Genomic DNA, 230,686 nt, shown 5'->3' with positions numbered 1-230,686 from the left:
ATTAAAACGTACTGATAAAAATCTTGTTGTAGCCCGTGATGTAATCACAGCAACTGCAACACCAGTTTTACAAGGTATTACAAGAGCATCTCTTCAAACGAAATCATTCATCTCAGCGGCTTCTTTCCAAGAAACTACTAAAGTATTAAACGAAGCTGCAGTTGCAGGTAAAGTAGATTACTTAGAAGGATTGAAAGAAAATGTAATTGTAGGTCACAGAATCCCTGCCGGTACCGGTATGAGAGAATATGATCATACAATTGTAGGTTCTAAAGAAGATTACAATGAAATGATGGCTAATAAAGAAGAGTATATTTACTAAGATATGGCTAATTCTAATCAACAAGAGCAAATCAACATTGAGTTAGATGAAAAAACAGCTGAAGGAATTTATTCTAATTTGGCTATCATCAATCACTCATCGTCAGAATTCGTTTTAGATTTTGTAAGTATTATGCCAGGTATACCAAAAGCCAAGGTTAAATCAAGAATCGTCTTGACACCGCAACATGCCAAAAGATTGTTGAAAGCTATTGGAGAGAATATTCACCGTTTTGAAGTCGCTCATGGCGAAATAAAAGACACTGAACAAACTCCAATTCCTCTAAATTTTGGTCCTGCAGGACAAGCATAATCACAATAGTAAAAAAGGCTCCAGAAATGGAGCCTTTTTTTTTGTTGTTGTCCTGAAAAAGTTGACTACTAAGTCCAAAGTTAATTGGAGTCTTACAGCTAATAATAGGAATTAAAATTTGTTAATGGTAAGATGTTGTCAATTAGACGATTATTAATACGATTCGTCGAAAATATTTTTTATTTGAAATTTATTGATATAGCTTAGCCATTGAATATGAGGTAGTCATGTTTTATTCAGTAAAGATAAATAGAGATGAATTATTTTTTAAAACATAATTGTAATAAACAGAGAAACAGCATTTTTATGTTGTTAATCGTTGTTTTACTATCTAATGTTTCTGTTTATGGGCAGTCTGATGAAAAAAGTTTTAGTATTGGTGGGAAGGAAAATTCCAGTACGACAAATCAGGAGAGTCCTTCAACAATTTCAACTAACAATATAAATTTTCTTCTTTGGTTTATGGGATCCAAACAAGATCCTAATACTACAATTTCAACTGAGGAAACCGATGCGAAAATACAAATTTTGACTTCTGGGATGGCTCCTAATAGAGTGCTGATTAAAGCATTTTTGCAGAAAGCAGTTAATGCCGAATGTACAGTGACATAATCAGTTAGGTGGATAATTAATTCTATAAAAAAACGCTAATTTTTTGAATTAGCGTTTTTTTTATTTTAGGTAAATCTTTAAAGATTATTCAAATTCCGAAGTGAAATATAATTTTACATTCGGGAATTTACTTTGTGTCATTTGAATTGTAAAATCAGAATCGGCAAGAAATACTAATTGCCCGTATTTATCATGGGCTAAGAATTTTTGTTTAATTCTTCTGAATTCTTTAAACTCTTCACTTTTTGGATCATTAGGTTTTACCCAGCATGCTTTGTGAACCGGAAAATTTTCATAGGTACATTTTGCTCCGTATTCATGCTCTAAACGATATTGAATAACCTCATATTGAAGAGCACCAACAGTTCCAATAATTTTTCTGTTGTTCATTTCCAGTGTAAATAACTGTGCCACACCTTCATCCATCAACTGATCGATTCCTTTATCGAGTTGTTTGGCTTTCATTGGATCTGCGTTATTAATATATCTGAAATGCTCCGGAGAGAAACTAGGGATTCCTTTAAAGCTCATTATTTCTCCTTCTGTTAAAGTGTCTCCAATTTTGAAATTCCCGGTATCGTGTAAACCTACGATGTCACCAGGATAGGAGATATCCACAATTTCTTTTTTCTCGGCGAAGAACGCATTTGGACTGGAGAATTTTAAATTCTTTTTCTGACGAACGTGATAATAGGGTTTGTTTCTTTCAAAAGTTCCGGAAACAATTTTTATAAAAGCAAGACGGTCCCTGTGTTTAGGATCCATATTGGCGTGAATTTTAAAAACAAATCCAGTCAATTTCTCTTCTTTGGGATCAACTAATCGAGTTTCTGATTCCTTAGGTCTTGGCGATGGTGCAATTTCAACAAAACAATCCAATAACTCTCTTACTCCAAAATTATTTAAAGCAGAACCAAAAAATACAGGTTGTAGTTTTCCGTCCAGATAATCCTGACAATCAAATTTTGGATACACTTCGTCTATCAGTTCTAATTCTTCACGTAATTTATAAGCTGGTTTTTCTCCAATAATTTTTTCTAACTCAGGGTTTTTAACATCCGAAAAAGCGATAGTTTCTTCTATGTTTTTTCGACTGTCGCCACTAAACAAATTAATGTTTTCTTCCCATAAATTATAGATTCCCTGAAAATCGTATCCCATTCCTATCGGAAAACTTAAAGGAGTAACGGTTAAGCCCAGTTTTTGTTCCACTTCATCCATTAGATCGAAAGCATCTTTTCCTTCACGGTCTAATTTATTGATGAATACAATTATTGGAATTTTTCGCATTCGACATACAGCAACTAATTTTTCGGTCTGCTCCTCAACCCCTTTGGCAACGTCAATTACTACGATAACACTGTCTACTGCGGTTAAGGTTCTGAAAGTATCTTCTGCAAAATCCTTGTGTCCTGGCGTATCGAGAATATTTATCTTTTTATCTTGATAATTAAATGCTAAAACGGATGTCGAAACCGAAATCCCTCTTTGACGTTCAATTTCCATAAAGTCACTGGTGGCTCCTTTTTTGATTTTATTATTCTTTACGGCACCAGCTTCTTGAATTGCACCACCAAAAAGTAGTAGTTTTTCTGTTAGTGTTGTTTTACCGGCATCGGGATGTGAGATAATACCGAAAGTTCTTCTGCGTTGTATTTCTTTTAAAAAGCTCATATTTAATGTAAAATAGTTTGCAAAAGTACTATTTATAAATGCCAATTAAAAAAAATGTATTACCTAAAAATACCTTTACAATGTCTTTGCCTGAAGTGTAGTGTTTTTTGCCCTAGAATTGTGAGGTCAAATTTGGTTTCAGTTTATAGTTTAATAAAAAAAAGAGGCTGTCGTATTCGGACAGCCTCAAATATAAAAAAACAAAAACAAACAAACTATTACATGTTTATTGACCAAACAGTATACCCATTTGGAGGACATTGAATTTTAACCCATTTATCTCCCTGGGTTGTAGGATACCAGCCTGAATTTCCTGTAAAATCTTTGATTTGTGCATTGCTCCAGTTTGTCTGTATCCATCTTTCTTGCCAAGATGAAGAATTATTAATGTAAACTACTAATCCTGGGTTTCCGTTGTAACCATTTCTTCTGGCAATATATTCATCGTTATCAGTATATAAAACAGAAGTTGTTCCTGTTGCTTTGTTATTATGAATCCAGATAAGATTGTTTAGTTTGGCTTTATTCAACCATTCTTCATAATCTCTGTAAAAAATAGTAGGATATCCTTCATGGGTTAGGATGTAGGCGTAAGCCAATTGTTTGTTCCATATTTCATCCGTGTCGTGGTTGGTAACAAAAGTTACTGCTTTGAAAGGATTTCTTTTCCACATCATGTCATCATTTAACAGATTAAGATTGTTTCCGTCAAAGGCGTCATTCATTTTGTAATAACATGCAAAATCAAAAACGGAGCTGTTGGCATTATTGGCCCACCATTCTAAAGTGTTGACGTTAGAATCCCAGTATTCTCCAACTGAAAATCCGCCTACGTTTGTATTCCAGTCTTTTACGACCCAAGGGCCAAAACCTTTTACGTAGTCAAATCTCCAGCCATCAAAATGCATGGTGTTTTTGTAGTATTTACCAACACCGTCAGCTCTTTTCCAAAGCCAGTCTTGAACATTTGGAGCGGCATGGCATAAATCAGGAAATCCCCCAAAGGCACCTTCGTCGTTGTTGCCAAAGGAATTTTTGTAAAAATCAGCATAAGTTCTTGGAAACTTTCCAGAAGCTACACCAGTGAAATTTGTCCACGTGTTCGTTCCTGTAAATGGGTTGCTTTCTGAAGCTCCTCCACTATTATGATTAATTACAATGTCTGCATATACTTGCATGTTTTCGGTATGTGCCTTGGTAATTAAACTTTCTAATTCGGTGCGTGATCCAAATCGGGTTTCTAATGAACCATTCTGATTGTAATCTCCAAAATCAAAATAATCGGTAGGATCATATCCCATAGAAAATGCACCATTTTGAGCTTTTGATGCTGGAGGTAACCAGATGGATCCTATTCCTGCATTAGACCATTCGGTTACTTTGGCGTTGATCGTATTCCACCAGTTTCCTCCCGAAGGAACATCCCAATAAAATGCTTGCATCATTACACCACCACCAGGATTAGCAACATACCTGCCTGTTTTTGAGGAAGAAGTACTTCCTGTACTAAAAGGGTGTCCGTCATGATTGGTTACATTAATTACCTTGAATGCGGAAGCTGTTGGTGAGGTGTCTGATGTTAAATCGTCATTTGAATTACAGGAGTAAAATCCAACCAATAGGGCTGAAAATAGGTAAATTTTAAAATTTGGTTTTTTCATAAGTTAAATGGTTTTTGGTTAAGTGATATATTTGGTTAATAGCAATAAGAGAATATTAGAATAAATAAATCATATGAAATAGACTCTTTTGTTTTCGTGGATTCATGTCTGATGTTGAATTTTTTAATTTTATTAAAATAAAATTAAATTGATTGTTTTGGTATTGTATATTTATTTTTATGTATGTATTTTAATAAAAATGATAATTTATTGCTAATTTATATAAATTTTCAAGCGTCTTACAGTAACGCTTTTTTATTTGATTTCGAAAACGTTGTAGTGTTGAGAACTTTTTTAATAACGGGGTTTGAAATCAGAATTTTACGTACTTTTTTACAAAGATTCGTGGCTGCTTTTTTTGATTAGTGAGAAAAAGTATTGGTGTTGGGAAATAAATAATTCAAAAATGAAGGTTTAATAGGATAAACGAAAAATCAGGTTCTAATAATCGCTGATTGAAAAATCGTTGAATAGGATTTTAAATCATTTGATACCCAAAGCTCGATTTCTTTGATATTTATAAGGCAAACGGAATAATAAATAAGTGCTTTATAATTTTTTGTTAATACTAGTAAGTAAACTTGTATTATGTAATTGAATTGTTATTTTTGTTCGCTATAACTATAAAGAATACAAGGGAATTGAGTTTTTAACAACAATTCGATTTCTTGATTCTTTAAACGTATATTTGACCAAAATTATCAGAATCTTCGTAAAACAGAATTGGATGAAAAATCAAAGATGTTTTGCGATACTAAATAAAATTAAAATTCGAGAAATGCTATTAAAATCAATACCGATGAAATTCATGAAAAACAGAATTGTACTTGCTCTTTTTCTTGTACTTTTTTCTGGCGCTATGATTAGTGCACAAGAAATTATTAAAGACAGTGCAGTTGTGGCAGTTACTAAAACTTCATCTAATAAAAAGCTAAAAATAGATGGTGTTATTGCTACCGTTGGGGATTACATCATATTGGATTCAGATATTGATAAAGGTTATTTGGAAATTACAAGCCAAGGAGGTTCTATCAAAGACGTTAGTAGATGTCAGATGTTGGGGAAATTATTGGAGGACAAATTGTATGCTCATCAGGCAATTCAAGACAGTATTCAGGTAACTGATGCGGAAGTAAAAAGTATGATGGAGGACAGGGTGAACTATATGGTAGAGCAATTAGGTTCTATGGATAAAGTAGTTCAATATTACCAAAAGGATAGCGAGGAAGAGTTTAGAACTTATTTATTTGATATCTTAAAAGAAAACAAGCTGACTTCTGAGATGATGAAGAAGATTGTGGAGGATGTAGAAATTACACCGGAAGAAGTTCGTAATTTTTTCAAAAAAATTCCTGCTGCGGATCTTCCTGTTTTTGGTGCAGAGATGGAAGTGGCACAAATTGTTGTGGAGCCTAAAATTTCAGATGCTGATAAGCAAAAAGTAATTGATAGATTGAACGGTTTTAAAAAAGATATTGAGGAAGGTTCAAGTTTTGCAACTAAAGCGGTTTTGTATTCTCAGGATCCGGGTTCGAGAGCAAGTGGCGGTTATTATAAAATGAATAGAAGAACGCCTTTTGTAAAAGAATTTAAAGATGTAGCCTTTAGTCTTGGAGAAGGCGAAATTTCTGCTCCTTTTGAAACTACTTTCGGTTTTCATATTATTTATGTAGAAAAAATCAAAGGACAGGAAATAGAATTGCGTCACATCTTACTGGCACCAACGGTAACAGAAGAGGCGTTGAAAGAAGCTAAGGAGAAAATCACCTTAATCAAAAAAAGGATTGAAGATAAGGAAATTACTTTTGCGGAAGCGGCAAGGACTATGTCTGATGAAAAAGAAACCAGAGCAAATGGTGGAGCATTGATTAATCCTAAAACACAAGACACTCGTTTCGAATTAACAAAAATGGATCCTAGTTTGTATACGCAGGTTTCAAATTTAAAAGATAAAGAAATTTCTGCGCCATTGTTAGAGGAAGAACAACAAGGTAAGAAAAGATACAAATTAATTACGGTAACTAATAGGATAAATGAGCACACTGCTGATTATGCTAAAGATTATATCAAAATTAAAGACTTGGCATTAAAGGAAAAACAATTTGCAACTGTTGGGAAATGGTTTGATGAAAAGATTAAAGAGACTTACATTAAAATCATTGGGGAGTACAGAGACTGTAGCTTTACAAACAACTGGTTGAAAAAATAATTTTTATTAAATAAATAAAAAGAGTTAGTTTTATGAATTCATAATGCTAACTCTTTTTAATTTAAAATACTTTTAAAATGTCTGATGTAACAGCAATACATAGTTTAGTTCAAAAAAGAAAGGAACTAAAAGAAGAAATCTCCAAAATTATTGTTGGCCAGGATGCAGTTATTGATCAAATTTTACTTTGTATTTTTTCGGGAGGGCATGCGTTATTGGTTGGTGTCCCGGGATTGGCAAAAACGTTAATGGTAAATACACTGGCGCAAGCTTTGGGCTTGAATTTTAAAAGAATACAGTTTACGCCGGATTTGATGCCTTCGGATATTTTGGGAAGTGAAATATTAGATGAAAACAGACAATTTAAATTTATAAAAGGTCCTGTTTTTTCAAATATCATTTTGGCTGATGAAATAAACAGAACTCCGCCAAAAACACAGGCTGCTTTACTGGAAGCGATGCAGGAACGTTCTGTTACCATAGCGGGAGAGAATTATAAATTGGATTTACCTTATTTTGTTCTGGCAACCCAGAATCCTATTGAACAGGAGGGAACCTATCCATTGCCGGAAGCGCAACTGGATCGTTTTATGTTTGCAGTTAAACTGGAGTATCCTTCTTTTTTAGAGGAAGTGCAGGTAGTTAAGCAAACTACTTCAGATGCTAAAGCTGTTATAAATCCTTTGTTTACGGCTCAGGAAATTATCGATTTTCAACATTTGATTCGTAGGATTCCTGTTGCTGATAACGTAATAGAATATGCTGTAAGTCTGGTAAGTAAAACGCGACCGGATAATCCGTTGTCAAATGAATTTGTGAAAAATTATCTAGATTGGGGAGCAGGACCGAGAGCTTCTCAGAATTTAATTTTGGCAGCCAAGGCTAACGCTGCTTTCAATGGGAAGTTTTCGCCTGATATTGAAGATGTAAAAGCAGTGGCAACCGGTATTTTGCGTCACAGAATCATTAAGAATTACAAAGCAGATGCCGAAGGTATTACTGAGGAAATGATTATTCAAAAGTTGATGTAAAAAATATAAATCTCATTATGAAAGCCTAACAGATTTTAACCTGTTAGGCTTTTTTTAATGGTTGAATAAATTAGAAAAAAAAGACGATAATTTTTGTGTCAATTATTCGCCCTTATAATTATCAATATGAAATAAAGATGAATAAAATGATTTTAAAACTACTATTTCAATTTTTAAGTAGTTATACGTATAATTAACATGGATGCAAATTAACTACAACGTTATAAATACTTATTTAGAAAGATTCTTCCTTAATTACCACGTAAAAACTCTCTTTGTTTGTAACATATAATTTCGACTTTGTTAAAGAAAAGATTTTTAAATATTGATAATTTATTATTTTAATAAAAAATTGGTTTTTTGGCAATATTATGCACTCAAAATCGTTTTTTTACAATAATAATTTTTGAAAAAGGTACATCTATTATATTTTTTTTAATTCTCAGCTTTAATTCCTAAATTTGCGAACAAAAAATAAAAACACCTATTTACTATGGCTTTTGATAATAATATTTATAAAGATTACATTAAAGAAATTGAAGAGCGTAAAGAACAAGGGCTTAACCCGAAACCAATTGATGGTGCCGATTTGTTAAGTGTAATTATTGCTCAAATTAAAGATGTAAATAATGAATATAGAGAAGATTCTCTTAATTTTTTTATCTACAATACCATACCAGGGACTACTAGCGCTGCTGGTGAGAAAGCTAAATTTTTAAAAGAAATCATTCTTGGCGAATCTGTAGTAAATGAAATTACTCCTGCTTTTGCTTTTGAATTATTATCACATATGAAAGGTGGTCCTTCTATTGAGGTGCTTCTTGATCTAGCTTTAGGCAATGATATAGCTATTGCGAAAGAAGCGGCAAAAGTTCTTAAAACACAAGTATATCTTTATGATGCGGACACAGACCGTCTTAAGGAGGCATTTGAAAGCGGTAATGAAATCGCTAGAGAAATTATTGAAAGTTACGCTCAGGCTGAGTTCTTTACAAAACTACCAGAAGTGGTTGAAGAAATCAAGGTAGTTACTTATATCGCTGGTGAGGGAGATATTTCAACAGATTTACTTTCTCCAGGTAACCAGGCTCACTCACGTTCAGATCGTGAATTGCATGGTAAATGTATGATTACTCCTCAAGCACAAGAGGAAATTAAGGCGCTTCAAGCACAACATCCAGACAAATCGGTGATGTTAATTGCAGAAAAAGGTACAATGGGAGTTGGTTCTTCAAGAATGTCAGGTGTAAACAACGTGGCATTATGGACAGGTAAACAAGCAAGTCCTTATGTTCCTTTTGTAAACTTTGCGCCAATTGTTGCAGGAACAAACGGTATTTCGCCAATTTTCCTTACAACAGTTGATGTAACTGGTGGTATTGGACTGGATCTTAAAAACTGGGTAAAAAAGACTGACGCTAATGGTGAAGTAGTTCGTAATGAAAGTGGCGATCCAGTTTTAGAAGAAGTATATTCTGTGGCAACAGGAACGGTTCTTACAATTAATACAAAATCAAAAAAATTATATAACGGAGACAAAGAATTAATCGACATCTCTAAAGCATTCACACCGCAGAAAATGGAATTCATTAAAGCAGGTGGTTCATACGCAATTGTATTTGGAAAAAAATTGCAAACATTTGCCTCAAAGACTCTTGGTGTTGATATTGTGCCTGTATATGCTCCATCAAAAGAGATTTCTCATGAAGGGCAAGGTCTTACAGCAGTAGAGAAAATATTCAATGCAAATGCTGTTGGAACTACTCCGGGTAAAGTATTGCATGCAGGTTCAGATGTACGTGTCACCGTAAATATTGTTGGTTCGCAAGACACAACTGGTTTGATGACTTCTCAGGAGTTAGAGTCTATGGCTGCTACTGTTATTTCTCCAATTGTTGATGGTGCATACCAATCAGGTTGTCATACTGCTTCTGTATGGGATAATAAATCTAAGGCAAATATTCCTAGATTAATGAAGTTCATGAATGATTTTGGTTTGATTACAGCTCGTGACCCGAAAGGTGTTTATCACTCAATGACGGATGTAATTCATAAAGTACTTAATGATATTACTGTAAACGAGTGGGCTATCATCATAGGTGGTGACTCTCATACTAGAATGTCTAAAGGTGTTGCTTTTGGTGCTGACTCAGGAACGGTTGCTCTTGCATTGGCAACTGGTGAAGCCTCAATGCCAATTCCAGAATCTGTGAAGGTAACTTTCAAAGGAGATATGAAAGGGTATATGGATTTCCGTGATGTAGTTCATGCTACGCAATCTCAAATGCTTAAAACATTTGGTGGAGAGAATGTATTCCAAGGAAGAATTATTGAAGTTCACTTAGGAACTCTTAATGCAGATCAGGCGTTTACTTTTACAGACTGGACTGCAGAAATGAAAGCAAAAGCTTCTATCTGTATTTCTGAAGATTATACTTTGATTGAATCGTTAGAGATGGCGAAAGGTAGAATCCAGATCATGATTGACAAAGGAATGGACAATAAAAACCAAGTTCTTAAAGGATTGATTGCTATTGCTGATAAGAGAATCGCTGAGATCATTTCAGGTGAGAAACCAGCTTTAAGACCAGATGCAAACGCTAAGTATTATGCTGAAGTGGTTGTGGATCTTGATCAGATTGCTGAACCAATGATTGCTGATCCAGACGTAAATAATGCTGATGTTTCTAAAAGATATACTCACGATACTATCAGACCTCTATCTTTCTACGGTGGAGTTAAACAAGTAGATCTTGGATTTATCGGATCTTGTATGGTTCACAAGGGGGATATGAAAATTCTAGCTCACATGCTTAAAAATATTGATGAGCAAGAAGGTAAAGTAGAGTTCAAAGCGCCACTAGTTGTAGCTCCTCCTACTTATAATATTGTTGATGAATTAAAAGCAGAAGGTGACTGGGAAATTTTACAAAAATATTCTGGTTTCGAATTCGATGATAATGTTCCTAAAGCTGCGGCACGAACTTCATACGAAAAAATGCTATATCTAGAACGTCCAGGTTGTAACCTTTGTATGGGTAACCAAGAAAAAGCGGCCAAAGGAGATACGGTAATGGCAACTTCTACGCGTCTTTTCCAAGGAAGAGTTGTTGAAGATACTGAAGGTAAAAAAGGAGAATCTTTACTTTCGTCTACACCGGTTGTAGTATTATCTACAATCCTTGGTAGAACTCCAACAATTGAAGAATATAAAACGGCGGTAGAAGGTATCAACCTAACTAAGTTTGCACCTTCACATAAATTGCTAGTTAAATAATCACAAGATTAGTTAAATAATAATTCAAAAGCCTGAGCCATAAACTCAGGCTTTTTTTTTATAGCTACTCAATTTTTTTGTACCTTGTAATGTTTAAAATGGAATAACAAAAAAACACTTTATATTATGGCTTTTGATATAGAAATGATCGAAAAAGTGTACGCAAATATGACAGCTCGTGTAGACAAAGCACGCGAGTTAGTTGGTCGTCCGCTTGCATTGACAGAGAAAATTTTATACAATCACCTTTGGGAAGGGCAACCTACCCAAACTTTTAAAAGAGGTGTGGATTATGTGGATTTTGCTCCAGACAGAGTTGCTTGTCAAGATGCAACGGCTCAGATGGCATTGTTGCAATTTATGCATGCAGGTAAATCAAAAGTTGCAGTTCCTACAACAGTGCACTGTGATCACTTGATTCAGGCAAAAGTTGGTGCTTCAAGCGATTTAGCTGTAGCAAATACACAATCCAAAGAAGTTTTTGATTTTCTTTCTTCAGTTTCTAATAAATACGGAATTGGTTTTTGGAAACCAGGTTCAGGAATTATTCACCAAATCGTTTTAGAGAACTATGCATTCCCTGGAGGTCTAATGATCGGTACAGATTCACATACTGTTAATGCAGGTGGATTAGGAATGTTAGCTATTGGTGTTGGTGGAGCTGATGCAGTAGATGTAATGTCAGGAATGTCATGGGAATTGAAATTTCCAAAATTAATTGGGGTAAAATTGACTGGAAAACTCTCTGGTTGGACTGCACCAAAGGACGTTATCCTGAAAGTAGCTGATATTCTTACTGTAAAAGGTGGAACAGGGGCTATTGTTGAGTATTTTGGAGAAGGTGCTACTTCGATGTCTTGTACTGGAAAAGGAACTATCTGTAATATGGGTGCCGAAATCGGTGCGACTACTTCTACATTTGGTTATGACGAGTCAATGAGAAGGTATCTCTCTGCAACAGGTCGTCAAGATGTAGTAGATGCTGCTGATAAGGTAGCTTCTTACTTAACTGCCGATCCAGAAGTATATGCAAATCCAGAAACTTATTTTGATCAAGTAATCGAAATCAACCTTTCTGAATTAGAACCACATATTAATGGTCCTTTTACTCCAGATAGAGGTACTCCGGTTTCAAAAATGAAAGATGAAGCTGCTGCAAACGGATGGCCGTTAAAAGTAGAATGGGGATTAATCGGTTCCTGTACTAACTCTTCCTACGAAGATATGGCACGTGCTGCGTCTATCGTGAATCAAGCTGTTGAATTAGGGATCAGTCCAAAAGCTGAATTCGGTATCAATCCTGGTTCTGAGCAAATTAGATATACTATTGAAAGAGATGGAATCATCGCTACTTTCGAAAAAATGGGTACCAAAGTATTTACAAATGCTTGTGGACCATGTATCGGACAATGGGATAGAGAAGGTGCAGAAAAAGGTGAAAAAAATACTATCGTTCACTCATTCAACAGAAACTTTTCTAAAAGAGCTGATGGTAATCCAAATACACATGCGTTTGTAACTTCGCCAGAAATGGTTGCGGCATTAGCAATTTCAGGACGTTTGGATTTCAATCCTTTGACTGATACATTAATTAATGATAATGGTGAAGAAGTGAAATTGAGTGCTCCTTATGGCGATGAATTACCAACCAAAGGTTTTGCGGTAGAAGATGCAGGTTTTCAAGTACCGGCTGCTGATGGATCAGGGGTTCAAATTGCTGTAAGTGCAACATCAGATCGTTTGCAGTTATTAGCGCCATTCCAAGCTTGGGACGGTAAAAATATTTCTGGAGCTAAATTATTGATAAAAGCTTTCGGAAAATGTACTACAGATCATATCTCTATGGCTGGTCCATGGTTGCGTTTCCGTGGTCACTTAGATAATATTTCAAATAATATGTTGATTGGAGCAGTAAACGCTTACAATGAAAAAACAAATTCAGTTAAAAACCAATTAACAGGGGAGTATGATGCAGTTCCTGCAGTTGCTCGTGCATACAAAGCGGCGGGAGTTTCATCTATCGTTGTGGGTGACCATAACTATGGTGAAGGTTCTTCTCGTGAGCATGCTGCTATGGAGCCTCGTTTCTTAGGAGTGAAAGCGGTATTGGTAAAATCATTTGCTCGTATCCACGAAACAAACTTGAAAAAACAAGGTATGTTAGCATTAACTTTTGCTAACGAAGCAGATTACGAAAAAATCCAGGAAGATGATACAATCAACTTTACAGATTTAGTTGATTTTGCTCCAGGAAAACCATTAACATTAGAATTCGTTCATGCTGACGGAAGCAAAGATATTATCTTGGCAAACCATACGTATAACGAGGGGCAAATTGGTTGGTTCGTTGCTGGTTCAGCATTAAACTTGATTGCTGCTGCTGGAAAAGCGTAATTAAGAAGCATATAGTGACCCGTTTAACAGTGGTCAGTTTAAAACAGAAAGTGTTTAGTAATTTAGTTTGCGGTAATTAAAGGCTGCGACTGATTACTGAACACTTTTTTTATTCATTCTAAGTATATTTCAGAAGCTTTTCCTGCTCTGCGCTTCAAGCTTTTTCATGTTCTTGTTTTTTCTAAGACAAAAAAGGAGCTTCCTCTGGTCGCTCTTTTTTGTCAAGAAAAAAGACAAGATCATTTCAAAAGGCTTTTCACTTCGATCAGGGCTATTCCTAATTAATTGATCCATTATTAAAAAATAGGATTTAATTGTATTTCAGCACAATTTTTACCTGTTTTTGAGAGTTATATTAGTACAAGTATGACCAGTTTTTTGTTTGAGAAAAAAAATAAAGATGGATTTTTTTTTCAATTTTAATATCTATTTAACTTTCAAACTTATTAAAATCGGTATATTTGTAATTCCTGAAAAAATCGGTATTTATAGGCGAATAAATGACGAATTTTGATTTTTGTGTCCCAAAATCGCTACTATTACTAAAATTGGGATAAAATTTAAAAAAGTAGAATGAAGTATTTCAAATTAATTTTAGTGATGGTATTCCTGTGTAGTGCTAGTGTCTTTTCGCAGGAAAAGTATAGCAAACATACCATTACAAAAGGCGAAACCATATCTAGTATTGCGCAAAAATACAAAGTTAAAACCAGCGATATTTACGAATTAAATCCAGATTGTAGAGGGGTTTTGAAACTCAAATCAGTTTTGTTGATTCCAACTAAAAACGGCAAAAAGGAAACTACTGTAGCTGAAAAAGAAACAAAAACAGCAGAAATTATACATGAAGTGCTGGCCAAAGAAACGCTGTTTGGTATTGCCAAACAATATGGAATCACACTGACAGATTTGAATAAAGCCAATCCGAAATTGGAAACTTCAGGGTTAAAAGTAGGACAAAAAATCAATGTCCCTGTAAAAGAAGGTTACCAACCCAACCCTGCAACTGAGAATCAAGAAGAGAAAGTTGTAACAGAAATAACGGTTCCCGAAAGAGAAACGTCAAAACAGGAAATCCTTGCTGCTGCCGCTCCAATAAAAGAAGTTACTGAAGAGGTTAAAGAGAATGTCGTTTACGAGGTTTTGCAAAATGAAACCAAGTATTCTATCGCAAAAAAATATGGTGTTTCGGTTCCGGATTTGGAAAAAGCAAATCCAATACTAGCATCAGAATCCCTTAAAATTGGTCAAAAAATCAGTATTCCTGTAAAAGAAGGATTTGTTCCAGCTCCAGTAGCAAAAGAAACCGCTCCGGTTGTTATTGAAACAGCAACACCAAAACAGGAAGTCGTTAACGCTTCGCCGATAAAAGAAACAGTCCAAGAAACTAAAGAGTCTTTTGTTTACGAAGTTTTGCAAAACGAAACCAAGTATTCCATTGCAAAAAAATATGGCATTTCAGTTCCTGAATTAAATAAAGCGAATCCGATACTCGAAACCGAATCACTTAAAATTGGTCAGAAAATCACCATCCCCGTAAAAGAGGGTTTTGTTCCTGAAACAGTAGCAGCAAAAGAAACTGAGAAAATTGTTCAGGAAAGTGCAGTTGCTGAAAAAGAGCTGCCAAAGCAGGAAACCGTTGCTACCATTCCAGTGAAAGAACCTGTTAAAGAACTAAGCGAAGAAATTATACGTGAGGTTTTACCTAGAGAAACTAAATTCGGAATAGCGAAACAGTACGGAATATCGGTTGAAGAATTAGAAAGACAAAATCCTTCCATCAAAAGAAACTTGCCAGTAGGTTTTAAACTGAGTATTCGTAATCCAAATGCAATTCCAGAAAATGTTGCAACGGCGGAAAAAGCCGTGGTTCAAAATGATGAACAAGGAGAAAAAAGCAGTTTTATAAGACCTAGTAGCAACATAGAATTGGTGGATCAATTGATAAAAATGGCCTCAGATAATATTGGAACCAGATACCGCAGCGGTGGAACTTCAAAGGCGGGCTTTGATTGTTCAGGTTTGATGTGCACTACTTTTGGTGCTTTCGATATTAAATTGCCAAGGTCATCTTTTGAACAAGCTAGTTATGGCACCAAGATTAGTACTGAAGAAGCGCAAAAAGGGGATTTAATTTTCTTTAAAACCAACGGTCGCAGTCAAATTAATCATGTGGGGATGGTAGTTGAAGTAAATGAAGGAGAGATAAAATTCATACATTCTTCAGTGCAAAGAGGGGTAATAATCTCTTCAACCAAAGAAAAATACTACGAGAGAAATTTTACTCAAATCAATAGAGTTCTGCAATAATTGTAGATATATCGTAGAAAAGAAGAAGCTCCTCAGTCAACTGAGGTGCTTCTTCTTTTTACATAATTTTTACCGTAGTATTCTTGTCTAGTTCGGCACAATAGTTTCAGTATTCTTAATGATTACTGATTCTTGTGTGTAAAAATTAGATTTTACTAAGAACAGTATTGATTGTATTAATCCATTCATCCATACCAGTGGTATTGGTGTTTATAGATACGCTATTGTTATTGTAGGGCTTGTATTTGTTTTGGTTACTTGTCGAAAACAACCCAATTGTAGGGGTGTGTACCGAACTGGCTAAATGCATTATTCCACTATCTGCACCAATGAAAATCGTTGTGTTTGCAATCAAAGAACCAATTTCACGAATGTCTTTGCTATAAAATGTTGGTGCTTTAAATGAGATTCTTGAGATGTTTTCAACAGGTAAAACTTCAATGATATTATAATTTTGGTATTCCGTTTTTAATCGTTCGTAAAAACTTTCCCACCAAGATTCTGAATAACATTTGTCACCAGTAGCATAAGTAAAAATACAAATCGTCTTTTTCTCCTTTGGAGCAATAGCATCTAATAACTTTTTTCCTTCGGCAATTTCAGCGGGACGTAATTTAAGGTCTAGCGATGGAATTGGATTCTCATTTTTTTCGAGTCCTAATTTGGTTAAATAACTTCTGAAGTTATAGATTGGGTATTTTGCAATATGCTCGTAATCGTCGTAATTCATCTCACTGTCCATATCTGCATCACCAAAGAACTTATATTTTGCTTTAGAAAACTGGACAGACAATCTTCCGGATGAAGAGTTTTTATCTACATTAATCACTAAATCATAAGGCTTTTTTTTGATTTTAATCCAGAACTGAAAATACTCGATCAAATTTCGGAACGGTCTTTTAGGCAGTTTAATGATTCTGTAAATATTTTCATAATTGTCAAATACAATCGGAGCCAAACCTCCTTTTACAAATAAATCAATCTTGCAATTTGGAAAAGTGGCTGTAACTTCCTGTACAAGAGGTGTGATTAATAATAAATTCCCCAGCCTTTGATTGGGCCTTGAAATCAAAACTCTTTTAATTTTAGTTTTGTCAGTTAATGGAATAGTGATTGCTGACGGTGAACTGCCAATGTTTTTTGTTAGACTGTGAGTTACAATTCGCCTGTATTTATTTACTCTTTTTAAGATAGCCATTTTTTAAAATAGGTTGTGGTATTTAATTTGGTTTTGTATAAAAAAAAATGGGCTCGGGATATTTGCGTAAGAAAGCAGAAATATCCACAACCCAGAATGCATTATTTTGCGCAAATATAATAATATAGTAGCGAATAAGTCCGTTTATAACAGGAATATAACGGATTTATAGTCATAGTTTTCCTATTGTTGAAGGGAATAGTAATTTTAATAAGAATTGTTTTTAATTCCTGCTCTCTGGAGAATAAAGCAATTTTGCCCGACTTAGATTCAGCGGTTGGTCAAATGGAATATCAAGAAAATAATAGGATTGCCATTTTTGGGTTTTTAGTGCTTGTTTACTGTTGGGTTTGTCCCAAGGAGGATAAACCCGAATAGCTCTTTTTCCTTCTCTTACATCATTAGTAAGAATTCCTTGTTCAGAAAGTACCGATTTTGGAAATACAAATTGTCCAAATTGATTCTCAGTCCTAGTGTTGATTACCACAAAATCAAAATCATCTGAAAGATCATAAGGTTGAATAGGACCTTTGTCGATTCGTTTCCATAAAGTTACAAATTGTCCAATCTTCGTAGGAGTTGTTTTGGCTGCACGAAAAAGTATTTTTAAGTGATCCAGTTTGAACGTATAGGCGGTATAAGCCGCACTTTCTTTTTCGGGTATTGGATTTGTCAATTCGAAGCCACAAGGTGTAAAGATGAGTTTTTGAGTTTCCGCTAAGATGCTTGCAATCGGGCTTGTGGTCATGAATAATAATGATTTGGTTATTAGCGGCTATTTATTTTAACAGGTTACCAGTAGTTTTAAGTTTGAGTTTTGTGTAATATAGAATTAATGTAAATTAGCTTTGTTGAATCATAAAAATGCCGCCGTTGCTGCCCTTTCAGGATATATTTTGCAATCTTTGAACTCAAATAAATAATAATCATATGAGCAAGACAAAACTAGTAATTAATCGTAATGGATCTATAAAAATTGAAGGTGATTTCGAAATAGTTGACCAAGAAGGAACCGTTTATGGATTGCAGGGGAGAGCAGCATTGGGACTGTGTCGTTGTGGATTTTCATCCAATAAACCTTTTTGTGATGGTTCACACCGAAATAATTTTGAGCATGATGCAAAGGCATTTGACTTGCCACCAATGAAAACCAATTAAAGAATACCGTTTTTTGTCTGCAATGAAAAAATATATTTTTTTGTTCGTATTTGCATTCTTTACCATACAGTTTGCCGCTGCCCAAAAAATGCAGACCCTTACTTATTTCCAGAATGATACATTGAAACTGGATTTAGACCTCTTTCTTCCTGAAAAAGCTTCAGCCTCGAAATTGCCATTACTCCTTTATGTGCATGGCGGAGGTTTTTCGGGAGGCGATAGAAGTGCGGGATATCCGCTGTGTAGATACCTTGCCCAAAATGGGTATGCTGCAGCGACGATTACTTATACGTTATACGCCAAGGGTAAAAATTTTGATTGTGACATGATGGTGTCTGAAAAAATTAAGGCAATTCAGTATGGGGTTAACGATTTATGGCAGGCTACTTCATTTTTTATAAACAACAGTGCTACATACAATATTGACGCTTCCAAAATATTTATATCTGGTGCAAGTGCTGGGGGAGAAACAGCTTTACATGCCGCTTTTTGGGATTATAGTACAATGAATATCTATAACAATAAATTGCCGGAAGGATTTAAATATGCAGGACTTGTTTCGGGAGCAGGAGCAATTATGGATCCAAACCTAATTACCAAAAAGAATCTGATTCCGATGATGCTTTTTCACGGAAATGGCGATGAAACGGTTCCGTATGCCACAGCGGCACACCGCTACTGTAAAACGAATTCCAGGGGTTGGCTAATGTTTTTCGGTTCGTATTCCATTTTTAATCATATGAAAGAGCTGGATGGGAAAACGCTTTTATATACATTTTGTGGAGGCGGTCACGAATACAACGATGCTTTTTTTATGAAAGACCAACACTATACTTTAGATTTTTTGAATGATGTTGTGGCGGGAAAAGGATTCCGAAACCATATTATTATCCCAACTTCTAGGAAAACAGACAGAAGTGCTGCTTATCGATTTTGTGATTAAGTGATTGTTCGCATTAAATTATCTGATTTTTTCTGATTAATTATCTTCTTGATAAAGCAATATTTATTTAGTAGGGACAACTGGCGAGTTGTCCTTGCTCGCGTTTTGCCTATACGATATATTAAAATGGAATTTTATAATGATTCTTTAGTGCTGCGGGCCGCGTGAGTGATGGAAGCGGCATCCTTTTTCGTCTAGTTCAGAATGAGATGAGAGCACAGATCTTGTAGACGAAAAAGATACAGCGTACAGCCCGACCCGGAGTTTTCTACGGAGGGACACGCCCAAATTAAGGAGCTTGTATTTGTCTCTTATCTATTCTCGATTATCTATCCGTCTGTTTTTCTGAAATTTCCCAAAAAAGTATATCTTTAGCCAACCAAAAAACCAAAATTAACTTTATATGGAAGACAACAAACCAGAAGATTTTAAAAGAGAACTCGGATTACTAGACGGAACCATGCTTGTGGTGGGCTCGATGATAGGTTCGGGGATATTTATAGTAAGTGCCGATATTGCCAGACAAGTGGGGTCAGCAGGATGGCTGACTTTGATTTGGTTGATTTCAGGAATAATCACCATGATTGCGGCGGTGAGTTATGGGGAATTGAGTGCCATGTTTCCAAAGGCGGGCGGACAATACGTGTATCTTAAAGAAGCGTATAATAAACTCATTGCTTTCTTGTATGGTTGGAGTTTCTTTGCTGTGATTCAGACTGGTACGATTGCCGCAGTAGGTGTTGGGTTTTCGAAATTTGCGGCTTATTTGATTCCATCGTTAAGTGACGAGAATATTTTATATGAATTGGGTTTTTTTAAACTCAATGCAGCCCAATTAGTTTCTATTGTTACGATTGTTTTACTGACCTACATCAATAGTCGTGGAGTTAAAAACAGTAAAATTTTGCAGACAGTACTCACCATAATTAAGATTTTATCTTTGTTTGGTTTGATTGTCTTTGGTTTAGTTCTGGCTGCCAAAGCCGAAGTTTGGGATGCTAACTGGACAGATGCCTGGAGTCCAAGAGCTTTTAATTCTGATAACGGTTCCTGGATGCCAATAGGAGGAACGGCTTTGATTACGGGAATTTCAGCAGCGATGGTGGGGTCTTTGTTTTCAAGTGATGCTTGGGTTGGTGTGACTTTTATCGCAGGTGAAATCAAGAACCCAAAGCGTAATGTGGGTTTGAGTTTGTTCTTGGGAACATTTATCGTAACAATCATTTATGTCTTGACGAATTTGATGTACTTAGCGGTGATTCCTTTTGACGAAATTGCTACGGCAAAATCTGACCGAGTTGCGGTGGTGGCATCGCAATATACTTTTGGCGATATGGGAACAATTATTATTGCGGTGATGATTATGATTTCTACTTTCGCCTGTAATAACGGATTGATTATGGCGGGTGCCAGAGTGTATTACACCATGGCCAAAGATGGTTTGTTTCTTAAAAAAGCGGCCAGTCTGAATGACGCCAGTGTACCGGCTTGGGCACTTTGGGTACAATGCGTTTGGGCTTCGTTTTTATGTTTGACAGGAAAATATGGTGACTTATTGGATTTTGTAATTATCATAGTTTTGATTTTTTACATTCTGACCATTTACGGAATTTTTATTCTTCGCAAGAAAATGCCTGATGCAGAGAGACCATACAAAGCGTTTGGATATCCTTTCTTGCCGTTTTTATATATTATAATCGCTTCGGCGGTATGTGTTTCCTTATTGTTTACAAAATTCTCCACCTGCGGTTGGGGAGTACTGATTATGCTGACAGGTATTCCTGTGTATTATTTGACGAAACCGAAGGAGTAGCGAGCGATCTCAGTTTGCAGGAAACAGTACCAGTTTTCAGTCGCAGTTTACAGTGGTTGGAATAGAGAAATAGTTACACAGATGGAATTTTAAAATTCGTGTAAATCAGATTGATCTGCGTTCTAGTATAGCTATATTAAAAAAAAAATCCGTCACATTAACGTGACGGATTTTCTATTGATTGTCGCAAGTGTTTTTCTTGCGCCTTTATTTTAAGAATGGATTAGGCTGTAGCCAATTCTTCATTCAATACAGAATCAACTTCATTGAAAGCTAATCCCCAAGCTTCAGCAACTCCTCTGTAAACTACTTTACCGTTAGCTACGTTCAATCCTTTTTTCAATTCTTCATTTTCTTGACATGCTTTTTTCCATCCTTTGTTTGCTAATTGCAAAGCGTAAGGTAAAGTAGCATTGGTCAAAGCCAAAGTAGAAGTATAAGGAACAGCGCCAGGCATGTTAGCCACGCAATAATGAACGATATCATCAATGATAAAAGTTGGATCTTCGTGAGTTGTTGGCGTACAGGTTTCGATACAACCTCCTTGATCAACAGCTACATCCACTACCACTGTTCCTGGACTCATTAATTTTAACATGTCACGAGTAATTAAGTGTGGGGCTTTGGCACCAGGAATTAAAACTGCACCAATAACCAAATCCGCTTCGGCGATAGCCTCACGAACATTATAATGATTTGACATCAATGTTGTAACATTAGCAGGCATCACATCAGACAGGTAACGTAAACGTGGTAAACTAACATCCATTATTGTTACTTTAGCACCAAATCCAGCAGCCATTTTAGCCGCTTGTGTACCTACGATTCCACCACCTAAAACTACTACTTTTGCAGGCGAAACACCTGGAACACCTCCTAAAAGGATTCCTTTTCCTTTTAATGGTTTCTCTAAATATTTAGCACCTTCTTGAATAGACATACGACCAGCTACTTCAGACATTGGGACCAATAAAGGTAAACTACGGTCTGTTTTTTCAACAGTTTCATATGCTAAACATACTGCTTCGCGCTCTAACATAGCATGAGTTAATGGTTCAGAAGAAGCAAAGTGGAAATAAGTAAATAATAATTGGTCTTTTTTGATCAAAGAATATTCAGAAGCGATAGGCTCTTTTACTTTGATAATCATTTCAGCAATGCTGTAAACGTCCTCAATTGTTGGCAATATTTCGGCTCCGGCTTCAGCATACGCTTTATCGCTAAAACCACTGTTTTCTCCAGCGCTAGCCTGTACATAAACAATATGTCCATGTTTTTTGAATTCAGCTACACCTGCAGGTGTAAGCGCTACGCGGTTCTCGTTATTTTTGATTTCTTTTGGAACTCCGATTATCATATTTGATTTGTGTTTAATTGTTTGATTATAATTGCATTACAAATTTATGCATAAAGAAAATATTATGGTTATATGGTCGTTAATTAAGAAAATATTCATTTTATTTAGTAATTTAGCATGAAATATTTCTGTTTAGATGTTTTTTTATAATTCCAAAGAGAAAAAAAGACTGCCGTTTAAAAAACACTAAAATCAACACCTTAATTTATAGCTATGACACTGGACGAAACCGACAAAAAAATCTTACGCCTTTTGCAGGAAGATGCGCATTTGACTCTGAAGGATATTGCGAATAGAATCAATCTTTCGCTCACTCCCGTTCATGATCGGGTGAAGCGTTTGGAGAAAGAAGGGATCATTGAGAAGTATGTTTCAATTTTGAATAAAAAGAAATTGGGTAAAAACCTGACGGTCTATTGTCAGGTGACGCTTGTAAAACAAACCTATGATATTTCGGAAGGATTCAATCAGGCTATTTTGAATTTGCCAGAAGTGGTCGAATGCAATTTTGTGTCGGGAAGTTTTGACTATATGCTAAAGATTGTCTTACCTGATATGGAAAGTTACCATCATTTTCACCAAAAGAAATTATCCGTTTTACCGGAAGTTTCTTTGATTAACAGTTTTTTTATTATTTCAGAAGTGAAGAGCACGACCGTTTTGCCTATTTAATTAGGATAGATTGTTGTATTAGTAAAATAAAAAAATCCGCTTCAAATGAATGAAGCGGATTTTCTATTGAATTCAGGTTGGGTTGCTTTTATCTAAAAAACTAAAAAAAAACTAAAAAACTAAAATTTAGCAACGTACAACCTGTAATCGGTTTTCTAGTAGTACGTGAAACGTCTTACTTTAGCAATATATTTGGCCAATCGGATCACCTGATGGCTGTAGCCAAATTCGTTATCATACCAAATGTACAACACGATATTTTCTCCGTCTTTTGAAACAATAGTGGCGTTGCTGTCGTAAATAGCTGGTGCCGAAGTTCCAACGATATCAGAGGAAACTAACTCGTTATTCAATGAATATTTTATTTGCTCTACCAATTCGCCTTGCAAAGCATATTTTTTCATGATGGTATTGATTTCAGCTATTGATGTTGGTTTAGAAACTTCAAGATTCAGAACTACCAATGATCCGTTTGGAACAGGAACTCGAATCGCGTTTGAAGTTAGTTTTCCTTCCAATGAAGGTATTGCTTTGGCCACAGCAGTCCCAGCTCCAGTTTCTGTAATCACCATATTTAATGCAGCAGCTCTTCCGCGACGGTATTTTTTATGCATATTATCAACCAAATTCTGGTCGTTAGTATAAGCATGAATGGTTTCCAAGTGTCCTTTTACAACACCCAAAGTATCTTCAACAACTTTCAGAATTGGAGTAATTGCATTGGTAGTACAGGAAGCAGCCGAAAAAATGTTGTGTTCGTCCGGGCAGTAATCATTATGGTTTACGCCATGAACTATATTTGGGACTCCTTTTCCGGGAGCCGTTAACAATACTTTTTCAACTCCTTTTGACTGCAAATGTTTGCTTAATGCTTCTTCATTTGTAAAAGCACCTGTATTGTCAATTACTAAGGCATTGTCAATTCCGTAGCGTGTATAATCAATTTTTCCTGGATCAGTGGCAGTAATTACATGAACAGTTGTTCCGTTGATCACCAAAGTATTGTTTTTTGGATTAGCAACTACTGAACCTTGAAAATCACCGTGGATCGAATCGTAACGCAATAATGAAGCTCTTTTTTCAAGTGAACTGGCATCATTTTTATCGCGAGTTACAATCGCTCTCAATCGCAATTGATTTCCTTTTCCGGTTTTAGACATTAATTCTCTGGCTAATAAACGTCCAATTCTTCCAAAGCCATAAAGCACAACGTCTTTAGGTTGTATTTCTTCAGAGTCTTTAGCATCTTTTAATTTATCCAATATAAAATACCTTTCATCAGGATATTTTTCATCTTCCAATCGGTATTCGTAGGTAAGTTTTCCAATATCCAATTTGGCAGGCGGTAAATCCAATGATAAAATAACCTTAGCAATTTCAACCGAATCAAAGATAGAAATTGGCTTCCCTACAAATTCCCCTGCATATTCATGCAAGTTGATAATTTCGTTTACACTTTTTTCTAGCAGTTGATTTCTGAATAAAACCATTTCTATGGATTTTTCATACCATAAATCACTTATGATTCTGATCAATTCTACTCCTGCACGTCTTCTGTCGGCTTGAAATGAAACTTCCTTTTCGTATAAAGGGGTGGTAGTCATATTGAATTAAATTAATAGGTTTTTTTAAATTTTGCGCAAAAGTATCGATTTCAATCGATTTCGTAACTAATTTTTTGGATTTTTTTTAAATAAAAAAGCCATCTTGTAAAATTAAGATGGCTTTTGGATTTGTGAAGAAAACAATTAGATGATTATTCTGAAAATTTCACCATTTTTATTGATCATTTCAATTCGCATACTTTGTTTGTCATCTTTGTTTTTGAAAATTTTAGAGACAGTTTCAATATTGGTGGCTTTTATATTATCAATACTTAAAATGATATTGCCTTGGAGTTCTTCAGCATATTGCATTAGATTTTCATTGTTTATGGATTTAATTTTTACCCCATAATCAATTTTGAATTTCTTTTTGTCACTGGCATCAATGTTTTCCAGTTCTATTCCCTTGAATTCGGTACTGAAGAACTCATTTTTGCTTAAAGTAACGGGCACTATTATATTTTTACCATCACGAATATAAGTTACCTGTACTTTATCGTTTGGTCTTTTGGTGTTGATGTAACCGGAAAGGTCTGCAAAAGTGGCTACTTTTTGAGCGTCCAATTGGATGATAATATCTCCTTTTTGTAATCCTGCTTTTTCAGCTCCGGAATTTTTTGTGACTTTATTGATATAAAATCCCTGTGTTTGGGTAACGCCCAATTCTTTGGAAGCAAGCGCATTTAATTCGCCTCCTTCAACCCCTAAAATTCCTCTTTGTACATTCCCGAATTCCATTAAATCCTCTATAATTTTTCGGGCATTATTAGAAGGAACCGCAAAGGAATAACCGACATAAGATCCTGTTGTTGATGAAATCATCGTATTAATTCCAATTAATTCCCCACGGGTATTTACTAACGCCCCACCGCTATTACCCGGATTTACAGCCGCATCTGTCTGTATGAAAGATTGAATACCGCTCGTGTCCAGATTTCTGGCTTTAGCAGAAACAATCCCTGCTGTAACCGTAGAGGTCAAGTTATATGGATTTCCTACCGCCAGAACCCATTCACCTACTTTTACTGAATCGGAATTAGCAAAAGCGCTGTATGGTAATTTCTCATCGGCATTAATTTTTAGTAAAGCGATATCCATTTTAGAATCGGTTCCAATGAGTTTTGCAGTATAAGATTTTTTATTATTAAGGGTAATTTCAATTTCGGACGCATCTTTTATTACGTGGTTATTGGTTACAATATAACCGTCTTCGGAAATGATTACACCAGAACCCGTACCCACTTGTTCTTGTTGTTGCTGACCGCCATAGCCATAAAAATATTCCAGTATAGGATTGCTGATTGTTTTTCGGGAAACGTTTTTTACATGGACAACCGTATGTATGGTTTTTTCTGCGGCTTCAGTAAAATCAACGGTTTCTGCAGCCAGTCCCACATTCCGGCCATAGTGTTCAGGAGCAACTGTAACAAGACCGTTTTTGTTATTAGAAAAATAGCTATTATCGTCAAATAATAGTTTGTACGCGCCTAATGTAGTGGCGCCACTTAATAGAGATACCAAAAATAAGGATGAAATTTTTTTCATAATACAATTTAGTTTTATTAGTTGTTTCATTACAAAACTAAACCATATTTTTTTGTTATAAAATGGTTTAACGCTCTTTAACAATGATTAACATTTCATTAATAGTTCGTACTTTTGTATACTCAATTTAATAAAAATGCAATTAGAATTTTATAAATACCAAGGAACAGGAAACGATTTTGTAATGATTGATAATCGTTCCGAAACTTTCCCTAAAGAAGATACCAAACTGATTGAACGCTTATGCGACCGACGTTTTGGAATAGGTGCTGATGGACTTATTTTATTGGAAAACGATCCCGAGACTGATTTTAGAATGGTTTATTATAATTCTGATGGAAATCAAAGTTCGATGTGTGGTAATGGAGGCAGATGTTTAGTGGCTTTCGCCAAAAAACTAAATGTTATAGGGAACGATACTACTTTTATCGCTACTGATGGTTTGCATCATGCTTCTGTTGCTGATAACGGATTAGTTTCTTTACAGATGATTGACGTTGCCAATATAAATAAATCGAATGATCATGTTTTTCTAAACACAGGTTCTCCACATCATGTGCAAATGGTTGATGATTTAGAACATTATAATGTTAAAGAAAAGGGTGCCGAAATTCGGTACGGTGACTTATACGGAAAACAGGGAAGTAATATCAATTTTGTAAAAAAAATAGATGACAAAACCTTTTCACTTCGTACTTATGAAAGAGGTGTGGAAGATGAAACTCTTGCTTGTGGTACCGGCGCAACTGCTGTAGCAATAGCCATGAATGCCACAGGAGAAACAGATGCTACTTCGATAGATTTGAATGTGGAAGGCGGAAAGCTGGTCGTTTCTTTTGATAAAGAGGCCGGGAAGTTTATTAATGTTTTCCTTAAAGGACCTGCAGAGTTTGTTTTTAAAGGAGTAATTGAGATATAAGAACAAAGTAATAATTGTCCCTATTCAGAAGTTAATTCGTAATTCGTAATTTCAAATTCGTAATTATTTAAAATGATAACATTAAAAGGCGATACGATTTACCTTCGGGCTCTAGAACCCAATGATTTGGAGTTCGTTTACGTTATGGAGAACGACCAAAATATTTGGGAGGTGAGTAATACCCAAACGCCTTACAGTCGATTTTTGATCAAACAGTATTTAGAGAATGCCCATCAGGATATTTACGAGGCCAAGCAATTGCGGTTGGCTATTTGTCAGGATCAGGATTTTCCGGCCTTAGGATTAATCGATTTATTTGATTTTGATCCGCAAAATAATAGGGCAGGAGTGGGTATTGTTATTCAGGCTGCAGCAAACAGAAACCAGAGTATCGGTTCAGAAGCCTTGGGCCTGTTAATTAAATATGCTTTTTATAATCTCAACCTGCATCAATTGTATGCAAATATTGCTACAGAAAACACCGCTAGTATAGCTCTTTTTACTAAATTTGGATTTCAGAAAATAGGAGTGAAGAAAGACTGGACTTTCATAAATGGAAGTTATAGGGATGAAGCTCTTTTTCAATTAATTAATCATTCATTTTAAAAATTTTAGTTTTGAATCTAAAAAAAATCATAACAATAGTAGCTGTTGTTTTAATATCCGGATTAATGATTTACGGATTTATTTTAATACGACAAATTTTTGCAGACAACACCAAATTCGAAGAAAATGAAGTGTATGTTTATATTCCTACGGATGCCAATTATGAGGCTGTTAAAAAAATAGTTGCCCCTTATGTTGAGAATATGAATCGTTTTGATGTGGTTGCCAATAAAAAAAGCTATCCTGAAAATGTGAAAGCAGGTCGGTTTTTATTCAAAAAAGGAATGAACAGCAATGAGTTGATTAACGCTTTGCGTCAGAATCTTGCCGTGAATTTGGCATTCAATAATCAAGAAAGATTGGAGGATTTTGCCGGACGTATTGGATCCCAGATTGAAGCAGATAGTATATCATTGTTAAATTCTTTTAAAGATCCTGTTTTCTTAAAGGAAAATGGTTTTAACGAAGAAAATGTTTTGACCATGTTTATTCCAAATACCTATGAAATTTACTGGAATACTTCTGCAATAAAATTTCGTGATAAGATGATTAAGGAATACCGAAATTTTTGGAATGAAGAGCGTATCGAAAAAGCTAAAAAACAAGGATTAACTCCTATTGAAGCAACTATTTTGGCTTCGATTGTCCATAAAGAATCGGTTAAGAAAGATGAAAGGCCAAGAATTGCTGGTGTTTATTTGAATCGGTTGAAAAAAGGAATGCTTCTACAAGCAGACCCGACAGTAATTTTCGCAGTAAAAAAACAATCTAATGACTTCAAACAGGTTATTAAGAGAGTTTTAAATAAGGATTTAAGTGTTGCCTCTCCATACAACACCTATTATTCAGCAGGACTTCCTCCGGGACCGATCGCTATGCCTGATATAACTGCATTGGAAGCTGTATTGAATCCTGAGAATCATAATTACATCTATTTCTGCGCAAGTGTGGATCGTTTTGGTTATCATGAGTTTGCCGTAACACAAGCGGAGCATGAAATAAATGCCAAAAAATATTACAACTGGATTAACAGTCAAGGGGTAAAAAGATAGTTTTGAATGGTCAAAAAAAACGCTGTTTTTTATTCATTTTTCTGGCAGGATTCCAACTCGTATCGGCTCAGAATACAATTGACAGTTTTTTAACTCCGGCTGATTCCTTAAACATAAAAAGACAAAATACCGTTTTCATTTCTGAAGCGGTATTGGCTTCTGTTGCTTTAGTGGGTTTAAACGAACTCTGGTATGCTGATTATCCAAAATCAGATTTTCATTTTATCAATGATAATTCTGAATGGCTTCAAATGGATAAATTGGGACATATGTACTCTTCTTATCATTTGGGTCGATTTGGTGCCGAATTATTGCATTGGAGTGGTGCCAGTAAAAAAAATCAATTGATTTATGGTGCAGGTTTGGGATTTGTATTCCTGACTGCTGTTGAGGTTTTAGATGGATATTCTTCTGAATGGGGAGCATCATCTGGGGATGTAATCGCCAATGCTACGGGTACGGCCTTATATGTTTCCCAGGAGCTTCTTTGGAAAGAACAACGCATCATGCCTAAGTTTTCTTTTCACACTACACAATATGCAGGCTACAGACCAGATGTTTTAGGTAGTTCACTGTCTGAGCAAATATTAAAAGATTATAATGGTCAAACCTATTGGCTATCTGCTAATTTATATTCCTTTTCCAAAGAATCTAAAATTCCAAAATGGTTGAACTTGGCATTGGGCTATGGTGTTGATGGAATGATTTCTGGAAATAATGAAAATAATACCCAATTCCCCCTCCCCAAAACGGAGATTGCTCGCCAATTTTATGTCAGTTTGGATGTTGATTTGACTAAAATTCAAACAAAATCGCATTTTTTGAAAACTTTTTTTTCTGTTTTGAATACTGTAAAAGTTCCTGCTCCAACGATTGAAATAACGCAGTTCGACGGTATTAAATTACACTTCATCTATTTTTAAGAAAGTTTAACATGCTGATTTTCAGCACCGTATTTTTTATTGTATATTTGCAATGTAGAAATTTCTTAACGGGACAGCGTTTTGAAGAAAAACATTATATGATAAAGAAATGGTATTTTTATGCAGGTTTGACTATTATTATAGCCTTTTTAAGCTCTGGTTTTAAACCCTTTAATTTAGACACCAACCCTTGGTTTCTAATTGATGATACTGATCGAACGCATTACTTATTCCCATCTCAAGAAGAAGACGATTACACCAATTTAAATATTCCATTTACAGGAAATTTCTTTATTGGTTTCAAGCAGGCCATCGGCTTCAAAGAATCTCAAAACAAGTACAGAAAAATTAATTCTCTAGGTTATTTAGGGAAATATCAGTTTGGAATTGAAACTCTTAAAACAATAGGGATTCACAACAGTGCTGAATTTTTAAATAGTCCTGAGTTACAGGAGAAAGCTTTTTTAGCTCTTTTAGCTAAAAACAAAGGGGAGTTAAAATATGTGATTGAAAAATACGAAGGAACCATAATGAATGGTATCCGAATTACAGAATCCGGGATTTTAGCGGCGGCGCATCTTGGAGGAGTTGGTTCCGTGAAAAAATATTTCAGATATAAAGGGAAGCGCTATTTCCGCGATGCTTATGGTACTTCAATCATAAGTTACATGAAAGCATTTGGAGGGTATGATACTTCTTTTATTGTTGCTGACAGTAATGCCACGGTAAATAGTATTTAGTCATATGTGCAAAAAACAAAAAAGGCTGCTAAAATAATTTTAGCAGCCTTTTTATTTATTGGTCTGAACAGATTATTTGTCTTTTAAAATTTCTCCATTAGGACGAACCACCAATTTGCGGGTTTCATCTCCTTTTTTAATCTTAATATTGTATTGTTTTTTAATGATATCTCCTTCTTCTTGTGTATAGAGGAATTTGTCATTTACAATGGTCCATTCGGGATAGGTTCTGTAAATGGAGTAAATTACTTCAGAAGGGAGTTTTACATTTTTGTAATTTTCAACAACACGGACTAATTTTCCGTTTTCATTGTAAGTGGCTGCTAATGACCCAACGTCTGAACTTGTCACCACAAGATATTCTCCGTATTCTTCATATTCTTTACCGAGGTCATAAGCGACGAATTTTTCCTGAAGAGCTTTAACTCTGGCATCTGGATTATTATCCGGTATGTAAATTGAAAAATCGGATCCAACTCTTTTAATTACTACTCCTGGTAATTCTTCGACTTTCATTTTCCCTTTATCTGTTTCCACTTGGGAATAAGTGGTTGTTGTTAATCCTAAAAACAGCAAAAAAATAACAAATGTTTTCATAATATTCAGTTTTTAATTAATAACGATTGAGTATAGATTTAATGAACAAATATATTCCGTGGTCTGCGGTTTGATTCCTTATTTATTGAGTTAATCAATTATACATCAATTTGTTAAGTTGAAAATTATGATTTCTTTGAGGCAGTTTTTAAAATGTTAAAAATGATATCTTTATGTAAAATTAGTTCATTTAATTGGGTTCTTTTGTTAATCATATCTGTAATTTAAGTTAATAAATGTTTACTATAGAGTTGGGTTTTTAACAGGAATAATAGTCTTTATTTTTGAAATGAGAATAGATTTAGAACAAAAAAAATCAACGTTTATGTTGATTTTTTTGTTTTAAAAGACAGAAGCTTTTATGTATGGAATTACTGCTTCTTTTATACCAAATGAAGGGTAAGAAATGAATTGATTTCTAATTCAAATTAATGGTTATCCAATCAAGATTTCCAAAATAGTTATGGCAGCATCGCTAATTTTTGTTCCGGGACCGAAAACGGCAACGGCGCCAGCATCAAATAGAAATTGATAATCTTGGGCAGGAATTACACCACCCACAACAACCATAATATCTTCACGACCGTATTTTTTGAGTTCTTCTATTACCTGCGGAACCAGTGTTTTATGACCAGCAGCCAGTGAAGAAACGCCAAGCACATGAACGTCATTTTCTACGGCTTGTTTGGCAGCTTCGGCCGGAGTTTGAAAAAGAGGGCCAATATCTACATCGAAACCTACATCGGCATATCCCGTGGCTACCACTTTGGCCCCACGATCATGACCATCTTGTCCCATTTTGGCAATCATAATTCTTGGTCGACGGCCTTCTTGTTTGGCGAAAATATCGGCTAATTGTTTTGCTTTTTCAAAACTTTTGTCGTCTTTTATTTCTTTACTGTACACACCGCTAAAAGATTTAATTTGTGCTTTGTATCTTCCAAAAACAGTTTCTAAAGCGTCACTGATTTCTCCCAGAGTTGTTCGGTTTCTTGCTGCCTCAACGGCTAATTCAAGTAAATTACCTTCTCCGGTTTTAGCACAATGGATTAATTTTTCAAGTGAATTTTTTACTTTTTCTGAATCTCGAGTAGCTTTAATATGGTCTAATTGCTCCAGCTGTTGCTTACGTACCATCTGGTTATCTACATCGAGAATTTGTAAAGGGTCTTCTTTATCCAATCGATATTTGTTGACTCCTACAATCACATCCTGGCCGCTATCGATACGGGCTTGTTTTCTGGCCGCGGCTTCCTCAATACGAAGTTTCGGAATTCCGGATTCTATGGCTTTGGTCATGCCTCCTAACGCTTCCACTTCCTCGATAAGTTTCCAAGCATTCTCAGCAATTTCATTGGTCAAGCTTTCTACATAATAACTGCCTGCCCAAGGATCAACTGTTTTAGTAATTTTGGTTTCTTCCTGTAAAAAAAGTTGTGTATTTCTGGCAATTCTTGCGGAGAAATCGGTTGGTAAAGCAATGGCTTCATCCAAAGCATTGGTATGTAAGGATTGTGTTCCTCCAAATGCTGCTGCCGCTGCTTCAATACAGGTTCTGGCGACATTGTTAAACGGATCTTGTTCAGTTAAACTCCAACCGCTGGTTTGGCAATGCGTTCGTAAAGCCAAAGATTTTTCATCTTGCGGATTAAATTGTTTTAGGAGTTTTGCCCAAATCATTCGTCCGGCACGCATTTTTGCTATTTCCATAAAATGGTTCATTCCTATGGCCCAGAAAAAGGAAAGACGTGGAGCGAATTCATCGATTTTCATTCCGGTTGCTAATCCTGTTCTGATGTATTCTAAGCCGTCCGCGAGCGTGTAAGCTAATTCAATATCGGCTGTAGCTCCCGCTTCCTGCATGTGGTAACCCGAAATGGATATGGAGTTGAATTTCGGCATATTTTTGCTGGTATATTCAAAAATATCAGCAATGATTTTCATCGACGGAGTTGGAGGATAGATATAGGTATTGCGGACCATAAACTCTTTCAGGATGTCATTTTGTATTGTTCCTGACAGTTGTACTGGTTTTACTCCTTGTTCTTCAGCAGCAACAATGTAAAAAGCCATAATAGGTAAAACAGCACCGTTCATGGTCATAGAAACGGACATTTCGTCAAGTGGAATTTGGTCAAATAATACTTTCATGTCTTCCACAGAGTCAATAGCAACTCCCGCTTTTCCGACGTCTCCCACTACGCGTTCATGATCAGAATCGTAACCACGGTGTGTTGGTAAATCAAAGGCTATGGAAAGACCTTTTTGTCCTGCGGCTAAATTCCTTCGGTAAAAAGCATTACTTTCTTCTGCAGTTGAAAAACCGGCATATTGACGAACGGTCCAAGGTCTGCGGACATACATGGTGGCGTAGGGCCCGCGTAAATTTGGCGCAAAGCCAGCACCAAAACCAAGATGTTCAAGATTCTCAATGTCTTTTTCGGTATAGTTTTGTTTCAACGCAATTCCTTCAGCCGTCTGAAAATCATCTGTTGAATGGTCACGGCTCTCTGTCTTGGAGATACCGCTTAGTTGTATATGTTGTAGATCTTTTCTTTTCATTTGTAAAGTCAAAAAATTATTTTTTCAATTTTAGTATTGAAGTAGTGTTTACTCCTTCGAAAGGCGCTCCTGTTCCAGTTTTTCTGCCAGTCGTTTTTCAATGATTGGTGTAATTAAGGTCTTTCGTGGTTTTACTTTTACAAAAGGGAAGAGTTCTAAATCTTGTTTCATTCGGTCTTCCTTGTTGGCGTATTTGTTTGTTCCGAGAAGAATTTCTTTTCCGGAATCAAACAGGTCTTGTGTCGCGTCTGCGCTTTCCTGTATTTTTCTTTTTATAATTCCTTCATTGAGTTGTTTCAAGAATCCTCCATTAGACTCAATATCTTTAAATAAGACTAATGCCTTTTCCGCCAATTGATTGGTGATGTTTTCTATGTAGTAACTTCCGTCGGCCGGATTGTTTACTTTGTCAAAATAGCTTTCTTTTTTTAGAATCAATAATTGATTTCTGGCAATTCGGTCTCCAAATTCATTGTCTTTATGATACAAAGCGTCGTAAGGCAAATTGGCAATCGCATTTGCACCTCCAAGGATAGCGCTCATGCATTCGGTTGTGGTACGAAGCATATTTACGTTGTAATCGTATAATGTCTTGTTTCTTTTTGTAGGTGTAACCAAGAGCGAGCAATCGAACTTGTGTTTGTATTCTTTTGCAATAAGGTTAAAAAGCAATCGTAAAGCACGAAGTTTGGCAATTTCAAAAAAGTAATTGGTTCCTACCGAAATTTCGAAAACGATAGGATGGTCAATCGTTTCTAATCTATTGAAGTATTCATTGGCATGCGCCAGACAATAGGCGATTTGTTGCACCATGTTAGCGCCGGCATTTTGATATAAAGAACCGTCTATACTGATTAGCGAAATGGAAGAAGTCTCTTTTGAAAGTAAATTTAATGTTTCGAAGTTACTTTTTTCAGCGGTTGTAAACCAGTTTCCATCTCTGGCTAATTGTCCGATAGGGTCCAGATTACAAAATATTATTGCGTTTCTTTGCTTCGCAATAGTATCAATTTTTTTTACGAAATCGATTGAAATAAAACTTAAATGGAAGTAAATCGTTATTTTTTCTAAAGGTAATTTTTCCAATAGTTTGAATACGTCTATAGCTTCATTTTCTATTGTAAAACGGATACTTTCGGCACCTCGATTTAAGGTATCTAAAGCTCTTTCAATTGATTTTTCAACATCAAAAACAAAAATGTTCTGACAGATTTTAAATTCTGTTGCCTTTGTGGTGATTGGGAAAGACTTGGAAAAGTCTTCTCCGTCATAGAAAGGTTTTACTTTGATATCTTCTGGCGAATTCCAGATTAAGGTTTCGTTATAATCGGCTCCTTTAAGTTCAAACTGGATTTTTTGTTTCCATTGTTTGGCAGAAACAGGATTGAATTCGTTGAAAAGGTCTTTCATTAGGTTTACTTTTTCGGTTACGGTTTTATTGTCGCAGAATATATTAAATGTTTGGAACAGTCAATACTATTGTTATCCTGATTTTCTCTTTACTTGTTGGACTCTATTTGTCTAAATTTGTGCTGTCTCCTTCAAATTCGATGATGTAAATGTCCTCGCTGTCTTTTTTCATATAGTACTTTTCGCGGGCATATTTTTCTATTTGTTCCGAATTTTTCAGCTGTTTAATGTGTTCTTGATCTTTTCTTATTTCTTCCTTATAATAGGCCGCATTGTCTTCAAGTTCGTCTATTTGTTTGTCCAGAAATTGATGATCGAAATAGGAATAATTATCGAGAAAAATCATCCAAGTCGCAAAAAATAGTAATACCCAAACATACTTGTTACTCAAAAATTTAAACCAAGACTTGTCTTTGTATGGATTTTTCATTTGTACTGTTTTTTAGGCCTAATTACGGAACTTAATTTTTAATTTTATTTGAGTCCATAGAACTCTGTTTACTCTAAAAATCCTTTTGGTGTTGATGATAACACAGCAAGAATCTATATTGAAAAATGAAAACGGAAAGAGCGAAATGGCTCTTCTGTTTTTTATTTGCTTGAAATTATATTTGTTAATTATGGTTTTAAACTTTTCTTTAAAAGTACAATTAATTATAGAATTTTTTGATTGATAACGGCTCTGACAACATCAATAGCTACGGTGTTGTACTTGTCGTTTGGTATAATGATATCAGCAAATGCTTTAGTCGGTTCAATGAATTGTTCATGCATCGGTTTTAAAGTATTTTGATAACGATTTAAAACTTCACTCATGTCACGTCCTCGTTCGGCAATATCTCTTTTGAGACGTCTTATCAGGCGTTCGTCAGAATCAGCATGTACATATACTTTAATGTCAAACAGATCACGTAATTCAGGATTGGCCAAAATTAGAATACCTTCTACAATCATGACTTTTCTCGGATGTGTAAAAACAGTATCACTGGTTCTGTTGTGCGTTACAAAGGAATAAACGGGCTGATCAATGTTATTACCTGCTTTTAATTCTTTCAGATGCGCTACCAATAATTCAAAATCTATAGCACGAGGATGGTCAAAATTGATTAATGCCCTTTCGTCAAATGATAGACCGTGGTTTTCTTTATAATAAGAATCTTGTGAAATGATGCCTACTTCCGCTTCGGGTAATTCATTCATAATCTGATGAACTACTGTTGTTTTTCCGCTTCCCGTTCCTCCTGCAATCCCAATAATGAGCATAAAATTTTTGTTATGTATTTGACAAAACAAAAATAGGAATTTAATTGCGAGTGGATTTTGTTTTCCAGAAAATGTTTGCTAATTTAATATACTTATATGCGATTAGTAAATCTTAGTTTTTCTATCGGAATAGTTCTTAAAAAAGGAAATATTCTGTTGATAAATTAACCAAAAGCATAGGAGGGGTGTTAGTTGCTTTCTGTAAGAATCAGAGTAAATAAAAAGAGAGAACTGATTCGGCTCTCTCTTTTTTTATTTTTTAAATCGATTATTTATTTTTCTTGGCTTTAATCATCATTTCCAATTGATCCCAAAGTTCTTCTGGAATGGCTTCCAAGAGATTAAATTGTCCGGCACCTTTTAGCCATTCGCCACCGTCGATAACTACTACTTCTCCATTTACATAAGCAGAGAAATCAGAAACTAAGTAGGCTGCCAAGTTGGCTAATTCCTGATGATCCCCAACGCGTTTTAACGGTACTTTTTTTGACATGTCAAATTTTTCGGCTAAATCTCCTGGTAACAATCTGTCCCAAGCTCCCTTCGTAGGGAATGGCCCTGGAGCAATGGCATTGGAGCGAATTCCGTATTTTGCCCACTCCACAGCCAGGCTTCGGGTCATTGCCAGAACTCCTGCTTTTGCAGTAGCGCTTGGAACTACATAAGCAGAACCGGTCCAGGCATAAGTGGTCACTATATTTAAAATGGTAGAAGATGTTTGTTTGCTGTCTATCCAGTGCTTTCCAAAAGCAAGTGTACAGTTTTTTGTCCCTTTTAATACAATATCAATTACAGTATCAAAGGCGTTGGCAGACAATCTTTCTGTTGGTGAAATGAAATTTCCAGCGGCATTATTCAATAATACATCTACTTTGCCGAATGTCTTTAAAACCTCTTGCAACATGTTTTCGACCTGATCGTAATGGCGAACATCACACTGTAGAGGTAAACAGGTACCGCCGGTTTCTGTCTCTAGTTCAGTAGCGGTATTTTTTAATTTGTCTAAATCCCGGGATGTAATGGCCACTTGTGCTCCAAGCTCTAAAAAATATTTGGTCATTGCTTTTCCTAAACCACTTCCGCCTCCGGTTACGACAATAACTTTGCCTTTTAAAGCATCGTCACGCAACATTTTATCTGTATAACTCATAAGTATTTTAAATTTTTGGTTTGTAAATATAATAAAAAATAGTATGCATGCATAATAAACTCAAGAAATTAGATTTTTTGAAATTAGTTGGTAATGACAAATTCCTAAACTTCTAACTTGCTATGATTTAGGCTTTGCGTCTTAGTAATTATGAAAAGAGCTTGAATAATTAAATTTCACACAAGCGTTTTGCTGCTTCTTCCAATGTGGCATTATCCTTTGCAAAGCAAAAACGAATGAGTTTTAGGTCTTTTTGATCAGCATAAAACGTTGAGATTGGAATAGCAGCTACCCCGTGTTCCCTAATTAAGCGTTTACAAAAATCTACATCAGCTTCATCAGAAATGGAAGCGTAGGATACCACTTGAAAATAGGTTCCTTCACAGGGCATAAGCTCGAATCTGCTGTTACAGATCAAGCTCCTGAAATAATCTCGTTTTTCTTGATAAAATCCCCCAATTTCCTTAACCGAAACCAGGTCTAAATAATCACTTATGGCTACTTGACAAATACTGTTTACACTAAAAACCAAAAATTGATGTACTTTTTTGATTTCGGTCATGAGATGCTCAGGAGCTACAAGATAACCGACTTTCCAGCCAGTAACATGGAAAGATTTTCCAAATGAAGATACCATCACACAACGAGGAAGCAGTTTTTCTCGGGTATGCGCTGAAATATGTTTTTCTTCGAAGGTAATATACTCGTATACTTCATCAGAGAGTACTATCAACTTTGGGAATTTTTGTAATATGGATTCTAAAGATTCTAAATCCGAATGGTTTAGAATTTTACCTGTTGGGTTATGCGGATTATTGATAATAATCATTTTGGTTTTTGGCGTACAGGCTTTTTCAATAAGTTCCCAATTTGGAGTATAATCATCGTTTAATGGAACCCGAATCGGGTTTGCTTTGCACAATAAGACTGGTGCTTCATAGGAATCATAACTCGGATCTAAAATGATCACTTCATCTCCGGTTTCTACTAAAGCTATTATAGTGGTAAAAATTCCTTGCGTTGCACCGGCAGTTACCAGTATTTCTGTTTCAGCTTGGATTATTCGGCCATAGGAATTCTTCACAAGTGTCGCTATTTTTGATAATAGAGGAGGATAACCTGACATAGGCAGGTATTGATGTACGTTTTTATTGGAGAGTTTGGCAACAATATCGGTCAATTGGGTATCAACAGGGAAATTGGGAAAACCTTGCGAAAGATTAATGGCGTTGTATTCGGTTGCCATTTTGGACATAATTGTAAAGATACTAGTGCCAATATTAGGAAGTTTATTCATAGAATGCAGACATAAAAATTGTAAATATAAAAGTAGTCCTTTTATAGTAAGTTTGATTTTTTTTGCTAATCTATATAAATTTTATTTGGAGTTTTAATTTAACTTGATTTAGATTTTGGTATAAAAAAAAAGCTACCAACCGATAGCTTTTTTAAAGTTGTTTGTTGGTTTATTTTTCTTCTAAAATTTCTCCAGTTGGATTGATGATCAATTTCTTAACATCTTTGTCTTTTTTTATTTTGAGAGTATATTCTTTTTTCTGAACATCACCTTCTTTTTGTGTATAAAGATATTTATCGTTTACAATTTTCCATTCAGGGAATTTTTTATAAACGGAATAAATTACACTGCTGGGAAGTTTTACGTTTTGATAGTTCTCAATAACGCTGGTTAATTTTCCTTTTTCGTTATAAGTTGCTGATAAGGAGCCGTTTTTTGTCTCCATAACTACCAAATAAGATTCATATCCTTCATAATCTTTACCTAAATCATAGGAGATGAATTTTTCTTCCAGGGCTCTAACATCTTTATCAGGGTTTCTGTCTGGTAAATAGACTGAGAAATCTTTTCCTACACTTTTAATTACAACTGCGGGTAATTCCTCCATTTTAATTTCTCCTTCTCCTGAACTACTTTTCTGTTCTTGGGAATAAGCCAAAGTAGTTAAACTTAAAAATAATAAAACAATTATAAATGATTTCATGACATTATAGTTTTAAATTATAATTAAATGAGGCTAATGTAAATGACTTAAAAATGAATTAAGGCTTATGTTTTTTTCTCCCCCTTTTTGTTAAAACCGCTCATTTTAAATCATTATTATTCAGGGCTTTGAAAAAAATAATGATAACTTTTTCATTTTAATGATATGTGTTTGGTCTAAGTAAAAGTAGTTAAATTTTTCAGGTACACGGGTTAATTGTATCTATATAAACTGTTAATTTACAATGATTTACAGTGTTTTTTTTTAGCAGGAAATTATATATGTGTTTTTTTGTTTATAAAAAAAACAGCACAAAACGTGCTGTTTTTCTGTAAATAAAAAGAATCTTAAAAGATTGAAATTAAAATTCGGGTGAGTATTTTTTGTTAATTGTTACATTTTATGAATAATAAAAATAGTAGGGCGGTTATGTAAATCTACTTTTACTTTTTTCCAGTCTGAGGCTCTCATCGTTTTGATATATTCTGTCGGCAACGTAATGTCAGTTGCAATACATAAATAAGTTGCCGGATTTAGTGCTTGCAGAATATCTTCCAGCATTTTGTTATTTCTGTAAGGAGTTTCAATAAAAATCTGAGATTGATTTTTATCTTGGGATAATTTTTCTAAATTTTTCAGAGCTGTTTTTTTTTCTCCCTTTTCAATGGGTAAATAACCGTTGAAGGTGAAACTTTGTCCATTCATACCAGAAGCCATCATAGCCAAAAGTATAGAAGAAGGGCCAACAAGTGGTACAACCTGAATTCCTTTTTCATGAGCTAATTTTACAATTACTGCTCCGGGATCAGCAACTCCGGGACAGCCGGCTTCGCTCATTAGTCCCATGTTTTTTCCTTCTAATAAAGGCTTGATGAAACTAAGATGCTCTTTGGGTTCCGTATGTTTATTTAGTGCAAAAAGAACTAATTCTGACTGTTTTTTATCCGGACTGACTGCCTTAATTGATTTTCTGGCGGTTTTTTCGTTTTCGACAATATAATGGTCAATGAAATCAATGCTTCTTTTGATTGTTTGTGGCAGTACGTCCATTGGATCGCAATCGCCCATTGTTGTGGGGATTAAATAAAGTTTTCCTAGATGAGGTACTGGATTCATGAAGCTGATTTTATATTTTTAGAACTAATTTAAAAACGAAAATAAATGCAACGGTATTGTCGTATCAAAGTTAAATTTAATTTATTTGATGCTTGTCAATCAATTTTTTGGCAATTACATCACAAACTTCATCCAGCATTTGGTATACGATATTGAAACCATTGGGCAAACCAAAGTAGGGATCAGGTACATCAACATTTTCATTTGGAAATAATTCGTCCAAAATCAGTCTTACCTTATCTTTTTGTGTCTGATTTTTTGCAAGTGCAGTAACAGTGTTATAATTGGAACTATCCATGACAAAGATGTAATCAAAAGTTTCAAAATCAGCAGTGCTGAATTGTCTTCCTCTTTGATTGGAAATAATTAATCCGTTTTTTTTTGCTACTGCAATGGAACGCTCGTCAGGTGCATGACCTATATGCCAAGAACCGGTTCCAGCAGAATCTACTTTGAATTTATCATTTGGTAGTTTGGATGCCAATATTCCTTCGGCCAAGGGTGACCTACAAATATTTCCCAAACATACCATTAAAACTTTTACGGACATGATGTGCTTAAAGCGTTAATTTTTTATTGATGTCTTCAACAAATTTTTTGAACTGTTTGTCTGTAGATACTAAGTTGTCAACAGTTTTACAAGCATGTAATACGGTTGCGTGATCGCGATCACCAATTTGAGAACCGATATTAGCTAAAGACGCTTTAGTGAATTTTTTAGCAAAAAACATTGCTAATTGTCTTGCTTGCACTACATGTCTTTTTCTGGTTTTGGATTGTAGTGTTTCTATATCCAATTGGAAATAATCCGAGACAATTTTTTGAATATAATCGATAGAGATTTCTCGTTTGACATTTTTTACAAATTTCTCAACGACACTCTTGGCAAGTTCAATGGTAACTTCTTTTTTATTGAAAGAAGATTGTGCAATCAATGAAATAATAGCGCCTTCCAGTTCTCTTACGTTCGATTTTATATTACGGGCTACGTATTCAATAATTTCATCAGGAATTTCTACACCATCCCGGTATAAAATATTTTTCAGGATCGAAATTCGAGTTTCGTAATCCGGCTGGTGTAATTCTGCAGATAATCCCCATTTGAAACGAGATAGCAAACGTTGTTCAATATCTTGCATATCAACAGGAGCCTTGTCAGAAGTCAGGATAACCTGTTTTCCGTTTTGATGTAAATAATTGAAAATATGGAAAAATACATCTTGGGTTCCCGATTTACCAGATAAGAATTGAACGTCATCAATAATTAAAACATCAATCAATTGATAAAAATGAATGAAGTCATTTCTGTTGTTTTTCTTTACCGAATCAATATATTGTTGTGTGAAAATTTCAGCAGAGATATATAAAACTGTTTTTTCAGGATATTTGTCTTTAATTTCTACACCTATAGCGTGTGCTAAGTGAGTTTTTCCTAAACCGACACCACCAAAAATTAATAGCGGATTGAATGAGGTTCCTCCAGGTTTATTGGCAACAGCCATACCTGCAGAACGAGCTAATCTATTTGAATCACCTTCCAGGAAATTATCAAAACTATAATTTGCGTTTAATTGAGATTCGATTTTTAAATTTCGAATACCAGGAATTACAAATGGATTCTTTAATTCAGGACTAAGATTTTTGAAAGGAGCGTCAACATCTTGTGGTTTCATTGGTACTCTATTGGCACTAGGCAATTGTTCCGTAAACGGTTGTTTATTGCCATAAGTGTTTTCCATTTTGATTTTATAGAGTAACTTTGCGTTTTTTCCCAGTTCTTTGGTAAGGGCTACTTTTAATAATTTAACATAGTGTTCTTCTAACCATTCGTAGAAAAATTTACTAGGTACTTGAATGTATAATGCATTATCGGTGAGTTCAACTGACTTGATTGGTTCAAACCAAGTTTTGTAAGCCTGATCTTGAATGTTGTCTTTTATGAATGACAGACAGTTTTCCCATACCGATTGTGCAGTTTTGTTCATATATTCTGTTAAATTATTTTTATTTGGTAATTATTATCTCTTAAAAAAAAGGGTGATATTTTATTGTTTTTTGGGATAACAAATATGTGAACAAATTTCTGTAAAAAAAAATAATTTAGGTTATAATTTATAGAATTATTGTTGTAAGGGGGTTCTAAATTTTAAATTTTTTTAATAAATAATTAATGAAAGATCATCAAATTCAAGTTCGTGTTCGTTACTCAGAAACAGACCAAATGGGAGTCGTTTATCATGGAAATTACATCCCGTATTTTGAGATAGGAAGGGTGGAATGGCTTAGAAACAAAGGGATTTCGTATAAAAGTATGGAAGAAGGCGGAATTGCCTTACCAATTGTTTCGATGAATATAAATTACAAAAAATCGGCTCGATACGATGAGCTTTTGACGGTTCATACAGTTTTTAAAAGCCAGACGTCGGTGAAGATTGAATTTGATTGTGCGATTTATAACGAATCCGATGAGTTATTAACAACGGCTCAATTTATTTTGGTTTTTGTGTCCTTAAAAACGGGTCGTCCAACAGCTCCTCCGACTTATATTTTGGATCTTTTGAAGGATATAAAATAAACGATTAAAAAAATCATAGATTATCATTTTTTTAAGTTATTTTATGTCGATTTCAAACATAGAATTAAAAATGTCGAATACCATTTCGGCATTTTTTTTTCGCGTTTTTATTTCAATTTTACCAATTGGCAGTCCTGAATTTTCATCAATTTCCATTTCTTGCGACACAATATCCAATTTTTTTTCTTTGATGACTCTCATGACTTTATTCATGTTTTTGTAATCAAATGAAATATGGTAATGGATGTCTATTGTTTTTTCGATTATATCACAAGTTTCAAGAACCATTTGAGCAGTAGTTCGGTAAGCGGAGATTAATCCTCCAACGCCTAATTTTATTCCGCCAAAAATTCGCACCACAACAATCAATACATTGGTAACCGCAAAAGACTGGATTTGTCCATATATTGGCATTCCCGCTGTATTGCTTGGTTCACCATCATCATTTGCTCTATAAGAAATTGTGTCGGAGCCGATTTGGTAGGCATAACAATAATGTACTGCATGAGGATGTTGCTTTCGCAATACATCAATTATAGGTTTCACTTCTTCTTCTGATTGTATAGGAAAAGCATAACCAAAGAATTTACTGTTTTTTTCTTTGTATAAAATTTCTTCAGATGAATCTGCAATGGTATTGTAGGTGTCTTTCATTTTCAATGGCAAAATTCAATATTAATTTCAAAAATCAATATCAAAATTTATAGACTGTAGGAGTTGTTTTTAATGAGTTTGATTGTTTTTCTGTTTTTTACAGCAATTGTAGTTACTATTAAATCGTTATTGTTATTCAATTATTTTTTTTTCAAACAGATCAACTACATCTTCTTTTCCTACTTGCAAATTCCAGACCTGAATCCCTAAAGATTGGGCGGCGTCCGTATTCTCTTTTTTGTCGTCTATAAATAAAGTTCTTTTTGCTGACAATTCATGTTTGTTCAAAACGTAGTTGTAAATATCGGTATTGGGTTTTCGCATACCTATTTCAAAGGAGAAATATACTTTTTCAAAACATTGATAGAAATCGCTGTAAAAAGAAGCTCCAGTTTTTTGTTCGAATGTTTCTATGTGGATAGAATCTGTATTGCTTAAAAGGAATAGTCTGTATTTTTTAGACAACATTTGAAGGAATTCTAAACGATATAATGGGAAATCCAATAAAATGGCATTCCAGGCAGATAAAATTTCTTCGATAGAAGCATTCGGCATGTGTTTTTGGAATCCTGAAAGAAATTTTTCTGGAGAGATTTTTCCCATCTCAAATTGTTTGTTAAGATGATCTAAATCATCATTCCATTCGGATAAACCCAATTTTTTCAAACCATCCATAGTGGCTTGTTTATCTAAATTGATAAAAATATCTCCAAAATCAAAAATGATAGTATTAATCATGGTTTTTTAATATTAGTAATTGATCACCGTCAATCAAGAGCTCGTTAAAATTCGTTCTGGTTAAAGCAGGTGCTTTTGTTCCAGAAGCAAAATGTATATTTCCAATAAATATTCGGGCTTCATCCCAAAGATTGGCGTCAATAAAAGTCTGTAATGTTTGTTGTCCGCCTTCAATGATTACTGATTGAATTTGATGTAGGTACAGTATAGCTGCTATTTGGGAGGCTATATTTTGTTCAAAATCAATTACTTCAAAGATAGTGTTTTCTTTCTCAATTGTTGTTTTTGATTTTGAAAATAAGATAGTTTTAACTTGATTGTCAAGGATGTGACTGCCTTTTGGAATGCGATTGTTTTGATCGATGACTATTCGGACAGGATTGTTTCCGTACCAATCTCTGGCGTCCAATTTAGGATTGTCATCAATAACCGTTTGTGTTCCTACCAGAATGGCTTGTTCTTCGGTTCTCCATTTATGAACTAATTGTCTCGAGTAGGGATTGGTAATCCAAAATGGTTTTTTCTCATTATCATCCTGGTCCAACGTTTCAGGATAGCGAACTTTCTTTTCAGGAGCAATAAAACCGTCTTTGGTTTCTGCCCATTTCAATATAATATAAGGTCTTTTCTTTTCGTGAAAAGTAAAAAATCGCTTGTTCAATTCGTGACATTCCGCCTCAAGAACGCCAACAGTAACATTTGTACCGGCTTCAACTAGTTTTTTGATTCCGTTTCCTGCTACTTTTATATTAGGGTCAACGGTACCAATAACTACATTTGGGATTTCATTCTTAATGATTAAATCACAACAGGGCGGTGTTTTTCCAAAATGGCTACAAGGTTCCAAACTCACATAAATCGTTGCTTTTTTTAATAGAGACTTGTCTTTTACGGAATTTATGGCATTGACTTCAGCATGGGGTTCACCGGCCTTTTTATGCCAGCCTTCACCTATAATAGTGTCTTCATAAACAATTACACTACCCACCATTGGGTTGGGGTAAGTGGTTCCTAAGCCATTTTTGGCTAATTCAATGCAACGCTGTATGTATTTCTCATGGGTTTTCACGGTACAAAAGTACTAATTTTTGCGTTTAAGATTTAGTTTTAAAACTTTTGAAAATAACAATAAACAATGGCTATTTTTGTCAAAAAAATAGCAGTCTTAAAGAATATGGAAAATTATACCATCAGAAAAATAGAAAAAAGAGATAATCAGGCGGTTGCTCAATTAATACGATCTGTTTTTGACGAATTGAATATCCCAAAAGTTGGAACGGCCTACGAAGATCCGTATCTGGATTTGATGTTTGAAGAGTATAATAAACCAAAATCGGTTTACTATGTGGTCGAAAAAGACGGTAGAATCATTGGATGTGCGGGAATAGCGCCATTAGAAAATGAAGCGGAGACTGTTTGTGAATTGCAGAAAATGTATTTCTTGCCGGAAACACGTGGTTTAGGAATTGGAAGTGAGATGATGGACAAATGTTTGCAAAGCGCCAAAGATTTTGGTTTTAAGAAATGTTATCTGGAGACCATGCCTTTTATGCATGCCGCTCAAAAATTATACAAAAAATCGGGTTTTGAATCTATTTGTTCTCCAATGGGAAGCACTGGCCATACAAGTTGTCCTGTTTGGATGCTGAAGGAATTATAAGTTTTAAGATGAAAATAAAAGAATACAGAGACCAATTTATCCAAGAACTGACTCCCATTTATGATGCCGGAGAAGCGGAAAGTTTTTTCTATTTGATTTTAGAGGAAAAGCAGCAATTAAAAAGAATTGACTTGGCATTGCGTCCTGATTTGTTTTTTTCGGAAGAGGAAATAGTGGTTTGGAATTCGATTTTAGAGCAATTAAAAAAAGAAATTCCAATACAATACCTTCTAGGCAAAACGAGTTTCTACGGATTAGATTTTGAAGTGAATGAAAATGTTTTGATTCCAAGACCAGAAACAGAAGAATTAGTAGACTGGATTATTTCTAATAATCTAAATGTAGAACCATCTGATTCCGAAACTTCAGGACTGAAAATTTTGGACATTGGTACAGGAAGTGGTTGTATCGCTATTTCATTGGCAAAGAATCTCATGAATGTATCTGTCTTTGCGATTGATGTTTCGGAAAAAGCTTTGGCTACAGCCCAAAAAAATGCTGCAATAAATAAGACAGCCGTTACTTTTATACATCAAAATATTCTTGAAACCGAAGATTTGCAGCAACAATTTGATATCATTGTTTCGAATCCTCCTTATGTTCGGAATTTAGAAAAAGAGGAGATCAAGAAAAATGTTTTAGATAATGAACCGCATTTGGCGCTTTTTGTGGAAGATAATGATGCTTTGGTTTTTTATAGAAAAATAGCCGAATTGGCCCAAAAGAATCTTTTACCACACGGACAATTGTATTTTGAAATCAATCAGTATCTAGGAAAAGAAATGATTGATTTACTTGAACAAATGAATTTTAAAAATATTGAATTGCGAAAAGATATTTACGGGAACGACAGGATGATTAAAGGGAGTGTTCAGTAATCAGTATTCAGTGTTCAGTTTTTTTTGGAGGTAATTTTTTCCATTCCATAAATTTATATTTTTTAGCAATGGAATTTTTTTTCTGGCCAAAATCAACTAGAACATTAATATAAATTTCTTTTTTAAATTTTGTTTTTTGTAACCGCTGTAAACTGAATACTGGCAACTGTACACTAGAAGTTATTCATATCGTAACGCCTCAATCGGGTCAAGTTTTGCCGCTTTTACAGCAGGGTACAGCCCCGAAACAATGGCTACCATAAAACTGGTTGCGAATGCCGCTAAGATGGCTCCCCATGGAATTACAAAATCAAAAGTCATTGCAGTTGAAATGGCAAAACCAATCAAGATTCCTAAGACAATTCCCACCAATCCGCCAAATTGACCAATAAGTAAAGTTTCAATAAAAAACTGAAAAGCAATGGTTGATTTCTTCGCTCCTAAGGCTTTTCGAACCCCAATTTCACGGGTTCTTTCCGTTACCGAAACAATCATGATATTCATCAAGGCAATCGATGATCCTAAAATGGTGATGATACTAATAATCCAGGAGGCATAACCCAAGTATTTTGTAATCCCCAGAATTCTATTAATAAGATCATCACTTCGTACCACTCCAAAATTATTGTCTCGAACAGGACTTAATTTACGTACTCTTCGCATGGTGCTGGTAGCATTGTCTATGGCTTGATCGAGTAATTCTTTTTTAGACACCATGACACTCATGGTATAATTGATATTTGGTGCAGTAAACAAGGAACGCGCCACTTGAATAGGGATTAAAACCCGCAAGTCCTGGCTGTTTCCAAATGTCGATCCTTTTTCTTTCAGTACTCCGATAACTTTAAATTTGGCGCCTCTGATGGAGATTATTTTGTCAATTGGATTAACATCTTTTAGTAAACCCTTTTCAAAATCGGAGCCCACAACACAAACATAGTTGTTATTTTGAATGTCAAAACCGGTAAAATTTCTACCCAAACTGGTTTCTAAACCTGAATTGGTGATAAAATGTTGGTCAACTCCTAAGATGCTAATTTCAGGATCAGTTTCCTTGGCTTCATATTTTACTTCTGCGGTAGAAGTTGCTGTGAAGGATAGGGAGGTTTCGGTAAAAGGATAGTTATATTTGTTTTGAAAAGCAACAGCTTCAGGATAGGAAATAATTGGATTTATAATTTCACGTTCTTCATTTCCGCGTCTTCGGGTTATATTTTCGTATTGGTTGATGTTGAATGTGTTGGCGCCCATCGAAGCAAAATCAGATGAAATGGTATTTTCTAAAGCGGAAACGACAGTCAGAATTCCAACCAAAGCGGTAATTCCAATAGCAATAATCAATACAGTAAGTATGGTACGTAACAATTGTGTTCTGATAGAACCAAATGCAATTCGGATATTTTCTTTAAATAATTTTAGCATCATACGAGTTTGTCACGAAATTACAATTTTTGTTACAAGTTATCTTTTTTAAAAAGGTAATTTATTTCCATCTCTTTTTTTAGTAGCTTTTTCCAGCTTCCGTTACAATCCGTAGGCAAAAATAATTTGTTTTCCATTGCCCAAAAGGAGCTTCCTCCGGTCGCTCTTTCAGGCAAGAAAACAATATTATTTTTTACCTCCGGATTTTCGCTTGAACCTGGGCTAGGGATCCTGCTAATAAAAGACCGTCTTTTTTAGAGAGAATTATTTTAAAAATAAGATATTTGCATAAAAAATTAAGAATTACAAATTGCGAATTACGATTTTGTAAATTTTTAATTTTTAATTGGTAATTCGTAATTAATTAAAATGGCATCAAAACCTAGTATTCCAAAAGGAACCAGAGATTTTTCACCGGCTGAGGTGGCAAAACGTCAATATATCATCCAGATTATAAAAAGTAATTTTGAGAAATTTGGATTCCAACCCATAGAAACACCTTCTTTCGAAAATTCCGAAACCCTAATGGGGAAATACGGAGAGGAAGGCGATCGATTGATTTTTAAAATATTAAACTCCGGCGATTATTTGGCGAAAGCCAATGCTAACCATCTGGAGAATAAAGACAGTACTAGATTGACGGCAAGTATTTCTGAGAAAGCCTTGCGTTATGATTTAACGGTTCCCTTTGCCCGTTATGTGGTACAACACCAAAATGATATTGAGTTTCCATTTAAAAGATACCAAATCCAACCGGTTTGGCGTGCTGACCGTCCGCAAAAAGGCCGTTTTAGAGAGTTTTTTCAATGTGATGCTGATGTGGTTGGTTCTAAATCATTATGGCAAGAAGTAGAATTGGTTCAATTATACGATACTGTTTTTACCGCTTTAGGTTTAGAAGGTGTAACAATCAAAATCAATAACCGAAAAATATTATCCGGTATCGCAGAAGTAATCGGTGCATCTGATAAATTAATCGATTTTACCGTTGCCTTAGATAAATTAGATAAAATCGGAGAAGACGGTGTTAAAAAAGAAATGATTGAGAAAGGAATTTCTGAAGACGCTATCACAAAGGTTCAGCCTTTATTCAATTTTACAGGAACAATTTCTGAAAAAATATACCAACTGTCTGTTTTACTTGCTGATTCCGAAGAAGGAATGAAAGGAGTAGAAGAGTTGCGTTTCATTTGTGACAATGTTACGGAATTAGGTTTGTCAACAGCAATTTTAGATTTAGATGTGACTTTGGCAAGAGGACTGAATTATTATACGGGTGCTATTTTTGAAGTGGCGCCACCAAAACAGGTCGCAATGGGATCTATCGGCGGTGGCGGTAGGTATGATGATTTGACCGGTATTTTCGGATTGAAAAACATGAGTGGTGTTGGAATTTCTTTTGGACTGGACCGAATTTATCTCGTTGTTGAAGAATTGAATTTGTTTCCAGATACAGTTACAGCTACCTCAAAAGCCTTGTTTATCAATTATGGTGAGAAAGAAGCTTTTTATGCGATGAAAGCAATAAAAGAATTAAGAAATTCTGGAACGAAAGTCGAATTGTATCCAGATAATGCCAAAGTGGCGAGACAATTTCAACATGCTGATAAAAGGAACATTCCTTTTGCTGTTATTGTAGGTGACCAGGAAATGGCTTCGAATACTTTTTCTTTGAAGAACTTAATTACGGGGGAGCAAGTTTCACTCGATTTTGAAGGTTTGAAAAAGGCATTACTTTAAAAACAAAAAAAAGCTTCGTTTTTCTAAACGAAGCTTTTTTTAATATAAGGTAATGATGAATTAATAATTATTTAGAAGACGACCTTAATTTCATTTTGGTTTACTAATAATCAAATTGATTGATAATCTGTATACAAACTTATTCAAACTATATCGAAATAGTCTTAAAATTATATTAAATTTTTTTTGGCTCAAATATTTTTTTTAAGGTTTGAATTACATAAGATAAATGAAGTCAGTCTAAGATAGTGACAATTTGACATTTTAAAAGATTTGGCAGTACTTTTGCAATCAAAAAACAAGAATAAAAATGAAGTTTAAGAATTTTTTTAAAAACACGAGTAATATGACTACTGATAATACAGAAATCGATCAAGAAATAGATGACGCAACATTGGAAAAAAATGCAAATGGAGAACAAATCATTATTGATGAGGAATTAACTGTTGAAGAGCAATTAACGCAAGACTTGGCTAGAGAAAAAGATAAGTTTTTACGATTGTTTGCTGAATTCGAAAATTACAAAAGAAGAACTTCAAAAGAAAGAATCGAGTTATTTAAAACAGCAAATCAAGAAGTTTTATTAGCAATGCTTCCTGTTTTAGATGATTTTGACAGAGCCTTGGTTGAAATAAGCAAATCAGAGGATGAGCTTTTAGCTAAAGGTGTGGAACTTATTCATGAAAAATTAAAAAGTACATTAGTTTCAAAAGGATTGGAGCAGGTTGAGGTGAAAGCAGGGGATTCTTTTGATGCTGATTTTGCAGAAGCAATTACTCAAATTCCGGCGCCATCAGATAAAATGAAAGGTAAAATTGTAGATGTTCTTGAAAAAGGATACAAATTGGGAGACAAAATCATACGTTATCCTAAAGTAGTTATCGGAAACTAAAAAATACAAATTAAAAATTCCAAACTTCAATGATTTTAAAATTTGGATTTGGAATTTTAATATTTGGAATTTATTCTCATTATGAAAAAAGATTTTTACGAAATATTAGGCATTTCAAGAAGTGCAGATGCTGCTGAAATTAAAAAAGCATACAGAAAAAGCGCAATAAAATACCATCCTGATAAAAATCCAGGCGACAAAGAGGCAGAAGAAAAATTCAAATTAGCCGCTGAGGCTTATGAGATTTTGAGTGATCCTCAGAAAAAAGCCAAATACGATCAATACGGTCATCAGGCTTTTGATGGTTCAGGAGGTTTTGGCGGAGGCCACGGCGGAATGAATATGGATGATATTTTTAGTCAATTCGGCGATATTTTCGGAAGCGGTTTCGGCGGATTTGGTGGCAACGGAGGTGGCGGAAGAGCGCGTCGTGCAAAAGGAAGTAATCTTCGTATAAAAGTAAAATTGACATTGGAAGAAATTGCCAATGGAGTAGAGAAAAAAGTAAAAGTAAAACGCAAAGTGCAAGCACCTGGCGTTTCTTATAAAACATGTTCTACCTGTAACGGTCAAGGACAAGTAATGCGTGTGACCAATACTATTTTGGGAAGAATGCAATCGGCTTCCACTTGCCCAACTTGTGGTGGTTCAGGTCAGATTTTAGATAAAAAACCTGCTGAAGCTGATTCACAAGGAATGATTCTTGAGGACGAAACCGTTTCAATAAAAATCCCTGCCGGTGTGGTTGACGGAATGCAATTGAAAGTTTCCAATAAAGGAAACGACGCTCCAGGAAATAGTATTCCAGGAGATTTGATTGTAGCTATTGAAGAAATTGAACATGAATTCTTGAAACGTGAAGGAGAGAATTTACATTATGATTTATACATTAGTTTTTCTGAAGCAGTTCTCGGAATCTCAAAAGATATTGAAGCTGTAAATGGAAAAGTGAGAATTAAATTGGAAGATGGAATCCAATCCGGTAAGATTCTTAGACTGAAAGGAAAAGGAATTCCAAGTCTTAACGGATACGGAAATGGAGATTTATTGGTTCATGTTAATGTTTGGACACCAAAAACATTAAACAAAGAACAAAAACAGTTTTTCGAAAAAAATCTTAATGACGAGAATTTTATTCCAAATCCTGAAAAAACAGATAAATCATTCTTTGAGAAAGTAAAAGACATGTTTTCTTAATACATACAAATTGAGTTTTTTAAATTCAAAAAGACAATTCCCATCCTTATGAGTACAAGGATGGGTTTTTTGTGTAACAGTGGAAAGTATTTAAGCACTAATTATTTACTTTTACACACGAAAGGCCATAAAGCCGAACAGTTGAAATAAATCAAAATTTAGCATGAGCAACCTACTTGAAGTCAATAAAATAGTAAAGCAATATGGAGATTATGTAGCGCTTAACGAAGTTTCTTTGTCTGTTCCCCAAGGTAGTATTTACGGTCTTTTAGGTCCTAATGGAGCCGGTAAAACATCACTGATCCGAATCATAAATCAAATTACCTTACCTGATAGTGGTGAGATTATTCTCGACGGAGAAAAGTTGCAACCCAAACACGTGCAATATATTGGTTATCTTCCCGAAGAAAGAGGCTTGTATAAGTCAATGAAAGTAGGAGAGCAATGTTTGTACTTGGCTCAAATGAAAGGATTGTCTAAAGCAGAGGCCAAAAAACAATTAGAATATTGGTTTGATAAATTGGAAATTCAAGGGTGGTGGAACAAGAAAATTGAAGAACTCTCCAAAGGGATGGCACAGAAAATTCAGTTTGTGGTTTGCGTGTTGCACAAACCTAAATTATTGATTTTTGATGAGCCTTTTTCGGGTTTTGATCCTGTCAACGCCAATATTATCAAAGACGAAATTTTAGCCTTAAAAGAACAGGGTTCGACTATCATTTTTTCTACTCACAGAATGGAAAGTGTGGAAGAATTGTGTGATCACATTGCTTTAATTCACAAGTCGAATAAACTGATTGAAGGAAAACTGGACGATGTAAGAAGAGAATTTAAGACCAATAGTTTTGAAGTGGGTATCCTGTCTGATAATGTAGAAGGATTGATGTATGCTATTACACAAAAATTCTCAGTAGCTCCAGCTCATTTCAAGACACTAAGCAATGACTTAAAACTGGAAATTCAATTAGGAAATGCGACCCCAAATGAATTGTTGAATATTCTCACCCAACGCGGCCAGGTGACCCATTTTGTGGAAAAAATCCCTAGTGTTAACGATATTTTTATACAAACAGTAACAAAATAGATTGTTAGACTTCTTAGATTTTTAGACTTTTTACAAGCTTCTAATCTAATCGTTCTGAATAATCTAAATAATCCAAAAATCTAAGTAGTCTAAAATGAGCATCATATCACTGATTATAAAAAGAGAATTCATTGCCAAAGTACGTAATAAGTCTTTTATTGTAATGACATTTTTAAGTCCGATACTTTTTGTTGGAATCGCATTGTTTGTTGGGTATTTAAGTAGCATGAAAGCGGATACCAAGCGAATTGCCATTCATGATGAAACAGGATTGTTTGTTAATGAATTTGTGTCACACAACAGCAAAACAGCCGAATATAAATATGTTGATTTGTCTTTAATTGATGTGAAGTTTCTTAAAGACAGTATCACAAATGAAAGCTTCGAAGGTTTATTGGTTATCCCAAAAGTGGATAATGCCAAAGCCTTGGAAAACCAAATTCAATTCATATCAAACGATAGTCCCAGTATTTCATTCGTTGAAAACATTCAAGACGAAATAGCAAAAAAACTAACTGCGGCTAATTTTGAGAAAGCACATCTAGATACATCAGCAATAAAAAATGCAGAGGCTAAAGTAAATATCAATCTCACTAAAGCTTCAGGAGAGCAAAGTTTGAAAGGACTTAACGAGATAAAGATTGCCATTGGAGGAGCCTTTGGATATCTTATTATGATGTTTATTATTATTTACGGTAACATGGTGATGCGTAGTGTGATTGAAGAAAAAACCAGTCGTATTGTTGAGATTATTATATCCTCAGTAAAGCCATTTCAGCTTATGATGGGAAAAATTATTGGAACTTCGCTTGCCGGAATTTTGCAGTTCTTTATTTGGGCTATTATCGGATTACTACTAATGTTTTCGGCTACCATATTTTTTCATGTGAATTTAGGTGCAACTTCTCATATTCCGCCAGAAATAATGCAAAGCGCACATCAGGAATTTGCTAATATGGCACAAATGTATATTCAGGAACTTTGGAACCTCCCTATAGCTACAATTTTAATCAGTTTTGTGATTTATTTTATAGGAGGTTATTTTCTATACAGTTCATTTTATGCGGCAATTGGAGCGGCAGTAGATAATGAAACCGACTCACAACAGTTTCTTCTGCCAATCATTATGCCTTTGATTTTGGGTGTTTATATAGGTTTTTTTACGGTGATGAATGATCCGCACGGTACTGTTGCAACAGTTTTTTCTATGGTTCCGCTTACTTCTCCCATTGTTATGCTCATGCGAATTCCGTTTGGCGTACCTTTGTGGCAAATTGCGATTTCTATAGTAATCCTCTTTTCAACCTTCTTTTTTGTAGTTTGGTTTGCTTCCAAAATATATCGAGTGGGAATATTGATGTATGGTAAAAAACCAACATGGAAAGAATTATACCGATGGTTGCAATATTAAATTTAGTTTGGTGCAGTTATTGTTAATCCGTAAAACCGATTAGCCCAATAGTCAAATTAAGGATTAACCAAATTATCAAAAGATATGTCAAAAATATTAATCATAGAAGACGAACCAGCCATCCGAAGAGTGTTAACTAAAATACTTTCGGAAGAAAATACTGCGTACATAGTTGAAGAAGCTGAAGATGGAATTGAAGGCTATGAGAAAATAAAAAATACCGACTATGATTTGGTTTTGTGTGATATCAAAATGCCAAAAATGGATGGAGTTGAACTTCTGGAAGCGGTTAAGAAAATAAAACCGGAAATTCCAATGGTTATGATATCCGGTCATGGTGATATGGAAACAGCCATCAATACGATGCGTTTGGGGGCTTTTGATTACATCTCAAAACCACCTGATTTAAATAGATTATTGAATACGGTTCGTAACGCTTTAGATAAAAAACAATTAGTAGTTGAGAATAAAATTCTGAAGAAAAAAGTCAGTAAAAATTACGAAATGATTGGTGAGAGCGAAGCGATCAATCACATCAAAGTGATGATTGAAAAAGTCGCGCAAACTGAAGCTAGAGTTTTGATTACAGGACCTAACGGAACCGGAAAAGAACTCGTTGCCCATCAATTGCATGAAAAAAGTGAAAGAGCCAATTTTCCGTTAATCGAGGTGAATTGTGCTGCGATTCCATCTGAACTGATTGAAAGCGAATTGTTCGGACATGTAAAAGGGGCGTTTACTTCGGCCGTAAAAGATCGGGCAGGAAAGTTTGAAGCAGCTGATAAAGGAACCATTTTCTTGGATGAAATTGGAGATATGAGTCTTTCGGCTCAAGCCAAAGTTTTACGTGCTTTACAAGAAAGTATGATTACCAGAGTAGGGGCAGATAAAGATATTAAAGTCGATGTGCGTGTGGTGGCAGCTACCAATAAGGATTTAAAAAAGGAAATAGCCGAAGGTCGCTTCCGCGAAGATTTATACCACCGTTTAGCTGTGATTTTGATAAAAGTTCCGGCGCTAAATGAAAGGAGAGAAGATATTCCGATGTTAATTTCGCATTTTACTGATAAAATTGCCTCAGAGCAAGGAACAGCTGTGAAAAAGTTTTCCAAAGAAGCGATTCAGTTATTACAGGAATACGATTGGACGGGAAATATTCGTGAATTGAGAAATGTAGTGGAGCGCTTGATAATTCTTGGAGGAAATGAAATTTCAGAAAATGATGTGAAATTGTTCGCAAGTAAATAAAAATCAATCTTTAAGCTTTATGCAATAAGCATTATGAATTTTTTTGCAATAATTTTGCTTATACCTTAAGGCTTGTAGCTATAAAAAATATGAAACTAAAAAAAATAAACGAAAAGCTGCAACAAGCTTTAATTGAAAATGGTTTGACTGAGGCTAATGCCATGCAGCAAGAAACTTTTTCGACCCTGAAAAGTGGAGCCGATTGTATTATTATTGCACCTAAAGGAAGTGGAAAAACGACTACGATAGTAATCAATGTGATTCAGAAATTGGCAGGAGGGACCGAGGAATCACCCCGTGCTTTGATTATTGTGGAAGACAAAGCAAAGGTTCTCGAAATGGAAGAACTTTTCGAAAAGTATGGTAAGTACAGCGGTTTAGAAATTTATGGTGTTCATGACAAAGGCGATACAGATTATGATAAAAACTATATTTCTACCGGAATCGACGTACTGATTGGGACTCCCAATAAGTTGAGTGACATGTTTTCTACGGCAGGTTACAATGTAAACCGTTTGAAAATGTTTATTCTAGATGATGCAGATCCAATTTTGAAATTGCGTCACGAAACTAAAATCATGCGCATATCCAACAGCATCACTAAAACCCAACGTATTATCTTTACTGAGCAGTTGACTGAGCGAATAGAAACCTTAGCTGATAAAATGTTGTTGGAACCTTACGAATTTGATTTTGATGGAGATGAAGAAGATTTTGAAGAGGAAGAAAACTTTGAAGCAGAAAAAGGCGATGATTTCGAAGAACTTGAAGGTGATGAAGAAAATGGTAATCGATAACATATAAAAATGCTCCATAAAGAGCGAAATTTTTTTGGAGCAAGAAAAATATAAAAAAACTATAATAAAATAAGAAGATGGGATTAATGAAAGTGTTTTCTGGGAGCGAAATCTTGGCTTTGGCCTTGCAGGAAAAAATTGAAGCAGTAGGAGTAGATACAGTTTTGAAAAATAATATTCAATCAGCCCGATTGGCAGGATTTGGTAATACGGATTTAGCGGTTGAATTATTTATCCAAGAAGTAGATTTTGGAAAAGCAAATCCTGTTATTGAGGAATTTAGAATGAGTATTTAAATAAGACTGAATACAGATGAAATACAAAATGTTAGTTTTGGACATGGATGACACTTTGTTGACCGATGACCATAAAATTTCGGAAGAGAATAAAGAAATGCTGTTCAAGGCACAAGATTTAGGTGTTTACGTTGTTTTGGCTTCGGGCAGACCAACACCGGCGATGACCGCTTATGCTAAAGAATTGAAATTAGATGATTCATATATGATTTCCTATAATGGAGCAGTTATAACGGATTTGAAAGAAGATAAAATCATCTTTGAACAAACGTTAAGTCAACAGCAAATTCATGAATTGTACGATTACAGTCTTAAAAGTAAAACGCACATCATTACTTATGTTGATGATGAAATTGTTAGCGAGACTGATTCGGAGTACATTGAAGTGGAGAGAACCATAACAGGTTTAGAACATAATAAAGTACCAAGTTTTAAAAATAAGGTTAAATCATCAGCCATAAAATGTATTTTGTTGGAAGAGCCAAGTTACCTCAAAGAAGTTGAAAAAGACTTAAAAGCCGCCATGCCGCATTTGAGCGTATGTATGTCGAAGCCTTTCTTTTTAGAAGTAGCACAAAATGGAATAGACAAAGGCGCCAGCATTAAATTTTTGGCAGATAAACTGAATATTCTTCAAAGTGAAATTATCGCAGTTGGAAATGCGGGTAATGATTTGACTATGATAGAATATGCAGGACTGGGTGTTTGGGTCGATAATGTTACTCCTGAACTTCGAGATAAAGCCGACGTAATTGTAGCTTCCAATAATGATCATGGAGTGGCAGAAGTAGTTCGCAGGTTTATTTTGAACTAGATTTTGAGTACGATATAAATTTAGAAATATGTGATTAGAAAACGAGAGCCTCCCAATTAAAGAGACTCTCGTTTTTTTATTAATTAAAATCCGCTGACATTCAAGCGGCCGCCGGTACTGCACTTATTACTCAGTGAAGCTGTAGGTATTGCACTGCTTAGTATTGCATTTTTAATTGTAGCCGCGGTAGCCCCGGGATGTGACGCTGCATATAAAGCCGCTGCGCCTGTTACATGTGGTGTGGCCATAGACGTGCCATTATAACTTGCATAAGCCGAAACTATTTTTCCTTGAGATCTTTTTGGTACAGAAGAATTTATACCAGATCCTGGAGCACCAATGTCTACACTAGTTAACCCATAGTTAGAAAAACTACTAATCGCACCGGTGTTTGTGATGGAAGCTACAGCAATAATATTTGTGTTTGTATATGATGCAGGATAAGATGCAGTAGCGTCATTGTTATTAGTGGCGTTACCGGCAGCAGCTATAAATAGAATGCCGGCCTGATTAGCTCTTTCTATCGCGTCATATAGTCCCTGTGAAAAACCTCCGCCTCCCCAGGAGTTATTTGTTGCAACCAAGTTGATTCCATGACGTTGTTTCATGTCGGTAAAGTAATCAACCGCTTTAATGGCATTTGCGGTGGTTCCGCCCTTAATACCTAAAAATTTTGCGCTGATCAGGTTTACCTTCCATGTGACACCTGCAACTCCTTTATTGTTCCCCCCGACAGCACCAATTGTTCCTGCTACATGTGTACCGTGGTCATCATCAACACCATCAAAAACAGTATTATCATTTCCAGCGAAATCCCAGCCGTAAACATCGTCTACCAGTCCATTACCATCATCATCAACCCCATTATTAATAATTTCTCCGGGATTAGTACCTGCATTGCTAGCTAAATCTTCATGAGTATACATATAGCCTTCGTCAATGATTCCAATCCATACACTCTTAGATCCAGTATTGCCTGTTGTCCATGCTTCTGCTGCTTGGCTGCCGTATTGGTTAGTGGGTGAGCTCGCATCTCCATACATTCCCCATAGTGATCCATTACTGTAATAGGTATCATTAGAAGTTGCATAATGCTGGTATACCCAGTTTGGTTCGGCATACTCGATTTCGGGTAAATTATCAAGGAGTGCGATCGCTTCCATAGTTCCTAATTTTGAAGAAACGAGTAAAAGATTACCGCTGCCATTCCCTTTGCCTGTTTCTCCTGTTTTCATTGCATTTGTGTTGATAGTTTCAACGATAGTACCCGAAATTAAAGACAAAGCACCCGATTTTATTTTACTGGTTGTTTTGCCTCCATCTTTAAATTTTACGAGGATTTCTCCAGGGACAAATTTTGGTTGTTCTTCTTTTTGGACGGTTTCTGGCATTAGATTTATATCATTTTCACATGATATCGTTAGTACAGTTACTACGGCCGCCACAATTGTTATAATGCGATTTTTTTCCATGATATAATGTTTAAGATTAAAATTAAAAAGTCATATCAAATATACTAAATAAGATATAATGTTTTGATTTTTAATGTATTGAGTTTTTTAGCTAATACATTTAAAAAATCACTTGCGACTTAGGAAATGTGAAATCTTATTTTTGAAAAACAAAAAGGAGTTGCTAAATTTTAGCAACTCCTTTTTTTAGTATTTAGAACCAATTATTTTTTGGTTGTAGTCATTTTGGCATTACCCATAGCTGGAACTATTTGGGTCATTTTTTCTGCTATTTTTAAAGTTGGATTTATCCAAAGTGTTGTGCAATCGTTCGCATTATCGTTCGCTTTAATTTCGACTTTTAAACAATCAACTGCGTTTACTTTTTCATTGCCCGTCACTTTCATAGTCACAAGTTTCGCTTTCATACTGGTCATATCAGGCATTTCAAAAATCAATTGATAATCTTTTTGTAATGGCAAACTTGCAATAACAGCATCAAATCCAGCGCCGTCAGAGATATAAGCTCCAGAAAAAGGAACTTCCATTTTTGTTCCTTTCATTTCCAAAGTCATTTTATCTTTAGAGAAACTCATTGGAATGTTTTGTCCCATTTGCTGCATTTTTCTTGAGACAACTGTCAAATCACTAGTATATTCTGTTTCGTCTATCATTTCTCCCATAGTACCTTTAGCTACATCTTTGACGATCCAATTATCGCCATTTTTAGCAATCGTACGACTCATACTCATTGGAATAGTTTGTCCTTGTACTTCAATTACAAAATCATAATTGATGGTTTGTGCTTTTAGATTATTGGTCAATTTCGGTAAAACAGTTGCTGGCTTTTCTGTTTTTGCAGCTTCATAAGTTACTTTGCTAATATCGACTGTTAATTCTTTTAATCTTTTAGCCACATCTTCAGGCATTGTTTTTTGGTAAGTACCGCCCAAGATTCCAGCTAAGAATTTTTCAATTTCAGCATACATAGCCATACTGTTGACCGGTTTACGGAAACCGTGCCCTTCATCATCTGCTAATAGATAAGAAACTTGTTTTCCTTTGTCTCTCAAAGCGATAGCAATTTGATCCGCTTCTGCTTTTTTAACTCTTGGATCGTTTGCTCCTTGAATAATTAGTAACGGTTTTACAATTTTATCGGCACTAAATAATGGACTTGCTTCATGCATTCTTTTTTTACCGGCTTCAGTATTTGGGTCTCCAACCATTCCATATAAAAATGCTCTGGCAGGTTCCCAATAAGCAGGTACTGATTCTAATAATGTAAAGATGTTGCTTGGGCCAACAATATCAACACCACAAGCATATAAGTCCGGTGTAAAAGCTAATCCTGCTAAAGTAGCATAACCTCCATAACTTCCCCCCGCAATAGCTACTTTATCTTTGTCGGCTATTCCTTGCTCGATTAAGTAATGTACACCAAAAGTAATGTCATCCTGCATTAATTTACCCCATTGTAAATCTCCTGCATTTAAGAATTTTTTTCCGTAACCGCCACTAGCTCTAAAGTTGGGTTGTAAAACGGCATATCCTCTGTTGGCTAGAAATTGCGCTTCGGCATCATAGCCCCAAGTATCCCTTGGTCCTTTCGGTCCGCCATGAACTAAAATTACAACAGGTAAGTTTTTGGCTTTTTTCCCTATCGGTAAAGTTAAGTATGCCGGAATCTCTAATCCGTCGCTACTTTTGTAACGGATAGATTTCATTGAAGCCAAATATTGTTCAACTTTTTTTAATGCCGGCCTAGGAACGTATTGCAACAGTAATTCTTTGGTTTCACTATTGAAAAAATAAGCTTCGGCTGCATATTTGTCACCCCAAGTACTGATTAAGAATTTTTTATAATCTTTTGTAGCACTTTGAAAACTTACTTCTCTTCCTGGAAACTTGCTTTTCAAATATTTATAATTGTTTTCCCAGTTTTTATCTTTCCAATAATATTCTGTTTTATCATCAGTGTAAGAAGTATAAATAACTTCACGGGTATTATTGTCAAGATTAAGGCCTCCAAAATCGACGCTTTTTTTAGGGTCACTTTCTAATTGAGTCACTTTTTTGCTTTCAAGGTCAATCAAAAATAGGGTAGAAAGATTCAAATCTCCTGTATTGGAAACTAAATAAGCTTGTTTGTTGTCTGGAGTCCAGCCTGCAATATAAGCTTGTTCAGTAACGAGAGTTTCATAAATAGGAGTTAATACATCACCCTCTTTTTTGAGCATGACCGTGTTCCCTTTTTCATCTGTTTTGGATAAAACTCTCAGGTTTTCGTCCCAATCAAAATCGTAACCAGTAATTCTGTCTTTATTTTCATAGATTTTTGTCAACTCTCCAGTAGAAATTTTGAGTTGGTATAAATCGTGCCAAGCTTTGTCTCTGTCATTTAATGAGATCATTAAGATATCAGGGTTTTTTTTGCTGACGGTATTGATTTGAGCGGTAACGTCCTTTAAAGGTGTTAAGTTTCTCGATTCAGGTACTTTTCCAGCGGCAGCTTCATCCATTGGATTTACGGCAAAAACGTTTACATTTTCATCACCGTCTTTATCTTTTGCAAACAGGATGTATTTCGAGTCATAAGACCAAAAATAGCCATACATTGGTCTCTTACTGTCTGTTAAAGGACGTGCTTTGTCAAAAGGTTCATCAAATTTTTTAACCCAAATATTCATGATGCCCTGGTATTCTTTCATAAAAGAAATCCATTTTCCATCTGGACTTAACTGTCCTCCTGATATTTCCGGGTTACCAAAAAACAACTCCCGGTCTAATAATGGAATTGCTGATTTTTCTGTTTGTGCTACCATGCTACTAACCGAGGTTAGGAGTACAAAGAAGCATAAAATGTGTTTTTTCATATAAGTGAGTTTTTAAATGGTTTTCCGGTTAGTCTGCATTGTAAATAAAAAGTTACAAAAATTATATCTTTTTATTTCTAAGGTTTTCTACGTAAATTTGCGCACTCAATTTTTTTGACAACGATTTCATTAAATTGAGACTACTTATGGAAAACAGAAAAAAAGTTGCTTTTTACACACTGGGGTGCAAACTGAATTTTTCAGAAACATCGACAATTGCACGAAATTTACAAGACGAGGGTTTTGATCGTGTAGATTTTGAGGAAGTAGCGGATATGTATGTAATCAATACCTGCTCGGTGACTGAAAATGCTGATAAGCAGTTCAAGCAAGTGGTGCGTAAAGCAATGAAGTTGAATGATAAGGCCTTTGTTGCGGCAGTGGGGTGTTATGCCCAATTGAAACCGGAAGAATTGGCTAATGTAGATGGAGTGGATTTGGTTTTGGGAGCGACTGAAAAATTCAAGCTTGCTGATTATATTAATGATTTGTCTAAAAATGATTTTGGAGAAGTGCATTCCTGCGAAATCGCTGAAGCTGATTTTTATGTGGGAAGTTACTCAATAGGTGATCGTACTCGTGCTTTCTTGAAAGTACAGGATGGTTGTGATTACAAATGTACCTATTGTACCATTCCACTGGCGAGAGGAATTTCAAGAAGTGATGAACTGGAAAATGTATTGAAAAACGCTTATGAGATTTCACAGCAAAATATCAAGGAAATTGTTTTAACCGGTGTAAATATTGGGGATTACGGAAAAGGGGAATTCGGGAATAAGAAACATGAACATACATTTTTAGAATTGGTTCAGGCTTTAGATAAAGTGGAAGGAATTGAAAGATTGCGAATTTCGTCTATAGAACCCAATTTGTTGAAAAATGAAACCATTGAATTTGTTTCTAAAAGCCGAACTTTTGTGCCACATTTTCATATTCCGTTACAGTCAGGAAGTAATGATATCCTGAAGATGATGAAGCGTCGTTATCTTCGTGAAGTCTATACCGAAAGAGTGAATAAGATTCGGGAAGTGATGCCTCATGCCTGTATTGGTGTTGATGTCATTGTTGGTTTTCCGGGTGAAACTGACGAACATTTTCTAGAAACCTATCATTTTCTGAATGAAATGGATATTTCGTATCTGCATGTTTTCACCTATTCGGAGCGTGATAATACCGAAGCAGCGGAAATGGAAGGTGTTGTTCCTGCAAATGTTCGTGCAAAACGCAGCAAAATGTTACGTGGTTTATCAGTAAAAAAACGTCGTGCTTTTTATGAAAGCCAGTTGGGAACAAATAGAACGGTTTTATTTGAAGGTGAAAATAAGGAAGGATACATTCATGGTTTTACAGAAAACTATGTGAAGGTAAAAACACCTTGGAATCCCGAATTGGTTAATACGTTACGCGAAATCAATTTGACAAAAATAGATGAAGATGGCAGTGTGCGAATGGAATTTGTTTCGGCTCTAGTTTAAATCAGTCTTAAACCTATAAATCAAAACCATTAAGAGATTAAGAAAATTAAGTGCAAAACTTAATGAAACTTAATTTCTTAATGGTTTTTATATTTTAAGCTTATCTGTCTTTTATCTAAAAATAAAAAACGACTTAAGGATTTGTAGACCAAATACTGCTGCTTTTAATGAATACGCGTCGGTTTAATTTGAGTTGAGCGATGATTAATTCGGCAATATCTTCAGATTGCATTACTTTTTCCGGATTGCCGTCCGTCAATTTTAATTCTTTCGCCATATCTGTGGCAACAGTGCTTGGTGTTAGTGCCGTCACACGAATATTGTGTTTGCGCATTTCCTGCATTAAGGATTCGGTTAGTCCTAATAAAGCAAATTTAGACGCACTATAGGCACTCGTTAGCGTATTTCCGCTTAATCCTGCTGTTGAAGAAATGTTGATGATATCACCGGTTTGTCTTTCAATCATATTAGGTATAACGGCACGAGTCACATAATACACCCCCATCAGGTTTACCTGAATGATGCGTTCCCAATCTGTTGGTTCTAATTCTAAAAATTTACCAAAAGCAGCTATCCCGGCATTGTTGATTAAAATATCAATTGTTTTGAATTCGGCTAAAGCTTTTTCTACCGCAGCGTTTACTGAGTTAATATCGGCAACATCAGCGGTTATTGCGAGTGCTTTTACTCTTAAAGAACGCGCTTTTGCAGCTACACTGTCAATCTCTTCTTGTGTTCTTGCTATCAAAATTACATTTACGCCTTCTTTTGCCAAGGCAATAGCTACTGCTTTTCCAATTCCTTTTCCTGCGCCTGTAATCAGGGCATTTTTATTTTTTAAGTCGTTCATTTTTTAATTTTTTTTGGTGACACTTAAAGTGTTTGTTTTTCTGTATATCGTTTAACAAAAATACTTGTTTTCAAATTTAGGAACGCCTTATTTTTTATTCTTAATATATAATTAACTGCTTTATTGATTTAATAAAGCAGTTGTTTGATTAAGTGGCTTTATAGGAAGGTCAACAATAGAAATAAATTTGGCTAAATTGTATTATTTTACTGTTTCAACCAAGCGGATGAATTCTGCTTTGTATCCTTCGGTGTCATTAATTAATCCTTGTTTTGCCAGTTTGATAATGTCTTCAGATGATTTGTTAGAGATTAATTTAGAATCTCTAAGCTTCAGTCCAAACCAAGCTACTGCAGTACTAAATTTGAAATCATTGGATGTCGTTCCTAATAAAGCTGCTTTGTTATCAATCACTTTAATCATTTCGATACTTTTATCTCCATCAGGTTTTTTGTAACGGAATTTTATAGTAGCTAATTCATCATTATAATTGGTCCCGTTTTCTGGCACTGTGGTATATTTTAGTTCGGGTTGATTATTCAAAAAGTCAGTTTTCACTCCATTTGGAATAATTTCATACAAGGCAGTAACACTGTGATTGCTTCCTAATTCACCTGCATCAATAACATCATTAGTAAAATCTTCCGGACGTAATTTTCTGTTTTCATAACCAATCAATCGATACGCTTGTATTTGTTTTGGATTGAATTCAATTTGAATTTTTACATCTTTGGCGATAGCAAACATGGATCCTTTAAACTCTTTGCCTAAAAAGCGATTGGCTTCCTGAATGTTATCAATATAAGCATAGTTTCCGTTTCCTTTATCTGCTAATGTTTCCATTTTACTGTCTTTGTAATTTCCCATTCCGTAACCTAAACAGGTTAGGAAAACGCCTGTTTTTCTTTTTTCTTCAATTAAAGTTTGCATGTCGGTGTCGGAAGAGCTTCCTACATTAAAATCGCCATCAGTAGCCAGAATAACTCTGTTGTTTCCGTCTTTTATGAAATTTTCCTGAGCTATTTTATAAGCCAAATTAATTCCGGCTCCACCCGCAGTACTTCCGCCGGCATTTAGATTTTCTAATGCATCAATAATCGTTTTTTTCTCATCACCGGATGTAGGAGGTAGCACTAATCCTGCAGCTCCGGCATAGACCACAATGGCAACTTTGTCTTTTTTTCGCAATTCGTTAACCAAGATTTTCATCGATTGCTTGAGTAATGGTAATTTGTTGACGTCACTCATAGAACCTGATACATCGATGAGGAATACTAAATTCGAGGCAGGTAAATCATCTGTTGGGATGTTTTTTCCTTGCAAACCAATTTTCAAAATTTGGTGTTTATTATTCCAAGGACAATTGCTGAATTCAGTTTGTATTGAAAACGGATTTTGATCTTTGGGTTGCGTGTAGTTGTATTTGAAGAAGTTAACCATTTCCTCTACACGAACAGCATCTTTCGGTACAGTTTCCCCATTGTTTAAAAAACGACGTACATTAGTATAAGAAGCATTATCGACATCAATAGAGAATGTGGATAGCGGAGCTGATTTTGGGCTTTCGAATGGGTTTTCTATCAATGAATTATAATCTTCCTGACTTGTCTCAGCTGGATTTGGTGTTGGGTTTTTCTCCTGTTGATCCAGTTTTTTTTGTAATTCTTTTTCGGTAAGATTCTGATAAATTCCATTTATGGTTGCCACTATGACTACGCCATTAGCTCCTTTGTTGCCGTAAATATTGGTCGCGGCTGTATCTTTTAAAATCTTCACATCCTGAATGTCATTAGGATTTATTTTTGACATTTGTTTTGCCTTTACAGGAACGCCATCAATGATGTACAAAGGTTCATTCTTTGAAGGTAATGAAGCAGCCCCTAGTGTCTGAGTATTTGGAATTGCTTCTTTTTGAACATAATTAGGTGAAATTTGTAAACCTGCCACTCTGCCTTGAACCATTTGGGTAGACGCTGCAGTTGTGACTTTCTTTTTGGTATAACTGTAGTTATTGTTGTCGGATTCGCTTGAACTAGTTCCGTATCCCACAACGACTACTTCTTGTAATGATTGGTCGCTACTTTCTAATTTTACATTTATAATATTTGCATTTCCTACTGTTTTTGTTTGGGTTTTGTATCCGATATAACTGAAAATAAGAATGTCTCCTTTTTGGGCAGTAATCGAATAATGACCATCAAAATTAGTTGTGGTTCCTTTTTTTGATTTTTGGATGCTAATGGTAGCTCCCGGAAGGGGACCGGCGGTATCTGAAACGGTTCCTGTAATTGTTTTTTCTTGTGCGGTCGACACGAAACATACAAGCATAGCAATGGCTGATGAAATAAGTTTTAAGCTTTTCATGATAGTGATTTTTAAAGATTAATTCGAGTTTTTACCTATTTAGGTGATTCGGGTTTTCCGGTTTTAGTAGTGATTATAACAACTCCTTTTTTACCTTTTTCTCCATAAGCCGTAGTCGCTTCCTGGTCTTGTAATATGGTGACTGTTTTAATTTCTTGCTTGTTTAATGGAGCGTATGGACTTGTGGGATTAGAACCAAATAAATCATTTTCTGAATAGTAAATACCGTCAATGATGTATAAAGGCTCTTCAAGTACAACGATAGATTCCAGGTTTTCAGGATTTAACTTACTCAGCTGCTTTTGCATCATTTGGTCTTTTTTAGTCTCATTGCTGTGGGACAATGCTTTTCCATTAATTACAACCAAAGGAGTGCTTTTTTGGGGAATTTGTACTTCTTTTTTACTGCTTTTTTCTTCGTATTGTTCGCTTTTGGCATATTTCATTGCAGCGGAATCGAATCTTTTAGCTTTTAAAACTGTAGCTGAACCAGTTTGTTTTTCTTTTGTAATCTGTTCTTCAAAAGAAAATGTTTCTTCTGAAATTTCATTTGGAATTGCAACCGACGCTGTTGGAATGCTTTCCGTTAAAGTATCTGAAATTGTTGTTTCATTTAAAGCTACTTTTTGCTGATTTCCGATTTGATTATTTAAAATTTGCAAGGCTTCTTTTTTAGTAACTGTCTGTGTTTCATTAGAAAGAGCGATACTGTTTTTTTCTTTAGCAGTTTGTTGAATGGTTGTTGTAATAGTATCAGTATTAACTAATTTTGGTGTTTCAATACCAATTGTTTTTTCAGATTTTAAAAACTGAAAGCCTAACGAAAGCACTAATAAAAAAGACGCTGCAACGGCAATTTTTTTCCATAAGGCAATGGTTTTTTTATCTTCTTTTTTGTCAAGTCTTTCTTCTACGCGAGACCATATTTTTTCCATTGCAGGAAAGTCCTTGGTTTCTGCTTTTTGAGAAGCATTTTTTATGTGCTCAAATATTTTATCTTGATTGTCCATGACTATTTCGCTTTTTGATAGTACAATTTGTTTACTAATTCCTTTAGTTTGGTTTTCGCGACATTCAATTGTGATTTTGAGGTGCCTTCTGAAATACTGAGCATGCCGGCTATTTCTTTGTGTCCATAACCTTCTATGATAAAAAGATTAAAAATAGTTTTGCATCCTTCGGGAATATGATTCAGTAAATTGAGTAAATCTTCTTCTTCGAGTTGGGTTATTTCATCTGTAAAAGGTTGTGACAACAAATGGACATCATCAAGATACATATTGAAGTTGGTGTTTTTCTTGATGTTTGCCAAACAATGGTTTACAGTTATTTTTCTGGCCCATGCTTCAAAGGCCTGGACTTCTTTTAGCTGGTCCATTTTTGTGAAAATAGTATAGAAGGCATCTGCCAATGCTTCTTCAATTTCTTCTTCTTTTTTGAGATATCGTTTGCAAGTGCGATACAATTTTGGAGCCATGTGCTCATACATCTGACGCTGGGCATCACGATGCATTTTTTTGCAGTTAGAAATTAGTATTTCGTTTATCACAATTGGTGTCTTTATTACTAAAGAGATATAAAAAGGGAAAAAGGTTGGGAGGGGATCAAAATATTTTTAAAAATATTTTTTTCTGAGTCTTATAATTTGGTTTTGTCTAAAGTCAATTTATAAATAGCTGTTTCTAAAACATCATTGTCCTTATCTTCACAAAGCAGGAATTCAATTTTTTCATTGGTGTTTTTGAATAGGGTCAAACCTTCAAATTTATGACTGTCACTGATTTTTTTGGTAAAATCAATTTTCATGGTTTCGATATTGATACGCCCAATAAGGCTTCCTAAAACCTCACCATCATCATAGGTTGATTCAGTGTCTTCGGCTGTAGCCAAAAAATATATATTGTTATCAACCAAAATCGCATCGGTAAAACTACTGCGAACACCTTTTATTTTAGGTAGTTTGTAATGGTTGGAAAGAATTTGGAATTCGTTGGTCAGATTTTTTCCGTCAATGGTGAAAAGAGTATTGTTGTTTGATTTTCCATTGCCGCGATTCAATAAAAACCATTCTTTGCCATTGTAAATAGCACCTTCGATATTGAAATCTTCTGGTTTTATTTCTCCAAAACTTTGCATGACGGCATATAAATCTGTCAGGTCAGTGGAGGAGGTACTTTTATTTTGGGTATTGAATTGCACCATTTTGTTTCTTTTTTCGGTTGAACCTGAGCCAAAAACATACACATTATCTTCAAAATGAGTTAGTGCTTCAAAATCTGGTTTGTCTTTTTTTAGAATGTTTTCTGATGGGTTTTCGATTAATGCATGTCGTTTCAACTCTTTAGAATCGATTTGATATTCGTAAAGAAAACCACTGTTGTCTCCGATGATTAATAAAGAGTTGTCTTTATAGATTAGGCCAGATGCTGAACCAATTCCGATGATTTGAAACAATAATTCGAGTGTGAATTTTTCCATGAAAAGTTATTTTGAAAATGAATGCCCTAGCCCTGATGGAAGTGAAAATCCTTTTGAGAAGAAAAACTATTTTTTTCTTGTTATGGCAGAGCGACCCTAGGAAGCTCCTGCTGTGACTTAGAAAAAAGGATTTCTTGAGAAAGATTGTAACGTACAGCCGGAATTGGCTTCTCAAAAATAGTCTATTTTATTGTAGGAAGAAAATTGTTAGCATATTTTGAAAGTGATTGGTAGTAAAAGGGGGATAAAAAGATTTACCTTTGCCAACTAAAAAAAATCAAAGTGAATTTATCACAATATACCAAAGAGTTCTCTTATAATATAAAGCTGGCGTATCCTGTAATTTTGGGGATGTTGGGGCATACACTAATAGGGATCGTGGATAATTTTATGGTTGGAAACTTGGGTTCCACAGAATTGGCGGCTGTTTCTTTGGGGAATAGTTTTATTTTCATTGCCTTGTCTTTGGGAATTGGATTTTCTACTGCTATTACGCCTTTGGTGGCTGAAGCCAATGCTGAAAAAGACGATAAAAAAGTGCGCACGCTATTTCATCACGGTCTGTTATTATGTACAGTTCTGGGAGTGGCATTGTTCATTTTGACGGTTCTGTCTAAGCAAATTATGTATTTTATGCATCAGCCCAAGGAAGTGGCTGATATGGCGGCGCCTTATATTGACTGGGTTGCCTTTTCATTGATTCCGGTGATTATGTATCAGGGATATAAGCAATTTGCGGATGGATTGACGCTGACGAAATATTCTATGTACGCCATTTTTATGGCCAATGTAGTGCATATTTTCTTCAATTATGTATTGATTTATGGGGTTTGGTTTTTTCCGAAAATGGGAATCATCGGAGCCGCTTTAGGAACTGTTATCTCTAGAATTATGATGGTGGTTTTTATGCATTATCTGATGAAGAATAACAGTATAATGAATCGTTATTTTAAAAATTTTAGTTTCAAAGAAATACGAAAATCGATTCTGAAAAAAATTATTAATCTGGGATTGCCATCTGCGATGCAGATGTTGTTTGAAGTAACTTTGTTTACGGCTGCGATATGGCTTTCGGGTTCTTTGGGAAAAAACAACCAGGCCGCTAATCAGATTGCGCTGACCTTAGCTTCATCAACATTTATGGTTGCCATGGGATTGAGTGTTACCGCGATGATTCGAGTGAGTCATAGTAAGGGAATGAATGAATATAAGAATTTGATTGTCGTAGCGCGCTCGATCTTTTTATTGGCTATTATGTTGGAGACTTTCTTTGGGATTGTTTTCGTTGTTTTTCATAATTATTTGCCTCATTTGTTTTTGAATATGAGTGATCCTGCTCAAATGATAGATAATCATGAAATTATCATTGTAACGGCCAAGTTGCTTTTGGTAGCTGCCGTTTTTCAAATTTCAGATGGAATTCAGGTGGTGGTTTTAGGAGCGTTAAGGGGTTTGCAGGATGTTAAAATTCCGATGTATATTACCTTTATCGCCTATTGGGTAATTGGGTTTCCTATCTCGTATTATTTGGGAAGATACACTTCTTTGGAGGCAGTAGGAATATGGATTGGACTTTTGGCGGGATTATCAGCTGCCGCTTTATTTTTGTATATTCGCTTTGCGCGATTAACAAGAAAATTGGCTTTGAAAAATTAAAACAGTAAAGAGTTTCAGGAATTGTAACTTCTGTTTTGTTTTTCCGTCTAATGGACTGATTAACTAAACCATATAAATTTAAAAAAATGATACTATTTATTATTCTTGGAATAATTTTATTAATTGTAAGTTTTACATTAAAAAGCAATGTGAATCAGTTTTCTAAATTTTCTAATGTTCTTAAAATTATTGGCTTTTTAGCGATTGTTTTGGGGCTTTTTTCTTCCATGTTCAAACAAATAGATGCTGGTAAAGTTGGTGTTAAATCCCTTTATGGAAATGTACAACCTGATATTCTGGAAAGTGGATTGCATTTAATTAATCCACTTTTGGAAGTAACAGATTATGATATACAAACGCAAAATTACACGATGTCAGCCATTCACGGGGAAGGCTCTCAGGAAGGTGATGATGCTATTCGGGTTTTGTCAAATGACGGACTGGAAGTAGTAATCGATTTGACTGTATTATATCGCGTTTTGCCAGAGGATGCACCTAAAATTTTCAAGCAGATAGGTGTGGATTATTCAGATAAAATTGTTCGTCCCGTAACGAGAACACGTATTCGTGACAACGCAGTTTATTATGATGCCGTTGCCTTATATTCTACAAAAAGAAATGAATTTCAGCAACGTATTTTCAAGAGTATAGAAACGGATTTTAAAAGCAGAGGTTTGATATTAGAACAATTGTTAATTAGAAACATCAATCTTCCGGCATCGGTAAAAAAGACTATTGAAAGTAAAATTAATGCGGAACAAGAGGCTCAAAAAATGACTTTCGTTCTTCAAAAAGAAAAACAGGAAGCTGAAAGAAAAAGAGTAGAAGCGCAGGGTATAGCGGATTATCAAAGAATTATCTCGAGCGGGTTATCTGATAAACAATTGCAATACGAACAAATAAAAGCCCAAAAAGAGTTGGCAGCTTCTCCAAATACCAAAATCATTTTTATGGGGAAAGGTAATGCACCCATTATCTTATCTGATAAATAGATTTATAAACAACTAAATTAACGATTAAACAACAATATGGAATTACCAAAATTTTTACTAGGCGATAATACCGATTTTCCGGAAGATATTTTTATTATTCATCTGGATTATCCAAGATTTATCATCAATTTGAAAGATGATGAAGTGGAATTTATGGAAGAAGCTGAAGATCTTGACGAAGCGGAATTGAATGCCGAAATGGAAGGATTGATTGAGCTTGCCAATGAATTTTACGACAGAGAAATCAAGCGTTACGAAGAATAATTATTTCTTCGTAACGACATAATAGTTTCGGGTTAATCGTTTGTTGTGTTTTTTGGATTCTTTTGGAATTCTGTTTAAATCAACCGACGAAACCTTTTGTATAGTGTAGTTTTCTAATTCTTTTATAGAGAAAATACTATCCGTTTCTGAAGCCAATAAACCAAATTTATTTTCCAATGGTAAATTTAGTTTGTTGGCTTTTTCAGTTCGCAAAATAAGGATACTGTGTCCATAATCCCATATAATTTCGGGAGTAAAAGAACTCAATTCATAGGTTTTGATTCCTAGCTCTTTCTCTTTTTTTGTTAAGGCTTTGGCGCTTTGGTAGCCTGGGTTTTTAAGAATGGCTTTGGTTAATGGTATTCCGAAAATAACTACCGCCAATTGTACTCCGATTACAGCATAAAATACTTTAGCGAAATTCTTGTTTCTAAGATTTTGGAAAAGAACGTATCCTAAAGCGAATAAGGTAATGGTTAAACCAATGAACCAAAACTCAAAACCGGAAATGTCATTTTTAAGTTTTATAAATAGTCCGACAGGGATGGCTATACAAATGATACCAATTAATCCAAAAGCGAAATAGATGATTCCTTTTTCTTTTTTTAAGTGGATGTTCTTGAACTCACGAATTAAATAATCGATATAAAAACCGGTGTTTAGAGCCATCGGTATTAAAACCGGCAGTAGGTATCTTGATTTCTTTTCGGGTATAATGGATAATAAAACTACTGATGTAATTGTCCAGATTAAAGTAAACTGATATGCTTTCAGATTACTGACTTTATTTTTTAAATATGGATAAATCAATCCAATTAATGCTGGTACGGTCCAAATTCCACTTTGAGTAAAGAAACTCCAATAGTAATAAAAAGGTCTGATGTTGTAGCTTCCCCATCTGCCACCTTCAACTTTGGCTACTCTCATAGCCGTTTCTGGATCTGCCCAGCGAACATATAAGGGCCATGACAGACCAATGGTCAATCCAATTAATAAAACTAAAAGAGCATATAGTTTCTTGCCTTTTAAGTCAAATTTATAGGTAAAACCATAAGCAATCAAAAAAGGTAAAAATAAGGCATAAACTGAAATTGGTCCTTTACTTAAAAATGAAAAACCGAAAAATACTCCTGCCAAAACAGAATTTAATAACTGATTTTTTGGATCATTTAATAATTGCCATAGAAATACAATGCAGATCATCATGAAACTGTGGGTGTAGATGTCCCACTGATTGTCCCGTCCTGCAAAAAAAATATAAAAAGAGGTGATTAATATTAGTCCGTTATGGAAATTTTGTTGCCCACTTAAGGCTAATTTTTGTGATAATTTATGAGTACTGAATACTAATAATAAGGTAATCAGAACGACGGGTAATCGTAATCCGTAAATGTCTTCAAAACCAAAAAAAATACCGGCTAATGCCGTCAGCCATGTAGGTAGTGGCGGTTTTTCATAACGGGGTAATTCATTGATGGTGGTCAATATCCAATTGTTATTACTTACCATTTCTCTGGCAGTAATAAGGTTTCGGGCTTCCATGATATTTATTTCGATAACATCCAAATGTGGAAAAAGCATGAGGCAGGCTACAAGTAGTAGCCACCAGATATAATTATGCGTTAATTTTGACATCTTTCTTTAGAATTACGATATTTCGGGCGTAGATTACCAGTCCCATGGCGTGACCGGCCAACAAAACAGGATCTCTCCTAATGATGGCATAAATAAATATTAAAAGGGAACCACTTAAACTTAGAATCCAAAATCCTAAGGGTAAGATAGAACTTTGTTTTTTTTCAGAATAAATCCACTGGTACACAAATCTCAAGGTAAACAAGATTTGGGCGAATATTCCCAGCCATAGTAACCATTGCGGGATATTTTCATTTTTTAACAAATTATGCAAGTCGTAGATGTTGTTGTTGTAACCATATAAAACAATGAAAATAGGAAATAAAAGAATAAACCATCGCAGCGCAAAAGGAATTTTTTTCCAATCGTTTTGTAATTGAATGTTGCGAATGTAGATGTAGTAGGTGATGGTTTGGCCTAACATGATTGAGAAATCATGTCTCAAATAACCGTAAACAAATAACATAAAAGAAGCCAGTAAACTGATTTCCCAAAATAAAACAGGAGTTAATACTTTTTTGTTTTTTTCAGAGATAATCCATTGCAATATCAAACGGCTCGAAAATAAGATTTGAGCCAAAAAACCAATTGAATATATAATATAATTGTTCATTAACCTTGTTTCGCTACATTGTAATTAATGTATTTTTTCTTCATCCATAAGTAAGCAAAACAATCTTGTAAAGGACCTAATAAACGGTTCCAAAGATTGAATTTTGATACTCCTGCTATTCTTTGAAAATGTCTTACGGGCGTTTGCTTAATTTTTCCATTTTGCAACAAAATCATCGCAGGTAAAAATCGGTGAAGACCGTTAAACATTGGAATGTTTTTGGCCATATCCGCACGAATGATTTTTAAAGGACAGCCTGTGTCATCCATTCCGTCGTCAGTGAATGCTCTTCTTATTGCGTTAGCAATTTTTGAAGACATGTTTTTAGTAAAAGAATCTTTTCTGTTAGATCGTACGCCGGTAACCAAATCATATTCGCCGGTATAATCAATCAGTATATTAAAATCTTCAGGGGAGGTCTGTAAATCAGCATCAATATAGCCGACCCATTGTGTGTCGGTATAATCAAAACCGGCTTTTATAGCAGCGCTTAATCCTGTGTTTTTTTCGAAAGAAATATAATTAAATTCTGGAGTATCAGTGCAGATTTTTTCGATTAAAACTTGGCTATTGTCTTTTGAGCCATCGTTAACAAATAAAATTTTTGTTTTCTTCTTGGCAATTTTTAAAAAATGTTTCATTTCTTGATGCACACGATCAAGATTATCTTCTTCGTTATAAACAGGTATAATGATGGTTAATTCGAAATTCATATTTATAAAATTTACACAAAAGTATTTCATTTTCGGAAGAAATAACTTAAAAAGTGATTAAGATTTGATTTGCGATATTTTAGAATGCAGTATTTAATTGTAATAAAGAACCCATTTTTTAAAATATTTTTGATGTCGAAACTGTAGTTTGGTTTTTATGTAGTCAGGTAGTTTTTCTTTTTTACGCACTAAAAATACTGCGTCATTTGTTTTGAAATTGGCACCAAATCTTGAAATTTCATTCTTTTCTTCTAAGTTGTAATACGTTTTTAAATAGTTCAGATTTTGTTCGAATTGTACTTCTTTTTTACTGGTCGAATTTCCGTTGTTAAGAGTTATGACGTTTTTGTTTGTATAAAAACACATGGACGGAAGCAAATAGTTGTATACGTAAACATTATTCGATTTAAGAGAATTTACAAAAGTAGCGACTGGTTTTACCGAATTGATGAGTAGTTCATTTGACTTCATTATATATGTCGAAAATACTAAAATGGCCAGTGTATTTAATAATAAGGTGTAGATGTTTTTATGGAACCAGTCTGTGTTCTTTAGAAAAAAAACACTTATCAGCAGGCCTAAAAATAGTACTATTATGGCGACTAATGAAACTTCTATTTTATGAAGAGCCATTGCGACTGAAGCCACAATGAGAATCAAACTAAAATAGCCATACAAATAAAAGGTTAGCTTTCGCCAGAGGCTTTCATGTATGTTTTTTAATTGATCTGAAGAATAAAGCACTATTAAGAAAAGAGACGGTAAAATATAGAAAATAAGTTTGGTTTTAAACGCCGAAAAAATAAAAATAATCAGCAAAAAAGAAATCAATAAGGCTTTTTTCTTAATAGAATTTGCATCTTTTTTTTGGTTTTTTGTGAAAGAAAAAAAGATATAAACTAACCAAGGCAGTAATGATAAAGGAACAAAAACAAAATAATACCAAAAGGGTTTTCCTCTGCTAAAGGCGTCTTTTGTAGCCATTCTGCCGTAAAGCTGGTTTTTTATAAAGTAGTCCCAGATCATTGGATTTTCTTGTATGATGATCAGATACCACCAGCCACATAATACAAAAAAAATGATAATACCTATCAGATCATAAATAGACAGTTTAACCCTAATTTTATGATAGAGATACCAAGTAGATTGAAAAACAAGTATTGGTATTAAGACCAATGGTCCTTTTGTTAAAAAGCCTAATCCAAGTGAAATATAAAACAGAAGGAAAATTTTTTTGTTGTCAAGATAACGTAACCAGAAATAGATGGCCATCAAGATGAAGGTGTTTAAAAAAGCATCGGTGGTGAGGTTTCTTACTGAAGCTAAAACCAAAGGAGTAGAGAAGTATAAAACGGTTGCCAGTAGGGTCGTTTTTTTGTCGTTAAATAACAGCAAAGAAGTTTTATAGACCAGAATCAATTGGATCAATAAAGCAACAGATAAAAAAAACCGGGCGCCAAATTCGTTTTCTCCAAATAAATAGTACCCTAAAGTGGTGATGTAATAAGTAAGAGGAGGTTTGTGATAGTGATAAATTCCCATTTTTGTGGGATGCATATAATTGCCGCTTTCAAACATCTCCTTTGCAATTTGAGCGTAACGGGCCTCGCTGGATTCTGTTATACCCCAAGAATTTAATTGGAATAAAGAGACTATAAAAATAATAGTAATTATAAAAAAGACTGGATACTTTGAAAATAGGACTTGAAATTTAGTTTTCATTAAAGTAAAATTTTATTTCAGCAGGATCTAAGTTTTAAATCCAGCTTTTTTGTTTTTTGATGATGCTTTAATAATTCCTTGTAAATTTTGTTAAGTATGTTGCCGGTGTATTAAATAATAACAATTTATTAAATATAATAAATAAAATGGTTTTTTTGTAACTACTAAATTACTATTATTATTTGTAATGCAAGGTAATCTTTTTGTAAATAATTTCCTTTATCAACGTGTTACATTTGTTTATCTTTGTCTTACGTTTGAGTCATTATTAGGATACTTTGTTAAAAACAATCATTAATAATTGTTAATTATGAAAATACTAGTTACAGGAGCAGCCGGATATATTGCTTCACATGTTTCGGAGCGTTTACACTCATTAGGACATAAAGTTGTCGGTTTAGATAATTTCTCTGATTATTATAATGTTGCATTAAAGGAGATGAATGCAAGTGTATTGAAAGCGAAAGGTATTGAGATTAAGAAAATCGATCTTCGGTTTCCGGAACAGCTTCAGTCCTTAACTACTGATTTTGATTATATTTTTCATTTTGCGGCTCAACCTGGTATTTCTGCCACTTCCAGTTTTGAAGATTATTTAAGTAATAATGTCATTGCCACAAAAAATCTGTTGGATTTTGCTTTAAGAAATGAAAATTTAAAACTTTTTGTGAACATAGCAACATCTTCTGTTTATGGAGTCCATGCTACCTTCGATGAGTCCGTCGCTCCAATGCCTGCTTCTTATTATGGTGTGACCAAATTAGCAGCGGAACAATTGGTTTTTGCAAGTAGCAGAGCGGGAAAAATTAAAGCCTGTTCACTTAGGTTGTATTCCGTTTATGGTCCACGAGAAAGACCAGAAAAATTATTTACCAAATTAATTGCAAATGCATTCAATAATATTCCTTTTCCTTTGTACAAAGGCAGCGAAAATCATTTAAGAAGCTTCACTTACGTACAAGATATTGTTGATGGTGTGGTGAGTGTGATTGGGAAAGAAGAGGTTGTCAATAATGAAATTATCAATCTGGGTACCGAGGAAGAAAATACAACGCAACAAGGAATTGACTTTGTAGAGCAGATTTTAAATAAAAAAATCCCAATAGAAGTTGTTGACGCAAGAGCAGGTGAGCAGTTGAGAACGAATGCCGTAATTGATAAAGCGAGACATTTATTGGCCTACAATCCTCAAACTAGTTTGTATGAGGGATTAAAAGCACAGGTTCAGTGGTATCAGGATAATTTTTTATAATCTCGGTAAAGATTTAATAATTTTTGGGCGGCAACAAAGGGAGATATTTCATCGTTTTGTACCGCTTTTTTTGTTGTATCCAGTGCTTTCTGAATTTCTATCTGATTGTAAAAATCCATTTTCAATTGCTCGTTGATCGTTTCCAACATCCAGTATTGGTTTTGTTCTTTTCTTTTTTCGAAGAAATAATTGTTGGATTTTGTCAGTTCAAGGAATTTTTGGATCGTTTCCCAAACACCAGATATTCCCTCATGGGTAATGGCACTGCAGGTTGCGGTCGTAGGAGTCCAACCTGATTTTTTGGCAGGAAAAAGATGGAGAGCTCTGTTGAATTCTAGCTTGGCCAAATTGGCTTTTTTGATATTATCGCCATCTGCTTTATTGATGATAATAGCATCGGCCATTTCCATTATTCCGCGTTTGATCCCTTGTAATTCATCACCGGCACCGGCTATTTTTAACAGTAAAAAGAAATCAACCATGCTGTGCACAGCAGTTTCACTTTGACCTACTCCTACAGTTTCTATAATGATGGTATCAAATCCGCAAGCCTCACAAAGTGTAATGGTTTCTCTTGTTTTTCGCGCCACACCTCCCAATGTTTCTCCGGAAGCCGAAGGTCGGATATAAGCGTTTTTATCTTTAACCAATTCTTCCATTCGTGTTTTGTCGCCCAAAATACTTCCATGCGAGATAGTACTGCTGGGATCAACAGCTAAAACAGCCACTTTCTTTCCCAATCCGGTTAAGTATTTACCAAAGGCTTCAATAAAAGTACTTTTTCCTACTCCCGGAACTCCGGTAATTCCTATTCGGACAGATTTATTAGCATGCGGTAGACAGGCGTTGATTACTTCGTTAGCTTTTTCTAAATGGCTGGTATTGGTACTTTCGACCAAGGTAATTGCACGACTTAAAGAAGTAATGTTTCCAGTTAAAATCCCGTCAACGAGTTCTTTTGCTGAAGGTTGTATTTTTCTAAATTGCTGAATATTTTTGACAGAGGCACCACTGGTAATTTCCGGTTGAGAAATTCCAGGTTTTTCATTGAGGGCTGTGGGATGCGGTTTTTTATTAGGCAAAGCAAATGATTTGATTAGTAAAATTACTAAAAACTACGGATGTTTGCTTTTTGTTTTATTTAAATATTTCGTCCTTTTGTAGAAAATGATAATTTATCATCAACAAAATGGGCTTTTCCTCTCGGATTATTGACTAAATAATAAATTAGTCGATATCTTTGCAGTCTATGGGCAACTTCATATTAATCTTTGTTTTTTTATTCCTTGGAATAGTGTTGCAAAAAGTAAAACGCTTTCCATCTCACAGTTATAAATTATTAAACAATATCGTAGTTTATGTCTGTCTTCCGGCGCTGGCGTTGTATTATATACCTGAAATTGAATTAAGTGAGGAACTGGTCTTTCCTATCAGTGTGGCTTGGATCACTTTTTTTGTTTCCTATTTGTTTTTTAATTTTCTGGGAAAAAGATATGGATGGTCTAAAAAGCTCATCGGCTGTTTGATTATAACAGCTGGTTTAGGAAATACTTCTTTTTTGGGGTTTCCCATAATTCAAGCGCTCTATGGCGAGGAAGGCTTAAAAACAGCTATTCTGGTTGATCAGCCGGGCTCTTTTGTGGTGCTTTCTACTTTAGGGATTTTGGTGGCGACATTATATTCTTCCGGAAGTTCCAATGGTGTTCATATTGCTAAAAAAATTCTGTTTTTTCCACCGTTCATTACTTTTCTGCTGGCGTGTTTAATGAATTTTTATAATGTCGATTTTCACGAATACATTCAATTCGTTTTACAAAAAATAGGTAGCGGAATGACCCCGCTGGCAATGCTTTCTGTTGGTTTGCAATTGCGATTTGAAAGCAAAAGCCAACATTGGAAATTCTTGGGATTGGGTTTGCTGTATAAATTAATTTTGACTCCTGCCTTAATCTATTTATTGTATGTGGTAATTTTTGATCAACATTCAAAACTAATTCAAGTTGCTGTAATGGAAGCTGCCATGGCGCCTATGATTACAGCCAGTATTTTAGCTTCTTCACACGGTTTAAAACCCAGATTAAGCAGTATGATGGTTGGTTTTGGAATTCCATTATCCTTTATCACTTTAGTGTTTTGGTACTTTGTGGCCCAATATATCTAAAACGGTTTTCATTGCTAAGACATTATTATTTTTTACCCTTTTATTTTTTTAATATATGAATTCTTCATCTTCAGAGACTGTATCCAATGTACATTCAGGTACATCGGTTCAACAAACGGTTTATCCCATATTGTTCTCCATTGCTTTTGCGCATTTATTAAATGATTTGTTGCAGGCAGTTATTCCTGCTTCTTATCCGATATTGAAAGGGAATTTTAATTTAACTTTTACCCAAATCGGACTAATCACTTTGGCTTACCAATTGGCGGCTTCTATTTTGCAGCCTGTTGTGGGTTTGTATACAGACAAAAGGCCCAAACCTTTTTCGCAGATTTTCGGAATGCTTTTTACCATGTCAGGAATTGTGCTGTTGTCTTATGCCTGGGATTTTTCAATAATAGTAGTTTCAGTGGTTTTAGTTGGTATAGGTTCCTCTATTTTCCATCCTGAAGCTTCCAGAATTTCTTTTTTGGCGTCGGGAGGGAAACGTGGTTTGGCACAATCTATTTTTCAACTGGGAGGTAATGCCGGGACGGCTATAGGGCCTTTGTTAGTCGCATTAATAGTCGTACCGAATGCACAATATTATATCATTTGGTTTGTTGTCGCTGCTATGATTGCTTTGCTGGTTTTGAGTAGAATTGCATTTTGGTACCAAAGCCATTTGAGTATGAGAGCGACTAAAAAAACGGTTGTTGATTTGCCTAATCTCTCACAAACAAAAATTGTTATTTCGGTGGGGATATTATTGGTTTTGATATTTTCAAAATTCTTCTACATGGCAAGTATGTCTAGTTATTTTACGTTTTATTTAATGGAGAAATTTCATTTATCTGTTCAGGAAGCGCAATTCCATTTGGTTTTATTTTTAGCATCTTGTGCTGTCGGAACACTGATTGGCGGCCCATTGGGAGATAAATTCGGAAGGAAATATGTTATCTGGTTTTCAGTATTGGGAGCGGCACCGTTTACTTTAATGCTGCCTTATGTTGATTTGTTTTGGACTGGAATTTTATCGGTAATAATCGGAACAATAATTTCCTCTGCTTTTCCGGCAATTTTGGTTTTTGCACAAGAATTATTGCCTAAAAAACTTGGAATGGTTTCCGGTCTATTTTATGGTTTTGCTTTCGGAATGGGAGGTTTGGGTTCGGCATTATTAGGTAATTTGGCTGATTATACCAGCATAACTTATGTATATTCTATTTGCGCTTATTTACCATTGATAGGAATTATAGCGTTCTTTTTGCCCAATTTAAAAAAGAAATAATACCTTATAATTATTCTATTTTGTGATGAAAAATGAATCAATCTGAATATGATCCTGAGTATAGTCGAAGGAAGGAGCTGATTCCTGCTATCCACTCTATCTTTTGCTTTTTAAAGAAAAAAGCAAAAGGATGCCGTTGCTATCAGGGCTAGGTAGGAATCATGATAGAAACATTACAAACTGCGGCAGAAAACGGAATACGCTTTTTTATACTAAATCATGGATTTTAGCATATTGCAACAGCATGATGGTTTTTGCATCTTTGATTTCGCCCGATTCAATCATCGCGTAGGCTTCATCAAAAGTGAATTCCAAAACATCGATATTTTCCTGCTCGTGTTCAACTCCACCACCTTCGCTGACTTTCATCGACTCATCGTACTTGCCCACAAAAAAATATAAAATCTCAGTTACGGCTCCAGGAGACATATAGGATTCAAAAACTTTGCGGACAGATGAAACCCGATAACCCGTTTCTTCTTCTGTTTCCCTAATGATACATTGCTCTGGATGATCTTCATCCAAAAGCCCTGCACAAACTTCAATCATCATTCCGGAATCATTACCATTTAAATAAGTGGGTAGTCGAAACTGTCTTGTAAGGATAACTGTTTTTTGCTTTGTATTATATAATAAAATGGCGGCACCGTTTCCTCGGTCATAGACTTCTCTTTTTTGGCTAATTAAGGTGTTGTCTTTTGTTAAATAATCAAAAGTTACCTTGTTCAAAATATACCAGTTGTCTGAAAGTAATTCGGTTTTTTGGATTGTAATATTTGGATTGTTCATGCGTGAGATATTTTTTTATGTAAAAAAAACGCCCTGAGTTTTCAGGGCGTCAATTAACTTTATTTAAGAATCGTTTGTTTTCTGTCTGGACCTACAGAAACGATTTTTATTGGAACTTCAACTTCCTTCTCGATAAACTCGATATACTCTTTTAATTCAACAGGTAATTCATAATAAGTTGTCATACCAGTTAAATCTTGATGCCATCCCTTGAAGTCTTTATAAATTGGAGTAACATTTTCTGGTTCGATGTTGTATGGGAAATGAGAAATTTTCTCTCCTTTATAATTGTACTCTGTACATACTTTTAAAGTTTCAAATCCTGAAAGTACATCCCCTTTCATCATCATCAATTGTGTAACACCATTTACTTGAACTGCATATTTCAAAGCAACTAAGTCTAACCATCCACAACGTCTTTGTCTTCCTGTAACAGAACCAAATTCATTTCCTACACGTGCCATAGTAGCACCATCCTCGTCAAAAAGTTCTGTTGGGAATGGACCACTTCCTACACGGGTTACATATGCTTTAAAAATACCGTATACTTCTTTGATTTTATTAGGAGCAATTCCTAAACCGGTACAAGCACCAGCCGCAGTTGTATTAGAAGAAGTAACAAAAGGATATGTTCCAAAGTCAACATCTAATAAGGAACCTTGAGCGCCTTCACATAAAATAGATTTACCTGCTTTTTGTGCTTGGTGCAAATATTCTTCGCTGTCAATGAAATCTAATTTTTTTAATTCTTCAATAGCTTCAAAAAACTCTTTCTCTAACTCTTCAAGATTGTATTCAATAGCAACATTGTAAAATGCAATCATTGCTTCATGTTTGTCAGCCAAAGATCTGTAACGATCCGCAAAATCTTCTAATTCGATATCACCTACACGAAGTCCGTTTCTTCCGGTTTTGTCCATGTATGTTGGTCCGATTCCTTTTAAAGTAGAACCAATTTTTGCTTTTCCTTTTGAAGCTTCAGAAGCCGCATCAAGCAAACGGTGAGTTGGTAAAATTAAATGCGCTTTTCTGGAAATGATTAATTTGTTTTTGATGTCAATATTAAACTTTTCCAAACCTTCGATTTCTTTTTGAAAAACAACTGGGTCAATTACAACTCCGTTTCCAATAATGTTTACGGCTGTTTTATGAAAAATTCCAGATGGGATAGTTCTTAGTACGTGTTTAATACCATCAAATTCTAAAGTGTGTCCTGCGTTTGGTCCACCTTGAAAACGAGCAATAATATCGTATTTAGAAGTTAATACATCAACGATTTTCCCTTTTCCTTCATCTCCCCATTGTAATCCTAGTAATAAATCTATGGTCATTCTGTGTGTTATTTGTAGTTATTATATGTTTTGAAAAAACAACTTGATAGTTGTCTGATTTAATTTATTTTTAAACTTTTGTCTCAGGCTTTGAACCTCTTTTATTTCCGTACAGATATAAAGAGTGGTTGGTGATTTCTATATCAAATATCTCTTCGATTGTTTTTTTGATACTTTGAATTCGTGGATCACAAAACTCAATTACTTCACCGGTATCGGTCATGATGATGTGATCGTGTTGTTTGTCGAAATAGGACTTTTCGTAATGCGCTTGATTTTGTCCGAATTGGTGTTTACGAACCAGGGCACAATCCAAAAGCAACTCAATTGTATTGTATAAGGTTGCTCTGCTGACACGATAGTTTTTGTTTTTCATTTTGATATAAAGATTTTCAATATCAAAATGTTCTTCACTATCGTAAATTTCCTGAAGAATAGCATAGCGTTCCGGAGTTTTACGATGCCCTTTTTTTTCAAGATACATTGTAAAAACATTTTTTACAATTTCTTGGTTTTTATTGTTGTCTGTGGAAATGAGTGTCATATCTGGCAAAGATAATTTTTTTTGTTTAAAGTTTAAAGTTCAAGGTTTAAAGTTTAATGATAAGTGTTAAAAAACACATTCTTTTACGTTTTATAAACTCTTGTAACTTTATCGATACCATCAATTTTTTTGATGTTGTTAATCATTTTTTTAAGAATAGTATTGTTTTGTACAATGACTACGACCTGACCATGAAAAATCCCCGCATCGGTACTTAAGGAAATGCTCTGGATATTTACATTCATGTTGTTTGAAATCACTTTTGTCAATTGGTTCGTCAGTCCTAAAACGTCCATTCCTGTAATATTAATAATGGCTTTGAATTCTTCCTGTGAAGAGTCAATCCATTTCGCGGTCATAATTCTGTAGGCGTAGTTGGATTGCATACCGATGGCATTTGGGCAATCTTTTTTATGCACTTTGATACCCTCGTTGATTGTTACAAATCCAAAAACATCGTCTCCCGGAATAGGATTACAACAAGGGGAGAGCTTATAGTCAAGTTTGTCGTGATCCTTGCCAAAAACAAGCATGTCATAATTGCTGCTGATGATTTGTTTATGAATGTCTTCATCTGCAGTACTGTGCGGACGCTTGATTTTATTTTTGAAGAAATTAATGAAAGTATTGCTTTTTTGAGCAGCGAAGTCTTTCAGTTGCTGGTTTTCTATGGCGCCAATTCCAACACGGTAAAATAAATCCAAGCTGGTTTTTAGTTTGAAAAAGTTTACCAACTCATTAACAACCGATTCGTTCATGGTTATTTTTAAGTGTTTTAATTTTCGCGTAAGCAACTCTTTTCCTTCTTCACCAATCTTCTTGGTATTTTCGTTTAGAACGTTTTTTATTTTTGTTTTCGCTCTCGCAGTCGTTACATAATCAAGCCAGTTGACCGTTGGTTTTTGACTTTGTGAAGTGATTACTTCTATTTGATCCCCACTTTTTAATTCATGATTCAAAGGAACCAATCTTCCGTTGACACGGGTTCCTCGGGTACGGATTCCTATTTCGGAGTGGATGCTAAAGGCAAAATCAAGAGAGGTTGCTCCTTTGGGTAACGATTTGATGTCTCCTTTTGGTGTAAAAACGAAAATTTCCTTTGAATACAAATTCATTTTGAAGTCTTCCACAAAATCCACTGCATTTGTTTCTGAACTTTCAAGAGCTTCTTTTAATAAATTCAGCCAGGCATCCAGTCCACTTTCTTCAGTGGCTCCGTTTTTATATTTGTAGTGAGCCGCATATCCTTTTTCGGCAATTTCATCCATTCGTTCGCTTCGTACTTGTACTTCGACCCAGCGACCTTTTGGTCCCATGACGGTAATGTGCAGTGCTTCGTATCCCGTTGACTTAGGAGATGAAATCCAATCGCGTAAACGGCTTGGACTTGGTCTGTAATGATCGGTTACGATAGAATAGATCTTCCAGGCGAGAAATTTTTCATCGTGTGGATTTGATTTGTACACGATACGCAAGGCGAATTTATCATAAACTTCATCGAAGCTTACATTTTGCGCTTTCATTTTTCTTCGAATGGAATAGATTGATTTTGGACGGCCTTTTATGATGTATTCAATACCTTCTTCATTTAAGGATGCTTTCAAAACATCTGAAATGTCTTTGATATAGGCATCCTGCTCTTCTTTGGTTTCTTTAATTTTACTTACAATATCATTATAGATGGCAGGTTCAGTATATTTCAACCCTAAATCTTCCAGTTTTGTTTTGATATTATATAAGCCCAATCGATGTGCTAAAGGAGCATAAATGTATAGGGTTTCCGATGCGATTTTGGTTTGCTTGTCTTCCTGCATGGAATCCATTGTTTGCATGTTGTGCAAACGATCCGCTAGTTTTATGAGGATTACACGAACATCATCGTTTAGCGTCAAAATCATTTTACGGAAATTCTCTGCTTGTAAAGATGCGTTTAAATCCTTTTGAACCATCGATATTTTGGTCAGTCCTTCAACCAGTTGGGCCACTTTTGGATTGAACATGCGTTCTATATCCTCGATCGTGAATGGAGTATCTTCAACAACATCGTGTAATAGGGCGGCAGCAATGGAGGTAGCTCCCAAGCCAATTTCTGAGGCCACAATTTTTGCAACAGCTATGGGATGGAAAATATAGGCTTCTCCGGATTTTCTTCTTTGATCTTTATGGGCATCAACTGCTACGTCAAAAGCCTTACGTATAAGTTTCTTGTCTTCTGTCGATAAGGTTTGGTAGCTTATACGAAGTAATTCTTTATATTCTTGGGCAATTGCTTTATTTTCTTTTTCTAAATCTATTTCAGTCATAACGGCATGGTTCAATTCCTAAAAATAAGAATTAGTTAGGAGATATGCAAGGGAAAGTTTCTGGAGTAACATTTTAGATTCAAGACTTTAAAAAAATAAAACGCACATTTTGAACATATTATTTCTATATTTTTTTGAAGTCTAAATCTTGAAAATCATAACTGAAATCGGTTAATTCAGAAATTGGTTTCATTTTTAATCCGGTTGCTTTTCCAGCTGTATCGCATTCAAAAAACAAATGGGCATCTGCATGGAAATAAGCATTGTTCCATTTTACCACAAAATTATTTCCTTTATAGAAAAATACTTCTCCTGAAAGCTGTGGTGAACGTTTGGATGCAAAGTATAATTTTCCTTTCTTTTCAGACACTGTAATATCACCAAACCAATTGTCTTTGTAAGTTCCGATGAAATTATTGAAATCTACTTTAATTTTATCTTTTTTATTTTTAGCTACAGTTACCCAAACTTCATCGGTTACTTTATCGGCAGTTTCTTCATGGGCTTTTGTTCTGTTACTGTAAAGAGTGACATAATCCTCTGATTGAATTCCCAAATAGCTGTCTTTTATGGTGTTGGTAATCGCAGAAAAAGCTGCTCCAGATTGTTGGTTGGTCAATACAATGATTCCTAAATTCAATTCTGGCAATAAAGTAACTTGAGTAACAATTCCTTCTAATCCCCCGGTATGTGTGACTTGTTTGTAGCCCTTAACGTCGCTTAAAAACCAACCCAATCCGTAACCACTAAAATGAGTGTTATAAGGCGCTTTTGTAGTGGCAGGAATAATAGTTTGCAATTGCCACATTTCATTGTGTTCTTTTTCTGAGAACAGCGATTTGTTTTCAGGACCGTATTTTCCGTTATTCATTTGCATGATGGTCCATTTGCTCAAGTCATTGACACTAGAGTAAATTCCGGCCGCAGCATCAAAAAGTTGGTTTTGGTAACGCTTAATTACTTTTAGTTTTCCATCAATTGGAACATGTGGGGCGATAATATTGGTGCTGTCCTTTAATCTTAAATAGGAGGCAGCACTATTATTCATTTCCAAAGGCTTCATGATGCGTTCTTCAACAAAATCACACCAGTTTTTCCCACTTACTTTATGTACTACTTCACCAGCAACGATATAAAGTAAATTGTCATAATCATATTTGGTTCTAAAAGCCGAAACCGGTTTCAAATATTGTAAATTCTGTACGATATCCTGAGCTGTAAAATCACTTCCGTCAGGCCAGATCATCAAATCGCCTGCACCAAGACCCAATCCGCTTCGGTGCGTCAATAAATCACGAATCGTAAATTCATTGGTCACATAGTCATTATACATTTTAAAATTGGGAAGGTATTTAATGACTTTATCGTCCCAATTTATTTTGCCTTCATCCACTAGCATGGCCAATGCGGCACTGGTGAATGCCTTGCTGTTTGAAGCAATTCCAAAAAGGGTATTGGCATCTACTTTTTCGTTTGTCAAAATTGATTTTACGCCGTATCCTTTTGCATGAACGATTTTACCGTCTTTTACAATTGCCACGGCAATTCCAGGAACATCAAATGTTTTTAAGGTACGGTCCACTAATGCATCGACTTGATCTGGAGTGATTTGGGCAAAAGAATTTGTAACCAAAGCGAGTAGTAATACAAATGTAATTGCAATTTTTTTCATTTTCAATTTTCTGTTAGGCGTTATTAATTCTTTCTTTTTCTTATAAATATGGGATCAAATGTCGTTGATGAAAAATCACCAATTAAAATCCTCTTTGTCTTTTGGCTTCAAAAATCAAAATCGCGGCTGCAACCGAAACATTCATGGAATCTATTTCGCCCTGCATTGGAATGATGATGTTTTGTGTGGCTGCATCTCGCCATTCTTGTGTCAATCCGGTAGCTTCGGTTCCTACAACTAAGGCAGTTGGGGTCGTGTAATTTTCAACATGATACGGATTTGAATTTTGTAAAGTGGCGCAGTAGAAATTGATTTTTTTCTCTTTCAGGAAAGCAATAATTTCTGAGGTGGTTCCTGTCGCAATTTGATTAGTAAACAAACAACCCACACTGGAGCGTACAATATTTGGGTTGTATAAATCGCTTTTTGGGTTGGCAATAATCACAGCATCCAGATTGGCGGCATCGGCAGTTCGCAGTAAAGCACCAATGTTTCCTGGTTTTTCAGGAGCTTCGGCAACAAGAATTAAAGGATTATCGGATAATTTTAGGTCGGATAATTGTGTAGACTTGGTTTTGGCTACAGCCAAAATTCCTTCTGTCGTATCTCTATAGGCCAATTTTTGATAGACTTCTTTGTTGATCTCAATGAGGTCTGCGGTTTTGGATAACTTTCTGGCTTCGGTTTCGGAACAAATTTCAGGTAAAAACAACAGTGTTTCTATTTCATAACCGCCTTTTATGGCTATCGAAATTTCACGTTGTCCCTCAATCAGGAAAGTTCCGGATTGTTTGCGTGCTTTTGCTTTTTCCTGCAATAACACCAATGATTTTATAAATGGATTTTGTACGGAAGTGATTTGTTTCAAAATTGAAGTTTCTGAGTTTCTGAGGTGCTAAGGTACAGAGTTTTTTCAAATCCTCCTCTTCAAATTTAAATCCTTTGTAATGACTTTTTGGAACTGAAAATTGCGACTGAATACTACAGAATCCCTCTTGCCTTGATTTCCAAATATTTGTTTATCGTATCCAAAGTCAGATTTTCAGGCTGAGTTAGCACCGAATAAATTCCGTATTTCTTAAGTTCATTAACGATTAAACGTTTTTCAAAAGCAAATTTCTCGGCTATAACTTTATCATATACGTCCTGAATAGTTTCTGTTTTTTTATTAATGAGTTCGTTGAGTTCGGTATTGTTAAAGAAAACGACAACCAGTAAATGACTTTTGGCAATTCCTTTCAAATAAGGTAATTGACGATGTAAACCTTCCATTGTTTCAAAATTGGTATACAAAATAATCAAACTTCTTTGATTGATATTTTTCTTGATATCGACATACAATCGGCTGTAATCACTTTCGAAAAAATCAGTTTTGATATTGTATAGGTTTTCAAGAATTTTTTGCATTTGAGAGGCTCTTTTTTCGGCAAAAACCCTGTTTTCAACCTTTTTCGAAAAGGCAAACATTCCCGCTTTATCTTGTTTTTTTAAGATGACATTCGATAGAACCAAAGTGGCATTAATGGCGTAATCCAGTAAACTTAATCCGTTGAAAGGCATTTTCATCACTCGGCCTTTGTCAATTACCATATAAACCGATTGGGATTTTTCGTCTTGGAATTGGTTGACCATTAACGAATTTTTCTTGGCGGTGGCTTTCCAGTTTAAGGTTCTGATGTCGTCACCGTTAACATATTCTTTAATCTGTTCAAACTCCATCGTGTGTCCAATACGTCTGATTTTTTTGATTCCGTATTGAAATAAATTATTAGAGAATGCTATCAGATCGTATTTTCGTAATTGAATATAGGACGGATAGGTGGGAACCATTTGATCTTTATCGAATGTAAATCGTCTGGAAATCATTCGCAAAGGAGAACTTACATAGATATTCAGATTTCCAAAAGAATATTCTCCTCGCTCCGTTGGGCGCAAAAAATAACTGATTTCGTCCTGTGAAGAAGCTTTTAGTTGTCTTTTAATTTCAAAATTGCGTACCTGAAATTGAAACGGAATTTCGTCTATTATTTTTACTGAAATTGGAAACGTATAAAAGTTTTTAATAGTGACATTTATGGGATTTTCGTCTCCGTTTGATAATTTTTCAGGTGTAGTTCGGTTCGCTTCAATTCCTTTTTTTGCAAAGAACAAAATCAATACATCCAGAACTAAAAACGTCATTAAAATCAATACTACATACCAGGCAGCATTGTATAAAGCCGGAAAAATAAAGGCGCAGACAAATAATCCTATGATGCCCAAAAGCGCATAGAAAAAGAAATTGTTGATGTATAGACTTTTTATTAGTTTCAAAAAGTGTGAAGTTTAAGGTTGAAAATTTCGCCTTTGTTGGTTATCTCGGAATTTCTACCGTTTCCAAAATTTGTTTGATGATTTCGGTACTGGTAATGCCCTCCATTTCACGTTCAGGAGTGACGATGATACGGTGTTGCAAAACTGGAATTGCAGCTTCTTTAATATCTTCCGGTGTTACAAAATCACGTCCTCGAATAGCCGCAAAACCTTTTGCCGCATTCAAAATAGCAATCGAAGCACGAGGGGAGGCGCCCAAGTACAAGAATGCATTTTCTCGGGTGTTCATTACTATTTTTGCAATGTATTCCAGTAATTGATGTTCAACGATTATTTGTTTTACTATTGCTTGGTACTGTTTGATTTCATCTGATGAAAGTAGTGATTTTATATTTTCGAGTTTACCCTGATTTTGCAACAAATGCTCTCTTTGGATAATAGTGATTTCCTCTTCCAATTTTGGATAATCAATCGAAATTTTAAACAAGAAACGGTCTAATTGTGCTTCGGGTAAACGATAAGTTCCTTCCTGCTCAATTGGATTTTGAGTAGCAATTACCAAAAAAGGTGTATCCAGAATATAGGCACTTCCGTCGATGGTGATTTGTCGTTCTTCCATTACTTCAAAAAGTGCAGCCTGTGTTTTGGCCGGAGCACGATTAATCTCGTCAATCAAAATCAGATTCGAAAAGATAGGTCCTTTTTTAAATTCAAATTCTGATTTTTTCAAATCAAAAACAGAAGTTCCTAAAATATCTGATGGCATCAAATCGGGAGTAAATTGTATACGACTAAAGCCAATGTTCATGGTTTTAGACAGCAGTTTGGCTGTGATTGTTTTGGCAACTCCCGGGACACCTTCAAGCAAAACATGCCCGTTAGAAAGAATGGCAACTAATAGTTGGTCAATCATTTTATTTTGTCCCACGATTACTGTTCCCAGTTCCTGCTTTATGGCGTTGATGCTTGCTAAAAGCGGTGCTAGATTTATTCTTGATTCAAAGCTTACGTTTTCGTTTGTGATTTCCTGAGTGTTTGTGTCTTCCATATTTTTATATTTTGCCGCAAAGGCGCCAAGTTTTTTTAAATTAGATAATCTATATTATTTTCTCGATAGCATCATTAATCTGGATTAAATCTTCCTCAATGCTATTGTGTGGACTTCTGCGATGATTGTTAATCAAAAATATTGCATTTTTAATCAAGTGTAAATCTTTTCCTGATTTATGATGTAATTTTTTCACAAACTCATCATCGAGTCGGTTAGTGTCAATCAAATATTCATTTCTGATCTTTTCAAGGAAATAAATAATTTTTTTATCAATAATATTGTCGTGATCTCCTTCCTGATAGTATAGATTTCCAATAGTTTTGGTGAAATCCACAGTTGTATTGGTCAAAGGTTTTATTATAGGAACAATACGTTGTTTTCGTTTGGCATTAAAAATCATAAAGAAGAGCATTCCGATCAGGAAAAAATACCAGGCCCATTTCAATGCCGGTTGACTCAGTATATAACGCATGGGAGAATCTGAGATAACATCTCCATTTTGATCTTTTATATACCAAAAAACGTCTCCTGCCGGAATATAAGACAACACTTTTTCGGCATATTCATGATGATCTGCTTTCAGCAAATGAAAATTAGTAAATGCCACAGGTTGCGTGTGCAAATAGAAAGTACCATTGCTGTACTTTACTTTTATGAAATTCACACGGGAACTGTCGCCACTCTGATAACCTAAAACGGTTGTATTCAAAGTGTCAATGGTCGAGAAATAATTATTACCGACGCCTTCTGATAGTTTGTATTTTTTGACACCTAATTTTTTGTTGACCGTCCAATTGTTTATGGCATCTGAGTATCTGTACTCGGAATCCATTTTTAGTTTTAAAGTATCCAATAATGAATTGGGAATCGTTTTGGCGCTGATAAAAGCTGTATTTCCTCGGCTCACAAAATAACAAAGTTCCTTTATAGATTCGTCATCAATGTCGGATAATTCAGAGATACTCAGGATGGTTCCTTTTATCTTGTAATTATTGACTAAGGTGTCATAATCGTATTTTGATTCCAAAAACTCATAAGGAGTAGTTGTTACTTTTTCGATTTTTTGGTTTTTCAATATCGAACCAATTTCTTTGTTAAAAACATACATTCCATAAGGAATTTTGTCTTTTATAGAATAGGTTGAGGTCCAGTCAACAGGTTTTGGTCGGTTGACATCAATGGCAATAATGACGGCAAGAACCAGCACCAAAAAAGCGATGTATATTTTGAGGGTTCTATTCATTGCTAATTGATTTTATGGATTTTTCGAAGGTATTTTTAGCTTTTTCGAAAGTGTCTTCGTCCAGTTCAAATTCACCATACCAAATGTAGTTGTACAAATAGGAGAGATAGGCGAAATCATCTTTCTGTGACTGATTTTGCAGTTCGTACAAGTAGTCTGAATTGGTTTTTTCGACATCCCAGACAATCAGATGTTTTTCGGACATTTTTTTGAGTAACCAAAGATAATAGTAGCGAATGCACAGTCTCTTTTCTCCTGACGCCAAGGTCTCCTTAATCAATTTTTCAAAATCAACCAAGTGAAGATTTTTTTCAATTTCATTGTAATTCATCCCTTTTTTATCTGAATTTCTTCCAAAAATCCATTGGCCTTCTTTATTCATTAAAGCTTTTACAATAAGATAGATTACAAAAACAACAATCAGGACAGCAATTATTTTGAGTAAGATACCAACGAAATTTAGTGAGGCCTCATTGCTGCCGAAACTGAATAAATTTTTCAGAATTCCGGCTAACCATTCTTTGAAACGATCCCAGGCATTTTTCTCGGGGGTTTTGAATTCATAGATAAAAGCTTCATCTGTGTATTTTTTTTTGAAATTCTGTGGAAATGATTTCGCTTCTATAGCTGTTGAATCTATCAGAATGTCTTTTTCTGTGAACAGTATTTTTTCTTCTTTGGCAACAGCCAAAGAATCAGCAGCTCCAATATTGGAACAAATGAAAAAGAAAAAAAGAAATAGCAGTTTATTCACTTTCGCTTCCGATTAAATCAATTTGACTTTTAGGCGTATTGTTCTCATTTTCTTCTCTCAAACTATAATAAATAAGTCCTTGATTAATGATGAGGAAATTGTTGAAAAAGTAGCTCAAAACAATGGATAAGACCATGACCACAGCCATTAAAATACCCATGGCCGAAAGATTTTCCATATTTGGATTATCAAAACCGGATGAATTTCCTGTAGTAAATATGAAGATGATTCCAATAAAATAGGGGATTATCGAAAGGATTCCCTGTATGATCTGAATAAGCAGTGCCATGATAAAAGTGGTTCCCACGATTACCCAAAATTGTTGCTTCACTAAATTAAATCCATTCTTTAATGATTCAAAAAATCCTGTCTTTTGTATTAAATAGTCGTGAAAACTTAATGTCATCCAAGCTAAAAAAGCCGGTCCGATGATGAACAGTAACGGGATACCAATAAGAATAAAAATCATTAGAAAAGTCAGCACAAATACCACCATCATAGCCGGGATAATTATGAAAGCGAAACCCAGAAAAAATATCAGTAGCCGTCCAAAGTTTTCTTTCAAACTCATTATAAGATCAGAAGTCGTGAAATTGTTTCCATTGTTTTTTTCGATAAGCTGAAGATACAGAACCGGAAAAGCAAAATTCAGTAAAGACAGAATAACGGCAAGAGTAACAAACAGGAGTAGAGATCCAATAAATAGCGCTGCATTATCTGCAAAATAACTTTCAAGATAGTTTGCATTTGGATTTTCTAAGGATGAAAAAATAACTTCCCAATACACCTTAAAAATAAAATAAATTAAAACCATCAGAATCAATAAAAATCCACCATTAATGATGAAATAATTCTTGAAATAGTGCTTACCGAAGGTTTTGAAAAAAGTAATGGTGTCAGAGATATATTCGCTAAATCCCCTTTTTTTGAAAAGTACAAACATTATGAATTGGGTATTTTTTTATGGACAATAAATGGATAAATCAAATAGTAAAAAGAAATTACAGCCAGCGTAAATAGAATGATAAAACTACTGAACCAATTTTCCATTTCTATCGAATAGCGTGTAATAAAACCTTCCAGAAAGCCTGCAGAAATGGTGAAAGGAAATGTGCTCAAAAAGATTTTAAAACTGTTTTTGAAACCGATTTTAAAGGAATTCATTCTCGAATAGGTTCTTGGAAACAAGATGGAAGCCCCAAGAATGAATCCTGCCATTGATTCAATTACGATAGCGAAAATCTCCATAGAACCATGAATCCAAATGCCTCGGACACTTTCCCAGAATACACCTTGCTGATAGAAGAAATATTGGAAAGAACCCAGCATCAGGGAGTTTTGTAAGAAGATATAAAATGTGCCAATACCTCCAAAAATGCCATATAAATAGCATCTGGCACCGACATAAAGATTGTTTAAAGTGATGCCGATGAAACTGCCTAAATGACTGCCTGATTTATAAACAGCTACAGGATTTCCGTCTTTGATGTTTTCGAGAGTCATGTTTACATAACTGTCACCCAGAATTAAACGCACAAAGTTTTCATCATACTTAGCCGAAACAACTCCCATGGCCACTGTGGCAAAAAACAACACAAAAGCATAAACCAGGTATCTTTTGTATTCATAAACAATCAATGGAACCTCGGTTGTAAAGAAATAAACGATTCGGTTTTTCTCTTCTCTTTTGGTTTTGTAAATTTTTTGGTAAATCTGTGACGCTAAATAATTTAGATAGATAACCGTTTTACTTTTAGGATAATAGGTTTGAGCATATGACAAATCATTCACTAATTGAATGTACAAATTAGCCATTTCATCAGGATTTTTTTTAGCTTTACCAAAAATAGCCTGTTCAAATTCAAGCCATTTTTCTTTATTTTGTTTTATAAAGGCGATTTCTCTCATTAAAGGCTAAAGTATAAAATATGTCAGAATTATCTATACGTACAACACAAAATGTGAATATAAATTTTACAGCTGCCTCAGTAGGCGAGCGAATGGTGGCTTATCTTATTGATCTGACCATAAAAATTGCTTACTGTATAGTGGTTTACGGGATATTCTTTTATTGGTTAGGAATTAACAGGGCTATGGAAAACATGGATCAATGGTCTGTTATTGCTATCCTTCTGGTGTTTTATTTTCCGGTTATGATTTATTCGATAACTTTAGAAAGTATTTTTGAAGGACAAACTTTTGGAAAAAAGCTTCGTAAAATAAAAGTGGTTAAAATAGACGGCTATCAGGCTGGATTTGGAGATTATCTGATGCGTTGGTTTTTTAGGATCATTGACATTAGTATCATGAATGGAATTATTGCCCTGATCGCTATAATTACGAGTAGTAAAAATCAACGTTTAGGAGACATGACGGCTGGAACGGCGGTAATTACCCTTAAGAATAACATTACTATCAACAGTACAATTCTGGAAGAAATAGGCGATCAGTATGTTCCTGTTTATCCATTGGTTATCAAATTATCCGATAACGATATGCGAATCATTAAGGATACTTTTTTGGGAGCTAAAGCCAAAGGAGATTCAGAAACGCTGACAAAATTAAGACGAAAAATAGAATCGGTTACCGGTATTCAAAATCAGTCAGGAAATGATCCGGATTTTATAAATACCATTCTAAAAGACTATAATTTTTATACTCAAAACATGTAGGGCCAGCCCCAAACAGAATGCTAAAATTTACAACCTAAAATGAAACTGTTTCATCTATTAGACATCATCGGAACGATGGCATTTGCAATGTCGGGCGCTTTAACGGCCATGAGTAAGAAGCTGGATCCTTTTGGCGTTTTTATCATTGCTTTTGTTACAGCTGTTGGTGGTGGAACCTTACGCGATGTTCTGATTGGAAGGACACCAGTAGGATGGATGCTCAATTTGGAGTATGTTTATGTGATAATACTTGGGTTTTTATTGGCGATACTTTTTAGAAAAAAGTTAGATAGACTGCGAGTTTCCTTATTCTTATTTGACACTATCGGCTTAGGGGTTTTTACATTAATAGGTTTAGAAAAAGGGATAAACATTGGTTTACATCCTGTTATCTGTATCGCCTTAGGAACAATGACTGCTTGTTTTGGAGGGGTTATTCGGGATATTTTATGTACTGAAATCCCAGTCATTTTCAGGAAAGAAATCTATGCCACCATTTGTATTTTAGGTGGAATTGTCTTTTTTGTCCTTCGAAAATTGAATTTGGAGAATGATGTTTTGTACCTGATAACCTCTTTGGTTATCATTACTGTTCGATTGATGGCAGTAAAATTCAAATGGTATTTACGAACCTTAGACCATAAATAAAAAAATGCTTACTTTCACGAAGTTTAAAATCGAATAGTGAAAAATCTCTCTGTCAGACTATATCAAAAAAGTGACTATACCGTTTGGAATGCGTTTATTGGTCAAGCCAAAAATGCTACTTTCCTGTTTCATCGTGATTTTATCGAATATCATAAAGACCGATTTGAAGATTATTCTTTGATGATTTTTGATGACCAAAAACTGATGGCGGTTTTGCCGGCCAACAGAGTTGGCGATATCGTTTATTCCCATCAGGGATTGACATACGGAGGGTTGATTTATAACGAAAAAGTTGGAGGAGAAACAGTTGAGTTTATTTTTGATTCCGTTTTAAATTTTCTAAAAGAAGAAAGCATTGAGGAGTTAATCTTTAAATTGGTTCCCAGCGCTTACCAATACCGTGCTTCTGAGGAATTAGAATATTTTTTATTTCAGAAGAAAGCGACGTTGTTTAAAAGGAGTATGAATTTAACAATTGATTATTCGAAACCATTATTAATTTCAAAAAGCAAGTTAAAACATTTTAAAAGGATTTCTGAACTGGATATTTCAATTGAGGAGTCAGAGGATTGTACCTCCTTTTGGAACCAAATTTTAATTCCCAAATTAAAAGAGAAATACAATTCCAGTCCAGTCCATTCGTTGGAGGAAATCAATCAATTGAAATTGCATTTTCCAAAAAATATTAAGCAATTTAATGCTTATTTTAAAGGAGAAATTGTAGCCGGAATTACTCTGTTTTTTTCTCAGCAGGTGGTAAAATCTCAATATGGAGCAAATTCATTAAAAGGGCAAAGTGTCAGGGCTTTGGATTATTTATTTATTCATTTGATTCAAAAGTACAGCACTGATTTTTCCTTTTTTGATATGGGTATTGTTGATAATGAATCAAGCTATAACAAAGGTTTATTAAAACAAAAGGAAGAATTAGGCTGTTCTATTTATGCGCAAGACGTTTATAAAATCACTATACAATGATTAAATTCCTTGATTTAAAGAAAGTAAATAAACCATACGAGGCTGCCCTTCAAGAAAAATTGAAAACAGTTTTAGCCAATGGTTGGTATATTTTGGGCAATGAAGGCAGGGAATTTGAAACCAGTTTTGCGAATTACTGTGGTGCCAAGTATTGCATTGGCACTGGGAATGGTTTAGATGCTTTAGCATTGATTTTTAGAGGTTATATTCAACTTGGAAAACTTCAAAAAGGAGATGAGGTTATTGTTCCTGCAAATACTTATATAGCAACAATTTTGGCTGTTTTACAAGCAGATTTGGTTCCTGTTTTGGTCGAACCAAAGTTGGAAACCTACAATATCAATCCCGATTTAATTGCGGAAAAGATTACTTCAAAGACCAAAGCTATTTTGGTTGTTCATCTTTACGGACAACTGGCGGAAATGAATGCTATAAATGCAATCGCTCTACAAAACAGTCTATTGGTCATAGAAGATGCGGCGCAAGCTCATGGGGCAGTTAATGAACTTGATCAACAAAAGCAAAAAGTTAAGAATCGAAATGCTGTTGCCTACAGTTTTTATCCCGGAAAAAACCTGGGAGCTTTAGGAGATGGAGGTGCCGTTACTACCAATGATTACGAATTAGCTAACATTATTCAGATGATGCGTAATTATGGTTCGGAAACGAAATACTATAATGATTGCATTGGTGTAAATTCAAGATTAGACGAATTGCAAGCTGCTTTTCTGAATGTGAAATTACCAAATCTGGATGTTGAAAATGAACAAAGAAGAGCAATTGCTAGACGCTATTTATTCGGAATTAATAATGGCAAGATAACACTGCCTGATTGGGATTTTTCAAATAATCATGTTTTTCATTTGTTTGTTGTACGAACCAAAAACAGAGATTATTTGCAAGACTGTTTGAATGCCAATGGTATTCAAACTGTAATTCATTATCCCGTTCCACCGCACAAACAGAAAGCGTTGTCTGATTGGAATCATCTTTCTTTTCCAATTACCGAAAAAATACATAATGAGGTTTTGAGTTTACCGATAAGCCCAGTTTTAACAATGGATGAGGTGGATTTTATTATTGAAAATCTAAATAAATATTAAATGGGTGTAATCAGTAGAATTAGACAATTTTGCTTTGTTGGCTTACGGATTAAAAAGTACCAATGGCTTTCTGATTGTAAATCGGTTTCTGGGAAACCAAAACTTTTTCATCCGTTGTTATTGAAAGGAAAAGGAAAAATCACTTTTGGAAATAATGTACAGATTGGAGTGGTTTCTTCACCTAATTATTATTCTCATTATACGTATTTAGAAGCTAGAAATGAAAATAGTGAAATAAGTATCGGAAATAATGTTGCTATTAATAATGCGTTTTCGATTGTCTGCTTTTCTAAAGTAAGTATTGGTAGTCACGTTTTAATTGGTTCAAATTGTTCTATTATTGATAATGACGGTCATGATTTGGCTATGGATAAAAGAAACGATGATAATCCTAAATCAATTTCAGTAAGAATCGAGGACAATGTTTTTATTGGTTCCAATGTTTCGATTTTAAAAGGAGTTTCAATAGGACAAAATTCAGTAATAGGAAACGGTGCTATTGTTTCAAAAAACATTCCTGACAATGTTGTTGCAGCTGGTAATCCAGCCAGAGTAATACGAAATTTGTGATTTTGAAAATCTTAAAAAATAACACCTTATTAAAGGTACTGTCGTTGAATTCCGTCTCGATGGGAATAAGTTTTCTTTTAGGAATTATTTCTACCAAGATTATATCTGTTTTATTAGGTTCTCCCGGAATGGTACTGTTAGGAAGTTTTAGGAATTTTTCTTCAATGATTAAGTCGGTTGCCACATTAGGAATAAATAATTCTTTGATAAAATTATTTGTTGAAAACAAGAATGACAAAAAGGAGTTGTCCATAATTTATGCTACTTTTTTTTGGTTCTTTCTTTTTATTTCAACATTTTTAGGTATTGTAGTTTTACTCTTTGCGGGTTTTATTTCTGAATTTTTATTTTTTACTAATTCCTTCACCAATCCTATTCGGTTTTTTGGATTGTTTTTGCCATTAATGGTTATAAATACTTTTTGGTTAGCTATTTACAACGGCCTAGAGAAATTTAAAAGAATTGTTGTTATCCAAATTGTTTCGAATGTTTTGATTTTTTGTTTTACCGCTTATTTAATATGGAGAGACGCTATTGCTGGAGGACTTTTGGCAGTTGCCCTAAGCGAGTTTCTCATGGTGCTGGTTACTTTCTTGTTTGTCTTAAAAGACAGAAAATATTTTCAATTCGATCTCCAAAAAGTTATTGATAAAAAGTATTTGGGTGTTATAAAGAAATTTTCGATTATGGCATTGCTAAGTGCTGTGCTCATTCCTTTGACGTTGATGTTAATAAGGAATTTTATAGTTGATACACATTCAATTCAGGATGCTGGGATTTGGGACGCCACGAATAAACTTTCAGGTTTTTACATGATGATTTTTAGTTCTGGTTTGTCATTGTATTATGTGCCTAAATTAGCTTCTTTAAAAACAGATGAAGAGTTTAAAGTTGAATTAAAATTTTATTTTAAGATTTTTGTTCCTCTTTTTACACTTGTATTAATCATTGTTTTTTTATTCAAGGGAATAATTTTGAAAATAGCCTTTACTGACGAATTTTTAAAAGTACAAGAAGTTTTAATTTGGCAACTTTTAGGAGACTTATTAAAAATAATGACTTTAGCATTTGGTTACCAAATTCTAGTTAAAGCAAGGATTAAAGAATATCTTATTCTTGAAATAGTTTTTAATTTATCGTATTTGTTTTTGTCCTATTATTTGATTCAAATTTTATCTTTTGAAGGAGCTTTGAAAGCTTACTTTTATGCCAGTTTAATTTTGTTCATCTTGATTCTGTTCATGTTCAGGAAATTGTTTTTTGATCCCAGACCTTCAGATATTTCTCGGTAATCCTGATATAATCATGTTCTTTCTCAATAAAGATTCTTGCGCGTTTCTCAATGGCGCGTATTTCATTGGGATTTTCAATCAAATAAGACAATTGGTCCACCAGATAATTTACATCCGGCAAAGCATTAATAGCAACTTTTTCGGTAAGATTGTAATGATTTGTAAACTCTTCACCAGCTCCTGTAAATACCACTTTTCCTTTTGCCATAGCTTCCAAGGCGTTGTATCCTTGATCAAAGCCATACACCTGGTCTAATAAAATGGAAGCTTTGTTGTAGAGATTAATATATGTATTATAGGGAATATTTTCAGTAATAATAATTTCAACTTTATCAGTATACTTTTCTCGAATAATATCTAAAGCCTTCTTGAAAAAAATAATTCCTTTTTTGATATAACTGGAACGGTTTACACCCAGAAAAATAACAATCTTATCTTTGATTTTGGACTCTTGAAAATCCAGTTTTTGTATGTTAATGGGATTTGGAATAAAATGAACGCGATAGCCCATTTTCTCCATTGGAATCTTATAATCTAAATCGGAAGTAATAAGATTTTGGCAATTTTCAACCAACCATTCGAATGTTTTTCTATAACTTTTAGTACTATATTTTAAAGGATGTTCAAAATGATTTTTTAATGAAGTGTCTTCAAAGTATGGCGTTAAAATTGAGTAGTCGATTTCTTTTTTTAGTAAATAATCAATTACCGGAGTTTCATCGCCACAGATTAAAAGGCTGCGGCTTTTAATTTTTCTGAATAGTTTTTTATAAAGGATTCGAGATAACCAGGGAAAAGTCTCAATTGCATCTGAGTTAATCAGTTGTACATGATCAAAACGATTTAATTTTGGTAATAAAAGATAAAAACGCAAGCCTCTCTCTGCTTTATCCAAATCGATTGTAGTGAGTTTGTGAAATGCGTTTTTGACTTTTCGCACCAGCCAATAATTTGACAATAAACTAGGATGAAAAGAATAATCCGTCTCGTATTTTTTGAAATAATCTCCTGAAGAAACCAGTACAACCTGATGTCCGCAGACCATTAATCCTTCTTTCAGAGAATTATGCAGTCGGCTGTATTCGCCTACCAAAAGTATTTTCATTTACAAAGCCTATTTTTTTATATTTGTGTAAATGTAAGAACAAATTGAATACTCCCTTTAAAAAAGAAGACCTTGAAATAATTATCGCTACAATGAACAGGAATTCTTTAGACTTTTTGATTCCGATGTTTCCGTTTTGTCATTTTTCTACATTTTCGATTCTAATCATAAATCAAACGCAGGAAAACAATCTTTTAATTTCAGATTTTTCGTCTGTGAGGGTGATTAATTCGTTTGAAAAAGGATTGTCAAAAAGCAGGAATTTAGGTTTAAAAAATGCTGCTGGAAAAATAGTTTTAATTGCAGATGACGATGAGGTTTTTAAAAAAGATTTTGATTCCATTATAATAAACTCATACAATGCCTATCCGGAGGCAACCGGAATCAGTTTTAGCATTGAGAAACCAGACGGGACTTCACTTAAAAAATATAGCGCTATACCTAAGGTATATCCAAATCAACTGGATTTGTTTAACATAATATCCATTGAAATAAGTTTGAATAAGGCATTATTCGATCCATTAAACCTGAATTTTGATGAGGATTTTGGTTTGGGAAGTCGTTTTGTTATGGGAGAGGAAGCCATTTTTTTATCGGATATAAAGAATAAAAATGGGCAGTTTGTTATAGTGCCCAAAGTTATTGCGATACATCCTGAGATCTCAACAGATGATAAATTAAATTTGGAGCAACGGTATTATGTTCAGGGTGCTTTTTTGACCAAAGTTTTAAAGAGAAGCTTTCTCATGGGAATCTTTTTGAAGCTGTTTTTTGATGTCAAACAAAATAAAATTAAAATAAATCAAATAATAACTGCGTTTAAAAGTGCAGATAAAGGGAGAAATGATTTTTTACAAATTACTAAATGAGAACAACTCTTAACGAGATACAATTGATAAAAATTCCTGTTGTAGAAGACCTTCGAGGGAATTTAGGTTTTATTCAAAATGGTTTCTTGCCATTTGATTTCAAGAGAGTTTACTATCTGTTTGATGTTCCAAGCACTGCTTTTCGCGGAGGACATTCTCATATTAACCAACAGGAAATTCTAATTGCTTTAAGCGGAAGTTTTGAGGTAGTTCTTAATGATGGAAATGAAAAAAAGTCCTTTCTATTAAATAAACCAAATGTTGGTTTGCTTATTACTACAGGTATTTGGAGGGAATTGCAAAATTTTTCTTCTGGATCTGTTTGTTTGGTTGTGGCTCAAGATGTTTTTGACGAGGAGGATTATATTCGGGATTTTGATGAATTTTTGGATTCAAAAAAATGAAATTACTTTATATAGTTCCAAGTATAAATAACGAAGGGGGTGTCGCAAGAATACTCTCGGCTAAAGCCAACTATCTTATTGAGAAAAAAGGATATGAAGTGCATGTTCTAACTCAAAATAAAGGAAACTTCCCATTGTTCTTTCCCTTTAATGCTAAAATTATCGTGCATGATATGATTCTAAAAGGCAATAAATTAAAGTTCCTTTTGAATTATGTAAAGAAGTTGCGGGAGCATTGTAAAATAATAAATCCAGATCTGATCATTGTTGCAGATAATGGGCTTAAGGGCTATTTTGTGCCAATTTTTTTGGATAACAAAAGACCTATTATTTTTGAAAGCCATGGTTCAAAATACATTGAAGAAAAGAAACAAAAAAGTGACATTCTTTCCAAATTATTGACGGCGTTAAAATTGTCTTTAAAGGAATTTGGAGCAACAAAATTTAATTCTTTTGTTGTGCTGTCCAATGAGAGCCTGAAAGAATGGAAATTGGATAATGGGACCATAATTCCTAATCCTTTGGTAATTAAATCTAATAATCAATCAAATTTACAGTCTAAAAAGATAATCGCTGTTGGTCGTCATTCATATGAAAAAGGCCTGGATCGTTTGCTGTTAATTTGGCAAAAAGTGGTTGCAAAGCATCCAGAGTGGTTATTGGAAATTTACGGAACTTCGAATCACGACTTTAATTTAGTGCAATTAGCATCCGAATTGAAAATCACGGATTCGGTTCGGTTCCTGGATCCTGTTAAAGATATTGAAAAGAAGTATGCTGCTTCTTCCACATTGGTAATGACTTCACGAACAGAAGGATTTGGTTTGGTTTTAATTGAGGCTATGGTTTCTGGTTTGCCTTGTGTTGCCTATGACTGCCCAGTCGGACCAAGAAGTATTATCACGGACCAAGAAAATGGGTTTTTGGTTGAAGATGGGAATGTCGACTTATTTGTTGAAAAACTCAATCTTTTAATTGAGAATGAAGATATAAGAAAGCAGTTGGGTGAAAAAGCCAAAAAATCCGTTGCCAATTATGATCTAGATACCATCATGCAACAATGGCAGGATCTCTTTGAAAGCGTATTGAAAAATCAGAAATCACATTGATTTTATCTGACAGAAATAACCCAGTTTGTAACAATCAAATAGTAGTATTGATGGATTGTTCGATAGTAAATTAGCAGTAATTCCAGCTTCTGATTTTTTAAAAATAGCTGCAATGATTTCGGTTAACTTCATGGTTTTTAAAAATGAATATGCTTTAATGATTTTACTGTCAACTGTTTCTAAAACACCAGATTCCTCTATGACAGCCAAGTTCTCTAAAGCTGTTTTGGTTTTTTCTAAAAAAATCTCCGAAGTTTCCAAATTGAGATGAAAAGTAGGGTTGTCTATATGAGAAACGTAAATGTTTTGAGTACCTAAAACAGTTAGAAAGCACAAGTCCTCATAACCGTATTTGGTTATTGAAGCATCAAAAGGATATTGCAGGAATAATTTTTTTTTGATCAATAAATTGGAAGTAAGAGCGCTATTGGCTGGACTCTGAATCCTTTTTTCTATAGATAGCGCTTCTCTTTTATTGCCATAAATCCAACGGAGCAGTTTTTCTTTTTCTGGTTTTTGACTTTCGTAAACGATACCTCCAAAGACAACTGGAGATTCGTTCTCTTCAATTACAGTGGTATAATTTTGTATGAAATTTTGATCTTTCGGAAAGGTATCACAATCAAGAATCAGCAACCAGTCAAATCTTGCTTTTTGAGCGAGTGTATTGATGTTTTTTCCTCTGCCTAAATTGAATGAGTTCGACGAAAAAATACAGTTTTCTAAAGTGTTGATAGCTTGGTTTTCAGAAATAAATTCGTCTGAAGCATCATCTTGGCATATAATTTCAAATTCAATACTACAATCCAAACACTGCTTTCGCATTTCTGAAACTAGAGGGAAAGCATTGTAATTGTATATCGGAATAAGAATGGAAAGCATTACACGGTTCTCTGAACCACTTCAAAAATTCTTTCATCTTCACATTTCAATGTTTTAGATGGGAATTTCATCAATAAGGCATAATCATGAGTAGCCATAATAATGGTTTTTCCATTAGCATTGATTTTTCTTAAAACTTCAAGAACCTCCGCACTGGTCTGAGGATCCAAATTTCCGGTTGGTTCATCGGCTAAGATAAGTTCAGGGTCATTTAATAAAGCTCTTGCAATGGCAACACGTTGTTGTTCACCACCTGAAAGTTGATGAGGCATTTTACTAGCAAATCCTTTCATGCCAACTTTGTCGAGAACTTCATCCATTTTTCGTTCCATTTCGTCATTGTCAGTCCAGCCGGTTGCTTTCAAAACAAATAGCATATTGTCTTTTATGGTACGATCCGGAAGCAATTTGAAATCTTGAAAAACGATTCCAATTTTTCTTCTCAAGAATGGAATATCATCTTCTTTTAATGTAGCTAAATCAAATTCCACTACATGTCCTTCACCTTCAATTAGAGGTAAATCGCCGTATAAAGTTTTCATTAAACTACTTTTTCCGGAACCTGTTTTTCCAATGATGTAGATAAATTCACCATGGTTTACATCTAAATTCACATGAGACAGAATGGTTCTTCCTTCTTGATAAATAGCAGCTTCTTTTAAAGATAATACGGTTTGTGACATAATGGGTATTTGTTTATGTCGTAAAAGTAATTATCAATTGTCAATTTTCAATTATCACACGAGAAAAAAAAAAATTTTTTTTCGAGTCGGTGATACAAACGTCATCTTTTTTATTTTCTGTTAAAATAATTGTTCATAATAAAAGCGGAAAGCGTTTCGTTATACACCGTAGAATATGATACATTTGAATATTAAACAAAAATCACAATGCGTAAATTTTCAGGGTTTTTATTTTTCCTTATTTTTATTGGTTCGACGACTATTTCGGCTCAACAATCAAACATTTATACCCACGATTTAAAAGACTTCAATAAAGCACTTTACTTATATAATGAGAAGCAATACGCTTCGGCTAAACTTCTTTTTGACAAAGTAAAAGTCAGTTCCACCCAAGAGGAAATTCAATCAGATTGCTCTTATTATGCTGCGAATTGTGCTATCCGTACGAATCAATCCAATGCCGATGAATTGATGGAACGTTTTGTTTCAGATTATCCTACCAGCACAAAGAGAAACCAGGCTTATATAGAAGTGGCTCATTATTATTTTGAACAAGCGAATTATCCAAAAGCCTTACAATGGTTCGATAAAGTGGATGAAAACCATTTGAGTTCGAGTGACCGTGATAAATTTAATTTCCAAAAAGGGTACAGCTTTTTTAATTCGAAAAAGAAAAAAGAAGCCACAACTTACTTGAATAAAGTGGTTAATTCAGCTGAATACGGTTCGCAAGCAAAATATTACCTTGGTTTCATGGCTTACGAAGGAGATGATTACAAAGAAGCAACCAAGTATTTTGATGAAGTTTCAGGTGAAGAAAAATACAAAGAAAAGCTTTCGTACTATCAGGCTGATATGAATTTTAAGCTTGGGAATTTTCAAAAAGCCATTGATTTGGGAGAGAAAGCCATGCCGAAATCCAGTCCTTTGGAGAAATCAGAACTGAATAAAATTATCGGAGAAAGTTATTTTAATTTAAAGAAATACGATAAAGCAATTCCGTATTTAGTGGATTATAAAGGTAAAAAAGGAAAATGGAATAATACCGATTTCTATCAATTGGGCTATGCGTATTACGAGCAAAAGGAATATGATAACGCGATTTCTCAATTCAATAAAATCGTTGGTGGGAAAGATTTTGTGGCTCAAAATGGATATTATCATCTGGGACAAAGTTATCTGAAACTGGAAAAAAAACAGGAAGCTTTGAATGCTTTCAAAAATGCATCCGAAATGGATTTTGATGCTTCGCTAAAAGAAGAAGCAAGTTTGAATTATGCCAAATTGAGTTATGAAATAGGGAATTCATATCAAAGTGTTCCTTCCGTTTTAATGGATTTCATGAATAAATATCCTGCGAATGCAAATAATTCTGAATTAGAAAGATTATTGATTGATTCCTATATTTCATCAAAGAATTACAAAGAAGCATTGGTTTTACTGGAAAAAAATAAATCTGGCGAAAATAAATTAGCGTATCAAAAAGTGCTTTTCTACAGAGGTTTAGAATTGTATACGGACGGAAATTATCAGGAGGCTTTGAAAATGTTTAGCAAAGCAATCGCTGAGCAAAAAGACGCTTCAGTTACGGTAAGAGCCACTTTTTGGAAAGGTGAAACCGAATATGTTTTGGATGATTACAAAAATGCATTGTTGAGTTTCAAACAATTTGTTAATTCAGACAGTGCGGCCAAAACCCAGGAATTTAAAAACGTTAATTACAATATAGCCTACACGTATTTTAAAATGAAAGAATACGAACAGGCAGGAAATTATTTTCAAAGCCAGATTGATAAAGGATCAGCCGATAAAGTGCGTTTGAATGATTCTTATTTGCGTTTGGCAGATTGCCGTTTTGTAACTTCAAAATACTGGCCGGCAATGGAAGCCTATGTTAAGGTAATCGAATTGAAAAGCGTGGATGCCGATTATGCATATTTTCAAAAAGCCATCTGCTATGGATTTATTTCCAAAAACGACAAAAAAATTGAGGAACTTAATTTATTCTTACAGTTGTATCCAAAGTCAGAATACAGAGACGATGCTTTGTATGAATTAGGAAATACCTATGTTGCTACAAATAAAACTGATTTGGCTATAAAAACCTATGATAAATTAAATGCTGAATTCGTAAATGGTTCTTTTACTTCTAAAGCCATTTTGCGTCAGGGGTTGGTTTATTATAATGCAGACAAGGACGAGCAGGCTTTGGTGAAATTCAAAAAAGTAGCTGCTGATTTCCCTAAAACAGATGAAGCCTTAGAAGCGGTTGCGACGGCAAGATTGATTTATGTCGATAACGGCAAAGTAGATGAATATGCTTCTTGGGTTCGTACCTTAGATTTTGTGGCGGTTTCAGATGCAGAATTGGATAATGATACTTATGAAGCGGCTGAAAAACAGTTTCAGCAAAACAATACCAAGCAGGCTATTTCAGGATTCAGAGCCTATTTGACCGCGTTCCCAAAAGGAATTCATGCGTTGAAAGCTAATTTTTACTTGGCACAATCCTATTTTTCTGAAGGATCTGAGAGTAAATCCATTCCTAATTATGAAGCAGTAATTGGAGAACCTCGTTCCGAATTTACAGAACAATCATTGGCCAGATTATCTCAAATTTTCTTAAAAACGAATGAATGCGATAAAGCTATTCCCGTGTTATCCCGTTTAGAAAGCGAAGCTGATTTTCCTCAAAATAAAACATTCGCACAATCTAATTTGATGAAATGTTATTATGAGAAAAAAGACTATCCTAATTCGGTTGTCTATGCTGAGAAAGTGTTGTCTAATCCAAAAACAGACGATAATGTGAAAAGTGATGCGCAAATTATCGTCGCGAGAGCAGCTATACAAACTGGAAACGAAACAAAAGCAAGAACAGCTTACGCAAAATTACTGAGTATTGCCAAAGGAGAATTAGCCGCCGAAGCCTTGTATTATGATGCTTATTTCAAAAATAAAGATGCAAAATACGAGGAGTCCAATACAGCCGTACAAAAATTAGCAAAAAATTATTCTGGATATAAATATTTTGGAGCCAAAGGGTTGATTCTAATGGCTAAAAACTTTTACGGATTAAAAGACAGTTTTCAGGCTACTTACATTTTAGAAAGTGTAATTCAAAATTTTACTGATTTCCCGGATGTGGTTAAAGAAGCCCAAACAGAATTGGATAGTATTAAAAAGGAAGAATCCAAAACAAATTCATCGATAACGAAGTAAGTTAGAATCAAGAAAAAAGGACAAAAAAGATTTGAGAAGTCAGGCAATTTTAATAGGTCTTTCTTCTTTATCTAAAAAAATAAAATATGAAAATCAATTTCCAAAATAGTATAATCATTTCATGTCTAATGTTCGTTTTCCAATTTTCATTGGCTCAAAAAAAGCAAGAAAATATTGGAACCGAAGTAGTGAATGTGGTAAAACCATACACGCCAACAATTTCAGATGCATTCAAAGTAAAAGAAACTCCTTCTCTTGATGACGAGGGAAATACCAAAAAGGAGACGATAAAGTATAGTATTTTCTCTTTTCCTGTGGCATCGACCTTTACACCTTCGAAAGGAAAGGCAGAAGGAATTGAAAAATCAAAACAGGAGAAATTGTTTAAGAATTACGCAACTTTCGGTGGAGGAAATTACGGAACATTAAATGCGGAATTGTTTGTTACGGAGAATATCGATAAATATGGTTACGTGGCGGGGGTGTTTCGTCATTTGTCTTCACAAGGCGGTATCAAAGATGTAGAACTGGATGATGCATTTTTTGATACTTCAATTGAAATGACTTATGGTTCCAATGATAGAGACATGTCGTGGAATGTTGATTTGGGGTATCAAAATCAAATATACCATTGGTACGGTTTGCCGACTGATTTTGGTAGTACATTAACTCCTCAAGACAGAACTGCTTTAATAGGCGGAATAGATTCGCAACAATCCTATAGCACTATTGCTTTGGGAGGAAAAGTGAGTTTTAATGAAAGTGTTTTTAAAGAAGCCAGTTTGAAGTTCAATCATTTTTCGGATGCTTTTGGGTCTGGAGAAAACAGGTTTTACGTAAAACCTTCTTTTCAATTGGATGTGATGGAGGAAACCATAAAAACAAATGTGATTGTGGATTATTTAGGTGGAAGTTTCGATAAAAATTATTGGAATACCAATACGGAATCAATAAAGTATGGGTTTACTAATTTCGGTATAGCGCCAAGTTTTGAAATGCAGGAAGACGATTGGACATTGCATATTGGTATGGGGTTGTTTTATAGTATGGATACAGAAAACAGCGACAATAAATTTTTAATCTATCCGCAAATTAATGCTTCCTATAAAGTGGTTGGTGATTTGATGGTTTTTTATGCCGGAGCCGAGGGGAATTTAGAGCAAAACTCATACATGGATTTTGTAAGTGAAAATCCGTTTGTTTCGCCAACACTATACATTACACCAACAGACAAACAATACGATGTTTTTGCTGGTTTGAAAGGGAAATTAGCTGATAATGTGAGTTATAATGTAAGAGCATCTTATATAAACGAAAGAAATAAAGCTTTGTATAAAAGCAATGATTTTACCGAAGATAGTACTAATGAAGACTATGCTTATGGAAATTCTATGCAAGTGGTGTATGACGACATCAAAACGGTGAGTTTCTTCGGAGAGTTGAAAGCTGATTTCACTGAAGATTTCTCCTTTGGAATAAACGGAACTTTTAGCAGTTATACTACCGATGTGCAACAGGAAGCGTGGAATTTACCTGATATTAAATTAAATTCAACTCTTAGCTATACAATCACCAAAAAGTGGTTTGCGGGGGCTGATGTGTTCTTTGTGGGAGAACGAAAAGACCAAAAATTAAATACAGATATTATTTATGTTGTTGCGCCAAGTCCTGTAACATTAGAATCTTATTTTGATGTGAATGCTCACGTAGGATTTAAATACAGTGAGCGTTTAACAGCTTTTTTAAGAGCTAATAATATCACCAATAAAGGCTATGAAAAATGGTTGAATTATCCGGTGCAGGGTTTTCAAATAGTATTGGGAGCGAATTATAAATTTGATTTTTAGAGAAATATAACAGCAAAGTGCGCTATGTTTCGTGTTTCGTTTTCTTATTGTTTATTTGAATTTTATTGGGATAGACTTTTTATTAAGCTTAAAAAGAAAAGAGCTTTGCGTACCTGGCGTTCTTTGCGGTAAAACCTTATAATATGACTTTCAAACATAAAATACATACTTATTACCTGCAATTAGTCCAAGATCGAATTGATGTTTTTAGGGACATGATTGTTGCACTAACCGAAGATTCTAAAAATGATGCGAAAGGGTCTGCAGGAGACAAGCACGAAACAGCATTGTCAATGATGCATATTGAGCAGGAAAAACTAAACCACAAACTCAAAGAAGTGCTTGCCCAAAAAGCGGTTTTAGATAAAATTGATTCTAATACCATTGCCGAAACCATTATTGTGGGAAGTTTGGTTAAAGCCAATGGGATTTATTTGTATCTGAGTGTGGCGCTTCCAAAAATCAGTATTGAAGGGACGAACGTAATTGCTTTGTCTCCCCAATCTCCTTTGGGAAATAAATTGATGGGAATGAAAGTATCGCATACTTTCGAAATCAATACTACAAAATACATAATAGAGGAAATTTTATAATGCCTCTTTATTCTAAATAATTCGTTTACAGTTTATCTTTTTTAGGGCTTCTTTTTTTTATATTAGCCCAACTAAACTGTTTATTATGAAATCCGTTACCTTTCTTCTTTCTTTGTTTTTATTGATTTCTTGTGATCAAAAAAATAAAATTTCCGTAGATACGATTATTACTAATGCTACTATTTATACTGTCAACAAAAACTTTAGTATAGCTTCGGCAATGGCAATTAAAGATGGGAAAATTGTTGCTATTGGTGCTGATGACGAAATCACGAATGCTTATGAAGCTGAAAATAGAATAGAGGCTAAGGGAAAATTTATTTATCCAGGTTTGATTGATGCACATTGCCATTTTTATGGTTATGGGCTTACTTTACAGGAAGTGGATTTGCGCGGCACGAAAAGTATGGCAGAAGTAATAGCGCGTATTAAGACTTTTCAAAAAGAAAAAAATTCTGAGTTTATTGTTGGAAATGGTTGGGACCAAAATGATTGGGAGGTAAAAAAATACCCAACAAAGGAAGATTTGGATGCTGAATTTCCAGATGTTCCGGTGGTGCTGAATAGAATTGACGGTCATGCAGTTATTGTGAACAGCAAAGCTTTGAAATTGGCTGGAATCACTAAAAATACTAAAGCTGTTGGTGGTCAGATTGAAATTGCAAATGGCGAGCCAACAGGTATTTTAATTGATAATCCAATGGATTTAATTTACAAGATTATACCAAAACCAAATCGTAAAATACAAATTGCAGCTCTATTGGATGCTGAAAAAGTAATGTTCGATTATGGATTAACCACGGTAAATGACGCTGGTTTAGATCCGGAAATTATTGATTTAATAGATAGTCTGCAAAAAGCAAAAGTAATGAAGATCAATGTGTATGCAATGATCACAGCAAATCAAAAGAATATTGATTTGTATATGAAAAAAGGTATTTATAAAACAGATAATTTAGATGTGCGTTCTTTTAAAATGTATGGAGATGGTGCTTTGGGTTCTCGCGGTGCTTGTTTGCACAAACCATATTCAGATATGCCAAAACAGTTTGGAGCGTTGCTTTCTCCTATTTCAGGATTGAAGTCAGTAGCAAAACAAATTGCAGCTTCTCCTTTTCAATTGAATACTCACGCCATTGGAGATTCTGCCAATACGGTATTATTAAAAATATATAAAGAAGTTTTGACGGGTAAAAAAGACCGAAGATGGAAAATTGAACATGCCCAGGTTTTACGCGAAGCTGATTTTGATTATTTCAAATTAGGAATTATTCCTTCGGTTCAGCCAACTCATGCTACATCTGATATGTATTGGGCTGGAGAAAGACTAGGAAAAGAAAGATTGAAAAATGCGTATGCTTATAAAAAATTACTGCGAAAAGCGGGAGTTATAGCTTTGGGAACTGATTTTCCAGTTGAAGAAGTTAATCCGATGCTGACTTTTCATGCTGCTGTTGCCAGAAAAGACAGTAAAGAATATCCAAAAGACGGTTTTCAAATGGAGAATGCATTAAGCAGGGAAGAGACTTTGCGAGGAATGACTATTTGGGCAGCCTATTCCAATTTTGAAGAAAAAGAAAAGGGAAGTCTTGAGGTTGGTAAATGGGCTGATTTTGTTATGTATGACCAAGATCTAATGAAAGTGGAGGAAAGTCAAATCGTGAAAATTAAACCTACTCATACCTATTTGAAAGGGAATAGACAGAAATAGATCAATCAGTCAGTAGAGGATGGTTTACAATTCATAATCTAAAACTTTAATTTTGTTGTCTTTTAATTACATTATTTATGTAAATTATGAATTTGTGTTATATTTTATAACTAAATAGTTTATTTGTGTTTTGTATTTATAACTGTTATTGCATCTTTGCCCTATCAAAATAAACAAAACAAAAAAATATATAGTTATGTGCGGAATAGTATGTGCCTTTGATTTAAAACAGAAAGCAGAAGTTTTAAGACCACAAGTATTGGAGATGTCAAAAATCATCCGTCATCGCGGACCGGATTGGAGTGGAATTTTTAGTAATGACAAAGCGATTTTATCTCATGAAAGATTGGCTATTGTGGATCCGGCTTCGGGTAAACAACCTTTATTCAGTGAAGATAAAAATCTTGTTTTAGCTGCAAATGGCGAAATATACAACCACAGAGAGTTGCGTAAACAATTTGAAGGAAAATATAAATTTCAAACTGAAAGCGACTGTGAAGTTATTTTAGCGCTTTACAAAGAAAAAGGAGTTGATTTTATTGATGAGATGAACGGTATCTTTGGATTTGCTATCTATGATGTAGAAAAAGACGAGTATTTTGTTGCTCGTGATCATATGGGAATTATTCCTTTATACATTGGTTGGGATCAACACGGTACTTTTTACGTGGCTTCTGAATTGAAAGCATTAGAAGGATATTGTACCAAAATCCAATTGTTTCCTCCAGGACATTATATGTCTAGTAAAGATGGGGAGTTTGTACAATGGTACAAAAGAGAATGGGTTGATTATGATGCGGTAAAAGATAACGTAACAAGTATACCTGCTATTAAAGAAGCCCTGGAAGCTGCCGTTCACAGACAATTGATGAGTGATGTGCCTTATGGAGTGTTGCTTTCAGGTGGTTTGGATTCTTCAATCACTTCGGCTGTAGCCAAAAAATATGCGCAAAAACGTATTGAGTCAGATGATGTTGCTGATGCGTGGTATCCACAATTGCACTCTTTTTCTGTTGGTTTAGAAGGATCTCCAGATTTAGCCGCAGCTCGTAAGGTGGCAGATCATATTGGAACCATTCATCACGAAATAAAATTTACTATCCAAGAAGGCTTAGATGCAGTTCGTGATGTGATTTACAACCTGGAAACGTACGATGTGACTACTGTTAGAGCATCAACACCGATGTGGTTAATGGCGAGAGTGATTAAGTCAATGGGTATAAAAATGGTATTGTCCGGAGAAGGAGCAGATGAGTTGTTTGGAGGATATCTGTATTTTCACAAAGCACCAAATGCAAGAGAATTTCATGAAGAAACTGTTCGTAAATTAAGTAAATTACATATGTATGACTGTTTGCGTGCTAATAAAAGTTTGGCAGCATGGGGAATTGAAGGACGTGTGCCATTTTTAGATAAAGAATTTATGGATGTGGCAATGCGAGTTAATCCTCAAGATAAGATGATTAACAAAGAGCACCCTATGGAGAAATGGGTGGTGCGTAAAGCATTTGAAGATATGTTGCCTGAAAGCGTGGCTTGGAGACAAAAAGAGCAGTTTAGTGATGGTGTAGGATATAGCTGGATTGATACTTTAAAAGCGGTAGTGGCAGTGGAGGTTTCAGACGAGCAATTAGCAAACGCTAAATACAAGTTCCCTTTGCAAACGCCAACTTCTAAAGAAGAGTATTACTATCGTTCTATTTTTGCCGAGCATTTCCCTAGTGATGCAGCAGCATTATGTGTGCCACAGGAAGCAAGTGTTGCTTGTAGTACAAAAATTGCTTTAGAATGGGATGAGGCATTTAAAAACATGAATGATCCTTCAGGAAGAGCAGTGGCAAATGTTCACGATGATGCTTATGTAAAGGCATAAATCGATTTGATGTTACACTTTTGATCTTATTGAACTTGAAATAAAAATAATATGTGCGGGATTTTAGCCATTATTGGTAAAGGAAAAGACGAAGAGTTAGTGCAAAAACTTTCAAAAAGAATGTCACATCGTGGCCCAGATGAAAGTGATTTACATATTACTGAAAACGGACATATATTAAGTCACGAGCGTTTATCTATTATCGATTTGTATTCAGGGAAACAACCTATCAAAGGAACTTCTACCGCCTATATGGTTCATAATGGTGAAATTTATAATCACCAGGAATTGAGAGACGGGGTTTTGAAAGAACATACTTTTAAAACCAAATCGGATTCAGAAGTTATTGTTCATTTATATGAAGAGTTTGGTTATGATTTTTGTAATATGCTTGATGGAGATTGGGCGTTTGTAGTGGTAGATGGTGATGATTTTATTGCAGGTCGTGATCCAATGGGGGTAAAACCTTTGCATTATGGTATTGACGAAAGAGGAAGAATTTATTTTTCGTCAGAAATAAAGTCAATTGCGGATCAGTGCAGGACTTTTTCAACATTTCCTCCAGGGCATTATTATACGCCAAAAACGGGTTTTGTAAAATACTACAAACCCGAATATGAAGATTATGAAAAAGCGGACCAGGCTTTGGATTTTGCTTTAATAAGAGAAACTCTTACCGAAGCGACCCGCAAGCGTTTGATGAGTGATGTGCCGATTGGAGTATTGCTCTCAGGAGGTTTAGATTCTTCTTTGACATCTTCAATTGCTTCAAGATTATTGGCTGAAAGTGGAAAGAAATTACATTCTTTCTCTATTGGTCTGGATGCCGATGCTCCAGATGCAAAAGCGGCCAAAAAAGTCGCCGAGTATTTAGGAACGGAACATCATGAAGTGCATTTTACTATTGAGCAGGGAATAGAAATATTGGATAAATTAATTTGGCATTTAGAAACCTATGATGTGACTTCTATCAGGGCAAGTACACCAATGTATTTTCTGTCAAAAGCAATTGCGGATAAGGGAATAAAAGTGGTTCTTTCCGGAGAAGGAGCTGATGAGATTTTTGGGGGGTATTTGTATTTTAGAAATGCGCCATCTCCTGTTGATTTTCAAAAAGAAACTATCGAGAGAGTTCAAAAATTATTTACTGCTGATTTGTTGAGGGCTGATAAGTCGACAATGGCACATGGTTTAGAGGCTAGAGTTCCGTTTTTAGATAAAGATTTCTTAGATATGGCTATTCGCATCAAAGCAGAAGAGAAGATGCCTAAAACCTATGAAGGAAAAGAGAAGTATATTCTTAGAAAAGCGTTTGACACTCCGGACAACCCATATCTTCCTGATGAGGTCTTATGGAGACAAAAAGAACAGTTTTCTGATGGAGTGGGTTATAACTGGATTGATGAGTTGATTGAGTATTGTGCTTCAAAAGTGACAGACGAGCAATTAGAAGGAGCGTCGAAAGAGTTTCCTTATAATTCGCCGACTACTAAAGAGGCTTATTTTTACAGATCAATATTTAATAAATATTATCCTCAAGTTAGTGCTGCCCAGACGGTTAGAAAATGGATTCCGAAATGGCAGGAAAATTTGGATCCAAGTGGTAGAGCAAATGCAGCGCATGTAAAAGCGGATACTGAAATTGCTAAAGCCGGACTAAGTATTTTAAAATAATTTTATTTCATATAACGATAAAAACGCTCTCTATTTTGAGAGCGTTTTTTTTTGCGGATATAAACCATAAATGTTAATAACTTAGGTTCTTAAAACGGGATTTTTGCCCGAAAATACCATGCGTTTTTATATATTTGCGTGTTAGAGGAAAATTACATTTTTTAGATTAAAACATATGAGCGAAGAAATCAAGAAGAACAATTATTCAGCGGATAGTATCCAGGCATTGGAAGGAATGGAGCATGTGAGAATGCGTCCATCGATGTACATTGGAGATGTTGGTGTACGAGGGTTACATCACTTAGTTTACGAAGTCGTTGATAACTCTATTGATGAGGCGATGGGAGGGCATTGCGATACTATCGGTGTTGCGATAAATGAAGACGGTTCCATTACTGTTGAAGACAATGGTCGTGGTATTCCGGTTGGAATCCATAAAAAGGAAGGTGTTTCAGCACTTGAGGTTGTAATGACTAAAATTGGTGCCGGAGGTAAATTTGACAAAGATTCGTATAAAGTATCCGGAGGTTTGCATGGTGTAGGTGTTTCTTGTGTGAATGCTTTATCATCTCATTTAAGAGCTACGGTTCACAGTAGTGACGGAAAAGTATACGAACAAGAATACGAGAGAGGTAAAGCACTTTATCCGGTAAAACAAATTGGAGAAACAGGCAAGAGAGGAACAATTGTTACTTTTTACCCGGATCCAACTATTTTTACGCAGACAATAGAGTTTTCATATGATACGCTTTCGGCTCGTATGCGTGAATTGTCATTCTTGAACAAAGGAATAACAATCACTTTTACAGATAAAAGACAGGTAGATAAAGATGGAAATTTTGTTTCAGAAGTTTTTCATTCTACCGAAGGGTTGAAAGAATATATTCGTTATCTGGATGGAAATCGTGAGCCTATCATTGCGCACGTGATTTCTATGGATCATGAAAAAGGAGAGATTCCAGTTGAGGTTGCCTTAATTTATAATACAAGTTACACAGAGAATATTTTTTCTTATGTGAACAATATTAATACACACGAAGGTGGTACGCATTTACAAGGTTTTAGAAGTGGTCTGACAAGAACATTGAAGAAATATGCGGATGCTTCCGGAATGTTGGATAAATTAAAATTTGAGATTGCAGGGGATGATTTCCGTGAAGGATTGACGGCTATTATTTCGGTAAAAGTTGCTGAACCACAATTTGAAGGACAAACCAAAACCAAATTAGGGAATAGAGAAGTAGTGTCTCCAGTGAGTCAGGCTGTGGGTGAAATGCTTGAAAATTATTTGGAAGAAAATCCAAATGATGCCCGTATTATTATTCAAAAAGTAATTCTTGCAGCTCAGGCCCGTCATGCGGCTAAAAAAGCCCGTGAAATGGTACAGCGTAAAACCGTTATGGGCGGTGGTGGTTTACCAGGGAAACTTTCAGACTGTTCTGAACAGGATCCTGCAAAATGTGAGGTGTATCTTGTCGAGGGAGACTCGGCAGGTGGAACGGCTAAACAAGGTCGTGACCGTGCATTCCAAGCGATTTTGCCTTTGAGAGGTAAGATTTTGAATGTGGAAAAAGCAATGCATCATAAAGTTTTTGAAAACGAAGAGATCCGAAATATTTTTACGGCACTTGGAGTTACAGTTGGAACTGCTGAAGATAGTAAAGCTTTGAATATTGAAAAATTGCGTTACCATAAAGTAATCATCATGTGTGATGCCGACGTCGATGGTAGTCACATTTCTACATTAATTTTGACATTCTTCTTCCGATTTATGAAAGAATTAATCGAAGAGGGTCATGTGTATATCGCAGCGCCACCTTTATATTTGGTTAAAAAAGGAAATAAAAAGGAATATGCCTGGAACGATGATCAACGTGATAGTGCAAATGAGAGAATGGGTGGTAGTGCAGCGATTCAACGTTATAAAGGTCTTGGGGAGATGAATGCAGAACAGTTGTGGGAAACTACAATGGATCCGAACTTCAGAACCTTACGTCAGGTAACGATTGATAGTTTAGCCGAAGCTGATAGAGTGTTTTCTATGTTAATGGGTGATGAAGTGCCTCCAAGAAGGGAATTTATTGAAAAAAATGCTGTTTATGCCAATATTGATGCGTAAATTAGAGGCTTAATTATAATTTTTAAAATTAAGAATTAATAAATATATAAATATCATGAAAGTTACCATTGTAGGAGCAGGAAATGTGGGAGCAACCTGTGCAGATGTAATTTCTTATAGAGGAATTGCAAGTGAAGTAGTATTATTGGATATCAGAGAAGGTTTTGCCGAGGGTAAAGCTATGGATATCATGCAGTGTGCTACAAATACTGGATTTAATACGAAAGTATCAGGTGTTACCAATGATTATTCTAAAACAGCTAACAGCGATGTGGTTGTTATTACGTCAGGAATTCCAAGAAAACCAGGAATGACTCGTGAAGAATTAATTGGAATCAATGCAGGAATTGTGAAGACAGTTGCGGAAAATGTATTGGTGCATTCCCCGAATACAATTGTAGTGGTTGTGTCAAATCCTATGGATACGATGACTTATTTAGCATTAAAGTCTACAGGTTTGCCTAAAAATAGAATTATCGGTATGGGTGGCGCTTTAGATAGCTCTCGTTTCAGATATTATTTGTCAAAAGCATTGGATAAACCATCAAATGATGTTTCAGCAATGGTTATTGGAGGACATGGAGATACAACAATGATTCCATTGACAAGATTGGCTTCTTATAACGGTATTCCAGTATCTGAATTCCTTTCACAAGAAGAATTGGATAAAGTTGCCGCAGCTACCATGGTTGGTGGAGCAACATTAACTGGTCTTTTAGGAACTTCAGCTTGGTATGCACCAGGAGCTTCTGTTGCTTATTTAGTAGATAGTATTTTGAACGACCAAAAGAAAATGATCGCTTGTTCAGTTTTCTTGGAAGGTGAATATGGACAAAATGATATCTGTATCGGTGTACCTTGTATTATAGGTAAAAACGGAGTTGAACAAATTCTTGACATTGAGTTGAATGATGCGGAAAAAGCATTGTTTGCTAAAAGTGCAGAGGCTGTAAGAAACATGAATGCCGATCTAAAATCAGTTTTAGCATAAGTTTTTATGTCATATAAAAAAAAGACTGCACTTTTGCAGTTTTTTTTTTTGAGATTAATCGATAAATAAATTGGTTAATCTTTTCCATAATTATATATTTGCTCGGTTTAAAAAAAATGATATACTATTTAATGTTCTTTTTTTATGATAAAAAATAACGTTAAGTCTTATTTTATGGGGTTTAAAGCAAAAATAAATAAATAAAAAATAATTAATTTTTAGTAATAATGCAGAATAAAGGACTTATTAAATTTTTCGCAATTCTATTTGCATTGGTAAGTATTTACCAACTTTCTTTCACTTTTGTTTCTAGTAAAGTAGAAAGTGATGCAAAATCTTTTGCTGGTGGGAATCCTGAAAAAGAAGTAAAATATTTAGATTCTATTGGTAAAGAAAAAGTCTTTAGTCTTGGATTCACTGATTTTACTTTTAATGAAGTAAAAGACAAACAAATCAATAAAGGTCTTGACTTGGAAGGAGGTATCAATGTGATACTTCAAATCTCTGTTAAGGACATTTTGAAAGGATTATCTAATAATTCAAAAAATCCGGTTTTCAATAAATCTTTGGCAGACGCAACAGCAAACCAAAAAGGAAATCAGGCCTATATAGATGCTTTCTTTGAAGCTTTTGAAGCTAATTCAAAAGGAACTGTGAAATTGGCTTCTCCTGATATTTTTGCAAACAGAAGTTTACAAGGTGAAGGTGGAATTGATTTTCAGATGACTGATTCACAAGTGCAAAAAGTAATTAAAAGAAAAGTTGATGAATCTGTAGAAAGTGCATTTGGAGTACTAAGAAAACGTATCGATAAATTTGGTGTAACTCAACCAAATATTCAAAAATTAGGAGCATCTGGACAAATCCTTGTAGAATTGCCAGGAGCTAAAGATGTTGACAGAATTAAAAAATTATTACAAAGTACTGCTCAATTAGAGTTTTGGGAAACCTATAAAATTGAGGAAATCGGAAGCTTTTTGATGGCTGCAAATGAGTCGTTGAAAAAAACTGAAATCAATAAAACTGAAGTTAAAACAGTTGCTAAAGATTCTTTGAGCGCTTTATTAAGTGATTCAAAAGATTCAGTAACTGCTAAAACAGGAAATAATCCTTTATTAGATAAAATTGTTGCTCAAGGTGGTGGACCGGTTTTAGGTCTTTTCTCTCCTAAAGATACTGCCGTTGTAAACGGATATTTGAAAAGAGCTGATATTAGAGTTTTATTGGCAGGTGACCAACGTTATGCAAAATTTGTTTGGGGAAAACCAACAACTATCAAAGATGCTAAATCAAAGGATATTGATGTAGTAGAATTATATGCATTAAAAGGGAATAGAGACAATGTAGCTGCGATGAGCGGTGGTGTGGTTACTGATGCAAGTGATACATTTGATCAATTAGGTAAGCCTGCAGTTTCTATGCAAATGAATGGTCAAGGTGCTAAAGCTTGGGAAGAATTAACAGGAAGAGCTTATACTCAAAAAAGCAATATCGCTATTGTTTTGGATGATGTTGTTTATTCTGCTCCAGGTGTTTCAAGTGGTCCTATTTCAGGAGGTAGATCTGAAATCTCAGGTGTTTTTGATGTTACAGAAACTAAAGATTTAGCTAACGTTTTAAGAGCAGGTAAATTACCGGCTGCTGCAGATATTGTTCAATCAGAAGTGGTAGGTCCGTCCTTAGGTCAGGAAGCAATTGATAATGGAACAACTTCTGCTATTGTAGGATTGCTTTTAGTATCTCTTTGGATGATGGTTTACTATGGTAAAGCTGGTTGGTATGCTAACGTAGCCTTGGCGGTTAACTTACTATTCTTATTCGGAATTTTAGCAAGTATTGGTGCAGTTCTTACATTGCCTGGTATCGCCGGTATCGTTTTAACAATGGGTACGGCAGTTGATGCGAATATCATTATTTATGAAAGAGCAAAAGAAGAATTACGAGCAGGTAAAACACTGGATGAAGCTGTTAAAACTTCGTATAGCTGGAGAGGTGCAATGTCATCAATTACAGATGCCAACGTAACACACATTTTGACTGGTGCGGTATTATTTATATTTGGTTCAGGACCAATTAAAGGTTTTGCTACTACATTATTAATCGGTATTGTAACTTCATTGTTTACATCTATCTTTATAGCTAGAATTTTTATTGATAGAAATATCAAAGGGAAAAATGATTTATCATTTGTAACGAACTTCTCTAAAAACATGTTTCATAATTTTCATTTTGATTTCTTAGGAATGAAAAAATGGGCTTATATATTCTCTGCAGTTGTAACTGTTATAAGTGTTATCTCCATTTCAACGAATGGGTTTGACCAAGGTGTTGATTTCGTAGGAGGAAGAACTTTCCAAATTCGTTTTGAAAAACCGGTTGAAGCAGAAGTTGTAAAAGCAGAATTAACTAAAGTATTTGGTAGTGCAGAAGCGAAAGTTTTTGGTAGTAACAATCAATTAAAAGTTACGACAAAATACAAAGTTGCAGAACACGGAGTTCAGGCAGATGAAGAAGTAAACAAATTGTTGTATGACAACTTAAAACAACATTTCTCTTCAGGTTTAACTTATGATAAATTTGTAAATGCTTATGATGGTAAAAAATTAGGTATCTTACAAGCTTCAAAGGTTGGTCCGACAGTGGCTGAGGATATTAAAACAAATGCATATTGGGCTGTTCTAGGAGCTATGGCTATTGTGTTTTTATATTTAATGATTAGTTTTAGAAGATGGCAATATAGTTTAGGTGCAATTGCTGCTATAGCGCATGATGTTATTTTTGTATTGGGGATTTACTCTCTATGTTACAAATTCATGCCATTCGGAATGGAGATCGACCAACATTTTATCGCAGCGATTCTTACCGTTATTGGTTATTCTATGAATGATACTGTTATTGTATTTGACAGGGTACGTGAGTTCTTAGCCGGGAAAACTAAAGGTTCTTTTTCTGACATCGTTAATGATTCTATTAATACTACGATGTCAAGAACAGTCAATACTTCTTTGACTATGCTTGCGGTGTTATTGATTATGTTTTTGTTTGGAGGAGAATCTATCAGAGGATTTATTTTCGCTATGTTGATAGGTATTCTTGTAGGAACATATTCATCTTTGTTCATTGCAACACCAGTACTGGTTGATACTATTTCTAAAGTAGATAAAGACTTGATTGAAAAAAGACATCAAGAAGTTTAAGATACAATTCAAATCAATTTTAAAAGGATTCAACGTAAGTTGGATCCTTTTTTTGTTATTTAACTTTTTTCTCGCATTTTGTTTGTTTATTTTTGTTTGAACCCTAACTGTTTTCTAATGAAAAAAATAATACTAACAATGGTTGTTTCTTCATCGATGGCTACATTTGCACAAATTCAACCATCTAATTCTTTACATTATCCAATGACTAAAAAAGTGGAACATAGCGATGTTTATTTTGACGTTAAAGTAAATGATCCTTATCGTTGGTTAGAAGATGATAAATCTGTTGAAACTGCCGATTGGGTAAAAGCTCAGAATGTCGTAACTTTCGATTATTTATCCAAAATTCCTTTCCGTAATGCAATTAAGGAAAGAATGGAAAAATTATGGAATTACGAGAAAATTTCTGCTCCGTTCAAAGAAGGTGATTATACTTATTACTATAAAAATAATGGTTTGCAGAACCAATCTGTCTTGTACCGAAAAGATGCTTCGGGAAAAGAAGAAATTTTTCTTGATCCAAATACTTTTTCAAAGGATGCTACTACTTCTTTAGATGATGTAAGTTTTTCGAAAGATGGTTCTTTGGTAGCATATTCCATTTCTGAAGCAGGAAGTGATTGGAGAAAAGTGATTTTTATAGATGCTAAAACGAAGAAAAGCATCGGTGATCATTTGATTGATGTGAAATTTAGTGGCCTCTCTTGGAAAGGGAAAGAAGGTATTTTTTATTCCAGTTATGAAAAACCCAAGGGGAGCGAGCTTTCAGCAAAAACAGATCAACATAAATTGTATTTCCATAAATTGGGAACCAGTCAAAGTGAAGATCTAGTTGTTTTTGGGGAGAACGAAAAGCGTCGTTATGTTGGGGGAACAGTATCTGAAGACAATCGCTATTTGTTTATTTCTGCCGCTAATTCTACTTCTGGTAATGAAATGTATATAAAAGATTTGTCAAATCCCAAGAGTGAAATTATCACTATGAATAAAGGCTTTGATAATGATGTGGATGTTCTTGATAACGTTGGAACAAAACTTTACATAGTAACGAATTTAAACGCTCCAAACAAACGTATTGTTACTGCAGATGTCAGTAAGCCTACATCAGAGAATTGGGTAGATTTCTTGCCGGAAACAGAGAACGTTTTGTTTCCTTCAACTGGTGCAGGTTTTATATTTGCCAATTATATGAAAGACGCGGTATCTGTTGTTAAGCAATTTGATTACCAAGGCAAGCTAATTCGTGAAATAGCCCTGCCTGGAATTGGTACAGCCTCCGGATTTGCTGGAAAGAGTAAGGATAAAGAATTGTACTTTTCTTTTACTAATTATGTTACGCCAACTACGACCTATCTTTTTATGCCAAAAGAGGGGACTTCATCAATTTATGTACAACCTAAAGTAGATTTCAAAAGCGAGGAGTATGTTTCCAAACAAGTGTTTTTTACTTCGAAAGACGGAACAAAAGTACCGATGATTATTACGCATAAGAAAGGAGTATCTTTAAATGGTAAAAATCCAACAATTCTTTATGGTTATGGAGGATTTAATGTTAATCTGACACCAAGCTTTAGCATCGCAAATGCAGTTTGGCTTGAAATGGGAGGAATTTTTGTTGCCGCTAACTTGCGTGGTGGCGGTGAATACGGGAAGAAATGGCACGATGCGGGAACTAAAATGCAAAAACAGAACGTGTTTGATGATTTTATTGCTGCTGCTGATTATTTGATAGCGGAAAAATATACGTCATCTGACTTTTTAGCCATAAAAGGTGGTTCTAATGGCGGATTATTGGTAGGAGCAGTAATGACGCAGAGGCCAGATTTAATGAAAGTGGCGCTTCCTGCCGTAGGTGTAATGGATATGTTGCGCTATCATACCTTTACTGCTGGTGCTGGATGGGCTTACGATTATGGAACTGCAGAGGATTCTAAAGAAATGTTCGACTATTTAAAAGGGTATTCGCCAGTTCATAATGTTAAATCTGGGGTAAAATATCCTGCTACATTAGTGACCACTGGAGATCATGATGACCGAGTTGTTCCAGCCCATAGTTTTAAATTTGCTGCAGAATTACAATCGAAACAATCAGGGGATAATCCAGTTTTAATACGTATTGAAACCAATGCGGGGCATGGTGCCGGGAAACCAGTTTCAAAGACCATTGAAGAGGCGGCCGATTTACAAGCCTTCACTTTATATAATATGGGATTTGATGCTTTGCCAAGTATATAATTCTTAACTTTTATTTTGAAAGCCTTTCTTTGTAAAAAAGAAAGGCTTTTTTTATTGATGCTAAACTGATTTTTCTGTTTGTACCAATTACTGCCATAATATAATCCAATCCTGTTTTTGTCACATCGAGCGCAGTCGAGATGCACAAATGATTTGCGACTACGCTCGAACTGACAAAATGGACTATTTTAAAAAATTATAGGTATTAATTTGATTCTCTGAATGTAGTATTGCTTTGAAAACGAATGCACTAATAGTAGGTTTGTATTAATCTCATTCAAATAAAAAAAGCGTTAATTACTTTAAAAGTGATTAACGCTATTCTGTGTAGATGTTTATTTTTAATTTAAGCTTTTAAAGGCTTTTCAGCAGTAAAAATAAAATACAATCCTATTAAGATAAATGGAATGCTCAGCCATTGTCCTGTAGAGAATAATCCTAAAGCACTTTCAAAACCACCTTGACTTTCTTTTACTGATTCTACAACAAAACGTACAGAAAATAAAAGAACTAGAAACATTCCGAATAAATACCCGGATTTATTTCTTTTCTCTGTTTTCCAATATAAGAAATATAAAATAGCAAATACAAAAATATAACAAAATGCTTCGTACAACTGAGTTGGATGTTTAACAGGAACCTGTTCCAGTAAGGATGCAAACTTTGGATCGGTAGCAATAGCTTTATAGGCTTCTTTTGGATCCGCGATTTGAGTTGCGTTTACAGCGTCTCTCGGGCTGAAATAGTCTCTTACGAATTTAATTCCAAAAGGAGAAGTAGTTTCATGTCCTATGATTTCTGAATTGAAAAAGTTACCCAATCGTACAAAAATAGCACCGCTCGCAACCGGAATGACCACACGGTCTAAAATCCACAATTGAGGTCTTTTTAATATGTTTTTACTATAAAAATACATCGCAATTATGATAGAAATAGCTGCGCCATGACTGGCCAAACCTTGATATCCTGTAAATTCAAAATTAGGAGAGAATCTAAAAGGTAAAATGATTTCCAGTAAGTGATTGCGGTAATATTCCCAATCATAAAAGAAAACATGTCCCAAACGGGCTCCGATTAAAGTAGCAAGAACAGTCCAGATAAATAAAGAATCTAATTTGTCAATAGATTCACCTTCTCTTTCAAATATGTTTTTCATGATATACCATCCTAATCCAAAGGCGATTACAAACATAAGGCTGTAATATCTAATTACGAAAAAACCTAAATCAATTCCTTCTGACGGATTCCAAACGATGTTTAAAGCTTGTGTCATTTATTATTTTTATTTTAAGTGGTGTAAAAATAAATATTTAATGTAAAAATTATCCTTATAATACGTTAATGTTTGTGATCGCATCTCTTTTTAGGGACAGGATCGTAACCGCTTCTTCCCCAGGGATGGCAACTTAAAATCCGTTTTATACCTAAAAAACCACCGTAAAATAGGCCATGGCTTTGTAGCGCTTCAATCATGTATGACGAGCAAGTAGGTTCAAATCTGCATGCAGCCGGTGTAAATGGAGAGATAGCAACTTGGTAAAATCGCACAAGAAGCAGAAAAGGATAAACAAGGATTTTTGACAACATATTTTTTAGCTCAGTGATCAAGTATTCAGTTTTTAGTGTTCAGCCATCAGTGCTATAAGATCTGTATCCATCTAGTTTTATATAAAAAAGAAACATTTTTTAATATTCCGCAATTACTGAATACTAAAAACTGACTACTGAATACTAAAACTTGTTCCTTCTTTTCCGTCCTTCAACTGAATTCCCAAGGCAATCAATTGGTCTCTTATTTGATCAGAAAGTGCAAAGTTTTTATTGTCTCTGGCTTGTTTTCTCATTTCAATAAGCATATTGATCGTGCCTTCCAATTTATCATTGCTGCTATCGGAAACCTTCTCATCTTCCAGGCCCAAAACATCAAATACAAAAGCATTCATTGCTTTTGCGAATGATTTCAAATCTTCATCAGTCAAAGTTTCTTTCGCTTCTTTTAATAAATTGATAAATCGGACCCCTTCAAACAATTGCGCTATTAATATTGGTGTGTTGAAGTCATCATTCATCGCATCATAGCAAGATTGTTTCCATGACGAAATGTCGATAGAGCTTTGGGTACTTGCATGAATATCTTTTAATGAAGACAAAGCTTCCATTAATCGTTTGTATCCTTTTTCGGCAGCTACTATGGCATCATCAGAAAAATCAAGGATACTTCTGTAATGTGCTTGCAACATAAAAAATCGGGCGACTGATGCAGAGAATGCTTTGCTTAAAATGCTGTTTTCACCGGTTAATATTTCTCTTGGTAAAATATTATTTCCGGTAGATTTGGCCATTTTTTTTCCGTTCAAAGTCAACATATTGGCATGCATCCAATAGTTGACAGGTGTTTGACCGGTACAAGCTTCATTTTGCGCAATTTCACATTCGTGATGAGGAAATTTTAAGTCCATTCCACCTCCGTGAATGTCAAAATGATTGCCTAAATATTTTGTGCTCATGGCAGTACACTCTAAGTGCCAACCCGGAAAACCGTCACTCCAGGGTGAAGGCCAACGCATGATATGTTGTGGCTCGGCTTTTTTCCAAAGCGCGAAATCCTGTGGGTTTCTTTTGTCAGACTGTCCATCAAGATCACGGGTATTGGCAAGCATGTCTTCAATATTTCGACCGCTTAATTTGCCGTAATGATTGGTTTGGTTGAATTTGACAACATCAAAATAAACTGAACCATTGGCTTCATAACCAATGCCCTTGTCAATTATTTTTTTAATGATTTCGATTTGCTCAATAATATGCCCTGTAGCGGTTGGCTCAATACTGGGAGGCAGAAAATTAAATTCATTCAAAATGTCATGAAAATCTACCGTATAGCGCTGTACCACTTCCATTGGTTCCAATTGTTCCAAACGTGCTTTTTTTGCGATTTTGTCCTCGCCTTCATCTATATCATCCACGATATGTCCCACATCAGTAATGTTTCGAACGTAACGTACTTTATAATCCAAATGCAAAAAATACCTGAAAATCATATCAAAAGACATGAATGTTCGCACATTTCCAAGATGAACATTGCTGTAAACCGTAGGTCCGCAAACATACATTCCAACATTACCTTCATGAATAGGTGTAAACGTTTCTTTTTCTCCTGAAAGAGAGTTGTATATTTTTATGGTTTGGCTATTATATAATGACATTTGTGTTTTTTTTGGAGCTATTTCCCGCTGTTCACTTATCTTTTTCTGGCTAAAGGAGCCATGAAAAGGATGCCGCTTCCATCAGGGCTAGGGCTTTATCGGTAATAATGAATTTTATTTTATACTAGAATTTAGTTTCTAATTTAATGTAATCCAAAAACTCTCTTTTGGTTTGAGCATCTTTAAATTTTCCTCCAAATTCAGAAGTTACGGTACTGCTTTCAATATCGCTGATTCCTCTTGAATTCACGCAAAGATGTTTGGCATCAATAACGCAAGCCACATCTTCTGTTCCTAAAGCCAATTGCAATTCCTGAACAATTTGCATTGTCAAGCGCTCTTGAACCTGAGGTCTTTTCGCGTAATATTCAACAATTCGGTTCATTTTTGAAAGTCCAATTACAGTTCCGTTAGAAATATAAGCTACATGTGCTCTTCCGATAATTGGCAATAAATGGTGTTCGCAGGTAGAGTAGACAATAATGTTTTTTTCAACCAACATTTCGCCATATTTATAATTATTGTCGAAAGTGGAGGCTTTTGGTTTTTTGGAAGGATTCAGACCTCCAAAAATTTCTTTTACAAACATTTTAGCCACACGATTAGGTGTGCCTTTTAAGCTGTCATCTGTTAAATCCATCCCAAGTGTAAGGAGAATGTTTTCGACATCTTTTTTTATTTTTTCAATTTTTTCTTCATCAGTAATGGCAAAAGCATCCGCACGCATTGGATTTTTAGCACTTGTACTAATATGATTGTTTCCTATTTCGTCTTGAAATTCTTCGTTATTTATCATTAAAAAGTTACTGTTATATTGGGTATGTAAATTAAAGGGGTAAAGATAATTAATAAAAAGGAAACAATTTCTATGCTTCTAGTATTAAATCAATCAGGGAACGGGGAACTTAAACTAAAAAAAGGCAATAACTTTTTTGTTATTGCCTTTTAGTTTGAAAATTTTATTGACGATTGTGGACTATTTTATACTAAATCTTTAGTTTTTAAAGCAATCGCATTATAAGCTGGGATAGCTGATTTAAGGATATGTACCGCACTGATTAAGTCTTCTTTTTTCAAAACATAAGCAATTCGGACTTGTTTCACTCCTTTTTCCGGATCAGAATAAAAACCTCCGGCGGGTGCTACCATAACGGTTTCTCCATTCAGATCATAACTTTCTAATAACCATTGGGCAAAATCATCTGTGTTGTCAACCGGAAGTTGCGCAATACAATAAAAAGCTCCTTTTGGTTTGGTTACAATGACGCCTTCTATCTTATTTAACTCCTCAATTAATGTATTTCTGCGTTGTTTATATTCAGCAATTACCTCTTCAAAATAACTGTCGGGCGTATCAATCGCTGCTTCACATGCAATTTGTTCAATAGTTGGCGGACTCAATCTTGCTTGTGCAAATTTCATAGCTGTTGCCATGAACTCTTTATTTTTAGAGATAAGACATCCTATTCTGGCGCCACACATACTGTATCGTTTTGAAACGGAATCAACCATAATTACGTGTTGATCCAATCCCTCAAGATTCATTACCGAATAATGAATGTCTCCATCATAGGTAAACTCACGGTATACTTCGTCTGCAATCAAAAAGATGTCGTGTTTCTTTACCAAAGCTGCCAATTGCAACATTTCTGTTTGAGAATATAAATATCCGGTTGGGTTCCCTGGATTACAGATCAGGATCCCTTTTGTTTTTGGAGTGATTAATTTTTCAAAATCAGCAATAGGAGGTAAGGCGAATCCTGTTTCAATTGTTGAAACCACAGGGACTACATTTGCACCAGAAGCCGTTGCAAAAGCATAATAATTGGCGTAAAACGGTTCCGGGATAATAATTTCATCATCCTGGTCCATGATAGATCCCAAAGCAAATAATAATGCTTCGGATCCACCGGTTGTAATGATAATATCCTCGAAATCTACGGCTACATTCTGTTTTTTGTAAAATCCCGCTAATTTTCTTCTATAGCTTTCATTACCGGCAGAATGACTGTATTCTAAAATACTTAAATCAATATTTTTTATGGCGTTAATAGCTACTTCAGGAGTTTTTATATCTGGCTGACCTATGTTCAAATGATATACTTTATGGCCTTTTTTCTTAGCTATTTCAGCATATGGAGCCAATTTTCGTATTGGTGATTCGGGCATTTTTTTGCCTTTGTTCGATATTTCTGGCATGGTTCAATTATTGAAGTGCAAATTTGCATTTTTTTTTCGAAATTTTCTGTTAAACGCAAACGTATTTGTTTATAAATCTGTACAAATTATCCATATTTTGTGTAATTTTATTAAAATGATTCAAAATGAAATATACAATCTCATTATTTTTCCTACTTGTGTGTGTATTACCTGTTTCGTCTCAAGACGGATTTCATTTTGTCAACGATAAGGATAAAGTCAGCATCCCCTTTAAATTTATTAATAATTTGATATTCATACCTATTAAGGTAAATGGAATAGAATTGAATTTTTTATTGGATTCAGGTGTTGAAGAGACTATTTTGTTCAGTTTAGAAGATAAAAAAGAAGTCCGTTTTTTTAATATTGAAAAAATAACTTTGCGGGGTTTGGGGAGCGCCGATGCTGTTGAAGGTTTGAAATCTACCAATAACGTATTGGAAACTCATGGACTGGTGTCGACCAATCACCTGTTGTATGTGGTTTTAGATCAGGAGTTTAATCTTTCTTCCCATGTTGGGATTCCGGTAAACGGTATTATAGGGTACAATTTTTTGAAGAATAATTTAGTTGAAATCAATTACGATAAAAAGAGGATTGTGGTTTATAAGGATACTGAAAAAAATAAGAGTAAAACAGAAAAAAGATTCGAAAAGATTCCAATTACAATTGAAAGGTATAAACCCTATGTCATGACAAGTATGGTTATGGAAGGAGTTGAATTGCCAGCCAAATTATTGATAGATATTGGAAATAGTGATGCAATTTGGCTTTTTCAAAATCTTTCCCAGGCAATTAAAATACCCGCAAAAAATTTTGACGATTATTTAGGGCAAGGATTTAGTGGTGATGTATTAGGAAAAAGAGCAAGAATCTCTAAATTTACTCTGGCCAATTTCGAGTTTAATGCTCCGATAGCGGCTTTTCCAGATACAAGTTCAATCAAAAATGTAAAAATGGTTCCCGGCAGATTAGGGTCTGTTGGTGGTGAAATACTAAAAAGATTTACCGTTGTTTTTGATTATCAAAATAAACTCTTGTATTTGAAGAAAAATAGGGAATATTATGCTCCTTTTGCTTATAACAAAAGTGGAATTGAATTGCAACATTATGGTTTGCAATGGGTTCAGGAGACTGTTCGGCTTGAAACCGTTCCGGCAATTACAGAAAGTTATCATAATGAAGGGGTTGCGCTAACAAATGATTTCAAATATAAATTTCAACTGAAACCTGTTTATCAAATTTCAAATATTAGGAAAGATTCTCCAGCGGCGAAGTCTGGTTTACAAAAAGGAGATATTATTATTAGTATAAACAATAATAAAGGGTATAAGTACACTTTGCAGGAAATTAATTCACTTTTAAAATCAGAAGAAGAAAAGTGGATTACCATCGAAGTGGAAAGAGACAGTCAAATCCTGAAATTCAGGTTTCTGCTTAAAGATATTTTATAAAAAAAAAGCTTTTTGATTTTTCAAAAAGCTTTTTTAGTTTTTAATTAGTGAGGACTTCACCTTTTATTTTCAGGGCAACCCTTCCGTCTTCAAAATTGACGGCATTCGATTCAACAGTGATGGTTTTACGAATTGGACCTGCAGCCATATTGTATTTAATTTCTATTCTGCCTGTTTTGCCGGGCGGTATAGGATCTTTAGTCTGTGATAAAATAGTAATCCCGGCTGTGGATTGTACAGAGGAAATAGTCAATGGTGCATCTCCCGTATTGGTAAACTCAAAAACACGAATTCCGTTATCACTACCTTTCTTTACGGTACCGTAGTCTATCGTATTGTCTTTAGCCTTAAATTCAATTTTTGAGCCAGATTGGGCATAACCCATAAAGCTTATAAACAAGGCTACTATTAAATTGGCAATTTTTTTCATTTCAAAAATTTAAGTTTATAAAGTAAATATACTTTCTTTTAATTGATGCACAAATTTTTATTTCTCTTTTTATAGTGTACTTTATTATTTACTTTTGTGCCCTATCTTAATTACAAAAATCAAACCAAAGGTTAAATGGTTATTTGTTGATATGGTTAATCGATTATTCGGTTAGTTAAATCAACGAATTAACAAATCAACAAATCAACAATAAAAATGACAATTCCTGCACAATTCGACGCTAAAACTATTGAGAATAAATGGTATGACTACTGGATGAAAAATAATTATTTTCACTCAGAGCCAGATCATAGAACACCGTATACCATTGTGATTCCTCCTCCTAATGTGACTGGGGTTTTGCACATGGGGCATATGTTGAACAATACGATTCAAGATGTCTTGATAAGAAGAGCACGTCTTAAAGGATTTAATGCGTGTTGGGTTCCAGGAACGGATCATGCGTCGATTGCTACCGAAGCTAAAGTGGTTGCCAAATTGAAAGCTGAAGGAATCAATAAAAATGATTTAAGCAGAGATGAATTTTTGTCACATGCATGGGAATGGACTGACAAATATGGAGGAGTAATTCTGGACCAATTAAAGAAACTGGGAGCTTCCTGCGATTGGGAAAGAACCAAGTTTACAATGGATCCTGATATGTCGGCATCTGTAATTCGTTCATTTGTGGATTTATATAACAAAGGATTGATTTATAGAGGATACCGAATGGTAAACTGGGATCCGGAAGCAAAAACTACTTTGTCGGACGAGGAAGTAATTTATGAAGAACAACAAGGGAAATTGTATTTCCTAAAATATAAAATCGAAGGAAGTGAAGATTTCCTGACGATTGCTACTACACGTCCTGAAACTATTTTTGGAGATACCGCGATTTGTATCAATCCTAATGACGAGCGTTTTGCTCATCTGAAAGGGAAAAAAGCGATTGTGCCAATTTGTGGCAGAATCGTTCCAATTATTGAAGATGAATATGTGGATATCGAGTTTGGGACAGGATGTTTGAAAGTGACTCCTGCTCACGATATGAATGATAAAACGCTGGGTGAAAAACACAATCTGGAAATTATTGATATTTTCAATGAAGATGCCACTTTAAATAGTTTTGGGTTGCATTATCAAGGGAAAGATCGTTTCGTAGTTCGTGAAGAAATTGCCAAAGAATTAGAAGCAATTGGTGCTTTGGCCAAAACAGAAACGCATTTAAATAAAGTGGGAACTTCTGAAAGAACCAAAGCAGTAATCGAACCTCGTTTGTCTGACCAATGGTTCCTGAAAATGGAGGATTTAGTAAAACCTGCTATCAAAGCGGTTTTAGAGGATGGCGAAATCAAATTGCATCCAAAACGTTTTGAAAACACTTACAGACACTGGCTTGAAAACATACGTGACTGGAATATCTCCCGTCAGTTATGGTGGGGGCAACAAATTCCAGCTTATTTCTATGGAGACGGAAAAGAGGATTTTGTAGTTGCTGAATCCATTGACGAAGCTTTAGTTTTGGCTAAAGAAAAAACCAACAACCAAAACCTAACAACCCAAAACCTAACGCAGGACGTTGATGCCTTAGATACCTGGTTCTCTTCCTGGTTATGGCCAATGGCTGTTTTTGGAGGAGTTATGGAACCTGAAAACGAAGATTTTAAATACTATTATCCAACCAATGACTTGGTAACCGGACCAGATATTTTGTTCTTCTGGGTGGCCAGAATGATTATTGCAGGATATGAATATACGGGTAAAAAGCCTTTTACAAATGTGTATTTGACTGGTTTGGTTCGTGATAAACAAAGACGCAAAATGTCTAAATCATTGGGTAATTCCCCAGATCCTTTGGATTTGATTGAGAAATTTGGTGCTGATGGTGTTCGTGTTGGATTGCTTTTGAGTGCTTCTGCAGGAAACGATATTATGTTTGATGAAGAATTGTGTAACCAAGGAAAAGCATTTACCAATAAAATCTGGAATGCCTTCAAATTAATCAAAGGCTGGGAAGTATCTGATGGAATTCCACAACCGGAATCTTCAAAAGTAGCTATTGAGTGGTATGAAGCTAAGTTGCAACAAACGCTTTTGGAAATCGAGGATAATTTTGAAAAATACAGAATTTCTGATGCCTTGATGGGAATCTATAAATTGGTTTGGGATGATTTCTGTTCTTGGTTTCTTGAAATGATTAAACCGGGTTACCAACAGCCAATTGACAGTGTAACTTTGGCGAAAGCCATAGAAATGTTGGAAAATAATCTGAAATTACTACATCCGTTTATGCCTTTCTTGACAGAGGAAATCTGGCAATTACTTTCAGAAAGAACAGCTGAAGAAGCTTTAATTGTTTCGACTTGGCCAGAAATAAAACCTTTCGATGCTGGTTTAATTGCGGATTTCGAAAATACAATTGAAGTGATATCTGGAATAAGAACGATTCGTAAAGACAAGAATATTCCGTTTAAGGATACGATTGAATTAAAAGTGGTGAATAATGATAAAGCATCAACTTATTTTGATTCGGTGGTGACTAAATTGGGTAACATCACATCCTTAGAATACGTGTCGGATAAAGTGGATGGTGCTCTATCTTTCCGTGTAAAATCGAATGAATATTTCATCCCGATTACCGGAAATATAAATGTTGAGGAAGAGATTGCAAAACTGACTGCTGAGCTGGTATATACACAAGGTTTCTTAAAATCGGTTCAAAGTAAATTAGCTAACGAGAAATTTGTGAACGGGGCGCCAGAAAAAGTGTTGGCAAACGAAAGACAAAAAGAAGCTGATGCCTTAGCAAAAATTGAAACCATCGAGCATAGTTTAGCTGGATTAAAATAAAATATTTTTTTTTAAATGTAGGAACCCAATTCTGAAATTTCGGAATTGGGTTTTTTTGTGTTTTCTATTTTGATTTAATGGCAAAATAAGATAGAGATAATTGTAGATTTTTTTTCGAATAGCCGGGCGGTTGGTTGGTAAAATATTCTTATTTTTATGGGAAACAATATTTTTTTTATTTTGAAATATTTACTCCCCAATCTGAAATGGCTTAAAGGTTACAACACAAAACTTCTAAAGAGTGACTTAGTTTCAGGAGTGACTTTAGCGGCTTATGGTATACCCGTTTCCCTTGCTTATGCCACACTTGCGGGATTACCCCCTGAATACGGAATTTATGGTTACTTAATTGGCGGTTTTTTTTATGCCATCTTAGGTACCAGTCGACAATTAGCCATTGGTCCCACTTCTGCTATCTCATTATTGATTGGAACAACGATTGCCGACTTGGCAAATGGCGATGTGAATCGTTGGGTTGATATTGCTTCATTGACAGCACTGGTCTTTTCTGTTTTCGCAGTATTAGCGTACCTATTGCGATTAAGCGGCATCATTAATTTTATCAGTGAAACCGTTTTGGTTGGTTTCAAAATGGGAGCGGCATTTACTATTGGATTGACGCAATTACCTAAATTATTTGATGTAAAGGGTGGGGGAGAAAATTTCTTTGAGCGACTCAGTACTCTTTTTTATCAATTACCGGATACCAATATGGCCGTTCTCTTTTTTGGTCTGTCAGCAATTGCAGTCTTAGTTATTGGTGAAAAATTATTACCAGGGCGACCGGTAGCTATTGTAGTCGTTATTGTTTCGATACTGCTTATTTCGACCACTTCACTTGGCTTATATGGTTTTGACACTGTCGGAATAATACCTTCTGGATTGCCTTCATTTCATGTTCCTTCATTGAAAATGAGAGATATTGACGGTGTGTTTCCGCTTGCTCTCGCTTGTTTTTTATTGTCTTATATTGAAAGTGTATCAGCAGCACGTTCATTTGCCCAAAAAAATGGATATGAGATTGATCCGCGTCAGGAATTATTGGCTTTGGGAATTGCCAATGGTGCAATTGCTTTTGGTCAGGGCTATCCCGTTGCCGGAGGTTTGTCGCAATCAGCTGTCAATGATACGGCCGGTGCAAAAACGCCTGTTTCTTTAGTGGTAGCCTCCCTGTCTATCGCTTTGTGTCTTTTGTTTCTAACAGGTTTTCTGCAAAACTTACCCACTGTAATTCTAGCAGCGATAGTGCTTGTTGCAATCAGAGGGCTAGTGGATACGAACGAAATGAAGCATTTGTTTAAAGTAGATAAGCAGGAATTTTTGGTGGCCATGATTGCTTTTGTTGGAGTCATTGTTTCGGGTATTCTTAAAGGGGTTTTGTTTGCGGCATTAGTTACAATTGTGCTGCTGATTAAGTCAACATCAAAACCTAAAGTAGCTTTTTTGGGTAGGATTCCCGGTACGAAACGGTATTCTGATATGGAAAGGCATCCGGATAACGAAATTATTCCTGGAGTACTAATTGTTAGAATAGAAGCATCGATACTTTATTTTAATGCTGACTTTATCCGTGAAGAAATTATGGCAAGACTTAAGGCAGAAGGAAAGAGTATTAAAACTGTTATTTGGGACATGAATACTTCTCCTCATGTAGATATCAGCGGGGCGAAATTATTAAAAAGGCTTTTTATTGATTTAAAAGAAAAAGGCGTAACCTTAAAAATAGTCGAAGCTCGTGCAGAAGTCCGTGATAAGTTGCGTTCTGAAAATTTGGATGAGCTTTTTGGTCCTATTAATCGATATCATTCGGTTCATGATTTGGTCAAAGAACTTGAAAAATAATTAATTTGAGACTGTGGCTAAATGTTGATTATCGTTTTTTAGTTAGACAATAAAGAACAGATTTTTTTGAATTTTGTAAAACTTAGTCATTTTTCTTTTTGATTCTACGATTGAGATATAAAAAGACAGGATAGGAAATTAAAGTAATGATTAAAATGATTACAAAATTTTTAGTGTCACTATAGGCAAAACCAATCAATAAGGATAAGGTAGCAATAATCACAAGCAGAGATGACCATGGATAGGCCCAAGAACGATAGGGCCTAGTTAAATTGGGTTCTTTGATTCTTAATTTTATGAGTGAGCAGTAGGCCAATCCCCAAACAATAACTGACATGAAGGTTCCAAATGAAAATAATACTTCAAAGGATCCTATAATAATCAATACCAGGCTAAATAAGGATGAGACCAAAAGCGCTACTATTGGAGTGCCACCTTTGTTTATTGCAGTTCCTTTTCGAATGAAAAAACCATCGCGACTCAATCCTAACAGTATTCTTGCCGGTATCATCATAAAAGCATTTAAAATACTAATTAAAGAGAAAATTGCAATCACAGTTACTATAATGGCAGCGTTATTTCCGAAGACCACTTTAGCAACATCTGCAGCTGCCAAAGGTGAATTGGCCAATGAAGCCACGGGTAGCACATGAAAAAAGGCCATATTTAATAATACATAAATCAGTATCACAATGATCGCTCCGGTAAATAAAGATTTAGGAATGTTTTTACTTGGGTTTTTATCTTCTTCGGCAAAAAAGCAAACGGAATACCAACCATCATAAGTACCGATTATTAATTGAAGTGATTTAAAAAATCCTAATATAACTCCCATTTCAAGTAAATTAATGTCTTTTTCAATGGGCTTAATTTTTACACCGGAATACATAAAACAGGCAACAATTAAGGCTGCAAAGAAAACTACTTTAATGACGCTTGTCAATTGTTGTATGAAACTGCCGCTTTTTACACCGCTAACATGAAGTAAGATAAACGCGATTAAAAAAGCTATAGCAATACTCGTGGAATGACTTTCTAAAGCTGGAAAAAGGATAATAATATATTCGCTGATAACAATACAATAAAAAGCTGGTGGAATTGCATTGGCAATATAATCATACCAACCTGATATGAAACCTGCGTAATCTCCAAAAGCCCTTTTTATATAATTGTAAGAGCCACCAGCTTTGGGTAGCATGGTCGCCAATTCGGCATAGGAGTTTGCGCCTATTAAAATATACAGTCCTCCAAAAAACCAACAGGTAATGATAAGCCAATAATTATCTAACATACCCGCAATTGCACCCGGTGTGCGGAGTATACCAACACCAATTGTACCTCCAATTAATATTGCAATTCCAAAACCTAAACCCAGACTTTTTATTAATTGGTTATTTCTTGAATTTTTCATAATGATTCGGGTTCGATTTTTAGTTGGAGGGTTGGACCAAAAAAGTAATTAGAATGTGGTTGATGTGGATATTTACCTTGTTGAATCTTGAAATAAGCAATAGGATTCTCAAATATAATTAAAATAGGCTTTTTTTTTTTAAATAAAAAAACCTCGTCTATTTCTAAACGAGGTTGCTTAATTTTTGAACTTGGATGTTATGTCGATTAAACCTTTATTTAAGGAATATCGGTAACCGTCTAGATCTTAGTTTCTATTGAGACTTACTAGAATTTATATTTTATGCTGGTCATTACTTGACGTGGTGCAATTGGGTTTATACTGTAATTTTCGTGTACGGTATAATTTAAGACATTGGCAACATTTGATAATTTACATAAGATGGAGAATTTTTTCCAAGTGTAACCTGCAGATAAATCAATTGTAGTATATCCTTCAAGAGGGATGTCTCTGTCATTAATTGTCACGGCTCCTGTAGTTGAATTCACTACAATTTGATCATTCCAACCACCAAAACGGTCGCCAATATAGTTTCCATTTGCTCCTAAAGACATACCTTTTAAAGTTCCTGATTGTAAGGTATAGAAAAAGCTTAAGTTGGCAGTGTTTGCAGGTGTTCTTACCAAACGATCTCCTTCAATAAAACTTCCGTTTAATCCTGAAGTTTCTGTATAACGCATATCGTTGTAGCTGTAACCGGCCATTATATTCATACCTTCAATTGGTTTTGCTGTAATGTCGATTTCGATTCCTTTACTGGTAGTTTCTCCACTCAAAACTTTTACGTTGCTGTCGGTGTTGCTTGAACCGTCTGCTTTAAATTCAGCAGTTTGAGCTAAATTACTGTTTACAATTTGGTACAAAGTAACATTGGTACTTAAAATTCCTCTCCAGAAATCTTTTTTCACCCCAACTTCGTACTGGTCTATAAGAGACGGTTCAATAGTTTCTCCATAAATAGTTACTCCTGTGTTTGGTGTAAAAGAGTTGGCGTAACTTGTAAACAAAGACATATCTTTTGTTGGCTGGTACACTAAACCTAACTTAGGAGTAAATGCTTGATCAATACGTTTTGGATCTTCTTTAATGGTGTTATTAATCAAGTCTGTGTTTTCGGCTTGTGCTTCTTGCCAAGACCAACGTAATCCGGCCAAAACTTTAAATTTTTCTGTAACTGAGATCAAATCTTGTGCATAGATTCCAAAACGATTGGTATCTGTTTTTACAATTTTGGTATGTGTTGCGTCTGGGATAGCACCACCTTGGTCAAAATTTTCGAAATCAAAAATATTACCACTACCATAAGTTGCTGGTGAAAAAGTAAATGTATTCGATTCTGCAAATGAATTTTCAAAATCAACCCCTGTGAATAACTGGTGTTTTACTTTTCCGGTTAGGAAACAACCTTGTAAACTAAGTTGTTCTCCAATGATTTGTTCTGAATTTTTATTTTGTCCCAAAGGTCTTTCCCAATATCCGTAAGGATCAGCTTTTGGTTGAACACGCTCAGTCCCTTTGGATGCTCTGTCGTAATTTTGGAAAGAAGTATTGAAATTCAGTTTCCAGTTTTTATTAATATCATGATTTACAAATCCAGAAACAGTGGTTTGTCTTGTTTGTCCATTTGACCAGGTCGCACCTAAATAAGTGTTACGAGGAACATCAGCAATTTCTTTTCCAATGGCTCCAGTTCCAAAATCTGGAGTCCAATCGTCATGTAGATAATCTCCTTGTAAAGTAATTTGAGTTTTATCACTTACTTTAAAAAGCAAGGAAGGATTAATATAGTAACGTTCTTTTTTTACGACATCTCTAAAGCTTTCTGAATTTTCATAAGAACCTGTAAATCGGTATGCAATGATGTTGTTTAACGGGCCGTAAATATCTATCGAAGGTTTGTAAAAGGCATAACTTCCCATTTGCATGGATACTTCTCCTCCTTTGGTAAACGAAGGCGCTTTGGTTACCATGTTTAAGATTCCTCCTGGCGCAACGTTTCCATATAATAAAGCAGCACTACCTTTTAAGACTTCAACTTTTTCTAAAGAAGAGACTTCAGGAATTGATCCGCTGCTAAAACGGAATCCGTTTTTAAACATGTTATTAGCAGACATGTCATATCCTCTTGAGTAGAAGGATTCTTGAGCTCCACCGCGGGCAGATCCAACATAGACACCATTTACATTTTTAATTACATCGCTTAATCGAATGGATTGTTGTTGCTCAATAATTTCAGAACCTATTATCTGTACACTTTGTGGTGTGTCCATTGGTTTTAAACCGGAACGTAGAGCTGTTACCGGTTTTGGTTGTTTATTAGCGGTAATTACAACTTCTTTTAAAATCTGTCCTTTTTTGTTTTTGACAGTATCGTTGATCGATTTTATACTATCGGATGAGAAATAGTAAAGATCATTATCGTTTGATTTGGTATTATTACTTGCTATTTCTTGGGCTTGTATAGTAAAACAAAATAATAAGAAAACTGAGGGTAATAAAATATATTTCATATCGTTTATTTGGAATAATTAAAAATAACTTTGCAAATATAAAACCCCATTTTGAATTAACAAAACTTATTTAGATTAAATATGAATAATATTTTAAATTAATTTTAACAGTATTGAATTTCAGTGTTTTACTTGCTTATAAAAGCCTTTTTTTGATGTGTAAGATCATTTTGTGGAGCGTTTTTGTTGAAGGTAATGTGATTATGCTGCCTTAATTAGAGTTCTGGTATCTCTAAAAGATGTTGTTGATCTATTTTATGTTAATTTTTGTTAAGGAAATTGCCTTATTCTTGTTCTATTTCTAAAAGGTATTTGTCTGGTAAAGTCAATGAAAGGTACATTTTTAACCGTAGTTTTTAGAGTCGTACGCTACTACTGGGATTTGTTTTCGTACTAATATTTGGAAAAGGACGTGTTTTAAAAATCAGCCCTTTTTAAACTGAGAACTGTGACTACGACTGAAAACGAGCTTAATTATTGCTAAAAATTAAAGCCGTGTCTTAAATTTTTTAATTCGGAAGTTTTTTGATTTAATGACTTTTCCATCGTCAGTAATCATTACGCAACTATAATCTGGGTATTTGTTGAGTAAATCTAAGCCTGCAGTTTTTCCTAATACCATTAAGGAGGTACTCAATCCGTTTGCTGTTTCTGCATTAGGTCCAAAAACTGTCACACTGGATAAGCCTGTAGCAGGATAGCCCGTTGCTGGATTGATAATATGAGAATAGCGTTTGCCGTCAAAAACAACAAATTTTTCATAGCTACCAGAGGTGGTGACAGCCTCTTGTTCTAACGGTACGACAGCTAAAAGTTTTTCAGGATGAAAGGGATTGGTAATACCGATGTTCCATTTCTTTCCATTGGGCTGCTTTCCCCAAGTGCTCATATCTCCCGATCCATTTATAATTCCGGCCTTGATACCTTTGGCGAGCATCATATCGCGGCATTTATCGGTGGCATATCCTTCTCCTAATGCGCCAAATCCAATTTTCATCCCTTTTAGTTTAAGGAATATGGTTGATTGAACACTGTCTAAGATGATGTTTTGATAGCCCACTTTTTCTACTGATTTCTTTATGGCTTCCGCCGAAGGCATTGCAGTCATTGATCCGTCAAACTTCCAGATTTTATCCATTGCTGCAAAACTGATGTCAAAACTGCCATTAGTTACTTCAGAAAACCGAATCGCTCTTTGCGTCAATTCAAAAACTTCTCGGTCCACCTTTACTGGACGAATTCCGGCATTTTGGTTTACTTCTGATACCTGCGAGTCCGATTTCCAATCCGAAATTAAATTTTCAATTCGGGTGATTTCTGCAATGACGGAATCTATATTTTTTTCTGCTGATAATGAATCCTTGGCGACAATGGTAATGTCAAATCGACCACCCATAAGCAGGCTTGTTCTTTTTCGTAAGACTTGGCTGTTACTGGTGAAGCTACAAAAGATTATGAAAAGAAGTAGAAATTGGTGTTTAGCTATCATATTAGAATTTGAAAGTATCGATTTGTCATACTAATAACAATCCGTTAGCACTTGTCCATTAGCTTTATAAGCTGGAATTCCCATTGTTGTTCTGTCAAGACAGAGTGTATCAAGGACAGATTCTACATCCCTCTGCATAGCAAGTGAACCGCAAATCATTAAAACTCCTCCTTCTGTCAGCAAATCAATAAAAAAATCAGCATCTTGTTTGATTAAATCCATTACATAATTATGGTTTGCTTCACGTGATAAAGCCAAATGAAAACTCTTGAGCTGCTGTTTTTGAATACTGTCTGATGCAAATTTTTTATAACCCACAACAGTTTCAGTTTCCTTTCGAAAGCCACAGTACAAATGAATGGGAGTTTTGTTCTTATTTTGCTCAATCATTCCAAGAAAGGGAGCGATACCGGTTCCATTTGAAATTAAAGCAACTTTGGATGCCTTTTTTGGGAAATGGAAAGTGCTGTTCTTAATGATTCGTGCTTTTATAATCGAACCGGGTTCAACAGCATAGAGATAGCCTGAGCCTAAACCGGATGGATGCAGTTTTATGACCAATTGTATATTTCCGTTATGATTTCCAATAGAGTAGAGGCGTTCTCGAGTATCGTTTGCCGGATAAATAGCTAATAAATCTCCCGAAGTGAATTTGGCTCTCATACTCGCACGTAGCGTGAGTAAAAAAGTATGTTCGGTGTCAGAAATGGCAGTTTTTTCCAATACCATCAGTTTTTGCAAACCTTTTGGAACGTGGTTGTATAATGATGGAGTGGTTGAAAGAGGAATTCCAGTCTTCTGACTCCATAGGTGTACCCAGCCTACAAATTCTTCAGCCGATTTGTCATTTACAGTTTGTAATTCTAAAAAGCGCTCTGTCCAATTTTGCTTTTCTAATAAGGTATCTATATCGCGGGCAAAACCACAAAAATCGGGATAGGCTTTTGAACCAAAACCTACGATCGAAACATTGATTTTTTGCTTTTGTTCGGTTTTGTTGACAAGCGATATGAATTTGCTTGCATTAGAAGGAGGATCGCCCAATCCGTGGGTTGAGGTAAAAATAATAATATGTTCAGCTTTTGGATAAACCGAATAATTATTAAGTTCAGTAAGGAACACTTTTTCTCCGTGGGCCAGCAGTTGTTTATGAATAGCATTGGCAAAGACCAAAGAGCTTCCGTTCTCTGATCCTACCAGTAAAATGTACTTGCTTTCTTCGGCTTTGTATTTGTTTTTAATGCGACTTGATCTTCGTTTTAACGTCATCGCAAATCCTGAGTAAATAAAAAAGAGAATGTTGATAGAGGCAATTGCCAATATTATAGCCCACATTATACTTGCCCGTCCAGTATGTAAATCAAGACTTAAATCCGATAATATTGTTGTCATCGGAAAACGAACTTCACGGATTACAGCACCTGTAAATTGATCTACTTCGATTTCCCGGTCTTGTAATTCAATGATATAATACTCATCAGGATCATCCGAAAAAGGGAATTCGATTTTCTGAACATCAGCCAGTAGCGTGTTTTTAAATACGGACGAATCAGCATCCTTTTTTGAAATAGGCGTAGTTTTTACAATTTCGGTTTTTTCTTCTGAAGCTGTTTTTTCGAGAAAAAAGTTAAATTTTTCCAAAGTTAAATAAGTTCCAGAAAGTGCGATAATCAAAATTGGAATAAGCGATAATCGGCCTAATAAAACGTGATAATATTGGGCAAAATAGTCTTTTATTATTTTAGAAAAGAAGTTGCGCAGACCTCTCTGTCTGTTAAGAACAAGAGCAAAACCCGAAATAGAAATCAATACTAGCAAAAAGGAGATAAACCCAACAAAAAAACGCCCTGTTTCCTTAAGAAATAAAGAACGATGGAGCGCTGTAACCCATTGGATAAATTCACTTTTTTTTTGGGGAGTGCCTATTATTTTGCCTGTCGTTGGGTCAATGTAGGCGTTAACATCATTGTCCTCCTGATCGATACCTTGCAGGGTTACAAATTGATTGTGGCCAATACTTAACTCGGTGATTTCAGGATAGGTTTTGCGAAGAATGGGTAAGGTTTCCCCGAGAGTTAATTTTTCAAAATTTTCCACTCGGTAAGGTGATGTTTTCTCCTGTATGGCATCGACAGCAAGGATGACACCGGTAACTGAAGCCAATACTAAAAATGCAGCCGAAAACACTGCCAACGCTAAGTGTGTGTAACGCCAAAAAGAAAGAGTCATTGATGTAATTTATTTTGAAAATTATTCATTGGGTAAAAATAAAAACAGATTTGCTTTTCTGACTTTATTTTAAGGCTTTTTTACAAAATTATATTGCTCTAATTTTTGTGTTACGAGCATTTATTTCAAAAAAAAATCTGCGGAAATCTACAAAATCTGTATAAAATAAATGGACGCAGATTTTGTGGATTTTCGCAGATAAAAAAAGTTTAAAGTTTAGATTTTGCTTAATCTTACATAGCGAATATAGCCTTTACCTTCGGTTTTTGCAGCAATTCCTTCAGTAGTAAGAGGGATTTCTAAATCAGCTGTATAATATTTTTGATCTTCAACGGCTGTTTCAAATCGCAATTTGTACCCTTTGTTGATTTTAGAATCTTCAATTTCAATTGTGGTAATACTACGATCACCGCCAGTTACTGAAGCTCCCGTTTTTGCACTGATATTCGTAGGCTTTTTAGAATAGAATTTATGCCATTCTTTAAGGGTTTTGTACCATTTTTTATCATCACCCATAACATAAAGAGTTTTGTCATATTCGCCTTTGGCATTTACAAGTGAAACCACAATATATGCTCCCTCTCCCATATAGTTAGACATTTGGAGCATGCATTTGTATTTACTGGTTTGTGCAGTAGCTTGAAACGATAAAAGGCATAGTAGCGCTGCTGCCAGCGATGTTTTAATTAAAGACTTCATAATTTTATTTTAAAAATTCTAGAGATATATTGTTTTTTGTTAAAGACTCATTTTCTTTTGCCAAGGAATAAGGACTTTCGTCAAATTCAGTGGTAACATCTTTTTTGGCGCCTAGAGATAGTAGGTGTTTCAAGATGGCATCGTCTTTAGAAATCATCGCTGCTTTGTGTAAAGCAGTTAGACCATCGGTGTTTTTAACGTTGATGTCAATGTTTAAATCGGTAATTTTTTTCAGCAAAGCTAAATCATTTTTGACTACAGCCAAGTGGTAAAGTGTGTTCCCGTCTTTTTGTGGAGAGGCTAAGTTTAATCCTTTGTCTTGAAGCAATTTTATTTTAGCTGCAAAAGGATCTTGTTTCGTAGCATTAGCAGCTTCTGGACCGCGACCCATTTGTGGTCGGTAAGACTGTATTAGATAGAATCCGAGATTGTTTCCTTCTTTGTCTTGAACATTTATGTCAGCACCTTTACTCAAAAGAAGTTCTACTGCAGCTGGAGTTCCTGATTTAACGGCCATCGTAAGTGCTGATTCTCCTTTTAGGTTTTGAGTATTGTTGTTTTTTACTGTTGGCAATAATTGTTCTAATGCAACAGTTGTTTCTCTGGCCGAAGCCGCAACCATTAAAGGGGTATTTCCTTCGTTATCGGCTTTGTTTACATCTACTCCTTTGGCTAGGAAGTAATTGATGATTTCAGTCTGGTTGGATTTACTTGCCAGAAAATGAAGTACTGTTTGTCCGTCTTTGCTGGTTACTGTTGGTTTTAGTTTTAATTCCTCAACCAAGTATTTGTACGTCTCAAGAGTAGATGCTTCTCTACGGAAACCTTGTGCAGCAAAAATAAGTGCATTGTCATTGTATTTTACTCCTTTTTCCAATAGGGATTTTAATAATGTAACATTACCCGATCTGGCGGCATAATTGAAAGCAGTATTCCCATCATTGTCAATATCTTTTAATGATAATCCTTTAGAAATAAAGTAGTTGCTCAGAGTGAGGTTTTTGTCTGATGGAATAGCCATCAGCAGAAGGTTTAAACCGTCTTTGTATTTTTTCTTAGGGTCTATTCCAGCTTTAAAAAAAGCATCATAAACAGCTGTATTGCTTTGTCCGCTACCGGCTGCAAATGTAATTGGGGTTTCTCCTTTGCTGTCTTCTAAATTAATGTCAGAACCTTTATTTATCAGGTAATCTACGATTTCGGCATTACCTTTATTAGCAGCCCAGTGTAAATAAATACGATTGTCGTGTGTGGATTTATTTACGTCATTTCCCGCTTGTTCCAATAAGAATTTTATAGTGGCTGTCGGTGCATCATTATTAATAGCGATAACGGTTACATCAAAAGCATTTGGTGTTGATGCTGACGGGCTGTTGCCTTTTGCTATTTCAGCTTGAACAGCTGCTACATTTGGGGCTGTTTTCCAAAAAGATTGCTCTAAAAGCGTATTTTTTTGCTGTGCACTGACGAATAAAGTGGCAGTCAAGGCAAAAGAAATAAAAAGATTCTTTTTCATAAATTTTTTTATAAAGGTTCTTAATTAATAGGGAAGGGTGTTTATTAAATTATCTTAAATTATTTAGATTAAATAAAAATAGAGCAAATGTAAAAATTAATATGATAATGTCAATAAGTATTTAACCATTATAAATAAATTTTTATTGCGTTTTTTTTATGTTTTGTGATTTTAAAATTGTTTTTTGTTTGATGCTTCTTTGCACTATTTCTAACTCAAAAAAGCACATGGATTTTTTGGATTGTTTTTTTAGACCTAAAAACTATTGGAAGGTTTAAAGCAATTATTTAAATTTTTTCAATGGGCTTTATTGTATTGCTTTAAGCTTGAGTAGCGGTTGCATTTTTCTTTTTTTTATTTCGTCCCCACCAGATGTAAAATCCGGATATGGGAAGACTAGCGATGAGTAAACTAAATAAGAACGCAAAGATTTTACCTGATAGACCTGCTATGGCCCCTGTGTGAAGATCATAATTCATTCGGATCAGATTGTCTGCAATTTTTGCGTCCTGCTGTCTGCCCCATATATGAGAAACATTCATCTCCTTTAGGGTGTATTGATCAAAATAACGATAGTCAATTTTCCAGTAAGTTCCTTTATCTAAATTGGCATTGGCAGCAATTGGTGATGTGTCCGTTTCAGGTGGATGCATTTCGATTGATCGTGCTCTTGGATATTCTTTTTGCATTTGGAACCAAATTTTATCCAATGGATTTGCGGTTACATCCTTTTGTGTTTTTGGGTTTCTTTTCGAAAGAGGCTCTTCATACAATAATGATTTTTCACCTCCGCTTATGGTATAATAAGAATAGGCGAACCATTGAAATCCCCATACTAAACCTGTAATGGCGAATATGATTCCGATTATGAGAACATAGAATCCAGTAATATTGTGCAAATCATAGTTTTTGCGTTTCCATTTTGTTCCTTTTTTCCATTTGAACCAAAAGCGTTGTTTTGTTGCGTTTTTATTTCTGGGATACCATAAAACTAATCCTGAGACTAACAATGCTAAAAAAATCAAGGTTGCAACCGATACGACAACCTGACCAATTTCACGAGGAAGCCATAAATTGAAATGCCCGTCTAAAATAAAACTGAAGAAACCCTCTTCATTATTTATAGTTTTTAAAACCAAACCATTATACGGATTTAAGTAAGTTGTATAATGATAAGATGGTTCATAATGGTAAAAGATGGCTTCTGCAGCATTGTTTTTATCATTGTATTTTATGGCATGAAGCAATTTACCGGGAACTTCTTTTTTAGCTATTTCAGCTAATTTTGACGGAGGCAGAAAAGATTCATGCTGCACTTCTACAAAACGATATTCTTCGGTGATGTTTTGTATTTCTTCCTGAAAAGCATACAAACAGCCGGTAATGGCAATTATAAAAACCAATAGGCCTGAGGACAATCCCAACCATAAGTGTATTTTACCAATACTCTTTTTGAAATTATTATTTTTCATTTAAAAATAGATAAAACTCCTCACGAAATGAGGAGTTTAGTTAGATAAAATAATCTTAGAATTTATACATTAATCCAGCAACTACATTCCTTAGTTTTTGTGGAGTAACAGTTGACCATCCGCTAAAATATTCTTCGTTTGTTAGATTATTTAGTTTTAGGGTAAAGTTGAATTTATTGGTGTTATACGATAAGGCTGCGTTAAGAGTGGTGTAAGCAGGCAGTTCAAATGTGCCAATATTAGCTCTATTTAAAACCTTATATTCACTAGCGTAATTTCCGCCAAAGCCTATTCCCAATCCTGTTAATTTTCCAGTTGTCAAAGTGTAATTAGCCCAAAAGTTTACCAAAGTTTCAGGTCCAGCCTCTTCGGGTCTTAATCCAAGGTATCCTGAATCAGCATTGTCTTTTGTAACTTCACTTTTGTTATTGCTGTATCCGGCAATAATATTAAATCCTTTCGCAGGGTTAGCAGTAAAACTTAATTCAACTCCTTTACTGTTTACCTCTCCACCTTGAATAGAATTATTGATATTATTTGGATCGGTCATCAATCGGTTATTGACATTAATGTTGTAATAACTGATAGATGCAGAAATGATATCTTTGTACAAGTTCGTTTTTAAACCAAATTCATATTGATTGGCGTGTTCCGGGTCAAATGTTTGCATTCTGGTGTTAGTACCATCAATATCCGAAACTTGCTGTGGCGCAACGTTTACAAATCCATCCATGTAATTGGTGAAAATGGAGACTTTATTTTCGACGATTTGGTACACAACACCAAATTTCGGAGAAACGGTTGTTTGGCTTTTATCATCTTTCCAGGCATCTGTTTTGTTCTTGAAGTTATCGACTCTAAGACTTGCCATTACCGAAAGTTTATCTGTAAAATTAAATACATCTGAAACATAAGTGCCCAATGTTTGCGTTTCTGCTGTTGAGTTTCCTTCAAATGAATTTACCAAAAGATTGTCAACTCCTTGCTGTGTTAGATCCCCGGTGTCTGTTTGGTTGACTAAATTGACAATTCCGTTGGCGACCCAACCTGTACTTCCATTGTATATATTAGAGGAATAATAATCAAGTCCAGCAACTAAGCGATTTCTGAATTTCCCAATTTGAAAGTCTCCAATGAAATTTTGTTGGATGTCAGAAGCCCATGTTTCTCCATTTCTTTTTGAAATATATCTTGTGAAATCACCTCCGTTAGCTGAATCCCATAAATAAGAATAGTATCCATTTGATGTACTGCTGCTTTTTGAAAATGCAGTTTGCGAAGTCCACTGATCAGACAATTTGTAAAACATTTGAGCCTGTAGGTTAAATGTTGGATTACTTATAGAAAGTTCATTTGAGGTATAGGAGTTTTTGTAGTTTTCTTTAAAAACATCTATTGAGGTAAAAGTTAGTGGAGCATACCTGTTCAAGAATATCATTGGTGCCACCGCTGCACTTCCCTGGGTAAATTCAGTATTGATTAGGAATGATAATTTGTCATTCACTTTATAACTCAAGGAAGGTGCGAAAAAAAGTGATTTTGCAAAACCGGCATCTTGAAAGGAATTTTGGTTTTGGTAAGCTGTATTAACCCTTATACTAACATCTTTATTTACGGGAACATTTACGTCGGCAGTAAGTCTATTCATGTTATAACTTCCAGAAAGATAGCTAATTTCTCCGCCGAATGTAGAATAAGGTCTTTTGGTTACCGTATTGATTAGCCCACCATACGATATGAGACTGCTGCCAAATAAAGTTGCAGATGGCCCTTTTATCACTTCAATATTATCTACATTGATTGGGTCTATCGTTCCATTATTGGTAGCTGGTAGTCCATTAATCATTGTGGGTTGGACTGCAAAACCTCTCATGCTAAAATATTCAGCCCCATCTGTTCCACGACCGGTAGATTCCCATAAACGTGTAATTCCTGTTGCATTTTTTATGGCGTCATTAAAGTTGGTTACCAATTGTTCTTTTATTAGCTCGCTCGTAACGGTATTGTACACTTGAGAGTTTTCAATATTGCTCAGAGGCATTTTTGAAACGGTAGTACTTTTTTCTCTTTTGTATTTGTATTTGTTGTTAACGGTTACTTCTTTTAAGGAGTCAGTTTGAGTTTCTTGCGCAAAAGCGGTTCCTATGGAAAACAAACAGAGACTTACGAGAAAAGTAAATTTTAAAATTTTCTGATTCAGATCATTCATGGTTGAAAAATAAATAGGTTAAATAATTAATGCTTATTTAGAATAAATAAGAATAAGGCAAAATTAAAATTTAATTTATATTTAACAATATTTATTTAGATTAATTAAAAATAATGTTTTAATGAGTTGATTTGTATTTATTTAGGAATAAAAAAAACCTTGCTTTCTTAGGGCAAGGTTTTGATTTGAGTATAAAATGGAGTTTTTTATTTGACTTTTTTCATGGAAAACTGTTCGGAACTTGGTTTTCCTTGTTGGACACCTGAAATTTTGGCAACCAAGCTATCGGCAGTGATTTGACTATAACTGATTTTTTGAGGGTAATCGTGTTTTGGATTTTCAAAAACCAATTTTTTTCCTGCTTCACCACTTAATTTAAAAGGAACCGACTTGTCATTATTTTGCCCTTTTACAGCTGCACTATAGGTCAATTCGTCACCAATTTGTTGCAATGTAATCGTTTCAAAGTGTAAAGTATCTTCCGCTTTTATATAATAGGATTGGCCTTGAAAAGTACTGTCGTTCACTTTTTGCCAGATTTCTTCGAGATTCCCATCAGCTGATTTGTTTTCCCAAGTACCTATCAGCCACTGTGCTGCATTGATTTTTTCGTTTTTATTTGAATCGTTTTTACAGGAAACAATTGCGGACAAAAGCAGTAAAAGAGTTATTTTTTGAAACATTGGTGTAACTGTTTGATGTTATTTGAAAAGCTAAATTATGAAAAAATAGAATAGAAAGATTTTTGATTTCAGATATTATAGACTTCTTTGATCGACAAGCTACTATTTATCAACCCCAAATCAGAAATGCTTCGCCAGTTCGCCGGTACTCGAGTCAAAAATCGTTAATCTGAAATCAGCAGTCATTTTTGCTTTCATTCAAAATAGTATAAACCAGTTCTTTAGTGGGTTTTTGATCTTTTAGTTTCGCTCTAACCAGATCAAAAGTAACTTTGAAATCACAGCCCGATTTATAATGGCTGCAACCATAAGCCGTATTTCCTTTCAGCACCGTTCCGTTTTGACATTTCGGACAGGCTAAGGCATCTGGTATTGGTTTTTCGGCTATTTTCTTTGGTTCGAGTTTGAGCTTGAAATTTTCATCAAAACGAAGCAAACCTTCTACAACAGTCCCGTTATCAGTTTTAAAGTCTTTTAAATTTACCGTAGATCCTTTTTGAAGCAATCGCAAGTATTGATTCTCTGATATTTTTTTTTCTGCAAAAGTATAGGGTAATACAAAAGTACATCCGGCTTTATATTCGCCACATCCATAAGCTGATTTTCCTTTTATCAGTGTGTTTTTTTTGCATTTCGGACAGACTTCAGCCAAAATTCCTGCCGCTTTCTTTTTCTCAACGGTAGCTTCTTGTTTTTGAATACTTCCTGCATGCGAAATATTGGCACGCCTGCTTTCGCTTCGTACTTCATAGACCAAGGCTTCTACCATCTGTTTCATGTTCTTGATAAACGCAGCAGCGGTAAAGGTCCCTTTTTCAATATCTTTCAACTGCTTTTCCCAAGAACCTGTTAGTTCGGCCGATTTTATTAATTCATTTTGAATAGTGTCAATCAATTGGATCCCTGTTGGCGTCGGCAATACCTGTTTCTTGTTTCGAACGATGTATTGGCGTTTAAAAAGGGTTTCAATAATATTGGCTCGCGTTGATGGTCGCCCAATACCATTTTCTTTCATCAATTCGCGTAAATCTTCATCATCTACCTGTTTACCTGCGGTTTCCATAGCGCGCAATAGTGTTGCCTCTGTAAACTGATTGGGTGGTTTGGTTTCCTTTTCTAAAAATGAAGGTTGGTGTGGCCCTTTTTCACCTATAACAAAACTAGGTAATATATCAGCCTCTTTTTCTTTGGTATTGGGGTCTTCGAAGACTACGCGAAACCCCTTTTTTAAGATTTCTTTTCCGGTGGTTTTGAATAGTACATCAGCTGCTTTTCCAATTACCGTGGTATTGGCTACCAAACAATCATCATAAAAAACGGCAATAAATCGCTTCACAATAATATCATACACTTGCTGCTGATTGTATTGCAAATTGGTTTCAATCCCCGTTGGAATAATCGCATGGTGATCGGTTACTTTTTTATCGTTGAAAACTTTCGGTGATTTTTTAATCTTTTTTTCCAAAAGAGGCTGGGTCAACTCCGCATAATTGGTTAGTTTTTCCAAAATACCGGTTACTTTTGGATAGATATCGTTCGGTAAAAAGGTGGTATCGACTCTGGGGTAGGTGACTACTTTTTGTTCGTATAAAGTCTGGACAATTTTGAGCGTTTCATCTGCCGAAAACCCAAACTTGGTATTGCAATACACTTGTAATCCTGTTAAATCAAACAGCTTAGGAGCAAACTCATTGCCATTCTTTTTTTCGATAGAAACAATTTCAAAATCACTTTCCAGGACTTTATTGGCCAAAATTTCGCCATCTTCCTTTTTTAAAAAACGTCCTTCTTCATAGCTGAAAAGCGTCTCTCGATATAAGGTTTGCAACTCCCAATAGGGTTGCGGTTTAAAATTCTCAATTGCTGTAAATCGGTCTACGACCATCGCTAGGGTTGGCGTTTGTACCCGCCCGATAGACAATACCTGTTTGTACCCGCCATGTTTTACGGTGTACAAACGGGTGGCATTCATACCGAGTAACCAGTCGCCAATAGCTCTGGAAAAACCTGCGTAGTATAAATTATCGTAGTTGGTGGATGGTTTTAAGTTTTCAAAACCTTCTTTGATGGCCTCGGTAGTTAGGGATGAAATCCATAAGCGTTTTACCTCGCCTTTATACTGGGCTTCGTTCATGACCCAGCGCTGAATGAGTTCTCCTTCCTGTCCCGCATCCCCGCAATTGATGACCAATTCGGCTTTGTCAAATAAACTTTTTACGATTCTGAATTGCTTTTCAATACCCGAATTTTGCACCACTTTGGTTTCAAATTTCTCGGGCAGCATGGGCAGGTTGTTCAAGTCCCAACTCTTCCAATGAGGTTTATAATCGTTCGGTTCTTTTAAGGTACATAAATGCCCAAAAGTGTAGGTCACGACATAGCCGTTGCCTTCGTAATACCCATCGTGTTTGGTATTGGCTCCCAAAACGGATGCGATTTCGCGTGCTACACTTGGTTTTTCGGCAATACAGACCTTCATTTTCTCCTGTTAATTTGAAGCCGCAAATTAGGAATTTAGAAATTGGTATTAAAAAGAAATCTTATGGAGTTATGAACGGCTAGGGTTTGCTATTTTTTAGGAGCATAAGGATTGGTGTTTTCAAGAGGCAATCTTCCTGCTGTCCGCTGTATCTCTACTTCCCGATGCTTCGGGACTACGAGGATGCCGCTTCCATCAGGGCTATTGATGGGGTTTCATTTTCATAAGAACCTGAGTAAAAATAATGTAGATTACTTTATGTACCTAGCTGGGGAGTATAGAAGAATAATTGTTTTTGTAATATTTTTACATTGAAATAGAGTGAAAATTGTATACATTTAGGAAAAAATTAAATATGAAAAAAATTATTCTCCTATTATTATTACTGCCAATGATTGCACTTTCTCAAAAAATTAAAACCAAGAAGGATAAAGTTCTGGTCGATGAAAAGGAAGTAGCAATATTAAACGACAAAATTTCCGACCAATATGAATTGTCAGATCTGAATAATGTAAAACAGCTTACAATTGAGTATGAAGCCATGGCAGTAGGACAAACAATTATGAGTCAATGGTTGGTCGTTACTTCAGGAGATGGAACTAAAAAAACTGAAATTCCATATGATGTATTGATTACTTCATTCAGTCCAACAAAAATTATTCTGCATTTACTTTCAGTAAAATATGGTTTGTTTGATTCTAGTGGATTTAATCAGAATAAAATAACTGAGTTTTTTGCAACACAAAGAGAGAGTATTTCAGATAAAGCTTTTAAAACAAAAGTTGATGTTTTGGAATCAAGAAAAGAAAGGCAAGAAAAAATTTCCCGCTATAATCCTTATGTGAAGAATGATGGAACTGTTATGTTTGGTGGAACAGCTGGAACGTCTATAGTTGGCCGTGTAGTAGGCTCAAGTTATACACCAATGGGTTCAAGTAATTTTGCAAACGTTTATGATTTGGACAATAATAAAGTTGCAAGTGCACAAATAAAAGGAAATTTTGATAATGATATAGAAGTTACTTTGTACACTGATAGTAAATTTACCTATCAGTCGACCAGTCGTTTTTCTGGGCCAGATGATGTGGCTTTTTTTAAAGAATTAATAGAAGAGTTAGTTTATCGTGACATTACATTAGAGCATCAAGCAAAAACATATAACGCAAATTTATTAAATGAAAAGATTCGCATAGCAAAAGAAAGAAGTGTAAACGTTTACAACGTAAAAGGGTATGCAATTGATAATAAAGGTGTGAAATATGATGGAATATTGACAGCCCAGTTTGAAAAATTAGATATTAATCAAACAGGAAACACTGAAGTCATTGATGCAATTGATAAATATGGAAAATTTGTCACAGTTAAGTATCTTAATGAGAAAGGAAAAGAGAGGATAATCACTTTAGCAGCAAAAGATAATACTGTTTTTTATGTAAAAAACGCAGATGGTTCCGAAACTGGTTATAGGGGAATGAAAGTTAAAGGTGATGTGATGAAAAAACTTTCAAACGCAATGTCATTAGGTTTTAATAATGCATATTTTTATAGGGTAGTTTTTTCAGAAAAAGATAATTCACTTTTGGTTGATCCAGTTGAGAAAGATCGCTATGTGATAAATACGAAAAATCAAGAAGCAGGTCAAATGATTGATAAACGAAATAATAAAAATATTTCAATTGAATTGGCGGAGTATCTAAGTTCTTGCAAAGATTTATCCAATGAAATTAAGAAAGAAGTATTTGATTTAAAAATCGAGGAAAACCTTATAAATATTGTAAAAGAATATAATGAATGCAAATACCCCAATTAAATTGTAAAAAACAACCTAGTTTATTAATCTAAACTAGGTTTTTTAGTTTTAGGAAGACTTTATTTTTAAGAAAAGTTGTGTAACAATTAATTCTTATTGGCGGGCTATAGTTTTCTTAAGCTGGGACTCTTCGAAGTCTTCTCGGAAACAAAAATAGTATTAGTAGGACGAGACATGTTTGTAGGCACGAGCGAAACGCTCACGCTAACAGGGAATTTGGTGTTAAAAAGAAATCTTTAGGAGCAGAACTATTGGTAGTTTCAAGGACGAACCTTCCTGCTGTCCGCTGTATCTCTACGTTCCGATGCTTCGGGACTACGAGGATGCCGCTTCCATTAGGGCTATTAATAAGGTTTCATTTTCATAATGACCAAAGCAACAAGATTCTGCTAGATTGTCATTTGTTTTCTGCTCCAATGTAGTTGTGTGAGCCGTCACAGTTGGGTAGTTTTTTAGACAATCCACAGATACAATCGTTGATTCCTTTTCCGTTAAGAATACGTTGGGTGTATTTTTCGATTCGGGTCTCGCGGGTTTTAGCTTGTTTGGGAGCCGAAAAATAGAGATTATAAGCCCGTTGTCGCCCTGGAGTTAAGGCTTGAAAAGCAGTTTTTAAGTCTGGGTTTTGGGCTAATGTATTTTGTAATTCTGCCACCAATTCAAGTTCTGTATTGCTTTTAAAAATTACTTTCAAGCCTGCTTTTTCAATTTCAACGGCTTCATAAATATAGGCTTTGATAATTGATTTCTGGTCTGTGATTTCCGGAAGATTGGTAAACTTAAAAAAACGCATTGCCTGACTGTTTTCTCCGGGTTTGCTTAGAATACCGTTGCTGTCTTGAAGTAAAGTTCCTTTAAAAAAGCTAAGCGTACAGTATTCTTTAAAACTGCCTATAAGTACAACATTGTTTCCCCGAAAACTGTAACAAGGAGTACGCCACTTGAATTCTTCGGTTAATCCACAATCGAGTAGTAATAGTCTCAATTGCTCCATTTCGGGTTGCCATTTTTTGGCATTGCTTATAAAGTCATCAACTTTGGGATTCATTTTACTAGATTTTAAAAAATAAAAAAGATTTTGGTTTTATAAAAGTATAAAAATAAATGTATTGAAAAATGCTGTGATGATACTAAAAATTAGAGTTAATCGTTGCAAACGAACAGTGGAATTGATTCCTTGTCCATTCCATGGCGCCTAAATCTAGAAAAATTAGCATTAATTTAATTTTTTACAAAAAAAAAGCTATGCCGTTTTATGGCTATAGCTTTTCTGACTTATTTTTACCTGTCCTTCGTTTGATGGCTAGGTATGCACCCTAGCGACAGCAGACGAAGTATGGCTGCGTTCAAACTGAAATATATATCTGTGCGATCTGGTCTGTTGTTAGCTGATAGACACTATTGTGCTTTTACTTTAATTGAATCATAACTATTCGAATTTGAACCTATTAATCCATATACAGTTTCGCCTTTTTTGATTGTTTTACCGTTAAGATCAAATTCCAATAATTCTTTTTTAAAATTTTTATTTGCTGAACTTGCAGCGATCATATTTCCTCCCGCTAGTCCTGGACCTAATATTAATCCGACAGGGAATGTATGAGTTGGTTTTGTTTCGGTATAATAGCCATTTGAAGTAGTTGTCGTTCCAGAATAAAATTGGAGTGGGGATAAAAGTAAATACCACAAATACGAAGCTGGACTTTGTTTTATCGTTTTGAATAGTTTTTCCGTTTCAATTAAACTGACTTCATTACCGTTTTCATAAGAAAGTTTAAAATCTTTTCCGAAAATTATATCTTTTTCAGTATTGTTTGTGATCTTAACTGCTATTAACTTAATATCATTTTTAGTCTCTTTCTTTTTATATTTTTTTTCTAACAAATCGTATTTATATTCTAGCAAAATATTACTTTCAATACTTCTTGAAACATAATTTATTGTTTGGGGATTTATCTTTTTATATCCAGAGGCGCAACTATTTAAAAGTATTGTAAAAACTAAAAGCGAACCAATTTTAATCATTTTAATCATTCTGTAATTTATTTTAAGGTTTAAGGTTTATTTTTTTTTTTTTTCGGTTTCCGTCTATGTTTCCTTGCTACAAGTGGTTCGGGGTTAAATTAAAATTTAACTTTCGATTGTCACAAAACTCCCAAATACAAAGCTGTTTTCAAATTAAGCCAATTGCCCAAATCACTAGTAGCAGGTGTTACCAGAGGTCTTTATTCTTTCGTCACTATTTTGGCGGTCTCTTTTGCTATTCCAATTGTCGCAATTGAGCCGCTATTAAATCTCAAAAAATCGGATTCAACTCCATCACTAAAAATAACCCCACTTGTGGGCATTAAAGATTCTATAGTTAGATTGTTTTGAGTTTTTATAATTCCGGATGTTATGCCAATTTGAGTTCTTACACTTTGAAAAGGTTCCCTAACCGCAAATAACAATTCGTTGTCTTTTAGTTTTGGTCTTTTTGGTTTTAAATTTTTCTCAAACATATTTGTAATACCATAAGACATATTAAAAATAGAACTCAACCAACCTGTTGAGCCTGCTGGTGTAGATACAATTAAACCGCTTGAAGATTGTTCCTCAATATTGTTGTTATAGGTTATTTTATATTTTGCAGAAATATGTGTTGATGCCCCAATGAACAAGTCGTTAAATGCTAAAAGACGTTGGCCATCATTTAATTTTGCTTCTGCAAATCGCATAGTCTTCGAATTATATTTGTTGTTAATTACATTTTCAACTCCACCAATAAAGTTCGAAATGTCAAATGGTAATAAAACGCCATCATATCTTTCTTTATCCGGATTTACTGCAATAATTGGAATATTCTTTGAATATTTTGCTGTATTTGCGACAAGTCCATCTTGTCCGATTACAATTATTAATTGATTTTCAGAAAATATAAATGAAGGGACAAAATTTCTTTCGATAATTTTGTTTTTTATAACTTTTGAAAGTTGTATTTGTAGTGATTGTAATGAATTTTGAAAAATTTCGTTTTCAATTTCGTAATCATCAAAATTACCTCCGAGTCGTTCAATATAAAATTTCGCCTGTGCTTTTGTATTAAAGCGTTCAATTAGTAATTCAAGGCGTGTTTTATTCTTGACAATTATAGCATATTCAGTGCTCATCGTGTATTATTTCTCGTTTAATAAAGAATCTAATAAATCGGGACTAATATTTAAGTTGCCAATTTTATCAGCATTTTCGGCGAGTTGTCTGAAAGCAAGCGAAATATTAAATTTAGGGTCAGGATTATTATTCAAAGCAGTTAAAATTTTCCAATCAATTTCTTTGTACGGTTTCAACGTTGCTTCAATCACATATCCTTGAGTTTCGGCTTCTTTTTTGTCGTTTTCCGTTTTTTCTTCTATTAAAAGCTTTCTCTGATTTTCAACAGAAATGTCAGCTTCAAGTTTCATTTCTCTTAACTTTCTGTCATTTTCCGCTTTTATAACTTCGGATTCCATTTTCTTCTCTGTAATTTGCTTTTGTTTTTCTTCAATTGCAATTTCAGTATTTAGTTCCGTTTCTTTAATTTTTCTTTCTTGTTCCACCGCAAAATTTCGTCTTTCATAAATTGCTTGATCTGCTTCTTGTTGTAGTTTTTCTCTTGTTTCGGTTTCCAATGCTCTTGACATTTCTGGAGTGGCCGAAATCGCTAAAATATTTGCTCCCAAAATTTCTATTCCAAGCATATTTATTGCGGTAGAATTTTTTAATCCTTCAATTATACTTTCTTCGATGGTTTTGGCTGAACGAATCGCATCTTTAAGTTTTATTCCGTGAATAAATGATGAAGTTGCTGTCTGTGCTTCATTAATTAATCGTTGATTTAGTTTTTCAATATCATTTTTTTTGTATTGTCCGTTATCTTGGACAGTAAAATCCAAAACATCAGATAAAGTTTTTGGATTTGTGATTTTGTAACTTATTTGCCCTTGTATAGTTACGGATTGATAATCATTTGTTGACTCACTAAATATGAATGGTAAATCGTTACTTCCCATAGGAATTGCAACGATTGAACTGTTTGGAGAAAAGTAGAAAAACGAAAGTCCTCGACCTTCTTTTTTTATGGTTCCATTTTTAAAATGTAAAACATAAGTCATTGCATCAAATTGTATGTGTTTAAATCCAAACATAATTTTTTATTTCTATTTTAGGTTATTGTTAAATGCGGTGTGTCTTAAAACCCTTGCTAACTTATATATACTTACCACAAACCCAGTTTATGCATGCGAATCTGCTTAAATGTAAGGTGTCTTATAGCGTTTGTAATTTTTTTTCAAATATAGAAACTAATACCGAAAATACTGATTAAATTTTGTTTGGTTTTTATAACTTTTTCCAAAACTAACTCCTTTTGATTCGAGGATTTTACGGTAAACCATAAATGCTGTTTTTTAGCAAATAATCCATAGTCCCAGTAGTAGAGGAAAGCCTTTGAGTGTTTAAAACCGCTTTTTTCTGGTGGTGGTAGAGCGACCAATGGAAGCTCCTGCCAGCGGCCTAGAAAAAGGGTTGGAAGCCGAGAAGCTTGAAACGGATGATGGGAATTAGCTTCTGAAAAAAGATGCTGAAGCTAAAGGAAAGCGCCTGTTAATTAGCTTTTGTAAATTACAGTAACTATTTACCAGGAATATAGGAGCTCATTTTGTTTAAAGACTTGAGGATATAGGGTGCCCAAATGGAAGGGGAACGAAGGATTTCATCTTCAAAGAACTTGAAAATGTTTTGTATAGCTTCATTCTGATCTTTCTGTATTAGTTTGGTTTCTAAGGTGATACCATTTTGTAAATTTACCATTCCATCTTGTAACTTAGGGGTAATTGCTAACAATGGGACTCCTGCGAGAGCCGCCAGACGTGCAGGAAGGATTGAGGCCATGCATTCTTCTCCCAGAAAGTGAACGGGGCAACAGCGGGATCTTCCTATGTTGTCTCCAATTACTATAACCCGTCCACCAGAGCGCAAGTGGTGAACCAGTTTTCGTAATCCGATGAAACCACCTCCCGGAATATTAACTTTCCCTGTGCGTTGAATCCACGGGCCACCAACAAGTACAAGTGCAAAGTTATTGACACGGCACCATTCGGCAAGTAGCCTAGCCCACGGAGTATGACAGATGGTGATGATACAGCCCGACTCTTCAGGCAGACTAAGTTTGCAGTTGACAAGTGCTATGTTTCCGCGACGAAGCGGAGTTCTCAGAAACAGAGAAAGCGATCTTCTCAACATTCGGGCCATCCATATTTTGCGAATGGTAAAATAACAACCATCCGGAGTCTCGGCAAAACAGGAAGGGATTTTTGCCCAGTTTCTCTCTATTGCAAAAAGGTGTAAAAAAGCAATTATTGATGATAGCCACCCATATATTGATAGAAGTATAAGCAGGTATTGTGGTCGTTTCCTTCGCAACTCATTCGAAGTATTCACAGGCGTTGATAATCTTTTTTTTATTTGCATTATTAAAAAGCTTTTAAAAAATGAATTAAAAAAACGGAACTCAAGTATGTATAACTATGCTGGAATTTTTACGAAATGTAAAAAGTGTAATCGTTTTGCATTAAAAAGAAATAGGAATGCTTATCAAAGTTATGAAAAATATAATAACTATTTTACATTGAGTTATTTGTGTTTTTAAGTAAGTAAAGTTTAGTAAATTTTATTCGAAATTGGATTTTTGCCCTGTTTCTTTTTTAAAAAGAACCGCAGTAAAAAAGATACAAGCTGATAGCAGGAAAAAGCTCCTAAAAAAACCAACAACGAACAACTTTTAACTATCAACTATTTTTCGTAATTTTGCACTCCAATAAAAGGATTAGGAAAATGTTAGATAGACTTCAATATGTAAAACAACGTTTCGACGAGATTTCGGATTTGATTATTCAACCCGATGTAATCGCCGATCAAAAGCGGTATGTACAACTCAATCAGGAGTATAAAAGTATAAAAGCGTTGGTGGAAAAGCGAGAAGAATATATGCTTGTTTTGGCAAATATTAGCGAAGCCAATGAAATAATTGCTGACGGAAGTGATGCAGATATGACTGAAATGGCCAAAATGCAATTGGATGAAGCAAAGGAAAGATTACCGGAATTAGAAGAAGAAATCAAATTCATGTTGATTCCAAAAGATCCGGAAGATGCTAAGAATGTGATGGTTGAGATTCGTGCCGGTACAGGTGGGGACGAAGCCAGTATTTTTGCAGGAGATTTGTTCCGTATGTATACCAAATATTGTGAAAATCGCGGATGGAGAACTTCGGTTGTGGATATGAACGAAGGAACTTCCGGTGGTTTTAAAGAGGTTATTTTTGAAGTTACAGGCGAGGATGTATATGGTACTTTGAAGTTTGAAGCAGGTGTTCACCGTGTGCAACGTGTACCTCAAACAGAAACTCAAGGGCGTGTGCACACATCAGCAGCGACTGTTATGGTGCTTCCGGAAGCAGAGGAATTTGATGTACAAATTGATATGAATGATGTTCGTGTGGATTTCTTCTGTTCTTCAGGACCAGGTGGACAATCTGTAAATACAACGAAATCAGCTGTTCGTTTGACGCACATTCCAACCGGATTGGTGGCACAATGTCAAGATCAAAAATCACAACACAAGAATAAAGATAAAGCGTTAACGGTTTTACGTTCTCGTTTGTATGAGCAGGAATTAGCCAAAAAACAAGAGGAAGACGCTTCAAAACGTACTTCACAGGTTAGTTCTGGTGACCGTTCAGCTAAAATCCGTACGTATAACTATGCGCAAGGTCGTGTGACTGATCACCGTGTAGGGTTAACTTTGTACGATTTGGGTAATATCATGAATGGTGATATCCAAAAAATTGTTGACGAATTACAATTGGTGAACAATATGGAGAAACTAAAAGAAGCAAGCGAAGTATTTTAAAGAATATAGATGCAAAAATAAAAATACCATACTAAATTATTTAGCATGGTATTTTTTTTAAAAGCTTTTTACTGTTTTTGGACTTTATAAGAAATAATAAGCAGATTAAATCTTTGCGAATTTTGCAAAAATCTTTGCGAACTTTGCGGTTAAACTTACAATAATGACGACACAACAACTAATCGACCAGATAAAAATCAAGAAATCTTTCCTAGCTGTAGGATTAGATGTTGATTTGAATAAAATTCCACAACATTTATTAGAATTGGAAGATCCTATTTTCGAATTCAATAAAGCCATAATTGATGCAACGCATGATTTAGCGGTGGCTTACAAACCCAATACGGCTTTTTATGAGGCATACGGAATAAAAGGTTGGATGTCGTTGCAAAAGACCATTAATTATATCAACGAAAAATATCCTGAAATTTTCACGATTGCAGATGCTAAACGCGGGGATATTGGAAATACTTCATCGATGTATGCCAAGGCTTTTTTTGAAGATTTAAATTTCGACAGTGTTACCGTTGCTCCTTATATGGGAAAAGATTCTGTTGAACCGTTTTTGGCTTTCGAAAACAAGCATACCATTATGTTGGCCTTGACTTCAAATGAAGGCGCTTTTGATTTCCAGACATTAATAACAGATGGAACCCGAGGCGAAGCCGAACGGAGCGGAGCTAAAGAATTGTACAAACAAGTTTTAGAGACTTCTAAAACGTGGAAAAACAGCGAGAATTTAATGTATGTTGTTGGGGCAACCAAAGCCGAATATTTCACTGAAATACGTAAAATAGTTCCTGATAGTTTCTTATTGGTTCCAGGAGTAGGAGCGCAAGGAGGAAGCCTTTCTGAAGTTTGTAAGTACGGAATGAATGACAATGTCGGATTGCTTATCAATTCCTCTCGTGCCATCATTTATGCTTCAAACGGAAAAGATTTTGTGGAAAAAGCGAGAGAAGAAGCTTTGAAAATGCAACAGGAAATGGAAGCTATTTTAAAATAAACTTTTTTAGGGGAGTTATATTTCTTCGGTGTCCGTGACTTTGATTTTACAGATCATATTAAAATCAATGTCAATCCATTCGCTCACTTTGATTAAGCCCATCATTTGGCTAACCGGAGTGAGTCCGAAATCACGAATACTCAATTTCTTTTTTCCTTTTATGAAATATAAATCACCGTCACTGCTGTAAGAAACAGGGATGGAATAATGCCTTTTTATGCCTGTAATGGTAATGCTGACAATGGCATTCATAGCGTTTGACTGATTTTTTTCTAAACTTGGCTGCAGATCCAGATAATTTATTTGGACTTGCAAGTTAGGGTAAGTGTCTGATTTTATCAGTTTTAAAAAATCCCTCAAAGCCATTTTATTATTAGATGAAAAATTCTTTACGGGTACGGTAAGTTTGTTTTCACTTAATGAAATCTTATTTTGATTTTGAGAAGTAGTAAAGGACATTTTTTTATTGGAGAGGTCTTCTCCGTTTTGAAATATTTTAAATGATACTACATTTGTTGTGCCGGTAATAGTTAAAGAACTGTTTTTTTGTAAGCTGACATTAACGAGTGGTTGGGCAAATATAGGAGTGTAAACTAGTACGTAAAGGAGTGCTATTTTTACTAAAATTTTCATACTGCAAAGATAAATAATTAGCACGAATGTTCTTTTGATTAGACACTAAAAAAAGTAAGAATTAATGAAAATTTTTAAAGACCAAATTGGAGTTTCACATGCCTTCGAATCTTCGCCAAAGCGTATTGTTTCGCTTGTCCCATCACAAACAGAATTACTGTATGATTTAGGTCTTGAAGAGCGAATTATTGGGATTACCAAGTTTTGTGTCCATCCGAGCCATTTTAAATCAACCAAGAAAATTGTAGGAGGAACGAAGAAAGTACATTTCGATAAAATACGGTTATTACAGCCTGATATTATCATTTGCAATAAAGAGGAGAATACCGAGGAAATGGTGTCTGAATTGCGTCAAATTTGCCCCGTTTGGGTGACTGATATTATAACGATTGAAGATAATTTCAGAATGATTTCCGATTTTGGGCAAATTTTTAACTGTAATCCCGAAGCACAGAATTGGAACGATAAATTGGCTTTTGCCTTGAGCGATTTTAAAAGTTTCATTAAAGAGGCTCCAATAAAAAAAGTGGCTTATTTTATATGGAAAGATCCTTATATGGTTGCGGGTTCTAATAATTTTATAAATGAATTACTGAAACTGAATCATTTTCAGAATATCTATGACACGAAAGGCCGTTATCCTGAAATTGATTTAAAGAAAATTCGTTTGGAAGGTGATCCGGATTTGGTGCTCTTATCCTCAGAGCCTTATCCTTTTAAAGACGAAGATGCTCTTGAAATAGGCAGGTATACGCATCACGCCAAAACTGTTTTTGTGGATGGCGAAATGTTTTCCTGGTATGGGAGTCGGTTGTTAAAAGCTTTTGATTATTTCAAAAAGATGCATCAAAAATTAGGATTCGCATTCCTCCAGAACTAATTCTTCTTTTTCAATCGTAGCGTTGACGGCGGGTTTGACAGTTTTGCAGTTCTGTTCGGTAAGCATTTTGAATTCTTGCTGCAATTTTTCTATTTCACTTTTCTCTTTCAATAATCCTTGCATGGGGTGTAATTTTTTGCAAATTTACGTTTTAGAATCATTAAATCCTCTTTATTAAATGTTAAGATTGGGATTTAAAATTAAAATTCTATTTTTACAAAAAAAACGAACATGATTAATTATACCATTTATAAGAACGAAAACAGCAGACAATGGGTAACTTTTGTGCATGGTGCTGGTGGAAGTTCGTCTATTTGGTTCAAGCAAATTCGAGATTTTAAGAAACATTATAATGTGGTGTTATTGGATTTGCGAGGTCATGGAGAATCAAAGCCTACCTTAAAAACGGCTTTAAAACAAAAATATACCTTTTCCGCTTTAGCAAATGATATTTTAGAGGTTTTGGACCATCTGAAGATTGAAAAATCACATTTTGTTGGAATTTCATTGGGCACCATTCTGATTCGACAATTAGCAGAAATGTATCCCGAAAGAGTGCAAAGCATGATTCTTGGTGGAGCGATTCTTAAAATGAATTTTCGTTCCCAGGTTCTGATGCGATTGGGGAATATGTTTAAATATGTGTTGCCGTATTTGGTTTTGTATCGTTTTTTTGCTTTTGTGATTATGCCTAAAAAAAGTCACAAACAATCTCGTTCGCTTTTTATCAATGAAGCCAAGAAATTATACCAAAAAGAATTCATCAAATGGTTTAAACTTACAGCCGAAATCAATCCCGTACTGAAATGGTTTCGACAAGTGGAATTGAGTATTCCTACTCTTTATGTAATGGGAGAAGAGGATTATATGTTCTTGCCTTCAGTTCGAAAAGTAGTAGAAAGCCATTATAAATCTTCTAAATTGTTTGTAATAGAAAATTGTGGTCATGTAGTAAATGTTGAACAGCCTATCGCTTTCAATACTGCCGTGCTTTCCTTTATAAACACTGCTAAATAAAAAATGCCGGTATCCAAAGATACCGGCGTTTTTATAACTAACCAAAACCAAAATAATAAATAACCAGTTTATTACATTGCAAAGATCACACTTATTGCGATTCTTGGCTGTTAAGATTTTGTTATTAGTTTGTTGCTGATAAGTTAAGTTTTTTCTATCTTTAATAGATTATTTTTTAACAGCTGTATTTTGCTTAATTTTAGCTGTTTATAATATAGGATTGCCTTTCCCCATTTCATTTTTTTATTTTGTAATAAAACTTAAAAAGAATAATTTTAGTTACTTAAGCATAAAATTATCCATTTTGGTTAGATCGATAAGTAGGTTACCGTTGCGTTAAACTATTAAAATTTACAAACATGAAATTAGATAGAAAACTTACAACAGCGTCTGGCAGACCTTTTGTAGAAAATGAAAATTCGCAGTCAGTAGGCCCTCGTGGACCTTTATTACTTCAAGATTATATTCTTCACGAAAAAATGGCCCATTTCAACAGGGAACGCATTCCCGAAAGGGTAGTGCACGCTAAAGGTTCCGGGGCATTTGGAACTTTTACGGTAACGCATGATATTACGAAATATACCAAAGCCAAAATTTTTTCTGAAATAGGAAAAGAAACGAAAGTCTTTCTTCGGTTTTCAACTGTAGGAGGCGAAAAAGGATCGGCAGATACAGAGCGCGATCCAAGAGGTTTTGCCATGAAGTTTTATACCGAGGACGGAAATTGGGACTTGGTCGGTAACAACACTCCGGTTTTCTTTATCAAAGATCCTAAGAAGTTTGGAGATTTTATTCATACCCAAAAAAGGGATCCTCACACCAATTTGAAATCACCAACAATGATGTGGGATTATTGGTCTCTGAATCCGGAAAGTTTGCACCAGGTTTTAATATTAATGTCTGACAGAGGAACGCCTTACGGATACCGTCACATGCATGGTTACGGTAGCCATACTTTTTCGATGATTAATGCTGCCAACGAAAGGTGTTATGTGAAATTCCATTTTAAAACAGCGCAAGGCATTAAAAATTTCACCAACGAGGAAGCGGCACAAATGAGAGCCACCGATATGGATTTTGCACAACGTGATTTGTTTGACAATATTGAAAAAGGAAATTTTCCGAAATGGGATTTGAAAATTCAGATAATGACTGAGGCGGATGCTACTTCCCAGGATTACTATTTCAATCCGTTTGATTTGACCAAAGTTTGGCCGCATGGGCGTTTTCCTTTGATTGATGTAGGTGTTTTAGAATTGAATCAAAATCCACATAATTATTTTCAAGATATAGAGCAAGCTGCTTTTGCGCCAGCACATATTGTTGACGGGATTGGGTATTCGCCAGATAAAATGTTGCAAGGCCGTTTGTTATCCTATCCAGACGCACAACGCTATCGTTTGGGCGCTAATTATGAACAGATACCGGTGAATAGATGCCCTTTTGCCACGAATAATTACCAAAGAGACGGGAAAATGAGAGTTGACGGGAATGGTGGAGAAAACCCCAATTATTACCCAAATAGTTTTGATGATATCCATATTGATCAATCCTACAAAGAACCGCCTTTGGAAATGCAAAGTGTCATTGCAGATTGGTACGACAGAAATTGTGAAGGGGAAAACGATCATTACACCCAACCGGGGAACTTGTTTAAAATCATGACTCCAGAACAACAGCAAAATACTATTCATAACATTATTGCCGCAATGTCTGGTATTGAAGGTCCTAAAAAATCAGAAATCATAAACCGACAATTATCGCATTGGTGCAGAGTTGACGGACGTTTGGGTGCTGCAGTTGGAGATGGTTTGGGAGTCGATGTTGATATGTTAGAAAGGTAGAATCGTTATCGGAAACCAAAATGAAGATACTGGAATTAGAATTATTGTCTGACGATATCCTTAAAACAGAAGTTTTTTACAAGCAAGTTTTGGGATTGGAAACAGTATATAAAGATAGTTCTACTGTTTCCTTTAATGCAGGCGCGACAAAACTAACGTTCCGTTCCTCCGGAAATACGAAACCAGTCTATCATTTTGCGTTTGATGTACCCCATAACAAATTATTGGAAGCTTTTGCCTGGATTGAAAAGAAAGCGGAAATTATGTATGTAATTCCGCCCGATAAAATCGCCGATTTCTACAATTGGAATGCAAAGTCTTTTTATTTCTATGACAACAATGGAAATATTTTGGAATTTATAGCGAGAAATGATTTGGACAATGCCTCGCAAAATCCATTTGATGGCAAGTCAATTCTGTCGGTTAGTGAGATTGGATTGGTTTCTAAAAATGTTGCAACACAAAGCGATGAACTATGCAATAAATTTGGACTTAGTCCATATTCGAAACAACCAAAACTGGATAAATTCATTGTTTTGGGTACCGTTACAGGACTTTTTATTCTTGTGGAAGAAAATAGAAATTGGTATCCGACAAATGTAAAATCTAAATCGTTCTGGACAAAAGTGGTTTTTGACAACAATGGAGAAATTCAAGTATTGGAAGTTTTAGAATGAATGCTATAACAGCTATGAGAAAGTTTCGTAGTCCCGAAACCTCGGGAGATTTTAATCCGTTAAAAATGTAAAATTAAAACAGATAAACAAATGGAAGATCAAAACAACCAGCCATCACCGGCAGGGATTATGCAAATTGGCTCTGGATTTTGGGCCTCAAAAATTCTTTTGGCAGCTATAAAATTTCAATTATTCACAAAACTTGCCGAAAAGAAATCCATGTCTGCTCAGCAAATAAAGGCGCTATTAAATCTGAAATGTACTGATATTCATTTGTTTGATTTTTTAGATGCCTTAACAGGATTTGGATTTCTCAATCGAGAAGGACTTTTAGAATCAGCTGTTTATTCGAACAGTATTCATACAGATACTTTTTTGGATATCAACAAACCCTTTTATATCGGCGGTATGCTTGATATGATGAACAATCGCTTGTATCAATTTTGGGGTAATCTTGAAGAGGGCTTACTCACAGGTTTACCACAAAATGAAATTAAAACGGGAGAGGGTAATTTATTTGACGAATTGTATAAATCGCCCGAAAGATTACTGGAGTTTATTAATGCTATGGGAAGCATTCAAAATGGCAATTTTAACGCATTTGCCCAGCAATTTGATTTTTCAAAATATAAAACGTTAACTGATGTTGGTGGTTCTGGCGGTGTATTGTCTATTATGGTAGCGAAATATCAGCCTCATATGAAGTGTACCAGTTTTGACCTTCCCGCTGTTGAGCCTATAGCAAAAGCCAATATTGAAAAAGCAGGACTTTCAGATAAAGTCACAACAGCAAGCGGTGATTTCTTTACTGATCCGTTTCCAAAAGCAGATGTGGTGGTCATGGGGAATATACTTCATGACTGGGATGAATCAAAGAAAATAGCACTGCTAAAAAAAGCGTACGAAGCTCTTCCGGATGGAGGCGCATTTGTAGCTATTGAGAACGTTATTGATGATGAACGAAAAAAAAATGTTTTCGGAATGATGATGAGCCTGAATATGTTGATAGAAACCGGAACCGGTTTTGATTATACTTTTGCCAGTTTTGATAAATGGGCAAAAGGTGTAGGCTTTAAGTCCACCTCAATTGTACCGCTAGCAGGCCCAACAAGCGCAGCAATTGCTTATAAATAGCCAATCATAAAGAGAAAGACATGGAATCTGTTGCATCTGCAAAATCTGCGTACTGATTTGTAACCATATTTTAAATTAAAAGAGAAAACCAAAACGGTTGTATCCTAAGAGAATACAACCGTTTTATTATTATATACCATCGTTTTTCGTTCGGCATGCAGTTTAATGGCTCTTGCTAAAACCATTCGTTCTAAATCCCGTCCTTTCATAATAAAATCATCAATAGAATGGCTGTGTGTAACTCTTGAAATATCTTGCTCGATAATCGGCCCTTCATCCAATCCTTCGGTCACATAGTGGCTGGTCGCGCCAATAATTTTTACGCCTCGTTTAAATGCAGAATGATATGGTTTGGCACCAGGGAACGCGGGCAGGAAAGAATGATGAATATTGATAATATTGTTTTTGTAAAGCGCTACCAGATTCGGACCGATAATTTGCATGTAACGCGCCAGAACAATAAAGTCGATCGCATATCTCTTCAATAAATCAATTTGTTGTTGCTCTCCGTCGACTTTAATTTCTTTGGTAAAAGGAACATAATGAAACGGAATATTAAATCGTTCCGCAACAGGTTTCAAATCTTCATGATTACTGATGATTAACGGAATTTCAAGCGGTAATTCACCTGCACTGTAACGTCCTAAAATATCATACAGACAGTGATCGTATTTTGAAATGAATAAGGCCATTTTGGGCTTTTGCTCTTGGGGATAAATTTCCCAGGACATATTAAACGGAATCGCCAAATTGATTTTAAAATCATTCTTGATGGTTTCCAAATCCCATTTTTTGGCACTCAATTCACATTCCAAACGCATAAAGAATACATTTTCATCAGCATCCACATGTTGGTCCAAATAAATGATGTTTCCTTCAATCGAAGCAATATAGCTGGTCACAGAGGCTATAATTGCCTTTTGGTCCTCACAATGTATAAGTATCGTAATTTTCTGCATATAATTTTATTTGGGAGCTGATCCCGCTATTCGCTATATCTTTTCCTGGCCAAAGAAGCCAGAAAAAGGATGTCGCTACTATCGCGGCTAGGCAATCCGTTTTCTCGATATTTTTTATCAAAACTAACCTTATTTCTTTGTATAAAAAAAGCAATTATAGTGTTTTGTGTTAAAAAATAGTAATTGATAATCCTTCAATTTTTTACATTGAATGCTAAACAGAAAATCAAATTATTTGTAATCCTGCATCGCAAAAACTTTTTGCAATAATGGCGATGTTCTGGCGCTCAGATTGGTTCTGATGTTTTTTTCTTCAACGGCAACCATTTTGAAAACACCACTCATCGCTTGCTTGGTCACATAATCCGTCAAGTCGGGATTTACTTTGTTAACCAAAGGAATACTGTTGTATTTTGTTATAATCTTAGTCCAAACTTTGTCTGCTCCCACTTTGCCAAAGGAACTTTTGATAACCGGATTGAATTTTCCGTACAAAGCTGTTGAAGTGCTGTTTTGTAAATAAGTGGTAGCCGAATTTTCATTGCCCATCAATATCGTTTTGGCATCGGTAAAAGTCATGTTCACCACAGCATCTACAAATATAGGGGTAGCTTCTTTTACTGCATCTTCGGCGGCGCGGTTCAGTACTTTTAATCCTTCGTCAGCCAAGGAACTTAAACCAATTTTTCTCAAACCAGAATCTACTTTTTTTAGTTCCTCCGGTAATAAGATTTTTACAGCTTCATTTTTATAAAAACCATCAGTAGCTGTTAATTTGGTTACTTGTTTAGTGATACCGTTATTCAGCGCTTCTTTCAATCCGCCTGCAATATCAACACCCATTCCTTGGGTCTGCGGTAACTGATTAAGGACCTGCTGCATTTCAGCACAACTGGAAAATGATACTGCTACCATTAAAATTAGAATTTTTTTCATTGTAAATTATTTGGGGTTATTTTGTTTGCTCGCCCTATGGCTGGGGCCAAAAATACTACTTATTAAAAAAACAAACTCATGATTTCAATTAGAAGCACTAACTTTAGTATTTATTTATGACCTTTGGTTTGTGGTTCTCAGTAGTGTTTTTATCAGAAGGAACAATAGCTCTATTGCTTTTTTATCAACAAGAATGGTAGCTATCAAATAATTATTAAAAAAAAGTTGTAAATTGCACCCTTAAATTATCATATTCATAAAATGGAACAAGTAAAACCATATATTCCTAATAATAAAGTAAGAATTGTTACAGCAGCTGCCCTTTTTGATGGTCACGATGCCGCAATTAACATCATGAGAAGAATTATTCAATCTACAGGTGTAGAGGTAATTCATTTAGGTCATGACAGAAGTGTGGAAGAAGTGGTGAATACTGCTATCCAGGAAGATGCTAATGCTATTGCGATAACTTCCTATCAAGGAGGACACAACGAATATTTCAAGTACATGTATGACTTGCTTCAGGAAAGAGGAGCTGGGCAAATCAAAATATTTGGCGGCGGCGGGGGAGTTATTCTTCCTTCAGAAATAGCCGAATTACAAGCCTATGGAATCACCAGAATTTATTCTCCAGATGATGGACGTGCTATGGGATTGCAGGGAATGATCAATGATTTGGTTCAACGTGCTGATTATGCTATTGGAAACGAATTGAATGATGAGATAAACTATTTGGAGAAGAAAAATGCAAAAGCAATAGCCCGCATTATTTCATCAGCGGAGAATTTTCCGGATGTGGCCAAAAATACTTTAGAGGCAATCCATAAAATGAATATAGGTTGTAATACCCCGGTTCTTGGTATTACAGGAACAGGTGGAGCAGGGAAGTCTTCCTTAGTAGATGAATTGGTACGTCGTTTTTTAATCGATTTTCCAGAAAAAACAATAGGATTAATTTCTGTAGATCCATCCAAAAGAAAAACTGGTGGCGCCTTGCTTGGAGATAGAATCCGCATGAATGCGATTAATAATTCCAGAGTTTATATGCGTTCCTTGGCTACACGTCAATCTAATTTGGCTTTGTCCAAATATGTTGCCGATGCCATACAAGTAATCAAAGCCGCAAAATATGATATTATAATTCTGGAAACTTCTGGAATTGGTCAGTCGGATACCGAGATTATGGATCATTCGGATGTTTCTTTATATGTGATGACACCTGAATTTGGTGCTGCAACCCAATTAGAAAAAATTGACATGCTTGATTTTGCTGATTTGGTCGCTATCAATAAATTTGACAAACGAGGTGCTTTAGATGCCTTGAGAGATGTTAAAAAACAATACCAACGCAACAATAATCTTTGGGATGCGGATTTAGATACGCTACCTGTTTTCGGAACCATTGCTTCGCAGTTTAACGATCCGGGAATGAATACGCTTTATAAGTCAATCATGGATAAAATTCATGAGAAGACCAATTCTGATTTGAAATCAACTTTCGAAATCACTCGCGAAATGAGCGAGAAGATTTTCGTTATCCCTCCACACAGAACCCGTTACTTATCTGAAATTGCCGAAAACAACAGAAAATATGATGTGACTGCTGCTAGTCAGGAACAAGTAGCCCAAAAATTATATGGCATTTTTAAAACAATCGAAACGGTTTCAAAGAAGAGTCCGGAATTGACCAAAGCGGGAATCAATGAAGATTCTGTTTTGCCAACTGCTTTAGAGGCTGAAAAGCCTGGTGCGGCTGAGGATAGAATCTTTTTAAATCTGTTACTGAATCAGTTTGATAAAGTTAAAATGGATTTAGATCCTTACAATTGGGAAATTGTTTTAACCTGGAATGAAAAAGTAAATAAATATAAAAATCCTGTTTATACCTTCAAAGTTCGTGATAGAGAAATCAAAATGGCTACACATACGGAGTCACTTTCACATTCTCAAATTCCGAAAATTGCGTTACCTAAGTATCAGGCTTGGGGAGATGTTTTACGTTGGTGTTTACAGGAAAATGTACCGGGAGAATTTCCTTTTACGTCCGGTTTGTACCCGTTCAAACGTGAAGGAGAAGATCCATCAAGAATGTTTGCAGGAGAGGGTGGACCGGAAAGAACGAACAAGCGCTTTCATTATGTGAGTGCGGGCTTGCCTGCAAAAAGATTGTCGACTGCTTTTGACAGTGTGACTTTATACGGAAATGATCCGCATATTCGTCCTGATATTTATGGGAAAATTGGTAATGCCGGTGTTTCTATTTGCTGCTTGGATGATGCCAAAAAACTGTATTCCGGTTTTGATTTGGTGCATGCTATGACATCGGTAAGTATGACCATTAATGGACCTGCGCCAATGTTGTTAGGGTTTTTTATGAATGCAGCCATTGACCAACAATGTGAATTGTATATCAAAGAGAATAATCTTGAAGAGGAAATTGCTGAAAAAATCAACGAAATCTACAAGAAAAAAGGAGTGGAGAGACCGCATTATCAAGGAGACTTGCCAGAAGGGAATAATGGTTTAGGTTTGATGCTTTTGGGCGTAACCGGAGATCAGGTTTTACCGGCTGATGTGTATGCGGTTATTAAAGCAAGAACTTTATCACAAGTACGTGGAACTGTTCAGGCTGATATTTTAAAAGAAGATCAGGCACAAAATACCTGTATTTTCTCTACTGAATTTGCCTTGCGATTAATGGGTGATGTGCAGGAATATTTCATTGCGAAGAATGTTAGGAATTTCTATTCGGTTTCTATCTCTGGCTATCATATTGCCGAAGCGGGAGCAAATCCGATAACACAATTGGCTTTCACGCTTTCTAACGGTTTTACTTATGTAGAATATTATTTGAGCCGTGGAATGGATATCAATGATTTTGGACCAAACTTATCTTTCTTTTTCTCTAATGGAGTTGATCCGGAATATGCGGTTATTGGTCGTGTAGCGCGTAAGATTTGGGCGAAAGCCATGAAAAATAAGTATGGAGCTAATGAACGTGCCCAAATGTTGAAATACCACATTCAAACATCCGGACGTTCACTTCATGCTCAGGAAATTGATTTCAATGATATTCGTACGACTTTACAAGCCTTGTATGCCATTTATGACAACTGTAATTCTTTGCATACAAATGCCTATGACGAAGCGATTACGACACCAACTGAGGAATCAGTACGTCGTGCAATGGCGATTCAATTGATTATCAACAAAGAATTAGGATTAGCTAAAAATGAAAATCCTATTCAAGGTTCATTTATTATCGAAGAATTGACAGATTTAGTGGAAGCTGCTGTCTTAGCAGAATTTGATAGAATTACAGAACGCGGTGGTGTTCTTGGTGCGATGGAAACGATGTACCAACGTTCAAAAATCCAGGAAGAAAGCTTGTATTATGAAACTTTGAAACATACAGGCGAATTCCCAATTATTGGTGTAAATACTTTCTTGAGTTCAAAAGGTTCTCCAACGGTAATTCCAGCAGAAGTGATTCGTGCTACCGAAGAAGAAAAACAATATCAAATTACAATGTTGGATCATTTGCATAAAGCCAATCAGGATAAAGTAAATCAACAATTGAAAACCATACAGGAAGCAGCTATTAAAAATGAGAATTTATTCGAACATTTAATGGAAGCGACAAAGGTTTGTTCTTTGGGACAAATCACAGACGCTTTGTTTGAAGTAGGTGGTCAGTATAGAAGAAATATGTAATCTTTATTCGATTCCAGATAAAAAAAAACAGCTCCAATCGGAGCTGTTTTCAGTTTGTGTGATAATAGTAAACATTTATTAATTCATGTGATTAGTTCACATTTGCCAATTTTTCAGTCTTACTGATTGCTGATGGTTTGTATACCTCAGAAATTGATTTGCGGGACAAAATTGTAGTTTCTTTTTTAATTACAATTTCGTGTCTTACCTTTTTAAGGCTGTTTTCTACCTCTAAATAATAAACTCCATCAGGGAATTCTTCCAGGCTGTAGGTTTTCATGATACCACTTTTTCCTGTTGCATTTTCTGCGAAGATTAAATTATTATTCTGGTCGTAAATAGCCACGTTAATTTTCTTGATATTGTTTAGAGAAAAGCTAATTTCTTTTCCTTCACCTTTTTTTACATTTAGTAAAAAATCACCTTCGATTGCATAGGTGTTCATTGCAGTCATCGCAACTGCAAATAACAAACTTAATTTTAAAATCTTTTTCATGATACTGGTTTTTAGATTAATAATTAAAATTTCTACTGCTAAATTACTTCAATGGTGCATCTCAAAACACAGCTCATTTTTCTGATTTATGTGTTATATTATCTTTTACGAAATCGATATATGTTAAAAATGGTAATCCTGTATACTTTTTTGTTAATTTTATATAGATTTTTAAACCCTTTTTAGAATGAAAACAATAATGCCAACTCTAGAAGTTATAACAACTTCGTATGGAAGTTCCTTTTCGTTTTCTAAGTATGTCGAAAATGCAAACAGCAAATCACATCTTTGGCATTACCATCCTGAAATTGAATTGGTCTATATTAATGGTGGTTCGGGTAAACGACAAATTGGAAGTCATATTTCGTATTATACGGATGGAGACCTTATATTAATAGGTAGTAATTTACCTCATTGTGGGTTTACCAATGAGCAAACGGGAAACAAGAATGAAACTGTAATTCAGATGAAACCGAATTTTTTAGGAAATGAATTTTTTGGAATACCAGAAATGGCCAATTGTCAAAATCTTTTTAGTCAGGCCAAAGCAGGAATCGCTTTTGAAGGGGAAACCAAGAAACGGATTGGTAGCATGATTGAGATGATGGAAAACCAAATGCCTTTTGAAAGGCTATTATCCATGCTCACCATTCTTAAAGAATTGGAACTTTCTAAGGAATATACGATTTTGAATGCAGTCGGATTCTCAATGGAAATGCAGGTGCAGGACAATGACCGAATTAATGTGGTTTTCAATTATGTTAAGGACCATTTTCAGGAGTCCATAACCTTAGATGAGGTATCCCAATTGGTCAGCATGACGACGCCTTCTTTTTGCCGATACTTTAAAAAAATCACCAACAAAACATTTACAACTTTCGTAAATGAATACCGCCTGGTTCATGCTTCTAAGCTTTTGGCAGAAATGCCCATTAGTATTAATGAAATTTGCTATGAAAGTGGTTTTAATAATTTTAGTCATTTTAACAAATCATTTAAAGCATATACTGGAAAAAGTGCTTCGCAATACCGACAAGAATTGAAAACGATTATTAAGTGATGAATAAACAGGAATATTCCTTAAAAGGCAATTAATGATTTGCTACTTTTATAAATTTTTGTTTAATCAATGCAGGGATTATACTTTTTCAAGCAGTAGTCCGGTAGCTGTTAGTCCAGGACCAAATGCCATGGCAACCACTTTTGTTCCTGATTCTATAGTAGGATCGTTTATGATTTTATTAAAAATATGTGGAATTGTGGCCGAAGACATATTACCATGATGGTATAATACATCATAGGACCAGCTGGCCTGATCTCTTGTCAATCCAATTTCGTTTACCACATAATCAATGATTTTAGGTCCTCCCGGATGAATTGCAAAATGCATCTTGGCTTTCTGTTCCTCAAGGTCAATTCCTCCTTTTTGGCAAAGTGCTGTCAAGAAAGTTTTGATGTTTTTGCGAATAAAAACTGGAACACGTTTCGAAAGAGTCATCAGGAAATTATATTCCCCTAAATCCCAAGACATATCTTCTAATGAATCGGGAATGATAACCTCATGAAAGGCTAAGATTCTTAATCCTTTTTTTTCTGCAATGGTATCATCATTGAAAAATGATTCTTCTTCGTATAAGGAGTAACCTATGAAACCATCGGCAAAGAGAGAGCAAATCATCGTGTTTGCGGGAGAGAACTCTGTTAAATTTAAATGTGCCGATAATAATTCTGTGTGAACCACATCTGCTCTTCCATTTTTGGAACTGGCAGCTATTAAACTACTTGCGGTGCGAATGGCAGGAAAAGCACCATAGCATCCCATATGATAGGAATGAGTCACCTGGACCGTTTCCCATTTTCTTTTTATTACCGCTTCTTGGGCAACACTTGGTGAGGAATACCCTGAACAAGTGACATGAACGAGATTTTCAGGTCTTACGGTTACGCCAGTATAGAATTGATCAAAAACATTCCCCATTTTTCTTTTAAACCACTCCATTCGTACCTCTATTTTCGGTCCAAAAGAATTATCGGACCTGACTTCAAAACCACTTGGGAAGTGATACTCTGAAGGTGAGGTAACATCCATTATGTTTTCAATAAAATCCTCGACTTCTTCAAAAATTATGCATTGTCTACTATTAATACTCTCAGAAGAAACAGAATATTTATCCACATGAGCCGAAATAGACTTGAAGCTAACCTTTTCTTCATCACTTCCAATAACGTCCGATTCAGGGAGATTTTGAAAATGATAATACAGAAATTTGGTGTACTGATTCAGTTTTTTCTGGTCAAGTAATTTTTCCACCAAAATGGGATGGAAATTGGATATAATAATACTTTTCATCGATTTTGCATTTTCATTGTAACACAAAATTAAGTTAATAATCAATCAAAAATTATGCTTGAAAAACGGTGATTTTTATTTTATTCATAATAGATTGATTTACAATAAGTTACAAATGTTGTAATTATGTTAAAGTATTGTAAATCAGTGTATTGTAAGAATTAAATCATATATAGTTTTGTTGTTGATTATCAGTAATATAGGAAAACTAGTATAGGGTGGTTTACTTCCTTTTTTTAGAGATTTAATAGCTGTCATTTTTTTAATCGCTCGTTTCTGACATATTTTTTATTTAGAGTTTTATCGCAATATAATCTGTTTTTAACCATTCGTTTCTGATGTAATTTTAATTCGGAATTTTAACTATAAATAATCCGTTTTTTAACTTAAAAAAACACTTTTTTGAGAGGAATTGCTTTTACTAAGTCAAAAACCTAAATTATTCGCATGTTTTAGGATTTTATTAAAAAATATTTAACATGTAATTGGTTGAAAATTAACAAGTTAAGTTTGTTTTAAAATATTTTTTACGGCTTCTTTTTGTGTACTCTTATTCTGAATAAGAATGTGTTTTATCGATTTTAATTGATTTTTAACGGCGTTTTAGTTAATTTAGAGACGCTTCTTTTAATAATTAAGTAATTTTATGCCATCACTTTTAGTTGTGATTTTAGTTGTCCAAAATGACAGCTACGCGGTAGATAAATAGATTGCTTATTATTTTTAAAATAATAGTATCTTTTGGAGAGATAGTACCCCTTCGATGCATTGTTTTTTGAAGGTTGTTATGTTGCTGTAAGTTGTATTTTCTATCGAGTTAAACTTTCAGCTTTTATCATGATTTAGTAGTATATCAATTTCTTTAAGACATTTTTTCTGAATAAAATTTTACGTTTTTTGAACAGTTTTTTTGTTGAAAAAAGAATCGCTATTGCTCCCCACAATAAAGTATCTTTTGATGATTGCACACTTCTTAAATTTTTTGTTTTTTGAAGTAGGGCTTGTCGCTGTGAACTTGCATTTCTTTGAATGTGAGTAGACACAGATTTATCAATTTGTCACTTTATAATTTCTTTTTAAACTTTATTTAATCAAATTTTTTAGTTTTTTATTATTTTTTGGATAATAAGAGAATATACAATTGCTCTAGGCAAGTAGGATATTCTTTTGTGACGGGATACTTCATGTCTTTTTTGAAGAGGGTTTGTTTTCGGAAGATTTATTTGTAAATCAGTAAACTTCCTGGTTTTCACTAATCGTTAGTAATAAACAACATTTTATGGAACAACACTTTTTAGATTTTCGGAACCTCAAATTTTACTAAACTTTCTTATTAATAATGGTGAATTAATTAAATTCTAAATTATTATGGAAAAAATTATTTTTTATACGAAAAAGAGGATGTTACATAACAACAACATCTTTACTTGTAGTTTAGATACAGGATTCTTTAAGTTCATTTTTAGATTTATAGATATTCTGAGAAAATTATGGATTACTTGTTGGACAAAGCAGATAATGGTATCCCTTATAATTGGTTTATTCCTATTTACAGGATATGCGGTTAATGCCCAGAATATTAAGGGGATAATTCCGGTACAGGAGCCTACCAATGGTTCGGGGGTTGATGGAGATGCCTGGGCTCACGAGCCTATAGGGACAAATTTTGAACCGGTAGGGGATTTATTTGACCGACTATTTTTTCTTAGCGGCCAACCAATACCAGGCAGTAATCCACCTGCTTTTTATCCTGTTCATAGTATTAATCATGGTTTGATTGATCCGGCAACCGGGAATGTACTTTACAAACCCAGTCCTGTAACAGATCCTCCTACACCTCAAAGCATACCGGTTACATATCAAATAAAAGACCGTTATCAAAATGATCTGACGATATTTACACTTTCCAATAAAATTAATGACAATCCTAATACCTATACTTGGGGACCGGGTAATTCACCAAACAAAAATGAAATCCAAAACTGCGGAGCTCATTTTAGTTATGGGGATCCTAATATGGTAGGGGGGGTAACAGATGCGTCTGGAAACTTTATTGGTGCTAGTGTTGCTGGGGATCCTAAAGACTTGTGGTGTCTTTTCGCAGGTGACCGTCAAGTGACTAATGGTAGCAGTTATATTGATTTTGAGTTTTTACAAGCTCCTTTAACGATAACAGGCGCTACTTACGGTCCCATTGATCCTCTTACAGGTGTTGCTGCAATTGAAAGTGGAAGCGGGGCATTTCATTCTGAGGCACCTGATGAAACTGGAGGACGTACACCTGGAGATATATTGGTTACTATTGAATTTACACAAGGTGGAGGTGATGCGACCGTTGTAATTCAACAATGGACTCTTGTAGGTGGAGTATACCAATATCAAGTTGTTGGGAACAATGCTTTTCCAAATCAAATCTTTTGTACCAATAACAATGTAACCACTACGGTTCCTTTTGATGTTTATGGAGCAAATCCTGGTACTTATGTACCTAACCAATGGGCGGAAGGTGCAATCAATTTGACTAAAGTATTGACTTATTTAAATAACCCTTGTACGTCAATCAGTACTTTGTTTATTCGAACCCGATCTTCTGGAAATTCATCCCAATCGGAATTGAAAGATTTTCCTGGAGCTCCAATTCAATTGAATTTGGATTTCAGACCTGATCTTCCAACTGTAGATGGAGATGCTATTTGTGGACCTGGTGTCGTAGATCTTTCAGCTAGTGGCTGCGAAGATGGAACATTGAAATGGTTTGATGCAGCTGTTGACGGAAACCAGGTTGCTACTGGTGAAACATATTCTCCAAACGTTACACAAACAACAAGTTTTTGGGTAAGCTGTACAAGAAATGGATGTGAAGGACCAAGAGCGGAAGTAATCGCTACAGTAAATCCACTACCAGAGGCAGATGCAGGTGATGACGATTCAGTATGTTATGATGGCGGTACCAATACGATGCAGCTTGATGGTTCAGCTAGTGGAGGAACTTCTCCATATAGCTATGCATGGAGTGGAGATATTACCTATTTAAGTGCAACCAACATAGCGAATCCAACGCATAATAATGCGCCAGTAGGCACCTATAATTTGACCTTAACAGTAACTGATGACAGCGGATGTCAGGATACAGACACCGTTCAATTAGTGGTTGATCCAAATCCAACGGCAGATGCAGGGGATGATGATTCAGTATGTTACGATGGTGGCACCAATACGATGCAGCTTGATGGTTCAGCTAGTGGAGGAACCTCTCCATATAGCTATGCATGGAGTGGGGACACTACCTATTTAAGTGCAACCAACATAGCGAATCCAACGCATAATAATGCGGCAGTAGGTACCTATAATTTAACCTTAACAGTAACTGATGCCAACGGATGTCAGGATACAGACACCGTTCAATTAGTGGTTGATCCAAATCCAACGGCAGATGCAGGGGATGATGATTCAGTATGTTATGATGGTGGCACCAATACGATGCAGCTTGATGGTTCAGCTAGTGGAGGAACCTCTCCATATAGCTATGCATGGAGTGGAGACACTAGCTACTTAAGTGCAACCAACATAGCGAACCCAACGTATGATAATGCGCCAGTTGGTACCTATAATTTGACTTTAACAGTAACTGATACCAACGGATGTCAGGATACAGACACCGTTCAATTAGTGGTTGATCCAAATCCAACGGCAGATGCAGGTGATGATGATTCAGTATGTTATGATGGTGGTACCAATACGATGCAGCTTGATGGTTCAGCTAGTGGAGGAACTTCTCCATATAGCTATGCATGGAGCGGAGACACTACTTATTTAAGTGCAACCAACATAGCGAATCCAACGCATAATAATGCGCCAGTCGGTACCTATAATTTGACCTTAACAGTAACTGATGCCAACGGATGTCAGGATACAGACACCGTTCAATTAGTGGTTGATCCAAATCCAACGGCAGATGCAGGTGATGATGATTCAGTATGTTATGATGGCGGTACCAATACGATGCAGCTTGATGGTTCAGCTAGTGGAGGAACTTCTCCATATAGCTATGCATGGAGTGGAGACACTACCTATTTAAGTGCAACCAACATAGCGAATCCAACGCATAATAATGCTCCAGTTGGCACCTATAATTTGACCTTGACAGTAACTGATGCCAACGGATGTCAGGATACAGACACCGTTCAATTAGTGGTTGATACAAATCCAACGGCAGATGCAGGTGATGACGATTCAGTATGTTATGATGGCGGTACCAATACGATGCAGCTTGATGGTTCAGCTAGTGGAGGAACCTCTCCATATAGCTATGCATGGAGTGGAGACACTACCTATTTAAGTGCAACCAACATAGCGAATCCAACGCATAATAATGCGCCAGTCGGTACCTATAATTTGACCTTAACAGTAACTGATGACAGCGGATGTCAGGATACAGACACCGTTCAATTAGTGGTTGATCCAAATCCAACGGCAGATGCAGGGGATGATGATTCAGTATGTTATGATGGCGGTACCAATACGATGCAGCTTGATGGTTCAGCTAGTGGAGGAACCTCTCCATATAGCTATGCATGGAGTGGAGATACTAGCTATTTAAGCGCAACCAACATAGCAAACCCAACGCATAATAATGCGCCAGTCGGCACCTATAATTTGACCTTAACAGTAACTGATGCCAACGGATGTCAGGATACAGACACCGTTCAATTAGTGGTTGATCCAAATCCAACGGCAGATGCAGGGGATGATGATTCGGTATGTTATGATGGTGGTACCAATACGATACAGCTTGATGGTTCAGCTAGTGGAGGAACCTCTCCATATAGCTATGCATGGAGTGGAGACACTACCTATTTAAGTGCAACCAACATAGCGAATCCAACGCATAATAATGCTCCAGCAGGTACCTATAATTTGACCTTGACAGTAACTGATGCCAACGGATGTCAGGATACAGACACTGTTCAATTAGTGGTAAATCCTAACCCTGAATGTAGCATCACAGGAGAACAAACCATTTGTTCTGGAAGCAGTTCAATATTTACTGCAACAGCAGGAATGGCCAGCTATTCATGGACAGGACCTGTAGGATTCACACCAGCAACAACTCAGTCGATTACGGTGAGTATTGCAGGAATATATGAGGTGACTATTACAGATGCAAATGGCTGCTCAAGTAAATGTACAAGAGAACTTATCGTAGAGAATTGTGGTTACGGATGTACTCCTGGATTCTGGCAAGGTGGTAAAGGTAAACAACTATGGGACGGTGTTGGTAAAGATCCAGTTGGTGATAAAGTTGGTTTCACAACAAACACTAGTTTCTACGATGTCTTTACTGGCGTAACACCGGGCTCTTGTGATATACCAAGCTCACTTACTATGATTGATGCAATCACTTTAGGCGGAGGTAACTGTAGAAAATTGGTGAGACATGGTGTAGCAGGCGTACTAAATGCGGCTACGCTAGAGGGGTATCCATTGCCTAACGGTATTACTACCATTCAAGGTTTGATAGACGCCATAGAAGCTGCCATTAATAATTCATGTGGTTGTGAAGAATTGGCTTCAGAAATTGCGGCCAATAACGAATTGAATCATGATCTTTGCGGAACGATATCAGAGGATGCACTCGACTTATTAATATCTAATGTATCAACTTCAAAACCTATAGATGCAAAAAGTAGTGACACTTCTTTCGATGCCTATCCTGTTCCTTTCAAAGACCAGCTTACTATTAAGTATAAATTTGATTATACTTCCGATGTAAAAATTGAAGTGTTTAATATACAAGGTATTTTAGTGTTCTCTACCACTGACAATAATAGTTATTTGAACAAAGAAGTGTTGCTTAATCTTGCAATTCCAAGAGAACAAGAACAACTTTATGTTGTGAAACTAACTACTGACAGAGGTAGTAGTATCAAAAAAATACTTTCATCAGTTAAGAATTAAATAATCGTCTGGTCCTAAAAAAAGAAGTAGACCAGAAATTAAGTTTATGATAATTAAAAAAACCTCGGAGATGTCAATTTCCGGGGTTTTATATTCTCTTTTTTTTTTTTCTAATGGGGTTAGAATTATTCAGGCTGTTCTGCCAACTATTTTATCAGTAAATAAAAGAGTTCCTTAATGTTCTCAACAGTAAAGTATTCTTTTTGAAGATGGTCTACTTCATAAGCTATTTATGAAGATGTTGTGTTTTTCTCAAAGTTTTTTATTTCCCAAGTCTACGTGTTTCCTACTTTTTAACAGTTATGGTGTTAAAACTTTATTATTATGGAAAAGATTACACTTCTGACGTTTTTCGAACTTGTTATAAGCAAAATTAGAGCATGCTTTTTGTCGAAAAACAAAATTTACACATTGGATTTTTTTAAATTATCAAACACATTATGGGGAAGATTACCCTCTCCGCTTAAAAAAGCTATGTTGTTTTTTTTACTGTGTCTGAGTTTTTCAAATACTTTTGCGCAAACAACAACAACATTTCCTTCTCCCGATAGATGTACGTCTAAGGATTTGGAATTGGTAAGCGCTACACTTACAGGAGGAGACGCGTGTAATTCATGTACACCCGATTCGGAATTAACTAGAACATTGACTTTAGGGATTAATAATAAAACTGGCTCTAAAAGGACTGCCTTTGCCTTTTGGGGTACCTTAGAGAGAACAGACTCAGATGGAAATGTGACTACTGAAGCGATAAGCCGCTGTTCTGATGCTACTCCAATTCCTCCAACAGGACCATTGCCTGCGGTTTATACAGGTGGAAATTTTGGAACGATTACTTATGAATGTGGATCTTCTTTGAGATTAGTTGATTTGTATTTAGCTTGGACTGATGCTTCACCTAAAAGTACTTGTGCTTCTCTCAACTCTGCTACAATCAGTCCTAAATGCGGAACATTACCTTCAATTGAAATTAATGTGGGAGTTAATGGAACTTTAGTTGGTACCAATGTAATTTGTTACGGCGCAAGTACTGGAGCTATTGCATTGACACCTTCAGGTGGAACAGGTCCTTATACTTATGACTGGAGCGATGTAGCTGGATCCTCAAATTCTGAAGATCGTTCCGGCTTGGCTGTTGGCACTTATACAGTAATAATAACTGATTCAAAACAATGTTCTATTACAAAAAGCATTACCATTACAGGGCCAACTGCCGGTCTTTCTTTAGGGACATGTACGAAAACGGATGTCAGTTGTGAAGGGGGAGATGGTTCGGTCACCGCGGGAGCAGTAACTAATGCCGTTGGGACTGTTTCTTATAGTTGGAAAAATTCTTCTAATGTTGTAGTTGGTACATCAGCTTCGGTTCCTAATTTACCGTCAGGTACCTATACTTTGACAGTCAGTGATGATTGTTCTTCCAAGACATGTACTGTTACAGTGGGTTCTCCACCATCAATAAGCACGCCTGCCGCCACAGTAACCCAGCCGGATTGTGATGCTTCAACAGGTACGGTGACAGTAACGTCTCCTGTAGCGGGTATTACTTATACGCTTAAACAAGAAGGAGATGTAATTTATACTGCTGTTGATGGAGTATTCAGTTCTGTAGCTCCAGGTACATATGCATTAATTGCAGCTGATGGTATCTGTAGTGCAGCAGGGGATAATGTGGTGGTTGATGCGCAGCCAATAACACCAGATACTCCAGAAATTTGTGTTGTTCAACCTTCTTTATGTGGACCAATAAAAGGAAGTGTTACCATACTCAGTCCAATTGGGGATGAATATGAATACAGTATAGATAATGGGGCTACCTGGCAAACAGACCCTTATTTCCCGGATTTAGATCCTGGTTCAGTAAGTGGTGTAAAAGTAAAAAAAGGTGATTGTGTATCAGGAGCTGCCAGTTGTGATGCATCGAATTGTGATGCAAAACTAACTGCTAAGAAAATTGAGTCTATTGCTCCGGAAGAAAAAAAATTAGATACTGAAACCTCAAAAGTAGGTTTTGATGCCTATCCTGTCCCTTTTAAAAACATCTTAAATATCAAATATAATTTTGATTATGTTTCTAATGTGAGAATTGATGTGTTTAATTCGCAAGGAGTTTTAGTACTTTCTAAAAATGATACGAATAGTTATCTGAATAAGGAAGTTGCCTTAGATTTAAAAACAAATAATGGGCAAGGTCAAGTGTATATTGTGAAATTGACTACCGATAGAGGTAGTAGTGTGAAAAAAATTATTTCTTCCAGATAGTTTTTTAATTAATTTTAAGTGAAAAGCATCCGTTTTTTGCGGGTGCTTTTTTATATAATGTTATTTTATTTTGATTTAAAAAATTGATACGTGAGTGATTTTAATCGAAAAACAAGTCTGGTTTTGTGGTTTTTAGAAAATAAAGAGACTTTTTCGGTAAAAAGCACAGAAGATGTTTTGATGAAAATTTCAAAACAATAATTTTTTTGGTTTGGTTTTTGGAATACCTTTATAGAACTTTAAAAATTTATATTATGAAAAGAATAATTACACTATTTTCGTTGATTGGCATGATTGTAATTTCAAGTTGCGAGGGACCTATAGGGCCTCCCGGAATGCCAGGACAGGACGGACTAGATGGACAGGACGGATTAATAGCCGAAGTTTTTGAACTTAAAAATGTGAATTTTGGTTATAACGCAATAGACGGTTATAATATCTATCAGACTTTAAATCCTAAGATTTACGCTTCAGATGTTATTTTGGTATATCGACTAATTGGTACTATTGATCCTTCAACTCCAATTTGGCAACAAATCCCAAGAACTGTTTTTACTTCGCAAGGTGAATTGGATTATGATTTTGATTTTAGTCTGGAGGATTTTACGATTTATGCAGGCGGAAATTATGATTTGGAGTTGACTCCGGAGTATTTAGATAATCAAACTTTTCGAATTGTAATTGTGCCGGGAAGTTTTTCTAAATCTCTTGATACAAATAATTATTCAGCTGTTATGAAAGCATTGAACATAAATGAAAATCAAGTACAGCAAATAAATTTTTAGGTTTGAAATTTAAACCCATAAAAAAAAGGAAATCGAAAGATTTCCTTTTTTTTATGACTAAAAAGTATACTACTAAATATCTTCATCAGGAGTTTCGTCTTTACTCATTTTTAGGGATACCAGAATTCCAACTAATAGAGAAATTGCTATAAAAGCCAGAGATACCCATTCCGGTAATTTAATATAATCATGAAGCAGCATTTTAAGACCAACGAAAGTCAAAATAGCAATAAGGCTGTATTCCAGATGGGCAAATTTGTCTAGCATGTGAGACAAGAAGAAGTACATAGAACGCAATCCTAAAATGGCGAAGATGTTCGAACTGAAAACTAAAAAAGGATCACTTGTTATGGCTAAAATTGCGGGAACACTGTCAATGGCAAACACTACATCCATAACTTCAATAACCACCAAAGCCACAAAAAGGGGAGTAGCGGCAGTTATGTGTTTCCTTCTTACAAAAAAATGTTCTTCATCAATATGATTAGAGATAGGCATAATCTTCTTAAGGCTCTTATAGATGAAAGATTTTTTTGGTTGAAATTTTTCATCTTCACCAGTAAATAACATTTTCATGGCGGTGTAGATCAGAAATGCACCAAAAATATAGGTAGTCCAAGCGAATTTATGAATAAGTAAAACACCAAAATAAATCATTAAACCTCTAAAGACAATGGCGCCTAATATTCCCCAAAATAAAACGCGGTGTTGGTATTTTTGAGGGATTCTAAAAGCAGCAAAAATTATAGCGATGACAAATATATTATCAATACTAAGGGATAATTCTATTAAATATCCGGTAATGAATTTTATTGATGCATCTATTGGTTTCAATGCATCTGGATTTGCAATATAACTATTGCTGTACAACCAATAGATAACTCCGGAGAACAGGAAAGATAATGTTACCCATATACCGGTCCATTTTCCAGCTTCTTTAGAACTAATTATATGTGGTGTTTTGTTGAAAACGCCCAAATCGAGCGCGAGAAAAAGTAAAATAGCAGTTAAGAAACAGATCCAAACAATCATATCAGTGTTTTTTTTTAGATTAGCAAAGATACTTTTTGATTTTTTAAGAATAAAATTTATTCTGAACAAAAGTTGTTACTTCAAAGTATATAGGCATAAAAAAAGTGTCATCGGAATTGATGACACTTTTGATTATAGACAAAATCAAGTTTTAAAAAACAGATTCTTATACTAAAACTGGTTCTTCTACTAAAGCAGATTTTACAGTTTTAACAATTCTAGCAGCAATTTTGTATGGGTCACCGTTAGAAGCTGGTCTTCTGTCTTCTAACCATCCTTTCCAACCTTTTTGAACAGTCATTAATGGAATACGGATTGAACATCCTCTGTCAGATACTCCGTAAGAGAAATCGTGAATAGAAGCAGTTTCGTGTTTACCAGTCAAACGTTGGTCATTGTAAGCTCCATAAACAGCAATGTGCTCAGCAGTTACAGGACGGAAAGCTTCGCATATTTTCTCGTAAATTTCTTGAGAACCGCATGTTCTTAAAACTTCATTAGAGAAGTTAGCATGCATACCTGAACCATTCCAGTCTGTGTCTCCTAGAGGTTTTGGGTGGTATTCAATAAAACAGTTATATTTTTCAGATAAACGGTCTAGCAAGTATCTTGCAATCCAGATTTCGTCACCTGCTTTTTTAGCTCCTTTTGCAAATAATTGGAATTCCCATTGTCCACAAGCAACTTCTTGGTTGATACCTTCAAAGTTTATACCGGCAGCAATACATAAATCTGCATGCTCTTCAACGATATCTCTTCCGTGAGTGTTTTTTCCACCTACTGAACAGTAATACATACCTTGTGGAGCAGGGTAACCACCAATTGGGAAACCTAAAGGTAATAAAGTGTGATTATCCATGATGAAATATTCTTGCTCGAATCCAAACCAGAAGTCTCCATCATCATCAATTGTAGCTCTACCGTTTGAAGGGTGAGGTGTACCGTCTGCATTCATAACCTCTGTCATTACTAGGTATCCGTTTTTACGGGTTGGATCTGGATAAATAGCAACTGGTACTAATAAACAATCTGATGAACCGCCTTCTGCTTGTCTTGTTGATGAACCATCAAAAGACCAGTTTCCGATTTCTTCCAAGGTTCCTTGGAAATTTTCATGCTCTTCAACTTTAGTTTTACTTCTAAGATTTTGTGTTGGTTGGTAACCATCTAACCAAATGTACTCTAATTTTATTTTAGCCATAACAATATAATATTTATTTCGTAACTTTTATTTATGGCAAAAATAAATGAAATTTTTAATCCAATTAAAATAAGGGGGTGTTTTTTATTTGGTAACATGTTATTTTTCACATAACTGTATTTTGATAGGGGGTATATTTTAAAAATGATAATTTAAAGGGGTAATTAAAATTAATTTCATAATCGACTATTCGGTTTTTGTTACTATTTATTCCTTATATTTGCTATTTGCTATTAAAAATATTAATAATTTAATTTTTTTCACATGTCTACATTACGTTTTCAAGCTTTGAGAGAAGCTTCAACTAGAAAGCCGGTTCACTTTGAAGAATCCGATAGAAAATCAATTATTTTTGGTTCAAATGTATTTAATGATAAAGCGATGAAGCAGTATTTGACTTCAGACGCTTATAAGGGAGTCCGGGGTGCTGTTCAGCATGGAACTAAAATAGATAGAAAATTAGCTGATTATATTGCGATGGGTATGAAAGAATGGGCCTTGTCAAAAGGAGTTACTCATTATACTCACTGGTTCCAACCTTTAACAGGGACAACTGCTGAAAAACACGATGCTTTTTTCGAAACTTCGTATGACGGTAGCGATCCGGTAGAAAAATTTGGAGGAGCCCAATTAGTGCAACAAGAACCAGATGCATCCAGTTTTCCAAATGGTGGAATCAGAAATACATTTGAAGCAAGAGGATATACGGCTTGGGATCCAACATCTCCAGCTTTCATTTTCGGAACAACTTTATGTATTCCAACTGTTTTTATTTCTTATACAGGTGAAGCTTTAGATTATAAAACACCTTTATTGAGAGCTTTGACTGTTATGGATGAAGCGGCTACTGAAGTGTGTAAATATTTTGATAAAAACGTAAAAAAGGTTACGGCAACTCTAGGATGGGAACAAGAATATTTCTTGGTGGACAGAGCATTAGCGAATTCACGTCCTGACCTTATGATGACCGGAAGAACCTTGTTAGGGCATACCTCTGCAAAAGGACAACAATTAGATGATCATTATTTTGGGGCTATTCCTACTCGTGCTTTAACTTTCATGAGAGACTTAGAGCAAGAATGTATGTTGTTAGGAATTCCAGTAAAAACTCGTCATAATGAGGTGGCTCCAAATCAATTTGAGTTGGCACCAATTTTTGAAGAAACAAACCTTGCAGTTGATCACAATTGCTTGTTAATGGACGTGATGGAAAAAGTGGCTGAGCGTCATGATTTGAAAGTACTGTTTCATGAAAAACCTTTCAAAGGAGTAAATGGTTCTGGAAAACACAATAACTGGTCATTAGCTACAGATACAGGAGTTAACTTGCTGAGCCCAAGTAAAACTCCAATGAGTAATTTACAGTTTTTGACTTTCTTTATTAATACTATAAAAGCGGTAAATGATAACGAATCATTATTGAGAGCTGCAATCGCTTCTGCAAGTAATGATCACAGGCTGGGAGCTAATGAGGCACCGCCGGCAATTATTTCTGTGTTTATCGGAGAACAATTAACGAAAGTTTTGGCTGAATTAGAGGGTGTGACTACCGGAAAATTATCTCCTGAAGAAAAAACAGATTTGAAGTTAAACGTAGTTGGAAAAATTCCAGATGTTCTTTTAGATAATACAGACAGAAACAGAACTTCTCCATTTGCTTTTACAGGAAATAAATTTGAGTTCAGAGCAGTAGGTTCTATGGCAAACTGTTCTAATGCAATGACTACTTTGAATGCTATTGTTGCTAAACAATTGAGAGATTTCAAAGTTGAAGTTGATGCTTTAATTGAATCTAACGACATGAAGAAAGATGATGCGATCTTTAATGTTTTAAGAGAATATATCAAACATTCCAAAAAAATCCTTTTTGAAGGGGACGGATACAGTGAAGAATGGGAAATCGAAGCGGCAAAAAGAGGATTAAGTAATTTTAAAACAACTCCTGAAGCATTAAAAGCAAGAATTTCTAAACAATCTTTAGATTTATTTTCTGAATTGAATATCATGAACCACGTTGAGGTGGAGGCGCGTTACGAAATTGAATTGGAAGAATACACTAAGAAAATTCAAATCGAAGGTAGAGTTTTGGGTGATATTTCTAAAAATCACGTAATTCCTACTGCTATTCGTTACCAAAATACTTTAATTACTAATGTAAAAGGTTTGAAAGATATTTTTGGTGCTGATTTTGAAACCATCGCGAAAGAGCAAATTACCTTGATTAAAGAAATTTCGGGACATATCGAAGGAATCAATTCTAAAGTAGAAGAGATGACAAACGAAAGAAAGAAAGCGAACAATTTGACTGATGGTCAGGAAATGGCTGAAGCATATTGTAATAAAGTAAAACCATATTTCGAAATTATCAGAAATCACTGTGATAAATTAGAGTTGTTAGTTGATAATGAAATTTGGACATTAACTAAATACAGAGAATTGTTGTTTACAAAATAATAACAAGCATTCTTGATGTTAAAAAAAGCCTATCTTAAACAGATAGGCTTTTTTATTGTTTTTGAGGTTTTGAAAATTATTCTGCGGTTGTCGGATCAATGATTGTGGACACTTGACTCACGGAATTTGCCGGAAACCCGCCTTGCTTTGCGTGCTCAAGTACCATTTCCTTGTTAGGGGCAATATAAACACAATAGATTTTATTTTCTGTCACATGGCTGTTGACCCACTGGATTTCGGGTCCCATTTTATTCAATACTCCACAGGATGTTTGTGAAATAGCTTTCAATTGTTCGGCAGACAGTTTTCCTGCACCTGGAATTTCTCTTTCGATTAAGAATTTAGGCATCTTATTTAGGTTTTAAGTTTCCTACTCTTATGGCTTTTCGGTATCGCCCCGTTTTTTATAGTGGTCGCTGGTTTCCACTTTATAGTTTAATTTATGTTTTAAAATATATTAAATAGTTCCTGAGCTTTGTTTTTCGCTGATGAATTTCTCTCAAAAGCAGTATCGGTTTACTTTAGGAAATCGACCAGATAATCATATTTAACTTAAGGAAGTTCTTCTTGCAGGGTATGTAATTAGTTGGTAATTAATTTGTTATTATAAATTTAATAAAATAAATTCATATTTCGCTCGTGGATTTTCAAATTCATAAAACACTTCCAAAAACCTGAAGGCAAAACACAAAAAAATATTTATCTTTGCCGCTAAACCACTTGCCTAAAAAGCAGTAGACACAATTACACTACATGAGTTCAGATACTTCAAAAAGATACGCGCAGCGAGGTGTTTCGGCATCCAAAGAGGATGTACATAACGCTATAAAAAATATAGATAAAGGATTATTTCCTCAAGCATTTTGTAAAATAGTCCCTGATTATCTAACTCAAGATGAAGAGTATTGCTTGATTATGCATGCTGATGGCGCGGGAACAAAATCCTCTTTGGCTTACATGTATTGGAAAGAAACTGGTGATATTTCAGTTTGGAAAGGCATTGCTCAAGATGCTTTAATAATGAATATCGATGATTTATTGTGTGTAGGAGCTACTGATAATATTTTGCTTTCTTCAACTATTGGAAGAAATAAAAATTTAATTCCTGCCGAAGTAATTTCCGCAATCATCAACGGAACCGAAGAATTAATCAAAGAATTGGATTCTTTTGGGGTAACCATACATTCTACTGGTGGAGAAACTGCCGATGTAGGAGATATTGTTCGAACCATTATTGTTGATTCGACGGTTACGGCTCGAATGAAACGCAGTGATGTGATTGATAATGCAAATATACAGGCTGGTGACGTAATTGTAGGTTTGACTTCTTTTGGTCAGGCCACTTACGAAAAGAGCTATAATGGCGGAATGGGAAGTAACGGATTGACTTCAGCACGTCATGATGTTTTCGGGAAGTATTTGGCTGCCAAATATCCGGAGAGTTACGATGCCGCAGTTCCTGAAGACTTGATTTATTCCGGACAGGTAAAATTGACCGATGCTGTAGAGAATTCACCTATCGATGCCGGACAATTAGTACTTTCTCCAACACGTACCTATGCGCCTATCATTAAGAAAATTTTAGACAAATACTCTTCTGCAGAAATTCACGGAATGGTGCATTGTAGTGGAGGAGCACAAACCAAAATTTTACATTTTGTGCAAAACCTGCACATAATAAAAGATAATTTATTTCCGGTGCCACCTTTGTTCAAACTGATTCAGGAGCAATCTAAAACAGATTGGAAAGAAATGTACCAGGTCTTCAATTGTGGACATCGTATGGAAATTTACGTTCCTGAAGCGGTTGCCCAAGACATTATCGCAATCTCAAAATCGTTTAATGTAGACGCACAAATCGTGGGTAGAGTAGAGGCGTCCGATGCTAAAAAATTGACGATTAGCAGCGAATACGGAACTTTCGAATATTAATTAGAGTTGCTAAGAGACTAAGGAACTAAGTTACTGAGATTTTGCATTTCAGTTATATAGAATCGTAGTAACTCAGAACCTCAGAACCTTTGTAACTTTAAAGATTATGTACGAATTAATTTTTTGGAGATATCAGGACGGAATCTATTTAAACCATCATTTGGTTTATGAAGCTATTACGGAGCAGCAAATCGTTGAGGGACTAGAGGATCTTCCCGTGGCGGTTATTTTGAACAGAATCAATAGTGTGTTTTCAAACTGGGAAAAAGTTGATGAAAATAGTTGGAAAAACCCTAACGGAAAAGGTGCTTTTCAAGTCAAAACAACACCTCAAAGCATACAGATTGATTGTTATGGAACCGAAGGCAAAACAATGAATCTCCTCGTAGATACTATGGAAGAATTCAAATGCCCGTTGTATGACCCGCAAGTTCCAGAGCGCTATGACGAAATGAATGAATAATATTTTAAGGAGCAAATCCAGCTCTTCGTTATCCCGACACTTCGGGACTCCTTTAATAATAATACTTTTCTATATCCTAAAAAGAGCTTCCGTTGGTCGCTCTTTTAGAACAAGAAAAATTATTTTTTGCAGTCCGGGCTTTTCACTTTGATCTGGGCTATTAAGGTTAACAAATAAAATCGATTGCAACCCAGTACGATTAATTATAAATTGATATTTCCTTCAATATGAAAGAAACATTGCATTTTCCACAAAACATAATTCTCGAAGACGATACCGTTTTATTGCGTTCTTTGCAGGAATCAGATGTCGAACATCTATTAGAGATTTCCCTCAATGAACCAGAAACCTGGGAATATTCCCTGGTACGTGCCGATGGTAAAGAAAATTTAGAAAACTATATACAAATTGCACTGAAGGCAAGAAAGAATCAAACGGAGTTTCCCTTTATAGTTTTCGATAAAAAATCAGGAAAATACGCAGGCAGTACCCGTTTTTACGATATTAATTTGGGGTTCAAAACCCTGCAATTGGGATATACTTGGTACGGAAAAAATTTCAGAGGTACTGGATTAAACAAACATTGTAAATTTTTACTCTTGCAATTTGCTTTCGAAACTCTTGGTATGGAACGCGTCGAATTTCGTGCGGACAATAATAACCAACGTAGCATTGCTGCAATGAGAAGTATCGGTTGTACTGTCGAAGGGGTATTGCGAAATCATATGCCCACTTTTGATAGCGAACTCCGTCGGGACAGTATTGTTTTGAGTATTCTAAAAACAGAATGGTTCGATAACGTAAAACAGAATCTAAAAGAAAAATTGTAGCTGAAGAAAATATAAATTTTAAATATTATCTCCTCCTCCTCCTTTTTTGAAACCAATTAATTGTCTGTATTTCGATTCGCTTTGTTTTAATTCTTCTTCCAATTGTTTGTATTTACTGATGTCTTTGATCGTGACTACGGCAGCCACTACATTATTTTCCTGGTCCACTAAGGGTCTTCCGCTAATGAGAACCCTTCTTTTTTCATGTGTATTTGGATTCCAAAGAACCAGATCAACATCATCTGTGACTTCTCCGTTTAAAGCGCGTTCCATTGGTAAATTTTGGGAAGGAAAAGTAGATTTTTCGTCGGGGAAATAGAGTTCAAAATGATGGGTCATATTAGGGGATATCTCATCGTCTTCTGCGATTCCAAAAAGTTCATTGGCCATATCATTAGCCATAACTATTTTTTTATCAGCATTAGCTACAATAACACCTTCACCGATATTTTCAACAATTAATCTTAATTTCTCTTCGTTTTCATAGAGTTCATTTATGGCTTTTTGCTGCTCCTGTTCTAATTTTACCTGTTCGGTTATATCACGTGCAACAGAATACAATTCGCCTTGCTTTAAATCAATATTACTATGCCAATTCAGCCATTTGTAGGTGCCGTCTTTACAGAGGACACGGTCTACAAAATCGACAATGGGATCACCTTTTAAAAGTTTTGCCAATACTTCATCGGCAATGACTCGGTCTTCCGGATGTGTTAAATCCATAAATTTTATATGATCCATGTCCTTCTGGTCATAACCAAGTGTTTTGGTAAAAGCAGGATTGATTTTTATGAAATGCTCATTTTTGGCAACTGAGAGAATGTCAAAAGACATATTAAAAAATTTGTCAGCAAAAATTAAAGATTTCTCATTTTCTTTTTGCTGTGTAACATCAACAGCAACTGCGTATAGTAATCCCGTTGAAAGATCTGGCGAGGCAGACCATACTAGCCATTTTACGGATCCGTCTTTACAGATCCAACGGTTTTCAAATTTAATAGTCAAAGCGCCCATTTGGAGTTTGTCAATTTCCCTTTTTGTGATTTCCTTGTCATCCGGATGAACATAAGTGAAAAATGTGTTGGTCAGTAATTCGTCGTCGGTATATCCTAATACTTTACTGAGTGCAGGATTGATTTTTATAAATTTGTCCTTAGAAGCAATAACCATGATGTCTACGGCCATATAAAACAATTTGTTAACAGATTTTAAGGACTCTTCCAGTTTTTTTCGTTCGGTGATATCTGTTGAAATTCCGCCTATGGCATATATTCTTCCTGTCACATCATACAAAGGGAATTTAACGGCAATATAAGTATGCATACCGTCTAATTGTTGAATGGATTCTTCGGTTTTTAATTCTCTTAAGACCTTCACGACTTCTAAGTCGGAACTTCGATAGATGTCTGCAATACTTTTAGGTAAGAAATCATGATCTGTTTTTCCAATTATTTTTTCATTCGAAATTTCGAATAAGGACCCATATTGTTTATTAACCAATAGATATTCGCCATTTAATTTTTTGATGAATATCGGATTACTGGTGTTATCAATAATGGATTGTAAAAGCTGTTTGTTTTCCAGGAGTAAATTTTGTGAAATATTTTTGGCGCGTAGTTGTGCCCGAATAATAAAATATACAATAGTTAATAAAATTATTGAAAGAATAAATAGTGCAAGGGTTATTCCGTCCATGGTCTTATCTAAAGAGTGATCTCTATCTTCATCAATTCTTGAAATAAAAATCCAAACTAAAGCAACAACAACCATTAAATTAATGATGTATCCCAGTAATATTTTTTTTTCGAAAGTAATTTTCATGGTCTGTAAATGTAACTTTAATAGACTAAATAATAGCTGATTGTGTGTACTAAAGTTAGGAAATTATATTTAATTTAAGCAGTGATTTCTAATCTTTTGTATTGGGATTAAGCATGTAATTGGCGCTTGCTATGGGCAGTCCGCCTTTCATTTGAGTTTTTCATTGTTACTAAAAGGAACAAGACGGTGAAACTTATGACCGAAGCGAAAAAGCACCAAACCGAAATGACATAATCAGAGTAAAACAGTACTGTTATGAGATAGGAAATAGAGATGACCGCACCCAAAATCCACATGCGTTTGATACTTGAAATTAGGGCAGGTAAAATAGTAGCCATACTATAAATAAAATCACCGTAACCACCAAATCGAATGGGATAGTCTTGTTTATAGGTGATATGGTAGCCAATTATTTTCGCTTCCACAGGATAGAGAACCAAACAGGAAGCCAGATATAGTGAAACCAGCGCGCCCATTATAAATAGTATTCGTATAAATTTTTTCCGGGTCTTATCCTGTTCTAGTTGTAATATGGAATAGGGTAACCACCATGGCCAGACCACTTGAGCAAAGAAAAGGAAAACATAGGTCGTGGGTTGTTGTAAAGGGGTAAAAACAAGATCAGTCAGGGACAACCACAAGAGGCCTTCTGTAATTTGCTGAATACAAAAAATTAATGGGATGAACGAAAAGTAAATTTGATAAGGTTCTTCCGTTCTTTTAATGGTTCCTACTGTTATTGCAGAAAGAATAATCCCGGCTCCAAAACTTGCACTGGCTGAAAAACACATACGTTCTGTTTTTTTTGGTTAAAAAAATCTGACTGTTGATGAATGGAAAGATGTATTACCATACCCACCAAGGGGCTTCAAGAATTTCGGCATATACAATTAAGTCGAAAACAGCATGTGATATAATGACGGGAATCATGCTTTTAGAGTAGAATCGTAATAAACCAAGCGCAACATAGGCTGCAAAAGACCAGAAGAAAAATGCTGTTAAATCTTGCTGATAGGGCGCTGCTGGAGACAGAAATAAACAAACTTTGTAAAATGCATGCGCAAAGGCCGCGAATAACACTGCAAAATTAGTATTTAGTAACATAAGTCTTCCTTGTATAAAACCTCGAAATACCAATTCTTCCAAAATACCAATGCTTGCGGCAATCAACGCAAAACTTCTGAACGCTTCCGGAAGTACCGTCATTCCAAGATTACCTCTATGATACATGGCAGCTGCCAAACCCATTTGGATACCGATTATAGTATAGATGGCTATTTTTAGTGATGAGACATTTTCGAATAAAAGTTTAAAAGTTCGTAAAGGAGACTTTATTTGACGACTGATAATGAATGCTGTTATTAATAACGGAAATAGTGCTGTAATTTTGTACGGAAAAGGATTAGTGACCAAATAAGCAAAAATGGCAAGCCCCAAACTACATAGCAAGGCATCCAGCACAGCTCTTTGTGCTCTTTTTTGCATCAATTTTAGTTGTAAGGAATTCATAGGGTACGTTTTTTTTTGAGAGACCTTTTTAATACTTTTCTATTGAATATAACACTAAACATTATGGTGAGGGGGATCAATAAAAGCAGCCAACCCGAACCGAGACAGGCACCGCGATTAGGTACAATTAGACAGCCGGGCAAAGCTTTTTCCAATGCGAGAACATTAGTACTGTCTTTTTTGTTTTTTTGAGGAACAGAGAGATATCTTAAGTCTTTTAGTTTATAAAGTGATGCTTTGTCGGTTAATGTGTCTGTTATGATAAGTCCTTTCAGCCTAGGTAATTTTTGTAAGCCAGCCCAATTTTTGATGAGATTACTTCCTTGAAATTCCAGTACTTGTAAATCTGTTAATTGGGTAGTTATAGAATCAAATTGTGTCTGTGTGGTATTTTTAGGAAGCCCTAACCATTTCAGGTTTTCATATTCCAAAAGTCGGTCAATCTTGCTATAAACACCGGAAAATATCAAGACAGATAGTTCAGGGAATTTGTCTTGCAAATTCGCTATTTTCTCCAGATTTCCTTCACAGTCAAAATTATTAATACTAAGTTGCTTTAGATTTACCAGTTGCTGTAAAAAAGTATAGTCCGTCAAACAAGCAAACAAACTCAATTTTTCGACTTGTTTGTTGTTAATCAAAAAGGAGGGATGAATGGCCTTAATGTTGTCCCCATATACAATGCATTGTTTTAAATAGGACATATTCGGTAATGGAGTGGTAATAACTGAATCGGGGACAACGAGATAAAGATGTTTTACCATTTCAAAATGTTTCAATAAAGGGAATTGCTTTTGGGAAAGAAAGACCGAAACAAAACGAGGCTTAAAAAAAGCGGCCTTTTTAAAATACGATTCCAATATGTTAACCGAATCATTTTCTTCAACGATCAAAGCAGTATTTGGTTTTTTATTGGCAATTTTTTTTAAATATGGAATATAGCTTTCAGGGATTTTTGATCGGAAGCAGATAGTTTTAAGATCAGAGAGATCGGAGTCTTTCATTTTGTCAAACCAAGGAAGTAAATCCGTTTTGTCAGATATGATAAGGCTGTTTATTTTTCCATTCACAAAAACTAGGGAATCTCCCGAATCGTCTATTAGCAGCGAATCTTCTTTTACTTTGTCAAAAGGAATAAGAATAGTATTAAAACCCAATAAATCACCTTTTTCGGCAAGTACAGATCCTTTATTTTTTTTAGTGGAATAAAATTGGGTCAGATTGTAGTTTTTTGATAGGTTAATTGCGCTTCCTTTTCCATAGAAATTCACAACGGCAAAACGTTTTTCCTCTTTAAACTGATACCAGATTCCAATCAATATAACAACAAGAAGCACCATAAGCGCAATAGGCAACCAGCTAATGCGCTTGGATTCTCTATTTGCTAGTTTTGCATCCTCGTTTAGAAATCTTTCGTATTTATAGTCTGCCATTTTGTTTCTTTTAATTCATGATACAATTTTTGTAGGTGTAGTTTTGCATTCGGATAGTAGTTCCAATATGCAGATTAAGATTAAACCGCTTTGTAAAAATGTAAATGCTAAAGAAAGGCAGTAATGCAGAAAGTAGAAATACTATCCCTTCATTTTTCGAAACAATTGTAATGTGAAAACAGACAGTTTTTTTATTACTGTCTAATTTGAAAAAAAACTATATTGATTTGGGGATAGACGGATAAAAGAATCCTTAACTAAAGCTAAATTAAAAATAAATTATGATTTTAGCAACTGAAAATCAATATATTATAGTTTTTATTATTAAGAAAGGGTTTGCTAATTTAAATAAAAAGGAAAGCTTGGTTAAAAGTGAATCTGCTGTTGTTTTTTAAACTCATGCGTTGCCTAGTTCAGAATACATGAACTGAACCAATTTTCATTTTCTTTTTTTAAACATAAAACGTAGTATATTTTGTAAAAAACTTTGCGAACTTTGCAGCAAAATAAATGAATATGAAAATCAATTTAAAAAACGGAATCGAGAAGCTCCTTTTTGGAATGAAACAAAATGACGTTAGCGCTATTTACGGTAAACCGGATAGAAATTACAAAGACGAAGACGATAATGTGATTTTTGTTTACAATAAACTTAAAATGCGTTTGACTTTTTATAAAGAAGAAGATCTTAAATTGGGGTATATTGTAGCTTCCAGTCCTGAATTAGAGTTGTTTGGTAATAAAATAATCGGTAAAAAAATCAGTGACGTTAAAAAAGATTTGGCCGCCAAAGGAATAACCAAATTTACCCAAGAAGAGTTTGACACTTTCGAAAATTATTTTAACGAAGACAATTGGATTATCCTACAAACTGAATTTGATGAGGTTGTCAAATTTGAAATTGGTGCCATTATCAACCAAAAAGACGAATTCGACTGGAAATTCGGAAAGAAATAATTCATTTCTGTAGAATATTAATAGTACGCAAATAGAATGCATCCCACAGAAAAACACGAATTTCAATTTTTTTATAATTAACATAAATCCGTGTATTGATTTTTTGGGTAGTAGTATTCATCGAAATAATTTGAAAAAACAAACCCGACAATTCTCTTTGGTGAACTGTCGGGTTTTTTATTGAATACTTTTTAAAATTTATTGTTTTGGAGCGGGTGCTTTTTCAAATATTTCTAATTCGAAAATTAGCATTGTATTTGGAGGAATTACTCCGCCGGCACCTCTTTCACCATAAGCCAAATTAGAAGGGATAAAAAGTACTGCTTTCTCACCTAGATTCATAAGGTTTAATCCTTCTAAAAATCCTGGAATCATTCCGTCTTTTTTGCCCGCCTGAAAAGGGAAAGCCTGGTATCCGTTTTGAGCGGCTCTGTTAGCATCGTATTTTCCGTAGGCTTTATTTACATCTTCATAGCTACTGTCAAACAAGGTTCCGTCTTCAAAATATCCGGCATAATGAAAAAAGAAAGTTGTGCCGTCAGCTGGTTTTACACCAGTCCCTTTTTGAACTATTTTATAAGTCAATCCAGAAGGAGTTGTAGTTCCGCTCGCTTTTGTTGTTGCCAAATAAGCGGCTTTTGCACTAATAACTGGGCCGAATTTTTCTAAATAGACTTTTTTATTTTCAGCATCAACCGCGGCCTGTTTCGCTTTCTTTTCAGCCTCTATTGCAGCCTGCTTTTTTGCATCTTCAGCTTTGTTTGCGAAATAATCTGAGAATACTTTTGGCGCATCAAATTTCTTTGCTAAAGCTCCTTTTCTGGTAATAGTCACTTTAGTAATCACATCTTCTTGAGCAATACTGTTTACAACACTCATTCCTTCAGTAACATGACCAAAAACAGTGTGCTTTCCGTCTAACCATGAAGTCTCTTTATGAGTAATGAAAAACTGACTTCCATTAGTAGTTGGACCAGAATTAGCCATAGAAAGAATACCGCCTTTATCGTGTTTCAAATCTGTAAATTCATCTTTGAAAGCATAGCCTGGACCGCCGGAACCATTTCCTTCAGGATCTCCACCCTGAATCATAAAATCCTTGATAACTCTGTGGAATTTTAGACCATCAAAAAAGGGTTTTCCTTTTAGTTTCTGATTGGTTACAAATGGGTTTGTTCCTTCTGCTAAACTGATAAAGTTGGCTACGGTAATAGGTGTTTTTTGGTATTCTAATTGCATGACGATATCTCCTTTGTTGGTAGACATCGTTACAAAAATCCCTTCATCAGCAGTAGGGGCTTTTGCAGCGGGTTTAGCGGCCGGTTTTACAGTAGTTTTTGCTGCTGTTGTTGTGGTTGGTTTTTTGGCAGGAACTGTTTTTTTAGTAGTCTGTGCCTGAAGACCCAGCACCCCAAAAAACAATAAAAATAGCAGTTTGAATTTCATTTTGTTTTAATTTAAGTCTTGATTTTTATAATCTAATCGTTTGTTTTATTCTTTTATTGTGGCATAGCGTCCATTAATTCCACTTCAAAAATAATATTAGCATTTGGTGGAATCACTCCGCCGGCACCTGCTTCACCATATCCTAATCGGGATGGGATAAACAATACCGCTTTGTCTCCGAAAGATAATTTTTCCAATCCTTCGATAAAACCTGGAATCATACCATCTTTTCTTCCTGCTTGAAAAGGAATAGGACGGTAGCCACCTTGAGCCGCTCTATTTTTATCATAGGTTCCAAAAACTTTGCATACACTTTCAATACTGCTGTCAAACAATTCGCCATTTTCCAGAAAGCCGGCATAATGAATGTAAAGGTTAGCTCCAATGGCTGGTTTTTTACCGTTTCCTTTTTTGGTAATAACATATTGTAAGCCTGTTTTTGATTTTGTCGCTTTTGCTTTTAAAGCAGCGTAATAAGCTACTTTTTCGTCGCGAACCCCTTTGTATTTGGCATCATATATTCTTTTGTTTTCAGCATCAATAGCTAATTGTTTCTTTTGGCTTTCTGATTCTACAGTAAAATAATCACGGAAAGTTTTTACGGCATCAAACTTTTTAGCGGCAGTTCCATTACGGATAATGGTTACTTTAACCATGTAATCATCTTGTTTGATTGAATTAACCACATCCATTCCTTTTTCGACAACATGACCAAAAATAGTATGCTTCCCGTCTAACCAAGGGGTTTCAAGATGAGTAATAAAAAACTGACTGCTGTTGGTTGTTGGTCCGTTATTGGCCATTGCCAAAACACCGCCTTTGTCAAAACGCAGGTCAGAAAACTCATCTTTGAATTTGTAACCTGTATCACCGGAACCTGTTCCCAAAGGATCTCCTCCTTGAATCATGAAATCTTCAATTACGCGGTGAAATTTCAAACCATCGTAGAAAGGTCTGTTTTTTAGGTTTTCATTAGTGATAAATTCATTTTTTCCTTCGGCCAAAGTCACAAAATTTGCAACAGTAATAGGGGCTCTTTTATAATCCAATTCTACGATTATGTTACCTTTATTGGTTTCAATATCAGCATATAAACCGTCAGGAAGACTACTGTGTTCATCTTTACAAGAATAAAGAGAGGCAATTGTCAGGAATAGGAATAAGATTCTTTTTTTCATACGAAGTAAATATTTGTTTTTTAAAGGTATATGGTATTGCCATTCTTCATTATTGTTTTTGAATTATGGCTATTTCATTTCTAAAATTATTTTTTATTGCGTTATGGTGTCTTTGGGTTTGATTTCGGCCGTAACTTTTTCCGCTGCGGGTGTTGCCGTTGGAGTTGCCATTTTTAATTCGGTTTCTTTTTTATAAGCTGCTTCCGATTTAAAATCACGAAGTGTTACAGTGCATAGAAGAGGCTGGTTAGTTCCAATTTTTTTGTTATCACCGTGGTAACCGTAGCCCATATGTGACGTGAAAAGGAAAACTACTTTCTCTTTTTTATGCATTAATTTTATACCATCTCGCAATCCCATCATGATGTTTTGTTTATCAACATAATAGGTTTGGGGTTGTAATTCCTGTTGGGAGTAAATAATATTGCCTTTTAAATCTTTGAGTTCATAATCGAAAAAAGCAACATCTCCTTTTTTTGGAGTCAGAGTGTCTAATAGATTTTTGGCTTGATAGGCATACCAATATCCCTTAGTTGAAGCGATAAATTTTACCTTAGGATTTTTTTTAATTACAGCTTTGATTTGTCCTTCTTCACTGGCCACTAATTTTTTGTTTCGTTCTGCCGATTTTTTCATGAAGGAACCCGAAGCCTGCGAAATAGGTCGTCTGGCTTCCTGGCTTTGCTTGCAGCTTGTTGTAAATGCGGCCAAAACGAAAAAGATTATAATTATCTTGCTGTATTTCATAATATTTAGATACTTAGGTTTTTTACTAAATCTTCAAATTTTTGAACCGTTTCGTCCATGGATGCCTCGGATTTTCCGCCGGCTGCATTATGATGCCCGCCACCATTAAAATGGTCTCTGGCAAACTGATTGACGTCAAAATCACCTTGGGAACGGAACGAAATTTTGATGATTTTTTCTTCTTTATTTTCGATAAAAATAGCAGTAAAAATAATTCCTTTAATGCTCAAACCATAGTTTACAATACCTTCTGTGTCACCTTTTACGTGATCGAAAGAGTCAAGTTCATCTTGCGTAAGCGTAGTATAAGCGGTTTTATGCTCGGTTAGCACCTTCATGTTTTGAAGCGCTCTTCCCAACAATTGTAAACGGCCAAACGAACTGTTATCAAAAAGTAAAGTTGGGATCACAGTATTTTTTACTCCCAAATCAATTAATTCGGCAATAATTCGGTGTGTGTCCCCTGTTGTTTTTGGAAAACGAAAAGAACCTGAATCAGTCAGGATTCCGGTGTAAATACAAGTTCCGATTGTTTCGTCTATATCTTGTTTTTTGTCCAGATAAACAATGAAATTGTAAAGCATTTCACAAGTAGAACCAAATGCAGTATCTGAGTAGGTGTAAGTAGCGTAATCATGTGGGTATTGATGATGGTCAATCATGATAAACGGTGCCTTGAGTTTGGATAAAACTTCTTCCATACTACCTACACGGTGCAATGCGTTAAAGTCCAATGTGAAAATGATATCGGCTTCTTCCAGTATTTTAGTGCAGTTTTCTTTGTCTTTTTCGAAAATTTTAACCGTACCGGCACCTGGCATCCAATCTAAAAAATGAGGAAATTCATTTGGAGAAATAACGGTTGGCTGATGATGGTTTTTTAATAAAAAATGATATAAACCCAAGGTAGAACCCATCGCGTCCCCGTCAGGACCTCTGTGTGGAATTATGGCAATTTTTTTTGGAGTTGCTAGTAACAACTGTATCGCTTGAATGTCTTGTATTTTCATAGTGTGCGAAATTACATTTTTTTAATGTAAAGTTGAAATCATTTAAATAATTAACACGTTTTTACGATCTTAGAAAAGGTCAAGTTTTTTTCTGTTTATTTTTTGATACAAATGGAATTTAGGCCCCTTAACTATTTGGGAGTGGTAGATTCCCACATGCCCCGAAGCGAAATAGGCAACTAAACAAGCTAGCCCAATGAAAAGACCACTTTCAACACCAAAAAGTTCCATCCCCATTACTGAACATGCGATCGGTGTGTGGGTTGCACCTGAAAAGACTGCCACAAATCCCATGCCTGCCAAAAGGGCAATAGGTAAAGGAACAAAAATGGATAGTGCACTTCCTAGAGTGGCACCAACAAAGAAAAGGGGTGTTACTTCGCCACCTTTAAATCCAGCACCCAAAGTAAAACCAGTAAAGAGTATTTTTAAAAGAAAATCATATGATGCATTTGGAGTTGAAAACGAATCCACAATCACGGGCACTCCTAAGCCAATGTATTTCGTGGTTCCGATAAAATAGATTGTTATGGCAAGAAGAATTCCTCCAATAAATGGGCGCATAGGTGGGAATACGATAGTTGTGGCAAATAATTTTCCCCAAAAATGAGTGCTTCTTGAAAATAGCATGGCTGCTAAGCCAAATAAAACGCTAATCGCAATTACCCAAATCAAAGTGATGAAATTCATTTCGGGAACTGTGGGGATACTGTAGTGGGTATGTTTTACGTTCCAAAATTCAACGGTAAAGTAAGCGATGTAAGCTGTTAAGAAAGATAAAACGCTGCTTTTGAAACTGATTTTGCTAAAATATACAACCTCCAAAGCAAATAAGGCTCCAGCCAAAGGCGTGCCGAAAACTGAAGCAAAACCAGCGCTGATGCCCAAAATGATTACTGTTTTTCTGTCGGAATTGCTGAGTTTGAAGAGACCGGTAAATTGGTCGGAAATCGCACCACCCATCTGTACTGCAGTACCTTCGCGGCCCGCCGAACCTCCAAAAAGATGGGTAACTAAAGTGCCAATAAGTACTAAAGGAGCCATTTTTAAAGGAATGGTTTTTTTAGGATTCTCGTATTCTTCCAGCAATAAATTATTCCCTTTAACAACATCTTTACCCAAATAATGATATAGTAAACCGATTATAAGTCCGCCTAACGGCAAAAGCCAAATAAGCCAATTGTTGAGTTCTCTAATTTGTGTAACCCATTCTAAGGAAACCAAAAAGAAAGCAGAAGCCGAACCGGAAAAAATTCCGGTCAAAGCACAAATGAGAATCCATTTGAGTGACAGTACTATTGTTGTTTTTGCTTTTTCTAGATTCATTAATTGTCCGATACAGAATTGGTAGTTGTTATCATAGAAATAATTATTGATTTCAAAAATAGTTTAAAAGGATGAAATTTATAGCGCTTTTAAGATAGCTTCTAAAAAAAAATGCCGCCAATACACTAATTTGTGTATTGGTGGCTATTAAGGTACTGCAAAAGCAGTTTGTTATTTTTCGGAAGCTACAGCGGTAAATTCAATTTCCACTAAATATTCCGGGGCTACCAGTTTACTGATTTCGTAAAAACCAGTTGTAGGTTTGATGTCTTTAAAGAAGGCGGCGTGAGCGGTAGCAACTGCCTCAAAAGTTGTAATGTCAGTAGTGAATATTCTGGTACGGATGACATCTTTCATGCTGACATTGAGATCTTCCAATACTTTTTCAACGCGTTCTAAAATATTTAAGGTTTGCGCATGGGCATCGTCAGCTTTTACTTTTTCACCATCTACAATTGCTACTGTTCCGGATACTTCAATGATATTTCCAATGCGAACCGCACGACAATAACCCATTTTGTCTTCCCATGGTGAGCCTGTCAAGATGTTTTCTCTTTTCATTTTAATTTTTGTTTGTTGTGTTGATTTTTAATGTTTTAAAATACAATTTAAGTTTTGGTATATTTTTTGCAATTTATGAAAAAATCGAGAAATAAAAAATCCTGATTTTTAATTAAAAGTTGAATTATGCTTACCAGTTTTTAGAATGAATGATGTTCTAAAATGTAATAAATTCTATAATTGGATGTTATTAATGAAAGTCTAATTATTTCAATTTCATGGTTTTAATTTTTTAATTTTAAAATACACACACACTGATTAACTAATAGCTAAGTCTTATGAAAAGAATATTGTTTTTTATTATTGTAGTAGGTATTTCTTTAAGTGGATATGCCCAGAATGAATTCGATGCTAAATTTAAACCAATTCAAGCCAAGAAATCAAAAAATAAGGAAGTCGTTCCACCAAAAGAAGTTTCGCCAAAAATTACACCTCCTGATGTGGTAGAAAAACCGGATTATTTGCAGGTCAATCCTGAGGATCTTTTTAAAGATGCGAATCTTTATAAAAAAGAGGAGAATTCTGAAGGTGTCTTTTATAAGAGAAATCAATACTTGGGTAGTTTTAAAACGAAATCAATAACCTCCAAAATACGTTATCGAGATGCTGCATATGTGGATGGTGACAGGATAAAAGTATATTTAAACGGTAAAATAATTGAGCCTGAGGTTGTTTTGGATGGAGAATTTAAAGGATTTGAGATAAAGTTAGAAAAAGGCCTTAATAGAATTGATTTTGAAGCTTTAAACGAAGGCTCCGCCTCACCGAATACAGCAGAGTTTGAGGTTTATGACGACAAAGGAGTTGCTGTCTCAATAAGCCAATGGAATCTTGGAACCGGTTTTAAAGCTACTCTTATGTTGATTAAAGAATAAAAATGGATTTTTTTTAGAATTTAATTTTTCGATTCGTTAAATAATATGGAACAAAATTAAATTATGTTATTTTTGCGGGACAGTACTGTTTTTTATTTTAAAAACTGAAAATTGATCAATCACTATCAATACGATATGAAACAGATTTTATTATTTATTTGCATAATTGGTTTTACATTAAGTGGATATGCTCAAAGTGAATTTAGTTCTAAATTTAAGGCTATTCCACCTGCTAAATTTCCAATAACGCCAAAAAAAACGACCACTCCGCCTACTGTTGCACCTCCAAATTCTGATATACCTTCGATTAAAGCTCCGGATGTTTTTAAAAGTCCAGACCTTCTTATTACAAAACCGAATCCCAACACCTCTTATCAATTAGGGACGACCAATAATTTTTCGATGATGCCGAAAAATGATTTTGTGAATCCTGGAGCGGCTGTTACAGATAGACTGAATAAAAAACAGGACAATATGCAAGGTATTGTGTATCGAAGAAATCAAGATTTAGGTGATTTTAAAACCAAGTCATTATCCGCAAAAGTTTTATACAGGGATGCAGAATATGTCGATGGTGATGCCATTCGTGTACACTTAAATGATAGGGTGATTCAAACAGGAGTTATACTGGAAAGTAATTTTAAAGGTTTCGAAATAGTTTTGGATAAAGGTTTTAACAAGATTGATTTTGAGGCCTTAAATCAGGGAACTTCCGGTCCTAATACTGCAGAATTTCAAGTTTATGATGATAAAGGAACACTTATTTCGGCAAGCCAATGGAATCTTGGAACCGGTTTTAAGGCAACTATTATATTAATCAAAGAGTAATTTTAAAATAATTACTCTTTGATTTTTTTTAAATCTAAAAAGGATCTGCCGTAACGCGGAACTTCATATCTGCTTTTACGGTTATATCTTGTGTCAACGTTTCCTTTGTAGTTACCTTAGTTCTTATTTTATAACTGGATGCTTTGATGTATTTGTCTAATTTTTGTGTTGTACAAATTAGAGAAATAGTATTTGAAGTTGAACTGATATTGTCGTGATACCCCAATTCTATCTCATCGTCAGCAGTAGTCGAAATATACATGTGTACTGATTTAAGAAAGCTGAACGTTTTGTCGGATGGATCAGTTATTGATAGATTCAATTCTTTTAATTGCACATCTTTTACCAAATCGGTTCTGGTGTTGTTGTTTTCAAATTCTGTACTGGAATTTGTTGTGACATCAGGTGTAGGTATTTCTGAAGGAGAGTTAATAGGTAAGCCGGTGTTTACTTTAAAAGTGGCTTCGTTTGAAATGGTAAAGGTTAGTAACTTATCAATCTCATTGCAGGAAATAGTAAGTAGGGCTAAAATAGCAATAATGGTAATTTTTTTTGTTTTCATTTTTAATTATTGGGGTTTAAATTAAGTTCTTGCAAAAATAGCATAATAGAGTTTTTATTTGTTTTCTTTTTTTGATGCATATTTATTAGGATAAAGTACGAGAAAAGTAGGATTTTAGTTTCTTAATAAATAAAATTAATTTTTTTCAAAATTCAGTTTTTCAAATTCGAATATAAAAAGTATTTTTGCGCATGCAACACAACGTACTTATTTTAGATTTCGGATCGCAATATACTCAGCTTATTGCGCGTAGAGTTCGCGAATTAAATATATTCTGCGAAATTTTCCCATACAATCACGTTCCGAGTGATTTATCAAGTTATAAAGCGGTAATTCTGGGTGGTAGCCCATTTTCTGTTCGTTCAGAAGATGCACCACATCCTGATTTGTCAGAAATCAGAGGAAAATTGCCAATGTTAGCCGTTTGTTACGGTGCTCAATACTTATCCCATTTTAGTGGTGGTGAAGTAGCTGCTTCAAACACTAGAGAATATGGTAGAGCCAATTTGTCTTATATTAAAGAAAACGAAACTTTTTTTGAAGGTGTTTCTGAAAATAGCCAAGTTTGGATGAGTCATAGTGATAGTATTAAAAAATTACCAACCAATGGTGTGAAATTAGCAAGTACACATGATGTGGAATATGCGGCTTACAAGATTGAAGGTGAGACAACATATGCTATTCAATACCATCCTGAAGTTTTTCACTCTACTGACGGATCAAAAATGCTGGAGAACTTTTTAGTAAAAATTGCTGAAGTTCCTCAAAACTTTACACCAAATGCTTTCGTTACTGAGATGGTAGCGGAATTAAAAGAAAAATTACAAGATGACAAAGTGGTCCTTGGACTTTCTGGAGGTGTAGATTCTACTGTAGCGGCGGTTTTATTGAATCAGGCTATTGGAAAAAATCTATACTGTATTTTTGTAAACAACGGTTTGCTTCGTAAAAACGAATTTCAAAATGTATTGAACCAATACAAAGGAATGGGATTGAATGTTAAAGGAGTTGATGCCGGAGATCGTTTTCTTTCAGAACTTGCTGGTGTAAGTGATCCTGAAGCCAAACGTAAAATTATTGGACGTGTTTTTATCGAGGTTTTCGACGACGAGTCACACCTTATTGAAGACGTAAAATGGTTAGCCCAAGGAACAATCTACCCTGATGTTATTGAATCAGTTTCGGTAAAAGGACCATCAGCAACCATCAAATCACATCATAATGTGGGTGGATTGCCTGATTATATGAAATTAAAAATTGTTGAACCACTTCGTATGCTTTTCAAAGATGAGGTACGTAGGGTTGGTGCTTCATTAGGAATAGATCCTGAATTGTTAGGAAGACATCCTTTTCCGGGACCAGGATTATCAATCAGAATTTTAGGAGATATTACCCCAGAAAAAGTTAGAATCTTGCAAGAGGTTGATTCTGTTTTTATTGAAGGATTAAAGTCTTGGGGATTGTATGACAAAGTTTGGCAAGCAGGAGCGATTTTGCTTCCTGTAAATAGTGTTGGTGTTATGGGGGATGAGCGTACTTATGAAAAAGTAATCGCGCTTCGTGCCGTAGAATCTACCGATGGTATGACGGCTGACTGGGTACATTTACCTTATGATTTCTTGATGAAAATATCAAATGATATAATAAATAAAGTAAAAGGAGTGAATAGGGTAGTTTATGATATAAGTTCAAAACCGCCTGCCACAATAGAATGGGAATAATACCGTTTTTAACGTTAAGTCATTACATTTGTAATGACTTAATTGTTTAAAAACATTTATATGAGAGAAATTTTAAGAGTTTTATTTACTATTTTATTATTTACTAATGTAGTCTTAGGACAGGAAATTTTATTAAAGCATACCGTAGCAAAAGGGGAAACAATAACCCAAATTGCCCAAAAGTACAAAACAACCCCCACGGATATTTACAGACTTAATTCAGAATCCCAAAATGGAATTAAGGAAAATCAAATTCTGACCGTTCCAGATATAGCTTCTCAGCAAAAAGGAAAAATTATACATGTGGTCGGACCCAAAGAGACCATTTACGGATTGGCAACAAAGTATCATGTTAAAGTGGAAGAATTGCAAAAAGCCAATGAATCAACGCTAACGGATGGATTAAAAATAGGACAGGAATTGATTATTCCAGAAGAGTCCAGCCTAAAAAGTAACATTGAAGCAATGGATCAGAAAACTGCTGCGATGAATTCTTCAAAAATTATTCATGAAGTTAAGGCTAAAGAGTCTTTGTTTAGTATCGCAAGAACGTATAATGTTTCTGTGCGCGATTTAGAACAAGTGAATTTAGAACTTGTTAAAGACGGATTGCGTATTGGTCAAAATCTAGTTATTCCAAACAAAAAGAAAACCTTGGATGGTAAGGCAAGAATAATTACTGGTGAAACTATTTTTCATACCGTTTTGCCTAAAGAAACTAAATATTCAATATCCAAAAAATACGGAATCACAATAGAACAATTGGAATCACAAAATCCTGAAATCGTAAACGGATTGGTTGAAGGAAACAAGTTGGCTATTAATGTTAAGGAAATTAAAGCTACGAATGAGAATGAAGAGCTGATGATTGCTTTGGCAGAGAAACAGGTTGTCATTGAAAAGTCAAAAGCTAAAGCCGTTGAATACGAAAATTTAGAAGATAAATTAGCGGCTCAAAAAGAGATTAATCAAAAGGTTCTTAAAGTAAATGATTTGAAGGTTAATCTAAAAGAGATTGATGATTCAAAAGAGGGATCTGTTGAAAGACTTAAATTAGTTTTGGAAGCAAATAAAAATATTCAGGATATTTTAATTTCCAAATTAGATTCCCTTGTATATACCATGAATGAAGAATTAGATGAATTGAAAAATGTAGAGATTAATGATCTCGATGATTCTAAACGACTTGAAAAACAATCTTATGCGAATATTGCCAAAACAAACCAATTGTCCCATGAACTTAAAAAAGATTTAGCTGAGAATCGAAAAGTTTATGCTTCATTGATGAATAAAGCGGAGCGAATTGCAGTAGAGGAAAATTTAGAATACAAGAAAAAAGTTAGAGAAAACGGAAAAGTAAATGGGAGCGAATCAGTAAACGGTAACTCTTCTATGCTTGTTTTTGAGAAGATGAGTGCAGAACAAAAAACAAGGGATGAATTGAATGATAAGCTTTTGGCCAAAATTGATTCTTTGGATAGTGAAAAGAAGATTGAATTAAAACGTCAAATCAGCAAAGCAACTTTTTATGGTAGAGAGGCAAGGGATTATGATGATAAATTGGCGCTAGTCAAATTAAAAAAATATCAAGCTAAAGCAATTGAATCTCAAAAAGGGCAAACTCCTCAAGATGTTAAACCGCTCACTATTCAAGAAATGAGGGAGGAATTGGGAAAGGATTCCATAAGTTCTGAAAATGCAGCAAGAGTTGAGGTATTGGATAATCTCAAAGAGGTAAAAGAAGGGTATTACCTTGTTTTAGGAGATTATAGAGCAGCGGAAGAAAGAGATAAATTGATTATGAAATTAATTGATTCCGGAGAGCTGAATTCAAGTTTCTTTTATAATATCAATATTCTTTCGTATTATGTGTATACAAATTTTTTTGAAACGAAGGAAGAAGCGCTTTATGAATACAAACAAAAAAGAAATAAACCGCTTTATGAAAAAATGTTTGTTGTTAAAATCAAAAAAGAGTAGTTTATTTGGCAAAGAATTAACGGTACTTTTTAAACACTAATATTAATTTTACCTACCAATAAAAATTAAATTTATTAAACCTACACATGAAATATTTTTTACCACTCTTTGTTACTGTTTTTTGTATTTCTTTTTCGGCTTATCCCCAAAATAAAATAATAAAGCACGATGTCTCCAAGGGTGAAACTATAAATGAGATTGCTAGAAAATATAAGGTTACACCCTATGATATTTACCAATTGAATCCCGATGCACAAAGTGGTTTGAAACCTAACAGTGTTTTATTGATACCTAATAATTCAGGAAAGCAAGTTTCAAGTTCAGTTGTTAAAACCGGAGCGAAAAGCGGGACTCATGAAGTTGTTGCTAAGGAAACACTCTATAGTATAGAGAAAAAATACGGGGTTTCCGATGAAGCATTAAAAAAAGCCAACCCTTTTCTTGAAAAAGACGGATTACAGATAGGGCAAAGATTAGTGATTCCATCAAATAGTGTGGTGAAAAGTGCTACTTCAAATCAGGAAAAAGTAGTTTATCACGAGGTGCAACCAAAAGAAACTAAATATTCGATTGCTAAACAGTACGGAATTACTGTTGAAGAATTAGAGAAAAAAAATCCTGAAGTTGTTGTAAGTTTACCTGTTGGCTACAAATTGATAATTAAAGGCAATGCGCCAAAAGTTGATAAAACTGTTACTGCCGTTGAACCTAAAAAAGAAATTTCGATAGACAATGCTACAAAAGTACCAGCTTCGGCAGATCTTGTTGAATATATTGTCAAGCCGAAAGAAACTTTATATAGTTTATCAAAAATGTTTGGTTTAAGCCAAGAGGAACTGATAAAAGGAAATCCGGCTTTGGCTAATGGTGTGGAAGAAGGGATGATTTTGAAAGTGCCTTCTGTAGTTTTAGTTTCACAGGAAAGTAAAAAAGCATATGCATCTTTAGTAAAAAAAAGCAATGCTAACGGAAGGAAAAAGTTGGTTTTACTTTTGCCTTTTAATATGTCGAAAATCCAAGGAGATACTATTAATTCGACAGCTACCCGTTTGAAAAAGGATAAATTTTTGAACATGACTCTGGACTTTTATTCAGGAGCATTGATGGCTATAGATTCAGCTAAACAATTGGGGCTTACGATAGATGTAAGTATCTTTGATTCACAGGAAACGAAAAATACTTCTAATATTGCTTCTCTGATTTCGGAAAATAAGCTTGAAAGTGTGGACGCTATTGTAGGTCCTTTTTATCAGGCTAATGTTGAAAAAACAGCTCAATTATTAACTCTCAATCAAGTGCCTGTAATTTCTCCTTTGTCTAAAGATGTAGGTAATTCATTTTCTAATTTATATCAAACCATTCCAACGACTGCAACGATAAGAAGCGCTATATTTGATTTTATGAGATCGAAAGACGGAAATATTGTCGCGGTTATTGATAAGAAAAAAGAATCGATAAGAAAATATATTCAAGAGAATCAAAAAGATGTTCGTTTTGCGGCGCTGGCAGAAAATGGAGGTTTATCTGTTGAAAGTCTCAAAAGTTTATTTGTAAAAAATAAAACGAATTATGTAGTGATGGAGACAGGGAATACCTGGATGATAAAATCTACAATGGCTGCTATGTTGGCTTCTATGCCAATGTATTCTGTGCAATTGGTTATTTTAGAACCTAATGAAACATTGGATACAGACGAAATAGATTTTCCGGCTTTGGCAAAATTAAAATTAACCTATCCTTCCATGACGCGTGAGAATGAATCTCCTCAAGCGTTGATTTTTGAAAAAGAATACAGAAAGAAAAATAAGATTTTTCCAAGTACCTTTGCTACTAGAGGCTTTGATGTAACTTTTGATACAATGATGCGATTGTCACAAGATAAAAGTTATCAGGAAACAGTTGATTCAGTAGCAACAGAGCAAGTAGACAATAAATTTGAGTATTATAAAAAAGAAGATGGAGGATATGCTAATAAAGGAGTTTATATTCTTTATTACGATACTGATTTAACCATTAAAGAAGCGAACTAATGACATCAAAAGTAATTTATTTAGGCGATTTAAGAACATCATCTGTTCATTTGCAATCAGGTACTGAAATTGTATCAGATGCTCCTTTAGATAATAACGGAAAAGGGGAAGCTTTTTCTCCAACGGATAGTGTTGCAAATGCTTTGGCGACATGCATGATGACAGTTATGGGGATAAAAGCCCGAGATATGAGTGTTGATTTTAAAGGTTCTACCGCAGTGGTAACTAAAATCATGAACTCAGCACCAAGACGTATTGGAGCAATAGTAATTGTTTTTGAAATGCAAGGTGTTGTCGATGAAAAAAATAGAGTTATTCTGGAAAGAACAGCGATGACTTGTCCAGTCTTTTTGAGTTTGAGTACTGAAGTAGAGAAACGTATTACATTCAACTGGAAATAATCACAATCGATTCAAATAATAGTTTTTAGTTTACAGATGAAACTTTAAACCTTAAACTTTAAACTTGCTTTGGAACAAAACCAAAAACAACTTATAAAATTAGCTCATACTAAAATGCCTTTTGGTAAATATGAAGGCTGGTATCTTATTGATATTCCTGAATATTATGTCGTTTGGTATAGTAATAAAGGGTTTCCGAAAGGGGAATTAGGAGAGCAACTGCAATTAATTTATGAGTTAAAACTCAATGGACTCGAAGAATTAATTCGAAATATAAAAAAACGGTATCCCAAACCATAATAGATTATTAGGCTTGTAAAGGGCTAAATTGTTTGATTATTAGAAATGCGTTTTTTTTCTAATAATCAAGCAATGGATTAAAGTAATAATCCAATTAAATTTGTACTTTTGCCACGTTTTTTACACAACTACATTACAAACAACAACAGAATGAATCAAACGAAATATATTTTTGTTACAGGCGGTGTGACTTCTTCTCTAGGAAAAGGAATTATAGCAGCATCTTTGGCGAAATTATTACAGGCAAGAGGGTATAGAACTACTATTCAGAAATTCGATCCCTATATTAATGTTGATCCGGGAACATTAAATCCATACGAGCATGGAGAATGTTATGTAACCGACGATGGAGCTGAAACCGATTTGGATTTAGGGCATTATGAGCGTTTTCTTAATGTTCCGACATCTCAGGCTAATAATGTTACCACTGGTAGAATATATTTGTCGGTTATAGAAAAAGAAAGAAGAGGGGAGTTTTTAGGGAAAACTGTTCAAGTTGTTCCTCATATCACCAATGAAATCAAGGATAGAATGCAGTTACTCGGTAAATCGGGTGATTATGATATTGTTATTACTGAAATCGGTGGGACAGTAGGGGATATTGAATCTTTACCTTATATTGAATCTGTTCGTCAATTGGTTTGGGAACTAGGAGAAAATAACGGAATTGTAATTCATCTTACTTTAGTTCCTTATTTAGCTGCTGCAGGGGAGTTGAAAACAAAACCAACACAGCACTCAGTAAAAACCTTGATGGAAAGCGGTATCAAAGCTGATATTTTAGTTTGTAGAACAGAGCACGAGATTTCAGACGAAATCCGTAATAAATTGGCTTTGTTTTGTAATGTAAAAAGAGAAGCAGTTATTCAATCTATTGATGCCTCAACAATATATGAAGTTCCAAATTTAATGTTGGAAGAAGGTCTTGATGTGGTTGCCTTAAAGAAATTGGATTTACCTAAAAAAGCAGCTCCGGATTTAAAAAATTGGAATACTTTTTTACGCAGATTAAAAAACCCAAAGCATACCGTTAATATCGGTTTGATTGGAAAATATGTGGAAATGCAGGATTGTTACAAATCTATTTTGGAAGCTTTCATTCACGCTGGTGCTGCAAATGAAACTAAAGTTAATGTGATTTCTATCCATTCAGAATATATTGACGAAACAAATATAGACGAGAAATTGGCAGGTTTAGACGGAATTCTTGTAGCACCAGGTTTTGGTGAAAGAGGAATTGAAGGAAAAATTGCTGCTGTCCGTTACGCAAGAGAAAATAAAGTTCCATTTTTCGGAATTTGTTTGGGTATGCAAATGGCAATTATTGAGTATTCCAGAAGTATTCTTGGTCTTGCTGATGCCAATTCTACTGAAATGAATGATAAAACAGCTCATCCTGTTGTAAATCTGATGGAAGAGCAAAAAACAATTACAGACAAAGGGGGAACCATGCGTCTTGGGGCTTGGAAATGTGATTTAAAACAAGATTCATTAGCTTATAAGATTTACGGAAAGGAAACTATTTCTGAACGTCACCGTCACCGTTATGAGTACAACAGTAATTATGTTGCACAATTACAGAATGCGGGTTTAATCGCTTCAGGTGTTAATCCGGATACTGGTTTGGTTGAAATCATAGAAATAGAGGACCATCCGTTTTTTATTGGTGTTCAATACCACCCTGAATACAAAAGTACCGTTGCAAATCCACACCCTGTTTTTGTGAATTTTATAGCTGCTGCTGTTCAGGCAAAGAAAAAATAGTATTCAATTTTTTGAATCGGTGCTAGGTCACGGTATTCAGTAAACTTTTTTTAAAAAAAATAATGGAAGAAAAAAAATTTGACCTTAATTCGATTATAGGTTTTGTATTGATTTTTGGTATTTTGATTTGGATCATGTATCAAAATCAACCTGATCCTAAGGTGATTGCTGCTGAGAAAGCAAAAAAAGAGTTGTTGCTTCAGCAAGCAAAAGCGAAAGAATTAGCAGATAAAGCTGTAGCAAAAGCTACTGTCGCGGTTGCAACAACGAGAGATTCTACTCAATTAGCCCAATTGCAAAAAACTTTAGGAAATTTTGCTTATTCAGCAACACTTCCTTCTGCAAAGGCAGATTTTACAACTATTGAAAACGATTTGGTAAAATTGAAAATTGCCAATAAAGGAGGATATATTGTTGAAGCTACTTTGAAGAAGTTTGAGAAATTCAAGAAAGGTTCAGGAGAATTGGTTGAATTGATCAAAGACAACAATGCCGATTTAAATGTGCAATTGCTGACCAACGATAATCGTACTTTAAATACCAAAGACTTGTTTTTTGAACCAACAATAACAAAAGTTGGAGAGGATCAAATTCTTTCAATGAAATTGAAAGCAGGAGCTAATGAATTTTTAGAGTACAAATACATATTGAAACCAAACGATTATATGGTTGGTTTTGATATTCGTTCCCAAGGCTTGAATAAAGTTCTGAATACGTCAAAACCATTAGAGTTAGAGTGGAATTTGAAATCATACAGAAATGAGAAAAGTATTTCTTATGAAAATAAGTATACTGAGATTTATTTTGAGCATAAAGACGGAAAAACTGATTATGCTGGTTTGGGACAAAAAGAAGAAGAGACTCTTGAAAAAGCTACTTACGTGGCCTTCAAACAGCACTTTTTTACCTCTGTTCTTTTAACAGATAAACCTTTTGAGACAGCTAAAGTACAGTCTGATAATTTGGTTCATGATGAAAAAGTAGACAGTGTTTTTACCAAACAATTTAAAGCCAATATGCCTTTAGCTTTTGCAAATGGAGAAGTAGATTATAAAATGAGTTGGTATTTTGGACCATCTGATTATAAGACTTTAAAATCGTATGATAAAAATCTTGAAAAAATCATCACTCTGGGGTGGGGAATTATAGGTTGGATTAACAGATTTATTTTTATTCCTTTATTTGGTTTTCTGGGTTCCTATATAGCCTATGGTATTGCCATTATTATTTTTACAATTTTGATAAAGTTGGCTATGTCGCCAATTACATTTAAATCTTTCTTGTCACAGGCGAAGATGAAAGTTTTGCGTCCTGAGATTGCTGAATTGGGTGAAAAATTCAAAAAAGACCCAATGAAGAAACAACAAGAGACCATGAAGTTGTACAACAAAGCTGGGGTGAATCCAATGGCAGGTTGTATTCCAGCCTTGATTCAAATGCCTTTTTTGATGGCATCGTTTCAATTTTTCCCGTCAGCTTTTGAGTTAAGACAAAAAAGTTTCCTTTGGGCAGACGATTTGTCTTCGTTTGATTCTGTTGTAAAATTACCATTTCATATTCCTTTGTACGGAGATCATATTAGTTTGTTCCCAATAATGGCGGCAATAGCTATTTTCTTCTATATGAAAATGACATCTGGAGATCAACAAATGGCTACTCCACAACAGGAAGGAATGCCAGATATGGCTAAGATGATGAAAATCATGATTTATGTTTCACCATTAATGATGTTGTTTTTCTTTAATAGCTATGGTGCTGGATTGAGTTTGTATAACTTTATTTCGAATTTAATCACGATTGGAATTATGATTGTTATCAAAAGATATTTTATTGATAGCGATAAAATCCACGCTCAAATTCAAGAGAATAAGTTGAAAGAGCCTAAAAAGCAGGGTAAGTTCCAAAGAAAACTTCAGGAAGTTATGGAGCAGGCTGAAGCTCAAAAAGCGCAACAAAAGAAAAAATAATTTTAAAAAAAGCTCTCGTTTTCCGAGAGCTTTTTTTTGATTTATAAAGTGGGTAATAAAACTTTGTCCACTGCATGAATAACACCGTTTGAGCATTGCACATCGGTGGCAACAATGTTTGAAATTCTGTCATTGGTATCCTTAATTTTTGCTCCTCCGCTTAATTGTATTGTGAAAGTCTGAGCTGGAGTTAAAATTGGAGTTACTATTTGTCCTTCAGTTAAAGTTGCTGCCAAAACATTTGCTTCACCCACTACATGATATTGTAATACTTTAGTTAAGTTGGCTGCAGAAACGCTTGCAATTCCACCTGGGGCCAATTCGGTATTTAAAGCTGTAAATGCGTCATTTGTGGGAGCAAAAACGGTAAATGGTCCTGTTCCGGAAAGAATGCTTACAAAATCAGGCTGACCAGCTCCAGTTAGAGCCCCCACTAAGGAAGTGAAATTTGGATTTGCTGTTGCATGTGTTACAATAGTTGGTAAACCGATTACTTCGTCTACGATGTGTATTACGCCATTGGAGGCCATAATATCAGCAGTGGTTACCATAGCGCCGCCATTAAGGGCCACCATATTGGAAGCCGTATTAACATACATACTTAATGTGTTGGTCGAGGAAGCAGGACCCTTGGCTAATGTTTTGATATAACCAGTGGTTAAATCAGTCGATTTCAAAGTAGTTGAAATAACATGATTTAATAAAATTTCTGTTAAAGCAGCTTTTGGTACATCATTTATTGTTGCGTAAGGAGTCGTAGCAAGAAATGATGTAAAAGCAGAATTGGTTGGGGCAAAAACGGTATAAGATCCACTGGCTTGTAATGTAGTTGTTAATTCTGTCTTTTCTAAAGCTTGTACTAAGATACTTAAATCAGGAGTATTCGATGCAATTCCAGTTATTGTATTGTCAACTGGTGCAGTGTCATTATCATCATCACATGATATTGCTAGGACTGAAAATAATACAATCAGAGCTAGATTTTTGATTTTCATTACATTTTTCATGATTTTTTTGTTTAATTGTTTTGACTAAATTAATAAATCAATTTCTTATTTTGTTTAATAATTTAATAAAAATGATAAACAAAATAAAAATTTATCATTTCTTTTTTAATTGTTTAATGTTGCGGAAATAGAATGAATATGATGATAAAATGTTTTTTAGGAGTTAATTATGGTTTGTGGGTTATTTTTAAGTGATTTTTATTGAATCGAAAAGTTAAAACAAGTTGAACATTTTATAATGTTTGGTTTTTTTTTGTTGTTCATGCCTTTGGTTAGATTGATTAACAAAATCATTAAGAGTAATTTTGAGGCTTTAATTCATAGACTTAGAATCTACGAATCCTTAATTGGTAGTTATGAAGTAAGCGAATTAAATTTTAGAGTGAACTAATTATACTGGTGTTAGGACAAGGTTGTTCCATATTAATGTAAATTTGTCAAAATAAAATCAGCCTTTAGCAGTTAAATACATATAAATAAACTTGAAGTAGTAATGGAAAAAAATAAATTTTGTTTTTTTAAAATTTTCATAATGATTCTTTTTAGTCAGGCCTTATTATCCCAGACCGATATAAATAAATTGGATGAAAAGGGGAAAAAGCATGGCCTTTGGAAAGGATTGTATGAAGAATCAAAAAGACCCAGATACGAAGGTACTTTCTCGCATGGTAAAGAAGTTGGTGTTTTTAAGTTCTATGATGATACAAAAGCGGGGACTATAATCGCTACGAGAGAATTTAATGCAACGGATAATTCGGCTTACACTATTTTTTATAATCAGGATAAAAACAAAGTAAGTGAAGGGAAAGTGATGAATAAATTATTTGAAGGGCAATGGAAATATTACCATCATGCTTCAAATAACATTATGACGATTGAAAATTACAGCAAAGGAAAATTGCAAGGTGTGCGAACCGTTTATTTCCCTGACGGAAAAGTTGCTGAAGAAATGAGTTATAAGAATAATTTAAAGGAAGGACTTTACAAGAAATATACTGAGAAAGGAATTGTTCTTGAAGAGTCTAATTTTAAAAATAACGAGTATAACGGTAAGGCTGTTTTTAGAGATTCGGAAGGTAAGATTGTATCAAGCGGACAATTTCTAAATGGAAAAAAATCTGGTATTTGGCAGTTTTTTGAAAAAGGAGAATTGGTTAAGGAAATGAATATGAGTTTCCCTGAAAATGCTACAAAAAACAAGAACAAGTAAGTCTTGGGTTGCGCAAAAAGTATTGTAAAACTTTTTTGTACCTTTGCACCCTTGTAAAATTATAAAGATTTGAAAATGAAACGTGTTGTTGTAGGACTTTCTGGAGGTGTAGATTCAAGTGTTGCTGCTTATCTGTTGCAACAACAAGGGTATGAAGTTATCGGTCTTTTTATGAAAAATTGGCATGATGATTCCGTTACCATTTCAAATGAATGTCCTTGGTTAGAAGACAGTAATGATGCCTTATTGGTAGCTGAAAAACTTGGAATTCCTTTTCAAACGGTAGATTTAAGCGAACAATATAAAGAGAAAATCGTGGACTATATGTTCAACGAATATGAAAAAGGGCGAACTCCAAATCCTGATGTACTCTGTAATCGCGAAATAAAATTTGATGTTTTCATGAAAATTGCTTTGAGTCTTGGAGCCGATTATGTAGCTACAGGTCACTATTGTCAAAAAAGTGAAATTGAAGTGGATGGACAAACAGTCTTTCAATTAAAAGCTGGTGCCGATACGAATAAAGATCAATCGTATTTCCTTTGCCAATTGTCTCAGGAACAATTAGCGAAATCCTTGTTTCCAATTGGTGAATTGACCAAACCGGAAGTTCGTGAAATAGCTGCCCAAATGGATTTGATTACCGCTGAAAAGAAAGATTCACAAGGATTATGTTTCATTGGAAAGGTACGTTTGCCTGAATTTTTACAACAAAAATTGCAGCCCAAAGAAGGTAAAATTGTTCAAGTTGATAAGAATGATCCAATTTATTCTATCGAAAAATCGGCAGCTTTATCTCTTGAAGACGAATTAATATTAGAAGCTCAAAAATTAAATTACACTCCAACAATGGGTAAAGTAGTTGGAAAACATCAAGGAGCACATTATTTTACTATTGGACAACGTAAAGGATTGAATGTTGGAGGAACAACCGATCCGTTATTTATAATCGCTACTGATGTGGTGACCAACACCATTTATACCGGATTAACCAGCCAACACCCTGGGTTGTTTAAAAAAGCCTTGTTTATTGAAAAATCAGAATTGCATTGGGTTCGTGAAGATTTGGCTTTGGCCAATGGCGAAACCAGAGAGGTGATGGCAAGAATCCGTTACAGACAACCTTTACAAAAAGCAACACTCCACCAATTTGAAAGCGGAATGTATGTTTCCTTTGAGGAAGCACAGTCAGCTATTACCGAAGGACAATTTGTCGCTTGGTATGCAGGTGATGAATTGGTTGGTTCGGGCGTAATTTCCTGATTGAAAGTTAGGTTTCCCATTCGAAAGAGATTTTTTTTTCAATTTTTAGATGCACTCTGTTTTTTTTTAATGTAAGTAATTTAAAAAAGGATGGAGAGGCGAATTTTTTTGTTTCATATTTTTTTATTAGTACCGTATATAATAGATTATAGTTTTAAATAGTTTATTATCTTTGAAACACTACTTCCTTTAAGAATATGAAAGAATCACTACAGTTATTATTTATCTTTTTTATTTCATTTTCTGCATTTTCACAGGAAGACGCCTGGATCTATTTTAACGCAAAACCAAGCGCACCATTTTATTACGACAGTCCTTTAGAAATGCTTTCCCAGAGAGCTTTAGACAGAAGAACCACTCAAAATATAGCGTTGGATTTTAAAGATATCCCGATTGAGTCAAGCTATATTAACCAAGTGAAAAACACAGCAGGAATTACGGTTATGGCCAAATCGAAATGGTTGAATGCGATTCATGTTCGGGGAACTCAGGTAGTCATAAATTCACTAAATACTTTTGCATTTATTGATAGGATAGATTTTGCGGATAAAAGCCTTAATCTGGCGGGCAAAAAAGTCAATTCTTCTAAAATAGGCAAAGTAGATAAAAAGCTGCAGACTCAAATAGATTATTTGTATGGTACATCCGGAAATCAAATCCAGATGTTAAACGGTCATCAATTGCATCAGCAAAATTATACAGGAGGAGGAAAAATTATAGCCATTATGGATGCCGGTTTTCCTGGCGTTGATACAGCACAACCTTTTCAAAGATTGAGAGATAATAACCAGATTTTAGGGGGATACAATTTTGTGTCAAGAAACCCAGATTTTTGTGCTTTGGATTCACACGGTACTTCCGTGCTTTCAGCCATGGCTGGTTACACAGAGGATAAACTTGTAGGAACAGCTCCAGATGCATCTTATTATTTGTTTATTACCGAAGATGATACCTCTGAAAATCCCATTGAAGAATCATTATGGGTTGAAGCGGCAGAGAAAGCGGATAGTTTAGGAGTTGACATTATTAATACATCTTTAGGTTATTTTGATTTTGATGATCCTGCTTATAATTATACGTATAGTGATATGAATGGGACGACCGCTTTTATTTCTCGCGGGGCAGATATAGCGTTTAGTCGAGGGATGATTGTTGTGGCCTCAGCTGGAAATTCAGGAAATACTGTTGATCCACATATTGGTGCTCCTGCGGATGCTGCTGGTGTATTTGCGATTGGTGCGGTAACTGCAACAGAAACGTTGGCTGCTTTCAGCTCAATCGGGCCTTCATTCGATAATAGAATCAAACCAGATGTTATGGCTCAGGGCCAAACTGTTTTTTTGTCTAACGAATTGGGCGCTATTGGAACTTCAAGTGGAACTTCATTTTCCAGTCCGATAATGGCGGGAATGATTGCCTGTTTATGGCAAGCTTTTCCCTCCAAAACAAATCAGGAAATTAAGCAACTGATTTTGGAATCGGCAGATAGGTTTGCAACTCCTGACAATCAATTTGGTTATGGGATTCCTGATTTTGCATTGGCTGTAACGAAAGAATTAACGCGGCAACAGTTTTCTGAAGCTGATTTCCAGATTTATCCGAATCCAACGCCGGATGCTCTTTCCATTTCTTTTCCGGAAAATTTTAAGGAGGGAACATTTACTGTTTTTACTATTCTCGGTCAAAAAGTTTTAGAGAAGGCAGTGTCAAGACAATTGCCTACTATTTCCTTGAAGACATTGAGTCAGGGAATGTATCTTTATAAACTGGATTCGAAGGGCTTTTCAAAAACCGGAAAAATTATAAGAAACTAATTATTCGAAATCATAAATGAATAAAATTACTCAACTATTTAAAATTAAATATCCTATTATTCAAGGCGGAATGATTTGGAACAGCGGTTATAAATTGGCAAGTGCAGTCAGTAATGCCGGCGGTTTAGGGCTTATTGGTGCAGGGTCAATGTATCCTGAGGTATTGAGAGAACACATTCAAAAATGCAAAAGAAAAACAACAAAACCTTTTGGGGTCAATGTTCCGATGTTGTATCCAAACATCGAGGAAATAATGAAGATTATTGTTGATGAAGGAGTCAAAATTGTTTTTACATCAGCTGGAAATCCCAAAACCTGGACTCCTTTTTTGAAAGAAAACGGAATTACGGTTGTACATGTGGTGAGCAGTTCTGTTTTTGCTTTAAAAGCGGAGCAAGCGGGTGTAGACGCCATTGTTGCTGAAGGATTTGAAGCAGGAGGACACAACGGAAGGGAGGAAACCACCACATTGACTTTAATCCCAATGGTGAAAGAACAAATAAAGATTCCATTGATAGCGGCGGGTGGAATAGCAACTGGTCGTGGTATGTTAGCCACAATGGTGTTAGGAGCGGATGGAGTACAAGTTGGAAGTCGTTTTGCGGCATCGGTTGAATCGTCGGCACATGAAAATTTCAAAAAGACAATCATCGATGTAAAGGAAGGGGATACACAACTTACCTTGAAGGAACTGGCTCCCGTTCGATTGATTAAAAATAAATTTTATCAGGATGTGCAACAGTTGTATGAGCAATGCCCTACGAAAGAGGAATTGGTTCAATTGTTGGGAAGAGCAAGAGCAAAACGCGGTATGTTTGAAGGTGATTTAATCGAGGGTGAATTAGAAATCGGACAAATAGCGGGGTTAATTCACGAGATAAAAACAGCTGAAGATATTATAAAGGAGATGATTGCCGATTTTGAGACTGCAAGAGCTGAAGTGACAAAATTTGATTTTTAATTTTTATAAGCAATATAGAATGAGCAAAATACATATATACATACTGTTACTTTTTCTGGGATTAGGTGTTCAAAATTCATACAGTCAAGTTTATAAGTTTAAAACTTCAGGTTTTAGTGTTTTAGAAAAAACTGAAAAAGGGAAATGGGGAAAATGGTCCGATTTGGATTTAGTTAATATTGTAGTTTCCCTTGATACGGACAAAAACAGAATTGTTGTTTATTCTCAAATTATTCAGTTGTTTGAGATTGTAGAATATCAGAGCAGAGAAGAAAACGATACTGATATTGTGTATTCATTTACCTGTAAGGATAACGACGGCGTTGATTGTACTCTTTCGATTATTACTAGAAAAAAGCAGGATAACAGAAAGCAGCTGTACATCAATTATGACGATCGAATCCTAGTCTATAATATCTTTAATGTCTAATATATGAAAAGTCGCTAAAAGCGACTTTTTTTGTTTTGGGAAAAGGGAAAATCTAAAAAGAAAATCTGATTTAGGAGATTCAGTTATTCGATATCTTTAATGAATTCATCGTATTCTAAATAGAACAACTCCAGGGCACTCATTTTTTCGTTGTAAAAATCAAAAATTTCATCCCAATAGTTACGATTGCTTACGCTTACTCCCTGTTTTTCAACCCAAATACGGCTGATAGTTTTACCGTTTTCGAGATTAAATTCTTTTTCGAATACCAAATCCTGAATGAATTCTTCTTCTAGAATATTTTTTAAAGCTTCTAATTTTTCAAAATAGGCAATTCTTTTACCCTCGTTACGATGCTCAATATCAATTAAAACTTGAGCCTTTTTATTATCTACATAAAATTTAAAAGAGAAATCTTTGATTTTGGTATCATATAACAACCATTTTCTTGGATATTTTTCGGCGAAAGTAATCCAGAATTCTCGTTTTAATCTTTGGGTTTCTTCTTTACTGTACATCTATAGTGACTTTTGGTTGTAGAAAACTTGTGAAATTGTATTTTCTAAACTATATTTAGGTGTTATTTTGTATGCAAAAATAGACTTTGATTATGGATTTCCAAGAATTTTTACGGTATGTTCCTAAATTAATTGATGCAAGGCTTCCTGCCTTTGAAGCGCACGTTAAAATGGCGCCTTTAGAGCGAATTGAAAGTTTAAAAAGTATCAATATTGGAGACAAGAATCCGAGGACAGCTGCGGTTATGATGTTGTTTTATCCCAAAAATGATGAAACGCATTTGGTACTGATTGTCAGGAATTCTTACAAAGGTGTTCACTCGGCACAAATTGCATTTCCTGGCGGTAAATATGAAGCGGGAGATGAAAATTTTGCAAAAACAGCACTCCGTGAAACACATGAAGAAGTAGGGATTCATCCTGAAAAAATTGAGATTATAAAGTCCTTTACTGAATTATACATCCCGCCCAGTAATTTTATAGTGCATCCTTTTCTGGGAATCTGTAAAGAGGAAATTATGTTTTTTCCGGATCCTTCTGAAGTGGCCGATATCATCGAGTTGCCGCTGTCTGTCTTTTTGAGTGATGCTATTATCGTAGATACAAAGCTGTCCACTTCTTATGCCGAAAATATCAGAGTTCCTGCTTTTGAAATCGAAAAACATATGGTTTGGGGGGCTACTGCCATGATGTTGAGTGAATTGAAAGAGGTTTTGAAAGAAGTAATGGACACCGGGTTTTAATATTAATTTAATGTTAAAAAATAGTAAAAAACATCAGGAATAAATTTTGTAAATTCGCCAATTCAATATAAAATAAACATATTTTTATGGGATTATTTAAAAGAAATCCTTTTGGGCACATATTATTTATAAAAAAATGGCTGATCCGAATTTTTGGAGCGATTACCCATAGACGTTATCGAGGTTTTAACGAATTGCAAATAGAAGGTTCAGAAATTATAAGGACTTTGCCGGATAACAACGTGCTTTTTATATCCAATCACCAAACTTATTTTGCCGATGTTGTGGCCATGTTCCATGTTCTGAATGCCAGTTTAAGCGGAAGAGAGGATTCCATCAAAAATGTATGTTATTTATGGCAACCGAAGATGAACATCTACTATGTTGCTGCCAAAGAAACGATGCAGGCGGGTTTATTGCCAAGAATTTTAGCCTATGCCGGAGCAATAACCGTAGAGCGGACCTGGAGGGCCAAAGGTGTTGATGTGGCCGAAAAAAGAGATATAAATCCAAACGATACAGAAAATATTAAAATTGCCCTAGCAGATGGTTGGGTAATTACTTTTCCTCAGGGAACAACAAAATCATTTAAGCCTGTACGCAAAGGGACAGCCCATATTATTAAACAACACAAACCAATCGTTATTCCTATTGTTATAGATGGTTTCCGCCGTTCATTTGATAAGAAAGGTCTCCGAATGAAAAAGAAGGGGATTCTTCAATCGTTTATCATCAAAGAACCTTTAGATATTGATTACGATAATGATACTATAGATCAAATTGTAGAAAAAGTAGAATATGCTATCGAACAGCATCCTTCGTTTTTAAAGGTTATCCCGGCTGAGGAACTAAAAGAGCAAGAAGAATTAAACAAAACCCGTAAGTGGGATTATTAATAAAAAAAAGAGTTTGCTGCAGCAAACTCTTTTTTTTATAGAATTATAGATCAATCTTTTTTAACTCTTTATAATTGGCATACAATCGTCTAAGTAGTATTCCGTACAGTAATCTGTAAAATAGCCAGAAAACACCGAAAAAGGCTACTGTAATCACCGATAGAAGAACAATTGTAATCACCATTGCTTTTCCGTTAGTGGCAATTTTATCTTTCAAATCATTTACTTCCGGATTATAAGTAAAAGCAATAACAAAGCCAATGATCAAACTCACAACAATCATGGCCAAATTATACCAAACATAGCATTGAACCGTTTTACGGGTTTTTAAGATGTCTTTCATCAATTGCTTTGTGGAGGCTGTTGCTGAAATCGTAATATAGTTTTTATAGAATAAGTAGATGAAAACGATAATCACAGCATAATTGAAATAGGTAAATCCGTTGAAAACAGCTATTAATTCATCATGTTTTAATTTTTTAAAGTATTCATCAGTGTTAAAAAATACGCTGACCGAAGTCCATAACAGGATTTCTAAAATACTGATAATTAAAATCCACTTCACAATCGAAGAAGATTTACGGTGTATCATTTTGTAAATTTCAGTTTCCGAAATCTGTTTAAAAGAATTATCATTCTTTTGCCAGTCTTTTTTCAATAAATCCAGTTCTTTCATGCTCCTAATGGATTTAATATTTTTTTTAATTTCCCTTTAATCCTATTCATTTTTACCCTTGCATTTACTTCGCTAATCCCCAATGTTTCTGCTATTTCCGTATAATCCTTATCTTCCAGATACATAAAAACAAGTGCTTTTTCAATATCATTGAGTTGGTAAACGGCTTTATACATGAGTTTTATCTGTTCTTCCTCTTCGTAATTGTATTCTATATCATGGGTGAAATGTTGCCGTCCTTCATACTCAATGGTGCTTATTGATCTTTTGGTTTTCCGGTACAAAGTGATGGCTGTATTCAAAGCGACTCGATAGGCCCAAGTAGAAAATTTGCTATCGCCCCGAAATTTGGGAAATGCTTTCCATAACTGAATCGTGATTTCCTGAAACAAATCCTTGTGCGCATCATCACCATTAGTGTACAATCTACAAATCTTGTGGATTATATTCTGGTTTTCCTGCAATTGCTTTACAAAAGAATGTTCTAAATTATGACTCATACTTTACGTTAGTATCCAAAAACGGATTTTGTTACAAAATAGGACTTTTTTTAGGAGCATAAAATTTTCAATACCCAATCAGCAGTTGTCCCGCTTTCTGTTTCCATCTTACGAGCCGAACCCCGGCTCATAAGGATTTACACGACAAACGAAGTCCACTGAACTCCACTTAAAATAGAAATTAAGTGAAGTAATCGGGGCTAATCGAGAAATTTTCGTATTCTTAATACTATTTCCAAAAGAGGAAAACAACTACTTTTCAGTTCTTCATAAATAGTAACCTTTGTGCGCTCGTGTCTTTACGATTAGAAATAGGTATATGTTTAAAAAGCTTATAGTTCCTTTTCTTTATAATAATTAACCATCAAATTCACAAATTTACTATAACCTTCCATGCCGTCTTTTTGTTGGTTTAATTTCAGAAAATTGTCATAAAAAGTATGAAAACCGGTCTCAATTGGTGTTTCATATTGTTTCCAGAAATCCTCGCTTTCCTGATAGTTTTTTAGAATTCCGGGATGAACGGTTTTTAGTAATTGCTGAAATATTTTCTCGTCACGAGCTTGCCAGTTGCCTAAACAATATCGCAAGGCAAAACTGTATCCCGAATATTGAAAGTACAAATCATCATTTTTTACCGATGCCATAAAACCAATAAAATTACATTCGCTCTCGCTGGCATATCCCATTTGATGCGCCATTTCGTGACAACTTGTAGTTGGAGAATTATACATGGGCATCAAATAATTGACTTGCGCTTCATTGGTAAACGGATTCAAATAACCGCCAAAGCCCATATAGGTCAACGGCAGGCTGATGATTGATTTTTTCGCACTTAAATTCTCGTATGAAAAATAGGAATAGTTCTTAGATAAGTTTTTATAGCCAT

186 protein-coding genes and 1 pseudogene (2 of these 187 only partly in view) are annotated in these 230,686 nt (G+C 35.0%); 92 read left to right on the top strand and 95 right to left on the bottom strand.

From position 1 onward, the window contains the following. The 3 genes from rpoC to ABEB23_RS16350 form a co-directional block, all read left to right on the top strand. Positions 1-322, top strand: the 3' end of a protein-coding gene (gene rpoC, locus ABEB23_RS16360) for a DNA-directed RNA polymerase subunit beta' (protein WP_348813736.1). Its footprint begins 3,986 nt before the window's first position; the window shows 322 of its 4,308 coding nt (coding positions 3,987-4,308); its start codon lies off the left edge, out of view; it ends in the stop codon at positions 320-322. Positions 323-325: 3 nt separating this feature from the next. Further along, positions 326-634 carry a DUF3467 domain-containing protein gene (locus ABEB23_RS16355; protein WP_348813735.1) on the top strand — a complete coding sequence of 103 codons (309 nt, stop codon included), beginning with the start codon at positions 326-328 and terminating at the stop codon, positions 632-634. Positions 635-940: 306 nt separating this feature from the next. Next, complete coding sequence (locus ABEB23_RS16350; RefSeq protein ID WP_348813734.1) at positions 941-1,246, top strand: hypothetical protein; 306 nt, start codon at positions 941-943, stop codon at positions 1,244-1,246. Positions 1,247-1,330: 84 nt separating this feature from the next. Here ABEB23_RS16350 and ABEB23_RS16345 read toward each other — a convergent pair whose 3' ends face one another. Both ABEB23_RS16345 and ABEB23_RS16340 read right to left on the bottom strand, forming a co-directional pair. Continuing rightward, entirely contained in the window at positions 1,331-2,920 is a 1,590-nt protein-coding gene (locus ABEB23_RS16345) for a peptide chain release factor 3 (protein WP_348813733.1), read from the bottom strand. 218 nt (positions 2,921-3,138) lie between these two features. Then, positions 3,139-4,581 carry an alpha-amylase gene (locus ABEB23_RS16340; RefSeq protein WP_348813732.1) on the bottom strand — a complete coding sequence of 481 codons (1,443 nt, stop codon included), beginning with the start codon at positions 4,579-4,581 and terminating at the stop codon, positions 3,139-3,141. A gap of 778 nt (positions 4,582-5,359) precedes the next feature. Here ABEB23_RS16340 and ABEB23_RS16335 point away from each other — a divergent pair. From ABEB23_RS16335 to ABEB23_RS18345, 5 genes and pseudogenes are all read left to right on the top strand, one after another. After that, complete coding sequence (locus tag ABEB23_RS16335) at positions 5,360-6,790, top strand: peptidylprolyl isomerase (protein ID WP_348813731.1); 1,431 nt, start codon at positions 5,360-5,362, stop codon at positions 6,788-6,790. 77 nt (positions 6,791-6,867) lie between these two features. Then, positions 6,868-7,821, top strand: a complete 954-nt coding sequence (locus ABEB23_RS16330; RefSeq protein ID WP_348813730.1) for an AAA family ATPase — start codon at positions 6,868-6,870, stop codon at positions 7,819-7,821. A gap of 493 nt (positions 7,822-8,314) precedes the next feature. After that, positions 8,315-11,098, top strand: coding sequence for a bifunctional aconitate hydratase 2/2-methylisocitrate dehydratase (locus ABEB23_RS16325; protein WP_348813729.1), 2,784 nt, complete (start codon positions 8,315-8,317; stop codon positions 11,096-11,098). Between the two features lie 126 nt (positions 11,099-11,224). Then, positions 11,225-13,492: an aconitate hydratase gene (locus ABEB23_RS16320; RefSeq protein WP_348813728.1), complete on the top strand. Its 2,268-nt coding sequence runs from the start codon at positions 11,225-11,227 to the stop codon at positions 13,490-13,492. 1,422 nt (positions 13,493-14,914) lie between these two features. Further along, positions 14,915-15,802: pseudogene (locus tag ABEB23_RS18345) on the top strand (C40 family peptidase); the annotation flags it as partial. Positions 15,803-15,947: 145 nt separating this feature from the next. Here the strand turns inward: ABEB23_RS18345 and ABEB23_RS16310 are convergent. Then, a complete protein-coding gene (locus ABEB23_RS16310; RefSeq protein ID WP_348813726.1) occupies positions 15,948-17,000 on the bottom strand; it encodes a glycosyltransferase family 9 protein in 1,053 nt (350 codons plus the stop codon). A gap of 223 nt (positions 17,001-17,223) precedes the next feature. Continuing rightward, positions 17,224-17,748 carry a MepB family protein gene (locus tag ABEB23_RS16305; protein ID WP_348813725.1) on the bottom strand — a complete coding sequence of 175 codons (525 nt, stop codon included), beginning with the start codon at positions 17,746-17,748 and terminating at the stop codon, positions 17,224-17,226. Positions 17,749-17,930: 182 nt separating this feature from the next. Here ABEB23_RS16305 and ABEB23_RS16300 point away from each other — a divergent pair, with 182 nt between their 5' ends. The 3 genes from ABEB23_RS16300 to ABEB23_RS16290 all read left to right on the top strand — a co-directional run bounded on the left by ABEB23_RS16300 (position 17,931) and on the right by ABEB23_RS16290 (position 20,914). Then, positions 17,931-18,158: a CDGSH iron-sulfur domain-containing protein gene (locus tag ABEB23_RS16300; protein WP_348813724.1), complete on the top strand. Its 228-nt coding sequence runs from the start codon at positions 17,931-17,933 to the stop codon at positions 18,156-18,158. 40 nt (positions 18,159-18,198) lie between these two features. Beyond that, a complete protein-coding gene (locus ABEB23_RS16295) occupies positions 18,199-19,101 on the top strand; it encodes an alpha/beta hydrolase (protein WP_348813723.1) in 903 nt (300 codons plus the stop codon). 403 nt (positions 19,102-19,504) lie between these two features. Continuing rightward, positions 19,505-20,914, top strand: coding sequence for an APC family permease (locus tag ABEB23_RS16290; RefSeq protein WP_348813722.1), 1,410 nt, complete (start codon positions 19,505-19,507; stop codon positions 20,912-20,914). A gap of 223 nt (positions 20,915-21,137) precedes the next feature. On the opposite strand, the gene ald is transcribed toward ABEB23_RS16290, so the two are convergent. Next, positions 21,138-22,271, bottom strand: coding sequence for an alanine dehydrogenase (gene ald / locus ABEB23_RS16285; RefSeq protein ID WP_348813721.1), 1,134 nt, complete (start codon positions 22,269-22,271; stop codon positions 21,138-21,140). Positions 22,272-22,484: 213 nt separating this feature from the next. On the opposite strand from ald, the gene ABEB23_RS16280 reads away from it, so the two are divergent. Beyond that, positions 22,485-22,943, top strand: a complete 459-nt coding sequence (locus tag ABEB23_RS16280) for an Lrp/AsnC family transcriptional regulator (RefSeq protein ID WP_348813719.1) — start codon at positions 22,485-22,487, stop codon at positions 22,941-22,943. A 155-nt stretch (positions 22,944-23,098) separates the two neighbouring features. On the opposite strand, the gene ABEB23_RS16275 is transcribed toward ABEB23_RS16280, so the two are convergent. Together ABEB23_RS16275 and ABEB23_RS16270 are read right to left on the bottom strand one after the other, a co-directional pair. Continuing rightward, positions 23,099-24,547, bottom strand: a complete 1,449-nt coding sequence (locus ABEB23_RS16275; protein WP_348813718.1) for a glyceraldehyde-3-phosphate dehydrogenase — start codon at positions 24,545-24,547, stop codon at positions 23,099-23,101. 144 nt (positions 24,548-24,691) lie between these two features. Next, positions 24,692-26,092, bottom strand: a complete 1,401-nt coding sequence (locus tag ABEB23_RS16270; RefSeq protein WP_348813717.1) for a S1C family serine protease — start codon at positions 26,090-26,092, stop codon at positions 24,692-24,694. 136 nt (positions 26,093-26,228) lie between these two features. Here ABEB23_RS16270 and dapF point away from each other — a divergent pair, with 136 nt between their 5' ends. From dapF to ABEB23_RS16245, 5 genes are all read left to right on the top strand, one after another. Continuing rightward, entirely contained in the window at positions 26,229-27,011 is a 783-nt protein-coding gene (dapF, locus tag ABEB23_RS16265; RefSeq protein WP_348813716.1) for a diaminopimelate epimerase, read from the top strand. 72 nt (positions 27,012-27,083) lie between these two features. Next, positions 27,084-27,617 (top strand): GNAT family N-acetyltransferase, encoded by a 534-nt coding sequence (locus tag ABEB23_RS16260; RefSeq protein WP_348813715.1) that lies wholly within the window; start codon positions 27,084-27,086, stop codon positions 27,615-27,617. An 11-nt stretch (positions 27,618-27,628) separates the two neighbouring features. After that, entirely contained in the window at positions 27,629-28,669 is a 1,041-nt protein-coding gene (gene mltG, locus ABEB23_RS16255) for an endolytic transglycosylase MltG (protein ID WP_348813714.1), read from the top strand. Positions 28,670-28,671: 2 nt separating this feature from the next. After that, complete coding sequence (locus tag ABEB23_RS16250; protein WP_438861680.1) at positions 28,672-29,592, top strand: DUF2279 domain-containing protein; 921 nt, start codon at positions 28,672-28,674, stop codon at positions 29,590-29,592. A 98-nt stretch (positions 29,593-29,690) separates the two neighbouring features. Continuing rightward, positions 29,691-30,332 (top strand): peptidoglycan-binding protein LysM, encoded by a 642-nt coding sequence (locus ABEB23_RS16245; RefSeq protein ID WP_348813713.1) that lies wholly within the window; start codon positions 29,691-29,693, stop codon positions 30,330-30,332. A 72-nt stretch (positions 30,333-30,404) separates the two neighbouring features. On the opposite strand, the gene ABEB23_RS16240 is transcribed toward ABEB23_RS16245, so the two are convergent. From ABEB23_RS16240 to dnaA, 11 genes are all read right to left on the bottom strand, one after another. Then, positions 30,405-30,929 carry a hypothetical protein gene (locus tag ABEB23_RS16240; protein WP_348813712.1) on the bottom strand — a complete coding sequence of 175 codons (525 nt, stop codon included), beginning with the start codon at positions 30,927-30,929 and terminating at the stop codon, positions 30,405-30,407. Positions 30,930-31,364: 435 nt separating this feature from the next. After that, positions 31,365-33,491, bottom strand: a complete 2,127-nt coding sequence (gene scpA, locus ABEB23_RS16235) for a methylmalonyl-CoA mutase (protein WP_348813711.1) — start codon at positions 33,489-33,491, stop codon at positions 31,365-31,367. Between the two features lie 48 nt (positions 33,492-33,539). Continuing rightward, entirely contained in the window at positions 33,540-34,901 is a 1,362-nt protein-coding gene (locus tag ABEB23_RS16230) for a methylmalonyl-CoA mutase subunit beta (RefSeq protein WP_348813710.1), read from the bottom strand. 103 nt (positions 34,902-35,004) lie between these two features. Then, the gene (locus ABEB23_RS16225; RefSeq protein ID WP_348813709.1) at positions 35,005-35,331 is read right to left on the bottom strand and encodes an FtsB family cell division protein; all 327 of its coding nucleotides are present in this window, start codon (positions 35,329-35,331) and stop codon (positions 35,005-35,007) included. A 224-nt stretch (positions 35,332-35,555) separates the two neighbouring features. Then, positions 35,556-36,164 carry a uridine kinase gene (gene udk, locus ABEB23_RS16220; RefSeq protein WP_348813708.1) on the bottom strand — a complete coding sequence of 203 codons (609 nt, stop codon included), beginning with the start codon at positions 36,162-36,164 and terminating at the stop codon, positions 35,556-35,558. A gap of 268 nt (positions 36,165-36,432) precedes the next feature. Beyond that, positions 36,433-37,314 (bottom strand): SDR family oxidoreductase, encoded by an 882-nt coding sequence (locus ABEB23_RS16215; RefSeq protein ID WP_348813707.1) that lies wholly within the window; start codon positions 37,312-37,314, stop codon positions 36,433-36,435. Between the two features lie 169 nt (positions 37,315-37,483). Then, a complete protein-coding gene (locus tag ABEB23_RS16210; RefSeq protein ID WP_348813706.1) occupies positions 37,484-38,611 on the bottom strand; it encodes a methionine aminotransferase in 1,128 nt (375 codons plus the stop codon). Positions 38,612-38,780: 169 nt separating this feature from the next. Then, positions 38,781-39,314, bottom strand: a complete 534-nt coding sequence (locus ABEB23_RS16205; protein ID WP_348813705.1) for a hypothetical protein — start codon at positions 39,312-39,314, stop codon at positions 38,781-38,783. Between the two features lie 393 nt (positions 39,315-39,707). Then, entirely contained in the window at positions 39,708-40,430 is a 723-nt protein-coding gene (locus ABEB23_RS16200) for an SAM-dependent methyltransferase (protein ID WP_348813704.1), read from the bottom strand. 76 nt (positions 40,431-40,506) lie between these two features. Then, complete coding sequence (locus tag ABEB23_RS16195; protein WP_348813703.1) at positions 40,507-40,980, bottom strand: low molecular weight protein-tyrosine-phosphatase; 474 nt, start codon at positions 40,978-40,980, stop codon at positions 40,507-40,509. 7 nt (positions 40,981-40,987) lie between these two features. Then, entirely contained in the window at positions 40,988-42,415 is a 1,428-nt protein-coding gene (dnaA, locus tag ABEB23_RS16190; protein WP_348813702.1) for a chromosomal replication initiator protein DnaA, read from the bottom strand. Positions 42,416-42,600: 185 nt separating this feature from the next. On the opposite strand from dnaA, the gene ABEB23_RS16185 reads away from it, so the two are divergent. After that, complete coding sequence (locus tag ABEB23_RS16185) at positions 42,601-43,005, top strand: acyl-CoA thioesterase (protein WP_348813701.1); 405 nt, start codon at positions 42,601-42,603, stop codon at positions 43,003-43,005. A gap of 36 nt (positions 43,006-43,041) precedes the next feature. Here ABEB23_RS16185 and ABEB23_RS16180 read toward each other — a convergent pair whose 3' ends face one another. From ABEB23_RS16180 to ribD, 3 genes are all read right to left on the bottom strand, one after another. Further along, positions 43,042-43,665, bottom strand: coding sequence for an IMPACT family protein (locus ABEB23_RS16180; protein ID WP_348813700.1), 624 nt, complete (start codon positions 43,663-43,665; stop codon positions 43,042-43,044). Between the two features lie 126 nt (positions 43,666-43,791). Beyond that, complete coding sequence (locus ABEB23_RS16175) at positions 43,792-44,397, bottom strand: HAD family hydrolase (RefSeq protein WP_348813699.1); 606 nt, start codon at positions 44,395-44,397, stop codon at positions 43,792-43,794. After that, entirely contained in the window at positions 44,390-45,466 is a 1,077-nt protein-coding gene (gene ribD / locus ABEB23_RS16170) for a bifunctional diaminohydroxyphosphoribosylaminopyrimidine deaminase/5-amino-6-(5-phosphoribosylamino)uracil reductase RibD (RefSeq protein WP_348813698.1), read from the bottom strand. Before ribD ends, ABEB23_RS16175 begins: the two co-directional genes overlap by 8 nt. 105 nt (positions 45,467-45,571) lie before the next feature. Between ribD and ABEB23_RS16165 the strand changes: the two genes are divergently transcribed. Both ABEB23_RS16165 and prmC read left to right on the top strand, forming a co-directional pair. Then, positions 45,572-46,057, top strand: coding sequence for a GNAT family N-acetyltransferase (locus tag ABEB23_RS16165; protein ID WP_348813761.1), 486 nt, complete (start codon positions 45,572-45,574; stop codon positions 46,055-46,057). An 8-nt stretch (positions 46,058-46,065) separates the two neighbouring features. Next, positions 46,066-46,935, top strand: coding sequence for a peptide chain release factor N(5)-glutamine methyltransferase (prmC, locus tag ABEB23_RS16160; protein WP_348813696.1), 870 nt, complete (start codon positions 46,066-46,068; stop codon positions 46,933-46,935). 180 nt (positions 46,936-47,115) lie between these two features. Here prmC and ABEB23_RS16155 read toward each other — a convergent pair whose 3' ends face one another. Then, on the bottom strand, positions 47,116-48,360 hold the full coding sequence (locus ABEB23_RS16155; protein ID WP_348813695.1) for an ABC transporter permease: 1,245 nt from the start codon (positions 48,358-48,360) through the stop codon (positions 47,116-47,118). Between the two features lie 366 nt (positions 48,361-48,726). Here ABEB23_RS16155 and hisS point away from each other — a divergent pair, with 366 nt between their 5' ends. From hisS to ABEB23_RS16110, 9 genes are all read left to right on the top strand, one after another. Continuing rightward, entirely contained in the window at positions 48,727-50,097 is a 1,371-nt protein-coding gene (gene hisS / locus ABEB23_RS16150; RefSeq protein ID WP_348813694.1) for a histidine--tRNA ligase, read from the top strand. A 310-nt stretch (positions 50,098-50,407) separates the two neighbouring features. After that, positions 50,408-50,989 carry a nucleotide exchange factor GrpE gene (locus ABEB23_RS16145; protein WP_348813692.1) on the top strand — a complete coding sequence of 194 codons (582 nt, stop codon included), beginning with the start codon at positions 50,408-50,410 and terminating at the stop codon, positions 50,987-50,989. Between the two features lie 81 nt (positions 50,990-51,070). Beyond that, complete coding sequence (gene dnaJ, locus ABEB23_RS16140) at positions 51,071-52,186, top strand: molecular chaperone DnaJ (protein WP_348813691.1); 1,116 nt, start codon at positions 51,071-51,073, stop codon at positions 52,184-52,186. Between the two features lie 163 nt (positions 52,187-52,349). Beyond that, positions 52,350-53,270, top strand: a complete 921-nt coding sequence (locus tag ABEB23_RS16135) for an ABC transporter ATP-binding protein (protein WP_348813690.1) — start codon at positions 52,350-52,352, stop codon at positions 53,268-53,270. A 94-nt stretch (positions 53,271-53,364) separates the two neighbouring features. Then, positions 53,365-54,681, top strand: a complete 1,317-nt coding sequence (locus ABEB23_RS16130) for an ABC transporter permease (RefSeq protein ID WP_348813688.1) — start codon at positions 53,365-53,367, stop codon at positions 54,679-54,681. Between the two features lie 84 nt (positions 54,682-54,765). Beyond that, positions 54,766-55,929, top strand: a complete 1,164-nt coding sequence (locus ABEB23_RS16125; protein ID WP_348813687.1) for a sigma-54-dependent transcriptional regulator — start codon at positions 54,766-54,768, stop codon at positions 55,927-55,929. A gap of 89 nt (positions 55,930-56,018) precedes the next feature. Beyond that, a complete protein-coding gene (locus ABEB23_RS16120; RefSeq protein WP_348813686.1) occupies positions 56,019-56,726 on the top strand; it encodes a DEAD/DEAH box helicase in 708 nt (235 codons plus the stop codon). Between the two features lie 77 nt (positions 56,727-56,803). Then, positions 56,804-57,022, top strand: coding sequence for a putative signal transducing protein (locus ABEB23_RS16115; protein ID WP_348813685.1), 219 nt, complete (start codon positions 56,804-56,806; stop codon positions 57,020-57,022). 16 nt (positions 57,023-57,038) lie between these two features. Next, positions 57,039-57,836 (top strand): Cof-type HAD-IIB family hydrolase, encoded by a 798-nt coding sequence (locus ABEB23_RS16110; protein WP_348813684.1) that lies wholly within the window; start codon positions 57,039-57,041, stop codon positions 57,834-57,836. An 83-nt stretch (positions 57,837-57,919) separates the two neighbouring features. Here ABEB23_RS16110 and ABEB23_RS16105 read toward each other — a convergent pair whose 3' ends face one another. Together ABEB23_RS16105 and ABEB23_RS16100 are read right to left on the bottom strand one after the other, a co-directional pair. Beyond that, a complete protein-coding gene (locus ABEB23_RS16105) occupies positions 57,920-59,308 on the bottom strand; it encodes a S8 family peptidase (RefSeq protein WP_348813683.1) in 1,389 nt (462 codons plus the stop codon). Positions 59,309-59,511: 203 nt separating this feature from the next. Then, entirely contained in the window at positions 59,512-62,163 is a 2,652-nt protein-coding gene (locus tag ABEB23_RS16100) for a S9 family peptidase (protein WP_348813681.1), read from the bottom strand. A gap of 146 nt (positions 62,164-62,309) precedes the next feature. On the opposite strand from ABEB23_RS16100, the gene mtaB reads away from it, so the two are divergent. After that, positions 62,310-63,638, top strand: a complete 1,329-nt coding sequence (mtaB, locus tag ABEB23_RS16095; protein ID WP_348813680.1) for a tRNA (N(6)-L-threonylcarbamoyladenosine(37)-C(2))-methylthiotransferase MtaB — start codon at positions 62,310-62,312, stop codon at positions 63,636-63,638. A gap of 133 nt (positions 63,639-63,771) precedes the next feature. Here the strand turns inward: mtaB and ABEB23_RS16090 are convergent, their stop codons facing one another. The 5 genes from ABEB23_RS16090 to ABEB23_RS16070 all read right to left on the bottom strand — a co-directional run bounded on the left by ABEB23_RS16090 (position 63,772) and on the right by ABEB23_RS16070 (position 69,330). Then, on the bottom strand, positions 63,772-64,488 hold the full coding sequence (locus ABEB23_RS16090) for a 3-ketoacyl-ACP reductase (RefSeq protein WP_348813678.1): 717 nt from the start codon (positions 64,486-64,488) through the stop codon (positions 63,772-63,774). Positions 64,489-64,689: 201 nt separating this feature from the next. Beyond that, on the bottom strand, positions 64,690-66,852 hold the full coding sequence (locus tag ABEB23_RS16085) for a vWA domain-containing protein (RefSeq protein ID WP_348813677.1): 2,163 nt from the start codon (positions 66,850-66,852) through the stop codon (positions 64,690-64,692). A 35-nt stretch (positions 66,853-66,887) separates the two neighbouring features. Beyond that, positions 66,888-67,862 carry a hypothetical protein gene (locus ABEB23_RS16080; RefSeq protein ID WP_348813675.1) on the bottom strand — a complete coding sequence of 325 codons (975 nt, stop codon included), beginning with the start codon at positions 67,860-67,862 and terminating at the stop codon, positions 66,888-66,890. A 2-nt stretch (positions 67,863-67,864) separates the two neighbouring features. Continuing rightward, the gene (locus ABEB23_RS16075; protein WP_348813673.1) at positions 67,865-68,365 is read right to left on the bottom strand and encodes an RNA polymerase sigma factor; all 501 of its coding nucleotides are present in this window, start codon (positions 68,363-68,365) and stop codon (positions 67,865-67,867) included. Between the two features lie 125 nt (positions 68,366-68,490). Beyond that, positions 68,491-69,330, bottom strand: a complete 840-nt coding sequence (locus ABEB23_RS16070; RefSeq protein WP_348813671.1) for a DUF6929 family protein — start codon at positions 69,328-69,330, stop codon at positions 68,491-68,493. 282 nt (positions 69,331-69,612) lie between these two features. Between ABEB23_RS16070 and ABEB23_RS16065 the strand changes: the two genes are divergently transcribed. From ABEB23_RS16065 to ABEB23_RS16055, 3 genes are all read left to right on the top strand, one after another. Continuing rightward, positions 69,613-70,986, top strand: coding sequence for an MATE family efflux transporter (locus tag ABEB23_RS16065; protein ID WP_348813670.1), 1,374 nt, complete (start codon positions 69,613-69,615; stop codon positions 70,984-70,986). Between the two features lie 86 nt (positions 70,987-71,072). After that, positions 71,073-71,978, top strand: a complete 906-nt coding sequence (locus tag ABEB23_RS16060) for a prohibitin family protein (RefSeq protein WP_348813669.1) — start codon at positions 71,073-71,075, stop codon at positions 71,976-71,978. A 36-nt stretch (positions 71,979-72,014) separates the two neighbouring features. Further along, positions 72,015-72,242 (top strand): DUF8828 family protein, encoded by a 228-nt coding sequence (locus ABEB23_RS16055; protein WP_348813667.1) that lies wholly within the window; start codon positions 72,015-72,017, stop codon positions 72,240-72,242. On the opposite strand, the gene ABEB23_RS16050 is transcribed toward ABEB23_RS16055, so the two are convergent. The 4 genes from ABEB23_RS16050 to ABEB23_RS16035 form a co-directional block, all read right to left on the bottom strand. After that, positions 72,243-73,877 carry an ArnT family glycosyltransferase gene (locus tag ABEB23_RS16050; RefSeq protein ID WP_348813665.1) on the bottom strand — a complete coding sequence of 545 codons (1,635 nt, stop codon included), beginning with the start codon at positions 73,875-73,877 and terminating at the stop codon, positions 72,243-72,245. Beyond that, the gene (locus ABEB23_RS16045; RefSeq protein WP_348813663.1) at positions 73,858-74,490 is read right to left on the bottom strand and encodes a lipid-A-disaccharide synthase N-terminal domain-containing protein; all 633 of its coding nucleotides are present in this window, start codon (positions 74,488-74,490) and stop codon (positions 73,858-73,860) included. Before ABEB23_RS16045 ends, ABEB23_RS16050 begins: the two co-directional genes overlap by 20 nt. Further along, on the bottom strand, positions 74,490-75,203 hold the full coding sequence (locus ABEB23_RS16040; protein WP_348813661.1) for a glycosyltransferase family 2 protein: 714 nt from the start codon (positions 75,201-75,203) through the stop codon (positions 74,490-74,492). The genes ABEB23_RS16045 and ABEB23_RS16040 overlap by 1 nt, the downstream gene beginning before the upstream one ends. 93 nt (positions 75,204-75,296) lie before the next feature. Continuing rightward, positions 75,297-76,925, bottom strand: coding sequence for a glycosyltransferase family 39 protein (locus ABEB23_RS16035; protein ID WP_348813660.1), 1,629 nt, complete (start codon positions 76,923-76,925; stop codon positions 75,297-75,299). A gap of 310 nt (positions 76,926-77,235) precedes the next feature. On the opposite strand from ABEB23_RS16035, the gene ABEB23_RS16030 reads away from it, so the two are divergent. Next, positions 77,236-78,177, top strand: coding sequence for an NAD-dependent epimerase/dehydratase family protein (locus ABEB23_RS16030; protein ID WP_348813658.1), 942 nt, complete (start codon positions 77,236-77,238; stop codon positions 78,175-78,177). Here the strand turns inward: ABEB23_RS16030 and meaB are convergent. Then, on the bottom strand, positions 78,159-79,259 hold the full coding sequence (gene meaB / locus ABEB23_RS16025; RefSeq protein ID WP_348813656.1) for a methylmalonyl Co-A mutase-associated GTPase MeaB: 1,101 nt from the start codon (positions 79,257-79,259) through the stop codon (positions 78,159-78,161). The two genes, ABEB23_RS16030 and meaB, sit on opposite strands and share 19 nt — an antisense overlap. Before the next feature lie 167 nt (positions 79,260-79,426). Between meaB and ABEB23_RS16020 the strand changes: the two genes are divergently transcribed. Both ABEB23_RS16020 and ABEB23_RS16015 read left to right on the top strand, forming a co-directional pair. Next, a complete protein-coding gene (locus tag ABEB23_RS16020) occupies positions 79,427-80,338 on the top strand; it encodes an AEC family transporter (protein WP_348813654.1) in 912 nt (303 codons plus the stop codon). 55 nt (positions 80,339-80,393) lie between these two features. Next, positions 80,394-81,608, top strand: a complete 1,215-nt coding sequence (locus ABEB23_RS16015) for an MFS transporter (protein WP_348813652.1) — start codon at positions 80,394-80,396, stop codon at positions 81,606-81,608. A gap of 207 nt (positions 81,609-81,815) precedes the next feature. Here ABEB23_RS16015 and nudK read toward each other — a convergent pair whose 3' ends face one another. The 12 genes from nudK to ABEB23_RS15955 all read right to left on the bottom strand — a co-directional run bounded on the left by nudK (position 81,816) and on the right by ABEB23_RS15955 (position 95,516). Beyond that, a complete protein-coding gene (nudK, locus tag ABEB23_RS16010) occupies positions 81,816-82,397 on the bottom strand; it encodes a GDP-mannose pyrophosphatase NudK (protein ID WP_348813651.1) in 582 nt (193 codons plus the stop codon). A gap of 59 nt (positions 82,398-82,456) precedes the next feature. After that, on the bottom strand, positions 82,457-83,728 hold the full coding sequence (locus ABEB23_RS16005; RefSeq protein ID WP_348813649.1) for an adenylosuccinate synthase: 1,272 nt from the start codon (positions 83,726-83,728) through the stop codon (positions 82,457-82,459). Positions 83,729-83,798: 70 nt separating this feature from the next. Beyond that, positions 83,799-84,272, bottom strand: coding sequence for a Fur family transcriptional regulator (locus ABEB23_RS16000; RefSeq protein ID WP_348813647.1), 474 nt, complete (start codon positions 84,270-84,272; stop codon positions 83,799-83,801). An 83-nt stretch (positions 84,273-84,355) separates the two neighbouring features. Then, positions 84,356-86,575 carry a RelA/SpoT family protein gene (locus ABEB23_RS15995; protein ID WP_348813645.1) on the bottom strand — a complete coding sequence of 740 codons (2,220 nt, stop codon included), beginning with the start codon at positions 86,573-86,575 and terminating at the stop codon, positions 84,356-84,358. A gap of 124 nt (positions 86,576-86,699) precedes the next feature. Continuing rightward, positions 86,700-88,247 carry a serine hydrolase gene (locus tag ABEB23_RS15990; RefSeq protein WP_348813643.1) on the bottom strand — a complete coding sequence of 516 codons (1,548 nt, stop codon included), beginning with the start codon at positions 88,245-88,247 and terminating at the stop codon, positions 86,700-86,702. Between the two features lie 82 nt (positions 88,248-88,329). Then, positions 88,330-89,115, bottom strand: a complete 786-nt coding sequence (locus ABEB23_RS15985) for a TrmH family RNA methyltransferase (protein ID WP_348813642.1) — start codon at positions 89,113-89,115, stop codon at positions 88,330-88,332. A gap of 113 nt (positions 89,116-89,228) precedes the next feature. After that, positions 89,229-90,560 carry a DUF58 domain-containing protein gene (locus ABEB23_RS15980; RefSeq protein ID WP_348813641.1) on the bottom strand — a complete coding sequence of 444 codons (1,332 nt, stop codon included), beginning with the start codon at positions 90,558-90,560 and terminating at the stop codon, positions 89,229-89,231. A 40-nt stretch (positions 90,561-90,600) separates the two neighbouring features. Next, the gene (locus ABEB23_RS15975) at positions 90,601-91,608 is read right to left on the bottom strand and encodes an AAA family ATPase (protein WP_348813640.1); all 1,008 of its coding nucleotides are present in this window, start codon (positions 91,606-91,608) and stop codon (positions 90,601-90,603) included. A gap of 49 nt (positions 91,609-91,657) precedes the next feature. Next, entirely contained in the window at positions 91,658-92,854 is a 1,197-nt protein-coding gene (locus tag ABEB23_RS15970; RefSeq protein WP_348813639.1) for a DUF4350 domain-containing protein, read from the bottom strand. Next, positions 92,847-93,608: a DUF4129 domain-containing protein gene (locus ABEB23_RS15965; RefSeq protein WP_348813637.1), complete on the bottom strand. Its 762-nt coding sequence runs from the start codon at positions 93,606-93,608 to the stop codon at positions 92,847-92,849. Before ABEB23_RS15965 ends, ABEB23_RS15970 begins: the two co-directional genes overlap by 8 nt. After that, positions 93,601-94,551 (bottom strand): hypothetical protein, encoded by a 951-nt coding sequence (locus ABEB23_RS15960; protein ID WP_348813636.1) that lies wholly within the window; start codon positions 94,549-94,551, stop codon positions 93,601-93,603. Before ABEB23_RS15960 ends, ABEB23_RS15965 begins: the two co-directional genes overlap by 8 nt. Continuing rightward, a complete protein-coding gene (locus ABEB23_RS15955; RefSeq protein ID WP_348813635.1) occupies positions 94,551-95,516 on the bottom strand; it encodes a stage II sporulation protein M in 966 nt (321 codons plus the stop codon). The genes ABEB23_RS15960 and ABEB23_RS15955 overlap by 1 nt, the downstream gene beginning before the upstream one ends. Positions 95,517-95,536: 20 nt before the next feature. On the opposite strand from ABEB23_RS15955, the gene ABEB23_RS15950 reads away from it, so the two are divergent. Genes ABEB23_RS15950 through ABEB23_RS15925 form a run of 6 tightly spaced genes read left to right on the top strand, consistent with a single transcriptional unit; the run spans position 95,537 to position 100,871 of the window. Then, entirely contained in the window at positions 95,537-96,280 is a 744-nt protein-coding gene (locus tag ABEB23_RS15950; protein WP_348813634.1) for an RDD family protein, read from the top strand. A 45-nt stretch (positions 96,281-96,325) separates the two neighbouring features. Further along, positions 96,326-96,928, top strand: a complete 603-nt coding sequence (locus tag ABEB23_RS15945) for a trimeric intracellular cation channel family protein (protein ID WP_348813760.1) — start codon at positions 96,326-96,328, stop codon at positions 96,926-96,928. Positions 96,929-96,964: 36 nt separating this feature from the next. Then, the gene (locus ABEB23_RS15940; protein WP_348813633.1) at positions 96,965-97,906 is read left to right on the top strand and encodes a FemAB family protein; all 942 of its coding nucleotides are present in this window, start codon (positions 96,965-96,967) and stop codon (positions 97,904-97,906) included. After that, entirely contained in the window at positions 97,903-99,009 is a 1,107-nt protein-coding gene (locus tag ABEB23_RS15935) for a DegT/DnrJ/EryC1/StrS family aminotransferase (protein WP_348813632.1), read from the top strand. Before ABEB23_RS15940 ends, ABEB23_RS15935 begins: the two co-directional genes overlap by 4 nt. Next, positions 99,010-99,579 (top strand): acyltransferase, encoded by a 570-nt coding sequence (locus tag ABEB23_RS15930; protein WP_348813630.1) that lies wholly within the window; start codon positions 99,010-99,012, stop codon positions 99,577-99,579. It begins immediately after the preceding gene. Continuing rightward, positions 99,576-100,871 (top strand): O-antigen translocase, encoded by a 1,296-nt coding sequence (locus ABEB23_RS15925; RefSeq protein ID WP_348813629.1) that lies wholly within the window; start codon positions 99,576-99,578, stop codon positions 100,869-100,871. Before ABEB23_RS15930 ends, ABEB23_RS15925 begins: the two co-directional genes overlap by 4 nt. Here the strand turns inward: ABEB23_RS15925 and ABEB23_RS15920 are convergent. Then, positions 100,825-101,976: a glycosyltransferase family protein gene (locus ABEB23_RS15920; protein WP_348813628.1), complete on the bottom strand. Its 1,152-nt coding sequence runs from the start codon at positions 101,974-101,976 to the stop codon at positions 100,825-100,827. The genes ABEB23_RS15925 and ABEB23_RS15920 overlap by 47 nt on opposite strands. A 44-nt stretch (positions 101,977-102,020) precedes the next feature. Between ABEB23_RS15920 and ABEB23_RS15915 the strand changes: the two genes are divergently transcribed. From ABEB23_RS15915 to ABEB23_RS15905, 3 genes are read left to right on the top strand one after another with little or no spacing between them, the layout of a single operon-like run. Beyond that, on the top strand, positions 102,021-102,845 hold the full coding sequence (locus ABEB23_RS15915; protein WP_348813627.1) for a glycosyltransferase family 2 protein: 825 nt from the start codon (positions 102,021-102,023) through the stop codon (positions 102,843-102,845). Next, positions 102,842-103,249: a sugar 3,4-ketoisomerase gene (locus ABEB23_RS15910; protein WP_348813626.1), complete on the top strand. Its 408-nt coding sequence runs from the start codon at positions 102,842-102,844 to the stop codon at positions 103,247-103,249. The genes ABEB23_RS15915 and ABEB23_RS15910 overlap by 4 nt, the downstream gene beginning before the upstream one ends. Continuing rightward, entirely contained in the window at positions 103,246-104,358 is a 1,113-nt protein-coding gene (locus ABEB23_RS15905) for a glycosyltransferase family 4 protein (RefSeq protein WP_348813625.1), read from the top strand. Before ABEB23_RS15910 ends, ABEB23_RS15905 begins: the two co-directional genes overlap by 4 nt. Here ABEB23_RS15905 and ABEB23_RS15900 read toward each other — a convergent pair. Beyond that, positions 104,350-105,240 carry a glycosyltransferase family 2 protein gene (locus tag ABEB23_RS15900; RefSeq protein WP_348813623.1) on the bottom strand — a complete coding sequence of 297 codons (891 nt, stop codon included), beginning with the start codon at positions 105,238-105,240 and terminating at the stop codon, positions 104,350-104,352. The two genes, ABEB23_RS15905 and ABEB23_RS15900, sit on opposite strands and share 9 nt — an antisense overlap. Beyond that, the gene (locus tag ABEB23_RS15895) at positions 105,240-105,923 is read right to left on the bottom strand and encodes a cell division ATP-binding protein FtsE (RefSeq protein WP_348813622.1); all 684 of its coding nucleotides are present in this window, start codon (positions 105,921-105,923) and stop codon (positions 105,240-105,242) included. Before ABEB23_RS15895 ends, ABEB23_RS15900 begins: the two co-directional genes overlap by 1 nt. A 207-nt stretch (positions 105,924-106,130) precedes the next feature. On the opposite strand from ABEB23_RS15895, the gene ABEB23_RS15890 reads away from it, so the two are divergent. From ABEB23_RS15890 to ABEB23_RS15845, 10 genes are all read left to right on the top strand, one after another. Next, entirely contained in the window at positions 106,131-109,145 is a 3,015-nt protein-coding gene (locus ABEB23_RS15890; RefSeq protein ID WP_348813621.1) for a tetratricopeptide repeat protein, read from the top strand. Positions 109,146-109,231: 86 nt separating this feature from the next. Then, complete coding sequence (locus ABEB23_RS15885) at positions 109,232-110,992, top strand: porin family protein (protein WP_348813619.1); 1,761 nt, start codon at positions 109,232-109,234, stop codon at positions 110,990-110,992. 143 nt (positions 110,993-111,135) lie between these two features. After that, complete coding sequence (locus ABEB23_RS15880) at positions 111,136-111,585, top strand: hypothetical protein (protein ID WP_348813618.1); 450 nt, start codon at positions 111,136-111,138, stop codon at positions 111,583-111,585. 85 nt (positions 111,586-111,670) lie between these two features. Then, positions 111,671-113,296: an amidohydrolase gene (locus ABEB23_RS15875; protein WP_348813617.1), complete on the top strand. Its 1,626-nt coding sequence runs from the start codon at positions 111,671-111,673 to the stop codon at positions 113,294-113,296. Positions 113,297-113,492: 196 nt separating this feature from the next. Further along, the gene (gene asnB / locus ABEB23_RS15870) at positions 113,493-115,169 is read left to right on the top strand and encodes an asparagine synthase B (RefSeq protein WP_348813616.1); all 1,677 of its coding nucleotides are present in this window, start codon (positions 113,493-113,495) and stop codon (positions 115,167-115,169) included. A gap of 51 nt (positions 115,170-115,220) precedes the next feature. Continuing rightward, the gene (asnB, locus tag ABEB23_RS15865; RefSeq protein ID WP_348813615.1) at positions 115,221-116,843 is read left to right on the top strand and encodes an asparagine synthase B; all 1,623 of its coding nucleotides are present in this window, start codon (positions 115,221-115,223) and stop codon (positions 116,841-116,843) included. A 175-nt stretch (positions 116,844-117,018) separates the two neighbouring features. Continuing rightward, complete coding sequence (gyrB, locus tag ABEB23_RS15860; RefSeq protein ID WP_348813614.1) at positions 117,019-118,962, top strand: DNA topoisomerase (ATP-hydrolyzing) subunit B; 1,944 nt, start codon at positions 117,019-117,021, stop codon at positions 118,960-118,962. Between the two features lie 55 nt (positions 118,963-119,017). Beyond that, complete coding sequence (gene mdh, locus ABEB23_RS15855) at positions 119,018-119,953, top strand: malate dehydrogenase (RefSeq protein ID WP_348813613.1); 936 nt, start codon at positions 119,018-119,020, stop codon at positions 119,951-119,953. A gap of 227 nt (positions 119,954-120,180) precedes the next feature. Beyond that, positions 120,181-123,150 (top strand): protein translocase subunit SecDF, encoded by a 2,970-nt coding sequence (gene secDF / locus ABEB23_RS15850; RefSeq protein ID WP_348813612.1) that lies wholly within the window; start codon positions 120,181-120,183, stop codon positions 123,148-123,150. A gap of 117 nt (positions 123,151-123,267) precedes the next feature. Next, on the top strand, positions 123,268-125,388 hold the full coding sequence (locus ABEB23_RS15845; RefSeq protein ID WP_348813611.1) for a prolyl oligopeptidase family serine peptidase: 2,121 nt from the start codon (positions 123,268-123,270) through the stop codon (positions 125,386-125,388). A 346-nt stretch (positions 125,389-125,734) separates the two neighbouring features. Here the strand turns inward: ABEB23_RS15845 and lgt are convergent, their stop codons facing one another. The 5 genes from lgt to ABEB23_RS15820 all read right to left on the bottom strand — a co-directional run bounded on the left by lgt (position 125,735) and on the right by ABEB23_RS15820 (position 130,790). Continuing rightward, positions 125,735-126,661 carry a prolipoprotein diacylglyceryl transferase gene (lgt, locus tag ABEB23_RS15840; RefSeq protein WP_348813609.1) on the bottom strand — a complete coding sequence of 309 codons (927 nt, stop codon included), beginning with the start codon at positions 126,659-126,661 and terminating at the stop codon, positions 125,735-125,737. 65 nt (positions 126,662-126,726) lie between these two features. Further along, positions 126,727-126,975, bottom strand: coding sequence for a membrane protein insertion efficiency factor YidD (yidD, locus tag ABEB23_RS15835; protein WP_348813759.1), 249 nt, complete (start codon positions 126,973-126,975; stop codon positions 126,727-126,729). Positions 126,976-127,109: 134 nt separating this feature from the next. Then, positions 127,110-128,591: a cysteine--tRNA ligase gene (gene cysS, locus ABEB23_RS15830; protein ID WP_348813608.1), complete on the bottom strand. Its 1,482-nt coding sequence runs from the start codon at positions 128,589-128,591 to the stop codon at positions 127,110-127,112. Between the two features lie 124 nt (positions 128,592-128,715). Then, on the bottom strand, positions 128,716-129,387 hold the full coding sequence (gene folE, locus ABEB23_RS15825; RefSeq protein ID WP_348813607.1) for a GTP cyclohydrolase I FolE: 672 nt from the start codon (positions 129,385-129,387) through the stop codon (positions 128,716-128,718). A gap of 185 nt (positions 129,388-129,572) precedes the next feature. Next, positions 129,573-130,790 (bottom strand): pyridoxal phosphate-dependent aminotransferase, encoded by a 1,218-nt coding sequence (locus ABEB23_RS15820; protein ID WP_348813606.1) that lies wholly within the window; start codon positions 130,788-130,790, stop codon positions 129,573-129,575. Between the two features lie 125 nt (positions 130,791-130,915). Here ABEB23_RS15820 and ABEB23_RS15815 point away from each other — a divergent pair, with 125 nt between their 5' ends. Further along, the gene (locus ABEB23_RS15815) at positions 130,916-132,244 is read left to right on the top strand and encodes a PDZ domain-containing protein (protein WP_348813604.1); all 1,329 of its coding nucleotides are present in this window, start codon (positions 130,916-130,918) and stop codon (positions 132,242-132,244) included. A 40-nt stretch (positions 132,245-132,284) separates the two neighbouring features. Here ABEB23_RS15815 and ABEB23_RS15810 read toward each other — a convergent pair whose 3' ends face one another. After that, complete coding sequence (locus tag ABEB23_RS15810; RefSeq protein ID WP_348813603.1) at positions 132,285-132,674, bottom strand: DUF1573 domain-containing protein; 390 nt, start codon at positions 132,672-132,674, stop codon at positions 132,285-132,287. Between the two features lie 216 nt (positions 132,675-132,890). On the opposite strand from ABEB23_RS15810, the gene ABEB23_RS15805 reads away from it, so the two are divergent. Both ABEB23_RS15805 and ABEB23_RS15800 read left to right on the top strand, forming a co-directional pair. Beyond that, positions 132,891-135,524: a valine--tRNA ligase gene (locus ABEB23_RS15805; protein ID WP_348813602.1), complete on the top strand. Its 2,634-nt coding sequence runs from the start codon at positions 132,891-132,893 to the stop codon at positions 135,522-135,524. 156 nt (positions 135,525-135,680) lie between these two features. Then, on the top strand, positions 135,681-137,366 hold the full coding sequence (locus tag ABEB23_RS15800; protein WP_348813601.1) for a SulP family inorganic anion transporter: 1,686 nt from the start codon (positions 135,681-135,683) through the stop codon (positions 137,364-137,366). An 82-nt stretch (positions 137,367-137,448) separates the two neighbouring features. On the opposite strand, the gene ABEB23_RS15795 is transcribed toward ABEB23_RS15800, so the two are convergent. The 10 genes from ABEB23_RS15795 to ABEB23_RS15750 all read right to left on the bottom strand — a co-directional run bounded on the left by ABEB23_RS15795 (position 137,449) and on the right by ABEB23_RS15750 (position 154,063). Next, positions 137,449-138,777 (bottom strand): APC family permease, encoded by a 1,329-nt coding sequence (locus tag ABEB23_RS15795; RefSeq protein WP_348813600.1) that lies wholly within the window; start codon positions 138,775-138,777, stop codon positions 137,449-137,451. 266 nt (positions 138,778-139,043) lie between these two features. Further along, complete coding sequence (locus tag ABEB23_RS15790; RefSeq protein WP_348813599.1) at positions 139,044-141,287, bottom strand: TonB-dependent siderophore receptor; 2,244 nt, start codon at positions 141,285-141,287, stop codon at positions 139,044-139,046. Positions 141,288-141,774: 487 nt separating this feature from the next. Further along, entirely contained in the window at positions 141,775-142,776 is a 1,002-nt protein-coding gene (locus tag ABEB23_RS15785) for an FAD:protein FMN transferase (protein ID WP_348813598.1), read from the bottom strand. A gap of 30 nt (positions 142,777-142,806) precedes the next feature. Next, positions 142,807-145,005: a PepSY domain-containing protein gene (locus ABEB23_RS15780; protein WP_348813597.1), complete on the bottom strand. Its 2,199-nt coding sequence runs from the start codon at positions 145,003-145,005 to the stop codon at positions 142,807-142,809. A gap of 216 nt (positions 145,006-145,221) precedes the next feature. After that, entirely contained in the window at positions 145,222-145,704 is a 483-nt protein-coding gene (locus tag ABEB23_RS15775; RefSeq protein WP_348813596.1) for a DUF2271 domain-containing protein, read from the bottom strand. Between the two features lie 4 nt (positions 145,705-145,708). Then, entirely contained in the window at positions 145,709-147,220 is a 1,512-nt protein-coding gene (locus tag ABEB23_RS15770) for an ankyrin repeat domain-containing protein (RefSeq protein ID WP_348813594.1), read from the bottom strand. Positions 147,221-147,540: 320 nt separating this feature from the next. Continuing rightward, on the bottom strand, positions 147,541-148,692 hold the full coding sequence (locus ABEB23_RS15765; RefSeq protein WP_348813593.1) for a PepSY-associated TM helix domain-containing protein: 1,152 nt from the start codon (positions 148,690-148,692) through the stop codon (positions 147,541-147,543). Positions 148,693-148,747: 55 nt separating this feature from the next. Beyond that, positions 148,748-150,901, bottom strand: a complete 2,154-nt coding sequence (locus tag ABEB23_RS15760) for a TonB-dependent siderophore receptor (RefSeq protein ID WP_348813592.1) — start codon at positions 150,899-150,901, stop codon at positions 148,748-148,750. Positions 150,902-151,107: 206 nt separating this feature from the next. Then, positions 151,108-151,584 carry a DUF6265 family protein gene (locus ABEB23_RS15755; RefSeq protein ID WP_348813591.1) on the bottom strand — a complete coding sequence of 159 codons (477 nt, stop codon included), beginning with the start codon at positions 151,582-151,584 and terminating at the stop codon, positions 151,108-151,110. A gap of 175 nt (positions 151,585-151,759) precedes the next feature. Beyond that, positions 151,760-154,063 carry a type IA DNA topoisomerase gene (locus ABEB23_RS15750; protein WP_348813590.1) on the bottom strand — a complete coding sequence of 768 codons (2,304 nt, stop codon included), beginning with the start codon at positions 154,061-154,063 and terminating at the stop codon, positions 151,760-151,762. A 355-nt stretch (positions 154,064-154,418) separates the two neighbouring features. Between ABEB23_RS15750 and ABEB23_RS15745 the strand changes: the two genes are divergently transcribed. Continuing rightward, the gene (locus ABEB23_RS15745) at positions 154,419-155,873 is read left to right on the top strand and encodes a hypothetical protein (protein ID WP_348813589.1); all 1,455 of its coding nucleotides are present in this window, start codon (positions 154,419-154,421) and stop codon (positions 155,871-155,873) included. A gap of 397 nt (positions 155,874-156,270) precedes the next feature. Here the strand turns inward: ABEB23_RS15745 and ABEB23_RS15740 are convergent, their stop codons facing one another. The 5 genes from ABEB23_RS15740 to ABEB23_RS15720 all read right to left on the bottom strand — a co-directional run bounded on the left by ABEB23_RS15740 (position 156,271) and on the right by ABEB23_RS15720 (position 161,312). Beyond that, positions 156,271-156,921, bottom strand: coding sequence for a DUF1801 domain-containing protein (locus tag ABEB23_RS15740; RefSeq protein ID WP_348813588.1), 651 nt, complete (start codon positions 156,919-156,921; stop codon positions 156,271-156,273). 350 nt (positions 156,922-157,271) lie between these two features. After that, positions 157,272-157,907, bottom strand: a complete 636-nt coding sequence (locus ABEB23_RS15735) for a hypothetical protein (protein WP_348813587.1) — start codon at positions 157,905-157,907, stop codon at positions 157,272-157,274. Positions 157,908-158,098: 191 nt separating this feature from the next. After that, positions 158,099-159,022 (bottom strand): NAD(+)/NADH kinase, encoded by a 924-nt coding sequence (locus ABEB23_RS15730; RefSeq protein WP_348813585.1) that lies wholly within the window; start codon positions 159,020-159,022, stop codon positions 158,099-158,101. A 6-nt stretch (positions 159,023-159,028) separates the two neighbouring features. Further along, complete coding sequence (locus tag ABEB23_RS15725; RefSeq protein WP_348813584.1) at positions 159,029-160,036, bottom strand: SPFH domain-containing protein; 1,008 nt, start codon at positions 160,034-160,036, stop codon at positions 159,029-159,031. A 484-nt stretch (positions 160,037-160,520) separates the two neighbouring features. Beyond that, a complete protein-coding gene (locus tag ABEB23_RS15720) occupies positions 160,521-161,312 on the bottom strand; it encodes an LpxL/LpxP family acyltransferase (RefSeq protein WP_348813583.1) in 792 nt (263 codons plus the stop codon). A gap of 411 nt (positions 161,313-161,723) precedes the next feature. On the opposite strand from ABEB23_RS15720, the gene prfA reads away from it, so the two are divergent. Both prfA and pyrF read left to right on the top strand, forming a co-directional pair. Then, positions 161,724-162,800 (top strand): peptide chain release factor 1, encoded by a 1,077-nt coding sequence (gene prfA, locus ABEB23_RS15715; RefSeq protein WP_348813582.1) that lies wholly within the window; start codon positions 161,724-161,726, stop codon positions 162,798-162,800. 163 nt (positions 162,801-162,963) lie between these two features. Beyond that, the gene (gene pyrF, locus ABEB23_RS15710) at positions 162,964-163,806 is read left to right on the top strand and encodes an orotidine-5'-phosphate decarboxylase (RefSeq protein WP_348813581.1); all 843 of its coding nucleotides are present in this window, start codon (positions 162,964-162,966) and stop codon (positions 163,804-163,806) included. Positions 163,807-163,821: 15 nt separating this feature from the next. Here the strand turns inward: pyrF and ABEB23_RS15705 are convergent, their stop codons facing one another. Next, the gene (locus ABEB23_RS15705; protein WP_348813579.1) at positions 163,822-164,439 is read right to left on the bottom strand and encodes a YceI family protein; all 618 of its coding nucleotides are present in this window, start codon (positions 164,437-164,439) and stop codon (positions 163,822-163,824) included. A 64-nt stretch (positions 164,440-164,503) separates the two neighbouring features. Between ABEB23_RS15705 and ABEB23_RS15700 the strand changes: the two genes are divergently transcribed. Continuing rightward, positions 164,504-165,319: an ABC transporter substrate-binding protein gene (locus ABEB23_RS15700; RefSeq protein ID WP_348813578.1), complete on the top strand. Its 816-nt coding sequence runs from the start codon at positions 164,504-164,506 to the stop codon at positions 165,317-165,319. Here the strand turns inward: ABEB23_RS15700 and ABEB23_RS15695 are convergent. Continuing rightward, positions 165,293-165,442, bottom strand: a complete 150-nt coding sequence (locus tag ABEB23_RS15695; protein ID WP_348813577.1) for a hypothetical protein — start codon at positions 165,440-165,442, stop codon at positions 165,293-165,295. The genes ABEB23_RS15700 and ABEB23_RS15695 overlap by 27 nt on opposite strands. 108 nt (positions 165,443-165,550) lie before the next feature. On the opposite strand from ABEB23_RS15695, the gene ABEB23_RS15690 reads away from it, so the two are divergent. From ABEB23_RS15690 to ABEB23_RS15675, 4 genes are all read left to right on the top strand, one after another. Beyond that, positions 165,551-166,336, top strand: coding sequence for an alpha/beta fold hydrolase (locus tag ABEB23_RS15690; RefSeq protein WP_348813576.1), 786 nt, complete (start codon positions 165,551-165,553; stop codon positions 166,334-166,336). A gap of 359 nt (positions 166,337-166,695) precedes the next feature. Continuing rightward, positions 166,696-168,180 carry a catalase gene (locus tag ABEB23_RS15685; RefSeq protein WP_348813575.1) on the top strand — a complete coding sequence of 495 codons (1,485 nt, stop codon included), beginning with the start codon at positions 166,696-166,698 and terminating at the stop codon, positions 168,178-168,180. 20 nt (positions 168,181-168,200) lie between these two features. Beyond that, on the top strand, positions 168,201-168,857 hold the full coding sequence (locus tag ABEB23_RS15680) for a VOC family protein (protein WP_348813574.1): 657 nt from the start codon (positions 168,201-168,203) through the stop codon (positions 168,855-168,857). Positions 168,858-168,947: 90 nt separating this feature from the next. Then, positions 168,948-169,991, top strand: a complete 1,044-nt coding sequence (locus tag ABEB23_RS15675; RefSeq protein ID WP_348813573.1) for a methyltransferase — start codon at positions 168,948-168,950, stop codon at positions 169,989-169,991. Positions 169,992-170,095: 104 nt separating this feature from the next. Here ABEB23_RS15675 and purU read toward each other — a convergent pair whose 3' ends face one another. Continuing rightward, complete coding sequence (purU, locus tag ABEB23_RS15670; RefSeq protein WP_348813571.1) at positions 170,096-170,950, bottom strand: formyltetrahydrofolate deformylase; 855 nt, start codon at positions 170,948-170,950, stop codon at positions 170,096-170,098. Between the two features lie 231 nt (positions 170,951-171,181). Further along, positions 171,182-171,886 carry a DUF4197 domain-containing protein gene (locus ABEB23_RS15665; protein ID WP_348813570.1) on the bottom strand — a complete coding sequence of 235 codons (705 nt, stop codon included), beginning with the start codon at positions 171,884-171,886 and terminating at the stop codon, positions 171,182-171,184. Positions 171,887-172,147: 261 nt separating this feature from the next. On the opposite strand from ABEB23_RS15665, the gene ABEB23_RS15660 reads away from it, so the two are divergent. Beyond that, a complete protein-coding gene (locus ABEB23_RS15660) occupies positions 172,148-175,600 on the top strand; it encodes a methylmalonyl-CoA mutase family protein (protein ID WP_348813569.1) in 3,453 nt (1,150 codons plus the stop codon). Positions 175,601-175,691: 91 nt separating this feature from the next. Here the strand turns inward: ABEB23_RS15660 and ABEB23_RS15655 are convergent, their stop codons facing one another. Then, positions 175,692-176,096, bottom strand: a complete 405-nt coding sequence (locus tag ABEB23_RS15655; protein WP_348813568.1) for a T9SS type A sorting domain-containing protein — start codon at positions 176,094-176,096, stop codon at positions 175,692-175,694. 187 nt (positions 176,097-176,283) lie between these two features. Here ABEB23_RS15655 and ABEB23_RS15650 point away from each other — a divergent pair, with 187 nt between their 5' ends. Then, positions 176,284-177,156, top strand: coding sequence for an AraC family transcriptional regulator (locus ABEB23_RS15650; protein WP_348813566.1), 873 nt, complete (start codon positions 176,284-176,286; stop codon positions 177,154-177,156). 78 nt (positions 177,157-177,234) lie between these two features. Here the strand turns inward: ABEB23_RS15650 and ABEB23_RS15645 are convergent, their stop codons facing one another. Then, positions 177,235-178,446, bottom strand: coding sequence for a 3-oxoacyl-[acyl-carrier-protein] synthase III C-terminal domain-containing protein (locus ABEB23_RS15645; RefSeq protein WP_348813565.1), 1,212 nt, complete (start codon positions 178,444-178,446; stop codon positions 177,235-177,237). Between the two features lie 1,518 nt (positions 178,447-179,964). On the opposite strand from ABEB23_RS15645, the gene ABEB23_RS15640 reads away from it, so the two are divergent. The 3 genes from ABEB23_RS15640 (at position 179,965) to ABEB23_RS15630 (ending at position 187,451) form a co-directional block, all read left to right on the top strand. After that, positions 179,965-184,404, top strand: a complete 4,440-nt coding sequence (locus tag ABEB23_RS15640; protein ID WP_348813564.1) for a PKD domain-containing protein — start codon at positions 179,965-179,967, stop codon at positions 184,402-184,404. A gap of 324 nt (positions 184,405-184,728) precedes the next feature. Further along, positions 184,729-186,666 (top strand): T9SS type A sorting domain-containing protein, encoded by a 1,938-nt coding sequence (locus ABEB23_RS15635; RefSeq protein WP_348813562.1) that lies wholly within the window; start codon positions 184,729-184,731, stop codon positions 186,664-186,666. Between the two features lie 254 nt (positions 186,667-186,920). Next, entirely contained in the window at positions 186,921-187,451 is a 531-nt protein-coding gene (locus ABEB23_RS15630; RefSeq protein ID WP_348813561.1) for a hypothetical protein, read from the top strand. Positions 187,452-187,523: 72 nt separating this feature from the next. Here the strand turns inward: ABEB23_RS15630 and ABEB23_RS15625 are convergent, their stop codons facing one another. Together ABEB23_RS15625 and ABEB23_RS15620 are read right to left on the bottom strand one after the other, a co-directional pair. Next, on the bottom strand, positions 187,524-188,483 hold the full coding sequence (locus ABEB23_RS15625) for a TerC family protein (RefSeq protein WP_348813560.1): 960 nt from the start codon (positions 188,481-188,483) through the stop codon (positions 187,524-187,526). Between the two features lie 166 nt (positions 188,484-188,649). Further along, positions 188,650-189,684 carry a glutamine synthetase beta-grasp domain-containing protein gene (locus ABEB23_RS15620; protein ID WP_348813559.1) on the bottom strand — a complete coding sequence of 345 codons (1,035 nt, stop codon included), beginning with the start codon at positions 189,682-189,684 and terminating at the stop codon, positions 188,650-188,652. Positions 189,685-189,948: 264 nt separating this feature from the next. Here ABEB23_RS15620 and ABEB23_RS15615 point away from each other — a divergent pair, with 264 nt between their 5' ends. Further along, positions 189,949-192,138: a glutamine synthetase III family protein gene (locus tag ABEB23_RS15615; RefSeq protein ID WP_348813558.1), complete on the top strand. Its 2,190-nt coding sequence runs from the start codon at positions 189,949-189,951 to the stop codon at positions 192,136-192,138. Between the two features lie 76 nt (positions 192,139-192,214). On the opposite strand, the gene ABEB23_RS15610 is transcribed toward ABEB23_RS15615, so the two are convergent. Beyond that, positions 192,215-192,487 carry a DUF4242 domain-containing protein gene (locus ABEB23_RS15610; protein WP_348813557.1) on the bottom strand — a complete coding sequence of 91 codons (273 nt, stop codon included), beginning with the start codon at positions 192,485-192,487 and terminating at the stop codon, positions 192,215-192,217. 404 nt (positions 192,488-192,891) lie between these two features. On the opposite strand from ABEB23_RS15610, the gene ABEB23_RS15605 reads away from it, so the two are divergent. The 3 genes from ABEB23_RS15605 to ABEB23_RS15595 all read left to right on the top strand — a co-directional run bounded on the left by ABEB23_RS15605 (position 192,892) and on the right by ABEB23_RS15595 (position 195,363). Continuing rightward, positions 192,892-194,070 carry an AIR synthase related protein gene (locus ABEB23_RS15605; protein ID WP_348813556.1) on the top strand — a complete coding sequence of 393 codons (1,179 nt, stop codon included), beginning with the start codon at positions 192,892-192,894 and terminating at the stop codon, positions 194,068-194,070. Between the two features lie 106 nt (positions 194,071-194,176). Then, positions 194,177-194,533: a hypothetical protein gene (locus ABEB23_RS15600; RefSeq protein ID WP_348813555.1), complete on the top strand. Its 357-nt coding sequence runs from the start codon at positions 194,177-194,179 to the stop codon at positions 194,531-194,533. Between the two features lie 227 nt (positions 194,534-194,760). Beyond that, positions 194,761-195,363 (top strand): GNAT family N-acetyltransferase, encoded by a 603-nt coding sequence (locus ABEB23_RS15595; RefSeq protein WP_348813554.1) that lies wholly within the window; start codon positions 194,761-194,763, stop codon positions 195,361-195,363. A gap of 18 nt (positions 195,364-195,381) precedes the next feature. Here the strand turns inward: ABEB23_RS15595 and ABEB23_RS15590 are convergent, their stop codons facing one another. From ABEB23_RS15590 to ABEB23_RS15575, 4 genes are all read right to left on the bottom strand, one after another. Beyond that, positions 195,382-197,184, bottom strand: a complete 1,803-nt coding sequence (locus ABEB23_RS15590) for a PAS domain S-box protein (RefSeq protein ID WP_348813553.1) — start codon at positions 197,182-197,184, stop codon at positions 195,382-195,384. A 107-nt stretch (positions 197,185-197,291) separates the two neighbouring features. After that, a complete protein-coding gene (locus ABEB23_RS15585) occupies positions 197,292-197,975 on the bottom strand; it encodes a DUF6629 family protein (RefSeq protein ID WP_348813552.1) in 684 nt (227 codons plus the stop codon). Between the two features lie 55 nt (positions 197,976-198,030). Further along, complete coding sequence (locus tag ABEB23_RS15580; protein ID WP_348813551.1) at positions 198,031-198,693, bottom strand: CPBP family intramembrane glutamic endopeptidase; 663 nt, start codon at positions 198,691-198,693, stop codon at positions 198,031-198,033. After that, the gene (locus ABEB23_RS15575) at positions 198,690-200,126 is read right to left on the bottom strand and encodes a hypothetical protein (RefSeq protein ID WP_348813550.1); all 1,437 of its coding nucleotides are present in this window, start codon (positions 200,124-200,126) and stop codon (positions 198,690-198,692) included. The genes ABEB23_RS15580 and ABEB23_RS15575 overlap by 4 nt, the downstream gene beginning before the upstream one ends. Positions 200,127-200,642: 516 nt before the next feature. On the opposite strand from ABEB23_RS15575, the gene ABEB23_RS15570 reads away from it, so the two are divergent. Continuing rightward, entirely contained in the window at positions 200,643-201,083 is a 441-nt protein-coding gene (locus ABEB23_RS15570; protein WP_348813549.1) for a hypothetical protein, read from the top strand. 198 nt (positions 201,084-201,281) lie between these two features. Here the strand turns inward: ABEB23_RS15570 and ABEB23_RS15565 are convergent, their stop codons facing one another. From ABEB23_RS15565 to ABEB23_RS15540, 6 genes are all read right to left on the bottom strand, one after another. Further along, positions 201,282-202,529 (bottom strand): peptidylprolyl isomerase, encoded by a 1,248-nt coding sequence (locus ABEB23_RS15565; protein ID WP_348813548.1) that lies wholly within the window; start codon positions 202,527-202,529, stop codon positions 201,282-201,284. A 53-nt stretch (positions 202,530-202,582) separates the two neighbouring features. Further along, positions 202,583-203,707 carry a peptidylprolyl isomerase gene (locus ABEB23_RS15560; protein WP_348813547.1) on the bottom strand — a complete coding sequence of 375 codons (1,125 nt, stop codon included), beginning with the start codon at positions 203,705-203,707 and terminating at the stop codon, positions 202,583-202,585. Positions 203,708-203,800: 93 nt separating this feature from the next. Then, on the bottom strand, positions 203,801-204,454 hold the full coding sequence (gene gldI / locus ABEB23_RS15555; RefSeq protein WP_348813546.1) for a gliding motility-associated peptidyl-prolyl isomerase GldI: 654 nt from the start codon (positions 204,452-204,454) through the stop codon (positions 203,801-203,803). 5 nt (positions 204,455-204,459) lie between these two features. After that, on the bottom strand, positions 204,460-205,464 hold the full coding sequence (locus tag ABEB23_RS15550; RefSeq protein ID WP_348813544.1) for a DHH family phosphoesterase: 1,005 nt from the start codon (positions 205,462-205,464) through the stop codon (positions 204,460-204,462). Positions 205,465-205,533: 69 nt separating this feature from the next. After that, the gene (locus ABEB23_RS15545) at positions 205,534-206,790 is read right to left on the bottom strand and encodes a voltage-gated chloride channel family protein (protein ID WP_348813543.1); all 1,257 of its coding nucleotides are present in this window, start codon (positions 206,788-206,790) and stop codon (positions 205,534-205,536) included. Between the two features lie 171 nt (positions 206,791-206,961). Next, on the bottom strand, positions 206,962-207,351 hold the full coding sequence (locus ABEB23_RS15540) for a RidA family protein (RefSeq protein ID WP_348813542.1): 390 nt from the start codon (positions 207,349-207,351) through the stop codon (positions 206,962-206,964). Positions 207,352-207,629: 278 nt separating this feature from the next. Between ABEB23_RS15540 and ABEB23_RS15535 the strand changes: the two genes are divergently transcribed. Beyond that, the gene (locus ABEB23_RS15535; protein ID WP_348813541.1) at positions 207,630-208,226 is read left to right on the top strand and encodes a hypothetical protein; all 597 of its coding nucleotides are present in this window, start codon (positions 207,630-207,632) and stop codon (positions 208,224-208,226) included. 135 nt (positions 208,227-208,361) lie between these two features. Continuing rightward, entirely contained in the window at positions 208,362-209,054 is a 693-nt protein-coding gene (locus ABEB23_RS15530) for a hypothetical protein (protein ID WP_348813540.1), read from the top strand. A 34-nt stretch (positions 209,055-209,088) separates the two neighbouring features. Here ABEB23_RS15530 and ABEB23_RS15525 read toward each other — a convergent pair whose 3' ends face one another. Beyond that, positions 209,089-209,616, bottom strand: coding sequence for a hypothetical protein (locus tag ABEB23_RS15525; protein WP_348813539.1), 528 nt, complete (start codon positions 209,614-209,616; stop codon positions 209,089-209,091). 191 nt (positions 209,617-209,807) lie between these two features. On the opposite strand from ABEB23_RS15525, the gene guaA reads away from it, so the two are divergent. From guaA to yidC, 7 genes are all read left to right on the top strand, one after another. Then, positions 209,808-211,337, top strand: coding sequence for a glutamine-hydrolyzing GMP synthase (gene guaA, locus ABEB23_RS15520; RefSeq protein WP_348813538.1), 1,530 nt, complete (start codon positions 209,808-209,810; stop codon positions 211,335-211,337). A 60-nt stretch (positions 211,338-211,397) separates the two neighbouring features. Then, the gene (locus tag ABEB23_RS15515) at positions 211,398-213,317 is read left to right on the top strand and encodes a LysM peptidoglycan-binding domain-containing protein (protein WP_348813537.1); all 1,920 of its coding nucleotides are present in this window, start codon (positions 211,398-211,400) and stop codon (positions 213,315-213,317) included. A gap of 86 nt (positions 213,318-213,403) precedes the next feature. Next, complete coding sequence (locus tag ABEB23_RS15510) at positions 213,404-215,347, top strand: LysM peptidoglycan-binding domain-containing protein (RefSeq protein ID WP_348813536.1); 1,944 nt, start codon at positions 213,404-213,406, stop codon at positions 215,345-215,347. After that, positions 215,347-215,748 (top strand): OsmC family protein, encoded by a 402-nt coding sequence (locus ABEB23_RS15505; RefSeq protein ID WP_348813535.1) that lies wholly within the window; start codon positions 215,347-215,349, stop codon positions 215,746-215,748. Before ABEB23_RS15510 ends, ABEB23_RS15505 begins: the two co-directional genes overlap by 1 nt. Before the next feature lie 69 nt (positions 215,749-215,817). After that, positions 215,818-216,048 carry a DUF3820 family protein gene (locus tag ABEB23_RS15500; RefSeq protein ID WP_348813534.1) on the top strand — a complete coding sequence of 77 codons (231 nt, stop codon included), beginning with the start codon at positions 215,818-215,820 and terminating at the stop codon, positions 216,046-216,048. Positions 216,049-216,198: 150 nt separating this feature from the next. Further along, a complete protein-coding gene (gene pyrG / locus ABEB23_RS15495; RefSeq protein ID WP_348813533.1) occupies positions 216,199-217,812 on the top strand; it encodes a CTP synthase in 1,614 nt (537 codons plus the stop codon). A 62-nt stretch (positions 217,813-217,874) separates the two neighbouring features. Next, positions 217,875-219,779 carry a membrane protein insertase YidC gene (gene yidC, locus ABEB23_RS15490; protein WP_348813532.1) on the top strand — a complete coding sequence of 635 codons (1,905 nt, stop codon included), beginning with the start codon at positions 217,875-217,877 and terminating at the stop codon, positions 219,777-219,779. Positions 219,780-219,820: 41 nt separating this feature from the next. Here yidC and ABEB23_RS15485 read toward each other — a convergent pair whose 3' ends face one another. Beyond that, complete coding sequence (locus tag ABEB23_RS15485; RefSeq protein ID WP_348813531.1) at positions 219,821-220,786, bottom strand: fasciclin domain-containing protein; 966 nt, start codon at positions 220,784-220,786, stop codon at positions 219,821-219,823. A gap of 532 nt (positions 220,787-221,318) precedes the next feature. Between ABEB23_RS15485 and ABEB23_RS15480 the strand changes: the two genes are divergently transcribed. The 5 genes from ABEB23_RS15480 to ABEB23_RS15460 all read left to right on the top strand — a co-directional run bounded on the left by ABEB23_RS15480 (position 221,319) and on the right by ABEB23_RS15460 (position 226,464). Next, entirely contained in the window at positions 221,319-221,996 is a 678-nt protein-coding gene (locus ABEB23_RS15480) for a toxin-antitoxin system YwqK family antitoxin (protein ID WP_348813530.1), read from the top strand. Between the two features lie 75 nt (positions 221,997-222,071). Next, entirely contained in the window at positions 222,072-223,259 is a 1,188-nt protein-coding gene (gene mnmA / locus ABEB23_RS15475; protein ID WP_348813529.1) for a tRNA 2-thiouridine(34) synthase MnmA, read from the top strand. A 197-nt stretch (positions 223,260-223,456) separates the two neighbouring features. Beyond that, the gene (locus tag ABEB23_RS15470; RefSeq protein WP_348813528.1) at positions 223,457-225,073 is read left to right on the top strand and encodes a S8 family serine peptidase; all 1,617 of its coding nucleotides are present in this window, start codon (positions 223,457-223,459) and stop codon (positions 225,071-225,073) included. Positions 225,074-225,089: 16 nt separating this feature from the next. Further along, entirely contained in the window at positions 225,090-226,034 is a 945-nt protein-coding gene (locus ABEB23_RS15465) for an NAD(P)H-dependent flavin oxidoreductase (RefSeq protein ID WP_348813527.1), read from the top strand. A 19-nt stretch (positions 226,035-226,053) separates the two neighbouring features. Then, complete coding sequence (locus tag ABEB23_RS15460) at positions 226,054-226,464, top strand: hypothetical protein (protein WP_348813525.1); 411 nt, start codon at positions 226,054-226,056, stop codon at positions 226,462-226,464. A gap of 83 nt (positions 226,465-226,547) precedes the next feature. Here ABEB23_RS15460 and ABEB23_RS15455 read toward each other — a convergent pair whose 3' ends face one another. Then, positions 226,548-226,982 (bottom strand): DUF4268 domain-containing protein, encoded by a 435-nt coding sequence (locus tag ABEB23_RS15455; protein ID WP_348813524.1) that lies wholly within the window; start codon positions 226,980-226,982, stop codon positions 226,548-226,550. A gap of 92 nt (positions 226,983-227,074) precedes the next feature. Here ABEB23_RS15455 and ABEB23_RS15450 point away from each other — a divergent pair, with 92 nt between their 5' ends. Continuing rightward, entirely contained in the window at positions 227,075-227,725 is a 651-nt protein-coding gene (locus ABEB23_RS15450; RefSeq protein ID WP_348813523.1) for an NUDIX hydrolase, read from the top strand. An 86-nt stretch (positions 227,726-227,811) separates the two neighbouring features. After that, positions 227,812-228,621, top strand: a complete 810-nt coding sequence (locus tag ABEB23_RS15445) for a lysophospholipid acyltransferase family protein (RefSeq protein WP_348813522.1) — start codon at positions 227,812-227,814, stop codon at positions 228,619-228,621. A gap of 43 nt (positions 228,622-228,664) precedes the next feature. On the opposite strand, the gene ABEB23_RS15440 is transcribed toward ABEB23_RS15445, so the two are convergent. The 3 genes from ABEB23_RS15440 to ABEB23_RS15430 all read right to left on the bottom strand — a co-directional run. Beyond that, positions 228,665-229,297 (bottom strand): DUF8845 family protein, encoded by a 633-nt coding sequence (locus ABEB23_RS15440; RefSeq protein WP_348813521.1) that lies wholly within the window; start codon positions 229,295-229,297, stop codon positions 228,665-228,667. Then, positions 229,294-229,797: an RNA polymerase sigma factor gene (locus ABEB23_RS15435; protein WP_348813519.1), complete on the bottom strand. Its 504-nt coding sequence runs from the start codon at positions 229,795-229,797 to the stop codon at positions 229,294-229,296. The genes ABEB23_RS15440 and ABEB23_RS15435 overlap by 4 nt, the downstream gene beginning before the upstream one ends. Positions 229,798-230,129: 332 nt before the next feature. After that, on the bottom strand, positions 230,130-230,686 hold the 3' portion of the coding sequence (locus ABEB23_RS15430; protein ID WP_348813518.1) for a DUF3810 domain-containing protein. The gene runs 505 nt beyond the window's last position; 557 of the gene's 1,062 nt are visible here — the last part of the coding sequence; the start codon falls outside the window, past its right edge; the stop codon is at positions 230,130-230,132.

The organism is Flavobacterium maritimum, assembly GCF_040049085.1.
Classification (GTDB): domain Bacteria; phylum Bacteroidota; class Bacteroidia; order Flavobacteriales; family Flavobacteriaceae; genus Flavobacterium; species Flavobacterium maritimum.
The sequence above is the reverse complement of the archived record's forward strand: the minus strand, read 5'-3'. Positions and strand labels throughout refer to the sequence as shown.

Excerpts from the sequence above, each read along its gene's own strand:
- purU (WP_348813571.1), bottom strand. The coding sequence starts at position 170,950 with ATGCAGAAAATTACGATACTTATACATTGTGAGGACCAAAAGGCAATT.
- dnaJ (WP_348813691.1), top strand. The coding sequence starts at position 51,071 with ATGAAAAAAGATTTTTACGAAATATTAGGCATTTCAAGAAGTGCAGAT.
- ABEB23_RS16105 (WP_348813683.1), bottom strand. The coding sequence starts at position 59,308 with ATGGAAAAAAATCGCATTATAACAATTGTGGCGGCCGTAGTAACTGTA.
- ABEB23_RS16340 (WP_348813732.1), bottom strand. The coding sequence starts at position 4,581 with ATGAAAAAACCAAATTTTAAAATTTACCTATTTTCAGCCCTATTGGTT.
- ABEB23_RS16280 (WP_348813719.1), top strand. The coding sequence starts at position 22,485 with ATGACACTGGACGAAACCGACAAAAAAATCTTACGCCTTTTGCAGGAA.
- ABEB23_RS15535 (WP_348813541.1), top strand. The coding sequence starts at position 207,630 with ATGAAAAGAATATTGTTTTTTATTATTGTAGTAGGTATTTCTTTAAGT.
- ABEB23_RS15765 (WP_348813593.1), bottom strand. The coding sequence starts at position 148,692 with ATGAAAAATAATAATTTCAAAAAGAGTATTGGTAAAATACACTTATGG.
- prfA (WP_348813582.1), top strand. The coding sequence starts at position 161,724 with ATGTTAGATAGACTTCAATATGTAAAACAACGTTTCGACGAGATTTCG.
- ABEB23_RS15955 (WP_348813635.1), bottom strand. The coding sequence starts at position 95,516 with ATGAGAGAAATCGCCTTTATAAAACAAAATAAAGAAAAATGGCTTGAA.
- pyrF (WP_348813581.1), top strand. The coding sequence starts at position 162,964 with ATGACGACACAACAACTAATCGACCAGATAAAAATCAAGAAATCTTTC.
- gldI (WP_348813546.1), bottom strand. The coding sequence starts at position 204,454 with ATGAAATACAGCAAGATAATTATAATCTTTTTCGTTTTGGCCGCATTT.
- ABEB23_RS15560 (WP_348813547.1), bottom strand. The coding sequence starts at position 203,707 with ATGAAAAAAAGAATCTTATTCCTATTCCTGACAATTGCCTCTCTTTAT.
- secDF (WP_348813612.1), top strand. The coding sequence starts at position 120,181 with ATGCAGAATAAAGGACTTATTAAATTTTTCGCAATTCTATTTGCATTG.
- ABEB23_RS16075 (WP_348813673.1), bottom strand. The coding sequence starts at position 68,365 with ATGCATCGTGATGCCCAGCGTCAGATGTATGAGCACATGGCTCCAAAA.
- ABEB23_RS16210 (WP_348813706.1), bottom strand. The coding sequence starts at position 38,611 with ATGAATAAACTTCCTAATATTGGCACTAGTATCTTTACAATTATGTCC.
- ABEB23_RS16300 (WP_348813724.1), top strand. The coding sequence starts at position 17,931 with ATGAGCAAGACAAAACTAGTAATTAATCGTAATGGATCTATAAAAATT.
- ABEB23_RS15770 (WP_348813594.1), bottom strand. The coding sequence starts at position 147,220 with ATGAAAAAGAATCTTTTTATTTCTTTTGCCTTGACTGCCACTTTATTC.
- ABEB23_RS15645 (WP_348813565.1), bottom strand. The coding sequence starts at position 178,446 with ATGAAAAGTATTATTATATCCAATTTCCATCCCATTTTGGTGGAAAAA.
- prmC (WP_348813696.1), top strand. The coding sequence starts at position 46,066 with ATGAAAATAAAAGAATACAGAGACCAATTTATCCAAGAACTGACTCCC.
- ABEB23_RS16350 (WP_348813734.1), top strand. The coding sequence starts at position 941 with ATGTTGTTAATCGTTGTTTTACTATCTAATGTTTCTGTTTATGGGCAG.
- ald (WP_348813721.1), bottom strand. The coding sequence starts at position 22,271 with ATGATAATCGGAGTTCCAAAAGAAATCAAAAATAACGAGAACCGCGTA.
- ABEB23_RS15905 (WP_348813625.1), top strand. The coding sequence starts at position 103,246 with ATGAAATTACTTTATATAGTTCCAAGTATAAATAACGAAGGGGGTGTC.
- nudK (WP_348813651.1), bottom strand. The coding sequence starts at position 82,397 with ATGAACAATCCAAATATTACAATCCAAAAAACCGAATTACTTTCAGAC.
- ABEB23_RS15565 (WP_348813548.1), bottom strand. The coding sequence starts at position 202,529 with ATGAAATTCAAACTGCTATTTTTATTGTTTTTTGGGGTGCTGGGTCTT.
- ABEB23_RS16005 (WP_348813649.1), bottom strand. The coding sequence starts at position 83,728 with ATGACCATAGATTTATTACTAGGATTACAATGGGGAGATGAAGGAAAA.
- ABEB23_RS15665 (WP_348813570.1), bottom strand. The coding sequence starts at position 171,886 with ATGAAAAAAATTCTAATTTTAATGGTAGCAGTATCATTTTCCAGTTGT.
- ABEB23_RS15735 (WP_348813587.1), bottom strand. The coding sequence starts at position 157,907 with ATGATTAAAATGATTAAAATTGGTTCGCTTTTAGTTTTTACAATACTT.
- ABEB23_RS16165 (WP_348813761.1), top strand. The coding sequence starts at position 45,572 with ATGGAAAATTATACCATCAGAAAAATAGAAAAAAGAGATAATCAGGCG.
- yidC (WP_348813532.1), top strand. The coding sequence starts at position 217,875 with ATGGAAGAAAAAAAATTTGACCTTAATTCGATTATAGGTTTTGTATTG.
- ABEB23_RS15920 (WP_348813628.1), bottom strand. The coding sequence starts at position 101,976 with ATGAAAATACTTTTGGTAGGCGAATACAGCCGACTGCATAATTCTCTG.
- ABEB23_RS15780 (WP_348813597.1), bottom strand. The coding sequence starts at position 145,005 with ATGACTCTTTCTTTTTGGCGTTACACACACTTAGCGTTGGCAGTGTTT.
- ABEB23_RS16155 (WP_348813695.1), bottom strand. The coding sequence starts at position 48,360 with ATGATGCTAAAATTATTTAAAGAAAATATCCGAATTGCATTTGGTTCT.
- ABEB23_RS16060 (WP_348813669.1), top strand. The coding sequence starts at position 71,073 with ATGATACTATTTATTATTCTTGGAATAATTTTATTAATTGTAAGTTTT.
- ABEB23_RS15505 (WP_348813535.1), top strand. The coding sequence starts at position 215,347 with ATGACATCAAAAGTAATTTATTTAGGCGATTTAAGAACATCATCTGTT.
- ABEB23_RS16195 (WP_348813703.1), bottom strand. The coding sequence starts at position 40,980 with ATGTCCGTAAAAGTTTTAATGGTATGTTTGGGAAATATTTGTAGGTCA.
- ABEB23_RS16030 (WP_348813658.1), top strand. The coding sequence starts at position 77,236 with ATGAAAATACTAGTTACAGGAGCAGCCGGATATATTGCTTCACATGTT.
- ABEB23_RS15895 (WP_348813622.1), bottom strand. The coding sequence starts at position 105,923 with ATGTCACAAACCGTATTATCTTTAAAAGAAGCTGCTATTTATCAAGAA.
- ABEB23_RS15990 (WP_348813643.1), bottom strand. The coding sequence starts at position 88,247 with ATGAAAAAAATTGCAATTACATTTGTATTACTACTCGCTTTGGTTACA.
- ABEB23_RS15635 (WP_348813562.1), top strand. The coding sequence starts at position 184,729 with ATGGAAAAGATTACACTTCTGACGTTTTTCGAACTTGTTATAAGCAAA.
- ABEB23_RS15935 (WP_348813632.1), top strand. The coding sequence starts at position 97,903 with ATGATTAAATTCCTTGATTTAAAGAAAGTAAATAAACCATACGAGGCT.
- ABEB23_RS15725 (WP_348813584.1), bottom strand. The coding sequence starts at position 160,036 with ATGTTTGGATTTAAACACATACAATTTGATGCAATGACTTATGTTTTA.
- hisS (WP_348813694.1), top strand. The coding sequence starts at position 48,727 with ATGGCATCAAAACCTAGTATTCCAAAAGGAACCAGAGATTTTTCACCG.
- folE (WP_348813607.1), bottom strand. The coding sequence starts at position 129,387 with ATGATAAATAACGAAGAATTTCAAGACGAAATAGGAAACAATCATATT.
- guaA (WP_348813538.1), top strand. The coding sequence starts at position 209,808 with ATGCAACACAACGTACTTATTTTAGATTTCGGATCGCAATATACTCAG.
- ABEB23_RS16000 (WP_348813647.1), bottom strand. The coding sequence starts at position 84,272 with ATGACACTCATTTCCACAGACAACAATAAAAACCAAGAAATTGTAAAA.
- ABEB23_RS15485 (WP_348813531.1), bottom strand. The coding sequence starts at position 220,786 with ATGAAAAATGTAATGAAAATCAAAAATCTAGCTCTGATTGTATTATTT.
- ABEB23_RS16245 (WP_348813713.1), top strand. The coding sequence starts at position 29,691 with ATGATAAAGAAATGGTATTTTTATGCAGGTTTGACTATTATTATAGCC.
- ABEB23_RS16035 (WP_348813660.1), bottom strand. The coding sequence starts at position 76,925 with ATGAAAACTAAATTTCAAGTCCTATTTTCAAAGTATCCAGTCTTTTTT.
- ABEB23_RS15820 (WP_348813606.1), bottom strand. The coding sequence starts at position 130,790 with ATGCCAGAAATATCGAACAAAGGCAAAAAAATGCCCGAATCACCAATA.
- lgt (WP_348813609.1), bottom strand. The coding sequence starts at position 126,661 with ATGACACAAGCTTTAAACATCGTTTGGAATCCGTCAGAAGGAATTGAT.
- ABEB23_RS15615 (WP_348813558.1), top strand. The coding sequence starts at position 189,949 with ATGTCTACATTACGTTTTCAAGCTTTGAGAGAAGCTTCAACTAGAAAG.
- ABEB23_RS16175 (WP_348813699.1), bottom strand. The coding sequence starts at position 44,397 with ATGATTAATACTATCATTTTTGATTTTGGAGATATTTTTATCAATTTA.
- ABEB23_RS15445 (WP_348813522.1), top strand. The coding sequence starts at position 227,812 with ATGGGATTATTTAAAAGAAATCCTTTTGGGCACATATTATTTATAAAA.
- ABEB23_RS16110 (WP_348813684.1), top strand. The coding sequence starts at position 57,039 with ATGAAATACAAAATGTTAGTTTTGGACATGGATGACACTTTGTTGACC.
- ABEB23_RS15885 (WP_348813619.1), top strand. The coding sequence starts at position 109,232 with ATGAAAATCAATTTCCAAAATAGTATAATCATTTCATGTCTAATGTTC.
- ABEB23_RS15510 (WP_348813536.1), top strand. The coding sequence starts at position 213,404 with ATGAAATATTTTTTACCACTCTTTGTTACTGTTTTTTGTATTTCTTTT.
- ABEB23_RS15700 (WP_348813578.1), top strand. The coding sequence starts at position 164,504 with ATGAAAATTTTTAAAGACCAAATTGGAGTTTCACATGCCTTCGAATCT.
- ABEB23_RS15900 (WP_348813623.1), bottom strand. The coding sequence starts at position 105,240 with ATGCTTTCCATTCTTATTCCGATATACAATTACAATGCTTTCCCTCTA.
- ABEB23_RS16125 (WP_348813687.1), top strand. The coding sequence starts at position 54,766 with ATGTCAAAAATATTAATCATAGAAGACGAACCAGCCATCCGAAGAGTG.
- ABEB23_RS15590 (WP_348813553.1), bottom strand. The coding sequence starts at position 197,184 with ATGAAAATTACTTTCGAAAAAAAAATATTACTGGGATACATCATTAAT.
- ABEB23_RS16355 (WP_348813735.1), top strand. The coding sequence starts at position 326 with ATGGCTAATTCTAATCAACAAGAGCAAATCAACATTGAGTTAGATGAA.
- mtaB (WP_348813680.1), top strand. The coding sequence starts at position 62,310 with ATGGAAAACAGAAAAAAAGTTGCTTTTTACACACTGGGGTGCAAACTG.
- ABEB23_RS15910 (WP_348813626.1), top strand. The coding sequence starts at position 102,842 with ATGAGAACAACTCTTAACGAGATACAATTGATAAAAATTCCTGTTGTA.
- ABEB23_RS16270 (WP_348813717.1), bottom strand. The coding sequence starts at position 26,092 with ATGAAAAAAATTTCATCCTTATTTTTGGTATCTCTATTAAGTGGCGCC.
- ABEB23_RS16070 (WP_348813671.1), bottom strand. The coding sequence starts at position 69,330 with ATGGAAAAATTCACACTCGAATTATTGTTTCAAATCATCGGAATTGGT.
- ABEB23_RS15550 (WP_348813544.1), bottom strand. The coding sequence starts at position 205,464 with ATGAAAATACAAGACATTCAAGCGATACAGTTGTTACTAGCAACTCCA.
- ABEB23_RS16330 (WP_348813730.1), top strand. The coding sequence starts at position 6,868 with ATGTCTGATGTAACAGCAATACATAGTTTAGTTCAAAAAAGAAAGGAA.
- ABEB23_RS16015 (WP_348813652.1), top strand. The coding sequence starts at position 80,394 with ATGAATTCTTCATCTTCAGAGACTGTATCCAATGTACATTCAGGTACA.
- ABEB23_RS15845 (WP_348813611.1), top strand. The coding sequence starts at position 123,268 with ATGAAAAAAATAATACTAACAATGGTTGTTTCTTCATCGATGGCTACA.
- ABEB23_RS15650 (WP_348813566.1), top strand. The coding sequence starts at position 176,284 with ATGAAAACAATAATGCCAACTCTAGAAGTTATAACAACTTCGTATGGA.
- ABEB23_RS15795 (WP_348813600.1), bottom strand. The coding sequence starts at position 138,777 with ATGAAAAATTCAAGAAATAACCAATTAATAAAAAGTCTGGGTTTAGGT.
- udk (WP_348813708.1), bottom strand. The coding sequence starts at position 36,164 with ATGCTCATTATTGGGATTGCAGGAGGAACGGGAAGCGGAAAAACAACA.
- ABEB23_RS15815 (WP_348813604.1), top strand. The coding sequence starts at position 130,916 with ATGAAATATACAATCTCATTATTTTTCCTACTTGTGTGTGTATTACCT.
- ABEB23_RS16135 (WP_348813690.1), top strand. The coding sequence starts at position 52,350 with ATGAGCAACCTACTTGAAGTCAATAAAATAGTAAAGCAATATGGAGAT.
- ABEB23_RS16335 (WP_348813731.1), top strand. The coding sequence starts at position 5,360 with ATGCTATTAAAATCAATACCGATGAAATTCATGAAAAACAGAATTGTA.
- ABEB23_RS15995 (WP_348813645.1), bottom strand. The coding sequence starts at position 86,575 with ATGACTGAAATAGATTTAGAAAAAGAAAATAAAGCAATTGCCCAAGAA.
- ABEB23_RS15625 (WP_348813560.1), bottom strand. The coding sequence starts at position 188,483 with ATGATTGTTTGGATCTGTTTCTTAACTGCTATTTTACTTTTTCTCGCG.
- mdh (WP_348813613.1), top strand. The coding sequence starts at position 119,018 with ATGAAAGTTACCATTGTAGGAGCAGGAAATGTGGGAGCAACCTGTGCA.
- ABEB23_RS15575 (WP_348813550.1), bottom strand. The coding sequence starts at position 200,126 with ATGGCAGACTATAAATACGAAAGATTTCTAAACGAGGATGCAAAACTA.
- ABEB23_RS15455 (WP_348813524.1), bottom strand. The coding sequence starts at position 226,982 with ATGTACAGTAAAGAAGAAACCCAAAGATTAAAACGAGAATTCTGGATT.
- ABEB23_RS15600 (WP_348813555.1), top strand. The coding sequence starts at position 194,177 with ATGTACGAATTAATTTTTTGGAGATATCAGGACGGAATCTATTTAAAC.
- yidD (WP_348813759.1), bottom strand. The coding sequence starts at position 126,975 with ATGTTGTCAAAAATCCTTGTTTATCCTTTTCTGCTTCTTGTGCGATTT.
- ABEB23_RS15460 (WP_348813525.1), top strand. The coding sequence starts at position 226,054 with ATGAGCAAAATACATATATACATACTGTTACTTTTTCTGGGATTAGGT.
- ABEB23_RS15515 (WP_348813537.1), top strand. The coding sequence starts at position 211,398 with ATGAGAGAAATTTTAAGAGTTTTATTTACTATTTTATTATTTACTAAT.
- asnB (WP_348813616.1), top strand. The coding sequence starts at position 113,493 with ATGTGCGGAATAGTATGTGCCTTTGATTTAAAACAGAAAGCAGAAGTT.
- ABEB23_RS15465 (WP_348813527.1), top strand. The coding sequence starts at position 225,090 with ATGAATAAAATTACTCAACTATTTAAAATTAAATATCCTATTATTCAA.
- ABEB23_RS15530 (WP_348813540.1), top strand. The coding sequence starts at position 208,362 with ATGAAACAGATTTTATTATTTATTTGCATAATTGGTTTTACATTAAGT.
- ABEB23_RS15525 (WP_348813539.1), bottom strand. The coding sequence starts at position 209,616 with ATGAAAACAAAAAAAATTACCATTATTGCTATTTTAGCCCTACTTACT.
- ABEB23_RS16320 (WP_348813728.1), top strand. The coding sequence starts at position 11,225 with ATGGCTTTTGATATAGAAATGATCGAAAAAGTGTACGCAAATATGACA.
- ABEB23_RS16050 (WP_348813665.1), bottom strand. The coding sequence starts at position 73,877 with ATGTCAAAATTAACGCATAATTATATCTGGTGGCTACTACTTGTAGCC.
- ABEB23_RS15570 (WP_348813549.1), top strand. The coding sequence starts at position 200,643 with ATGAAAATCAATTTAAAAAACGGAATCGAGAAGCTCCTTTTTGGAATG.
- ABEB23_RS15750 (WP_348813590.1), bottom strand. The coding sequence starts at position 154,063 with ATGAAGGTCTGTATTGCCGAAAAACCAAGTGTAGCACGCGAAATCGCA.
- ABEB23_RS15745 (WP_348813589.1), top strand. The coding sequence starts at position 154,419 with ATGAAAAAAATTATTCTCCTATTATTATTACTGCCAATGATTGCACTT.
- ABEB23_RS15585 (WP_348813552.1), bottom strand. The coding sequence starts at position 197,975 with ATGTGTTTTTCAGCCAGTGCAAGTTTTGGAGCCGGGATTATTCTTTCT.
- ABEB23_RS16100 (WP_348813681.1), bottom strand. The coding sequence starts at position 62,163 with ATGAAAAAACACATTTTATGCTTCTTTGTACTCCTAACCTCGGTTAGT.
- ABEB23_RS15695 (WP_348813577.1), bottom strand. The coding sequence starts at position 165,442 with ATGCAAGGATTATTGAAAGAGAAAAGTGAAATAGAAAAATTGCAGCAA.
- dnaA (WP_348813702.1), bottom strand. The coding sequence starts at position 42,415 with ATGAACAAAACTGCACAATCGGTATGGGAAAACTGTCTGTCATTCATA.
- ABEB23_RS16275 (WP_348813718.1), bottom strand. The coding sequence starts at position 24,547 with ATGACTACCACCCCTTTATACGAAAAGGAAGTTTCATTTCAAGCCGAC.
- ABEB23_RS16215 (WP_348813707.1), bottom strand. The coding sequence starts at position 37,314 with ATGAGTTATACAGATAAAATGTTGCGTGACGATGCTTTAAAAGGCAAA.
- ABEB23_RS16345 (WP_348813733.1), bottom strand. The coding sequence starts at position 2,920 with ATGAGCTTTTTAAAAGAAATACAACGCAGAAGAACTTTCGGTATTATC.
- ABEB23_RS16240 (WP_348813712.1), bottom strand. The coding sequence starts at position 30,929 with ATGAAAACATTTGTTATTTTTTTGCTGTTTTTAGGATTAACAACAACC.
- ABEB23_RS16260 (WP_348813715.1), top strand. The coding sequence starts at position 27,084 with ATGATAACATTAAAAGGCGATACGATTTACCTTCGGGCTCTAGAACCC.
- ABEB23_RS15775 (WP_348813596.1), bottom strand. The coding sequence starts at position 145,704 with ATGAAGTCTTTAATTAAAACATCGCTGGCAGCAGCGCTACTATGCCTT.
- ABEB23_RS15540 (WP_348813542.1), bottom strand. The coding sequence starts at position 207,351 with ATGAAAAGAGAAAACATCTTGACAGGCTCACCATGGGAAGACAAAATG.
- ABEB23_RS16230 (WP_348813710.1), bottom strand. The coding sequence starts at position 34,901 with ATGAAAGACCTTTTCAACGAATTCAATCCTGTTTCTGCCAAACAATGG.
- ABEB23_RS15785 (WP_348813598.1), bottom strand. The coding sequence starts at position 142,776 with ATGATAGCTAAACACCAATTTCTACTTCTTTTCATAATCTTTTGTAGC.
- ABEB23_RS15760 (WP_348813592.1), bottom strand. The coding sequence starts at position 150,901 with ATGAATGATCTGAATCAGAAAATTTTAAAATTTACTTTTCTCGTAAGT.
- ABEB23_RS15960 (WP_348813636.1), bottom strand. The coding sequence starts at position 94,551 with ATGTTTGTACTTTTCAAAAAAAGGGGATTTAGCGAATATATCTCTGAC.
- ABEB23_RS15545 (WP_348813543.1), bottom strand. The coding sequence starts at position 206,790 with ATGAATCTAGAAAAAGCAAAAACAACAATAGTACTGTCACTCAAATGG.
- ABEB23_RS16305 (WP_348813725.1), bottom strand. The coding sequence starts at position 17,748 with ATGACCACAAGCCCGATTGCAAGCATCTTAGCGGAAACTCAAAAACTC.
- ABEB23_RS16290 (WP_348813722.1), top strand. The coding sequence starts at position 19,505 with ATGGAAGACAACAAACCAGAAGATTTTAAAAGAGAACTCGGATTACTA.
- ABEB23_RS15680 (WP_348813574.1), top strand. The coding sequence starts at position 168,201 with ATGAAGATACTGGAATTAGAATTATTGTCTGACGATATCCTTAAAACA.
- ABEB23_RS15655 (WP_348813568.1), bottom strand. The coding sequence starts at position 176,096 with ATGAAAAAGATTTTAAAATTAAGTTTGTTATTTGCAGTTGCGATGACT.
- ABEB23_RS16225 (WP_348813709.1), bottom strand. The coding sequence starts at position 35,331 with ATGAAAAATCCATACAAAGACAAGTCTTGGTTTAAATTTTTGAGTAAC.
- ABEB23_RS15880 (WP_348813618.1), top strand. The coding sequence starts at position 111,136 with ATGACTTTCAAACATAAAATACATACTTATTACCTGCAATTAGTCCAA.
- ABEB23_RS15580 (WP_348813551.1), bottom strand. The coding sequence starts at position 198,693 with ATGAATTCCTTACAACTAAAATTGATGCAAAAAAGAGCACAAAGAGCT.
- ABEB23_RS15740 (WP_348813588.1), bottom strand. The coding sequence starts at position 156,921 with ATGAATCCCAAAGTTGATGACTTTATAAGCAATGCCAAAAAATGGCAA.
- ABEB23_RS16080 (WP_348813675.1), bottom strand. The coding sequence starts at position 67,862 with ATGGACAATCAAGATAAAATATTTGAGCACATAAAAAATGCTTCTCAA.
- ABEB23_RS16185 (WP_348813701.1), top strand. The coding sequence starts at position 42,601 with ATGAAAGATCATCAAATTCAAGTTCGTGTTCGTTACTCAGAAACAGAC.
- ABEB23_RS15480 (WP_348813530.1), top strand. The coding sequence starts at position 221,319 with ATGATTCTTTTTAGTCAGGCCTTATTATCCCAGACCGATATAAATAAA.
- ABEB23_RS16055 (WP_348813667.1), top strand. The coding sequence starts at position 72,015 with ATGGAATTACCAAAATTTTTACTAGGCGATAATACCGATTTTCCGGAA.
- ABEB23_RS16090 (WP_348813678.1), bottom strand. The coding sequence starts at position 64,488 with ATGAACGACTTAAAAAATAAAAATGCCCTGATTACAGGCGCAGGAAAA.
- ABEB23_RS16205 (WP_348813705.1), bottom strand. The coding sequence starts at position 39,314 with ATGAAATCATTTATAATTGTTTTATTATTTTTAAGTTTAACTACTTTG.
- ABEB23_RS15595 (WP_348813554.1), top strand. The coding sequence starts at position 194,761 with ATGAAAGAAACATTGCATTTTCCACAAAACATAATTCTCGAAGACGAT.
- ABEB23_RS16020 (WP_348813654.1), top strand. The coding sequence starts at position 79,427 with ATGGGCAACTTCATATTAATCTTTGTTTTTTTATTCCTTGGAATAGTG.
- ABEB23_RS15810 (WP_348813603.1), bottom strand. The coding sequence starts at position 132,674 with ATGAAAAAAATTGCCAATTTAATAGTAGCCTTGTTTATAAGCTTTATG.
- ABEB23_RS15950 (WP_348813634.1), top strand. The coding sequence starts at position 95,537 with ATGTCAGAATTATCTATACGTACAACACAAAATGTGAATATAAATTTT.
- ABEB23_RS16130 (WP_348813688.1), top strand. The coding sequence starts at position 53,365 with ATGAGCATCATATCACTGATTATAAAAAGAGAATTCATTGCCAAAGTA.
- ABEB23_RS15450 (WP_348813523.1), top strand. The coding sequence starts at position 227,075 with ATGGATTTCCAAGAATTTTTACGGTATGTTCCTAAATTAATTGATGCA.
- ABEB23_RS15435 (WP_348813519.1), bottom strand. The coding sequence starts at position 229,797 with ATGAGTCATAATTTAGAACATTCTTTTGTAAAGCAATTGCAGGAAAAC.
- ABEB23_RS16045 (WP_348813663.1), bottom strand. The coding sequence starts at position 74,490 with ATGAACAATTATATTATATATTCAATTGGTTTTTTGGCTCAAATCTTA.
- ABEB23_RS15685 (WP_348813575.1), top strand. The coding sequence starts at position 166,696 with ATGAAATTAGATAGAAAACTTACAACAGCGTCTGGCAGACCTTTTGTA.
- ABEB23_RS15930 (WP_348813630.1), top strand. The coding sequence starts at position 99,010 with ATGGGTGTAATCAGTAGAATTAGACAATTTTGCTTTGTTGGCTTACGG.
- ABEB23_RS16325 (WP_348813729.1), top strand. The coding sequence starts at position 8,315 with ATGGCTTTTGATAATAATATTTATAAAGATTACATTAAAGAAATTGAA.
- pyrG (WP_348813533.1), top strand. The coding sequence starts at position 216,199 with ATGAATCAAACGAAATATATTTTTGTTACAGGCGGTGTGACTTCTTCT.
- ABEB23_RS16115 (WP_348813685.1), top strand. The coding sequence starts at position 56,804 with ATGGGATTAATGAAAGTGTTTTCTGGGAGCGAAATCTTGGCTTTGGCC.
- dapF (WP_348813716.1), top strand. The coding sequence starts at position 26,229 with ATGCAATTAGAATTTTATAAATACCAAGGAACAGGAAACGATTTTGTA.
- ABEB23_RS15470 (WP_348813528.1), top strand. The coding sequence starts at position 223,457 with ATGAAAGAATCACTACAGTTATTATTTATCTTTTTTATTTCATTTTCT.
- ABEB23_RS15620 (WP_348813559.1), bottom strand. The coding sequence starts at position 189,684 with ATGGCTAAAATAAAATTAGAGTACATTTGGTTAGATGGTTACCAACCA.
- mnmA (WP_348813529.1), top strand. The coding sequence starts at position 222,072 with ATGAAACGTGTTGTTGTAGGACTTTCTGGAGGTGTAGATTCAAGTGTT.
- ABEB23_RS15805 (WP_348813602.1), top strand. The coding sequence starts at position 132,891 with ATGACAATTCCTGCACAATTCGACGCTAAAACTATTGAGAATAAATGG.
- ABEB23_RS15890 (WP_348813621.1), top strand. The coding sequence starts at position 106,131 with ATGCGTAAATTTTCAGGGTTTTTATTTTTCCTTATTTTTATTGGTTCG.
- ABEB23_RS15640 (WP_348813564.1), top strand. The coding sequence starts at position 179,965 with ATGGTATCCCTTATAATTGGTTTATTCCTATTTACAGGATATGCGGTT.
- ABEB23_RS15755 (WP_348813591.1), bottom strand. The coding sequence starts at position 151,584 with ATGTTTCAAAAAATAACTCTTTTACTGCTTTTGTCCGCAATTGTTTCC.
- ABEB23_RS15790 (WP_348813599.1), bottom strand. The coding sequence starts at position 141,287 with ATGAAATATATTTTATTACCCTCAGTTTTCTTATTATTTTGTTTTACT.
- ABEB23_RS15630 (WP_348813561.1), top strand. The coding sequence starts at position 186,921 with ATGAAAAGAATAATTACACTATTTTCGTTGATTGGCATGATTGTAATT.
- ABEB23_RS15675 (WP_348813573.1), top strand. The coding sequence starts at position 168,948 with ATGGAAGATCAAAACAACCAGCCATCACCGGCAGGGATTATGCAAATT.
- ABEB23_RS16145 (WP_348813692.1), top strand. The coding sequence starts at position 50,408 with ATGAAGTTTAAGAATTTTTTTAAAAACACGAGTAATATGACTACTGAT.
- ABEB23_RS15975 (WP_348813640.1), bottom strand. The coding sequence starts at position 91,608 with ATGGAAGACACAAACACTCAGGAAATCACAAACGAAAACGTAAGCTTT.
- cysS (WP_348813608.1), bottom strand. The coding sequence starts at position 128,591 with ATGTCATTATATAATAGCCAAACCATAAAAATATACAACTCTCTTTCA.
- ABEB23_RS15730 (WP_348813585.1), bottom strand. The coding sequence starts at position 159,022 with ATGAGCACTGAATATGCTATAATTGTCAAGAATAAAACACGCCTTGAA.
- ABEB23_RS16085 (WP_348813677.1), bottom strand. The coding sequence starts at position 66,852 with ATGAAAAGCTTAAAACTTATTTCATCAGCCATTGCTATGCTTGTATGT.
- ABEB23_RS16310 (WP_348813726.1), bottom strand. The coding sequence starts at position 17,000 with ATGGCTATCTTAAAAAGAGTAAATAAATACAGGCGAATTGTAACTCAC.
- ABEB23_RS16120 (WP_348813686.1), top strand. The coding sequence starts at position 56,019 with ATGAAACTAAAAAAAATAAACGAAAAGCTGCAACAAGCTTTAATTGAA.
- ABEB23_RS15690 (WP_348813576.1), top strand. The coding sequence starts at position 165,551 with ATGATTAATTATACCATTTATAAGAACGAAAACAGCAGACAATGGGTA.
- ABEB23_RS15440 (WP_348813521.1), bottom strand. The coding sequence starts at position 229,297 with ATGAAAGAACTGGATTTATTGAAAAAAGACTGGCAAAAGAATGATAAT.
- ABEB23_RS16040 (WP_348813661.1), bottom strand. The coding sequence starts at position 75,203 with ATGAATTTCGAATTAACCATCATTATACCTGTTTATAACGAAGAAGAT.
- ABEB23_RS15800 (WP_348813601.1), top strand. The coding sequence starts at position 135,681 with ATGGGAAACAATATTTTTTTTATTTTGAAATATTTACTCCCCAATCTG.
- ABEB23_RS16200 (WP_348813704.1), bottom strand. The coding sequence starts at position 40,430 with ATGAATCCAGTACCTCATCTAGGAAAACTTTATTTAATCCCCACAACA.
- ABEB23_RS15610 (WP_348813557.1), bottom strand. The coding sequence starts at position 192,487 with ATGCCTAAATTCTTAATCGAAAGAGAAATTCCAGGTGCAGGAAAACTG.
- gyrB (WP_348813614.1), top strand. The coding sequence starts at position 117,019 with ATGAGCGAAGAAATCAAGAAGAACAATTATTCAGCGGATAGTATCCAG.
- ABEB23_RS15875 (WP_348813617.1), top strand. The coding sequence starts at position 111,671 with ATGAAATCCGTTACCTTTCTTCTTTCTTTGTTTTTATTGATTTCTTGT.
- ABEB23_RS15605 (WP_348813556.1), top strand. The coding sequence starts at position 192,892 with ATGAGTTCAGATACTTCAAAAAGATACGCGCAGCGAGGTGTTTCGGCA.
- ABEB23_RS15660 (WP_348813569.1), top strand. The coding sequence starts at position 172,148 with ATGGAACAAGTAAAACCATATATTCCTAATAATAAAGTAAGAATTGTT.
- asnB (WP_348813615.1), top strand. The coding sequence starts at position 115,221 with ATGTGCGGGATTTTAGCCATTATTGGTAAAGGAAAAGACGAAGAGTTA.
- ABEB23_RS15970 (WP_348813639.1), bottom strand. The coding sequence starts at position 92,854 with ATGAATAGAACCCTCAAAATATACATCGCTTTTTTGGTGCTGGTTCTT.
- ABEB23_RS15705 (WP_348813579.1), bottom strand. The coding sequence starts at position 164,439 with ATGAAAATTTTAGTAAAAATAGCACTCCTTTACGTACTAGTTTACACT.
- scpA (WP_348813711.1), bottom strand. The coding sequence starts at position 33,491 with ATGAAAAGAAAAGATCTACAACATATACAACTAAGCGGTATCTCCAAG.